The following is a 230,686-nucleotide window of genomic DNA, read 5'->3' as shown; positions in this document are numbered from 1 at the left end:
ATTTGGAGTATTACTTTTGATAAATAAATTCAAGTCAGGTATGAGCAAATTTTCAGAAATAATAAATCAAGATCAACCCGTTTTAGTTGATTTTTTTGCAGATTGGTGTGGCCCATGTAAAATGTTGAGTCCAATTTTAAAACAAGTAAAAGACACCTTAGGTGAAGATGTTACTATTATTAAAATTGATGTAGACAAAAATCAAGCTCTAGCTTCAAAATACCAAGTTAGAGGTGTGCCAACGATGCTATTGTTTAAAAATGGCAAACAAGTGTGGAGACAGTCTGGAGTGCTTAAAAAAGAAGAGATTATAAATGTAATAACAAAAGCTTAATAATAATTGAGATTTATTATTAACAAGATTATTGCATTGATAGTTTTTTATATTTAATGATAAATATCATTTTTAATAAAACTTATTGTTATTAATTTTACACTCTTAAAACTAAATAAACACACATATGATTAATACATTAATAGCATTATATAGTTGGACTGGTGGAGTTGTTATGATTGCAATTTTCGCGTTGGTTTGTATTACGCTGGTTGGCATCCTAATTAACTTTTTGTCAAAAGGTAAAAGTGAAGATGAGTCTAACAATCTTAATGAAGATAATAACTCAGAGTATTAATTAAAACTAATGATATATTTAAAAAGAGGGTAGTCAATAATTAACTACCCTCTTTTTTTTGTGTAGTGATACTAAAATTTATATTGTAAAAATGCTGAAAAATTTCTACCAGGTTCAGTAATTGGCGTGCTTCCAAAATCTGCTTGGTTGGTAAAAGAGAAGTTTAAATGATTATTGTAAGCTTCATCTAAAGCGTTAATTACAGCGACTCCTAACGTAACATTCTTAATTGGTTTAACTCCTAATCTAATATCTAAGGTTTGGTAACCATCTGTTTCTGTTTCACCGAAACTTCTAGAAATATTATCTTGTTTTGATACCAAGTTATATTGAATATTTCCCCAGAATTTATCCTTTTCAATTCCAACAACGAATCGTGTTGTAAATGGAGGTGTCAATGGAAGCGATTCTCCTAAATCCTTGTTTTTAGCATACACATAAGAAAATTCAGATTTAAAATAATAATGATCTAAAAAATCAATTTGCGCCATAGCTTCAAATCCAGTTTTATAAGCTTCATCAAGGTTTCTAAATACTTTAGGATTTCTAGGCTCTGCAATCGGATTAAACTTTCGTGTTAGCGTTTCATCTACAATAACAACAATATAGTTTTCAAAGAATGAATAATAAAAAGAAGTTTCATATTTAAAACTATTAAAGCCGTTTTTTAGTGGTTCATTGCCTTTAAAGCCAATTTCGAACTGATTATTAACTTCAGCCTTTAAATCTGGGTTACCTATATATTCATAAGGATCTTGGCCTACCGTAAAGTGATTAATAAAACGTTCTATCATATTAGCAGAGCGCACTCCACGACCATAAGCGGCTTCTAAAGTGAATTTATCTGAAACTCTTTTTTTAACAGAAACAGTGCCACTGATGTTGTGTTCTGTTCGTTTTTCAAGGTCGTACATGGCTTCAAAATCTGCTTCAGGATCTTGTATGTCTGAAGTCACATTATCATATCGCAATCCAGCAGTAAAAATAGTATTAGCACCTAAACTATATTTGGCTTCTGTAAATACGCCTATATCTGTAATATAAGAATCTTGCCAGACTTTATCATTAAACTCCACAGGTGTTGGTAATGGATTACCATTCATCATTTTTACTAATCGTGTTCGTTTTCCATCTCTAGCAATATACATGGCATCTAATCCAGAAAAAATATTCAATTTTTCAAAAGGTTTCCAGTTGAGTTCTATTTTTCCTCCTGCTGTTATAGCATCAACGCCAGAGGCAGCTTCCATCATTCTAAAAGAAGGTCTGTTGGTATTGGTCATTAAGTGATCTACGTAACTGTAATAGGCTTTAGCTGTTAAGGATTTAACCGTTTTCCCAATATTATCTAATGAATAATCTAAGGAAATTATACTACTGTTATCATATTCCGTATCCATTGGTAGTGCAGCATGTAGGACATCACGACCAAAAGATTGTCTCCAATGGGCTTGTAAGCGTTGGTCTTCAGAAAAATTATAACCTATTTTAACACCATAATCTGTGCTTCTAAATGACGAAGGGATTTCGGTGCCATCTCCATCTTCATAATTTCCAAAATCTCTGTATCCTGCATTAGCAACAATATCGTATTTATCTTTAATGTATTGTAATTGTATAAGATTAACTAAAGAATTTCCATTGCTTTCATAGCCGCCAGACACTTTACCATGTAAGCCATAATCCTCAAAGTCTGGTTTTTGAGTAACAAGATTTACAATACCGCCAAAAGTGGCACCATATCTTACTGTGTATGGTCCTTTTATAATTTCAATTTTTGAAATTTCTTCAGGAATAATATGTGTAGTTATAGGATCCATTCGGTTAGGACAAGCATGCATCGCTTTTGTGCCACCATCGTATTGAATATTGAGTTGCTCATATTGTGCGCCTCTAAATGATGGGTCTATAGCATAATTTCCTCTTTTTATAACCGAAAAGCCATTGATATTGTTGAATAAATCGGCAACGTTTTTAGGTTGCACAATTTTTTCGTCATATTTATTAGATACAATAGTAAGTACAGGATCAGTTTTTAAATTTCCGGTAACAATGACTTCTGTAAGTTTAGTTGTTTTTTGTTTTGTGGTATCTTTTTGGGTCTCTTTTTGTTCTTGGCCATAAGATACAGCTGTGATTAGTGCACATAAAAGCACACTGTAAAATGTTTTCATAGTATAGTTCTATTTTATTTAAATCAAATAATTGTGATAGCAATCGCTATCAATCAGTAAATAAAATTAAACTCTAGGCGGATGAAAACAGTCGTTAGTATTATTAAAAGTATATAAGTTAAGGTAATGCGATGAAAAGTATTGTCTTCTAATTGGTGTGTATTTAGTTAATTGAAAAGAAGTATTTGGACTTGGGTATAAAATAAGTTCTTTAAAGTCAATTATGCTTTCTGGAGTATTTTGATCACTATTTTGAGATTCAGCAACTTTCATTAATTGGCATTTCCCATTACACTGTAATTGGGGTTTGTCTTTGTTCTCGCAGAGGTTTTCTACAAATCCTATGGGATCTAATTTATAATAAGCATACGTCAACGACACTCTTGTGCTATTGAATACAATCAATACCATAAGAAGTGATGTAATTACAAGTGTGCTTATTTTCATCTATAGCAAATTTATCATAGTTCATTTTATATAATGCTGACTTTTATCAGTATCCATAACTATGACGAGATTCTAATTTTAGAATCCTAATTATCAAAGTTCATAATAAAATAATCTTGTAATGGTAACATAGGTTACATAGTTAAAAACTATTGTAAACTACATTTGTCATAAATTAATTAAATACTTATAAAATTATGAATACTACAGAAACAATTAAAGAAGAGCAATCATTTTCAATGCCAAGAATTGGAGATAAAGCACCAGAATTTAAAGCAGTAACAACACAAGGAGACATTAATTACCCTTCAGATTATAAAGGAAAGTGGTCCATACTATTTAGTCATCCAGCAGATTTTACACCAGTTTGTACATCTGAGTTTATGACATTTGCACATTTGGAAGAAAAATTTGAAAAGGCCAATTGTAGCCTTATTGGTTTATCTATTGATGGTCTTTACAGTCATATAGCATGGTTAAGAACTATTAAGGACAAGATTGAGTTTAATGGTATGAAGAACATAGAAGTTAAGTTTCCTTTAATTGAGGATATTTCTATGGAAGTTGCCAAAAAGTATGGTATGATTCAACCAGGAGAAAGCAAAACACAAGCCGTAAGAGCTGTCTTTTTTGTTGATCCGAATGAAGTAGTTAGAGCTATTATTTATTACCCATTAAGTTTAGGTCGTAATTTTGATGAGCTATATAGAGCATTAATTGCAATGCAGACATCAGATAAATTTAATGTAGCTACACCTGCTGATTGGAATCCTGGTGATGATGTTATTGTGTCTCCTGCAGGATCTTGTGGTGTGGCAGAAGAACGCATGAGTTCTACAGAAGATTTAGATTGTAAAGATTGGTTCTTTTGTACTAAAAAGTTAGATAAAGATTTAGTATTAGATTCAATCTTAAAAAAGTAAGATGATTTCAATTAAAAAGAGCCTCTAATTGAGGCTCTTTTTGTAATTTAAGTCATTATGGATTGTTAATTCTGGCCTAAAATTGATAAATATAAGAATGCTTCAAGTTTTTAGTTTTAAATTTATAAGAGTATTCATTCGTTTATCATAAAGTTCAATATTAAAAGAGAAATTATGAAAGTTATACAATTTGAAGACAAACCATTAGCACATTATTCATACGCTATTATTAGTGGTAATGAAATGGCTTTAGTAGATCCAGCAAGAGACCCTAAACCTTATTATCAATTAGCAGAAAAACATAAAGCAAAAATTAAAGCCGTTTTTGAGACGCATCCACATGCCGATTTTGTGAGTAGTCATTTGCAAATACATAAAGAAACAGGCGCAAAAATTTATGTGAGTAAATTGGTAGGAGCCAATTATCCACATGAAGCTTTTGATGACGGAAACTCTGTTACAATAGGAAAGACTATATTTTCTGCCATAAATTCACCTGGTCACTCGCCAGATAGTATAACAGTGATTGCGGTAGATGAAGAAAATAATCATGCCATGTTCTCAGGAGACACCTTATTTATTGGTGATGTAGGACGACCAGATTTGAGAGAAAAAGCGGGTAACATGAAAGCGAAAAGAGAAGAATTAGCACAAAGTATGTATCATACAATGCAGCATAAATTTAATCATTTACCAGACGCAACAATCGTTTATCCAGCGCATGGAGCAGGTTCGTTATGTGGTAAAAATATGAGTACCGATTCTCAGAGTACTTTAGGAAGAGAGCGAAAAGAAAATTGGGCTTTTAAAAATCTTACGGAAGAACAGTTTGTAAGCCATATATTAAAAGACCAACCTTTTATTCCTTCGTATTTTGGGTTTAATGTAGATATCAATAAAAATGGAGCAGAGAATCTTCAAACTAGTATTGCAAAACCAACATTTCAATTTAAGATAGATAATTCTAATTTAGAAAATGCTTTAGTTGTTGACACACGATCTAAAGAAGAGTTTAATAACAACCATATCCTAAGCAGTATTAATATTATTGCGGAAACTGAGGATGATAAATTTGAAACTTGGTTAGGGTCTATAGTGAAGCCAGAAGAATCTTTTTACTTGGTGATACAATCTATAGATAATAGAGATGAAATGTTAAATCGTGTTGCAAAAATAGGTTACGAAAAGCAACTGCAAGGTATAATAACTTTAGATGCAGTGAATTTTGAACAATCAGAAGAGCTTAAACCTAATGAGTTTGAAGGGCATTTAGAGAATTATACCATCATTGATATTAGAAATAAAAGTGAAGTAGAAGAAGGGAAATTTTTTGAAACTGCGATTTCTATTCCTTTAAATGAGTTAAGAGAAAGTAAAACGCAGATACCAACAAACAAACCTATTGTAGTGCATTGTGCTGGTGGTTATAGAAGTGCTGCAGGACGAAGTATAATAAGTACTCTAGTCGAAAACGTACCGGTTTATGATTTAGGTGATGAGGTCACTAAATTTTAAAAATAATTAGAAGTATTAACCCATTGAATAAACTCGGAAAGCCAACTATAAAGGATTATCTATATGTAAGTATTCAGCTTGTGTTGTTTTTAGTTTATGTTTTACCAGTGCAATTATGGGTTTTACATTTTGCAGAATGGTTGAGGTATTCGGGTTTAGTTTTAGGAATTTTTGGTCTCGTTTTAGGAATCATGGCATTATTACAAATAAATACTAAGATTTCACCATTTCCTACACCTGTATCGAAGAGTCAATTAATAACCAATGGCGCTTTTTCAATTGCCAGACATCCTATTTACACGAGCGTTATTACAATGGCTTTAGGATACGCTGTATTCGATGCATCGCTTTTTAAATTTATAATATGCTTAGCGTTATGGTTGCTTTTTTATTTCAAATCTAAATATGAAGAACAATTATTAGCAGAGAAATTTCCGCAATATTCAAACTATCAACAAAAAACAAGACGATTTATTTAAGACTAAACTATGAAGAACAATCCAGCAGATTTTTGGAACGAGCGTTTTGGTAAAGAAGAATTTATTTATGGCACAGAACCTAATGTTTTTTTTAAAGAACAGCTAGATAAATTAGAAACAGGAACGTTGCTTTTACCTGCGGAAGGTGAAGGTCGTAATGCTGTATATGCAGCCACTCAAGGTTGGGAAGTCTCTGCTTTTGATATCAGTGAACAAGGAAGAGAAAAAGCAATGCTTTTAGCTAAGCAGCACAAGGTTAACATCAACTATGAAATTGTAAGTGTGTTAGATTATACAAGTCATAAACAATTTGATGTCATTGCATTTTGCTACACTCATTTTCCAATAGATATCCGTAAAACAGCGCATAAACAAATGTTACAACTATTAAAAAAAGGCGGAACAATTATTTTTGAAGCGTTTGCAAAAGCCCAATTGAATAACGATTCTGGTGGACCTAAAAATGAGGCTATGCTATTTTCGATAGATGAAGTAAAGCAAGAATTTACCAGATTAGATTTTAAAACATTAGAAGAAAAAATAATAGAACTCTCAGAAGGGAATTATCACAAAGGAAAGGCTCAAGTTATACGGTTTATAGGTGTAAAGTTATAAGGAATAGGATTATATGATTTACGCAATCTAAATTTTAGCTTCTTTTTTCATTAAAATGCTAAAATTTGTAACTAATGTAACATAGCAAACTTTGCAAAAACCATAACTTTGTAAAATCCAAAATAAGACATATGGAAGATATGCTATTCTATGATCGTATGCAGTTTGCATTTACGATTACATTTCACTATTTATTTCCGCAACTCACCATGGGATTATCGTTACTGATAGTCTATTTTAAATGGAAATTTCTAAGGTCAAAAATTGAAAAATATAACGATGCAGCAAAATTCTGGATGAAGATTTTTGCACTCAACTTTGCGATGGGTGTCGTTACTGGTATTCCAATGGAATTTCAATTTGGTACCAATTGGGCTAAATTTTCAGAACTTACTGGTGGTATTATCGGTCAAACTTTAGCTATGGAAGGTATGTTTTCCTTCTTTTTAGAATCGTCCTTTTTAGGACTTTTTTTATTTGGAGAAAAATTGTTGGGACATAAACTTCATTTTGTCACCGGTTTTCTAGTTTTTTTGGGCTCTTGGGCAAGTGGTTATTTAATTATTGCCACGCATTCATGGATGCAGTATCCTGTAGGTTACGAGGTTCTTGAAAATGGTAAATTCATACTTAATAATTTTGGAGCATTATTCTCTAATCCATGGTTGCTGCCATCATATTTGCATAATCAAGCCGCATCTTTAGTAACTTCTTCATTTGTGGTTGCTGCTATTGGTGCATTTTATTTATTAAATAATAAGCATAATGAATTCGGAAAGTTATTTGTAAAAACAGGTGTTATTTTCGGATTAATTTCTAGTTTATTAGTAGCATTTCCAACAGGAGATTGGGCTGCTAAAAATGTAGTAGAACACCAACCTGTAACTTTTGCAGCAATGGAAGGTATTTTTGAAACGGAAGAAGGTGGCTCAGAAATTGTATTGATTGGGCAACCAAATATGCTAGAAAAAAAGCTCGATAACAAAATTGCAGTGCCAAATATTTTAAGTTTTCTAACTTATCAAGAATGGGATGCACAAATTAAAGGCTTAAATGAATTTGATGAAAGTGTACACCCAACTAATGTTCCAGGATTGTACTACTCATATCATATTATGGTAGGCTTAGGAACTATTTTTATAGGTTTAATGCTCTTAGCTGTTGTACAATTATTTAGAAATCGACTATATAAAACCAAATGGATTTTATGGTCACTAATGTTTATGTTACCATTTCCATACATCGCTAATACAACAGGTTGGTATACAGCAGAATTAGGTAGGCAGCCTTGGTTGGTTTACAATTTATTAAGAACAGCAGATGGTGCATCACCAACGGTATCTTCAGGTAACACCTTATTTACATTACTTGGTTTTATTGGTTTATATCTTCTTTTAGGAATGTTATTTTTAATGTTAGCAGGTAAAATTATCAACAAAGGACCACAACTAAATCAACAACACTAATTATGGAATTATTTTGGTATATCGTTTTAATGACAATGTTAGCTGTTTATGTAATTTTAGATGGTTACGATTTTGGAGCAGGAATCATTCATCTGTTTTTTGCGAAAGAGGAAAAAGATAAAAAGGCAATAACTAATGCCATTGGTCCTTTTTGGGATGCCAATGAAGTATGGTTAATTGCAGCAGGAGGCGTTTTGTTTTTTGCATTTCCAACTTTATATGCATCATCATTTAGTGGGTTTTATTTGCCACTTATTATGATTTTATGGTTACTTATTTTTAGAGCAATTGGTTTAGAACTAAGAGGGCAAATTCACAATAAAATGTGGGAAACTATTTGGGACAAAGCTTTCGGAATTGCAAGCTTACTATTAGCACTATTTTTTGGAGTGGCTTTAGGAAATGTTGTTAGAGGTGTAAACTTGGGAAATGTTGTTGATGGCGTTTCTACTTACGAAGCACACTATTTCTTTTTACCACTTTGGAATCCAACGTTTAGTCCACAAGCAGAACAATTAGGTATTTTAGATTGGTTCACTGTTTTATTAGGAATTGTTGGAGTCGTGGCATTAACCATTCATGGTGCCAATTGGATTATTTTTAAAACCAATGCAGCTATAAATGAAAAGCTCAAAAAAGTAGTTTTCAGTCTTAATTTTGTACTGTTAGCTTTAGTTATTGTGTCGCTTTTAATTTGGCATATTATTGAGCCAAAACCATTTCATAATTTTATAGATAATCCTTGGTTGTGGATTTTTCCAGTAATTACATTTACAGGTTTGTTTGGTTTGTTTAAAGTAAAAACTTTTAAAAAACATGGAATGGGTTTCTTGTTTTCTTCTTTGTTTTTAGGAGGAGGATTAGCATCAACTGTAGCTTCAATTTTTCCAAAAGTATTACCTTCTACAAATAGTATTAATCCAGATTTAACTCTATACAATGTTGCAGCTCATGAATATGGCTTATCCGTTGGTGTCTATTGGTTTGTAATTGCAGTTATTTTAGTTATTGCATATTTTACCATTCAATATCGTGTATTTAAAGGAAAGATGGATGATGTTGGCTATGGCGAACATTAATTTTAAATGATATTGTTATGACAGGTACATTAATTTCTTTAATTAGTATTTTTATAGGAATTATTGGTGCCAATGTTTTTGGTTATGTAAAGAAAAAGTTTTCCTTTGGCTTTACAGGAAATACTTTAATCGGAGTATTTGGAAGTATTTTTTTGATAAAGTCGTTCGGAAGATTAGGATTTGATCCATGGTCTATAATGAATAATGGTGATTTTGATGCCTTTCGTTTAGTAATCAATATGATAGTCTCTGCCTTAGGTGGAATTATGGGACTAGTTTTAGTTAAATACATCTATCGAAAGATGAATAAATAAGTTAAAAAATAATCGAACAGGACACTGTTCAATTATTTTTTGTAAATTTGTTAACCATTTGGTTAAACCATGTAGTTGAAATGAAAAAAACAAAAGACGAAAACAAAGAGAAACAAATATTAGATGCTGCAAAAAGCATATTTCAATCTAAAGGAATGGATGGTGCACGCATGCAAGAAATAGCTGATAAAGCAGGTATTAATAAAGCCATGCTGCATTATTACTATAGAAGTAAGCAGTTGTTGTTTGAGGCGGTTTTTAAAAATGCGTTTAGCCTATTAGCACCTCAATTAAATGCGGTTTTAAATGATGATGCATCTATTGAAAGCAAGGTGAGAAACTTTACATCAAATTATATTTCGTTTATAGCTGAGCATCCTTATTTACCAAATTTTATCATTCAAGAACTCAATAGAAACCCAGAGTTTATTATAAAACTGAAAGACAATCCAAACTTTTTAAACCTTGATAAATTTAAAGTTCAAGTAGAACAAGAGGTTGAAAAAGGCATTATAAAACCGATTAGTGCAGAACAGTTATTTATCAATATTATGGCATTAAATATTTTTCCGTTTGTTGCAAAACCGTTGCTTATGGCATTTACAAATACAGATAACAGCGCCTACAAACAACTGATAGAAGACCGCAAAACAGAAGTTGCCGACTTTATTATTAATTCTATAAAGCATACTTAAAATGAAACAGTTAGTCCTTATCTTATTACTCTTAATTGGATGGTCAAGTGTTGCGCAAAAAAGCATTACGTTAGAGGAATGTTACCAATTAGTGACAGAAAATTATCCGTTAGCAAAACAGTCAAAACTTTTAGATGCGCAAAACAAACTGGATGCAGAAGTTATTGCTACTTCAAAATTACCACAGTTAAGTTTAGATGCGCAAGCGACGTATCAGTCTGATGTGATTGAATTTCCTCTAGCAATGTCAGGAATCGAACCCTTAAACAAAGACCAATATCGTGCAACTGTTTCTGTAAATCAGCTCATTTATAATGGAGGAGCAACAGAGGCTTCTTTAGATTTAAAATCTGCGCAATTAAAAACAAAACAAAAACAAGTCGAAGTCAGTTTATACCAACTTAAACAGCAAATTAATCAACTCTATTTTTCTGTGTTGTTAGCGCAAGAATCTCAATTATTATTAAAAGCAAAAAAAACGCAATTAGAAGCCAAACTTAAAGAAGTACAATCAGGAATTAAGTATGGTGTTATTTTACCAACTTCAGATAAAATTTTGGAGGCTGAATTATTAAAAATACGCCAACAATTCAACGCATTAGAAAGCAACAAAGCAACCCTTATCGAAACGTTATCTAGTTTAATAAGTCAGCCATTAAATACTTCAACAATATTTCAAAATTCACTTACAGTAACACAGTTACAAACAGAAATAGCAAGACCAGAACTAGAATTGTTTCAACTTAAAAAAGAAGAAATTGAAAATTCAGAAAACCTTTTATCTAAACAAAACGCACCTAAATTACTTGGTTTTGCAACAGGTGGTTATGGTAATCCAGGATTAAATATGTTGGATAATTCGTTTCAAACATTTTATACCGTTGGTATTAAAGTGAATTGGAATATTTTCGATTCGAACGCGAACAAAAAGCAAAGAGAGTCATTAGCTATCAACAAAGATTTTATAGAGAATGAAACCGAAATTTTTAAACTCAATACTAACATTGCGCTAAATCAACAACAAAAAGAAATCGATAAAATTGAATCTTTTATTACTTCAGATTTAGAAATAATTAATCTTAGAAAAGACGTGCTAAAATCGGCAGATTCACAACTTAAAAATGGTGTGATTACATCTTCGGCATATATCACAGAACTTACTAATTTATATGAAGATGAAAACACGTTGGTAAGACATAAAATTCAGTTGCAACTAGCAAAAGCAAATTATAATGTCATTAAAGGAGAATAGAAATAGACACATGAAAAAGGACAAATATATATTAGGATTAGGGATCATACTTTTTACGATGTTTTCTTGCGAAAACGATAACGGAAAAGCAGATGGTTACGGAAATTTTGAAGCAACAGAAATAACCATTTCAGCAGAAAATAATGGAAAACTGATGCAGTTTAATCTTGATGAAGGAGATGTGCTTCAAAAAGAGCAATTTATTGGCTATATCGATACTGTTCCGTTAGCATTAAAACGTGAGCAGTTGGCCATTTTCAAAGCTGTAATAGCTTCAAAATCTAAAGGTGTTTTGTCACAAATTAATGTGTTAAATGCAAAGCTGAAAACTGCAAATACAAATAAAACACGGGTACAAAATCTTATTAAGGACAACGCAGGAACACAAAAACAATTAGATGATGTTTCCGGCGAAATCGATGTGATTAGAAATCAAATTAGAAGTGTTGAAATTCAAAACGCACCAGTTGTAAATGAATTAAAATCCATAGATGTACAGTTAAAACAAATTGACGACCAAATCCAGAAAAGTAAAATTGTAAACCCATTATACGGAACCGTTTTAACCAAATACGCAGAACCAAATGAAATTACGGCTTTTGGAAAACCGTTGTATAAAATTGCCGATTTAACAACGATGCAATTAAGAGTTTACATCAGTGAAACACAATTAGCGAATATTAAAATAGGACAAGAGGTAACTGTGAAAATCGATAATGCAGATTCTATGAAATCTTATAAAGGTAAGATTAGTTGGATTGCTTCTGAAGCTGAATTCACGCCAAAAATAATTCAAACCAAAGAAGAACGTGTGGCATTAGTTTATGCTGTAAAAGTGGACGTTAAAAATGATGGAAGCCTAAAAATTGGAATGCCTGCAGAACTATGGCTAAATACTGCAGAATGAGTATCACAGTTTCTAACATATCAAAATCTTACAAAAGTGTAAAAGCTTTAGAGAACATTTCTTTTAATGTGAAAGAGGGTGAGCTTTTTGGACTTATTGGTCCTGATGGCGCAGGTAAAACAACGTTATTTAGGATTTTAACAACGCTCTTAATTGCTAATGAAGGTTCTGCAACGGTTGCTGATTTTGATGTTGTTATAGACTATAAAAAGATTCGGAATAATGTTGGCTATATGCCAGGGAAGTTTTCGCTTTATCAAGATTTAACCATTGAAGAAAATTTAAATTTCTTCGCGACTATTTTCGGAACAACCATAGAAGAAAACTACGATTTAATAAAAGAGATTTATGTTCAAATTGAACCTTTTAAAAACCGTCGTGCAGGAAAACTATCTGGCGGAATGAAGCAAAAACTAGCTTTATGCTGTGCTTTAATTCATAAACCAAAAGTGTTGTTTTTAGATGAGCCAACAACAGGAGTGGACCCAGTGTCGAGAAAAGAATTTTGGGACATGCTTAAACGTTTGCAACAAAAAGGTATTACCATTTTAGTATCTACACCATATATGGATGAAGCTGCTTTGTGTGACAGAATTGCATTGATTCAAGATGGTAAAATTTTACAGATAGATACACCTCAAGCCATTGTAAAGCATTATCCAAAACCTATTTTTAACGTTCGTGCAAATAATACGTACCAACTCATTAATAGTTTAAAGGCTTACGAACACAATCATAGTGTGTATCCTTTTGGTGAGTTTGTGCATTATACTGATAAGAGAGCAGATTTTGAACGAGAAGATTTAATTCAATATTTAGAATCAGAAAATTTATCCGATATAGAAATCGAAAAAACATTACCAACCATTGAAGATACTTTTATGGAATTAGCTAAATAAATGTCTGTTCGAGCGCAGTCGAGAACTAATAAGACATCTCGACTGCGCTTGATGAGACAAAAAAGAACTAAATGAACAAAAAGAACGTCATAGAAGCTCAAAACCTAACCAAAATGTTTGGTGATTTTACAGCAGTAAACGCTATTTCTTTTGATGTTAAAAAAGGAGAAATATTTGGCTTTTTGGGAGCAAATGGAGCAGGGAAAACTACAGCCATGAAAATGCTGATTGGTATTTCAAAACCTACTTCTGGAGCTGCTAAAGTAGCAGGATTTGATGTGTTTACTAATGCAGAAGATATCAAGAAGAACATTGGTTATATGAGTCAGAAATTTGCTTTATATGACGATTTAACGGTTAAAGAAAACATTACATTCTTTGGTGGAATTTATGGTTTGTCAAGAAAAAGTATCAAAGAGAAATCTGCTGTATTAATAGAAGAGTTAGGACTAGAAAAGGTGGCTAGTAAATTAGTAGGTTCTTTACCATTAGGCTGGAAACAAAAACTATCCTTTTCGGTGTCTTTGCTTCACGATCCTAAGATTGTGTTTTTAGATGAGCCAACAGGTGGAGTCGATCCCATAACGAGACGTCAGTTTTGGGAAATGATTTACAAAGCAGCTAATCAAGGCACAACCGTTTTTGTAACCACACATTATATGGATGAAGCTGAGTATTGCGACCGCGTGTCTATAATGGTAAACGGAAAAATAGAAGCTTTAGATACACCTAAAAAGCTTAAGCAACAATTTAACGTTGCAAATATGAACGATGTGTTTTTAAAACTAGCAAGAGGATGAAAAGATTCATAGGTTTCATAAAAAAAGAATTCTTTCACATTTTTAGAGATAGACGCTCATTGTTTATTCTATTCGGAATGCCAATAGCACAAATTATGCTATTTGGTTTCGCGATTACCAATGAAATAAACAATGTAGATATTGCTGTTTTAGACCATTCAAAAGACGCAACAACAAAAGAAATTATTAATAAAATTTCAGCTTCAAAATACTTTAGTATCAATCAATTTATTGATAGAGAATCAGATATTGAAATTATTTTCAAAAAAGGAAAAGTAAAAGCAGTTTTAAATTTCGAAGAAGGTTTTAGTAAAAAACTAATCAAAGATAATAAAGCTACTATACAGATTATTACAGATGCTACAGATCCTAATACTGCAAATACAATAAGTAATTATGTCAATGCGATTCTTCAACAATATCAAAAAGGATTGAATGAAGACATCACAATCGCCTATCAAATTGTACCACAAACCAGAATGGTTTATAATCCAGAATTAAAAAGTGTGTACATGTTTGTTCCTGGTGTAATGACTATCATTTTAATGTTAGTTTCTGCAATGATGACTTCAATTTCTATTACAAGAGAAAAGGAGTTAGGCACCATGGAAATCCTTCTAGTATCACCAATAAAACCAATTCAGGTTATTGTTGGTAAAGTGTTTCCGTATATTTTTCTGTCTATTATAAATGCAATCGTCATTGTAGTTTTGAGCATATTTATATTTAAAATGCCAGTCCAAGGAAACTTGTTTTTATTAGGTTTTGAAAGCGTATTATTCATAATCACAGCATTAGCTTTAGGTATTTTAATCTCAACAATTTCTGCAACACAGCAAACAGCAATGATGATTTCTTTAATGGGATTAATGTTACCAGTAATTCTTTTATCAGGCTTTATTTTCCCAATCTCAAGCATGCCAATACCATTGCAAGTGATTAGTAACATCATTCCTGCAAAATGGTTTATTATCATAATAAAAGGGATTATGCTAAAAGGAGTAGGGTTACAATATCTATGGAAAGAAACCTTGATTTTAGTAGGAATGACGATCTTTTTTATGGGATTAAGTGTAAAGAAATATAAAATTAGATTGGAGTGAAAGAGTAAAGTTGTCTCGTCGAGCGCAGTCGAGACGTTTATTAAAAATGATATTTAAATAAAGATTCCTGCTGAAGTTTATCTTGAGCGGAGCCGAAAGGTGGGAAATAATATGAAAACAATACTATACATCATACAAAAGGAGTTCAAGCAAATCTTTAGAAATAAAGGCATGCTTCCTATCATTTTTGTTTTACCATTATTACAACTCGTTATATTATCTAATGCAGCTACATTTGAAGTCAAAAATATCAAGTTTGGTTATATCGATAACGATCACTCATCAACATCTAGAGCATTAGTTGAAAAATTTAATGCATCTACTTACTTTAATGTATTAACTGATTTTCCTTCGGAAGCTTTAGCAAGTGCTTCGATGTTGAAAGGTGAGGTAGATGTGCTTTTACAAATTCCACACTATTTTGAACGCGATTTACAAAAAGAAAAACAGAACAGCTTAGGCGTAACTATAAATGCAATTGATGGTGCAGCAGCAGGTGTTGAAAATGTATATGTCACACAAATTGTGCAACGCTTTAATCAGAACATAAAGGTTGATTTGTCACAAGTTTCAGATAAACAAATACAACCAATTACTATAGAGACTATTCCATTGTTTTGGTATAATAAAACTTTAAATTATAAAACCTTTATGGTTCCTGGTATATTGGTTTTACTAGTCACCATGATTACGCTCTTCCTTTCAGGAATGAATATTGTCCGCGAAAAAGAAATTGGTACTCTAGAACAAATTAACGTCACACCAATTAAAAAGAGCCAGTTTATTATTGGGAAACTTTTTCCGTTTTGGGTCATAGGAATGGGCTTATTAACGGTTGGATTAATTTTAGCCAAAGTCATATTTAATGTTCCAATGCTAGGGAGTTTACCGCTAATGTATTTATACACTTCAATTTATATTCTGGTCATTTTAGGAATCGGTTTATTCATTTCTAATTTTACAGATACACAACAACAAGCTATGTTTATTGCGTGGTTTTTTACAGTCATTTTTATTTTAATGAGTGGTTTATTTACACCAATAGAAAGTATGCCAAAATGGGCACAAACCCTTACCGAATTTAACCCAATAAGATATTTTGTAGAAGTCATGCGTATGGTGATGCTAAAAGGTTCTGGTTTTAACGATATTCTTCCACAGTTATTAAAAACAGCCCTTTATGCTTTTGTAATGAATGGATTAGCAGTTTGGAGTTATAAGAAGACGAATTAAGCTAATGTAACATTAGATACAGTATTTGTTTTTTGTTAGTTCTACCTTTAATGCTCAATCATCTAATTATGAAGCATAAGGTTTTAGTACTCGTTTTCTCTTTATTGGCAAGTGTCAACTTGTTTGCGCAAGACCAATTTACGGTTCAAATAGAACCATTAACTATTACAGATGCACCAAACGTGCATTCTTTTTCATGGGGAAAAACTTCCGATGGAAAATGGATAATCTTAGGAGGAAGAATTGATGGTTTGCATCAAAGACAACCATTTGCTGCTTTTCAGGAAAATGATAATAACAAAAGTGTGTATGTTATAGATCCTGTTGCAAACCAAACTTGGAGTACGTCTATTGATGTGCTATCTACAGTGCTTTTTGAACAACTACAATCCACAAATCAAGAGTTTTATCAAAGAGGAAATACATTATATATTATAGGTGGTTACGGTTATAGTGCCACACAAAATGACCATATAACCTATGATAAATTAACGGCTATTGATGTCGATGGATTAGCAAATGCTGTTATCAATAACACAAGCATCGTTTCTTTTTTTAGACAAATTTCAAATTCTAATTTGGCAGTTACAGGTGGACATTTGGGTTTCTTAAATGATGTGTTTTATTTGTGTGGAGGACAATATTTTGAAGGAAGATACAATCCACAAGGACCAAATCATGGTCCAGGATTCATTCAAAATTATACCGATGAAATAAGAACTTTTGAAATCAGTGATGATGGTACAAATCTTTCAATATTAAACTATTCTGCACAAAACGATACTAATAATTTACACCGAAGAGATTATAATTTAGCACCTCAGATTTTTCCTGATGGAACATCTGGTTTTACTATGTTTAGTGGTGTTTTTCAACATACAGCAAATTTACCTTGGTTAAATAGTGTGGATATAACAGCTTCAGGATATACTGTTAATAATACATTCAATCAATATTTAAGTCAATATCATAGCGCTAAAGTGCCTATTTACGATACGTCAAATAATGTAATGCACACTTTATTTTTTGGTGGTATGAGCCAATACAAATTAGATGCAAATGACAACCTTATTCAAGATGATAATGTGCCATTTGTAAAAACCATTAGTAAAGTGTCTAGGTTTAGTGATGGCTCAATGACAGAAAGTAGTTTAGGTATAGAAATGCTTACTTTTTTAGGTTCTGGTTCAGAGTTTATTCCATTGAATAACAACTTAAATTATCTAACAAACGAAATAGTAGATATTAATAATTTACAAGAAGGCATTACACTTGTAGGCTATATTTTTGGTGGTATTGAAAGTACCCAAGAAAATATATTTTTCATTAATAATGGTACGCAGAGTAGTGCGAGTAGTTTGGCGTTTAAAGTCTTTATTAATAAATCGACTTTAAGTATAGATGAAGTAGCTCTTAACCCGAATAATATTTACAATTTAAAAATTTATCCAAACCCTTCTAATGGTATTTTTTCTATTGAAGTATTCATTCCTAATACTCAGCAGAACACTTTAGAAGTTTATAATCTTTTAGGTAAAAAGGTAAAATCAATAGTGATTGAAAAATCTATTGGTTTAAAAGAAATAGCTCTAGATTTAGCTAGTATGGCGTCTGGAGAATACATTTTAGTCTTCAAGAATAAGCAGCATACAATAGAGAAAAAAATTATAAAGCTGTAATTAATTGCGTCATAGTGTAACAATAGTTACGGTTGGTTTTATTTGAAAATATGACCTTTATAATCTAATCGAAGCTATTAATTAGTATAAAGGTCATAATGACCTAAATCATTTCATAAGCTTAATTATTAAACTAATTTCATAGTATTAAATCATAAGAAAATGTCTAAAATTGTCATTCTTGGAGCCGGAATTTCTGGTCACGTTGCAGCAACGCATTTACGCAGAAAACTACCGAAAAAGCACGAAGTTGTTGTGGTATCACCCAACAGTAATTACCAATGGGTTCCGTCTAACATTTGGGTTGGAATTGGAAGAATGAAATCAGAAAAAATATATTTCCCATTAGAGCCCTTATATAAAAAGAAAGGGATTGGTTATAAACAAGCCAAAGCGATTTCTTTTTTTCCTGAAGGAGATAAAACCGAAGAGAAACCTTATGTTTTATCCGAATATGTGGTTGGAGATAAGAAAGGACAACAAGAAAAAATAACTTATGATTATTTGATTAATGCCACAGGGCCAAAATTAAATTTTGAAGCTACTGAAGGCTTAATTCCTGGTGAAAATAAAGCTTATTCTGTTTGTACATATTCACATGCAGACCATGCTTGGGAAGGTTTAAAAGCGCTAATTGAAGAAATGAAAGCAGGTAAAAAAGCTAAAATTTTAATTGGTACAGGTCATGCAAAATCAACCTGTCAAGGTGCTGCTTTTGAATATATATTAAATGTAGAACAAGAATTGCGTAAGCACAACGTTCGTGACATGGCAGAAGTCACTTGGATTTCTAACGAATATCAATTAGGCGATTTTGGTATGGATGGTATGTTGTTAAGCTACGGAAGCATGACCATGAAATCTCATGAAATGGTTGAGATGGTTTTTGAAGACAGAGACATTAAATGGATTCTAGGAGCAGGCGTTAATAAAATTGAAGATGGTGTAGCACATTACGAAAATTTAGAAGGAGAACAGAAATCAGAAGCTTATGATTTTGCCATGTTAATTCCATCATTTTCTGGTCATGGTTTTAAAGCTTATGATAAAAATGAAAACGATGTCACAGAAAAACTCTTTAAAGGGTTCATGATTGTTGATGCAGATTACACACCAAAACCTTATGAAGAATGGTCTGTTAAAGATTGGCCAGAAACGTATCAAAATCCAAGTTATAAAAACATTTTTGCGCCAGGTATTGCGTTTGCGCCACCACACGCTATTTCTAAACCAAGAACGAGTAAAAACGGAACAGTTATTTCACCAGCACCACCAAGAACAGGAATGCCATCTGGTATCACGGCGAAGTTAGTAGCAGATAATATTATTGATTCTATAAAGAGTGGAAAAGAATCCTTAAGCCACAAAGGTTCTATGGGAAATATGGGAGCAGCATGTATTGCTTCTGCAGGTTTTGGTTTAATTAATGGAAGTGGAGTTAGTATTACTACGTATCCCATTGTTCCAGATTATGAAAAATATCCTAAAACACAAGGACGTCAACTCGGTAAAACTTTTGGGGAAATTGGTTTAGCTGGTCACTGGTTAAAATTAGCCTTACACTATGCTTTTATCTATAAAGCTAAAATGCGACCATTTTGGTGGTTGATTCCTGAATAGTTTTTTTAAAAATTAGTGTGAGCTAATGAATTTTGAGTAAACACATAAGAGTAATGTCCCCTCGAGGGGACTTTAGGGGTGTTTTATTAATAGAGTAATCAAATTTGTCAAGTCACAGAAATATAACCGTGAAAATTAAAAATACTATGACACAAAGAATTTCAAGATATCAAAGATTTAAAATGATGAATCCTATCATTCAGTTTTTCAAATTCATTTATTTAAGTATCAAAATAATGATAGTCGTTGCAGGAGGCCATGGTGGCACAAGAAACGTGAACTAAAATAATGATTAGAACTTAGTATGGGATTAATATCTAGAACTCATCTATTTAATGGTATAATAACTATTAAATAGATGTGGATGTTACCATCTGAATACCCATAGCAATCATTTCCTTTTTTAGTTTTTCAAATACGTCCTTATCCAATGCTTTAGAAGCATCTTCAATAAAAAAGCAATCAAAACCTTCTTTAACAGCATCGCGTGCTGAAAAATAAACACAAATATCAGCAGCTAAGCCACATAGAAAAAGCTGTGTGGTTCCTTTTTCTTTTAAATAACCAGCCAATCCGGTTGATTTTAAATGGCCATTGTCATAAAAAGCACTGTAACTATCAATAGTTTTATTGGTTCCTTTTCTAAAAATAGCTTCAAATTTGTCGGTATTTAAATCTGGATGAAATGCTGCACCTGCTGTACCTTGCACACAGTGATTTGGCCATAAGGTTTGTGGTTGCCCATGAATTTCAATTTCATCAAAGACAGATTTTCCGTTATGATTATTAGCAAAACTGATATGGTCTTTAGGATGCCAATCTTGTGTGCCAATGACTAAATCAAATTTATCTTGAATCTTATTAATTACATGAATAATTTGATCGCCGTTGGGAACAGGAAGAGAACCGTTTGGTATAAAATCGTTCTGCACATCAATGATTAATAGCGTTTTCATGAGTAGAATTTAATTTTGAATCTAATTTTTAGTATAGCTTAGTTTAGAATTTATGTTTATTAATTAAAGTGTCACGTTCTTTCTTAAGTGCAGAACTCAGTCCAATTTTATAGATATGTGGATTCTGAAAACGTTTGTATTCATTAGGAAGTTGTTTTAAACGTGATTGCGAATATTTCGAAATTTCAGTAACCGAACGAGAAGGAAGTACTCTTTTTCCATTTTTCATCACTAGTTCAAGTAAAGGCTCATGCTTAAATGAAGTAAGGTCTAAACTTTTTGTGGTATCAAAAGGATGTTCCATTAATGTAATGTTATCTTCAGAAGAAAGCGTTACGGCATCTGCACCGTAAAACATACCATTATCGTCTGTCATTCTGTAAACTTGCTTTTTAAAAGGAAGCGAGATTTTAATAATATTTTCAGAAAGTTTAATTCTTGGTGTATCATTATATTCTGCTAATTTATAAACGCCATCTAAGGCAGCATCTGGTTTTCCTGTGACTAGGTTTGTGCCAACACCAAAAATGTCAATGGACGCACCTTGTTCTTTCAAACTTTTTATAACATACTCGTCCAATTGGTTAGATGCTACAATTTTTACATAACTCAAATTGGCATCGTCAAGTATAGCGCGCGTTTTTTTAGATAAATAGGCTAAATCACCACTGTCTAAACGCACACCTAACAGACGGTCGCCTCGTTTTTCCATTTCTTTGGCTACAGTAATAGCATTTGGTAGTCCACTTTTAAGGGTATTGTAAGTGTCTATTAAGAAGACGCAATTCTCTGGTCGCATTTTAGCAAAATCTCTAAAAGCTTGTAATTCTTCATCATAACTTTGAATAAAAGAATGTGCCATAGTACCAGTAGAAGGAATGTCGTAATCTTCGGCAGCTTTAACATTACTCGTACTGTCAAAACCGCCAATGGCTGCAGCTCTAGAGGCATAATAGCCACCTGTAGCATGTGCACGACGTAAGCCCATATCTAAGAGAATGCCATCTTTAGCACTAAATTTTATTCTACTTGCTTTTGTAGCAATCAAGGTCTGAAAATTAAGAATGTTTAGTAAAAGCGTCTCAATAATCTGAGCTTCTATAATATTCGCTTCCACTTGTAAAATAGGTCTATTAGGAAATACAACATCACCTTCTTTACTCGAATAAATGTTTCCTTTAAAACGGAAATTCTTTAAATAGTCTAAAAAATCACTTTCAAATCCTTTTTGTTCTAAATATGAAATATCTGATGATGAGAACTCGAGTGTTTCAAGTATATCTAAGACATCTTCTAATCCTGCAAAAATAGAATACCCACTCTTAAAAGGATTGTGTCTAAAATAATAATCAAAGACCGCTCGTCCATCTGGTTTTGTACCAAAATAAACTTGAGCCATTGTGATTTGATAGAGGTCGGTATATGCAGCTGTAATATTCATTAGAATTTGGATTATATCTCTTGAAGATATCCAAAAATGAAAAGATGTCTTGTTGAGAATTTTAAAAAAAATAAAGCCAATAAATTTAAGAATATTTTGCCACTCGGAGAACGAAGACGCAAGAAAGATTACGTTTGTTTAATAAAAAAAATCAGATTTAATTGTAATTCACTTTTGTTGAGTAACATTAGTTACTGAGTGTTATTATATGATGATTTATTTTTGTTGTAGCTAGTGTTTTTTTGTTCGACTTTAATGAGAATTTTAGAGTTAATTTCAATAATTACGAGAGCATCAATATGACGGAAAGAATTTCAAAATATCAAAGATTTAAAATGATGAATCCTATCATTCAGTTCTTCAAGTTTATTTATTTAAGTATAAAAATAATGCTTGTTGTTGCAGGAGGGCATGGAGGCACAAGAGAAAATGTAAAATTGTGATATGAGAAAATTATTAATTGTAATCATTGGTTTAAGTTTTTTTAGTTTTCATTCTTGTCAAAATGAATCAGAAAAAGAGAGTTCTATAAAGGAAGAAACCATAGTTATGGAACCTACAATTATTGATGATGGTCGTGTTTCGCTTAACTTAAATGCGATGCAGAAAAATCATCAACTTTCTAATATGAGAAGTCATTTAGAGGCCGTTCAAGAAATCACATTATTACTCTCTCAAGATAATTATGACAAAGCTTCAGAATTGGCATATACAAAACTAGGTTCTACAACAGAAATGAAATTAATGTGCGCATCTTTTGGAGATAAAGGCTTTGAGAATTTAGGATTAGAATTTCATAAAAGTGCTGATATAATGAGTGAAGTTTTCAAAAAACGAAATAAAGATAATTCCCTTACTGCTTTATCAAATACATTAAACTATTGTGTGAAATGTCACGCAACGTATAAGCAGTAATATATAAGTTAACTGATGTGGTTATCAGTTTTTTTGGTTGGTTAGTAAAAGGGCACTTATAAAGATTTATAAGTGCTTTTTTCATTTGTATTTACTTTTTATATGATTATTAAATGATAGAAATATTGCTTAAAGGTAAATGTGTAGTTATTTTATTGAAAACATGTGATTTATATTTCTTTGTCTGACCGAAGTCATTGTGGCATTTCTTCCTAATCGATACTTTTAATTACAATTCAAAAAAGTATCAGTACAATGAAAAAGTCTGTCAAAGCCATGCGAAAATCCACTTGGAACTTTATACTAAATGCAACTATGACATTATGTATGTCTGCAATTATTGGTATTGGTTTTCTAATTAAGTACACACTTTTATCTGGTCAAGACCGAAAGGAAGTTTATGGACAGAATGTAGAACTGTATTTCCTTGATATGGACAGACATCAATGGGGAACAATTCACCTTTACTTAAGTTTTGTGCTCATTGGCTTATTAATAATACATGTTTTTCTGCATTGGAAAGTCGTCACAGCCGTCTACCAAAAAATTATTAAAGTGCAATTTACTAAGAGAATTGTTGCTATTAGTTTCGCAATACTATGCGCTATACTAGTTATTGTTCCATTTTTTATAAATCCAAAAGTAGAAGTTATAAAAAAGGGAAACGGACGCCAAGTAACATTGGTTACAGACTTCGATACTACATTAAACTATTTTTGCACTGTAAATTAATGATTGATGAAAAAACATATTTATATACCACTATTACTTTTAGCTTTTACTCTGTCCGTGACGGCTCAAGATGCTGTGTCTATTACAAAAACAGAAGTCTTAACTAGAGTTTCAGAAAATAATACAAGTATTAAGATTTCTGAGGAAGAGTTTAAACAAGCTAAAGCCGATTTTAGACAAACCAATGCAGTGTTTTTACCAAATATTACCGCAAGTCATACTGCTATAGCGACTACGAACCCGTTAATGGCTTTTGGTTCTAAATTGAATCAAGAAATATTAACGCAAAATGATTTTAATCCAGCGTTATTAAACGACCCTTCGCAGATTGAAAATTATGCAACCAAGTTCGAAATTCAACAACCATTAATCAATTTTGATGGCATGTTTCAACGAAAAGCAGCCAAATCTAAAATGGAAGCAATGGCATTAAAAACAGAACGTACACAAGACTATTTAGTTTTTGAAGTTGAAAAAGCATACATGCAATTACAATTGGCCTATAAAGCGGTTGATGTTTTAGATAAAGCATTAGAAGCGGCAAATGCCAATAAAAAATTAGCAGATAACAGTTTTAAACAAGGCTATTTGCAACGTTCAGATGTGTTGAATGTTGAAGTACGAGTAACTGAAGTTCAAAATCAATTACAATCCGCAAAAAGTAATGTGCAAAATGCCTCTAATTACTTATCGTTTTTAATGAACGATGAGACGTATGTGGTTTACACACCAACAGACGAATTAACGGTTTCAACTTTTGAAATGGAAGATAAATCTATATCTGAAAATCGTTCGGATATTAAAGCCATGGAACTCGCTTCAGATGCTTATGAAGCCATGAATAAAGCAGATAAAATGGCTTTTTTACCACGATTAAATGCTTTTGGAAGTTACGAGTTATATGATGACCAAATTTTTCAAGCAGATGCTAATGGGTATTTATTTGGTGCGCAATTAAGCTGGGATATTTTTCAAGGGTCTAAGCGATTTGGGAAAGCACAAAAAAGTAAATCTGAATTCGAAAAATCAAAATTAGAATACAAACAATATGTGTCTCAAAGTAATTTGGAATTAAACAAAGCAAAACGTGCGTTTATTGATGCAGAGAATAAATTGAAATTAACAGCTTTAGCTTTAGAACAATCTGAAGAGTCTTTAAGAATTAGAACTAATAGATTTAAAGAAGGATTAGAAAAAACATCTGATTTATTAATGGCAGATACACAATTTGCTCAAAAACAATTAGAATATTATCAAACCATTTTCGAATACAATTACGCACAAGCATACTTACAATTTTTAACTAAAGAATAATTTTTCCTGCAAGGTTTCTAAAACCTTATAGGTATCAACATAAAACAATAAACATGAAAAAATATATTTACATACTAACGCTTACAGCAATAGCATTTTTTGTAACAAGTTGCGGAAGCGAAGGCAAAAAAGCAATTGAGGATAATACACCTGCAATAAGTGTAAAAACCAGTCGGGTAGAAGCTAATACCAATAGTCCATTTTTGGCGGTCAGTGGGAAAATTCAAGCTGTAAATAGTGCTGATTTAAGTACTAGAATGATGGGTTACGTTAATAAAGTTCATGTTAATGTTGGAGCTAAAGTGCGTAAAGGACAATTATTGGTGTCTATTAATAATGCCGATTTACAAGCCAAACGAGCACAAGTAAATGCTGGCATATCAGAAGCAACAGCTGCTTTTAATAATGCACAAAAAGATTATAACCGTTTTAAAAACTTGTTTGCAGATAATAGTGCTTCTCAAAAAGAAATGGATGATATGACGGCCAATTTTGAAATGGCTAAAGCACGTTTAGAATCTGCCAACCAAATGAAAAATGAAGTTAACGCACAATTTACGTATAGTAATATTACAGCACCTTTTAGTGGAACCATTACAAGTAAAAATGTAGAAGCTGGTGATATGGCAAATCCAGGAGCACCATTAATAAGCATTGAAACGCCAGGACATTTTGAAGTGATGGCTATGGTACCTGAATCTGAAATTTCTGCAATAATAAAAGGAACTACTGTTGACGTATTGGTGAAATCAATTAATCAAACCTTAAAAGGAAAAGTAGCCGAAGTAAGTACATCTGCCAAAAACACAGGTGGACAATATTTGGTAAAAATAGATTTAGACAAAACAGAGGCTAATATTTTATCAGGAATGTTTACTACTGTACAATTTCCAGTAGAAAGAAAAGCAGCGACAGCAATGGTGCTAATTCCAACTGATGCTATTATAACAAACGGACAATTATCGGGTGTGTATACCGTAAGCCAAAGTAATACAGCATTATTAAGATGGTTGCGTTTAGGAAGAACCTATGGAGACGAAGTAGAAGTATTGTCGGGTTTAAATACAGATGAAGCGTATATCGTATCAGCAGAAGGAAAGCTATACAATGGTGCAAAAATTTCAATTCAATAATTAGATTATTATGAAAGAAGGAATCGCAGGTAAAATCGCCAAAGTATTTATGCAATCGAAGCTTACAGTGCTTTTGATGATTGTATTTATGGTGGTTGGTGTATATAGTTCGTTTTTAATTCCGCGTGAAGAAGAACCACAAATCGACGTGCCTATGGCAGACATTTTTGTGGGTTATCCTGGCGCAAGTCCTACGGAAGTAGAATCGCGTGTCATTAAACCTTTAGAGCAATTAATATCGAATATTAAAGGTGTAGAATATGTGTATTCAACGTCCATGAAGGAACAAGGAATGGTGATTGTTCAGTTTTATGTAGGTGAAGATATTGAGCGTTCGTTTGTAAAGATGTACAACGAAATCAATAAACACATGGACCAAATGCCAGCTGGTGTAACGTTTCCGTTGGTGAAAACACGTGCTATTGATGATGTGCCAATGTTGGGTTTAACCTTGTGGAGTGAGAATTATGACGATTACCAGTTAAACCAAATGGCTCAAGAATTAGAGGCTGAAATTAAAAAGGTAAATGACGTAGCTATTACACACAAAATTGGAGGAAGAGACCGTCAGTTACGTGTGGTATTAGATAAGGATAAATTGGCAGCGAGCGGATTAGATTTCTTGTCAGTTTCAGAAATGATTAAGGCTAACAATAGTCAATTAAGTGCTGGAAGTTTTGATAAAAGTGACACGGAGTTTTTGGTAAATACAGGTAAGTTCTTAGCATCTGTAACAGATGTCGAAAACTTAGTGGTTGGTGTGCAACAAAATCAGCCAATTTATTTAAAACAAGTGGCTAAAATTATTGATGGTCCAGAAGTGCCACAGAATTATGTGAGTTTAGGATTTGGAAAAGGAGGCGAAAAATCAGCTGATTATAAGTCTGAATATCCTGCAGTTACTATTTCTGTTGCCAAACGAAAAGGTGCAGATGCCATGAAAATCGCGGAAGTGATTATAGACAAGGTAGACCATTTACGTAGTACTTTAATTCCAGATGATGTTCATGTAGAAATTACAAGAAACTACGGAGAAACAGCGTCTCATAAAGTGTCAGAATTACTATTACACCTTATCGGTTCTATCTTTGCAGTAACCATTGTTGTAATGTTAGCCATGGGTTGGCGAGGTGGATTGGTTGTGTTTTTATCAGTACCAATTACGTTTGCGTTAACGTTGTTGAGTTATTATATGATGGATTACACGCTAAACCGAATCACGTTATTCGCATTAGTATTTGTAACAGGAATCGTCGTCGATGACTCAATTATTATTGCCGAAAACATGCACAGGCATTTTAAAATGAAGCGTTTGCCATTTAAACAAGCTGCTTTATACGCCATTAACGAAGTAGGTAACCCAACCATTTTAGCAACATTTACAGTCATTGCATCTGTATTACCAATGGCGTTTGTATCTGGATTAATGGGACCATACATGGCACCAATGCCAATTGGAGCATCTATTGCTATGATTTTATCCTTATTTGTTGCTTTAACAATTACACCATATTTAGGGTATATTTTCTTGAGAGAAAAAGACAAGAAAGGAGCAGAAGAGAAGCCTGAAAAAGCTGTTGAAGACACGCTTATTTATAGAATTTACAACAAGTTTGAAAGACCACTTTTAGAAAGTAAAGGCAAGCGTTGGTTGTTTTTATTAGGAACTTTTGCAGTATTAATGGGAACTATGGTTCTGTTTTTTACCAATTCAGTAGCTGTAAAAATGTTGCCTTTTGATAACAAGAATGAATTCCAAGTGGTTATTGATATGCCTGAAGGCACCACCCTAGAACGTACTGGTGTTGTCGCTCAAGAGATTTCACAATACTTGTCAAACAGACCAGAAGTCGTTAATTATCAAAACTATGTTGGGACGTCTGCGCCAATTACATTTAATGGTTTAGTGCGTCACTATGATTTGCGTGGTGGAAGTAATATGGCAGATATTCAAGTGAATTTATTAGCCAAAGAAGACCGTTCAGCACAGAGTCATGATATCGCCAAATTAATGCGTCCAGATATTCAGAAAATTGCAGCGAAATATAATGCCAATGTGAAGTTGGTTGAAGTGCCACCAGGACCACCAGTTTTATCTACTATTGTTGCTGAAATTTATGGACCTGATTATGAAGAACAAATTAAAGTTGCAAACCACGTTCAAGATATCTTAAAGAACACAGCCGATGTGGTTGATATTGATTGGATGGTTGAAGACGACCAAATTGAATATCAATTTGACATCAACAAAGAGAAAGCTATGTTGTATGGAGTGGCACCACAGCAAATTGCATACACTATGAATATGGCTTTATCTAATAGAGCGATTACTAATTTGTACGATGAAGATGCTGTTAACCAAATTGGTTTGGTGTTAGCTTTAGATGAAAAAGAGAAATCTACTATTTCCGATATTTCACAATTGAAGGTAAAATCGAAACAAGGTAACATGGTACCAATTTCAGATTTAGTTGATATATCTCAAAATACTGCTGCAAAAAGCATTTATCACAAAAATCAAAAACGTGTGGTTTATGTGATGGCAGATATGGCTGGAGACTTAGAAAGTCCTGCTTATGCTATTCTTGGTATGGAAGAAAAATTGAAAGAAATTCCATTGCCACAAGGCTTTGAGATTAATGAAATGTATTTAGGTCAACCAGAGTTTGAAGATAACTATACTGTGAAATGGGATGGTGAATGGCAAATTACTTTAGAAGTTTTTAGAGATTTAGGTATTGCCTTTTTAGGAGCTATTATTTTGATTTATATATTAATAGTAGGATGGTTTCAAAACTTTAAAGCACCAATTGTTATGATGGTTGCAATTCCATTATCCTTAATCGGGATTATTCTGGGACATTGGCTCATGGGAGCATTCTTTACTGCAACTTCTTTTATTGGAATGATTGCTTTAGCAGGAATCATGGTGAGAAACTCAGTATTACTGATTGACTTTATCAACTTAAGAACAGCAGAAGGTATACCATTAAAACAAGCTGCTATTGAAGCTGGAGCTGTGAGAACCACACCAATTTTATTAACAGCAGGAACAGTTGTCATTGGAGCCTTTGTGATTTTATTTGACCCAATTTTCCAAGGATTAGCAATCTCATTAATGGGCGGAACTATTGTGTCAACAGTATTAACATTGTTGGTGGTGCCATTAGTGTATTATATGATAGAGAAGAAGAATTTTAAGTAAGTCGAGTTTTTCCTGCAAGGTTTCTAAAACCTTATAGGTATGAAAGATTGAAAACTAAACCTACAAGGTTGGTAAAACCTTGCAGGTTGTATAAAAATAGAAACAAATGAAATTAGTCATAGTTACAGCAGTAGAACAGTATCAAAAAGAAGTTTTGAAACTGTTTAAAAAGGCAGATATAGAAAACTTTAGTAGTTCTGAAATTGATGGACATAAAAATAGTTCGTCTTTATTAATGGCTTCTAATTGGTTTCCTGCAGAAAAAGGAGGAAACGAATCTAGCATGTTCTTTTCGTTTACAGATGAGGAACATATAGATTCTTTATTCAAGGCCATAAAAGAATTTAATGAAAATTTAGAAACTAACAATCCTATAAAAGCGATTGTAGTTCCTATTGAAAAATTTATATAAACTTAAAAATTAATTAAAATGTTAAATACATATTTTAGAGTCATCGTTGGTGTTATGGTCTTATTAAGCGTAGTGCTTTCGGTTTACGTGAGCCCAAATTGGATGTGGTTTACCGTATTTATTGGTGTCAACTTAATTCAGTCTGCTTTTACGAAATGGTGCTTGTTAGAAACTATTTTAGTGAAATTGGGTGTAAAAAAATAGGGTGGAAGTTGTTCCTCTTGTTAATTTTATGTTATAGAATGTAACAAATTAAATCTGTTTGCGTCCTATTAGTGTAAAATCATCAATTATGGAATCAAATTATCACACGCTTAAACGCACAGACAATCAATTATTAGTAATCACACATTTATCTCAATTACTAACATACGCCACTGTTTTTGGTGGAATAATAGCACCATTAATTCTATGGGCAACACAGAAAGAACAAGTTGAAGGTATGGATGCGCATGGAAAAGCTATTTTAAACTTTCAAATAAGTCTTATTGTTTATTCATTAATAAGTATTCCTTTAATCTTTGCTCTTGGATTGGGTATTTTAATCTTAATATTAGTTGCAATCTTAGCATTTGTAATGCCGATTGTAAATGCTATAAAAGCTAGTAATGGAGAATTACCTAGCTATCCATTGTCTATTAATTTTGTTAGTTAGTTATTAAAAGATATGGAATTGAAAAGGCTCACCAATTGGTGAGCCTTTTTATATTGAATTAAGGTGCAAGAAATTAATTCTTAATTATTAAGCATTACTGGCATTACAAGCATTGTTACGTGCTCACCTTCATCTAAACCGTCAATTGGTGTTAAGATACCTGCTCTATTTGGTAAACTCATTTCTAACTGAACGTTATCTGAATTTAAGTTATTTATCATTTCTGTTAAGAAACGTGAGTTAAAACCAATTTGCATATCGTCACCTTGGTAATCACAAGTTAAACGTTCTTCTGCTTTGTTAGAGTAATCAATATCTTCAGCAGAAATATTTAATTCTGCTCCAGCAATTTTTAAACGGATCTGATGGGTTGTTTTGTTAGAGAAAATACTAACACGACGTACAGAGTTTAAAAATTGTGTTCTGTCAATTACTAATTTATTTGGATTCTCTTTAGGAATTACCGCTTCGTAATTAGGATATTTCCCATCTATTAAACGACAAATTAATATTGAGTTTTCAAAAGTGAATTTTGCATTAGATTCGTTGTATTCTACTAAAACATCATCATCACTTCCTGCTAAAATACCTTTTAAAAGATTTAATGGTTTCTTAGGCATAATGAATTCTGCTGTTTCCGTTGCACTAACATCGTTTCTAGTATATTTTACCAATTTGTGAGCATCAGTTGCTACAAACGTTAAATTATCTTGAGAAAACTGAAAGAAAACACCACTCATTACGGGTCTTAAATCATCGTTACCAGCAGCAAAAATCGTTTTGCTAATTGCGGTAGCTAAGATATCTCCCATTATGGTAGTTGTGCTAGCGTCTTCAATAGAAACTGCATTTGGAAATTCTGCACCATCAGCATAAGCTAACGCATACTTACCATGATTAGAGCTAATTTCTACCGTGTTATTTTCTTCTACAACAAAGGTTAAAGGTTGCTCAGGAAACGTCTTCAACGTATCTAAAAGTAATCTTGCTGGTAAAGCAATGCTACCTTCTGAGTCACTTTCTACATCAATAGTTGCAGACATCGTTGTTTCTAAATCACTAGCCGAAATAGTTAATTTAGATTGGCTAAGTTCAAATAAGAAATTATCTAAAATAGGTAGAGTATTACTGCTATTAATAACACCTCCCAATACTTGAAGTTGTTTTAATAAATAGGTGCTTGAAACAATAAATTTCATGTGTTCTATATTAATTGTTTTCTATTCTTAATCTGAAACATCCTAATAGAATTTTAAGATAAAATCTAACCTATGAGGCTAAATGTTTCATATTGAATAGATGAGTTTTAATTTTTAGTTTGTGTTACAAATATATCTTAATAGAAGGGTTTTATAAAACAAACTTATTAACAAATTACCCTTACTACAGCGTCTTTTTTAATATAGCTAAGTATTAAATTTACGATGCGTATTTACGTTTTCGTAAATAGTTGAATATAAAGCCAAATAATCCTAAAACTATGAGTGGTAAAGCAATATTAATAAATTGCCAAGTGCCTTTACTGTCTTTTACTTTGTCTGCATCTAAAAACGCTACTGTAATTTCTTTAGCTCTTATGTTTATAAGTCCTGTATCGTCTAATAAGTAATTCACCGTATTTAGAAGAAATTCTTTGTTGCCAAATGATTTTCCAGTGAGTTGATCGAACCCTAATTCTAAAGGCCTATTCTTTATCACTTCATTTTTAATAACATTTCCGTCAGAAATGATAACCATCTTGGTTTTTTGGCTTTTAGACTTAAAGTTATTCACTTTAAAAGGTAAAACACGTTGGTCATAAACAGAAGGAAATTCACCTTCTAATAAAACAGCCAAGTTTTGAGGGCCTAAGTTATAGCTAGCTTCATCTGGAGCTTGAGTTACATTATCTAAAGAAATTGTAGTTGGTGCGCCTTCGGTTTTAGATTTTGGTGAACTTCGTAATAATATAGATTTTTTGATTCCATTTTTTAAGGTGTCAATCGGACTCGCAAAATCAAATTTTACCAAATCTATATTTTTAGTAATTGGATGATTTGGATTTGAAGCTGCTAAAGGAGAATATTGCCATTGCAAAGGTTGCATTTGTGCCTGACTGCCTTCTCCAATTGTTAACATTATTGGAGCTGAGATTAAGTCTTTTACCAAGGTCGGATTTACGCGCACTCCATATTTAAAGAAAAAATCATTTAGTTGTAAATCGCGCATAATAGAAACGCCTGTGCCAGCAGCATTGTACAAACTGTCTTTGTCCATAACCACAGATTCAGTAAGCCATAGACTTTTACCTCCATTCATGGTGTATTGATCTAAAACTAATTTTTCATTTTCCGTAAAAGCAATACTTGGTTTTGCTGAAACAATTAAATCGTAATCTAATAATTTGTTTAAGGTGCCTTGTGGGTTGGTTGCTACACTATCTAATGTAAATTGCGCTAAATTATAATAAGGCTTAATTGTTTTTAAAAAATCAGCAATATAAATATCATCTAATTGGCCATTACCTTTTAAAATCGCAATCTTTTTTTCTTTAGCATTAACGAGCTTACTAAACCCATCAGCAAAGGCATATTCTAAAGATTGGATTGAATTATTAATTTGTTCTTGTAAACCTTGTGTAATGCTTCGTTTTAAAAGCGGAATTTTAATGGTTTGGTCTTTGTAGCTTCCAAAAGCCCATGGAAAAATAATATCTTGGGTTACTTTTCCGGTGCTGTTATCTGTATTTATATAGGGTTCTAAGCCAGCATTTGTTAATTCTTCAATATATTGTTGTCTTGTAGCTTCATCTTTTATGGGATCTATATAATTAACGAAAATTTGGTTAGATTCTAATTGAAATTCATCAACCATTTGTTTCACTTCAGTTTGAAGTAATCTGAATTCTGAAGGAAAATCACCTTCTAAAAACACATCAATAATCAAAGGAGAATCTAAGTCACTAATTAATGACTTTGTAGCATCAGAAAGTGTATAACGATGATCTTTTGTAAGGTCGAAGCGTTGATATACTGAACCCGAAATTGCATTGACAATGATTACTCCAACAACAACAGCAACTATATATAGTATAAATTTATTCTTTTTCATTATCGAAGGTTATTTCTTCTTGATAGGTTTTTAAAGCTATTACTTTTTCATCTTGAAAAGTAATTTCTAAACATTCCTTTTTATCATTAAATGCTCCTGGTTCTATGCCAAGTCCATAATTCCATTTGTTAGTATCATGCGCTTTTTTTGCGTCATCCCAAGAAAGCCATTCAGCATTACCTAAAAGCATTGTTATTTTTTCTTTTGAAGCACCAATTAACGTATCAGATTCCATGGTATTATCAATCATTTCGTAGCGCAATTCAGGTTTTTCTATCCAAGCGTTATTATCAAAATATTTTTGATGATGGTAACTGCTAACAATATTTAGAAAAGGATAAAATAAAAAGAAAAACACAAAAGGTGTAAGCACTAAACTGATGAGTGCAGTTAACCATTTACGTTTATCTACTGTGTTTAAAAATAAAAACAACAGCACAAATACTACGCATAAGAATACAATTAATAATGGTGTAAAAATCATTCTACTGTTTTTGGATTCTAAGTTTTGTAAATAGTAAGAAAGCTAAGGCAATACTAATAAAATAGACTAAATCTCTAGTGTCAATAACTCCACGACTCATACTGTTATAATGTGCCGACATACCTAAGTTTTCCATATAAATGAGGTTATTAAAAACGTTATAATTAGATAAACCTTCAAATCCAAAATAAAAAAAGAAACAGATAAAAACAGCAATAATAAATGCCACAATCTGATTGTCTGATAGGGTAGAAGCAAACACTCCAATGGCAGTATAGGCACCAATTAAAAATAGCAATCCAAAATATGAGCCAATGGTACTTCCTAAATCGAGATTACCTTCAGGGTTTCCTAATTGTGAAACCGTGTATACGTATAATAACGTTGGTATTAGAGCCATTAAAATCAGAGCAAATGCACCAAAATATTTTCCTAATACAATTTGAAAATGAGAAATAGGCTTTGTGACTAACAATTCTAAGGTGCCTTGCTTTTTTTCATCGCTAAAACTGCGCATGGTTACAGCCGGAACCAAAAAAATAAGAATCCAAGGAGCCAATAGAAAAAATGACGATAATCTGGCTAGTCCATTATCTAAAATATTAAATTCACCTTTAAATACCCATAAAAATAAGCCATTGAGTAATAAAAACACTCCAATAACCAAGTATCCAATTGGTGAGGCGAAGAAGGTATTTATTTCTTTTTTTAATATTGCTAACATAAATTAGTATTCAGTTTTTTGTCTTGTGGTCTTATTAATTATAGAGATTACAAGGCTTTTATTGTTTTTTATTTTAAACTCGCCAATTTATCTACACTCCAAGCTTCAGGTTTCCCATTAAACATTGGTTTCGTTTTTGCCCAAACGCCTTTAAACAATTCAGAATGTCTGTAGTTGTTTAAATCGTCTTCAGAACTCCAATAACTATAAGTAAAAAAAATGTTTGTATTATTCTGATCACGATAAAGCTCTAAAAATTGACAACCCTCAAAATTGCGAATCTTTTCTTTAACAGTTTCAAAATTAGCCAAGAATTCTTCAATTTTTGACGGTTCGAAACTCATTTTTACAATTCTTACTAACAAAAGCTTATGGATTTAAAAAGTTAATGGTTACCGTATCCATTGTTTTTAATCCCATTAAAGTAGAAGCGCTACCAACGGTACTATTATTACTTTTATAAACGGCAATTTCTATATAACCAGAGGAATTAAATACAACCATACCTTTACCTTCAAGATTACGTTTAGACGTTTCGTCATCATCGTAATTTAAGATGTCGCTATATTTATTAAATATTATTTTAAACTTATGGTTTCTAGCAAAAACTTCATAGGCTCTACCTTTTTGAAAAGATTCAAAAAATTTACGTTTAATATTTGTGACTACATTGCCATAATTATCAATATAAATGATAGTGCCAATAATTTGATTTTGCTCGTCATTAACAAAAGGATTTAAATTTTTGATTGGCTTTATAGTGTTAATAACTTTTCCTATAACGTCTAATGTACCTCCTCGTGCAATATGGCAAGCCACTTTTACAAAAATATCTAAAACAGGGAAATTGGTTTCAACTTTATCATGGATGTTAATTTCAACTATTTTTTCTGGTACAATTTCAGTGCAAATCATACTCATAATGCCGTTGTTAGCACATATAAAGTAATGGTCGTCTAGTTTTACTGCAATATGCTTATTTTCAGCGCTTAACTCTGAATCTATTCCTATTAAGTGAATAGATCCTTTTGGGAAACTGCTGTATGCATTTTGAATAATGTAAGCCGCTTCAGAGATATTAAAAGGAGAGACATAATGTGAGATATCTACAATTTTAATATCCTCAAGTTCGCTATAAATAGCTCCTTTTATGGCTCCAGCAAAGTGGTCTTTTTCTCCAAAATCAGTCGTTAAAGTGATTATCGCCATGGATTGATTGTTGATATTTTTTTATGATTTGTGGTTGTAAAATTACTAGCTTTGTGTGTAAACAAAGAATTACAAAATTAATAAAAGAAAACAGATTAACACACTAAATGTAGCTCGCTTTTGAATGAACTTATCCTAGAACTCGAAGAAATATCTCCAAAAGAATTCTTCGGAGCGCAAAATGCTAATATTGAACTTCTAAAAAAGTATTTTCCTAAACTTAAAATAGTCGCTAGAGGCAATAAATTGAAGGCCTATGGTGACGAAGATTTACTCGAAGAGTTTGATCGCAGAATGACCATGTTGATGAAGCATTTTGGAAAATATAATAAGCTTGATGAAAATGTGATTGAGCGCGTATTAACTAGTCAAAGCAGCGACGATTATTCAACATCTGCAAAAAGCGATGAAGTTTTAGTACATGGTGTAGGAGGTAAACTCATTAAAGCACAAACAGCAAATCAACGTAAGTTGGTAGAAAGTATGCGAAAAAATGACATGGTTTTCGCTATTGGGCCAGCAGGAACTGGTAAAACTTATACAGGAGTTGCACTGGCAGTTAGAGCTTTAAAGAATAGAGAAGTTAAACGTATTATTTTAACTCGTCCTGCGGTTGAAGCTGGAGAAAATCTAGGGTTTTTACCTGGTGACTTAAAGGAAAAATTAGATCCATACATGCAACCGTTATACGATGCTTTGCGTGATATGATTCCTGCAGAAAAACTAGAAAGCTACGTTGAAAAAGGAGTGATACAAATTGCACCTTTAGCTTTTATGCGTGGCCGAACTTTAGATAATGCCTTTGTAATTTTAGATGAAGGACAAAATACAACGCATGCCCAAATGAAAATGTTTTTGACTAGAATGGGTAAGAATGCAAAGTTTTTATTAACAGGTGATCCTGGTCAAGTAGATTTGCCACGTCGAACCATTTCCGGATTAAAAGAAGCGCTATTAGTATTACAAAATGTGGAAGGTATTGGCATGATTTATTTAGATGATAAAGATGTGATTCGTCATAAGTTAGTGAAGAAAGTGATTGCTGCTTATAAAAGTATTGAAAATAGAGAATAGTGCCTAACTTGTTGTTCGTTAGGTTTTTATGTGTTTTTGACTTGTAATTATATAAGATTAAAGTGAAATCATATAAAATGTGAAGCTGCATGTCTGTATAAATTTGCCGATATAATATAAAACTTATAACAACATGAAAAAAGTACTTTTAATTATCGGAATATCATTAGGATTTAGTCCATTATTTGCACAAGAAGAAGACATAGACTTTAATGCAGACAATTCTTGGCTTAAAGCAGGCTTAACAGCAGGCATACCAGTCGGTGATGCAGATGATGCGTCATCATTTGCTTTAGGTGTGGATTTGAGAGGACAATATTTGTTCAATCCTAATTTAGGAATAGGTTTAGCTTCTGGTTACATCAATTATTTTGGGAAAGATGACAATGATGATTTTGGTATTGTTCCACTAGCAGGATTTATTCGTTATTATTTTACACCAAGTGGCCTTTTCTTCGGCACTGATTTAGGTTATGGTTTTTTAACTGGAGTAGATGACAACGAAGGTGGACTTTATGTTAATCCACAAATAGGTTACCATAATCGTGATTGGAACATTTACGCTTATTATCAAAACACGTTTGCAGAGAACGATATAGATATACAATCTGTAGGTGTTGGTGCAACCTATAATATAAGGTTTAAATAATAGAAAACTATAACAATTGAATTAAAGAGGAGAAAGTTTATTTCTCCTTTTTTTATTGAGTTTATTGTTTGGCCCAAGTAAAGAAATTACATTTGTAGTTCACAATTAAACGATAATTAAATGAGCACTATAGTAGATACCAATTTCAATTTTCCAAATCAGAAAAGTGTTTATAAAGGAAAAGTAAGAGAAGTCTATAACATTAATGATGAGCAATTGGTTATGGTTGCTACAGATCGTTTAAGTGCATTTGATGTAGTGATGCCAAAAGGGATTCCATATAAAGGTCAAATCTTAAATCAGATTGCAACTAAAATGATGAAGGAGACTGAAGATTTGGTACCTAATTGGTTAGTAGCTACACCAGATCCTAATGTGGCAGTTGGCCATTTGTGTGAGCCATTTAAGGTTGAAATGGTTATTCGTGGTTACATGTCTGGTCATGCAGCACGCGAATATAAATTAGGTAAACGCATGCTTTGTGGAGTGGCAATGCCAGAAGGCATGAAAGAAAACGATAAGTTTCCTAATCCAATTATAACACCAGCAACTAAGGCTGAAATGGGAGACCATGATGAGGATATTTCTAGAGAAGACATTCTGAAAAGAGGCATTGTTTCACAAGACGATTATATAGTTCTTGAAGATTATACGAGAAAATTATTTCAACGCGGAACAGAGATTGCTGCAGATCGTGGATTAATTTTAGTAGATACTAAATATGAATTTGGTAAAACTAAAGACGGAAAAATAGTATTGATAGATGAAATTCATACACCAGATTCTTCACGTTATTTCTATGCAGATGGTTATCAAGAACGTCAAAATAAAGGTGAAGCACAGAAGCAATTGTCTAAAGAATTTGTAAGACAATGGTTAATCGCTAACGATTTTCAAGGCTTAGAAGGACAAACTGTTCCTGTAATGAGTGACGATTATATTGAAACTGTAAGCGAGCGCTATATAGAATTGTATGAAAATATTACCGGAGATACGTTTATAAAGGCAGATGTTTCAGATATACAAAGTAGGATTGAAACAAATGTTCTAGCTTATTTAAAACTATTTAATAGCGTAGATTAGAATAGTTAGCTTTCAATATTTCAGTATGATGTTCCACATGATACGCAGTCCACATTATAATTTCACGTACAGGCATCTTACCCATTAAAGGATGAGGAAGTATTACAGTATCTAAATTCTTGTCGCTTATGCGTCTTGTTTTATATTGTAATTTTTTTTCTTCCGTTTGCAGTCTGTTTAAAAGATATTGTTTGTCTGCAAGTGTTGGAATTTTCATGTTTTGAGACCCTTTAAATGTTGTTCCTTTAGCATCTAACAAACGTTCATGATAGCGTTTTACAATAGCATCATATGCTCTAACGGGTCTATTAGCCTTTCCATATTTAAACCGAAGTAAATATTTAGGCATGCTTAACGCATTGTTAAGTGGGATAATGCTTTGCAATAAATGCAAGGTTTGTTGTCCTGTAGTCCATTTACCTTCAGGACCTAATGTCCATAATTCATTTGGCTGATTGTCTAACCATTTGATTAATTCAGAATGTTTAGCATCAATTAAATCTGCAATATCATCTTTATCCATGAGAAAGAATTTGATAAAGAAAAGATAGCAATTTTTGTTGAATGGTGAACCAGTAAAGTTGTTGTTTTTTACTTAAAAATTAGTCCTCAACTTGCTTTTCTTGAATCACAATTTTATCTTTCTTAAAAATAGGAACTAAGTAAGATAAATTAAAACCAAAACCACTACCAAATTTACTACTGTCGTAAGTTCTGTTATAACCCGGAATATATAAGTTTTCGTAATTATTAGGTTCTTTTTCAGAAATTAAAAATTTAAGTTGCACGTTAATACCTGCAAAAAAGTTATTGAAAAGTTCTGCTTTTAATCCTACTTGGAGTTCTGCCCAAAGTGCCGTTAAGCCATCAAAATCTTGGCTTTCTTCAACCGAATATGGTTCATCCCAATATTGGTTATTAACATCGTAGATGGTATAGCTATTTCGTGTTTGATTAAATGTACTAGCTCCAACACGAAAACCTGTATAAATCAAGTTTTCCATATCGAGCCAATTTTTATAGAAATTAATATCAACGCCTCCTTTAAAATAACTTCCTTTTGTGGTGTTGTCTATATATTCGTATTCAAGTGTTCGTTCTTCATTACCAATTTCACCAGCAATAAAGATGCGTTTGGTGAGACGATAATCTCCCATAATTTCAAAACCAGTATAATTATCGTCAAAAAACGTGCGTGCAAGCTTACTTATATCTGCACCAACCCTAAGGCCATACTTTTGTTTATAAACTAAAGTATCATTGACTGTTTTTTTCTCTTCTTGCGCAAAAGCTATTGTAGAAAACAACAGCAATAGAATTACGCTTCTAGTTATGGTAGATACGTACATGTGTTGTGTTTTCATTTTCTATACTTGCTTGTGTGGTTTCTTCAATTTCAATATTGGTAATCCAATTATCATCATCTGTTACTCTAGAAACACCAATACTATTAAAATTACTTTTGTAACCGCACGCTCTAGAAACGTACACAAACTCGGTGTTATAAGAAATTTCAATGATGTCTTTATTAGAATTTGTTAAAGGATCATCATCTTCAATTCTTAAATTGGTTTCTTCTTCTAGCACAAAACGTACCGTTATTGGTGGTTGCAGTACACCTTCCTGTCCTATAATAAGTGGTAATTCTACTGAATTCGCATTTTCATTAAAGAGTAATGTTACATCAGAAGATACAATGGGTTCAATAGGATTACCATCGTCATCTTCTTCTAATAATCCTTCACCATAAACAGTAATTCTAGAGACATTTAATAATTCTTCAGTATCAGTAGCATCGTAGAATTCAACAATTAGTCTAGGTGTTGTTTGCGTGCTTTCAGGACAAATATCATCACGTTCGCAATTAATAAGTGCAATAGCAATAAATAGGACTAAGAATTTTATGTTTTTCATTTACTTTTTTTCAAATAAAACAACCGTTTCAATATGTGCAGTATGCGGAAATTGATCAACTAAACTTAGTTTTTTAATGCTATAACCAGATTCCATTAATTGTTCCGTATCTCTAGCCTGTGTTGCTGGATTACAAGATACATAAACCAAACGTTCTGCATTTAGGTTTATTATTTTTTTAAGAGTTTTTGGCGCAATACCAGCTCTTGCAGGATCTAAAATAATGGTTCTTATTTTGTTGGTGTATTCTGGGTGTTCGGTTAAGAATTTACCAACATCTGCTGCATAGAATTTTAGACCTTCTATATTATTACGCTTTGCATTTTCTTTTGCATCTTCAATAGCAGCAGCAACAATATCTACACCAACAATTTTAGTGTTTTCGGCTTTGTTAGCTATGATTTGTCCAATAGTCCCTGTTCCACAGAATAAATCTAAAACCACTGTATTATCAACTGCATCTTTGTTTTCTAAAGCATAATCAACCACTTTAGTGTATAATTTTTCAGCACACTTTGGATTTGTTTGAAAAAAGCTTTTCATGCTAATTTCAAAATTTAAATCTAATAACTCTTCTACTATTTTATCATCGCCATAAACTAGAGAAATACTTCCGGTTGTGGCAATGGTTCTGTCACCAACTTCATCATTAATGGTATGTAATAAACCAGCAACGCGATCACCAAATAATTCAACTAAGTAATTAGCAAATTTGTCTAAATCAAATTTTGGTAAATCATATGATGTAGTGACTAAATTGAATAATAATTGATTGGTTTTATAAGATTTTCTTACCACAAAATATCTAAAAAAACCTTCTCTTTTTGGTGCGTGCCAAGGATCTAAACCTGTTTCAATACAATAGGTTCTAATGTCTTTTAATTGGTTTTCAAATTCGGCATCAAATAAACCAGAATCTTTGTTTAAGTTATCACCACACCACCAAGTACCACGTTTTTTAAATCCTAAAGTGAATTCATCTACATCAGTTTTTAATTCATGGTTATAACCAATGGCAGAAAAGCCATATTCCATTTTATTTCTGTAATGAAAGGTGTTAGGAGAGGTTACAAATTCATCAAACTTATCTTCTATATCAGCAACTTTACCAATACGCTTAAATAATTGGAGTGTACTTTCTTTTTTATATTGGTGTTGCTTCTCAATAGGTAAATTAATATAAGGAGCACCAGGAATACTTTGGTAAGGCATATCAACTTCATCTTCCGATGGCTTTAAAACCTCAAAAAGTTTTCCTTCAGCATACTTTTTACTGCACTTTTTAATTTGAGTTTTTACCAATTGACCAGGTAGCGTATTTGGAACGAAAACAACAAATTCGCCATGTTCATTTCTTATGCGACCAATACCTTTACCACCAAAAGCATAATCTTCGATTAAAATTTCAATGATTTGTCCGCGTTTTACAAATTTATTCCGTTCTCTTTTTGGCATTTCTTAAAATAATTAAGGTGCAAAGATAGGTGCAATTTTGCGAATAGTAAAGTTGAAAATGGCGCTATTATTTCTGAGTTTATAACAAATAAAAAACGGCCTAGATTTCTCTAAGCCGCTTTAAATAATTAAGGGTAAAGACGTTTAGTTCTTATTAAACTTTTCTAAGATTTTACCCATTTGTTTTCCGGCAGCTTCACGACCACCAAGTCCAAATGATAAAACGACTGTTAATGCTACTGTTCCTAGTGTAATACCGAAAGCAAGATTTACAATTTCATCTGCAATTCCCATTGAGCGTAAGCCAATAGCTAAGAATATAGCGATGATGCTAATTTTTACAATAGACACTACAAAAGGATTGTTTTTGCTATTTAAAGCTTTTGTAAATAGGTTAGAAATAATTAAACCAATACCGATTATTACAATACCAAATAAGATTTTACCTGCATAAGCTAAAACAGTATCAATGATTTCTGTTAGTTGTGTGAATTCTAATTTTTCGAAAGCTGTAAGCATTCCAAATACAACTATAAGCGCATAAGCGATATTAGATATTAGTTTAGCAACACTTTTAGTACCGACATATTCACTCATGTTCATTTTAGACACTAAACCATCTATATTAAGACTCTGTAATAATTCTTTTAAAAGTTGCGCTACAAATCTACCAACAAATACAAATATGAGTATGATAAGAGTAGCCACTATGATTCTAGGAATAGCTTCAAAAAACGAGCTCAACATAGATGTTGCAGGTTCTGATATCGCTTTCATGTCTAAAATATGAAAAGCAGAAATCAGTAATGGTATAAATACGAATATGAAAACTACCTTTTTTAGAATTTTTACTACGTCAAGGTTTTCAGGAAGTTTAAGTTTTGGAGTAAATTTCTTAATGGTGTCACCAGATAATTCTACCAATTCAGAAACTATTGTCGCTAGCATATAACCAATATAGGCTACTAAACCAGCACCAATAATATTAGGGATGTAATTTGTAAATCCATTAAGCAAGTTTTTTATCGGATCGAGGACTTCCGTTAAACCTAGTTTTCCTAGAGCAAGCATAAAAACAAAAATCATGACTAAGAAATATAAAAGCTTACCTACAAAGCTAGATAGCTTTAATGAGGAACTTTTTAATTTGTCATCAATACCTGTTTTTTTAATGAGTTTTGTTGTCATTCGTTTAATAAAACCAGCGATAAACCAGCCAATTATAAGAATTAAAATTGCGGCAATAACACCAGAAAGGCTTTCACCAAAGGATGCTGTAAATTTGTCAAATAATTGTGTTAAATAGTTCATGGATAATTTGTTAAAAAGTTAGTTTATATATAATTGAGACACTCACTATTTAAAAAAGACACATAAAAACCTAGAATTCTTTTTAAAAACGATAATCGCAATTAGGTTATCTTTAATTGTTTTTTAAAATAAAATGAACCTTTTCAGAATTCTTTCGTCTTTATAATATGAGAGTAGTAAATATCCATAAAAGAAGCATTAATCAACCTAAAGAAAAAGTGTCTGAACTGTTTAAAACATTGGCAACTTCAGAAGATTTAGTTTGGCCTTATGATAACTGGCCAGCAATAAAATTTAAAGACGGAATACAAGTTGGAAGTAGAGGTGGTCACGGCCAAATTAGGTATACTATTATAGAAATTGTAGAAGGTGAATTTATTAAATTTCAATTTTCTAAACCAGATGGTTTTATTGGATTTCATGAGCTTAAAATCCGAGAAATACACAAATACGAAACCGAAATACGACATGAAATTCATGTCAAAGCCAATTTTAAAGCCTCATTATTATGGGTTTTTGTTATTCGTTGGCTTCATGATGCCTTAATTGAAGATGCTTTTGATAAGGTGGAAAATTATTTCACAACCGATAAAAAAGTGTCAACGTATAATTTGTGGGTAAAACTATTGCGAGAAATTTATAAACGAAAATCAATTCAAACTAAAACGGCTTAATTGAAACCAAAACAAAGTATTGACGAAGCATTAGTTGAAGCATATAAAAGTGGAGACAAAAAAGCATTGGCTGCTTTGGTTAAGCGATGGCACAAATTATTTTGCGATAAAGCCTATTGGTTGGTTAAAGATAAAGACGCAGCAAAGGATATTGCCCAAGATAGCTGGTCGATTATTATTCATAAAATTGAAAGTTTAAAAGACCCAAAACAATTCAAATTTTGGGCATATAGAATAGTGACTAATAAAGCAACGGACTGGTTACGACTACAATCTAAGCATCAGAAACGAAATATTAATTCTGAATTAGAACTAGGCAGTGAAGACCAATTTTATTCAGAAAATACGTTTTTAAAGCAACATTTATTAAGGGCTATAAGCCGATTGCCAGAGGGTCAAAAAATAGTAATACAACTTTTTTATATAGAATCATATAGCTTAAAACAGATTAGCGAATTATTACATATATCCATCGGAACAGCTAAATCACGTCTATTCCATGCGAGAGAAAAATTAAAAACAACATTAAAAAATAACGATTATGAAAACTAAAATAGACGACATAGACCAATTAATTAAAGAAACACTAACAGAAGAAGAAGCTAAATTTTATGATGATTTAGAAGAACAAAGTGTATTTGCCATGATTGCAGGTTTATACAAAGGGAAAAATGTGTGGTTTACCATTGTAATGCATATTGTAAATTTAGTGGCACTCGGATTTCTTATATATTGTGTAGTTGAAGCTTTTAAAGCAGAATCAACTAAAGATTTAATACTTTGGGCTTCAGGATTTTTTGTTTGCTTCACAACCATGTGCATGATTAAGATGTACGCTTGGTTACAATTGCATAGAAATGCATTGCAACGCGAAATGAAACGCTTAGAACTTCAAATTTCTTCATTATCATCAAAAATTTCTGAATGAGACTAAAAACCAAAAGGAATATTTACTAATTTGCAGTTTCTTAGGGATGATTTCTTTCCCACGCTGAATTTTCGGACACTTCGAAAGGATAAAGGTAGATAAGGAATGGATATTTTATTCATTTATTAAATTATTTTTAAAATGGCTGTTTTAGACCAATTAACGTCGCAAGAAGCGATAGATTTAGAAAACAAGTATGGTGCACACAATTACCATCCGCTACCTGTAGTATTGAGTAGAGGAGAAGGTGTCTTTGTTTGGGATGTAGAAGGAAAGAAGTATTACGATTTTCTTTCAGCATATTCTGCAGTAAACCAAGGACATTGTCATCCAAAAATTGTTGGTGCAATGACTGAGCAAGCAAAAACCTTAACCTTAACATCGAGAGCATTTTATAATGACATGTTAGGTAAGTTTGAAAAATATGCTACTGAGACCTTTCATTTCGACAAACTGTTACCAATGAATACAGGAGCTGAAGCTGTAGAAACGGCTTTAAAACTTTGTAGGAAATGGGCTTATGAGGTAAAAGGAATTGATGAGAATGAAGCGGAAATTGTAGTTTGTGAAAATAACTTCCACGGAAGAACAACAACGATTATTTCGTTTAGTAACGATCCTGTTGCTCGTAAAAACTTTGGACCATACACTAATGGTTTTATTAAAATTGAATACGATAATTTAGAAGCTTTAGAGGATACTTTAAAAGCTAATCCTAATGTTGCAGGTTTCTTAGTAGAACCAATTCAAGGTGAAGCAGGCGTTTACGTGCCAAGCGAAGGTTATTTAGCCAAAGCAAAAGCTTTATGCGAAAAATATAATGTTTTATTTATAGCTGACGAAGTACAAACAGGTATTGCAAGAACTGGTCGTTTATTGGCAACTTGTGGTAACTGTAGCTGTGCAGATAAGCATTGTTCTGGCACACCAGAAGTTAAAGCTGATATTTTAATTTTAGGTAAAGCCTTATCTGGAGGAGCGTATCCTGTGTCAGCTGTTTTAGCAAATAATGATATTATGGATGTTATTAAACCAGGAAACCACGGAAGTACATTTGGAGGAAATCCTGTTGCTGCTGCAATTGGTATGGCTGCGCTAGAAGTTATAAAAGACGAAGAATTAGCAAATAACGCACAAGAATTAGGGGAATTATTTAGAGCAGAATTATCTAAATTTATTGAAACCAGTTCTATTGTTAATGGTGTAAGAGGAAAAGGCTTATTAAATGCCATTTTAATCAATGACACAGAAGAAAGTGAAACTGCTTGGAATATCTGTATGAAGCTAAGAGATAATGGTTTATTAGCAAAACCAACGCATGGTAATATTATCCGTTTTGCACCACCTTTAGTAATGACTAAAGAACAGTTATTAGATTGTGTGGCTATTATCACAAAAACTTTAAAAGCGTTTGAGAAGTAATATTTATTTAAATTTATAGTATAAAAAAAGCGATTTTCAATTAAGAAAATCGCTTTTTTATTGGTTTAGAAATACTATTGATTTTGTTGCATTTCTTCAATCATTTCCATGTAGTCTGACATCATTTCTTCATACTGACCAGTAGAAAGTAAGTAAATATAGATACCTAAAATAATTACACTCAATACCAATGAAATTATCGCAATGATTTTGGCTGTTTTAACTTGGCTGAAATTGCTGTACAATTCAGGGTTTTCAGCATACGTTTTTTCGTCTTTGTTGGTTAAGAATAATGCAATACCAGATAGTATAACTCCTCCAATTCCGCTTGTGCAGCAGCAACCGATTAATGATAGAATAGCGAGTACTAAACTAATAGTAGCATTTGGTAATTTTTGATTTTCCATAAAGTGTTATTTAAAATAAAGTTTAAGTAAAAAGCTGCCAATAATAATGGCAACGTTGGCTACTGCCAATATAGTAATAATTTTAGTGCCAGATTTATAGTTTTTAAAACTATTGATAATAATAAATCCAAAAAGTGCAATAATAGAATAAATAGCAGGATACATTATAAAGGCATCTACAAATTGACCTTTTAAAATCAACGCCACAGAACGCTGAAGACCACAACCCATACACTCAAAACCTAAATATTTTTTATTTAAGCAAGGCAGCATATAGTCTTCTATTCCTTTTGCAAGTATTAACATTATGCTAAATTAATAATTTGATAAATATTTAAGCAATTACAACAAATAATTTTTCTATACCTTATTTTTGTGTTTCGTATTAATTACAGAATTATGAATATTTCTAGAGCTATAAATTTTATTTGCATCGTCGTTGGAGGCTTAATAGCATTTTATGCTAATGCTGAACAAGAAAAAAATACCTATTTGTTAATAGGAGGTATTGTATTATTGGTGTTTGGAGTTTATAGAACATCTAGAAATATACCAAGTAAGTTTGATAAAGAAGAAGAATCATTTATTAAAACAGAAAAAGAAGATGAAGTTTAAAATAGGGGATTCTGTTGAAACAATAGACGATGATATTTCAGGAATTATTACAAAAATTTCAGAAAATACGATTACAGTAGAAGATAGTGATGGCTTCGATTTACAGTTTGATGCCAAGGAACTGATGATTGCTGCATCAGGTAATAGTTTTGCAAATGCCATTTACGATACAGATATTGAAGCTGTAAAGAGAGAAAAGGAAATTAAGAAAAGAAAAAACGTTACTGCGGTAAAACCCAAGGAGCGTCACACTCCAAAATTTGAAGTTGATTTACATATTCATCATTTAACAAAATCGTCTAGAGGTATGTCTAATTTTGAGATGCTGAATCTGCAATTAGATACCGCAAGAGGACAATTAGAATTTGCCATGCGTAAACGTATTCCTAAAATTGTATTTATACATGGAGTAGGTGAGGGTGTCCTTAGGCAAGAATTAGAATCTCTTTTTGGTCGCTATAATAATGTACAGTTTTATGATGCGGATTATAAAACGTATGGATTAGGAGCCACAGAGGTTAGGATTCTTCAAAATGTAGAACCTTAGATGTATTAATCAGCAACAACTTGTGGGGCTAAGTCTTCTATCGTTGTAGTTAAGGTACCAAAATTAATTTCTGTAGATCTAAAGATGGTTACATCAGAATCTTTAACTACGAAAGTTGTTTCTACAGTTCTTGTATATACTTTTTCAAAAGCATTATAATCTTCAAAGGTATAGGATGTGTTTTCTGCATTATTTAGATAAAGTTGTACTAGAACTCCATTTACAGCTACGCGATCATCGCCAGGACCATTCTCTCCGTTAGCGTCTTCTAATCTGGTTGGAATTAAGTCACCATCGTCATCAGCATCTAAGTAATCTGGTATATCATCTCCATTAGGTAAGTCCGCATCAGTATTCATCGGATTAGTTGTTGGATCAGCATCACCATCGCTATTATCTATTTCATTTATAGTTAATACATTATCACCATCATCATCTATATCCAAATAATTTGGTATGCCATCACCATCTGTATCTAAAGAATCTCTATAAATACCATCTTCGTCTGGTAGTCCTGCAAGGCCTTCAAATGCTGTAGGTACTCCGTCATTATCATCATCTACATAGGTAGAGGTCACTTCAACAGTTGCACCATTAGCTGCCTCATAATTTTCTCGTATAGTTAAATCAATAGGAGGCACTATTGCACACATATCACTAGATGTTAATTCTCTATTATAAGTTCTATATATAAAACGAATTGTACTTCCATTAATCGTTAATATTTCAGGAGTGCCTTCTGTTGTTGCAGTTGTAAATAAAGCATCATTAGCCGTAGATTTTGGGAATATTAGAATAAGAGCTTCACTAGGATCTTCACGTGTGTCATAAATAAGATGAGAATCTTCAAAATTATCACATCGCTCTAATTCTTCATCAAATACTAAGTCAACAGTTAAAATATCACCATCATCACAAGCGACTAAAAAGACCAAACAAAAAAGGATATAAAAACGACGTATCATAGATTCAATTTTAAGCAAAAATAAAGGATTTGTAAAATTATAACGCTCCATTAACTAAATAATTTTATTTACAATATTTTTGCGGTATGAAATGGGAGTGTTCAACGTTTATCATTTAAAATAATGATGGAATAACGGACAGTTTATGACTAGTGAAAAACAATACATACAACACATGAAACAAGTTTATTTAGACAACGCGGCAACCACAGCAATACGGCCAGAAGTTATAGAGCGTATGACGCAAGTGTTGAGAGATAGCTACGGAAATGCATCTTCTACACACAGTTTTGGGCGTTCGTCTAAAGCGCTTTTAGAGCAATGCAGAAAAAACATAGCATCTTACTTTAATGTGGCTGCTTCCGAAATTGTTTTTACGTCAGGAGGTACTGAGGCTGATAATCTAGCACTACGAAGTGCAGTTAGAGATTTAGGAGTTACAGAGATTATTACATCTAGAATTGAACATCATGCCGTTTTACATACCACAGAGCAGTTGCAAAAAGAGTATAATATTGAAGTAAAGTATGTAGATTTAGATGATTGTGGTCTAATAGATTATTCACATTTAGAACACTTATTACAGTCTAGCAACAAAGCCATAGTGAGTTTAATGCATATTAATAATGAGGTTGGTAATATTTTAGATATTGAGCGCGTTGCAACCCTCTGTAAATCGAATAATGCATTATTTCATACAGATACCGTGCAATCCATTGGTCATTATAAAATTGATTTAAAAACGACTCCAATAGATTTTTTGGCAGCAAGTGCACATAAATTTCACGGACCAAAAGGTGTTGGTTTTTGCTTTATAAGAAAAGAATCTGGATTGAAACCTCTAATTTTTGGAGGAGAACAAGAAAGAGGTTACAGAGCAGGTACAGAATCCATTCATAATATTGTTGGCCTAGACGAAGCTTTAAAAATAGCCTATGCTAATTTGGAAGAAGATAAAAAGTATGTTTCAGGATTGAAAGCTTATTTTATGCAACAAATAGAAACACATTTACCAAAAACAAGTTTTAATGGTGGTTGTGCAGATACTATAAATAGTACATATACGCTGGTTAATGTCTGTTTGCCAATTGCACCAGAAAAAGCTGGAATGTTACAATTTCAACTCGATTTAAAAGGTATTGCTTGTTCTAAAGGTAGTGCTTGCCAAAGCGGAAGTAACCAACAATCGCACGTGTTAACAGAAATATTAAATGATGAGAAATTAAAACAACCATCAGTCCGTTTCTCCTTTAGTATATATAATACTAAAGAAGAATTGGATTATGTGGTTAATGTTTTAAAGGCTTTTGTTAGTGCTTAACAAGTATCTTTTGAGATTTTAAATTGGTGCTAGATTTCGTTGCTACTTTTACAATGTAAGCACCATCACTTATAGATACCGTAGAAAGATTGTAATGATCTGAAACAGCATCAATAGGTAAACTTAAGACACGTCTACCAGAAACATCATATAATTCTATTGTCTTAACATCTAAATTAGTTGGGTTAAGAACAGTGAGCTCTTGGTTGTTATTGTCTTGACGAATGCTTAATGATGTTACATCAAATTCATCGATACCTAAAGTACCTTCAGGTGTGAATACAATTTCAAAACGGTTAGAATAATTTCCTGGTTCAATATTAAGTTCGTAATCTAAATTTCTCAAATTAACATAAGTGTCATTGTCGATATCGTGAATATAGATACCTTGAGATTCATCAAAATTCTGAATATCAAAAATTCTAAAACGTAAAGGTTGTTGTTGCTCAATATCTATAGTTATAGGAATAATGAGTGTTTCTTCAAATGGAAAAGCTTGACCGTTATATATTTTTTCATCCAATAAGAAATAAGCATCCGATGGAGTAGGTTCAGAATGAATTAATTCTAACCCATAATCAAAACCAGCAGTTGCAGTCTCATGAAAATTTAAAACCAATTGTCTTGTGTATTGTGCTTCATTAGCAGTGAAATCGACATTTATTCTAAAACGTTTAAAATCATCAGGTACTATGGAAAGACCGTTGTCTTGGTATTGAATACTAGTAGTTTCATCAGTATTATCTCCATCGTCAGTACTATTTCTAAAGAAATAACTGTTACCATCAGATTCTTTAGCAAATACACGGTGTGCGTTTTTAGCATAAACCGTTGCAGGAGTTCCAGGTGTACCAGCAATGCCTTCAACCATAAAGCCTTGTCCGATTGGGATATATCTACCAGCAGATTTAGAACCATCAGTTGGTATAGCTAAAGGAAAGGTGTTGTCATCTTCATCGTAGGTCATAAATTGAGCAGGAGTATCCGTAATTACAGTTCCTGTGGCATTAATGGTAAACGAATAATAACCTCCTCTATAATCTTGCAAAGTATGAGAGGGTACAGTACCATCTTGTTCCCAGTAAAGAAGTGTACCTGTAATTGAAGCTTGGTTTTGCGGATCGTGAATAAACAATGCAGAATCCATAGCACTTGGGTAAGGATTACCAACTAAAGTGTTTAAGCCGTTAGCGACATCATTAGTAATGGTACCATTATTAGGCTTTCCTCTAAAATCGTAAACTTGACTACCTGTAGCTCCCGTTCCGTTTCCTTTCATTGTAAAGCCAAGTCCTGGGCTAATATTTCCGGTAGCACCTACATAAACCCAATCAATATATTGATCTGCAGTTTGATACGTCCATAACCAACGGTCTGAAATAGTTAAAGGTGATGCACTACCATCAAAGCCTGTGGTAAATGCAGCATCTGTACTAGAGATTAATCCTGTAGCATCATCAATTAAATTTACACGTGCATTTTCATTTCCGGTAGCTGCTGAATTATTACCAACAGGAGAACACCAATAGTTATAAGACCATTGATTTACAGTGCCTGTTTGATAAACACTTAATTGTCCTGTACCAGAATTTGTACTTGTAGCAGCTCCAAAATCTTGAATTAACTGCGCTTCGTTTCTTAAATATATTTTACTATCTGCGCCAGTTAAGTTAACTTCATTTGTAACATAAAGTGGAGCAACATCGGGAGCAGCAGTAAACCCATTTCCATCGACAAAAATATACGAGTCATTAGTGACAGTTAATTGAGCAAAAGCCATACTACAGCCTAGCAGAAGCCATGCTAAGAAAGAAAGTTTCATGTTCTTAAATTTTAATGCTGAAGTTTAGTAGGGTAATCTAAAGCGAATTAGATAGTTACAAATCTAATGAATTATTACGTTATTAGCGTGCCGTACATCGAAAATTTAGGTTGTTACACTAAAAAAACAAGAAGAATAACTAAATTTTTGAATGACTTTTATAGTCTAGCAGTTAATCTTACATTAAAAACACGAGGCGTCAAATAATTAGGAATGGCATATTGTCCCTTAGAGTACACATCTCTTACCCACGTATTGGTAATTGAGTTTTGGTTGCCAAACATGTTATAGATTTCAAAACCTAGAGAGAGTTCTCTAAACGGTTTTTTCCATTTAGAACTGTATTGTTTTTCAGGATTTACTAATTGATAAGAAATTCCTAAATCTGCACGTCTATAATCTCTTAAGCGTAATTGATAAAGATATTTGTCTGCATAACTAGGCGAACCTCCTGGAACTCCTGTATTATAGACTAAATTTAAATACATTTTTAAGTCTGGCATATTTGGTACATAATCTTGAAACAAAGCACCAAACTTTAAACGCTGATCGGTTGGTCTGGCTATGTAACCACGATCATCTATGTTTTCTTCGGTTTTTAAATACCCAAAACTGAACCAAGATTCTGTTCCTGGTACAAATTCACCATTAATTCTAACATCTAAACCATAAGCATATGCCTCAGCGTTATTGCTTGCACTGTAGCGAATTCTAACATTTTCTAGTGTGTATGGATTAACATCAGTCATTCCTTTATAGTAAGCTTCTGTAACTAATTTAAATGGTCTTTCCCAAATTTCGAAACTATACTCGTTACCCAAAACAACATGAAAAGATTTTTGAGCCTTTACATTAGGTTGTACTGTACCAGAAGAATCTCTTAATTCTCTATAAAAAGGAGGTTGGTAGTAGAGACCAGCAGCCACTCTAAAAAGCATATCTTTTTCCCAATTTGGTTTAATAGCAAATTGTGCTCTTGGACTAATAACAGTTTGTGTTTTGCTATCTGAGATACCATCTCCACTAACAGCCCAACTGTGAGTTCTTATACCTGCATTATAAAATACCTCATGGCCATTCCAATCGGTTCGTTTGCTGTATTGTGCAAAAGCTTGGAATCTATTGATTTTTACAAAATTTAAAGCCTTTATGTTTTCAAAAGCTGTTAAAGGACCAGTAAACTGATCGTAAGGCTGTGTGTTGGGTTGGCTAAAACGAGGTGGTCTAATTGAAAAACCTGCAGAATCAATAATTTCGTATTCTTCTAATCGGTCTCTAATATCTTCATGTGTATATTTTACAGACCATTCAATTGTACTTTCGTCATCAATTTTATAATCACCTCTGTGTTCTGCATTTACAATAAAAGCATCTAAATCGTTACGAGCATGTGTTAATTGCGATCCGATACCTTCACTAAATTCTACTTCACCCAAATTTTCATCTCCAATATTTGTATTTACTTCACCTAAACGGTATTGTGCTAATATGTCAAAATATTCTTGCTCTGTGGTGTGGTAAGCAGAAGCAATCAATTTTAGTGTTAAATCATCACTCGCAAAATAATTGGCTTTAAAAGCACCAAAATACGTTTGGTATTGGTCTTTTTCTTGTCCTTCATAAAAGACTAAAAGGGCTACAGGATCTTGTAAAGTACCAAAGTTAGTCTGTCTGTTTTTAGGTTGAAAGTTGTATTTATTTGATGATATATTTCCTAGAAAATTTAAATGAAATTTACTCGAAAAACGATAGGTTAAATACGTTTGTGCATCTGCAAAAACAGGTTCTACATTGCCTTCTGTTTCTAAACTATTTAATAATAAACTATTATCTCTATACCTTACACCTGCAATTCCAGAAAATTTTCCGTCTTTTGAAACAGTTTCGGCAGCAATACCACCTCCTAATAAACTAATATCTGCTCTAATACCAAAGTCTACCGGATTACGATAAGTGATATCTAAAACTGAAGATAATTTATCACCATATTTAGCTTGAAAACCTCCAGCAGAAAAATCTACATTATGCACCATATCGGTATTAACAAAACTTAAGCCTTCTTGGTTTCCAGAACGCACAAGAAAAGGTCTATACACTTCAATTTCGTTGACATACACTAAGTTTTCATCAAAGTTTCCACCTCTTACGGAATACTGTGTACTTAATTCATTAGAAATATTTACACCAGGTAAGGTCTTTAAAATATTCTCAACTCCAGGTTGTGCACCTTTTATGGTTCTAATCATTTGTGGAGAAATGGATGTGACTCCTTCAACAGATTGTCTGGTATTAGTATTAATAACTACGGTTGCAATTTGTTCTACGTCAATAAGCATTACCGGATTATACTCTATTTCTTGTCCATTTTTAAGATTAAATTTCTGCTCTACACGTTTGTGCGAAATGTGAGTAAAGATTACTGTTACTTCTACACCAAATGGAATTTTAAGTTCGTAAAATCCGTTGCTATTGGTTGCGGTACCTTCTCCAGAGCTGGCTTTTATATTAATACCTTCGATTGGAGTATTGACTTCGTCTAAAATAACACCTCTTATTATGGCAGATTGTGAAAAGGATAATACGCTAAAAAGTAAGCTGAGTATGAGTATAAGATGTAAGCGCTTCAAATGATTTGTTTTTCTTAGTTGGTATTAAATAAGATTGTGGTGTTCAATCGTATTTTCCTAAATGCTTATATAATGACGTAAAGTTTCTTTTCAGCTAGAAGCCTTTATTGACTTTATTCTAGAGGTTGAAGAAGTTTTAGGTCTGTAAAATTTTATTTTCTAAAAAATGTTGCTTCAAATGTAGAACTATTTCCAACATTATCCGTTACAATTATTTTTAATTCGTTCTTGGTATCATTAACGATATTATCATTAAAATCGTGTGTTAAAGTATTTGTTTTATAATCGTATTCCATGAGAATCCATTTGCCATTAACAGTGGCTCTATATTTGCTAATACCAGATAAATCATCTGTAATCTTAACTTTTAGATAGCGGTATTTGCTGATCCATTTTTTATTTTGAAAATTGATTGGTGTAATTGTTGGAGGAACTGTATCTGTTGCCAATGCAAAAGTTCCTAACGATTTGCTTCGAGCACTTAAAATATGACCTTTTCTAGTAGATGACACATAGTAAGGCTTTTTATAATTACCGTAAAATCTTGCGATAAAAAGTTTGTCTTGATGGTCTTCTTTATAATGACTTAGATCGTAATTGATGTAAAAATTCTTTTGCATTGCAATTCTATCCTCACCTAAAAAAAGAGTGTCTGAACTTACATTAAAATCTAAATATTCATCATCATATAGGGTGTTTTTGTAGAAATTCACTGTAATAAAGCTAGAGGTTAATGTCGTCTCTTTGTCACTATAAACTAATGATTTTTTAGAAATGTCAAGACTATCGCGCACAATAGTTTCCAATTCTCCTTTTACAGGTATAGTTACCCAAGTTTCATTATTATGGTAGTCTCTAATTCTCATTTTATAAACAGAAGACGTACTGTCTTCAACAAAAACATAACCATTATCGTAAGTATTTTTAAAGAGCGTTAAAGGGTTATTTTTTTCAATGAATAATTTCTGAATTTTAGATTTTTTACTTTTATAATAATCGTAATCCACATAACGATTAATATGTTTGGCTTCCTCAAAACTAAAACGTTTAAAATCTACTTCAAGACTTTTATTGCCATTAAAAAAGGTTTGAATATTACTTACTCCATTATTATTTGGTGCTAAATCTAACTTATCATTAGAGACGACTCCAAAACCAATGGTGCCGTGAGCTTTAATTTTTTCAACTTCATAATCACCAGTTTTATTTGGAATGAGTCGTAAGGCTACACGTTCATTTTTACCATTTATAGTAGACTGATCGTCTTTTGGGTAAGCAAATATTGCAGAAACATAAGGTGGCTTAGAGTCTTTTACTTCCATACCAAAAAGCAACGGATTCATAGGACGCTCTTGGTTGTCTCTAATCTCGAAATGTAAATGTGGTCCACCAGAACTACCTGTATTACCAGAATAAGCAATAACTTCATTGGGTTCAATAATAATTTCGTCAACGCCAGGAAACATCTCTACCTCAAAACTTTCCTTTTCGTATTGGCATAGTTTAATATAATCTTCTAAACGTTTCGAGAATTTTTTAAGATGTCCATAAACAGTGGTGTAACCATTAGGGTGTGTTATATAAACGGCTTTTCCGTAACCAAAATGCGATACTTTAATTCTACTGACATAACCTTCAGAAGCAGCATATACTTTTAACCCTTGTTTTTGCTGCGTTTTAATATCTAGACCAGCATGGAAATGAGTAGATCGTAATTCTCCAAAAGTACCAGCGAGCACTAACGGAATATCTAACGGATGCCTAAAATAATCTTGAGGATATTCAGATTGTGCATAAGTAGAGCATGTAAGTAAAAGAAGGAGCAAAAATGATTTCATAGAATGGACTAATAAGCTAAAATATTAATTTGATTGCTATTTTCAAATGATACAACCGTATTATTTTTCTTAATGGTATGAGTTTATATCGATTTTGTAAAGATAATATTGCTGTGAATAACAACTATATTTATGAAGCGCTTATTAAACGGTTTAATTTTTTATTTAGCGCTTATGGTATAGGCAGATAAGAGAGAAGTGGCTTTTATTTAGGCTAATAAGTAAAAATCTGTAAGGACGTTACAAAAATAATTGTAAAAGAATTGTGTTTTATCATTAGGTATGTTAACTTTGTTTCAATAGTATTGAATCGCTTTAATGAGTAAAATAGAAGACATTGTTGATGCGTTAGAGAATAAAATCAGTAAGATTTTACATAAGCAACAGGTTTTAAAACAAACCAACGCTAAACTCTCAGACCAATTAGAACAGCAGCAGCAAAAGCTTTTAGAACAACAAGAAGCAATTGCTGATTGGGTAGAAAAGTATGAAACTCTTAAAATGGCAAATTCAATGCTTGGTAGTGACGAAAATAAACGAGAAACAAAGCTCAAAATAAATGCACTTATTAGAGATATTGACCATTGTATTGGGCAACTCTCAGAATAAAGTTGTAAATTAGACATATATGTCAGAACAATTAAAAATTAAACTTTCTATTGCTAATAGAGTTTATCCGTTAACGATAAATCCGAGTCAGGAAGAAGGTTTACGAAAGGCCACAAAGAAGATTGAGGCTATGATTGGACAATTTGAGCAGAATTACTCTGTAAGAGATAAGCAAGATGTTTTGGCCATGTGTGCCTTACAATTTGCCGCTCAAGTAGAGCAAAAGTCAATAGAAAAAGAGTATGTAAATGAAGAGGTTCAAGAAAAGCTAGTTGCTTTAAATGAACTTTTAAATCAACATATTTAACTCGTACGTTCTTTAAAATAAAAGGTTACTGCCTACATTAGTTACATTTTTTGATAAACTCAACGATCAATTCTTTAAAAAGGGTGAGTTTAAGTTGTAAAATCGTGCTGCCATTGCTGAACTCGTTTCAGTATTTCGGGCAGATTTTTGATCAGCTTGTTAGCCCTAAACTTGTTTTAAGGAGTTTATACAAAACCGCTAGCTGATGTAGGCTTTTTTTTTATACAATTTTTAGTGTTTACAGCACTTAAATTGCACTTTTCCAGTGTTAGGTTGGAATCTTTAAATATTACCTAACGTAAATAAATTAAATAATAAACATGGACACTAACACAATTATATATATAGTTGGAGGCGTAGTATTAGGAGTAATACTAGGATATATTATAGCTAAATCTTTAGAAAAAGGTAAAGCTTCAAAAATAATAGCAGATGCAGAAAGCGAATCTCAATCAATTTTAAAACAAGCTAAGTTAGATGGAGAATCTATTAAGAAAGATAAAATACTTCAGGCTAAAGAAAAATTTATTGAATTAAAAGCAGAGCACGAAAAAGTGATTCTTTCGCGTGATAAAAAAATGGCTGAATCAGAAAAGCGTATTAGAGATAAAGAATCTCAAATCTCTAATGAGCTTAATAAGACTAAGAAATCTAATCAATCTTTAGAAGATAAGATAAAGGATTACGATTTTAGAATGGAATTCTTAGATAAGAAGCAAGAAGAAATAGAAAAAGCGCATAAGAGCCAAATAAAGCAACTTGAAGTTATCTCTGCATTATCTGCAGAAGAAGCTAAAGAGCAATTAATAGAATCTCTGAAAGAAGAAGCTAAGACGGATGCTATGGGTTATATTCAAGATACCGTAGAGGAAGCTAAATTAACAGCGCAACAAGAAGCTAAGAAAATCATTATTAATACGATACAACGAATAGGTACGGAAGAGGCTGTAGATAATTGTGTATCTGTATTTAATATAGAGTCAGACGATGTTAAAGGTAGAATTATTGGTAGAGAAGGTAGAAACATTAGAGCAATTGAAGCTGCTACTGGTGTTGAGATCATTGTAGATGATACACCTGAGGCTATTATATTATCTTGTTTTGATTCTGTAAGACGTGAAATAGCGCGTTTATCTCTTCATAAATTAGTAACTGATGGAAGAATTCACCCAGCACGTATTGAAGAAATCGTAAAAAAGACAGAAAAACAAATTGAACAAGAAATTATAGAGGTAGGTAAGCGTACGGTTATCGATTTAGGAATTCATGGTCTACATCCTGAATTAATTAAGATGGTAGGTCGTATGAAATACCGTTCATCTTATGGACAGAATTTACTACAACACTCACGTGAAGTCGCTAAACTTTGTGGTGTGATGGCAGCGGAATTAGGCTTAAATCCTAAGTTAGCGAAAAGAGCAGGTTTATTACACGATATTGGTAAAGTACCATCATCTGAAACAGATGTTGAAACTCCACACGCAATTTTAGGTATGCAATGGGCAGAAAAGCATGGTGAGAAACCAGAGGTTTGTAACGCTATTGGAGCACACCACGACGAAATTGAAATGACAACTTTATTAGCGCCAATTATTCAGGTGTGTGATGCTATATCTGGTGCAAGACCAGGTGCAAGACGTCAGGTTTTAGATTCTTATATTCAACGTTTAAAAGACTTAGAAGATGTTGCTTTTGGATTTACAGGTGTAAAGAAAGCTTATGCTATACAAGCAGGTAGAGAATTACGTGTTATAGTAGAAAGTGAAAAAGTAACAGACGACAGAGCGGCAAGTTTATCGTTTGAGATTTCTCAAAAAATCCAGACTGATATGACGTATCCTGGACAAGTTAAAGTAACAGTGATTAGAGAAACTAGAGCAGTTAATATTGCAAAATAAATTAGATTAACTCATTATATTAGAAATGGCTCTCAAGAAATTGAGAGCCATTTTTTATTTCATATATACTAGGAATTATCCTAAGGTATAATTAATAATAATTTAGTTTGAGCTGTATTTGGTTTAATGCAAAATGTCATCATTAGTTAGGGTTTTACATGCCTAAATTGGCTTTTTAAGATGTTTCATAGTCATTTTATGTATGTTGTCTTATCAATATAAAGGGATTGTTTCAAATACTTTATATTGCTCAAATAAATTATTAGGCCTAACCTTATAATTATGATGAGCATCATATTATTGATAATTTATTAATGAATCTATTTATCTATTTGGAATACAAAAAGAGAAGGTATTTCAAATAATAACCATGTAGAATTTAGTACAATTATGAATAATATTGCAATAATAGGCGCAGGAACTACCGGAACTGCTGTCGCTCAACAATTATCACTAAACACAAATAATAATGTCTCTTTATTTGTGCAAACTAAAACACAGAGTAATCAGATAAATGAGGAAAATAAAAATAAAGAGTATTTCCAAAATTTTAGATTAAATAAAGAAATTAATTCTGAACATAATTTTGAGTTATTAAAGAACTATGAAATTATAATCTTAACCATCCCAAGCCGTCAATTTGACGATTATAAAAAAGTGTTTTCAGACATTATTGATAAAGATTCACTAATTATAAATATGTCTCGAGGATTATTAAAGGACGGAATGACAATTCACGATTATTTTACATATGAATTAAAATTTGAGAACTTTGTAAGTTTAAAAGGACCTTCAATTAATGTAGAAGTTATTAGAAACGCACCAACATTATTAACCTTAAGTTATAAGAATAGAGGTGATATAATTAAAGTAAAAGAAGTATTTAAAGAAACGGTTTTTTATTTCGATTTTACTACAGATAATAATGGTGTAGAATATCTCTGTGCTTTAAATAACATCTATGCTGTTTATATGGGGAATATTGATGGTAAATTTAATTCTAGTAACACCACTTATTTTATTCTTACACAGTGCTTTAAAGAGATTAAAATTTTATTAAAGTATCTTAAGTGTGACACAAAAACGGCTAATCTAGGTTGTGGAATTGGTAATCTTTGCTTAAACTCATTATCAGATTTAAGTAGAAATAGAACCCTAGGATTAATAGTAGAAAAAGGATTTTATAATGCTGAGGATACTACCAATAATGTAGTATTAGAAGATATCAAAACATTAAACCTTTTAAATAAAATTATAGAACCTAAGCTTGTAAAAAACTTACCGATTTTAGATACTTTGTTTGAGTTCTTTATTTTCAAAACCTCTAAAAAACTAAATGTAGATTTTTCATTATTACTAAAAAACAAATTCAAAACAGTTTTAACTTATGGCACTTTTGATTTGTTACATTATGGTCATTTAGAAATTTTAAAGAGAGCAAAAGATTATGGTGATAAGCTAATTGTTGGTCTTTCTACTGATGAGTTTAATGAAGTAAAAGGAAAAACATGCAAGTTTAATTACAAAAAAAGAAAACGATATTTAGAGTCTTTAGATTTTGTAGATTTAGTAATACCAGAAAATGATTGGGATCAAAAAGCAGAAGATGTCATTGAGCATAATATAGATTATTTTGTGATGGGTGATGATTGGAAAGATAAATTTAACTCTTTAGAAGAGCATTGCGAAGTGATATACTTACCAAGAACTAAAGGAGTCTCTACCTCACAATTAAAACAATTACTGCATGGCTAATATTAAAGTTTTACATAATAAATTGTTGACGTTGTTAAAAGAGTTAGATACCATTTGCTCAGCGCACGATATAAAATATAGCTTATTTGCCGGAACCGTAATTGGTGCCATCCGTCACAAAGGTTTTATACCTTGGGATGATGATGCTGATATTGTTTTTGAAAGAGGTGAATACGATAAATTTTTAAAGGTAATACCAGCAAACTTTAAAATCTCAAGTAATAATTTATGGGTAACACGGTTTGTGTCTAAGGATGATGAAAACATCTGTATCGATATTTTTGTGTTTGATAACATATCAAACTCTAAGGTTTTACAAAAGTTACAAGTGTTTGGTCTAAAAGCTATCCAAGGAACTTTAAAAGGACAGGTAACAAAAGATAAAGGCATTTTTGGGTTTGTTTTTACTAGTATTCTATATGTTATAGGACGCTTATTTAGTAAAGATTTTAAATTGAAGATGTATTATAAATTAGCAACCTTATATAAAAACAAGGATACGGATTATTTGTTTTCTTCATTAGATAAATTTGTGTACATCGGAAAAATATTGCCTAAAACGATTGTAAACACTTATTCTAAAGTAAATTTTGAAGGCACTCCATTAATGATTTTGGATGGCTATGATTTTTACCTCAAGGATTTTTATGGTGATTATATGAAATTACCACCAGTTGAAGATCAAAAACCTGAACATGGTAATTTGAAATATGTTAATGAGTAATATTCAATAGCATTAGCTTTTAAATTAAAGCCCAGTATCTTAATCGCAAACCATAATAATTAGATATTTAATACTAAAATCTAATCAAGTCTGTTCTGTTTCTTAAACGTTAGTGAGAAAGCAGTACCTTCATTTAGTTTGCTTTCCATTAAAATAACTCCTTGTAAAGCCTCTACTTGAGTTTTTGTAATATAGAGTCCTACACCTCTAGAGTCTTTTCTATCTGTGCCATGAAAGGTTTGATACATTTCAAAAATTTGATCCTTAAATTTATCCATGTCAATACCAATACCATTATCAGATATTAGAATCTTTACAGTATCTTTTGTGTGAATAGATTGAATAATAATTTGAGAATTCTTATTAGGGTCAGAGTATTTTATACTATTAGAAATTAAATTGTAAAAGATACTTTCTAAATAAGAGGTATTAGTTAGTAATACTTCATCTTTTCTTAATGCATTATGGATTACAACGCCTTTTTTAGAACTTTCTAATTTTAAGCTCTCTATCACTTTATTACTACAATCATATAGATTTACACGTTCGTTAAGTTGATGGTTGTTAATCTTAGATTTAATACTCACAATATCATCTAAATCTACTATGGTAGAGCTTAAAGATTTTGAAATAGTTTTTAAGTGATTAATAAGTTCTTCTTTTTCATTTTCAGTTTTCGCTTCGTCATAAAACTCTAGGATATTTTTAAGGTTTCCAATATGAGTTTTTAAATTGTGAGACACAATATGGGTAAAACTGTATAGTCTCTTATTCTGATTTGTAATAATTTGAAGGTTTTTATTAAGTTGTCCTTCATTCTTTTTTAAACTAGTAATGTCTGTATGAGTGCCAATAATACGAGATGGTTTACCATTAGCATCTTTTTCTATTACTTTACCTTTGTCTAAAATCCATTTGTAATTACCATTTTTACATTTAATGCGGTATTCGTTTTCATAAACATCGATCTCACCTTTTAGATGCGATTTAAAATTACTGAAGTAAGCCTCCTTATCTTCAGGATGTACTTTATTATCCCAAAATTCTGAGCTCGTTTTTAATTCATCTTCTGCATAACCAATAATTTGCTTAGACTCTTTAGAGTAGAAAACTTTGTTAGTCGTAATGTCCCAGTCCCAAAGACCAACATTAGAAATTTCTAATGCGATTTTGTGCTTTTCTTCTTCAATAGATGAATTAGAAAATCTATTTTTTTTGTAAGATTTTGATTTGTAATTGATTAGGTTTAGGATGGGGAATTTCATTAAATAGCAATTTGTTATAAGACACAAAAATAACGCCTTTGTCACATCTCTTATTATAATTTTTAATCTATTTTCTTGGGTGAAATTTATTTAAAACATCGCTTAAATGAGATCTGTCTACATGCATATAAATTTCGGTAGTGGTAATACTTTCATGGCCAAGCATCATTTGTATAGCTCTAAGGTCTGCTCCGTTTTCTAAAAGGTGTGTAGCAAACGAATGTCTAAAGGTGTGTGGAGATACTGTTTTTTTTAATCCTGTTTTTTTTACAAGTTGTTTAATTATGGTAAAAACCATGGCTCTTGTGAGTTTTTTTCCTTTAAAATTTAAAAAAAGAACATCTTTTGAGTTGGGTTGTATGGCTATGTGATTTCTAATAGCAATCCAAATATTTATATAATTCTGTGTAGAAGATCCAATAGGAACAAAACGTTGTTTGTCTCCTTTTCCTGTAACCTTAATAAAACCTTCTTCAAAAAATAAATCTGATACTTTTAGTTCTATGAGTTCACTGACACGTAAGCCGCAACTATATAAAGTTTCTATAATAGCTCTATTGCGCTCACCAAGATTTACACCGTTATATTGGTAACTTAAATCTATAGCATTAATTAAGTTATCTATATCTGTGATAGATAAAGTATCTGGTAATTTTCTGCCAATTCTTGGTGACTCAATTAAGTCTAACGGATTTGTAGTTCTATAATTTTCAAAAATTAGATAATCAAAAAAATTGCGAAGTCCAGAAATTAAGCGTGCTTGTGATCTTGGATTTATAGATTTTGATACTGAATATATAAAGTCTTTTACAATAGTGTTATTTATAGAAATAGGGGATTCTATAATGCTGTGTTCTTCAAGATATTGAATTAGTTTTTTTATATCATAACTATAATTTTCAATGGAGTTTTTAGACAAACCACGTTCAATTTGAAGGTAATGTTTATAATCTGCTATTGCTTGTTGCCATTTCATGGTTAAAAATAGCAATTAAATAGTTGATATATCTCGTGAAATAAGATGTAATTGAGTCGTTTTAAAGGTGTTTTTTGTTAATAACTATTTTTGTAATCATCTGATTTTTAGATTATTTAAGTGTTTTTGATATCTGATTGTTAATAACTATAGGTCAATATTTTCACTTTTGAAAAAAAATTCTTAGATTGTGTTAATTAATCTTAAAACATAAACAATTATGAAAAAATTATTATTATTAGTTTCGATTGTAACTTTCGGATTTTCAAATTCTTATGCTCAAGACATAAAGTTTGGAGTGAAAGCAGGAGTTAATGTTGCTACTCTTACGGGAGATGTAGATGATCTAACAACTAGATTTTCGCTTCATATAGGAGGTGTAGCCGAAATTCCTATAACAGACAAGCTTTCTTTTCAACCTGAATTATTATACTCTTCTCAAGGAGCGGAGGTTGATGAAGGACTTGGTTTTGGAGGTGTAAGTTTTAATTCAAAATACAAATTGGACTATATTAATTTACCATTAATGGGAAAATATTATGTTATAGAAAATTTAGGTGTTGAGTTTGGTCCAATGATTGGTTTTTTAGTTTCTGCAAAATATGACATTGATGGAGATTCTGGCTTTGATGGAGAATCAGATTCTGAAGATATTAAAGATCAATTTAAATCTATTGACTTTGGCTTAGCTGCAGGTGCGAGTTACGAGTTAGATTTTGGTTTAAATTTTGGACTACGTTATAACTTAGGACTTGCAGATATTAATGATATTGATGGTTCTGATAGTAAGTTGCATAACGGAGTACTCCAAGTATCTGTGGGATATTTTTTCTAATTTGAAATAGATATTTTATTATTTAAGAGAGGCCATGTGCCTCTCTTTTTTTTTCTAGAATTTTGCTGCATAGACTATAAAAACAACAGAGTTTGTTATATGATTTTTTACCTGTATAATTTGTTCACTGTAAATCGAAAAATATTGAAGAAAATATTAAACTTTAATTCTCTTAGTGTAGCTTCAATAATTTTCAATGAGAGGTAGCTTTTATACATTTAATCAGAATTATTGTGTTTATTGAGAAACAGCTGATTAGAGTGTTTTGCCTGTTTAAAAACATATATTATCGATGAAATACATTTAATTTTAACATATTTTGGGTTTTGGATTTCAATGTAAAGTCTACATTTGCCGACCAATTTAATTATAATATTAAAATCAAAAATTAATCATTAATCAAGTAAAATTTAAAATTATGAAAAAATTATTATTTACAGCTGCAATCGCAGTATTAGGATTTACAAATGTAAATGCACAAGAAGAAGCTACAACTACAGGTTTTGCAAAAGGAGATCTTTTTGTTAGTGGTTCTGTTGGTTTTAACAGTTCTAAAACTGGTGATGCTAAAAGTAACAATTTAAACTTTTCTCCATCTGTAGGTTATTTTATTTCTGAAAACATAGCTTTAGAAGTTAACCTTATGATTGGTTCTGGTGAAGATGCAGTAGATACTAAAACTACTGATTTAGGTGCTGGTTTAGGAGCAACTTATTTCTTTACTCCTTCTAACAAATTTTCATTTACTGTAGGTGCTGGTTTCGGTTATGCTAACAGTAAAGTAGAGCCTGACGGAGGTAGTGAAACAAAAGTAGATTCTTTTAGATTTGCAGTAGCACCAGGTGTACATTATTTTATTTCAGACAAATTTGCTTTAAGAGCTTCAGTAGGTGCTTTATCTTACGAAAGTGCTAAAGCTGATGGTGCTGATGATGCAACTAACGATTTTGGATTAAACATCGATTTATCTGATATCAATTTTGGTCTTGTTTACAAGTTCTAATAAATTCAGAATTTATTATATTAAAAACCGAAGCAAACGCTTCGGTTTTTTTTGCTCCAGTTTTTTAGAATTTTAAAAATTAATTCAAAATGATCCTAGTCATTAATGCAATAGTTTAATAGATATAATTTTGTGTCAACGAATTTGGTATAAAGCCAAAACTTAAATATTAAAAATTATATATCATGAAAAAATTAATGTTAATGGCTGCACTTGCAGTTTTCGGATTCACAAATGTAAATGCTCAAGATGATGCTACGTCAGGCGGACAAACATCTGAGGGAAAATGGTTAATTGAGGCAAACACGGGTAATGCCATGTTAGGAACTACAGGGCTTTATTTCTCATCGAGTGATGGTAGTTCTGAATATAATATCGGTTTAGATGGTGGTTATTTTATTATAGATGATCTTGCTATTAAAGCTGGTTTAGGGTATGGTGGCTTTAGTCCAGATGAAGGTGATTCTACAAGTTCATTTTCTTACCGTATAGGTGCAAAGTACTATTTTAAAAGCATGATTCCGGTAACAATAGATTTAACAGGAGCTTCAGGTGATGGAGTTGAGAATTACGCTGGAGAAACACCTTTATGGTTAGGTTTTGGTGCAGGTTATGCATGGTTTATTAGCGGCAACGTTTCTATTGAACCAGGTTTAAGATATAATTTGTCTTTAAACGAAGATTATACTGATGAAGGTGTATTTCAATTCAATGTTGGTTTTGCATTACATTTCTAGTCGAATAAAATATTATTTATTAAAAACCGAAGCCAACGCTTCGGTTTTTTTAAGCATTAAATTGAAGACTTAACCTGATTTTTATCATAAATTATAAACTAGTTTAAGAATATTTTTAACGCCATATTTAGGTTAAAACTAAAGACTTAAGATATTTATAAACTATAAAACTAAATATTATGAAAAAAATATTATTAATGACTGCTGTAGCAGTATTTGGATTTTTAAACATAAATGCACAAGAAGTGAAATTTGGAGCAAAAGCAGGTGTTAACTTTGCCACGCTTGGCGGTGATGTTGAAGATGCTGATGGTATAACATCATTTCATGTTGGTGCTGTAGCGGAGATTTCTATTTCAGAAAAATTTTCAGTACAACCAGAATTATTATATTCTGCACAAGGTGCTGATAATGAAGATTCTTATTCTGAATTTGGTTACTCTATAAGTGAAAAAACTAAAATCAAGTTAGACTACCTTAATATCCCAATTATGGCAAAGTATTACGTGGCTGAAGGTTTTAGTATTGAAGCAGGACCTCAAATTGGGATTTTGTTATCTGCAAACGGTGAATATGAATATAAGGAATCTTATGAAGGAGAAACATTCTCAGATTCTGACGACGAGGATATCAAAGATAATTTTAAAGGAATAGACTTTGGCTTTAATGTTGGTGTTGGTTATAAGATGGACAGTGGTTTAAACTTTTCTGCTCGTTATAATTTAGGGCTTGCAAATATTAATGATACTGAAGATTCTGATGATTGGACTATAAAAAATAACGTTTTACAATTATCTGTAGGATTTATGTTTTAAAGGTAATAACATTTTTAAATATTAAAACCGAAGCCAACGCTTCGGTTTTTTTATGCCTATATTTTAATATATTTACTTCATGAAAAAACTTATCATTATAAATGGTCCAAATCTAAATCTGTTAGGTAAGCGTGAGCCTGAGGTTTACGGTCATCAAACGTTTACAGAATATTTAGACCTATTAAGAGCAAAGTTTCCAGCGGCAACATTAGAATACTATCAATCTAATATAGAAGGCGAGCTTATTGATAAAATTCAGGAGGTAGGATTTACTTATGACGGTATTATTCTTAATGCAGCAGCATATACACATACTTCTGTGGGTATTGGTGATGCTGTAAAAGCGATACAAACACCAGTCGTAGAGGTTCATATTTCTAATACATTTTCAAGAGAGGAGTTTAGGCATCAATCTTATATTTCACCAAATGCAAAAGGTGTTATTCTTGGTTTTGGTTTGCAGAGTTATGATTTAGCCATTGAGAGTTTCATTTCTTTTTAGCTTTATTAGAGGAGAGCTTACAGTTATAACTAATCATATGATTTGAATGAGGAATTTCCTAAAAATACTCTTAATATCTATAGCTTTTTTTAGCTCATTAAGTTTACAAGCTCAGACGGATTTTGGTGTTAAGGGTGGACTTAATTTTACGTTTTTTAAAGTAGATGAGGGTGATTTTGGAGAAAGACCAGATGCAGAACTAGGATATTATATAGGTTGTTTTGTTGATTTTGAAATAGAGAAAAACTTCCGTTTACAACCTGAGTTACTTTATATCAGTCTTGGGGATTTTGATTTTTTGAATGCGCCTATATATTTAAAGTATAATATTAACGACCGTTTTAATATTCTCGTTGGTCCGAGTTTAAATTATTTTTTCGATTTTTTTAATACGAAACTGAAAGTTGGAGCCGATTTAGGATTTGCTTATAACTTATCTTCAAGTTTAGATCTACATATAAAATATACCTTAGGTTTTGATGTATTGTCTCCTAATGGTATGTTTTTTGGAATGCGTTATAAATTATAAATGCACTCTTTTTCTCTAAAAGAGTTAACCTTTTTAGTTATAGCGTTGACTTAATTTTTAATGTTTTACGATTGTTTTTATCTCTAATTAACAAATTTGTTAAACCGCTGTTAAGTCTTATTGTTAAAGGGTTTTTGACTTATAGCTTTGTTGTTTTAACCCAAATAAAACAATAATAATTATGAAAAAATTAATAGTATTTTCAAGTGTATTTTTATTTGCATTAACATCAGTTTATGCACAATCAGATTCTAAAGCCATTCAATTAGGAGTAAAGGGAGGTGTCAATCTTTCTAAACTAAGTGGAGACGATTTTGATGATGTAGATTCAAGAACGAGCTTTAATGTTGGCTTAGTTGCCGAAATTCCAATATCTGAACGTATTTCTTTTCAACCAGAAGTATTTTACTCAGGTCAAGGTTTCGATATTTTAGAAAGAGACCAAGATAATATCTTTGATACAGATCAGAATTTTGAATATCAATTAGACTATATCCAAGTGCCTTTATTGTTAAAAGCGTACTTAATAAAAGGGTTGAGCGTAGAAGCTGGTCCACAATTCGGGTTTAAAATACATGAAGAATTTGATACTCAACCTAACTCAGATGGTGGAGATTTTGAAATAGATGAAGATGATTCTTATGTTAAAGATTTCGATACAAGTTTAGCTCTAGGTACATCTTACAAGTTTGATAGTGGTTTCTTTCTAAGTGCTCGTTATACAATGGGTTTAACAAGCATTTTTAAGGACGATACTTTTTTTGAAGATGTAGATGGAAAAAATGAAGTTTGGCAATTTGGAGCCGGTTTTATGTTTTAACATAACAGCTCTAAATAAGTGCATAAAAAAAGTTCCAGATAATTCTGGAACTTTTTTGTTTATTTAGTAGTCTATAAATCTTATCATTTATAGGTGAATTACTTCATCGTAAGCAGCAGCAACAGCTTCCATAACCGCCTCACTCATTGTTGGGTGAGGGTGAACTGTTTTTAATACTTCGTGTCCTGTAGTTTCTAATTTACGACCTAATACAGCTTCAGCAATCATATCGGTTACACCAGCACCAATCATATGGCAGCCTAACCATTCGCCATATTTAGCATCGAAAATTACTTTTACAAAACCTTCTTTGTTTCCGCCAGCACTTGCTTTACCAGATGCAGAGAAAGGAAATTTACCAATCTTAATATCTAAACCTTTGGCTTTAGCTTGTTCTTCAGTTAAACCAACAGAAGCAATTTCTGGTGTACAATAGGTACAACCAGGAATATTTCCATAATCTAAGGCTTCAACATGTTGTCCTGCAATTTTTTCAACACAAAGAATTGCTTCAGCAGAAGCTACGTGTGCCAAGGCTTGCCCAGGTGTAACATCTCCAATAGCATAATAACCTGGTATGTTAGTTTGGTAGAAATCGTTAACTAAAATCTTATCTCTATCAACAGCAATACCAACATCTTCTAAACCTATATTTTCAATATTAGATTTAATACCTACAGCAGATAATAAAATATCAGCTTCTAGTGTTTCTTCACCTTTTTTGGTTTTTACAGTAGCCTTAACTCCAGCGCCTGATGTATCTACAGATGTTACTTCTGCAGAAGTCATTATTTTGATACCACTTTTCTTAAAGCTACGTTCTAATTGTTTAGAAACCTCATTGTCTTCAACAGGTACAATTTTATCTAAATATTCTACAATGGTTACTTCAGTCCCCATTGAGTTATAGAAATAAGCAAACTCAACACCAATGGCACCAGAACCAACAACAATCATTTTCTTTGGTTGTTTGTCTAAGTTCATAGCTTGTCTGTAGCCAATTACTTTTTTACCATCTTGAGGTAAATTTGGTAATTCACGAGAGCGTGCACCAGTAGCGATTATAATATGGTCAGCAGAATACTCTGTACCATCAACATCAATTTTCTTTCCGGTTTTTAATGTTCCAAAACCTTCAATAACATCTATTTTATTCTTTTTCATTAAGAATTTAACACCGTTACTCATGCCGTCAGCAACACCACGACTACGTTTTACAACAGCATTAAAATCTTTGTCATAATCTGTTACTTTTAATCCGTAATCTTCAGCATGTTTAAGGTATTCAAAAACCTGAGCAGATTTTAAAAGTGCTTTTGTAGGAATACAACCCCAATTTAGGCAAATGCCACCAAGACTTTCTTTTTCAATAACGGCTGTTTTAAAACCTAATTGTGAAGCGCGAATCGCAGCAACATAACCACCAGGACCACTTCCTAAAACTATAATATCGTATTTACTCATGAGTAAGTTTTTAAATTGAATTTTTGAAGTTACAAAAATAACAAATTCCAAAAAGAAAATACCAAAAACCAAAACGTTTAAATTGTAATGGAGATTTTCTTTACTTATATCTGTAAATTGAAGGGGTTATTTTTTGAATTAAATCTATAATTTGTCCGTAAAATGGGTTCTACTTTTACCGGTCTCAAATTTAACTTTATTGTATACTTTAGATTGTCCTTTTGCAATAGATAAGGTTTCCCAATTTTCAGCTTTAATTAACTTACCAATAAAAACAATCTGACCTATGTGATAGGCATAATGCATCATTTGTCTGTTAATGGCTTCTGTAACTGTATGTCCTTGATTTCTAATGTAAATAATCCTTTCTAAATCATTGCTTTTTAAAGGTTTAATGGCTGTAAATAAACAATCCCAACCCTTGGTCCAAGAAGCAATTAACTCATCTTTAGAATTGAAATTATCTATAAATTCTTCATCACGTTTTCTCCATTCTTTTTCTCCATCTTCAGTTAAAAAATTGGTCCAGCGACTGTGAATATTACCAACAAGATGTTTAACAATAATAGCCACGGAATTAGAATCTTGAGCAAACTCTTTTTTTAATTCGTCAAAAGAAAGTTGGGCTATAGTTTTATCTCCAAGAGATTTGTAGTATTCAAATTGTTTAATGGAGCTTATTAAATATGATGTATCCATAAGACGATATTTAGTCCTATAAAATTAGCGATACAATATCTATTACACTAAGATTTAGAATAATTAGATGTTATATCGCTATTTAGTTTTTAGATTTTTCCGAAAATTTATTCTTCAGAAGCCACAAATATTAAGGCGTCACCATTAATGCAATGACGTTTTCCTGTAGTTTCTTTTGGGCCATCATTAAATACATGTCCTAAGTGACCACCACATGTTGCACAATGCTCTTCGTCTCTAGTGTAGCCAATTTTTGTATCTGTGCCAAATGCAACGTTGCCTTCTATTTCTCTATCAAAACTTGGCCATCCCGATTTAGAGTCATATTTGTGTTCACTTTTAAATAAAGGCGTATTGCATGCTGCGCAATGATATGTGCCTTTTTTATAGTTTTTATTTAAAGGACTAGAAAATGGTCTCTCAGTACCAGCTTCTCTTAACACATAATATTGTTTCTCGTTAAGTTGTGCTTTCCACTCGGCTTCAGTTTTGGTGATGGTAAATGTTTCTTTTTCTTTGGTCTCTGTTTTTTGAGCAGAACTGTTACAGCTTAAAAACAAACCAATAATTGTAAGTAATGTTATCTTTTTCATATTTTAAAATTACAAAATTTCGCTTGTTTTATAGGTCGTATTAACGTTTCATTAATTACGTAATAGTTGTAATATTTTTTTTAAGTTAACAATTGACATTTTATAGTTGGCTTTGTATATTTATTGTTAAATTTAACAGCATCAACAATAAAATAGTGTATGTCAATGAAAATTATGCATGTCAGTGCTGAGTGTTATCCAATTGCTAAAGTAGGTGGTTTGGCTGATGTTGTAGGTGCTTTACCTAAATATCAAAATGAAATAGGTGCTAATAGTTCTGTTATAATGCCATTTTATAACAATAAGTTTACGCAAGCTCATGAGTTTACGTCTATTTATCAGGCAAATTTAAAATTAGGAAATGAAGAGTTAAGATTTAACGTTTTAAAGGTTGATGATTCTTCTTTAGAATTTGACATTTACTTTGTACACGTTGGTGATTTGCTTTATACAGATTACGTGTATTCTAATAATGATACCAATCGTTTTTTAGCGTTTCAAATAGCTGCTTTAGATTGGATATTAACGTTAAAAGAAAAACCAGATTATATTCATTGTCATGACCATCATACAGGTTTGATTCCTTTTATGACTCAAGAAAGTTATAAGTATGAGTCGTTAAATAAAATTCCTGTAATTACTACCATACATAATGCCCAATATCAAGGTTGGATGGGTTACGATAACTTGTATAAAATACCTAGGTTTAATATTGAGAAAGTAGGATTAATAATGTGGGATGGTATGATTAATCCATTAGCTGCAGCTATAAAGTGTGCTTGGAGAGTTACAACGGTATCGCCAAGTTATATGGAAGAATTAAAATTCAGTGCTAACGGACTAGAGTCTTTACTGTCTCATGAAAGTGCTAAAGCAATAGGAATCTTAAACGGTATAGATTCTGATGTTTGGAATCCAGATACGGATAAGTACATTATTAAAAATTATAAAAAAGCATCAGTAGAATCTGGAAAAAAAGCAAATAAAAAATGGTTGTGTGCGCAATTTAATTTGGATGAAACGAAGCCTCTGTTTGCTTTTATAGGTCGTTTGGTTGGTGAAAAAGGGGCAGAACTTTTGCCTTATGCCATTGATTACGCTGTGCGCTCTAAGGATATATCTGTCATAGTTTTAGGTTCTGGTTCTAAAGAAACAGAGCGACAATTATTTGATTTAATCCCAAGACACAGTGGAAATTATAATGCGTTTATTGGTTATGATGAAAAACTTTCTCATATCATTTACGCAGGCGCGGATTTTTTATTAATGCCATCTCGTGTAGAGCCTTGTGGTTTAAACCAAATGTATTCTTTAAGATATGGAACTGTGCCAATTGTGCGACGCATTGGAGGATTAAAAGATACGGTTATTGATATCGGTGATAATGGATTTGGCATTTGCCATAATGATGTTTCAGTACAAGATATGGTTGTTGCAATCAGTAGAGGAAAAGATTTTTATAATCATCAAAAGGAATTTAAAGTCAACAGAAAACATATAATGAGCATAGATCATTCTTGGAAGGTCTCTGCTAAAGCATATATTGATTTATATAAGTCAATCAACTAAATAACTAAATAAATTACGCTAATCTAAACTAAACAAGCTATGATAAACGATAAAGTACTGTCAATTATTCTAGGAGGAGGCCAAGGGTCTCGGCTGTATCCCTTAACAGAAAAACGCTCTAAACCTGCGGTTCCTATTGCTGGTAAATACAGACTAGTAGATATACCAATCTCTAACTGTATTAATTCTGATATTAAGCGTATGTACGTTTTAACTCAGTTTAATTCAGCATCCTTAAATAGGCATATAAAAAACACCTATCACTTTAGTTTTTTCAGTTCGGCCTTTGTAGATGTATTAGCAGCAGAACAAACACCAGAAAGTAAATCTTGGTTTCAAGGAACTGCTGATGCTGTAAGACAAAGTATGCACCATATTAAAGCGCACGATTTTGAGTATGCTTTAATTTTATCTGGTGATCAATTATACCAAATGGATTTTAATGAAATGATTGAAGCCCATAGGGAATCTAATGCAGAGATTTCTATTGCTACAATACCAGTAAATGAAAAAGATGCCACTTCTTTTGGTATTCTTAAAACAGATAATGAGAATGTAGTGACCTCATTTATTGAAAAACCTAGTTCAGATTTATTACCAGATTGGACTTCTGAAACAAGTGAAGAGATGAAAGCTCAAGGTCGTAATCACCTGGCGTCAATGGGTATTTATATCTTTAATAGACAACTATTAATTGACTTAATGAATAATCCAGAGACTAATGATTTTGGTAAAGAGATTATTCCTCAATCTATAGATAAACATAAAACCTTAAGTTACCAATATGAAGGGTATTGGACAGATATCGGAAATATAGATTCATTTTTTGAAGCTAATCTTGGTTTTACAGACGATTTGCCACATTTTAATTTATACGATTCTAAGAAACGCACCTATACCAATGCTAGGATTCTTCCAACTTCAAAAATCACAGGTACTGCTTTAGATAGAGCTGTAATTGCAGAAGGTTGTTTAATAAATGCGGCTAAAATTGAAAAATCTGTAATTGGTATTCGTTCTAGAATAGGAAAGGATTCTACAATAATTAATACCTATATGATGGGTAATGATGATTATGAATCTTTAGACGATATTAATAGAAAGCACACAGAAATACTTTTAGGTATTGGTGAAAGATGCTACATAAAGAATACTATTATAGATAAAAATGTACGTATTGGAGATGATGTAAGAATTAATGGAGGTACTCATTTAGCAGACGCAGAAACAGACGAATATGTAATTAAAGACGGAATAGTTGTTATAAGGAAAGACGCTATAATTCCTAAGGGATTTGTACTATAATATATGGCAGAAGTAATAACACACAGTCGTTTTACGGATTTTGATATTAACCTTTTTAAATCAGGAAAACATTATCGTTTATACGAGAAATTTGGTTCACACATAACAACCATAGATGGAGTAGAAGGAGTATACTTTGCTGTTTGGGCACCTAGTGCTAAAATGGTATCTGTTGTAGGAGACTTTAATTTTTGGAATGAAAATGAGCATAAATTAAATGTACGTTGGGATTCTAGCGGAATTTGGGAAGGTTTTATTCCTGGTGCAGGTAAAGGGAGTAAGTATAAGTACAAAATTCTAAGTAGCAATAACGATGTAATCACAGAAAAGGCAGATCCTTACGCTAGGCGTGCAGAGCACAATCCTAACACAGCATCAATTGTTTGGGATGATAACTATAAATGGAAGGATACAAAATGGATGAAAAAGCGTAAAAAGAATAACGCTTTAGACGCCCCTTTTTCTGTTTATGAAGTTCATTTAGGATCTTGGAGAAAGAAGATTGAAGAAAATCGTTTTATGTCTTATGTTGAGCTGGCAGATGAATTGGTCAGCTACGTAAAAGAGATGAATTTTACGCATGTAGAGTTAATGCCAATTATGGAGTTTCCTTATGATCCTTCTTGGGGTTATCAAGTCACAGGGTATTTTGCTCCAACATCGCGATTTGGTTATCCTGAAGAGTTTAAATTATTAGTCGATAAATTACATCAAAACGATATAGGTATTATTTTAGATTGGGTGCCATCGCATTTTCCAGAAGATGCACATGGACTTGGCTTTTTTGATGGATCTGCACTTTATGAGCATCCAGATAGAAGAAAAGGCTATCACCAAGATTGGAAAAGTTTGATTTTTAATTATGGTCGTAACGAAGTAAAATCTTTTCTAATTAGTAATGCTCTTTTTTGGTTAGATCAATATCACGCAGATGGTTTTAGAGTAGATGCAGTAGCGTCAATGTTATTTTTAGATTACAGTAGAGAAGATGGAGAATGGGAACCAAACATGTTTGGTGGGCGAGAAAATTTAGAGGCGATGTCATTTTTAAGAGAAATGAATGAGGCTGTGTATTCAGCATTCCCAGATGTGCAGACTATAGCAGAAGAGTCCACAGCATTTCCTATGGTTTCTAAACCAGTATTTATGGGTGGTTTAGGATTTGGAATGAAATGGATGATGGGTTGGATGCACGATACACTTCAGTATTTTAGTAAAGAATCAGTATATAGAAAATTCCATCAAAATGATTTAACCTTCTCAATGACCTATGCGTTTACGGAGAATTTTATGTTGCCGTTAAGTCATGATGAAGTTGTTTATGGTAAAGGTTCTATGTTAGGTAAAATGCCAGGTGATGAGTGGCAGCGTTTTGCTAATTTAAGATTACTATACAGTTATATGTTTACACATCCTGGAACTAATTTATTGTTTCAAGGAGCAGAATTTGGGCAAAGTAGTGAATGGAATTTTAAGACAAGTCTAGACTGGTATTTGTTACAATACGATCCGCACAAAGGTGTGCAAGAACTCGTAAAAGATTTAAACAAGTTTTATGTAGATGAGCCAGCGTTGCACCAAAAGCAATTTGAAGCAGATGGCTTTGAATGGATTGATTATGGTGATTCTGAGAATTCTGTATTTACCTATATTAGAAAAGGTAAGCATGAAAAAGATGATGTGATTATTGCCTGTAATATGACACCCGTTCCTAAGGAGAATTACAGATTAGGTATGCCTAGAAAAGGAAAACTTAAAGAGATCTTTAATAGTGATTTAAAGAAATACTATGGAACAGGAGATTATAAGAATAGACTAAAAACTACAAAGCCTGAAGCTTGGCATTATAGAGACCAATCAATAGAGGTTAATATTCCACCTTTAGGAATGGTTGCTTTTAAATATGAAAAGCAAGTTAAATCTAAGACAAAATCAAAAAATGTAACTAAGTCTAAGGTTAAAACAGAACAAAAAAGTAAGACAACTAAAAAGGATAAGCCAAAGACTAAATCTTAAAAGTAGAGTGGTATTATATGAATTGGCCTCAAGTGTTTTTTAAACCCTTGAGGTCTTTTTGAAACTAATAATAGTTTAGTCTTAATGCTTTATAATTATTAATTCTCGGTATTAAAAAATAAAAGTAATATATGCCAATAGCGCCAAAAGAACTTTTCTTAAAATATGGAATTCCTATTCTTGCAATAATCGTCATTGCTATACAGTTCTTTTTTGTTAAAACACAACATCTTAATCACTGGAAAGGAGGAGGATATGGTATGTACACCAAAGTTCATTTTTATTACAATCAAATTTACATTCCTGGTGTATCAGTAGATTCTTTAGTTGATAATAACAATGATATTAAAAACGCATTCCGAATGCTTAAAATAATGCCTAATGATGCTCATTTTTATGAAGCAGCTCAATTAGTTTTAAAGGCAACAGCTAAAGATAGTATTCATGTACAATTATGGGAACCTAGTGTAAATTCTAACAGTGGTGCATATTCAAGAGTTTTGATTAATGAAATTCACTTAAAAAATCAAGATTTGTGAAATATTGGTCAGACATACAAGATACATTAAAGAATAATATAGTACTCGCTATTCAGTTATTGCTTTTTTTTCTAGCTGTTTATATTTTTATAACTGGAGAAAAGTATGGTTTTTGGAAAAGCCCAATTATTGTAATAATACTGTTTAGTTGGTTTTTTCTGCGTAACAAAACTAAGCATCCAATTACTTGGATTGCTCTTTTTGCACTACTTGTTTTTGATCTTTATCTATTTTATTTTAGAGTAGCAAATCATCATTTTGTGCTGACATTTATGGTGCTTTCAGTAGTCCTTTGTTTTTATCATAATCAAAGTGATATCCTTTTAAAAAACATTCAGATGCTTTTGGTTGTTGTTGTAGCTGCATCAGCGATACAAAAACTAATGTCTAGCCAGTTTATGAGTGGTGAATTCTATTATTATATGATGAATAGAGGCTTTGTGTTTAATGTTTTTCACCCTTTGTTTTCAGAAAGTTTAGAGATCGCAAAGAGTAATTCAGATCAGATTCTAGAATTGCAAGCTACTGATCCAAATATTAAAGAAAGCATTGTTTTTGCAAATGTTTTTCCGAATCTTGGTCTTTTTAGCCTCATTTTTGCTTGGATTACTGTTGTTGTAGAATTTATAGTTGCAATGGCTATTTTGTGGAAACCTAGAAGTAAATGGGTACATTTGCTTTTTATAATGATGATTTTGAGCATTCTATGTACAAGGTTAGAGACAGGGTTTATGGCATTATTAGCCATCTGTGGTATGTTTTTGTGTCGTAATCTTAAGTTGAGATTATTGTATGCTTTAATTGTTATAGTTTGTTTATCATTAATTATTACCAAAATTGGGTTTCATTAATCCTATAAAACAGTTCTGTTTTTTATTTGTTTTAATTATGAATACTGCTGAATTTTTGAAGAAAAATAGCAAAATCATAAAAATTCAACTCGAAAACGTTTTAGTTAGTAACAATTCTTAATAAGCAAGGTGAACCCTTTCAAATGTTCAATTTTTTCCGTTTTTTTGCTAGTAATTTTGCCAAAAAATTAACCTATGATTGTAAATACAGAATTAGAAAATAAAGGAAATTTATTTCCTTCAAATATAATAGACTTTAAAAAAGATGTTGATAAGCTATATTTTACAGCTGCAAACGATGTTATTTTAGAGTTAACGGTTGTTAGAGATAGCTTACTACGTTTTAGATATACTACAGTAGGTAACTTTGATAATGACTTTTCCTATGCAATAACTAAATACGCAAGTATTGGTTATAACAAACTAGAGATAGAAGAGAAAAAAGAATATTTTGAAATAACAACGTCAAAACTGCGTTGCGAGATTTCTAAAGATGACATGAGAGTTTCTATTTATGATGCTAAAGACGGCACATTAATTAACCAAGATGAAAGTGGATTTCATTGGGAAGAAAGTTATGAGTATGGTGGGAATATCGTAAAGATGAGCAAAGCTTCTAACGATGGTGAGAGTTATTATGGTCTTGGTGACAAACCAAATCATCTTAACTTAAAAGGTAAACGCTATAGTAATTGGGCAACAGATTCTTATGCCTACGGAAAAGATACAGATCCATTATATAAAGCAATTCCTTTTTACACTGGTTTACATCACGGAAAGGCTTATGGAATTTTCTTTGATAATACATTTAAATCGTCTTTTGATTTTGCACAAGAGCGTAGAAATGTCACAAGTTTCTGGGCACAAGGAGGTGAAATGAATTACTATTTCTTCTATGGTCCAAAAATGAATGATGTTGTAGAAAGTTATACAGACTTAACTGGGAAACCACACCATTTGCCACCACTTTGGGCATTAGGTTTTCACCAATGTAAATGGAGTTACTATCCAGAATCTAAAGTTAAAGAGATAACATCTACGTTCAGAAAACTTAAAATTCCATGTGATGCTATTTATTTAGATATCGATTATATGGAAGGCTTCCGCTGTTTCACTTGGAACAAAGAATACTTTCCAGATCCAAAACGAATGGTAAAAGAATTATTGGATGATGGTTTTAAAACCGTTGCCATTATTGATCCAGGTATTAAAATAGATAAAGAATATTCTGTTTTTAAAGAAGCTTTAGAAAAAGATTACTTCTGTAAACGAGCAGATGGAGATTACATGAAAGGTAAGGTTTGGCCTGGAGAATGTTATTTCCCAGATTTTACAAATCCAGAAGTTAGAGATTGGTGGTCTGGTTTATTCAAAGAATTGATTGAAGATATAGGTGTAAAAGGTGTTTGGAATGATATGAATGAGCCAGCCGTAATGGAAGTGCCAAATAAAACATTCCCAGATGATGTACGTCACGATTATGACGGTAATCCATGTAGTCATAGAAAAGCTCATAATATTTATGGGATGCAAATGGCTAGAGCAACCTATCAAGGTTTAAAGAAATACTCATATCCAAAGCGTCCGTTTGTAATTACACGTTCAGCTTATTCAGGTACACAACGTTACACGTCTACTTGGACAGGTGATAATGTTGCCACATGGGAGCATTTATGGATCGCAAATATCCAAGCACAGCGTATGGCAATGTCTGGTTTTTCTTTTGCAGGTAGTGATATTGGAGGATTTGCAGAACAACCACAAGGTGAATTATTTACCCGTTGGATTCAATTAGGAATTTTTCATCCATTTTTTAGAGTGCATTCTTCTGGAGATCATGGAGATCAAGAACCGTGGGCATTTGATGAAGATGTTACAGATATCGTAAGAAAGTTTATTGAAATTCGTTACCAAATATTACCATATTTATACACGGCATTCTGGAATTATGTAGACCATGGTACTCCATTGCTAAAATCTTTAGTGCTCTACGATCAAGAAGATGTACAAACGCATTATAGAACTGACGAGTTTATTTTTGGTGAGCAAATTTTGGCTTGTCCTGTATTAGAACCTAATGCTAAAGGAAGAAGAATGTATATTCCTAAAGGTAACTGGTATAATTTCTGGACAAATGAAATTGTAAAAGGAGGCAAAGAAATGTGGGTTGATGCAGATATTGATAGTATGCCGATTTTTGTGAAAGAAGGAGCCATTATTCCTAAGTATCCTATACAACAATATGTTGGTGAAAAAGATATTACGGAAATTACTTTAGATGTCTATTATAAAGAAGGAAAAGAGGAAAGTGAATTATATAGTGATGCTAATGATGGATTTGATTATACGAAAGGACGTTATAGCTTAAGAAATTTTTCACTTAGAGGAAAAGCAAACGAATTAATAATTAACCAATATAAAGAAGGTAAGTATATTACAACTTACGAAACTTTTAATATTCAATTTCATGGTTTACCATTTGATATCGTTGAGGTACAATTAGATAATGAAAAAATTGAACATAAAAGTTTAAAAGTAAATGACATAACATCTATAGTAGTACATAAGAACTTCTCTGAGTTGCATATTATTGGAGAAAAATCTTAGTATGATATAGATTAAATGTTTGAAGGTTTTTTAATTTTTGGTGACCAAATGACTAATTTTGTGTCTCATAATTACCGAATGATTTTTTCGTATTTTAGTAATTATAATAAAACAATTAGCTATGAAATTAAATAAAATAATATTAAGTTTTGTTGTTGCTGCAGTGATGTTTTCATGTGCAACAAATCCTTTTACAGGTAAAAAGACTATGGCATTTGTAGGTAACGACCAGTTATTTCCATCTGCGTTTGCACAGTATAACCAAGTATTATCTGAAAATAAAGTAGTAACAGGGACATCAGATGCCGAAATGATTACACGAGTTGGGCAGCGTATTGCAGTTGCAGCAGAACGTTGGTTAACAGCAAATGGTCATCAAAGTTATTTAGAAGATTATAAATGGGAATATAAATTAATAGAATCAGAGCAAGTAAACGCTTGGTGTATGCCAGGTGGAAAAATTGCTTTCTATACCGGTATTTTGCCAATTGCAGCTAACGAAACAGGTGTTGCTGCTATTATGGGACATGAAGTAGCACATGCTTTAGCAAATCACGGACAGCAACGTATGAGTGCAGCTTACTTACAACAGGGTTTGGCTGTTGCAGGTAATGTAGCTTTGTCAAATGATCAACAAGCTTTAGGTATTTTTAATCAGTCTTACGGAGTAGTTTCTAACGTTGCAGGAATGCTGCCATTTAGTAGAGCGCACGAAACTGAAGCAGATAAAATAGGGTTGTATTTAATGTCAATTGCAGGTTACAATCCAGATGAAGCATCTGTGCTGTGGGAACGTATGAAAGCAAATAGTGGAGGAGAAGCACCACCAGAATTTTTAAGCACACACCCTAGTAATGATTCTAGAATTCAAAATTTAAAAGCTTTAGCACCAAAAGCAAAAGCAGAAGCTAAGAAATTTGGTATCACAAGCTTTAGACCTATAAATTAATATTGAATTAATAAATATTTGATTACTTTAGAAGCTGCTCAATTTGAGCAGCTTTTTTTATGGAATTCAAAACCATAACATCAGTTAATCAATGACTATTTATGAATAAATTAAAAAAAGGAAGTGAAAAACTTCTTAATGCCTGGGCATTTTACGATTGGGCAAATTCTGTTTATACTTTAACTATTGCATCGTCTATATTTCCTATATTTTATTCTGCATTATTTGTATCTCAAGTAGAAAAAACGGTTCCTGCTTTTGGAATGGTTTTTAAGAGTACGGCGTTAATAACGTATGTGACTGCATTTACGTTTTTGGTGGTGGCTTTTACGTCACCTATTCTTTCTGGTATTGCGGATTATGTTGGAAACAAAAAGAATTTTATGAAATTCTTTTGCTACGTTGGTAGTGCTGGTTGTATTGGATTGTATTGGTTTAGTTTAGAGAGTATTCATTTAAGTCTTCTGTTTTATTTTATGGGATTAATAGGGTATTGGGGAAGTTTAGTGTTTTACAATTCTTATTTACCAGATATTGCTTATCCAGAACAACAAGATCGTATTAGTGCTAAAGGTTTTAGTATGGGTTATTTTGGTAGTGTTATACTTTTAATAGTAAACCTAGCAATGGTAATGAAACCAGAATTATTTGGTTTTGATATTAGTATTTCAAAAACAATTGCAGAGACGGGAACTGAAACGGAAATTGCTACTGCTTTACAAGATGCTAAAAATAGTGCTTCGTTTGAAGCCATGAGAATTTCGTTTATCACTGTAGGTTTATGGTGGGCACTGTTTAGTCAATATACTTTTTATATACTGCCTGCAGGTGTTTCTAAAGGCCACAAAGTAACTAAAGATGTTGTCTTTAATGGTTTAAGAGAATTGAAGCAAGTGTGGATTCAATTAAAGCAAAACTTACGCTTAAAACGTTACTTAGTCGCCTTTTTTGTATTTAGTATGGCAGTACAAACCATTATGTTGGTCGCCGTTTATTTTGGTGAAGAAGAAATTGCTTGGGGAGATTCTGAAGCTAAAACTTTTGGGCTTATTTTTAGTATATTAATTATACAATTAGTAGCAATTTTAGGTGCTTATTTAACATCTCGAGCGTCTTCTAAATTCGGAAATATAAAAACACTAATTGTTATTAATTTCTTTTGGATGGCACTTTGTTTTTACGCCTATTTTATGAAAACACCAGAGCAATTTTATCTTGCAGCAAGTTTTGTAGGTTTAGTAATGGGTGGTGTTCAATCTTTGGCAAGATCAACATACTCAAAATTTTTACCAGAAACCGAAGACACCACCTCATATTTTAGTTTTTATGATGTCGCTGAGAAAATAGGTATTGTAATTGGTATGGTGATTTTTGCGACTATAGATCAATTAACGGGTAGCATGCGAAATGCTATTTTATTTTTAGTTGTCTTTTTTATAGCAGGAATTGTGCTTCTGTATAGAGTGCCAAGAACCGAATTGAAGAAAATGGATTAATTCTTTTATAATATTTACTCCAACTCTTCGCTCTAATATTTTAACTTTGCCAATAAGTAGATCGCCTTATCGATTCTAAATTTATTTAGGGTAGGAAAGTCCGAACACCATAGTGCAATCATAGTGGTTAACAGCCACCAGTCGTAAGGCTAGGAAAAGTGCAACAGAAAGTATGTACAGGTAATGCTGTAGTGAAACCAGGTAAACTCTATGTGGTGCAATGTCATGTATACTAACGTTTGAGCGTACACGCGCGATTGTTAGAGGGTAGGCAGCTAAAGTTTGCTGGCAACAGTAAACGTAGATAAATGATAAGGGCTCTTTTATTAGAGTACAGAATTCGGCTTATAGATTTACTTAAGCATAAAAAAACCATCTAGAAATAGATGGTTTTTGTGCTTATATAAAAATTATAGTTATTTTTTTGGTGGTGTAATAGTATAACCTTGTGTTGTTAATATGTTGAGCATATCGTAGTAGTAGCGTATATATATAATTTTATTATCTTGTATCAAAGAAGCTGTATGGTAAGGGATTACAACTTCTTTTCCTGTCTTTTTGTTAGTAATTGTGTTTGTTCCCCAAGATAATATCCATTCGCCTTCATTCCAGTTGTTATCAACTTTTACGGGTAAATATAAATCCTTACTTATAGAGTGTTTAAATTGGTTTGTGCTGTTAGTGTAGTATTCTTTATGTTGTTGTACGTTTAAAGAATCTAAACCTCCGCCTAAGCCATATATCATGGCTTTTTCATGAAGTTGTGCATTCATAGTGTTCGCGTCTCCTTTTTGTAATGCTTCAGTGTAAGTTCTAATGAGTTTTACCGCTGTTTCAGCATTTTTAAATTCAATAGTCACTTTACTTTCTTGTGCGTTGGTAATAAAACTGATACCAAGCAATAGAAATGACAGAATAATAACCTTTTTTGAGATTTTCATAATAGCTGTTTTTAAATTATATAATTGATTAATAGTTACAAATCAATTTTGAGGCAAAACAATAAATGGGTGGAGCTATTAAAACCAGTAGGAAGGTAATAATTAAAAGAAAGTTACTTAGGACTACTAAGTTAGTAAATTTATTTGATTGGGAATTAGCCTACAAATCTGATAGTGAGTTACTTTGAGAAAAAACTAAACATATTACCACCATAACTTTTAGAATGTGAGTAATGTTCTAATTGACTTAAATCGGTGTGTTTAGAGTGTTCAACAATGAGTATACCTTCTTCTTCAAGTAATTCATTTTTAAAAACTAATTCCGGAATTTTAGAAAAAGCAGCTAATTCAAAATTGTAAGGTGGATCGGCAAAAATAATACTGTGCTTTTGTTTTGATTTTTCAAGAAACTTAAAAACATCACTTTTAATGGTACTAATATCCATATCAAAGGCATCAGCTGTTTCATTAATAAATTTAATGCAGCCATAATTTTCATCTACAGCTGTAATATGTTCAGTGCCTCTTGAGGCAAACTCGTAACTAATATTACCTGTTCCAGAAAATAAATCTAAAACAGAAATATCATCAAAATAATACTGATTATTTATGATATTAAAAAGCGCTTCCTTTGCCATATCTGTAGTTGGTCTTACAGGAAGTTTTTTTGGAGCTGTAATTCGTCGGCCTTTATACAGTCCAGATATTATACGCATATTAAAAGGAGTTTAATATTAAAAAATGTTGGTGAGAATAGCGCCTGTCTGTTTCTGCAGCTATTTTAAAATCGTAAGCTTTTTCTACAAATCTTACATGCCTAATATAGATATAAAGCATAACAAATAGCTCATCACCAATAACTATATTTCCGCTTAATTGTACAAAAGTAGTTTCTACATCGAGTTTTAATTGTTCAAAAACAAATAAGACATAATAGATAAAATCTTCTTTACTATAAAACTCAAAAACATTAAATAGTTGTAGCTTATTGTCTTTTACTACTAATATTTCTAAGGTGTTTTTATTAACGTTAATATAGACGATAGGTTCTTCTGAAGGTTCAGGGTTGTTTAAAACGGACTCAATAAGGATACTTGACGAGTGTTTGTAAACAAATTCACCAAAGGTTTCAAAAATATAATTGTTAATGTTTACGTAAGGTACGTATACATTAATAGTCTTATTCACAGAGATTTTATCTTCTGTTATAAAATCGTTCTTTAATATTTTCGAATTAAATTTTAAATAATCAACTTTATGATTTGCATCATAAAGTTCCTCTGGGACAAGAGTCGCTAACTCATTTTGATGAATCACTAAAACTTCATTAAAGTCTTCAGAGAACACCGTATTACTACTTAACTCTGCTTTTATATGATTGAGAATTTCCTCAGGATTCAACTTGTGCTCAAAAGCATTAGTCTTTAAAAACTCAACGGTTTTAGTAGTTCTATTTAAAATACAAAAAGAAAGTCCATTCAAATTAATTTGAATGGACAATTCTTTAATATCGGTTTTACTCAAAATTACTGTTTATTTGAAAGATCTTTACCCCAATTTCCACTGGTATTAACTTCTTCCATTGAGCCTATTTTTACAGTTTCTCCTTTAACACCTGCTACAGAGAATGCTTGTTTTTCTTTTTCAATTAAATATTGCTCTTGGCCATCTAAAACTATAGCTTTATCAACACTAGCTTCAAATACGGCGAAGTCATCTAATTTACCTGCTTTAAGTGTGAATTTAGCATCTGGTTTTCCAATGCCAACATTCATCATTGTTTTGTAACGATCGCTACCTTTAAAAAGAGAATCTTTTACAGAATAATAACTTAAAGTATCTATTAAAGTAATAGTTTTCATAGTTTCTACACCACCAAAAGCTTTTGTTTTTACTTCATCTAATACTAAAGTATCACGTCTTTGTGTAATTGGCACTTTTCCTGTTTCAACAAATTTTATTAATTTATCAAAATTATCAGCATAAGTTCCGTTCACATCTTTGTAAGCTAACTGAGAATCTCTAATATCAATAAGACGATCGATAACTACACGATAACGTTTATCTTTAATTTGATTGAATTGTATCTCTTTGTAGACAGACATAAAAGTAATGTAACCTAAGAAAATAATCAATCCCCAAAGTACTATGTTGATTACTGGTTTTATTTTCTTTGGAACAAATTTATCGATAGCCCAAACAATTCCTATGGTTAAAGCTACAATAACTACAATTGCTATAATTACTTTCATGTGTTTATTTATTAATTAAGGTCTATCGCAAATCTACAATTTTTTTTTGTTGGTTAAAACTATCTAAATTAAAAATATTAAAAATATCTAAGTTAATAATTTATACACCCTAAAAATAGAGAATATTGCTATCTTGCTAGATATTTAATTTATATATGATATCTAATGCATCTGCATTCTATTCGCTCTTAAAATCTAAGTTTCCATTTACACCAACTTCTAAGCAGGATATGGTGTTAATGCAATTATCGCAATTTATTTTTGATAATAATAAAAATTCAATTTACTTATTAAAAGGATATGCAGGAACTGGTAAAACGAGTATAATTGGTACAATTGTTTCAAATTTATGGCAAGCAAAAAAAAGTGCAATTTTATTAGCTCCTACAGGAAGGGCAGCAAAGGTAATTTCAAATTATTCTAAGAAAGAAGCATTTACCATTCATAAAAAAATATATTTCCCTAAAAAGGATAAAGGAGGCGGTATTAATTTTGTAATGCAACCTAATAAGCATCGCAACACTATTTTTATTGTAGATGAAGCATCTATGATACCAGATACGCCTTCAGATACAAAGTCTTTTGATAGTAGCTCGCTACTAGATGATTTAATGAGTTATGTCTATTCTGGTCATGAATGTAAGTTATTATTAATAGGAGATAAGGCGCAGCTACCACCTGTTAAATCTGATTTGAGTCCTGCTTTAGACGAAAATAAACTGAGCCTAAACTATAATAAAGATGTTATTGGTATTGAGTTAGATGAAGTGGTTAGGCAAGGACAAGATTCTGGGATTCTTAGTAATGCTACAGAATTAAGAGCTGTTTTAGAATCTAATTTTTATGAAAGTTTTAAATTCGATTTAAATGGTTTTACGGATAGTGTGAGGTTAATTGATGGCTACGAAATTATGGATGCCATAAATGATGCATATAGTGCAGATGGTTATGAAGAAACGGCAATTATAGTTAGAAGTAACAAACGTGCAAATGCATACAATCAGCAAATAAGACAACGTATTTTATTTAATGAAACCGAATTGTCTTCTGGTGACTATTTAATGGTTGTTAAGAATAATTATTTCTGGCTAAAACCTAATACCGAAGCTGGTTTTATTGCTAATGGAGATATTATTGAGGTGTTAGAGATTTTTAGTATTAAAGAACTGTACGGTTTTAGATTTGCAGAAGTTAAGTTAAGAATGGTAGATTATCCTAATATGAAACCATTTGAAACGGTATTACTTTTAGACACTATTGATGTAGAGAGTGCTTCATTAAGCTACGAAGAATCTAATCGATTATATCAAGAAGTTTCTAAGGATTATGAAAATGAAACAAAATACAAACGCTTTTTAGGGGTAAAAAACAATAAGTTTTTTAATGCCTTACAAGTAAAGTTTTCTTATGCTATTACTTGTCATAAATCTCAAGGTGGACAATGGAATACCATATTTGTAGAGCAGCCTTATTTACCAAATGGTATGGATAGAGATTATATCCGTTGGCTATATACAGCAATTACGAGAGCTAAAGAAAAGCTTTATCTAATTGGCTTTAAGGACGACATGTTTGTAGAGAAAGATTCAAACTAATTAAGTTATGACAGAAACAATACTAAGCATATTTTTAGGCATCGGACTTTCAGCTTCTGTAGGTTTTAGAGTCTTTTTACCGTTATTCGCGTTAAGCTTAGCAGCTTATTTTAATATTTGGGAACTCAATGAATCATGGTTATGGATTGGCAGTACAACAGCAGTAATTACTCTTGGTATTGCAACGGTTGTAGAAATTGTGGCTTATTATATTCCGGTAATTGATAATGCGTTAGATGCAATTGCTATTCCACTAGCAACCATTGCAGGTACTGCCGTTATGGTGTCTACTGTTGCAGATTTAAGCCCTGTAATTACTTGGGCTCTCGCTATTATTGCAGGCGGAGGAACTGCTGCAGCTGTAAAAAGCTCTGCTAGTGCAACCAGATTAGGTTCTACGGTTTCAACAGCTGGTTTTGGTAATCCTATCGTTTCTACCATAGAAACAGGGACGTCTATAGTGATGTCTATAATATCTATATTTATACCAATATTGGCTATTATCGTAGTCCTATTTATTTTTTACATCATTTATAAGCTCTATAAAAAGTTACGTCCTAATAAATCAAAATCACCAAATACCAATTTGAATACATAATGTCGTTTATAAATCTTATTTTTGAAACTAGACAAGTACAAGTTACATAGATGAAAATTATTTCAATGATTCCGGCACGTTATAGTGCATCGCGTTTTCCTGGTAAATTAATGCAAAATTTAGCTGGAAAATCTGTAATTCTAAGAACTTACGAAGCCACAGTTGCTACTAAATTATTTAGTGAAGTATATGTTGTAACGGATAGTGACATCATTTTTAATGAGATTGTAAATAATGGTGGAAAAGCTATTATGAGCATTAAAGAACACGAGTCTGGTAGTGACAGAATTGCAGAAGCAGTTGCAAATTTAGATTGCGATATTGTGATAAATGTGCAAGGAGACGAACCGTTTACGGAGCGCGAAAGTTTAGCGAAAGTAATCGATGTTTTTAAAGATGATAAAGACAAAGAAATAGACTTAGCTTCTTTAATGGTACAAATTGAGGATTGGGAAGAAATCAATAATCCCAATACTGTAAAGGTTATTGTAGATCAGCAGAATTTTGCTTTGTATTTTTCTAGAAGTCCAATTCCATTTCCAAGAGATAAAGAAGTAGGAGCACGTTATTTTAAACACAAAGGCATTTATGCTTTTAGAAAACAAGCTTTGCTAGATTTTACCGTTTTACCCATGCAGTTTTTAGAAGCATCGGAAAAGATTGAATGCATTAGGTATTTAGAATACGGTAAACGTATTAAAATGGTAGAAACTACAATACAAGGAGTAGAAATTGATACTCCAGAAGATTTAGAAAGAGCGAAGAAATTGTGGAAATAGATTATACTAAAATAAAAGTCATTGGCTTTGATGCTGATGATACCCTTTGGGTAAATGAAACCTATTTTAGAGAAGCTGAAGAAGAAGCTGGTAGATTATTATCTCTATATGAAACTCCGAATAAGATAGATCAGGAGCTTTTTAGAATGGAGATTAAAAATTTACCAACATATGGTTATGGTGTTAAAGGTTTTATATTATCTATGATAGAGCTTGCTCTAGAATTATCTAACGGAAGTGTAACTAACGATGTAATTGCTCAAATGTTAAACATCGGTAAAGACATGCTTAATAAACCTATTGAACTTTTAGATGGAGTAGAAGAGGTGCTTAAAGAGTTGTCTAAAGATTATAGATTAATTGTGGCCACAAAGGGAGATTTGTTAGACCAAGAGCGTAAATTAGAAAAATCTGGTTTGTTAAAATATTTTCATCATATTGAAGTGTTAAGTGAAAAAGAAGAAGCTAATTATTCTAAATTATTGAAGCATTTGGATATTGAACCTGAAGCTTTTTTAATGGTTGGTAATTCCTTAAAATCTGATATTTTGCCTTTAGTAAAAATTGGAGCTCAAGCTATACATGTTCCGTTTCATACGACTTGGCAACATGAAACCGTGACGAAAAAAGAAGCCAATGGATCTCATTATAAAACCGTGAAAAGTTTAACGGAAATTACAGATTTAATTAGCTAAGATTTGAAAGTACTCAATAAAAACACATGGAATAGAAAGGCTCATTTTGAGTTTTTTGATACCTTTATAGACCCTTATTTTGGTGTCACTTTTAAAGTAGATGTCACTAAGGCTTATGAGTTTTCTAGTGCTAATGAAGTCTCTTTTTTTGTGAGTTATTTGCATGCAACAATGCAAGCTATAAACGAAGTAGAAAATTTAAGATATAGAATAAACGAATCTAATGATGTTGTTGTGTTTGATACTATTCATGCATCGCCAACAATCCTAAGGCCTAATAAAACCTTTGGTTTTTCTTTTGTGAATTATAATGAAGATATTTTTAAGTTTCAGACTAATTTTTTAAAAGAGAAAGAAAGAGTATTAAATACAAACGATTTGTTTCCACCTGTAAATTCAATGGATTGTGTGCATTGCTCATCTTTACCTTGGGTTAATTTTACAGGACATAAAGAACCTTTTAAAGGAGATAAAGATTCAGTGCCTAAAATAGCTTTCAGTAAAATGGAAAATTTAGGGTCAAAAAAAGAAATGCAAGTTGCTATTAGTGTCAATCATGCACTGGTAGATGGCTATCATATTGGTCTATTTAAAGAAAAATTACAATTTCATTTAAATAGTCAATAAATAAAAACTAAGTTGTTATTTTTGTTAAAGATATAAAGTAAATGATATACAAAAATTATCCAATGGTGTCCAGAGTTGTTTTTGGACGTGGAAGTTTTAATCAACTCGATGAAATTCTCGCATCAAAACGCAAAGGGCGTAATGCACCATTTATATTTTATGTTGATGATGTCTTTAAAGGGAATCATTGGTTAACCTCTAGAATAGCTCTATCTTATAAGGATAAAATTATTTATGTACCAACAAAAGAGGAGCCGAGTACAGATCAAATAGATCAGTTAGTAGAAGATATTATTTTAGAATACAGTGAACTTCCTTCTGGTATTATTGGTATTGGAGGTGGTATAGTAATGGATATTGCAAAAGCCGTTTCTTTAATGCTTACCAATAAAGGTGAGTCTAAGGACTACCAAGGTTGGGATTTAATTAAACATCCTGCAATTTATCATGTAGGTATACCAACAATTTCTGGTACTGGTGCAGAAGTCTCTAGAACTACAATTTTAACTGGTCCCATCCGAAAGCTTGGTATCAACAGTGATTTTACTCCATTTGACCAAGTGATATTAGATCCGGAATTGACTAAAGATGTTCCTAAAAAGCAATGGTTTTATACCGGAATGGATTGTTTTGTGCATTGTGTAGAATCATTAAATGGTACCTTTTTAAATGCGTTTAGTCAAAGTTATGGTGAAAAAGCCTTTGAGCTTTGTAAAGAAATCTTTTTAGAAGATAATTTGAGCAAAGAAGAAGCTCAAAATAAATTAATGATGGCATCGTGGCATGGAGGTATGAGTATTGCTTACTCACAAGTAGGTGTAGCACATGCTATGAGTTATGGTTTAGGCTATCTTCTAGGCATTAAACATGGTGTTGGTAATTGTATTGTTTTTGATCATTTAGAAGAATTTTATCCTGAAGGTGTTGCCATTTTTAAACAGATGAAAGCCAAGCATAATATAGAATTACCTCAAGGTATTTGTGCAGATTTAGAACAAGATCAGTTTGATAAAATGATTGATGTTGCTTTAAGTTTAGAACCACTATGGGAAAATGCAATTGGTAAGAACTGGAATACTATTATAACAAGACAAAAGCTTTTAGAACTTTACAAAAAGATGTAAGATGCGATGGCTAGCTAAATTTGTTTATTTTAAGTTATTGGGTTGGAAAGTAGTTGGTAATACTAACTTCTCTAAAGACACCATAAAGAAGGCTGTGATTATTGCTTTTCCACACACAAGTTGGCATGATTTTTATATTGGTGTTTTACTCCGTAAAGTCACTGGTGTAAAAACTAATTTTGTAGGTAAAAAAGAACTCTTTATTTGGCCTTTTGGCTATTATTTTAGAGCAATTGGAGGAAGATCTTTAGATAGAACTTCTGGACAAAATAAAGTAGAGGCGATATCAAAACTATTTAATGAGTCTGATGAATTTAGACTAACATTAGCACCAGAAGGTACTAGGAAAAAAGTAGAAGAATGGAAAACAGGCTTTTACTATATTGCTAAAACAGCTAATGTTCCTATCATAATGTTTACGCTAGATTTTAAAAATAAACAGAATAAAATTTCAGAACCATTTTACCCAACAGATGATATGGAAGCCGATTTTAAATTTATGAAATCGTTTTATGAAGGTGTAGAAGGTAAGGTTAAGGAATACGGTTAATTTGGCACAAGAATTGAAGTATTTATCATGCAATGAAACATAAAGTAAACTCCAAGTCACTAAAAAGAAACATTGTCTAAAAAAGCCGTCTAATTAATTAGACGGCTTTTCTTCGTTTATATACTTATCTAAAAGGTAATTAGTTTGGTTTTGAAGCTTATTTTTAAAGAACTGCATACCTCCAAATAAAAGGCCTTTGATTCCCATAGCTTGCTTTGCCCATTTATGTAAGTCAAATTTATCTGTATGTTTTATAATTAACCCATCTTTAAATTCAAATTTTGCATCAATTTTATTATGGACTTTTCTTCCAGTTTTACTGAAAGTATAATTAGCTTCCCAATGTGCAGATCCAGTAGTTTCATTTGATTCGATATTTGAAAACTCAACATTAAATCCTTTTCCTTTTTGAGAAGCACACAGCATTAACCACATGGCTTTTGCGCGTTCGGCTTTTAAAACTCCAAACGCAGGATCTTCAAAAACTACATCTTTATGATAGCATGAAGCCATGGTTGGACCATCGCAATTCTTCAATGCTGTGTAAAATGTTTCTATTACTTGTTTCATGTTATTTTAATTTTTTAAAACCGTACTCGCTATAAAATCGTAAGTATAGTGTTATTAATCTTTATTTGATTTCATATATCGAATTGGGAATTAATTGCTATGAAAGGGAAAAAGACCATCTTTAATTAGGTGGTTTTTTTATTCTCATGCTGTTTCATTTATATTCCAAATTTAGGGCAGAAAAGCAACTGAAAAATCTGCGAAATCTGTGGGTATTTTTTATTCGAGAGTTATTTTATTTCTGAAACCAATATCTGTGCGTTCATCAAACAAAAAATCAAAATAATTGGCATCACCTTTTTTTCCACTTATTGTGGTTGTGGATCTTCCGATTTCTAAACCAGATTTATTAAAAGCTTTTGCAATTACGTCTTTATTAAAATTTTCGTCAAAGATGATGTATAAGGTTAATTTATTATTGTTGCCACTGGTTAGACTTTGAATATCATAAACACCAGTTTTTAAACCTTTTATTTGTAAGTCATCAGATAATACAATTTTACATTCTAAGGTTTTATCTACACCTACAGAAACACCTTCAAAAAACTCTGTTGCGCTTTCTCCAACAACTTCACCACCTTTATTAATGCCTTCTTTAGTTTTGTTGGCTATTCTGTTACAGGAAAATAATAAAAGAAGAATAATTAGAATTGTTATTTGGTGTGATTTCATAATAAAAAACGTTTTGAGGATAATAAAAGTAAATAAATATAAAATAACCTAACGTGTATATTTCTTAATCTTATCTATTATTTTCTGTATCTTAGAATATACAAAAGCATTAGTCTTCGCATAATGAAACGAAATAAAACAAACGACTGAAAGAAATACGATAGCACCAATAGTGGCTTGCCAAGGATTAAGCGTTTTGCCAATAAGTTGGGTTAGACCAAGACCTGTAAAACTGCCATAAATGATAATAAAATGAACCACATAAATGGAAAGCGTCTTTTGTCCTATTTTAAGTATTAAAGGTCTTTTTAGGTAATTTTCTGCTAGATAGAATAAAGAGAATAGAACTAGGACATCTCCTAATCTTGAAAATAAATAATTATAATAGGCAACTTCTTTAAAAATTGAAATACCTAACCAGCTATGAAGCTGCATTAGTAACCAAGATGATTTAAAAATAAGTGCAACTCCGAATAGAAAAAAACCAGAAACAATAGCCATTTTAAACTTTGGACGTTCCACATAACGATAAAACAGAGTAGATATAAAAGCTCCAAATGCTACATAGCCAAACCAAGGTATAATATTAAAAATGGAGCCATTCGCTTTACTAAAATAATTAGAAATTAGTATAGGTATATTTGGTAATTCTAAATAGCGATATAGAGGTTCAGTTATAAAAACAGCTAGACCTAGAGCTAAAGTTATAATTGAAAAAATTAACGTTTTTTTGAACGTAAGCTTATAAATTAATACAATAATAATCAGTGATAAACCAATACACTGTAAAACATCTACAACTAAGAAATAAGAGTTGAATTTACCTATTAACCATTGAAAAATGGGTGCTCTCAATAAGTAACCAATACCTATAAGCATTAGGCCTCGCCTAAATCCTTTTCGCATTCTTTGTTTTATATCTCCATTGCGTTTAGCTCGTATAAGAAGGTATGAAAATATGAGTCCAGAAATAGTAAAAAAAGTAGGAGCTGTAATACCTCTGAAATATTCCCAAATTTGAAATATGGTATTGTCTGCGTCTCTGTAAGACACCTCTAAAAGTGTGTCTATAAAATGGCCTTGCAACATCATTAAGATAGCAAATGCTCTTACAGCATCAATAAAATATAGACGATTAGGATTCAAGTTAAATAGGTTAATTACTTTAAATATAACTTTAATTTTTTTTAATTAAAACAGCAATGAATTCATAATTAAAAGCCTTTGATTTTAATCTTATAAATCAAAGGCTTTTAGATTAGTCTAGCAGTTAAATCTGAGATTGCTTAATCATTTTTGGCGAAATAGCCATCATTAGAAACGGCAGCATCGCTTACTTTTATGCTTGCAGTTTTAAACCAAACTTCGGCATAGTTACCATCTGCATATTGTTTTTGAATATCTCCACCATGTGTTTCTGCACCAGAACACCAATTTTTATTTACGTCCGGAGACTTTCCATTAGTTTGATTGTAAGCACCAAGCTTAAAGAAAAGACCTTCACCAGTATATGCAGTTTCACGCTCTATGCCATCTTGGCCAATTGGTACAAATAAATTTTGTGTTTGCTCAGGTATGTCTGCAGTGGTTGTATATTCTGATTGGATTAAGTTTTTTGTAAAGGTTTTAGTCTCGTGACCTTCACTAGTGAATTTTAAATTCATAATACCATCTTTGACTTCAATTTCATAACTGAACTCTTCACCTAATGCAATACCATCTTTTGGTTCTTCAGGATAAGTGTTTTCTTCAGTACCAACAACAGAGAAGTCATTACCCCAAACCGCAGAAGAGTAATCCCATCTTCCAGAATTGTCTTCACCTGCAGTATTGATTTCATAATGCCAAAAAACAGAGCCTTTGGTGTGGCCTGGGAATTTTTTGTAAAATATTTTAAGCGGTTCATTTTCATGTCCATCTGCACTATGAATCTGGCCTACGACTACAGCATAAGACGCTGCAACTCGAGCATCTCCAGTAGAAGATACATTCATTACTTTTAATGTGGCAGTCAATTTATCATCAGCCGTTTTAGGATACCATTTTTTTGCTTGAGCTAATTCCGTTCTTGTGTTGTTAGATGTGCCGTGAGTATCTCCAGCGTTAGGCGCTTTATAAACAACCCAATCACTTTTGCCATCATTCGTGGTGTAGAAGAAATCTTTGTTTTCAAAATTATTTGCAAAACCAGCATTAGAGCCATCTCCTAAAATTAATTTCCAATGATCAAAAAATGGAGTCACCTCACTTGCGTATACAGTTTTTGTAGTTTCCTTTTGCTTTGGTTCTTTTACTTCATTTTTACAGCTATTTAATGTTGTAAAAGTAAAAAGTATTAGGAATGTTATTAACGATGAGCTGGTTCTTTTGTTCATTTTTAGAGAGTTTTGTTTCAAAATTGGTTTTACCAATAGTTGTATTTAGTAATTTTTTAAAAGAAGTTTAATGTCTATAAATTGGTTTTTAATTTTCCTAACGATTAAACATAGAGTGCGTATGTTTGCTGATTAACGAAGTTAACTATTTTAAACTCAAAATCAATAATTTAATATTTCAGTTATAAATTAATTGTAAACATTGCGTTATAAACTTAATCCATTTATTACATTTATAAACTATGGAATTTTTAAATCAATTACTCAGTGACTTTTCATCATTAGCTTGGGGTTTGCCTTTGCTTATTCTATTAATTGGTGGAGGTTTATATTTATTAATACGGTCTCACTTTTTACCATTTCGATATTTAGGTCATGCCTTAAATGTGCTTCGTGGAAAATATGACGACCCAAACGATCCTGGAGAAATTTCTCATTTTCAGGCCTTGTCAACTGCGTTATCAGCAACTGTTGGTATGGGTAATATTGCAGGTGTTGCTGTGGCTATATCTATTGGTGGACCTGGAGCCGTGTTTTGGATGTGGATTAGTGCAGTAGTTGGTATGTCTACAAAATTCTTCACATCTAGCTTAGCTATTATGTATAGAGGTAAAGATAGTGCTGGCGAAATTCAAGGTGGTCCAATGTATTTTATTATGGAAGGCTTAGGTAAATCGTGGAAGCCTTTAGCTGTCTTTTTTAGTCTTTGTGGATTAATTGGTGCGTTACCTGTTTTTAATGTAAACCAGCTGACACAAGCTTTAAATGATATTTTATTAATTCCGAATGGAGTGGAAGTTGGGCTAAAATCGAATCTTATTATTGGTTTCGTTTTAATCAGTATTACAGGTTTAGTTATTCTAGGTGGTATAAAACGAATAGGAAATGTGGCATCTCGTTTAGTACCAAGTATGGTGGCTTTATATTTTGTGTTAGTTATTGTTATTCTTGTAGCACATAGTGATGTTTTAGTGTACTATCTAAAACTTATTTTTACAGATGCCTTCGCAGCTAATTATTATCCAAAAGACGATACTTTTTTAGGTGGTGTTTTGGGTGCATTAATTTTACATGGCATTAAGCGTGGAGCATTTTCAAATGAAGCCGGAATTGGTACTGCACCAATGGCTCATGGAGCAGCAAAAACGGATGAGCCTATTCGTGAAGGCTTAGTCGCTATGTTAGGACCTGCTATAGATACACTTATTGTTTGTACACTAACGGCTTTAGCGATTTTAGTTACTGGTGTTTGGGAAACTACGTCAGATAACGGAGTGAGTCTAACGGCTTCTGCCTTTGCAGATGTAATGCCTAACTACGGTAAATACTTGTTGTTAGTTTGTATTGCTGTATTTAGTATGAGTTCGCTGTTCTCTTATTCGTATTATGGCACAAAATGTATGTCCTTTCTATTTGGAGCTGATAAAAAACATTACTATAATTACTTCTATATTTTAAGTATTCTTATTGGTGCAACAACAAGTTTAAGCATGATGATTAATCTTATTGATGGCATCTTTGCGTTAATGGCAATTCCGACAATGCTAGCAACGCTAATCTTAGCTCCAAAAGTTATAGTAGAGCTTAAAGCATATATAAAAAGAATGAAAGAAGAATAATTATTTACTTACAGAAGCTTTAAATTGTTGAGGTGTCATCATTTCCGTTTTCTTAAACTGTCTGTTGAAGTAACTGGTATTATTAAATCCAGATTGAAAAGCGATTTCAGACATTCTTAAATTAGGATTTGATTTGATAAGTTTTTTAGAAAACTTAATTTTTTCCGAATTAATATAATCAATAGGCGAAATACCTAAAGTGTTTTTAAACTGCTTATGAAAGTGAGACGTGCTCATGTAAGCTTTTTTTGCTAATTGATCTACGGAGATATCCTTATTGGTTAAATTATCTTTTATGAACTTAATGACAGTACCAATTCTGGTATCCGTAAATATATGATTGTCATTAGTAATTAGAGATTTGGCTTTAGTTTGTAGTAATCTTACAATTAATTCTTGAATCATTAAATCTAGTAGAACATCTTTAGACGTATTACTATTGGTAAAGGTGTATGTTAATCGTTCTATTAAATGATTAACATCTACATTATTGATTAAATGCGAGCTGGTTGCATCTAAGTCCCAATTATTGTTTTCATTTTCAATAGCAACATGATGATTAAATTTCCCCACGACTTCTTCAATCTTAAACGCATCAATACCTAAAGCTAAACATTGCGTAGGTTTATTTTTTGTAGCTATTGGGAAATCAATTACCATTTCCTTGTTAGTTGGCATTACAACAGATTCTCCTGGAAAAAAATCAAAAGCATCAAAACCTTCTAGGTGCATTACTTTTTTTCCGGTGAGCATACTTGCTATAATAGGAAAGTCGAAAGTTAACGACACTTTCTCTGCAATGGCATGTGTCTCGTAAATATTTAGTTCAGCATATTCAGCATTATATGTTGTTCTATTTTCTACTAATGTAGTTAGTTTTCTATGGCTTTTATGTCTGGTTAATAAGTTACTCATATTCAATATTACAAAAAAAGAGTCTTAAAAGTTGTTAATAAGAGATATGTTCAAATGTATAATAAATATGTTCAATTTATTTGGGATTTCATAAAATATCTTTATCAAAATTGAAGCATGCATAATATTTGTGCTAAATAAATGTATAATTAACAATAAAACTTATTAAGGTATGAGCTATTCTAAACCACAGTTTAAAGACAGGTATTCCAATTTTATAAATGGAAAATTTGTGCCACCAGTTGGTGGTGATTATTTTGAAAACACATCTCCTATAGATGGATCTCTTATTGCAAAATATCCAAGATCACAAAAAGAAGATGTAGAAAACGCAGTTAATGCTGCTAATGGAGCAAAAGAAGCATGGGGAAATACCTCTGCAACAGAGCGCGCAACACTTTTAAATAAAGTAGCAGATATTATAGAGGCTAATTTAGAAGAATTTGCAATAGTAGAAACTTGTGATAATGGAAAACCAATTCGCGAAACGCTGAATGCAGATATTCCGTTAGCTGTAGATCATTGGCGCTATTTCGCAGCATGTATTAGAGCAGAAGAAGGAAGTGCAACAGAATTAGATCAAAATACCTTGTCCATGAATATTAAGGAACCACTAGGTGTGATTGGTCAAATTATTCCATGGAACTTTCCGTTATTAATGTTGTCTTGGAAATTGCCTCCAGCATTAGCAACAGGGAATTGTGTGGTTTTAAAACCTGCGGAACAGACGCCATCTTCAGCAACATTGTTAATGGAAAAAATTGCAGATGTTTTTCCTCCTGGTGTGTTAAATATTGTTCATGGTTTTGGTCCAGAAGCAGGAAAACCTTTAGCGTCTAGTTCTAAAGTGGACAAAGTAGCCTTTACAGGTGAAACAACCACAGGGCAGTTAATTATGCAATATGCCTCTAAAAATCTGAATCCTGTAACTATGGAATTGGGAGGAAAGTCTCCAAACATATTCTTTAATAGTGTAATGGATGAAGACGATGCGTTTTTAGATAAAGCCATTGAAGGAGCTGTTTTATTTGCCTTCAATAAAGGAGAGGTTTGTACATGTCCTTCTAGAATTTTAGTTCAAGAAGATATTTATGATGCATTTATGGAGCGCGTGATAGCAAGGACAAATGCTATTATTCAAGATAATCCTTATGATGTAAATACAATGCTTGGAGCACAAGCTTCTAATGATCAATATGAAAAAATTCAATCATATTTTAAAATAGGAAAAGATGAAGGAGCAAAAGTGTTAACAGGTGGAGAAGCTAATAAATTAGATGGTGATTTGGCAAACGGCTATTATATAAAACCTACGATATTAGAAGGGCATAATAAAATGCGTGTTTTCCAAGAAGAGATTTTTGGACCCGTAGTTTGTGTTACTAAGTTTAAAGATGAAGCTGAAGCCTTAGAGATTGCTAATGATACCATGTATGGTCTTGGAGCAGGAGTTTGGACAAGAGATGCACATCAATTGTATCAAATACCAAGAGCTATAAAAGCAGGTCGTGTTTGGGTAAATTGTTATCACGCTTATCCTGCACATGCACCATTTGGTGGTTATAAGAAATCTGGATTTGGTAGAGAAAATCATTTAATGATGATGAGTCATTACAGACAAACTAAAAACATGTTAATTTCTTACGACAAGAATAAATTGGGCTTCTTTTAGAAGTTATTAATAGCAAGTAAAAGGTTGAATTAGTATATTTAATTCAACCTTTTTTAATATAATTATAATATGAAGCGAGTAGAGATTACAGAAGAGGCAGCAAAAATTGTAAAGCAACTAAAAATGAAACATGGTGATTTAATTTTTCATCAAAGTGGAGGTTGCTGTGATGGATCTGCTCCCATGATTTTTGAAAAAGGTGATATGTATTTAGATGATAGTGATATTCTTTTAGGTGAAGTAGAGGGTGTGAATTTTTATATGAATCAAGATCAATTTGAATATTGGAAGCATACTCACCTAACGGTTGACATCACTAAAGGTCGAGGAGCTAGTTTTTCTTTAGAAATACCATTGGGATTAAGGTTTTTAATTCATTCCCGATTACTAACAGCAGAAGAGGCTGCTTTTTTTAATACTTAACACTCTAAGTGTATAACTACACTTTTTGTGTTTTAATAATATTAGCTCAAAAAACCATTTAAATCAATGGTTTTTGAGCTTTTTTTATGTTAATATCTTATTTTTTTAACATTTGGGTGATAATTTTATTGCTAAATTGATATATTTATGCTAAATTAATATATATGAAAGTAGATTTGTGTCCAAATTGTGGTTCAGACCATTATATTAAAAGCGGAATCGTTAACGATAGGCAGCGTTATAAGTGTAAAAAATGCAATTACTTTTTTTCAGTAAATAAAATTGGAAAGCGGATAGATGATTACTACGTCAATAAATCGCTTCAGTTGTATTTAGAGGGTTTAACCTATCGAGAAATTGAACGTATTCTGGGAGTTTCTCACGTTAGTATTATGAATTGGGTAAAGAAATACAACATAAAACGTCCATATAACTCTAATTACCATCCTACTTATAAAATCTTAAATGCTTTAGAGCTAGGTAATTATTTTAGTAATGCAGATAATATTAAGGGAGCAGGTGTTGTAGTTACAGAGTTGGGTGATAAATTTATGCTTATAAAATGGGAGCGTTTTAAAGATTAGTATATCTATTTAACGAAAAGATATATTAGGTTTCTCTTAACAGATTGTTTTTAAGAATTTAGTAGTGCACACAAAACCAATTTATAACTAACTAATCTTTTAAACAATGAGAAAACAAACCCTTTTATTGTTAGGACTTTTTCTAATGTCCTATCAATTTATGAAAGCTCAAGGTTCTCCTGATTATACAGGAGGTCTTAAGTTTAAATTTAACGAAGATGGCTCTAAATATCTTCGGCTTATTTCTTGGGCACAAGTCCAAGCTAATTACAATACAGATGAAACCTTTGATGGAAACGGGAATGAAAACAGTAAGTTAAATTTTAACTTACGTCGAGCTCGTGTATTAATGTTTGCACAAATCAACAAAGACTTTTTAATTCTTACGCATTTTGGATTAAACAGTTTAACAAGTACTACATTGAGTCCTACAGGTAAAGGAGATGGCTCACAACTCTTTTTTCACGATGTTTGGGCGCAATACAACTTAGGTGAAAATCATACAGTAGGAGGTGGTTTACATTATTTTAATGGAATTTCTAGATTAAATAATCAGAGTACCTTAAATATGATGACTTTAGATAATCATCGTCAATCTTGGGCTACTATTGGTCTATCAGATCAATTTGCGCGTCACCTTGGTGTTTTTGCAAAAGGTAAATTTGGGAAACTACAATATCGTGTAGCTATTAATGATGCGTCTGCATCTTCTTTAGATTCTCGAACTGCTGTTGCTGGAGAAAGTGCTGTTTATAACGGAAGATCTACGTTGGGTTCTAAGGATTCAGGTAAAGCTTTTGCTGGTTATTTCGATTATCACTTTTTTGACCAAGAGTCTAACTTTTTACCATATAAAGTAGGAACATATTTAGGTGAAAAAAAAGTTTTTAATGTTGGAGCAGGTTTCTTTTTACATCCAAAAGGATCTGTAATTGATACAGGTACTGCTTTATCTCCAAATCTTGAAGGAGAAGATGTTTCCATATTTGCTGTAGATGCTTTTTATGATGCTCCAATTGGTGATGATGGAGCAGGAGGTGCAATTACTGCTTACGCAGTTTTTCAATCAAATGATTACGGAAAGAACTACTTGTTTAGCGCGTATGGTACTGGAAGCATGGTTTATGGTCATGTTGGTTATGCATTTGCTAGAGATAAATCTAAAATAAGGTATCAGCCTTATGCAAGTTATGGTACGCATAGTTATGATGCTGTAGACGACAATAGAAATACGCTAGGCATAGGTCTTAATGCTTATATGAGTGGACACAATTCAAAATTAACTTTAGAATATAACAATCAGAAATTTGGTGATGTGGATATAAATACCATTTCGCTTCAAGCAATGATTTACCTATAAAAACTAACAACTATGAGTGAAAAACAAAAAAACGCAACAGCGTATTGGAAAGAAAATCTAAAGTACCTAATTATACTACTGCTAGTGTGGTTTATAGTGTCTTTTGGATGCGGAATTTTATTTAGAGAAGAATTAAATGAATTTCGTCTTGGCGGTTTCAAACTAGGATTCTGGTTTGCGCAGCAAGGGTCAATATATGTATTCGTAATTCTCATTTTCGTTTATGTAAGATTAATGAATAAACTAGATAAAAAATACGGTTACGACGAGTAATCCTTAACTAAACTTAAAACAAAAAATTATGAGTGTACAAACTTGGACATGGTTATTAGTAGGGATTACTTTTGCCTTATATTTTGGAATTGCAATTTGGGCTAGAGCTGGCTCAACTAAAGAATTTTATGTCGCTGGAGGAGGTGTTTCTCCATGGGCAAATGGTATGGCAACAGCTGCCGACTGGATGAGTGCAGCCTCTTTTATTAGTATGGCTGGTATTATATCTTTTGCAGGATATGATGGATCTGTTTACCTAATGGGTTGGACAGGAGGATATGTATTGCTAGCCTTACTTTTAGCACCTTATTTGCGTAAGTTTGGTAAGTTTACGGTTCCAGATTTTATTGGAGACAGATATTATTCAAATACCGCAAGAACAGTTGCTGTAATCTGTGCGCTAATTGTTTCTTTTACTTACGTAGCAGGACAAATGCGTGGAGTAGGAATTGTTTTTTCTCAATTTTTACAAGTAGATATTAATATAGGTGTAATTATAGGGATGACCGTGGTTTTAACCTTCGCATTATTGGGAGGTATGAAAGGAATCACATATACCCAAGTAGCACAATATTGTGTTTTAATCTTTGCTTTTATGGTGCCTGCATTTTTTATTTCAATGCAGATGACAGGAAACATTATTCCGCAAATAGGAATGGGAGGCACAGTTGAAGGTGGTGAATTTTTATTAGATAAATTAGATAAGCTACATACGCAACTTGGGTTTAATGAATACACAAGTGGTACAAAATCTACTTGGGATGTGTTTGCTATCACTTTAGCACTAATGACAGGAACAGCTGGATTACCTCACGTAATTGTGCGTTTCTTTACAGTGCCTAAAGTAAAAGATGCGCGTAAATCTGCAGGTTATGCATTATTGTTAATAGCTATTTTATATACAACAGCACCTGCAATCGCAGTATTTTCTAGAACTAATTTAATTGAGACGGTAAGCGATAAAGAGTATGCTGATATTCCGGTATGGTTTAAAAACTGGGAGGATACTGGCTTAATTGCGTGGTCAGATAAAAATGGTGATGGAAAAATTCAATACGTAGCAGGTAGTTCTTTAGATGGTAAAAAGCCAATTTATACAGATGCTAGAGGATTAAATGGTGAGCGTATGATTTCTAATGCAAGTACTGCACAGAACGAATTGTATGTAGATAGAGATATTATGGTATTAGCAAATCCGGAGATTGCAAATCTTCCTAATTGGGTGATAGCATTAGTAGCAGCTGGTGGATTAGCAGCAGCATTATCTACGGCAGCAGGATTATTATTAGTAATCTCAACTTCTGTTTCTCACGATTTAATTAAAAAGCAATTGAGACCAAATATTTCTGATAAAGCTGAATTAAAAGTGGCTAGAATCGCCATTTTTGTAGCGATCTTAATTGCAGGTTATTTTGGGATTAATCCACCAGGGTTTGTCGCCGCAGTCGTCGCCTTGGCATTCGGACTTGCAGCTGCCTCTTTCTTTCCAGCTATTATATTGGGAATCTTTGATAAACGTATGAATAGTCAAGGTGCAATTTCAGGAATGGTTGTAGGGATTGTGTTAATGTTATTCTACATGATGAAATTTAAGTTAGACATGTTTGGAGGAGGTACAAGTGAAGATTGGTGGTTAGAAACTTCTCCAGAAGGTTTCGGAACTATAGCTATGGTGGTAAATGTTGTTATTTCCTTAGTCGTTTCAAGGATGACACCAGCTCCACCACAAAATGTTCAAGACATGGTAGAGAGTATAAGAATACCTTCAGGAGCAGGTGAAGCTTCTGATCATTAGATGGTTGTTCTTAGTTAAATAATTAAAACATATTTTAATTTTATTAGTAAGTAAATCAGCATTGCAAATTTGTAGTGCTGATTTCTTATATTAGTAGATATTTTGTTGTAATCTCCTTTACAGAAATAAACGTAAATCAAATGAAAAAACGTCATGAACAAAAATTAGCAGTGCTGTCTTTGGCTTTGTTTTTAGTTTTCAACATACCATTTATTCTTATTTTTAATTTTGAAGGTGCCATTTTTGGTATTCCGACATTATATTTTTCAATATTTTCTTTTTGGCTTTTATCTATCCTTATTTCATATATCGTATTAAAACGCCATTATGAATAATTACGCTTTAATCCTCATAATTATTATTTACTTAGCAGTGTTATTTTACATTGCTTTTCTTGCTGAAAAAAAACGACAAAGCAAATGGGTAAATAATCCTTATGTTTATACCTTGTCTTTAGCTGTATACTGTTCTGCTTGGACGTATTATGGTAGTGTTGGTATTGCAGCAAATTCAGGTATAAATTTTCTGCCAATTTATTTAGGGCCAGCAATTGCTGCACCGTTATGGATTGTTGTACTTAGAAAAATCATTAGGATTTCTAAACAACACAAAATCTCAACGATTGCAGATTTTATATCACTACGATACGGTAACAATAGATTTCTTGGAGCTTTAGTGACCATTGTTTGTCTTTTTGGGACCCTTCCTTATATCTCATTGCAATTAAAAGCAGTGTCAGAAACTTTTGAAATAATGTCTGATGACACCAGTTATATTTCAACAACCGTAATAGATGATTCTACATTTTATGTCGCTTTATTATTGGCTATTTTTGCGACTTTTTTTGGTACACAAAGTTCTGATGCTTCAGAAAAACATAAAGGTATCATTGCTTCTGTCGCCTTTGAGTCTGTTTTAAAATTGGTGTTTTTTCTTATTATTGGCGGATATATTACGTTTTATTTATTTGATGGTACCACTGATATTTATAATAAAATAGCCATAACAGAAAACTTTAAGGAACTTACAACGCTTGGTGGTTTAGAAAATGGGTTTAATTGGTTTTTTATGATTGGCTTGTCATTTATGGCCATATTTTTATTACCAAGGCAATTTCAGGTTGCTGTTTTAGAAAATAATAGAGAAAAACATTTAAAAAAGGCAATTTGGCTTTTTCCATTATATCTGTTACTATTTAATGTCTTTGTAATTTTTATTGCTTGGGCAGGAAAGCTCACTTTTGGCAGTACGCAAAATGCTGAGTATTATACACTACTTCTGCCATTAGAGAATGGAAATTCGTTCTTAGCGACACTAGTTTTTTTAGGTGGATTTTCAGCAGTCATTTCAATGGTGATTGTGTCCACTTTGGCTTTGTCTACTATGGTGAGTAATAACTTAATTATTCCATATGGATTTTTAGATAAATTCATTAAAAATCAACCAGAACGCAATTCTAAATACATTAAGAATATTCGTCGTATTTCAATATTTACAATTATTATTACGGCTTATTTCTTTTATGTTTCCTTTTCGAGACAACTATCGTTATATTCAATTGGGCTAATATCTTTTGTAATTATATCACAGCTAGGACCTTCCTTTTTTATTGGTTTATATTGGAATCGTGGCTCATCTAGAGCTGCAATTATTGGAATTGTAATTGGTTTTCTTGTCGCTGTTTACACATTGGTATTGCCTTTTACATTGCAGGCTTTTACAGGTACTGATGATTTTACACAATATGGTCTTTTTGGGATTTCTGCATTAAAACCTTACGCTTTGTTTGGTATCGATTTTTTAAGTCCGCCAGCGCATGCGTTTTTCTGGAGTATGACTTTTAATGTGTTTAGCTATTTAACTTTTTCTTTAACATCTAAAGGGAATTACAGAGAACGAAATTACGCGGAAATGTTTGTAGATAGTCGCAATTTTACGACACTTCAAGATAATGCTCTAGTTTGGAAAGGTGAAGCATACGTTACAGATATTAAAAATGTATTGGTTAGGTTTCTTGGTGAAAAACGAGCTACTCGTGCTTTAAACATATTCTTCACAAAATATAAATTACCACAAGACACACAATTGGCAGATGCACGATTAATTAATTTTTCGGAAAAATTATTAACCGGAACTATTGGTTCAGCTTCAGCAAAGATATTAATAGCAAGTGTGGTGAAAGAGGAGGAAATTAGTTTAGTTGAAGTTTTAAAGATTTTAGAGGAGTCTAAAGAAAATATAGTAAGTAATAAGGTGCTGCTAGAAAAGTCTAATGAATTAACTCAGTTGTCATCAAAATTAAAAGACGCAAACAATGAATTAATATCTAAGGACAAGCAAAAAGATGAATTTTTAGATACTGTAGCGCATGAGTTAAAAACTCCAATAACAGGTATTAGAGCAGCAACAGAGCTGTTAATGGATGAAGATGATGATATGCCAAAGGAGATAAAGTCTCAGTTTTTAAAAAATATTCTTCAAGATTCAGAACGATTAGGACGATTGATTCATAATATTTTAGATTTTGAAAAATTAGAAACGGGACGCTTACATTTAGATTTTCAATATCAAGATATTCAAAAAACAATAACAAAAGCTATTAGTAGTATTTCGCAAATTGCAGCAAAAAAAGAGATTCAGATAATAAATAAAAACGTTCATGCATTTAAAACTAATTATGATGAAGATCGTATCCTTCAAGTATTAACCAATTTGTTGTCTAATGCCATAAAGTTTTGTCCTGTTAAAACAGGTAAAATAGAAATAGATTATAAATTAGGAAATGAGTTGGTTGAAATCTCTGTAGCCGATAATGGTAAAGGCATTCCGGAAGAGGATCATGATTTTATTTTTGATAAATTCTATCAGTCAAAAGATCAAAATACAAGAAAGCCCCAAGGTAGTGGTCTAGGGTTGGCGATAACCAAACAAATTGTGGAAAAGCATAATGGAAAAATTTGGGCAAAAAAAGGTGTAAAAAATGGTGCAATACTTGTTTTTACGATACCTTTTAAGTAAATTGTAGTCGTAAAGTATGAGGAAGAAAATTTTAATTGTTGACGACGAGCCAAATATTGTAATGTCGTTAGAATACACTTTCAAAAAACAAGATTTTGAGGTGTTTATAGCAAGAGATGGAAGTGAGGCTTTAGAGATATTAAAACATCATATTCCTAATGTGATATTGTTAGATGTTATGATGCCAAATGTAGATGGATATCAAACATTAGAATACATAAAAAAAACAGACAGTTTAAAAGATACCAAAGTGGTTTTTTTAACTGCAAAAAATAAAGCTTCAGATATTGAAAAGGGTTTAAAACTTGGAGCAGATAAATATTTAACCAAACCTTTTTCGGTAAAAAAAATAGTTTCAGAAATTCTGGAACTTATAAAATAAGAGTCTTCTTTAAGTCTTTTATTAAATTGGTTTTGTGTGCAAACAAACTAAGTTTAATTAAAGTTTAAAGACATGAAATTACGCATCAATCCTTTAGCGTCAGATATTATAATTAGTATCTATGTTATTGCAACGCTATTCTTGAGGTTTAAGTATGAGAATATTACCAACGTAAGCCCTATGCTATCTATAGTTATGGGTATTTGTTTTGTGGTGATAATTTGGGTGCTTATTAAGCTCAATATTCTTAATCCTAATTGGTTTGGCTTACTTAATTCTAATAAAAAGTAAGTTATGAAATATCAAAAATTTTATCAGAAAAGTATTCAATCTCCAGAACAATTTTGGGACCAACAAGCGCAGCAATTAGATTGGTTTAAAATTCCAAAAACAATTCTGTCTAAAGATAAATATGATTATAATCAATGGTTTGAAGATGGGCAACTTAACTTAAGTTATTTGTGTATAGATAAGCATATTAATGATGGTTTTGGTGAGCAAAATGCAATCATTTATGATTCTCCAGTAACAAATACAAAAGAACATATTAGCTTTAATCAATTACATCATGAGGTTGCTAAACTGGCTGGTGGATTGCAAAGTTTAGGGCTAAAAAAAGGTGACACTTGTATTATTTATATGCCAATGATTCCACAAGCATTATATGCTATGTTGGCTTGTGTAAGAATTGGTGTAATACATTCGGTTGTATTTGGTGGTTTTGCTCCACATGAGTTAGCTATTCGTATAGATGACTGTAAGCCTAAAGCAATAATTACGGCATCTAACGGAATTGAAATAGAGCGCATTATTCCATACAAGCCGTTTGTGGATGAAGCAATTTCTCAGGCGAAAAACAAGCCCGAACATGTTATTGTTTTTGATAGAAAATTAGATGTAGAAATCCCAAAGAAAGATTATGATGTAGATTATACGACGTTAGTAGAAAAGTCCACAGCTATTGATGCGGTTTCGGTTGCGTCTATCCATCCGTCTTATATTTTATACACTTCAGGTACTACTGGTACTCCAAAGGGAATTATTAGAGATACAGGTGGTTATGCTACGGCATTAAAATTCTCAATGAAATATATTTATGGACTAGACGAAGGAGATGTGTTTTGGGCAGCAAGTGATGTTGGTTGGGTTGTTGGGCATAGTTATATCGTTTATGGGCCTTTGTTAAATAGAAATACCACTATTCTTTTTGAAGGCAAGCCTATAAAAACTCCAGATGCTTCAACTTTCTGGCGTGTAATAAGTGAGCATAACGTAAAAGTGATGTTTACGGCACCAACAGCAATTAGGGCAATTAAAAAAGAAGATCCTACGGGTCATATGCTTAAGCGTTTTGATTTGTCTTGTTTAAAATATCAATTCTTAGCTGGTGAACGTTGTGATGTGGCAACTTTAACTTGGACGGAAGAAAAACTTAATGTTCCAGTTATAGACCATTGGTGGCAAACAGAAAGTGGGTGGCCAATGTTAGCAAATATGGTTGGTGTTGGTTTACAAGAAGTACGACCAGGTTCTGCAGGTTTTCCTGTGTGTGGTTATGATATACAAATTTTAAATGAAGAAGGTGAGGAGGTAGAAGCTGGCGTAGAAGGTTTTGTTACCGTAAAATTGCCTTTGCCTCCAGGAACTTTAACTAATTTGTGGGGAAATCCTGATCGTTTTAAATTTGGGTATTTAAATCGATTTCCTGGTTTTTATTTTTCTGGAGATGGTGGCTACAAAGATGAAGATGGTTATGTTTTTATAACGGGTCGTGTAGACGATATTATTAATGTAGCAGGTCATAGATTGTCTACAGCAGAGATGGAAGAGATTGTGGCCTCACATAGAGCAGTTGCAGAGTGTGCAGTTTTTGGAGTACACTGTGAAATTAAAGGTCAAAAACCACTTGGTTTAGTGGTTTTAAAGTCTGGAGAACTTTCGGATAATCAATTAATTCAAAAAGAGATTATTCAAGATGTGCGTAAAGAAATAGGTGCAGTAGCGTCATTTAGGGATGTGCTTGTTGTAAATAGGTTGCCAAAAACGCGAAGTGGAAAAATTCTTCGTAAATTACTTCGAAATATTGCAGACGAGCAACAATACAATATTCCTTCAACTATTGATGATGTAAAAATTATAGATGAAATAAAATCAGTATATCAAGCCAATTTTATTGGAATTCATAAATAAAATAAAGTAGAAATTAGATTAACGGCATGCGAATATCTTACAGCATGTTTAATAAATAATAAACAACAAGATTATGAGTAATTATCACATAAAACATTTAGAAGAATACTATCAAGTTTACCGTAAATCCGTAAGAAACCCAGAGAATTTTTGGGAAGAAATTGCTGAAGAGCATTTTATGTGGCGCAAAAAATGGGATAATGTATTAAGTTGGGATTTTAAAAAACCAGAAGTAAAATGGTTTGAAGGAGCAAAGCTTAATATTACAGAAAACTGTATTGATAGGCATTTGTATACAAGAGGTGATAAAACGGCTATTATTTTTGAACCCAATAGTCCAGATGAACAAGCGCAACATATAACCTATAGAGAATTACATGAGCGCGTGTGTAGGTTTGCTAATGTTTTAAAAGAAAAAGGAGTCGCAAAAGGAGATCGTGTATGTATTTATTTACCAATGATTCCTGAATTGGCAATTTCAGTATTAGCCTGTGCAAGAATTGGTGCCATACATTCTGTCGTTTTTGCAGGATTTTCATCTACAGCATTGGCTACAAGAATTAATGATAGTGATTGTAAAATAGTAATTACTTCTGATGGGTCTTATCGTGGTTCAAAAACCATAGATTTAAAAGGTATTGTGGACGAAGCATTAGAGGACTGTGAAGGTGTAGCTAATGTTTTGGTTGTAAACCGAATCAATTCTGTAATTAACATGAAAGAAGGTCGTGATCACTGGTTACAACCTTTGTTAGATGAAGCATATCACGATTGTGAACCAGAAATTATGGATGCAGAAGATCCATTATTCATTCTTTATACCTCAGGTTCTACTGGGAAACCAAAAGGGATGGTGCATACCACAGCGGGTTATATGGTGTATACAGCTTATACGTTTAAAAATGTATTTCAATATAGAGAACAAGATGTGTATTGGTGTACAGCAGATATAGGTTGGATTACAGGCCATAGTTACATTGTTTATGGACCATTATGTAATGGTGCCACAACAGTGATGTTTGAAGGTGTGCCTAGTTATCCAGATTTTGGGCGCTTCTGGGAAATTGTAGAAAAACATAAAGTTAATCAATTCTATACTGCGCCAACTGCTATTAGAGCCTTAGCAAAAGAAGGTGTAGAGCATTTAGAAAAACATGATTTATCATCTTTAAAGGTGTTAGGGACCGTTGGAGAACCTATAAATGAAGAAGCTTGGCACTGGTACGATGATAATGTAGGTAAAAAGAAATCACCAATTGTAGATACGTGGTGGCAAACGGAAACTGGTGGTATTATGATTACGCCAATCGCATTTGCGACACCTACCAAGCCAACCTATGCAACACTTCCATTTATCGGGATTCAGCCAGCATTGATGGATGAGCATGGGCAAGAAATTAAAGGAAATCAAGTAGATGGTCGTTTGTGTATAAAATTCCCGTGGCCAAGTATGGCAAGAACTATTTGGGGAAATCATCAACGTTATAAGGATACTTATTTTTCAGCTTATGATAATATGTATTTTACAGGCGATGGCGCATTACGTGATGAGGTTGGGTATTATAGAATAACAGGTAGAGTAGATGATGTTATTATTGTTTCTGGGCATAATCTTGGTACAGCACCAATTGAAGATGCTATAAATGAACATCCAGCTGTGGCAGAAAGTGCTATTGTTGGTTTCCCTCATGATATTAAAGGAAATGCTTTATATGGTTATGTTACTTTAAAAGAAACAGGTGAATATAGAAATCATGATAATTTACGTAAGGAAATTAATCAGATTATAACCGAGCAGATTGGGCCAATCGCTAAATTAGATAAAATACAATTTACAGATGGTTTACCTAAAACACGAAGTGGCAAAATTATGCGTCGTATTCTTAGAAAAATTGCATGTAATGAAACGGATCAATTAGGAGATACAAGTACATTGTTAAATCCTGAAGTGGTTCAAGATATTATTGATAATGTGAAGTAAAATTTAGATTTAACTAGTATTAAATCACGAAGAGATTCAGTAAATAGTCTTTAGTTCATATTTTTTTGTACCCATTTATTATATTTTAAATGTGTATGATATGAATTCAAGATTAGTCATTGTTTTTCTCTTCGTGTTTTTTTTTTAATATAAAAGATCTATCACAAGACTAGGTTCTAATTGATTTTAATATTCAAGATTCAAAAATTTTAGCATCAACATAAAATAGTACTACGCTGTTAATGTTGAGAATTTAGGATGTGGAATCTAAGTGATTCAGTAAAGTGATATTGTAATGGAATACTTTAGAAGATAATAAAGTAATTACTTGGTTAAACGACTAAGCGTTTTCTGAAGTGTCTTTTTTAGCTTTTGCTAATTCAACAATGGCTTTAAGGCGTGCTTTACGATCTTCAGATTTAGATTTTTGTTTGTTCTTCTTCTGAGCAATCAATTTACTGTGCTTGGCTTTGTTTGCTGTGTTTTTTTCTTGTCCTTTCTTTGCCATCTTTTTTAAGATAAATTAAAAAGCAAAACTAAGCATAATTTAATACATACTTAATGGCATTGTAAGTTCTTCTGCTCTGCAATGTCATTTACTTTTTTATCTTCGTAATAAATTAAAATATTACTATGCTAAAAGCTGTTTTATTCGATATGGATGGAGTAATCGTGGATACAGAGCCATTACACCGAAAAGCGTATCATCAAATGTTTAACGATGTTTCTATCGATGTAAACGAGGACTTGTATGCTTCATTTACAGGGCAATCAACAATAAATATATGTAAACGTTTAGTGGATCATTTTAATTTAAATGAAACACCAGAGTACTTAGTAAGCTTAAAGCGCGAGCATTATAAGATTTTCTTTGAAAATGGAGATTTGCAATTAATAGATGGTGTTTTAGAGCGAATAAAGGATTACCATGCTAACGATGTTACTTTGGTTGTGGCTTCTTCTGCATCAATGCTTGGAATTAAGCAAATTTTTGAACGTTTTGATCTTAATCAATATTTCAGTGGTAAATTTAGTGGAGCCGATTTAGAGAAGTCTAAACCACATCCCGAAATATTTATTAAAGCCGCAGAATTTACGGGTTTTAAAAAATCGGAATGTATGGTAATTGAAGATTCTACTAATGGTATAAAAGCAGCACATTCAGCCGGAATCTTTTGTACAGGTTTTAAAAGTAAACATTCTTCTGGTCAAGATTATTCCTTAGCAAATAAAGTCGTTTCTAGTTTTGAAGAAATTAGTTATTCTAAAATTGTAAATATTATTTCGTAGTTATTTGCTGTATTTTTCTTGAATTTTATTTACAACATCTGCAATTTTTGCGTCTTTTTGAGCAGACATAATACTAGTTGGTTGTGCTTGTCTAACTTCGCAATCACTAATTACGCAACGTTCGCATGTAACACCAACTTGTGCTTTAGGAATTGAAGCACTCTCGGCAAAGTTAATTTTGCGTTTAAGCTGACTATTAATTTGAATTCCAATATTTACACTTCTATAACTATTAGAAACAAAAGGATCTGAGGTAGCAGAAGATAATACGAGATAGCTTTTTCCTTCATTGGGATAATTAGAAACTTGTATATCAAACTCATGAGGTTTGTTGCTCTTACTAATTTGCTCTAGCACTTTTAGAGAAGCCCAACGTCTGCAATAATGCTGATTAGTTTCATTAGCATGTGGTGACTGCTGTTTAGATAAATGTAATTCTTTATTTAATTTGAAGTGATTTGAGCCTTTTTGATGCGAAAATCTTAAGAAGAATAAACTTTTAAGATTAAAATCTTTTGGTAAAATATTGGTTAATCTTTGATAAATAGATTCTGGAGAAGCATTGTAATTACTAATAATGCGTTCAAAATCTTTAGTTTTAAATGATTTTTTTGAAAATAAAGCTTTCAAATCGGCAACCAAACTCGCTCTCGGTATAATTAAAGCACCTGCAAAATAAGACGCATAAAAGTTATTTAACACTTGGTCAAAATTTTCAAATTTAATCCAGGAGAAAGTATAAAGGCGTTCGCTAATTTCTAAATAATTATAAGCAATTTCTTTAGCGTATATAAATGTTTTTTGTGCATCATCTATATGTCTGGCTAGTAGGAGAGTTTTAGTTTTAGGAACAAATACGGAACGTAAATTATCTAATTCTGTATGCGATGTTAATTCGGTAGTGTTTATTGTATAACCGTATTCTTCAATAAGGATTTCTTCGAGTTCAACAGACTTTAAAGGTTTGGTGAGGTCTACTTGGTAGGTTTTTGCAAATTTTAAAACCGCTTGTTCTAAGTCATCAAAATAATTGTTGTTGGCTTCTTGAAATGACCTCACAGAAGCTAAGTAAAAACTCTCTTTACTAAAGTTGTAGTTCTTTGCGATTTCAATAATAGTACTAATAAATGCTGTCACCTTTGCTGGTGCATTAGAGATAATATCAATCATTGTACTTTCTTGGATTCCAAATAGCTCTAACGGAATCTCTTTTAGAAGTTTAGATTGTAATATCTCACCAATAGGAGCTAGGTTTTTATCTAGCTTTAAAGACACCATTTCATCGTATGGAACATCTAAATGTTCGGATAATGCAGCAATTTTATCTGGCTTAGGATATTTTTTTCCTTTTTCAATTTCGTTTAAATACGATTTTGAAAGTCCAGATAATTTAGACAATCCAAATAGCGAAAGTCCTTTGTCTGTACGGATTTGCTTAAGTTTTAATCCAAATATAAGTTTTATATAATCTTGTTCCATAATGGCAAATATACTATAATTTGCGAACTTTCATAAATAGCGAATTTAAATATTTAGCGAACGTTCGCTTGTTTTTTTGAAAAATAGGTTGTAACATTGCTTCATCAAATAAAACTACAGCATGGAAATTTCAGTAACAACACAACAAAAAATGAAATTCGCACCAGAGGTGACTAATTTCTATCCAGATCTTTTAACTGAAGACGCTCTAGAGTTTCTTACAGTATTGCAAGAAAAATTTAATGCTTCTCGTTTGTCTTTATTAGAAAGAAGAGAGCAGCAACAACTCGACTTCGATAAAGGTGGTTTTCCATCTTTTCCTGTTGAAACAAAATCTATAAGAGAATCTGATTGGACAGCAGCTGCTATTCCTGACGATTTATTAGATCGTCGCGTAGAGATTACAGGTCCTGTGGATCGCAAAATGGTCATCAATGCCTTAAATTCTGGTGCCAAAACATTTATGGCAGATTTTGAAGATAGCAATGCACCGAGTTGGAAGAACACTTTAGAAGGGCAACAAAACTTAATTGATGCTAATTTAAAAACCATTGAGTTAGTTGATAATTCAAGAGGAAAGCATTATAAACTTAATGATGAAACCGCTGTACTTATTGTAAGACCAAGAGGTTTGCATTTAAATGAGCGTCATATATTAGTAAATGGCGAAGAAATGTCTGGTAGCTTGTTCGATTTTGGACTATATGTTTTTCATAACTCTGTAGCCTTAATGGAAAACAATTCAGCACCTTATTTCTATCTACCAAAATTAGAACACTATTTAGAAGCGCGTTGGTGGAACGATGTTTTTGAGTTTGCTCAAAATTATTTGCAAATTCCAAACGGAACTTTTAAGGCAACCTTGTTAGTTGAAACTATTACGGCAAGTTTTCAATTAGACGAATATATCTATGAGCTTAAAGACCATATTGTAGGTTTAAACTGCGGACGTTGGGATTACATTTTTTCATACATCAAAAAGTTTAGAAATCATGAAGGTTTCGTGGTACCGAATAGAGACCAAGTGACTATGGAAACACCATTTATGGCTGCTTATTCTAATTTAGTAATTCAGAGATGTCACAAAAGAGGAATCCACGCAATGGGTGGAATGGCAGCACAAATTCCTATTAAAAATAATCCTGAAGCTAATAAAGCCGCGCTCGAAAAAGTAAGAGTAGATAAAGAACGTGAAGCCAAAAATGGACATGATGGTACTTGGGTGGCGCATCCTGCTTTAGTAGAGGTTGCAATGCAGGAATTTGATAAATATATGCCAACACCAAATCAAATTTTTAACACGCGTGAAGACGTTGTTGTCACTGAAGCAGATTTAGTAGAAATACCTAAAGGAACTATTACAGAAGCTGGTGTAAGAAAAAATATAAATGTTGGTATTCTATATCTCGAAGCTTGGTTAAGAGGTCATGGTGCAGTAGCACTTTATAACTTAATGGAAGATGCTGCAACAGCAGAAATATCGAGAACACAAGTTTGGCAATGGTTAAAAAACGAAGTGTTGTTAGAAGATGGAAGAATCTTCAATAAAGCTTTATTCGATGAATTGTTTGATGATGAAGTCGAAAAAATAATAAGAGAAGTAGGTGAAGGAAAAATAAAAAACACCAAATTTTCTGAAGCGATTGCACTTTTTAAGCGATTGGTAACTCAAGAAGAATTCGAAGAGTTTTTAACACTTTCAGCATATCAATTAATATAAAAAAAATGTCTCGTAACTACTGGAATAGATTACGAGACCTAATTATCAAAATTTGGAATAACCTTAATAATCAAAAACAAAATTATGAAAAATTTAGGACAAAGTAACTATCGTTCTGCATTACAAACCGTAAAAGACCTTAAAGCAAAGTACGGACAAACTTGGAATGCTATTAATCCTGAAAGTGCTGCCAGAATGGTAGCTCAAAATCAATTTAGAACTGGTTTAGATATTGCAAAATATACAGCTGCTATAATGAGAGAAGATATGGCAGCTTATGATGCAGATTCATCAAATTACACACAATCTTTAGGTTGCTGGCATGGTTTTGTGGCGCAGCAAAAAATGATTGCAGTGAAAAAACACCACAAAACAACAAGTAAACGTTATTTATACCTTTCTGGTTGGATGGTTGCAGCATTACGTTCAGAATTTGGACCATTACCAGACCAGTCAATGCATGAGAAAACGGCTGTTCCTGGACTTATTGCAGAAATTTATGATTTCTTACGTCAAGCAGATGCGATAGAACTAAATGATTTATTCCGAAGATTAGAAAATGGAGAAGATGTTCAAAATGAAATAGATAATTTCGAAACGCATATCGTTCCAATCATCGCAGATATTGATGCTGGTTTTGGTAATGAGGAGGCAACGTATTTATTGGCTAAAAAGATGATTCAAGCAGGTGCTTGTGCTATTCAGATTGAAAATCAGGTGTCTGATGCTAAACAATGTGGACATCAAGACGGAAAAGTAACGGTTCCTCACGAAGATTTTGTAGCTAAATTAAATGCAGTGCGTTATGCGTTTATAGAATTAGGTGTTGATGACGGAATTATAGTAGCCAGAACAGATTCTGAAGGAGCAGGCTTAACTCAGAAGTTACCTGTAAGCCAAGAACCAGGTGATTTAGCATCTCAGTACTTAGCTTTTGTAGATGCAGAAGAAGTAGCGATTGAAGATGCAAAACAAGACGATGTTTTATTAAAGCGCGATGGTAAATTAGTACGTCCTATAAGATTAGCTAATGGGTTGTATAAGTTTAAAGATGGTTCTAATATTGACCGTGTAGTTTTAGATTGTGTTACCAGCTTACAAAATGGAGCAGATTTATTATGGATTGAAACACCAACACCAAACGTGAAGCAAATTGCACACATGGTAAACAGAATTAGAGAAGTGGTACCAAATGCTAAATTGGTTTACAATAATTCACCATCATTCAACTGGACCTTGAATTTCCGTAATCAAGTATTTGATGAAATGCTTGCTGAGGGTGAAAACATGACGGCTTATGATAGAAATAATTTAATGGATGCGCAATATGACCATTCAGAATTATGCCATAGAGCAGATGAGAAAATTAAGACCTTTCAGATGGATGGCGCGAGAGAAGCTGGTATTTTTCATCACTTAATTACATTACCAACCTATCATACAACAGCGTTACATATGAATGATTTAACCGAAGGTTATTTTGGAGAAGAAGGTATGTTGGCTTATGTAAAAGGTGTGCAACGACAAGAGATTAGAAAAAATGTGTCTTGTGTAAAACATCAAAGAATGGCAGGTTCTGATTTAGGTGATGACCATAAAACATTCTTTGCAGGTGAAAAAGCTCTAAAAGCAGGAGGAGAAAATAATACGTCTAATCAGTTTGGCTCAGATTCTAACAAATCAAAAGCAAATAAAAAACTAAGCATTGTTGCTTAAACGGTAAAATAAATCTGAATTATTTATTTTAAATTAGTTAGGTCAAGGCACACTCTTTATGGAGTGTGTCTTTTTTTATAACAAGCCAATTCTTTTGTGAGAGCGCAACAAGTCCTTTAAAGTTAAATCATCATTTTTATTTAAAATAGCAAGTAGTTTTAAAAATAAAACAGCTGTGATATAGGCGTCACCAGAAGCTGTGTGTCTGTCGTGTAACGGAATGTTGAATCGTTTTGAAAGTTCATCTAAACCAAAATGTTCTTTAGTGGTATCTAATTTTGTTTTTTGAAATAGATGTCCTGTGTCTAATACTTTGTTTTTAAGTTTAGGCAGTTGCATTCGTTTTAAAGCATTATTAATCATAGTAACATCAAAAGCAGCATGATGAGCCACTAAAACAGCGTTCTTTACAAAATCTAAAAATTGAATAATTGCTTCCTCTTCTTCAAGTTTAGACAACGTTCCTTCTTTTAGTAAACCATGAATTTTTACCGTATCTGCATTAAAATGCTCTTGCATCACGTAACACTCTAATTGGTCAGCAATTTTAATTTTAAAATTTTCAATGCCAACGCAACCAATAGATAAAATACGGTCTTCTTTTGTGTTGAGACCTGTGGTTTCAGTATCAAATACAATAAACCGAATATCTTTTAATTTATGGTGTTTACTCTCTTTAAAATTCGCCACATAATTCTGCCAAAATTCAGGATACGTTTTTCGTTTAAACCAATTCATGTTACATTAATTGAGAAAGTTTAAATCGGGTTTGAATAAGTTCTTGTACAAGTTTTACAGCCTTAAAGCTGCGTTTAAGTTTTAATCTATTTAGTTTACTTAGCGATTGTACATCAATGAATCTTCCAGAATCAGAATTATGCAAACCTTGTTCGGTTCTAAACCACAGCAAGTCTTTGTACGCCTCTATGCAGAATAAATAAATGTCTTTGTTCTGAGGTTCTAATTCTACTAATTTTTTAAAACGTTCTACAGTATTGTTTATTGATTTAATGTTGTGCGATAGAATAAGTAATCGTGCAGCATCTACCAAAGGCATCATGGAGCGCGCTTTAATATCGAATTGATTTTTATGCTCACCACTTTCTTCAACTAAAAACTGTCTAAAGAAACTTAAAGGTGGTGGGTTTTGCAATGCGTTTCGTCCTAAGTAGGTTAAAAATATATCATGGTTTTCAATACTTTTAAAAATACTTTGAGACAGTTTCTCAATAAGCGTTTTACTGCCATAAACATGTTCATAATCGAAGAAAATAGTACAGAGCATTAAGTTGTCTTGGTCTGGCATTGTTATCCATCTGTTAAACTGAAGATTCCATTCTGAAACCGATAAACACCATTTAGGATTGCTTCCCATCATATCTGCCGGACATAATTCAAACCCAACCGTTTCTAGGTCTTTATTAATTTGCTTTGCTAAGTTTAAAAAATATGTTTTAGTCGCTTCTTTTTTATCGTCAGAAACATCTTCGTAAACTAAAGCATTATCTTGGTCTGTCATTAACAATTGCTCTTGTCTGCCTTGACTTCCAATAGCTAACCAAGCAAATTCTGTTGGAGGATTAGTGCCTTGTTGTATTATCGCTGAGTCTATTATTTTTTGAGTAATAACATCGTTAATTGTTGAGATTAATTTAGCCGCAAACTCTATTGGTAAATCTTGTTCTAAATACCGTTTTAATAATTTTTCTGCCTGCGCTCTAATCTCTCTTAATTGCAGAATGTCTTTACTACGCTTAATTTCTTTGACTAAAGAGGAAGCACTATTTTCTCTTAAAACAATAATATCGTGTTCAGATAAAATGCCTGTTAATTTAGAATTAGCTGTGCCATCTTCCGTAATACATAAATGGGTTATTTGATGTTTCAGCATCGCAATTTGTGCTTCGGCTACAGTGGTGCTTTCTGGATAGGTAATTACAGGTGACGACATAATTTTAGAAACTGATTCTGAAATTGAAAAGCGACCTGTCGCAATTTTTATGCGTAAATCTTTATCTGTTATAATGCCGATAGGTTTAGCGTCTTTTTCTATAATTATTGAACCTATACGTTTGTCTGTCATTGTTTGAGCAGCAGATTGTATTGTGGTGTCAATAGTACAGGTCACAGGGTTTTTAGAATAATCTACAGATTGTAAATTTGTAAATTCTGATGAAACTATAGTTGAGGTATCAGATTCTAATTGTTTGGTATTAGAAATAAAACTTGTCATTAAAAACCGACTGGCTTCAGAATTCGTGGTAATATATTCCTCTAATAATTCTGAAGAAATTGAATATACAATACTTTCTTCTATGGCAATAGCATCTAAAATATAATTGTCTTTTCTAAGTAAAGCTCTTAGTCCAAAAATATCACCTTCATCACATTCATCAACAATAATTCCTTGGTCAGTATATAAGCCTATGGCACCATTTTTAACCACATAGAAGTGATTCTCTATTGGTTGGTCAATTTTAAATAAAGCTTGGTCTTTTTCAAAATACCCAACTTCTACAGCTTCGGAAATAGAGAATAGCTGATTTCTGTCTAACATATTAAAAGGAGGAAAGTCTTTTAAAAAATCATATATCCGTTCTGCAATGGTGTTCATTCTAGCAAGTTAGTTAAAAAATGAATTATTGATTATGAATTATTTCATATTTATGCTAAAATGATATAGTTAAAATGTGATTTCTTTAATCTCTGTATTTTAAGACGATACGTTCCTTGTATTAGGAATAAAATCTTAATTTGTAACAGATGATAATAAAGAGCGTCCTACTTAAGTCACTAATTACAAAACACTATGAAATTTAATTCAGCAATATTCGCAATTCTAATTTTTATTCAATTTGGTTATGCTCAAAATGCGGAGATTCCAGAGTCGATAAAAGAACATATAAAAGCGAGAATAGATGAAGGTTTTAATCCGAGTGTTGCATTGGCTTATATTGAAGGAGAACAAGTTTCTTATTTTAATTATGGTATAACCGAAGTTAAATCCGGAAAATCAGTTAATGAAAATACGGTTTATGAAATAGGTTCGATTTCTAAAGTGTTCACAACTATTTTATTGGCAGATGAGGTTTTAAAAGGTAACATGAAGTTGGATGACCCAATTTCAAACTATTTGCCTAAAGCGGTAACTATACCTGAGTATAATGGAAAACAAATAACTTTAAAGGATTTAGCTACACATACGTCTGGTTTACCAAGAATGCCAGATAATTTTAAACCAGCCGATTACAATAATCCTTTTGCTGATTATACGGTAGACTTACTGTATGATTTTTTATCCTCTTATGAGCTTCAAAGAGCAATTGGTACGCAATATGAATACTCTAATTTAGGAATGGGTTTATTAGGTCATATACTAGAATTACATACAGGGAAAGCTTATGAAGATTTAATTAAAAATAGAATAACAGAACCATTAGGAATGACAATGACAGGTATAGCTTTTACGGATGTAATGAAAGCAAATTTAGCATTAGGACATAACGAACAGTTAGAGGTTGTAAGTAATTGGGATATAAATAGCTTAGCAGGAGCAGGTGCAATACGTTCTACAACGAGTGATATGGTAAAGTTTATAACAGCCAATATTGAGACCAGTGACACTTCGTTAAATAGAGCAATGAAGTTAAGTCATGAAATAGCTTTTACAGACGATAGTAAAAATTTTAATATAGGATTGGCTTGGCACTTTGGAAATAAAAATACCATCACTTGGCATAATGGTGGAACTGGAGGTTATAGAGCTTTTACAGGATTCTTAAATGATACAAATAGAGGAGTGGTAGTTTTAACCAATTCTGTATCGAGCGTAGACGGAGTTGGTATGAAATTATTAGATGCTCCAGTAACTTTAGAATTACCAAAGAAAGCTGAATTTCCTGATGTTGTAGAAATTTCTAATGAGGCTTTAGATATCTACATTGGTAAATATCAATTGGCACCAGAGTTTATAATTACAATAACCAGAAAAAATAATCAACTTTTATTACAAGCTACAGGACAACCACAATTTGAAATTTTTCCCTCTGCTGAAAATAAATTCTTTTTAAAAGTTGTTGAAGCTAGTATTACATTTAATAATGATGAAACAGGAAAAGTTCAAGGTTTAACCTTACATCAAGGTGGACAGAACATGCCAGCACCAAAAATCGAGTAAATTTTAAACGTTGATTTTAACATTTATTTTGAGAATTATTTCTCAATAATTCTATATCTTGTTGAAATTCAAACTAATCAGAAAATAAATCATGAAAATCAAAAAACGAAATGTCATTAGACTATGGTCTATCGCAATACTAACTTGTGCTTTTATAGCGCCTCAAAATCTAGAGGCTCAGCGTAAAAAGAAAAAGAAAAAAGACAAAACAGAGGCTGCAGCGCCTAAACCAAAACCAAAATCGAAAGAGAAATCAATTAAAGATCTTACTAAGTCTAGTAAAAAAATAGATGGGCTTTTTACAATGTACCGAGATACAATTACAGGTACATTACAAATGGTGGTTAGTGAGAAGCAGATAGGTAAGGAGTATATTCATTTTAATCAAGTATCAAACGGAGTTGTTGAAGCTGGACGATTTAGAGGGGCTTACGGAGGTTCTAAGGTTTTTAAAGTGAAAAAATACTATGATAAAATTGAATTTGTCTCTCAGAATACATCTTTCTATTTTGATCCTAATAATGCCATTTCTAAATCTAAAGATGCTAATTTAAGTGAAGGTATTATGGCAACTGTAAAAATAGAAGCACATGATAAAAAGGAGGGCTTATATTTAATTAAAGCAGATGGTTTATTTTTAAAGGAGACGTTTTCTCAAGTAAAGCCGCCACGTTTTCCTGGTGCTAGTCCAATGGCTTTTTCTCTTGGTAATTTAGATAAAACAAAAACTAAGATTAATAATATTAAAAACTATGAGGACAATACAAATCTAGAGGTAGAGTATGTGTACTCAAAGCCTTCTGTATTAAATGGCGGTTCTCAAGCTGTAACAGATGCTAGAAATGTTAGTATTAAAGTTTTTCACAGTTTAATTGCGATGCCAGAGAATGATTATGAAATTCGTTTAGATGATCCAAGAGTGGGTTATTTTACAACGCAAGTAAATGACCAAACGGCTACAAATTCGGCACCATATAAAGATTTGGTGCATAGATGGAATTTAGTAAAAAAAGACCCAAATTCAGCAATTTCTGAGCCTGTAAAGCCAATTACATGGTGGATGGAAAATTCTACGCCTATAGAATGGAGAGAAACTATTACTCAAGGTGTTTTAGAATGGAATAAAGCTTTTGAAAAAGCCGGATTTAAAAATGCAATGGTTGTGAAGTTGCAACCAGATGATGCAGATTGGGATGCTGGTGATATAAATTATAATGTTTTACGTTGGACGTCTTCACCTAATCCGCCTTTTGGAGGTTATGGACCTAGTTTTGTAAACCCTAAAACAGGAGAAATAATTGGAGCAGATATTATGTTAGAATATGTGCATTTTACAAATAGAGTATTCTATGATCAATTATTTGATTTAGCAAAAGCAGATGTGGAATTTGATGCATCAGATTATTTGCAAAAAAATAAAGTGTTATGTTCTTTTGGTCATGTAATGCACGAAAATACCATGTTTGGCCAAGCTGTAGTTGAAGCTGCAAGTGGTTCGGAATTAGAAATGGCTCGCATGAAAAAGGAAGCCATGTTAGCTTTAATTATGCACGAGGTAGGACATACACTTGGTCTTAATCATAACATGAAGGCGAGTCAGTTATTCTCACCGGAACAATTAGCAGATAAAGATTTTATTGAAGGTAAATGTTTAACGGGTTCAGTAATGGATTATGCTGGTATTAATTTAACAAATAATAGAGCAGATCAAGGACAGTATTATGATACTTCTGTTGGTCCTTACGATGTTTGGGCCATTCAATTTGGATATACGCCTTTTAAATCTGAAGGGGAAAAAGTAAGCTTACTTAATAGGTCTACAGAACCGCAATTAATTTTTGGTAATGATGCAGATGATATGCGTGCTCCAGGTAAAGCAATTGATCCTAGAGTAATGGTAGGTGATTTGTCTAACGACCAAATTGGTTATTCTATTGATAGAATTAAGTTAGTTGATAGTATGATGAAAGACGTAAAGTCTAAGTTTTCAAAGGATGGACAATCATACCAAGAGTTAAGACGAGCTTATTATTTATTAAGTGGCCAGCGTGCTACAGCGGTTGGTGTTATTTCTAGATTTATTGGTGGTGTCTATGTAGATAGAGCTATGATAGGTCAGGACGGAGGAACACAACCTTATACACCTGTTAGTTTAGAAGATCAAAAACGTGCGATGAATGCGCTAAAAACATATGCTTTTTCACCTGATGCCTTTAGTGCACCGAATGATCTTTATAATGATTTAGCTATGCAGCGTCGTGGTTATAACTTTTTCAGAGGTCCTGAAGATCCAAAAATTCATCAACAAGTTTTAACGTATCAGCAAAATGTTTTAAGACATATCTTGCATCCTAATACCTTACAGAGAATTACAGATAGTGAGTTATATGGAAATAAATATAGCTTGTCTACATTTATGACAGATTTAAATACAGCCATTTTTAAAGCGGATATTTATAGTAATGTAAATTCATTTAGACAAAATTTACAAATTTCATATACTAATATGCTTATAGATATGCTTACTGGTAAGCAAAATGGTCGTTATACCAATAATGCAAAATCAATGGCATTATATAATTTAAAGCAAATTAGAAATATGGCAGCAGTTACAGGTAATGTATCTAGTAAGGCTCATAAGCAACACTTACGTACGTTAATAGATAATGCACTTAAAGAGGTTAAGTAAATAGAAGATTGAAGTGTATAAAAAAAGCACAAATTGCAAATGTAAATGCGATTTGTGCTTTTTTATATTAATCCAAGTTTTTAACCTTCAAAATCCATATCGTCTCCGCCTGTTCTCTCAGCACGTTCTCGTTTATTTAGTTGTTGGTTAAATCTGTAGATGAAAGATACATTCACTTGGCGTTGTCTCCATTGAAATTCACTATAACGACTGTAGAAATCTGTAGTGGTTACAGATTTGTATTTTCTAGAGTTAAGTAAATCTCTAACATTTACAGATATTGTTGCTTTTTTGTTTAGTATTTCTTTACTAAACGCAAGGTCCAAAGAGAAAATACCTTCAGTATCTGACTGCGCGTCTTGTCTTGCTCCTCTGTAGAACGCACTAGTTTGCCAATCTATAGCTAAAGGTAAAGTGACTTTAGAGCTAAAGCGAGCGAACCAACTTGTATTTTTTGCTCCGTAATCTACACCGTTAAATTCTCCATCGGTTTCAAACTGAAAGAAGTTAATACTAGAGTTTAATCGCAACCATTTTTCAGGATTGTACATTAAACCAAGTTCAGCACCTGTACGTTTGTTAGTAGAAAGGTTAATTGGGATAGTTCTAATAATATCAATACCATCTGTAGTTTGTTGCCCAGTATTTTCTTGTACACGTTCAAATGAGTCTGTTTCGTGTTGGTAATAAATAGAAGATGTTAGTGTAAACTTTTCCCAACGTTTTAGATAGCCTAAATCAAATGTGCTAGAAAATGCAGGATCTAAGTTAGGATTTCCTTGAAAAATATTGGTTCTACTAGAACGAGAAGGGAAGGGGTTTATGTACCAACCACGTGGACGATTAATTCTTCTGTTGTAACCTAGTGTTATACTTTCTTCAACATCTGAATCTGCAGATGAAAGATTATAGATAAGGTTCACGGTTGGGAACATACCTAAATAGTTTTTATCAAAATCTAATTCGTCACCTGTTATTTCTGAATCAGTTTTTCCTTTCAATTGTGTGTTTTCTAATCTTAAACCTAATAAGAAAGAGAATTTTCCAAGTTTTGAACCGTATTGCGTGTATAAAGCATTTACGTTTTCTGTATAATCAAAAATGTTTGAAATTTCTTCATTGATTTCAATGATTCCAGTTTCCGTGTCTTCTTGATCAAGTTGATAATCTGTATTGCTATTTTTGAAATTTCCGCGATATCCTGCTTCAAAACGAGAATCTTTTCCTAGTGGTAATACATAATCTGCTTGGAATAGGTATTCTTTTTGGTCTTCATAAGTAAATTCTTGTTCTATTTGGAAAGGGTCTGGTGCGGTTTGATCAGTGAAAATATAATTTTCATCTAGGTATGTAAGACCATCTTCGTTATCTTTTTCAAATTGAAAGTCGGCTGTTAATTTATGGTCGCTATCATCTCCAAAGCGTTTTACATAGTTAAGTGCAATTTGAAATCTGTTATCTTTTTCTGTTTCTTTTTCCCTTCTATATGTTTCTTCAACTATAGTACCATCATTAAAACGTTCACTAGAATTTATAGATGTATCTGCATCATTTCCAAAATTATAAAACAAGCTACCTGTTAGCGATGAGGATTCATTTAAGAAATACTCCATGCCTATGTTTGCATTATAATTTCTGTTTAAGCGTTTAACTTTTTTTGTTTCAATAATTCTTCGGTACGTAGGTGTTAAAAGTTGACCATTGTCATCTGTAGTATCAAAATAATCAACATCTGTATATGTGTTACGAGGTGAGTCATTATATCTCCAACCAAAATTAGAAAACAGATTATATTTTTCCTTTCGGTAATTTAATGCTGCAGAAACACCAAGATTATCAGGATTACCAGCCGTTAAAGTTACTGATCCATTAAAACCAATAGTTTCTTTTTGTCTTAAAATAATATTTAATATTCCAGCTGTACCTTCAGCATCATATCTAGCAGAAGGTGAGGTTATAACTTCAACACGTTCAATGGCTTCAGCTGGTAATTGGCTAAGGATATTACCATCTCCAAAACCAGCCATTGCAGATGGTTTTCCGTTAATTAAAATTCTTACATTTTCATTTCCTCTTAGGCTAATAGCGCCTTCTACATCAACTGTTACAGAAGGTACGTTATTAAGAGCATCGCTTACGGTTCCTCCAGCAGTCGTTAAATCTTTACCAATATTATAAACCTTTTTGTCTAATTTTATTTCTACGGTAGTTCGCTCAGCAACAACCATAACTTCGTTTAATGTAGATACGTCTAAAGCCAAGCTTATGGTTCCTAAATTAATGTTTTCTGAAATGGTCTGTTCTGGAAAGTTTTTGGTTTTGTATGAAATATATTCTACTGATATTAGATAAGTACCAGCGGGAACTTCTAGCTTAAATTTTCCTTTAGTATCTGTAATACCACCAGAAATAATTTTGTTGTCAGCTTTTGTTTTAACAACGACTGTTGCATATTCTAAAGGAATGTTAGTATCTTCTTCTATAACCGTTCCTTCAATTTTAACCTCTTTTTGAGCAAACGAAAAAGAAAAAGTAAATATTAATAAAAGCGTACTAAAGAAATGTAATTTCATATCAAATGGTTAAAAGGTTGATGCTATTTAGACTCGCAAAAATACCTTTAGTTCATTTGAAATTGGTTAATCTTATGTTAAAGACAACTGTTAAAAAATGTATAAATTTTAATTATCAGAGATTAATCTTTGTCTTTTTTTCTTTTTTTGTTTTTCCGCTTTTTCTTCTTCTTTTTTACAACTTCTTTTTCGTCAAATTTACCTTTAATCATTTCTTTGATTTTGGTCATATCTCCTTCTGAAATAAGTTCTTCAAGATCTTTGAAATGGGTGTTTTCTAGATTTTCAACAGCTTTTATACGATCAAGATTATGTTCGAATTTAGTATTAAAAATAACCATTTTAGCTTCGAAAAAACTGCTAATATTTTGCTTAATGATATGTTTTTGAAATTCATCTGCCTCTAGAGTAGTTAGGAAATTGTCAATATATTCTTCCTTACGTTCTTCTATCTCACGTTCGCGCTTTGCAATTTCTTGCTCAGTTGGTTCTCTATTTGTTTCAGGAATACGATTCATGTTACCACGTTGTCTTTGTGCATGAATATTCATTCCCATGAGAATAGCGAAAACTAATAAAACTAACTTTTTCATTGGTATTAAATTTAAATAATTTCTAGTATGGCTTCTGTAGGTCTTCCAATTACGGCTTTTTCTCCATTAACTACAATAGGTCGTACTATAAGTTTGGGGTGTTTTACCATGGCTTCGATAATATCTTTGTCTAAAATCGTTTAACCTTTTTGGCTCTTCTTTTTCTTTTGCGCCTCTTCTTTTCTGCGCTTCTTTTTTACTTCTCTGTTCTTTTTTAAAATTGATTTATCATCAAATTCCCCCTTGGTCATTTCTTTTATTTTAGCCATATCACTCTCAGATACAATCTCTATAAATTCTAAAAAATAAATATTCTCTAAATTCTCTATGGCTTTGTTTTGATCAAGTTTATTTTTGAATTTAGTGTTTGAAATGGTTGTTTTCGCATCAATAAAACTCATTATCTTTTGTTTAATAATATTTTTTTGAGGCTCATCTGCTTCCAAGGTGGTTAAAAAATTGTCAATATATTCTCTTTTTCGCTTTTCTGCTAAACGTGCGCGCTTTTCAATTTGTTTTGCGGTTGGTTCGGTCTGGGTTTGAGTAATACGACTATTACGATTAGGCTCTTTACCACGTCTTTGTGCATAAATATTTAAACCTAAGAGTAATACAAAAACTGTTAATATTATCTTTTTCATGTGAAGGAAATTATATGATTTCTAAGATTTTTTCCGTAGGCCTCCCAATTACGGCTTTATCTCCATTAATTACAATTGGTCGTTCTATAAGTTTGGGGTGTTTTACCATGGCTTCGATTAGCTCTTGATCTGTAAGTGTTTTATTCTTGTAATCAGATTTCCAAATGGCTTCGTTTTTACGAACTAAATCTATTGGTTTAATGCCTAATTTTGAAATAATAGAAGTAAGTGTTTTAGAAGATAATTCATCTTCAAGATATTTTATAATTTCAAATTCTTTTCCGGAAGCTTCTAATGCGGCTAATCCTAGTCTCGATTTAGAACATCTTGGGTTGTGGTATATTTTAATCATATCTTTTAGTGTATTACAATTATAATGCCGAATCTTCTTTTTGTCCCATCATCATTAAATAGGCTTTTAAAAAGGGTTCAATATCGCCATCCATAACAGCATCTACATTCCCTGTTTCATGAGCAGAACGTACGTCTTTTACTAATTTATAAGGATGCATTACATAATTCCGAATTTGGCTTCCCCATTCAATTTTCATTTTTCCTGCTTCAATATCGTCTCTTTGTGCCATTTGTTTTTGTAGCTCAATCTCGTACAATTGAGACTTCAACATTTGCATGGCTCTATTTCGGTTATCATGCTGAGAACGTGTTTCTGAACATTGAATTTGTATACCAGAAGGCTTATGTAATAATTGCACTTTGGTTTCAACTTTGTTTACATTCTGTCCACCAGCTCCACTTGAACGTGCCGTTGTGATTTCAATATCTGCTGGGTTAATGTCAATTTCAATAGTATCATCAACTAACGGATACACATAAACGGAAGCAAAACTAGTATGTCGTTTTGCATTACTATCAAAAGGAGAAATACGTACCAAACGATGCACTCCATTTTCACCCTTAAGCCAACCAAAAGCAAAATCACCTTCAATTTCTAAAGTGACTGTTTTTATACCAGCAACATCTCCATCTTGTAAGTTTAATTCTTTGACTTTAAAACCGCTTTTTTCAGCATACATTAAATACATACGCATCAGCATACTTGCCCAATCACAAGATTCTGTTCCGCCTGCACCAGCTGTAATTTGAAGTACAGCACTAAGACTGTCTCCTTCTTCGGAAAGCATATTTTTAAATTCTAATTTTTCAATTGCGTTAACTGCCGTTTCAAAACGTTCTTCAACATTTTGCATCGGAGCTTCGTCTTCTTTATAGAATTCGTAAATAACTTCTAAATCTTCAAAAAGGGATTTGGCGTTGTTATAATCGTTAACCCAACTTTTTTTCTCACGAATAGATTTCATTACTAATTCGGCAGCTTTGGAGTCATTCCAAAAATTAGGATCAAAAGTTTGCTCTTCTTCGTTGGCGATTTCTATGAGCTTAGCATCTAAGTCAAAGATATTGTCTAAGTACGTCTAGACGGGAATTAAGATCTTTTATTTGATCTGATGTAATCATAAATAGTAGAATTTTGCACAAATATAAGGTGCGTTGTTAAAGTGCCATAATTTTGAATCGGTTTTTTAGAAATTCCGTAGTTTTATCTTCTGAAATATGCCATAAAAATGAATATAGATTTACGAAGCGATACAGTTACTAAGCCGTCAAAAGAAATGTTAGAAGCCATGATGTCTGCTGAGGTTGGAGACGATGTTTTTAGAGAAGACCCAACGGTTAATGCATTAGAAGAACGCTTGGCTAAAATGTTTGGTAAGGAAAAGGCATTGTTTTTTCCTTCTGGAAGTATGGCAAATCAAATCGCTATAAAATTGCATACCCATCCTGGTGAACAAGTAATCTGTGATAAATATGCACATATTTATAACTATGAAGTTGGTGGTGTGGCTTTTCACAGTGGAGCATCTTGTAAATTAATAGATGGAGATAGAGGCATGTTTACTGCTGCACAAGTTGAAGACGCTATTAATCCTTCGGAATATTATTATAGTCAATCTAGCTTAGTCGAAGTTGAAAATACAACCAATAAAGGAGGTGGAGCATGTTGGGATTTTAAAGAAATTGAACATATAAAACAAGTTTGTAAAACCAATAACTTAGGTTTTCATTTAGATGGAGCTCGTCTTTGGAACGCTTTGGTTGCTAAAAATGAATCTACATTACAATACGGAAATACTTTTGATACGATTTCGGTGTGTTTAAGTAAAGGATTAGGATGTCCTGTAGGTTCTGTTTTAATAGGTGATGAAGCTATTATGAAACAATCATTAAGTTTAAGAAAACTCTTTGGTGGTAATATGCGACAAGTTGGTTATTTGGCAGCGGCTGGTTTGTTTGCCTTAGATCATAATATCGGTCGCCTTGCAGATGATCATAAAAAAGCTAAAGAAATAGGAGAGGTGCTTTCAACGTTATCTAAAATTAAAAAAGTAGAACCCATTGAGACCAATATTGTTATTTTTGAATTGAATGATAACGTGGATGAGGATGAATTCCTAAATAAATTGAAAGAAAAGAATATCCATATTATAGGAATGGGAAGCCATAAATTACGCATGGTCACGCATTTGGATTACACAAACCAAATGCATGACAAGCTTTTAACTGAATTGAAGTCTATTTAAACATATCCATGCCAGGAATACTTGGCATGCCTTCTTTAGCAACAGCTGCAACTTCTGCTTCGTGCACGTTAGTTGCTTTTTCAATAGCTTTATTTAATGTTAGGATTAAATAATCTTCTAACATGTCTTTATCTTGAAGCAAATCATCTGCGATATCAATAGATTTAATAGTTCTATTAGCAGTAATGGTTACTTTTAGTTTATTATCGTTACTAGTTTCGTCAATTAAAACGGTGTGTAAACGTTCTTTTGTTGCTTCAACTTTCTTTTGAGCTTCTTTTAATTTGCCCATCATTCCCATCATATCTCCAAACATAATCGTGTCTTTTAAAATTATCAGGTGCAAAATTACTAAATTGCGGCACTTTTTCGACTAAAATTTTCTTAAACAAATGCAAAAGAATTCAGAATTAAATCCACCAATTGCCAAAAAGATACCACATCAATTAGAAAAGCATGGTGACGTGCGTATTGATAATTATTTTTGGATGAAAGATAGAGAGCATCCAGAAGTGATTGCGTATCTCAATGCAGAAAACGACTATTGTGATGCGGAAATGGCACACACAAAAGACTTTCAGAAGGATTTATTTGAAGAAATGAAAGCCAGAATTAAGGAGGATGATTCATCTGTGCCTTATAAATATAATGGCTATTGGTATATCACTAAATTCGAAAAAGGAAAAGATTATCCTATTTATACCCGTAAAAAAGATAGTTTAGACAATCCTGAGGAATTGTTGTTTGACTGTAACAAAATGGCTGAAGGCTATAGTTATTTTAAATTAGCTGGTATTAGTATTAGTCCAGATAATAAATTGGTTTCTTACGGAATTGACACTACAGGTAGACGAAATTACACGATTCATGTAAAAGAAATAGAAACAGATCAAGTTGCTGCAGATAGAATTGAAAGTACTACAGGTTCTTCAAGTTGGGCAAATGATAACAAAACGTTATTCTATACAAAGAAAGACGAGGTTACGCTTAGAGCTTTTCAAATCTTTAAACATCGTTTAGGCGATGAATCTGAAGATGAACTTGTATTTCAAGAAGGTGACGATACGTTTGGTGTTGCTGTTTATAAATCAAAATCTAGAAAATATTTAATTATTGCATGTTATAGCACATTAACCAATGAGTATCATATTTTGGATGCAGATAATCCAGAAGGAAAATTCCAAGTGTTTCAGCCAAGAATTAGAGGTTTAGAATATAGTATTTCTCATTATGAGAATCACTTTTATATTTTAACAAATAAAGATAAGGCAACCAATTTTAAATTAATGAAGACGTTAGAAACAGATACTAAGGTCGAGAATTGGACAGAGGTGATAGCTCATAGAAAGGATGTACTGATTGAAGGTATAGATATTTTTAAAGAGTATTTAGTTATTAGTGAGCGTAAAAATGGTTTAAATGAAATTAGAATTATGCGTTGGGATGGTAGCGAAGATTACTATTTGCCGTTTGATAATGAAACATATACGGCTTACACAGGAACTAATGTAGATTTTGATACTGAGATATTGCGCTATGGTTATAATTCAATGACTACACCTTCGTCTGTGATTGAATTTAATATGTGTACTAAAACGAAGACTGTGTTAAAAGAGCAGGAAGTTTTAGATAAGAATTTTGACAAGGATAATTACATTTCTGAACGTATTTGGGCAACAGCAGAGGATGGAACTAAAATACCGATGTCTGTAATCTATAAAAAAGGAATTAAAAAAGATGGAACAAATCCATTATTACAATATGCCTACGGAAGTTATGGTTCTACAGTAGATCCTTATTTTTCTACCATAAGATTAAGTTTGTTAGATCGAGGATTTATTTATGTCATAACACATATTCGTGGAGGTGAATATTTGGGACGTAATTGGTACGAGCATGGAAAATTATTAAATAAGAAAAATACATTTTCAGATTTTATTACTTGTTCTATTCATCTTATAAAAGAAAGGTATACCTCTTCTAAGCATTTATACGCTATGGGAGGAAGTGCTGGAGGTTTACTAATGGGAGCTATAGTTAATAAGGCACCTGAGCTTTATAATGGTATTATTGCTGCAGTACCTTTTGTAGATGTTATTACAACAATGCTAGACGATTCTATTCCTTTAACGACAGGAGAATATGATGAATGGGGAAATCCTAATGATGTTTTGTATTATAATTACATAAAAACATACTCTCCTTACGATAATGTTGAAGCTAAGGCTTATCCTAATATGTTGATTACAACAGGCCTTCATGATTCGCAAGTGCAATATTGGGAACCTGCAAAATGGATTGCTAAACTTAGAGACCTTAAAACAGACAATAATAAACTATATTTAAAAACAAATATGGATGCAGGTCATGGTGGTGCTTCTGGGCGTTTTGAAAGCTTAAAAGAAGATGCAGAAGAGTTTGCCTTTTTGCTTGATTTAGAAGGAATATCTAGCTAACTAAAAAAAAATGTTACTTTTGTAAGGTTTTAGGTGTCTAATAATTTTAATAGGTTACTGAAAATAACTTTTATGAAAGAAAATAAAAATGTATTTGATAATGTACTTCAACTCATAGGAAATACACCACTTATCAAATTAAATAGAATGACAGCCAATTTTGATGGCGATTTTTATGCTAAAGTAGAAGCGTTTAATCCAGGTCATTCTTCTAAAGACAGAATTGCATTACATATAATTGAAGAAGCTGAGCGTCAAGGTATATTGACGCCAGGAGATACCATAATAGAAACAACTTCTGGTAACACAGGTTTTAGCCTTGCTTTGGTGAGTATCATCAAAGGTTACGATTGTATTTTGGCTGTAAGTTCTAAATCTTCAGCAGATAAAATAGACATGTTAAAGTCAATGGGAGCAAAGGTTTATGTTTGTCCTGCACATGTTAAGGCAGATGACCCACGTTCTTATTATGAAGTTGCAAAACGTTTACACGAAGAAAATAAAGGGTCTATTTATATCAATCAATATTTTAATCAACTTAATATTGATGCACATTACAACTCTACTGGTCCAGAAATTTGGGATCAGACAGAAGGTGAAATCACACACTTAATTGCTTGTAGTGGAACAGGAGGTACTATTTCTGGGATCTCTAAATACTTAAAAGAGCAAAATCCAAGCGTAAAAGTTATTGGTGTTGATGCTTACGGTTCTGTTTTAAAGAAATATCATGAAACTCGCGAGTTTGATCATAAAGAAATTTATCCATACAGAATTGAAGGTTTGGGTAAAAACTTAATTCCTACTGCAACAGACTTTGATTTAATAGATAAGTTTGTAAAGGTTACGGATGAAGAAAGTGCACATACTGCAAGAGAAATTTCAAATACAGAAGGTCTTTTTGTTGGTTATACAAGTGGAGCAGCAATGCAAGCTATAAAGCAATTACAAGAAGAAGGTGAGTTTAAACCTACAGATAAAGTTGTTGTTATATTTCCAGATCATGGATCACGTTATATGAGTAAGGTATATAATGATAAATGGATGGAAGATCAAGGCTTTTTTGATAGTAAAAGTGAAGTGCAAGCCACTATAGAGTACATAAAGTAAACTAAATTATTAATAATTATAAATCTATCATAGGTCACTGTGATAGGTTTTTTTATGCTTAGTTTTTTGTTTTGCTTCTTTTTCTATGATTAATTATAGGTGAGGTGGTATCAAAAACATATAAATGATATTAAGCATAAATGATAAGTGCGAAGCCATAATTGTATAGGAGAAAAATATAATTATGTGTTTTTATTAATTCTATTTTGAAAATTATTTTTTAATTGTATCAATTAATTTTATGTAATCAATTATTGTTTAAAACTTAGTTGATACTTAAATTAAATAAATTATGCATTCATAATATTATTAATTAATTTTGCAAGCACTAACAAGATTAAATTAACTAAATAATTATTGATTGGTTACGCATGTTTTTTTGTGTAAAACAATTGATTAACAGCAAACTTAGCGCATGAAGGATTTATTTGAAAAGATTTATAGAGACAAAGGACCGCTTGGTAAATGGGCAGCGCAAGCAGAAGGGTATTTTGTATTCCCTAAACTTGAAGGTGAGATTTCTAATAGAATGAAGTTTCAAGGAAAAGATGTTATTACTTGGAGTATCAATGATTACTTGGGTTTAGCAAATCATCCAGAAGTAAGAAAAGTAGATGGAGAGGCAGGTGTAAGGTATGGTTCAGCATATCCAATGGGTGCACGTATGATGTCTGGTCATACAGATTTACACGAACAGTTACAAAATGAATTAGCCGCTTTTGTTAATAAAAAGGCAGCTTACCTTTTAAACTTTGGATATCAAGGTATGGTTTCTACCATTGATGCTTTGGTAGCTAAAGATGATATTATTGTATATGATGTAGATTCTCACGCTTGTATTATAGATGGTGTGCGTTTGCATATGGGTAAACGTTTTACTTATAAGCACAATGATATGGATAGCCTTGAAAAAAACCTTGAACGTGCTACTAAAATGGCAGAGCAGACAGGTGGAGGAATTCTTGTGATTTCTGAAGGTGTCTTTGGAATGCGAGGAGAACAAGGTCGTTTAAAAGAAATTGTTGCACTTAAGAAAAAATTCAATTTTAGATTTTTTGTAGATGATGCACATGGATTTGGTACACTAGGAGCAACTGGTGCTGGAACAGGTGAGGAGCAAGGTGTTCAAGATGAAATTGATGTATATTTTGCAACATTTGCTAAATCTATGGCAAGTACTGGTGCATTTATTGCAGCAGATCAAGAGATTATTGATTATCTAAAATATAACTTACGTTCTCAGATGTTCGCTAAGTCCTTACAAATGCAACTTGTAGTTGGTGCATTAAAACGTTTGGATATGTTGCGTACAATGCCAGAGCTTAAGAAAAACCTTTGGACCATAGTTGATGCTTTACAATCTGGTTTAAAGGATCGTGGTTTTGATATTGGTACAACTCAAAGTTGTGTAACTCCAGTGTATTTAAAAGGAAGTATTCCTGAAGCAATGGCTTTAGTAAGAGATTTACGTGAAAATTACGGAATATTTTGTTCTATAGTCGTTTACCCAGTAATACCTAAAGGCTTAATATTGCTTAGAATGATTCCAACGGCAACACATACTTTGGAGGACGTTAAAGAAACATTAGATGCTTTTGATGCTATTAGAAGTCGTTTAGAAAACGGAACTTATAAAAGAATGTCTGCAGCTTTAATTGCAGCTATGGGTGAGTAATTAGAGTCTCATAATAAAATAAAAACGGTCATCTTAATTAAAAAGATGACCGTTTTTTTATACTTAATCTTTGGTATGTAAAAGCTAAAGATCTTTCACAAACGTTTTCCGTCTAGCATAGATAATAGGATCAAAATGTTTCCATATTTTTTTAATGGCAAAATTGTCTTCTAATTCGGGTGTTCTGTAGCAAGTTTCTATGCCTTTTTCTTTAAAGGTTTCGTAATATTCGTTGAAGATTACTGCATGTACTCCTTTGTTTTGATATTCAGGATGTATACCAATTAAATAGAAGATAACTTCTTTACTATTTCGTTTTGCTTTTAAAATATGTGTAAATCCAAACGGGAATAACTTTCCATTTGCTTTTTGTAAAGCTTCAGCAAATCTTGGCATTACTATCGCAAAACCAATAAGTCTATCGTTGTTATCAACAACAAATTTGATGTATTCTGGATTGATAAAACCAATAAATTTCTTTTTAAAATATTCTTTTTGGATATCAGTAATTTCTACAAAAGAAGATAATGAGGCGTAACTTTCATTAAACAAGTCAAACATACGGTCTACGTATGGCATTACTTCTTCTGTTTTAGTAAATTTTAAAGCTTTAAGGTTATAACGCTTCTTAATAAGTTCTTGAGCTTTTTTAAAGAATATAGGTTTTACGTTATCAAAAGGAAAACTACTCTCTGCATATTCTTTTTCAATTTTGTAGCCACGAGCTTTATAGTGGTCAACATAATAAGAGTGATTGTACCAAGTTATCATTGTAGCCAAATGATCGTAACCTTCAGTCATTACTCCAACTTTATCTAAGTTAGAAAATCCAACTGGTCCTTCTGCATAACTGAGGTTATGCGCTCTTCCAATGTTTTCAATGGTATCAAAAAGGGCAGTGCTAACAGCAATGTCATCAATAAAATCAAACCAACCAAAACGCATTTTTTTAATGCCTTTTTTGTCTACTTCTAACCAATTAATAATAGCAGCAATTCTACCAACAATTTCACCTTCTTTATAAGCTAAGAAAAATCGTGCTTCAGCATCATTAAAAATAGGATTCTTATCCTTGTTAAATGTTTCTAATTCTTGTTTAATAATAGGTGGTACCCAATATTTAGAATCTTTGTATAGTTTAAAAGGAAACTGAACAAATGCTTTTAAATCCTTTTTGGATGTGGCTTCTTTAATTGTAATCATATACTTAAACGAGCTGTAAATTAAAAGTCAAAATCATCTGCTTTTTTATCCTTGTTTTTATTTATTTTCCTCTTATCTTTTTTGTTTTGCTTTTTGCTCTTGCCTCCTTCATCATTAGATGTGCCATTTTCTATCTTTTTATCTTTGTGAAAGTCTAATCGATAAGATGCACCAAAAGCAATATTGAAGACTGTTGGAGTATCTTTTGTATTAAAAGCAATATTAGCATCTAATTGAAAATCTTTAGTCCAGAGATAAGCACCTCCAAATCTAAAAATGTTATCAGCATAAAAATCACTATTAATTCCTTGTGCTTCTCCAAATACTACCCATTGTGGAGTAAAGGAATGGGTTAAGGTCAGTATGTATGAGAAATCAGATTGGTCAGTACCGATTCTATCTTTAATTAAATTCATTACAAATACCCAACCACCATTAAAATTATTTTGTGTAGCGATCATTACCTTAGGACTAAAACCAGAAACATCAGTTGCTAAGTAAGGGTTATCCTTAGTATCAAAATTAGCACCAACATAAACGGCAACAGCTGGTATTAATGATTTCCAACTAAACTTTCTATTCGCATGATAACTATAAATATTAGGTTTTTCTTCTTCTGCATTTTTATAAGGATCGTAAACTAAATATTTAGCTCCTAGGGTAAAGTTCTTAAAGTTTGAGCGTGGAGTTTCGTCAGGAGTTAATCCATTGTAATCTGTTTCAGTATCATTCTGATAAATACCATCAAGAGATAATTCTAATTGCTCAAATAGCAAACCATATCTTAAGGCAAAATCAAGACCGAATCCTGAAACTTCATAATTTCTTAGTGCGTGGTCTTCTTTTACAGTAAAAGCGCCCGCTTCAAATTGTGCGACGCCTGTACCAACAGAAAAGGCACTTTTTGAAACACCAGGACGATTAGAATTAATGACTTCTGTATATTGAGCGTAGGCAGAACTGAAGCTTAATGAAATGAGTAAAGCAAGCGTTGATTTGAGTATTCGCATTTTTTATAGGTTTAATAAGGATTTAAAACCATCCAATCTAATGAAGATTTGAGCCAAATATAAATATTTTATACCATTTCTTATTTGAAATTTCAAAAGTGAAGCGATATTATGATTTTTTTAAGGAATTATAACGCATTTTAAATGACTATAATTGTATTTTTGAATATTATAATCTTTATTATTTAAGAAGCTTAGTCCATGGGATTACTCAGAACTATTTTAATTATCTTGCTTGTTTACTTCGGTTTTAAGATTTTATCACGTCTTTTTGCCCCTTTGTTAGTGCGTTTTGTAGCAAAAAAGGCAGAAGAAAAATTTGGTCAACAATTTGGAGGGTTTCAAAACCCTAATCAACAAAGACAAGAGCAAAAGCAAAAGGAAGGCGAAACAGTTATTGATAAAATGCCTAACGAAAATAAATCTTCTAACACCAAAGTTGGAGAATATATCGATTACGAAGAAATAGAATAGCTTTATTCCTTATAATTTAAGCTGAGTATGTTTCAGTATCAAGGAAACTCTAGCGATGTTTCAAAAAAAATAACTACTTTTCAGAATCATTCAACTTAAAGCATTCTCATGTCATTTTCTATAAAACGTTTATTGCCACATGTCCTAATTTTAATTGGATTTGTAGTTGTTTCCTTAGCTTATTTTAGTCCTGTTTTACAAGGCAAAAAAATTAACCAAAGTGATATTATGCACTATATTGGTATGGCTCAGCAACAAAAAGAGTTTGCCAAGACAACAGGTGAAGAAACGTATTGGACCAATAGTGCGTTTGGCGGAATGCCAACCTATCAGTTAGGTGCAAAATATCCTCACAATTATATTAAAAAACTAGATTTAGCTTTACGCTTTCTACCTAGACCTGCAGATTACTTATTCCTTTATTTTATAGGATTTTATATTTTATTACTATCCTTAAAAGTTGATTTTAAGCTAGCCGCTTTAGGTGCATTAGCCTTTGGTTTTTCTACGTATCTCATTATTATCTTGGGTGTAGGTCATAACTCTAAAGCACATGCCATTGCTTATATGCCATTGGTGTTAGCGGGAATTATTCTCACTTTTAGAAAGAAATATATACTTGGGTTTTTATTGACAACTATTGCTTTAGGCTTGCAGATTGTGGCAAATCATCCACAAATGACCTATTATCTTCTTTTATTAATATTGGTGTTAGGATTGTCTTATTTGATTGATGCTTATAGAAAAAAGGTTTTACCACATTTTTTTAAATCGGTTGGTTTATTAACCATGGCAGCTATTTTAGCTGTTGGTCTTAATGCAACTGGGATTATGGCAACGCAAGAGTATGTTAAAGAAAGTGTTCGTGGACAAAGTGATTTAACTATAAATCCAGATGGTTCACTAAAAGAGGTGACAACTGGTTTAGATAGAGATTATATTACAGAATATAGTTATGGTATTTTAGAAACGTTCAATCTCTATATCCCAAAATTTATGGGAGGAGGTAACTATGAAGATGTTGGTAAAGACTCTGAAACTTATAAGGCTTATATTAATTTAGGAGCTTCACCTATTGAAGCTTTAGATGCAGCAAGAAATGCGCCGATGTATTGGGGAAATCAACCCATTGTAGAGGCACCAGCTTATGTTGGAGCTGTAATTATTTTTCTTTTTGTACTAGGTCTGTTTCTAGTGAAAGGACGATTAAAATGGTGGCTTGTTGGTGGAACTATTTTTTCTCTTTTATTGTCTTATGGAAAGAATTTTGGATTTCTAACCGATTTATTTATCGATTATGTGCCTTTTTATAACAAATTTAGAGCGGTAAGTTCTATACAGGTTATTTTAGAATTGTGTATTCCGGTATTAGGCATTTTTGCTTTATCACGTTTGTTTAATGACTTTCAGAAAGATGAAGAAAAACTAAAAGCCTTGCTCTATTCTGTTGGCATTACAGCAGGTTTGGCTATCATCTTTTTACTATTTAAATCAACATTATTTGATTTTGAAGGCTTACGAGACGACCAATATATTAGTGCTTATGGCCAACCATTTATGGATGCTGTTATTAAAGACCGAAAATCGTTAATGACAACAGACACCTTAAGAACTTTAATCTTAGTTTTGCTTTCTGCAGGAACGATATACTTATTCCTAAAAAAGAAATTATCAGAAACATTAGTCGTTGTTGTATTTGCAGTGTTAATCCTTTTCGATTTAGTGACTGTAGACAAACAATACGTTAATAACGATAATTTTATCTCGGCCATTAAAGTAGACAAACCATACCAACCCAACCAAGCTGATAAAGAAATTTTAAAAGATAAAGGGCACTTTAGAGTGATGGATATGTCTACAGAAGGGCAACGAATGCCTGCAAAAGCGGCTTATTATCATAATTCATTAATGGGTTATAGTGCAGCAAAACTAGGACGCGTAGAAGAGTTATTGGAGTTTCATGTGTATAAAAACAATATGAATGTTCTCAATATGCTTAATACCAAATACATTATAGCAGAAGAGCAAGGGCAAATTTTTCCATATACTAATACAGAAGCTAATGGAAATGCTTGGTTTGTTTCAAAACTAAAGGTTGTTGCTGATGCTAATCAAGAAATTGTAGCTTTAGATAGTTTAAATACAAAAACAACAGCTGTTTTAGAACAAACGGTTCAGACCGATAATAATTTAAAAACAACATACCAAGTTGATTCTATAGCTTCAATTCAGTTAAAGGAATTCAAGCCAAATTATTTAAAATACGAATCGAATAACACAAATGTAGGTTTAGCTGTATTCTCAGAAATCTATTATGCTCAAGGCTGGAATGCCTACATTGATGGTACATTAACGCCACATTTTAGAGTAAACTATGTACTAAGAGCATTAGAATTACCTATAGGAAACCATACCATAGAATTTAAATTTGAACCACAAGTTGTAAAAACAGGAAGTAATGTGGCTCTAGCTAGTTCTGTTATATTAGTAATTTTGCTATTGTTAGGTGTTTTTTATGAGTTTAAGCGACGTAAAGCGAATGCTTAGTTATTATGAATAAAAAAACACTAATCATAACCTATTACTGGCCACCAGCTGGAGGTCCAGGTGTGCAACGTTGGTTAAAATTTGTGAAGTACTTACCTGAATTTGGTATTGAACCTGTTGTCTATTGTCCTGAAAACCCAAACTATCCCATTATTGACCAAAGTTTGGTAAATGAAATCCCTGATAATATCACTATTTTAAAACAGCCGATTAATGAACCTTATGGTTTAGCGAGTTGGTTTTCTAAAGGGAGCTCTAAAAAAATTAGTTCTGGAGTTATACCTAAGGCTAAAAAGCAATCGTTAATTGAAAAAGCGATGCTTTACGTTAGAGGCAATTATTTTATTCCTGATGCACGTAAAAATTGGGTACAGCCTTCAGTTTCTTTTTTATCAGATTATATTGAAAAACATAAAATTGAAACCATAATTACTACAGGTCCACCACATAGTTTACATTTAATAGGTTTACAGCTAAAAGCAAGATTAGGTGTAAGATGGTTAGCTGATTTTAGAGATCCATGGACAACGATTGGTTATCATAAAGATTTAAAACTAACGGATTCTTCAAAAGCAAAACACATCGATTTGGAACAAAAGGTTTTAAATACTGCCGATGAAATTATAGTGACTAGTAATCATACGAAGAATGAATTTCAAAATAAAACCAAACAACCGATTACTGTAATTACAAATGGTTACGATGTACATTCAGTTAGAGTAGAAGGGAAGGATGAAAAATTCACCCTATCTCATATTGGTTCGTTGTTGTCTGAACGTAATCCTGTGGTTTTATGGGAAACGTTATCAGAATTAATTCAGGATGATGAAGCTTTTTCAGAAGCATTCAAATTACAACTTATAGGTGTGGTTAGTGATGATGTGATTGAGTCTATTCATCAAAATGGGTTAAATAATCACGTCAATGTAGTGGGTTATGTGAGTCATGATGAGGCTTTAAAATTTCAAATGCAATCGCAATTGTTGCTGTTAATAGAAATCGATTCTGAAGACACTAAAGCTATTATTCCGGGAAAAGTGTTTGAATATATTGTTTCTGAAACACCAATTTTGGCCATTGGACCTAAAGATGCTGATGTGGAGCAAATTATTAAATCCACTAATACAGGAACGTATTTTAATTATCAGCAAAAAGCCCAGTTAAAATTACAAATCTTAAACTATTTTGAAGCTTTTAAAAATAAGACTTTAACCGTAAATGCTATTGGTTTACAACAGTACAGTAGAAAAGTATTGACACAAAAATTAAGTGAAATTATCAAGGGTAGATAATTTTTAAAGTTCTTTATAGAATTTAATAGTCGTATTTTGTAGCACTATGGGAATCGTATTAAAACAGTCATTTAAAAACACATTAACCACGTACTTGGGTTTCGGTATTGGCGCAATTAATACACTTTTTCTTTACACTAATTTTTTAACGGATCAATATTATGGTTTAGTTGCTTTTTTGCTTTCTGCAGCTAATATAATGATGCCTTTTATGGCATTTGGTGTACATAATGCGATTGTAAAATATTACTCAACTTTTAAGTCTAAAAACAGTATTAATAGCTTTTTAACGCTAATGTTGTTTTTACCATTATTGTTTATTATTCCAATATCGATCATTGGTTATTTTGCTTATGATGCTATTGTGGGTTGGCTTTCAAACGAAAATCAAATTGTCGAAAATTACGTTTGGCATATTTTTATTTTGGCAATTTCCATGGCTTATTTCGAGATCTTTTTTGCTTGGACAAAAGTGCAAATGCAAACTGTATTTGGAAATATAATGAAAGAGGTGTTTCAAAGAGTCTGTATTATGTTTTTGCTTTTGGCCGTTTATTTAGATTGGCTAACAGTAGATCAATTTATAGTAGCATTGGTTGGCGTTTATGTTTTACGAATGGTTATTATGAAATTGTATGCCTTTTCGGTAAGATTTCCTAAGTTAAATTTTCAGAAAACAGATAATAGATTTTCAATACTAAAATACTCAGGGTTAATGATTATTGCAGGTTCGGTTTCAATGTTGATTCTCGATATCGATAAATTTATGATTGGTCTAATTTTACCAGATATAGAACAAGTAGCTTATTATAGTGTTGCTATTTTTATAGCTACTGTTATTGCGGTTCCGCAACGCGCAATGCATCAAATTATGTTGCCATTAACGGCTAAATATCTTAACGAGAAGGATAATGTTTCTTTAGAGAACCTATATAGACGGAGTTCGTTGACACTTTTAGTGGTAAGTGGTTTTATATTTTTGCTTATTATATTAAATATCAATCAACTTTATGTTGTTCTTCCAGAGAAATTTACTGGAGGATTATTTGTAGTATTAATTGTGAGTTTAGCGAAGCTGTACGATAATAGTTTAGGGAATAATAATGCTATTTTATTTAATAGTGATTATTATAGAATGGTGTTGTTTTTTGGTGTGTTGCTGGCTATAATGGCAATAGTACTGAATTATATTTTTATTCCTGTTTACGGTATTGAAGGATCTGCATTTGCTACATTTTTGGCTGTATTTATCTACAATACCATCAAAATTGTATTTGTGAAGCAAAAGTTTAACATGTTGCCTTTTACTTCAGGAACTATTAAGATTACTTTAATCTTGCTCGTGTTGTCTCTTGCTTTTTATTTTTGGGAATTCCCTTTTCATCCCATTGCTAATATTGCATTTAAATCTGGATTAATTGGGTTTGTTTATTTTGTTCTTATCTTTAAGTTTAATGTCTCTGAGGATATATCTGAACAAATAAAAAAGTATCTAAAAATTTAAATACTTTATAATAAAGAAATTCCCGTAAGGTGCGTTGAGGCATACTTCATACGGGAACTCCTAACCAACCAAAAAAACTTTTTATCCTCTTGTACGTCTTGAGCTAGATCTTGTAGAACTTTGGTTGCTTGTTCTGCTTGTATTAGATCTTGCCTTTACAGACGATGATTTACTTTTAATAGTACTTCCTTGTCTCGTATTTTGAGACCTTGTTGTATTGCTTGAGCGATTTGTTGTCGTTCTTGGCTTACTTATAGAAGTAGTTTTGTTATTAGACACAGATTTGTTTGTTCTGGTCACATTATTATTTCTTGTAGAAATAGAATTACTCTTTCTTGTCGTTCTGGTAGGAGTTGAAACTCTGGTGTTAGAACGTGTAGTTGTAGCACTTTCATTTCTAGTTGTTCTTGTTGGAACTGAAGCTCTAGTATTAGAACGTGTTGATGTTGCTTCACTAGATCCACTTCTTGAATTAGATCTCGTTGTGTTTGCGCTACGTGTTGCTCTTGTTGAGTTACTTTCACTTAAACGTGTAGCTCTTGTTGTTGCAATTGTTGTATTATTACGTTGTACACGAGTTCTTATACTGCGTTCTGTATTGTTTCTTGGAGTTTGAGCATAACTTCTATTTCTAATAGAAGTAGTTTTTCTTATAGCATAACCATTATCACGTCTTCCAATATTATAGTGTCTTACATTATTAGTGTAAGGTCTGTAATAAATATGTCTTACAGGTGCATAATGTTGTCTGTATGGATTAACATGAACGATACAAAAATCAACATGTGGTGCAGCATAAAACCTATGCCATGGTCTGTAAACATAAGCTCTGTTGTAATTATTGATGAACCCATCATATCTCCAGAAAGCATTGTTTCTGTAATAGACATTTAATCCACCAACTCTATTTATTCTTCCAAAACTATTATAGTTAATGAAGATATTTCCAATTTGGTTTACTCGTCCATAATAATCATAATAGATTGGTGTATTTTCAATTTGAATTATAGCCCCAAAGCTATCATATTGTACATAAGGATTATAATCGTAACCAGAGTTAAAACTTAAACTGAATCCTGGTCTATCAATATTTACACTTACATCCGGACCATAATTTGGTAAGTAAAAGTCAAACTGACCATCTGCAAATACAGAAAACTCAATCCCTTCTTCAGTAAAGATGAAAGAATTACCATAACCTCTCACATAGTTATTAATTGAAGCGTCTGCTTCTGATGTCGTTGTGTTGGTTGCGAATGCAGTTGTGCTTATAGCGACTAAAGCTGCAAATAAATATAGTATTCTTTTCATAATAAGTGGGTTTTAAATTAAACTCATATAGTAGTAAACAAACAGCATGCCAAAAAAGTTAAGTATTTGATTTTGAGTTGTTTTGGTTGATTTGTGGTTGCTTTTGAATTGTAATTAATAAGAAAAAACCCTGAAATGTTTGGGGAAACATTCAGGGTTTTTAAAATCCATTACACGGTAATTAATGGATTAAAAACATTATTAGATATATTAATCTTTAATTTTCTTTTGCTTTAAGGTTTTTCCGTCTTTTCTATAATAATAGTAATCTTCATTATGGTCATCACTTTCCCAATCATTATAATTATTTGTATCATCAAAATGATCTACAGAACATCCAGATATACCACAAATACCACAACTTTGATTATTATAGTTAACAAAACCTCTTGTGCCAATGACATCTCCGTGTCTATTGGTTAAAATTCGTAAACCACCAACTTGTACAAGCTGTCCGTTTCTATAGCTCATATAAACTGAGCCAACACGCTTAAGTCGTCCTTGTCTGTCGTAATTCATAAAAACATTGCCTATTCGTCTTACACGTCCTTGGCTATCATGTGTTATTAAAACACCTCTATCATTAGAATTATAAGTTGTTCTTGGTGCACCATAAGTTCTGTTAGTGTTTCGTCTTGTTCTAGAGTTTGAACGTCTGTAATAATAATTATCAGTATCAGGAACTGTAGAATTTAATTCGGTATTAAAATCGAAACTACCATCTGCAAAGATTAAAAATTCTACACCGCGTTCTACAAACAAAATAGGTTGTGCATAATGATTACGTGATTTGTTTAAATCTTCCCCATTTAAAACAGCATCTCCTGCTGTTGTTGCTTTGGCAGATGTTAATCCTATTAACACCATTGCCATAAAAAGTACTTGTCTTTTCATAATCTATAGGTTTTTAGATTCGCCTTGTCACTAACTCGTTTAGGACTTTTAGGCTTTCTTACTTGGTTTGATATTTTCAATTAACGTGCCAAGTTTGTAAAGGGTTGATATAGATGTTTTTATGATTAATTTGATTACTTGGTAGTAATCACATATGAAGCTCATTGATGCATTTTGTAAGACATATGGTATAATTTTTATTACTTTTAAACCAGACTAACCATCAATTATGAGCACCAACCAAGTGAATTGTAAAAATTGTGAGCAACCTTATGATGAGGATTTTCAATTTTGTCCGCATTGTGGACAAAAAACAAACGATGAGCTTACCATAGGTGTTTTGTTTTACAATACGATTAGTAATTACTTTTCATTTGATGCACGGTTTTTTAAAAGCTTTATTCCACTACTTTTTAGACCAGGTTATTTGGCTAAGGAATTTATTAAAGGAAAACGTTTATTGTATTTGCATCCTGCTCAGATGTATCTGTTTATCTCAGTAGTGTTCTTCTTTATTTTTTCTTTTAGCGTAAGGGAGCAAGTAGATACTCTAAATAATAATTTTCAAGAAATTTTTGATAAAGATGGTACTGTTGTTTTAGACTCTATTCAAACCATAAAAAGAGACTCTATAAGACACATTAAAGATTCTATAGATAGAAAAGAAATTGAAAGTGCACTTAGGAGTAATAAGTTTATTACTGGTATGAGTGATAAAGAAATTGATTCAATAGTAAAACTAGATAATTTACCTAAGAAAAATGATATATCTTTTGGTTTTGATGAGTCAGAAATAGATTCTTTACTTAGTGTTAATGCTATTGATAAAGAAATTTATGCATCCATGGGATTAGAAGAGGATGATGGTTGGTTTATGCGAAAACTATATACTCAAGTACTTAAGTTCTATAAAGCAAAAGATGCTGGTAATGTTATTGGTGCATTTTATGATACTGTGCCTATAGCCTTGTTTTTTGTATTGCCAATTTTTGCTTTAATTCTTAAACTGTTCTACTTTAGAAAAGGGCAATATGCACATCACTTAGTCTTTAGTTTTTACTATTTTTCGTTTGTTTTTACCGTTTTGACCATAATTTTTGGTGTTAACTTAGTATATGAAATATCAAATTGGATAGATTTTTTAATTGCGTTATCTTGTTTTTTATACCTTTTTATAGCCATAAAACGCTTTTATAATCAGGGATGGTTTTGGAGTTTTATCAAAACTTTTCTGTCAACAATGTTGTTCTTTCCTGTGGTTTTCCTTACGGCTTGCGCAATCTTAGTATTTGCTTTTATGAACTATTAAGCTTTTATCGAACCAGCATGCCATATAGGAACATCTAAAAAATCACTCAAAATTTCAGCATCACTAATAATTGATTTTAAGTTGCCGTGATCTACTACATTTTTTCGGGATCCATCTTTAAGCACTAGGTTGAGTTCAAAACTTTTATAAGAACCTTTATCATTTTTTACATGTTCTCCAATGAGTTGAATGGCTATAATAGAGTTTAAGGGAATTTGAGATTTTGATGCGCTCTTATTACTATTGTGTATTTTAAATTTATAAGCTTTATAATAATAGCCTATTTGTTTATCGAAAACGCGTGGCATGTAAAACATATAATACATAAAACCACCTGCAGTTGCAAAAATTAACCCGAATATGAGTAAAAACCATTCAACTTCTGCAAAATTGAAATTATTTCCAAATAATGGATAAATACCAAAAAAGAGCACACCTAATCCAATTGCTAAAAATATAAAACCAAAAATTGCAGCACCAATTGAAGGTTTATACAATATTTTTGAGCTCGACTCTTTAATGAGCACATTTGTTTTGAAGCTTGCGCCTCCACTATTTAAAGGAGAAGTATCAACTTTAGATTTTATATTATCAACGTCAGTATAAAGCTTATTTTCTTTAGCCTCAATAATTTCGTTATGAAATCCTTCAGGTAGGTTCATTTTACAATTTCTCTTGAAGATATTTTCCGGTAACCGAATTCTTATTCTTAGCAATATCTTCAGGTGTTCCAGAAGCAACAAGTTTTCCTCCATGTTTTCCGCCCTCAGGACCTAAATCAATAATATAATCAGCACATTTTATTAAATCGATATTATGTTCAATAACAATAATAGAATGACCCTTAGCGATTAATGCCTGAAAAGATTTTAATAATTTCTTTATATCATGAAAATGAAGGCCTGTTGTAGGTTCATCAAATATAAAAAGGGCGTTATCACTTTTACTGCCTTTTCCTAAAAATGTAGCAAGCTTTATACGCTGTGCTTCTCCACCAGAAAGGGTAGAAGAGGACTGTCCTAAAGTAACATAACCCAATCCTACATCTTGAAGTGGTTGTAGCTTTCCTTTAATCTTAGTTTCTTTATGCGTATTGAAGAAGTCGATAGCATCATCAATAGTTAGATTTAAAATATCATCTATAGATTTACCTTCAAACTTAACTTCTAAAACTTCTTTTTTGAAACGTTTTCCACCACAAGTTTCACATGTTAAATGCACATCTGCCATAAATTGCATTTCAATGGTAACTTCACCTTCTCCTTTACAGGTTTCACAACGTCCACCATCTACATTAAAACTAAAATGTTTGGCTGCATAATTTCTAATTTTACTTAACTTTTGAGACGCAAATAAGGCTCGTATATCATCATAAGCTTTAATATAAGTTACAGGATTAGAACGAGAAGAACGACCAATAGGATTCTGGTCTACAAATTCTACATGCTGAATATTACTGTGGTTACCTTTAATTTCTGAAACTTGACCAATCTTATCACTAAATCCGGTTAATTTCTTTTGTATTGCAGGAAACAAAATCTTTTTAACTAATGTACTCTTTCCACTTCCTGAGACTCCTGTGATTACTGTAAGCATTTCTAACGGAAACGTAACATCTATATTTTTAAGGTTATTTTCTCTAGCACCAATAACTTCAACACTATATTTTGAAGTTCTTCGTTTTTTAGGAACTTCAATTTCTAGTTGACCGTTGAGGTATTTGGCCGTTAAACTATCAGATTTTAAAATGGCATTAAAATCACCAACGGCAACCACTTCACCTCCAAAAGTTCCTGCTTCTGGACCAATATCAATAATAGAATCAGCCGCCTTCATAATGTCCTCATCATGTTCTACTACAATAACCGTGTTTCCTAAATCTCGTAATGATTTTAAAACGTCAATTAATCGTTCGGTATCCTTAGGATGTAAACCAATACTAGGTTCATCTAAAATATACATAGAACCAACAAGGCTACTACCTAAAGAAGTTGCTAAATTAATACGTTGACTTTCACCTCCGGAAAGCGTGTTTGATTTTCGGTTAAGCGTTAAATAATTTAAACCAACATTAGATAAAAAACCTAGTCTTGTGTTGATTTCTGTTAAAAGGCGTTTCGCGATTTTGGCATCACTCTCGCTTAACTTTAATTTTTCAAAAAATACGGTTAATTCATCTATAGGTAAGTCAACCAAATCTGTAATGGTAGCCTCGTTTATTTTTACATAACTGGCTTCTATACGTAGGCGTTTGCCATTACAAACATTACATTTTGTTTTACCACGATAACGCGATAACATTACGCGATTTTGAATTTTATAAGCCTTAGATTCTAGCTCCGCAAAGAAATCATTTAAGCCTTCAAAGTATTTATTACCTTTCCAAATGACTGCTTTTTGTGCTTCACTTAATTGAAAATAAGGTTTGTGTATAGGAAAATCGAAATGATGTGAGTTGTTCACTAATTGATCCTTGTACCAACTCATAGTGTCTCCTTTCCAAGGAAAAATAGCGTTTTCGTAAACCGATAATGCTGTGTTAGGAATCACTAAATCATCATCAATACCAATGACATCACCATAACCTTCACATTTTGGACATGCTCCATAAGGATTATTAAAGCTGAATAAATGTGCATTTGGTTCTAAAAACGACATACCATCTAATTCAAACTTATTATTAAATAAGGTTTGTTTTTGATCTGTAAGTGATTCTATAATACAGGTGCCAACACCTTCGTAAAATGCTGTTCCAACGGCATCTGCTAATCGATTTAAAAAATCTTCATCATTTTTAAATACAATTCTATCTACGACTAAGAAGAGGTTTTTATCAGATTTAATATTTTGTTTTAAGGCATCATCAATTCTAACAACGTCGTCTTTTATTTTTATACGAGCATAACCTTGCTGTTGTAGCGTTTGAAGTTTGTTTTCAATGGTTCGTCCTTCTTCTAATATAATTGGAGCTAATAGTAATAATTTGGTGCCTTCTTCAAATTTTGAAATAAAATTGATCACATCAGAAACGGTGTGTTTTTTAACTTCTTCTCCAGAAATAGGGGAATATGTTTTTCCAATTCTAGCAAATAATAATTTTAGATAATCGTAGATTTCTGTTGTTGTACCAACTGTAGAACGTGGATTTGTTGAATTTACCTTTTGCTCAATAGCAATAGCAGGAGCAATTCCTTTAATATAATCTACTTTAGGTTTGTTTAAACGACCTAAGAACTGACGTGCGTAACTACTTAAGCTTTCTACATAACGTCTTTGACCTTCAGCATATAAGGTATCGAAAGCTAAACTCGACTTCCCTGAACCTGATAAACCAGTGATAACCACTAATTTATTTCTAGGAATAACCACATCTATATTTTTTAAATTGTGCAATTTGGCACCTTTTATAATGATGTTTTCCTTTGGGCTAACGTCTAAAACAGTAGTATTCATAGGTTTTTTTCGATATATAGTTTGCAAAGATAGTGTATCTATCTCATCTATTAAAGGAACATTTTATCCGACAAAATGTTAAATTTTAGTACTATTTTTTGTTTATTCGGAATGATTGTTGTTATATTTGAAACATATTCATCCAAAAAAACAACTGCGTATAGCATAATATTACTTTAAAAATCAGCTTTTAACCCCAAACTTTAGTAGGAAACTACTAAGCTTTAAAGTAATTATTATGAAAAAAGAACTTATCCAAGACGCAGAGTTGGTTCGTAACTATATTAACGGAAACGAACAAGCCCTTTCAATATTAATAGAAAGGCATAAGCAAAAAATTTACAGTTTTATTTATTCTAAAGTTTATGATAGAGATGTTACTGAAGACGTTTTTCAGGATACTTTTATTAAAGTGATTAAAACACTTAAACGAGGAAAATACAACGAAGAGGGTAAATTTTTACCTTGGGTGATGCGTATAGCTCATAATTTGGTTATAGACCATTTTAGAAAAAATAAGCGTATGCCTAAATTTCATAATACAGGTGAGTTTAGTATTTTTTCTGTGCTTAGTGATTCTACTTTAAATGCTGAAAAATCTATTATAAAAGACCAAGTTGAAAATGATGTTAGACGCATTATTGAAGAACTTCCAGAAGATCAGAAACAAGTACTTTTGATGCGTATGTATCAAGATATGAGTTTTAAGGAAATCTCTGAGCGTACAGGTGTGAGTATTAATACTGCTCTAGGGAGAATGCGATATGCACTTATTAATATGCGTAAGGTAATAGAACAAAATAATATTATTTTAACGAATTAATATAATAAAGTAAATAATATTACGTTTTTGCTATATATAAACTTTTAAATAGTCAAAATGGCAAAAATTTACTCTACGGCTTCCCCAAACAGAATGCAAAACCTAAACCCAAAAGATGAAACGATAAGTTTCCTTTTGAATTACTCAAAGGCTTTAAGTGTTATAAATTATAATAAATTGAAGTTTGAAGCGCTTCTAAATTAATTTTAAGAAAAAATCCTGATGTGAAAGCATCAGGATTTTTTTGTAAACAACAACGCTTCATAATTTTGAGTCGTGAGATATTCTTGCTTTAAATTTTTTAAGTATTGAATGGTTTTAGCTTTTAAAGAATGATTATCCTTTAAACAATTTTTAATGTTTTCATCATAAACAGTTAGGATAATATACCAATGACCTGTTCTACTCGAATAATTGTCTTCAAATAATGGTGAATTGCCATTACTTTCTCTTTTAGCATCAATTGCCACCAAAGGAAGATTTATGGATTTGTCTGTTCGTTCAGCTTCGCGATATGATAAATACAAGGTTTGTCCATCAATTTGAAAAGGCACATTAATACCAACGTCTATATTATTTAATTGGTACTTTTTATTTATATATTGATAGAACTCATTTGCATCTTTAAATATAAAAGACATCTCTCTAGGCATTTTACGCTGAAACTTCTTTGCCAGCATTATTTTATAATCTTGATTCTTAAATTTAGGAGCAATACTAACAGGAATGCAAGATGTTGTTGCAATTGCTAATAAGAGAATGATTAGTTTTTTCATTGATTGAGGTTTCCGTTTAAGCATCAAGAATTATACCAACATATCTTATTTACTCTTCTTATAATAATCATCTAAAACCGATTTTCTACCAATAGTTTTAGTAATTATATCTTTCTCTAAATCCCAACCGCGAGCAGGTGAATATTCTCTTCCATACCAAATAATTTGAAGGTGAAGGTCATTCCAAAGCTCTTCCGGAAACAAACGTTTAGCATCTTTTTCTGTCTGCACTACATTTTTTCCATTGGTTAAATTCCAACGATACATTAAGCGATGAATATGTGTATCTACAGGAAATGCAGGAATGCCAAAGGCTTGCGATAATACTACTGCAGCCGTTTTGTGTCCCACAGCAGGCAATTCTTCTAGTTCCTCATAAGTTCTAGGGACTTTGCCATTGTGTTTATCAATTAAAATATGTGATAAACCATGTATTCCTTTACTTTTCATAGGTGATAAGCCAACAGGTTTTATGATGTCTCTAATTTCTTCTACACTCAATTTTATCATATCATAAGGATTGTCTGCACGTTCAAATAACAAGGGAGTGATTTTGTTGACGCGTACATCTGTACTTTGAGCAGACATTAAGACTGCGATCAATAAAGTATAGGGATCTTTATGGTCTAATGGAATTGGAATCTCAGGATATAATTTATATAATGTATTTATAACGAAATTAACTTTTTCTTGTTTTGTCATTTTGTATTTTTACGATTAGACATAATATACAAATTTACATAATATGACACACTTAAAAGTAGGAGATAAGGCACCAGATTTTTCGGCATTAGATGAACAAGGTAATACAATTTCTTTATCGGATTATAAAGGCAAGAAATTAGTAGTTTTCTTTTATCCAAAAGCAAGTACTCCAGGTTGTACTGCAGAAGCTTGTAATCTAAATGATAATTACGAACGTTTTAAGGCGCAAGGGTATGAGATTTTAGGAGTAAGTGCTGATAGTGCGAAGCGACAGTCTAATTTTAAAACTAAATATGGATTTCAGTATCCTTTATTAGCCGACGAAGATCATGCTGTTATTAAAGCTTTTGGAGTTTGGGGACCAAAGAAATTTATGGGAAAAGAATACGATGGTATACATAGAACCACTTTTGTAATTGATGAAAATGGGATTTTAACAGACGTCATCACTAAGGTAAAGACTAAGGCACATGCTGAGCAAATATTGGAAGCTTAGATCTCTATTATATTGAAATTAAAAATGCGTATCAAAAATTTAATTGATACGCATTTTATATTAATAAGTGTTTGTTTTAATTCTTGTGCAAAATCTCTTCAGATTCGCAGCCAAACAAACTTTTTTCTTTAATTAATTTCGCAACACCTTCTGGTAACATTGCTTCCCAACCTTTTTCGTTATTTACTATCATTTTAAGAACAGTTCTTGAGAATACAGATAGATTAGAAGTGTCAAAATCTGTAATGTCTACAACCTTCCCATTGTATTTAAAGAATTTGTAAAGTTCTTTCATACGTGGATGTACCTTAAGATTTTCGCTAGTTGTTAAGCTACCATCATCATTTTGCATTGGGTATAAGTAAACACGTAAATCTTTATAGAATAATTTACCAAAGGCTTCTAAAATACCACCACTTAAATGACGGTAATATTTCTCATCAAAAATATCAACGAGATTATTAACTCCCATGGCTAATCCCATTCTGGCTTTAGAGTATTGAGAGAAATACTCAACCAATTTATAATATTCTTGGAAGTTAGAAATCAATACAGTTTGGCCTAAAGAACATAAGAGTTTTGCACGATCCATAAAATCTTGCTCATCAATTTTTCCTTCAGCTCTTAAATTAGATAATGTGATTTCAAAAACAACCTGTGTTTTTTCTTTGTCAACTTTATTTTCTTTAACAAACATTTCTAGAGATTTCTCTAACATGTCCATATTTACCTTAGTAACAGGTCTAAAACTACCTCTTAAGGTTAAGATGTTCTTTTTGTACAGCACACGAGCAGGTAATACATTATTACCATCTGGCGCAAACATTACGGCATCTGTCATACCATTTTTAACCAGCTGTAAGCTCATTAAACGGTTATCTACATTTTTGAAAACAGGACCAGAAAAATTAATGGTATCAATTTCTAATTGGTCTTTGTCTAAGTGATCGTATAAATAACGTAGTAATTTACGTGGTTGATTATATTTATAAAAAGCACCGTAAATTAAGTTAGTCCCTAATTTACCCAGTGTTTCTTGTTGTAAACGTGCATCAGTTTCTTTAAAACGAATATGAAGTACAATATCATTATAATCCTCTCCAGGTCCAACTTGATATTTAATACCAACCCAACCATGACCTTTATACTTTTTTGCAAAATCGATGGTAGCAACCGTATTGGCATAAGAGAAAAATATCTTATTAGGATGTTTATCTCTAGTAATACGTTCTTCCATTAAATTAACTTCGTGATTTAACATCTTACGAAGCCTAGCTTCAGTCACATAACGCTTATCATCTTCAATACCATAAATAGCGTCGCTAAAGTCTTTATCATAAGCAGACATGGCCTTAGCAATTGTACCAGAAGCACCACCAGCTCTAAAGAATTGACGTACAGTTTCTTGTCCGGCACCTATTTCAGAAAAGGTACCATAAATGTCGGCATTCAGATTTATACGTAAGACTTTGTCTTTTAAAGACGGAATATTTTCAAAATCTGAGTCGCCTGTGTACGTTATGTCCTTCATTGAATTTGGGTTTACATCGTTTTCGCAAAGGTACAGTTTTACTGTTGCAAACAAAAAAATAAGTTTATTTTTGTTTTAAACAACGGTAGGATTGAAAATTACATTTTTAGGTACTGGAACATCACAAGGCATTCCCATTATAGGAAGTGATCACCCTGTCTGCTTAAGCGAAAATTCTAAAGACAAACGTTTAAGAGTTTCGGTTTTGTTAGAGTGGAACGATTATACATTTGTAGTGGATTGTGGGCCAGATTTTAGACAACAAATGCTTAGGGCTAATGTCTCAAAAATAGATGGTATTATTTTTACACACGAGCATGCAGATCATACGATGGGATTAGACGATATTCGTCCATTTTTCTTTAGACAAGGTGATATTCCATTGTTTGCACACCAGCGTGTTTTTAAGTCATTAGAAAAACGTTTCGATTACATTTTTACTACAGGGAAGAAATATCCTGGTGTTCCGAGTGTGGCTAAAATTGAAGTGAAAAATAAACCTTTTTTAGTAGGCGACCTAAATGTTATTCCTATTGATGGCTTACATTATAAACTTCAGGTTTTTGGTTATCGATTTCATAATTTTGCATATTTAACAGATATGAAAACGATAGCAGATAAAGAGGTTGAAAAACTTAAAAACTTAGATGTTTTGGTGGTTAATGCATTGAGAATAAAACCACATATTTCACATTTTAATTTAGAGGAAGCATTAGAATTAATTGAACGTGTTAAACCAAAACGTGCTTATTTAACACATGTTAGTCATTATTTAGGTTTTCATGATGACGTACAACAAATATTGCCAGAAAACGTTTTTTTAGCTTACGATAACTTACAAATTACCATATAGACATGAAGAATAAAATTTTAATGTACTTATTCATTTTTTCAGTTTTACTGCTCATTTTTCAATATGTAAATTCAAAAAACATTATTGATAAATATGAAGAAGACATTGTAAAAGTAAAATCTAAACTTTCTGAAAGTGAAAAGACCGTTAAGACTTTAGAAGAGCAAAATTTTGAATTAAGTTATTTTAATATTGAAGGTAATGAAGATGCATTAACCTATTTTGAAGCTCAAGGCTTTGATACGGAGCAACTAATACCAGCAATCGTTGAAGGACTCTATGATATGAATGATTATGAAGGAGAAGATCACCCAATGGTACCTTATGTTTCTATGACGGATTCTAAATTGTTAATTAATAAAATACGTGTGCTAAATCATAAATGGATCATTGCCAATTTTACAGATGGTGAATTTTGGGGTGAAATTTTTGTAACGTATTCTATTGATGAAAATAATGATCTTAAATATAAATTGGTTGAGTATTTAATGTATCCAAAAGTCAATTAAATATGCTTTTCTAACCAGGCTTTTAAATCATAAAAGTTTTGAGGAGCAACACCATGGCCAACAGGATATTCAGAATACACATTATTAATATGCAAAGCATCCAAAAATATTGGTGCTTTTCTAGCCCAATCTACAGGAATAACTTGATCTACAGATCCATGTGAACAGAAAAAGTTAAGATGAGCTACGTCGCTTTCTTTTATAGTTTCTGGTAAAATATCTTCATTAATATAACCACTTAAAGCGATGATATTTTTTACTTTTTCAGGATAGTTTAATGCTACAGCATAACTTAAAATAGTACCTTGGCTAAAGCCCAATAAGGTTACATTTTTAGAATCTACAGCATATGTATTACAAGCATAATCAATAAATTTAGCAATTTTTTCTACTGATTCTTTGGCTTGTTCATTATCACTCCATTTACCTTTATCAGCATCAAAATTAATAGCGTACCAAGCATTGCCGTATGGTTGCATGGCATAAGGTGCTCTCAATGAAATAATCATTAATTCTTCTGGTAATTCTGAAGCAAAAGAAAATAAATCATTTTCGTCACTGCCGTAACCATGGCACATTATTAAAAGTGGTGCGTTTTCTTTAAGAGAAGAAGGTCTTGTGATATAGTGTAGTTTTGACATGTTTACTGACCAATTGATTTAAAAGTTTTTTGAAAAAAGTCTCCAATTAAAGGAATTTTGTTCAATTTTCCTGTAATCGCTCCAAAAAGCCCATAAAAGAATAAAATTGAAAAGAAAATCCAAAAAGACATACTTGCCATCATGCTATTTAAACTACTTACCACGTAAGCAATAATCATATAAAGTATACCTAAACCCAATCCTTGTCTAATATGAAAAGCTGTAAATGGATTAGGTTTTTCTCTATTCATAAAAAAGGCAATCAACGTACCAATTAAGGTTAAGTAAGCTACTAAACCTAATGTTTTTCCTTCGTCTATAGTATTTTGGTCCATTATTTTAATACAATTTTATTGTTGGCAATAATACCATAAGTTTCACCTTTCAATTTTGTGCCTAAAAACATACTGTTTTTAGAACGGGATGAAATATTTTGAAGGCTAAATTCGTAATTAGTATCAGGATTAAATAATGCTAAATCTGCTAATTCTCCTTCTTTTATTGATGATTCAGAAATTCCGAATCTAGATCTTCCTTGAGTTAAAAGGCTTATTGTTTTCTTTGTGGTAAAGATATTTTGCAAAGCGCCAAAAGCAGATTCTAAACCGATAGTGCCATATTTAGCAAAATCGAATTCTATCTTTTTGTCTTCAATATCAATAGGATTATGGTCTGTAGTCACCATATCAATCGTTCCATCTTTTAAACCTTCAATTAAGGCATCACAATCTGTTTGTGTTCTTAATGGTGGAAGGACTTTATAATTGGTGTCAAAGCTATGTAAAACATCATCAGTAAAAACCAAATTATGAATAGCGACGCTACAAGTTATATTCAGTTTCTTCGCTTTAGCAGCTCTAATTAATTCTACCGATTTAGCAGTTGAAATTGTCGGAATATGAAGTTTACCTTCCGTATATTCTAATAAGAATAAATCTCTAGCCACTTGTAATTCTTCCGCTAAAGCCGGATTTCCTTTCAATCCTAATTTTGTACTATTAATATGTTCATTAACAACACCAAGGCCAGAAATTCTAGATTCCTGAGGAAAAGAACAAACCAAACCATCAAAATTACTTGCGTATTGCAATGCAATCTTCATTAAATTAGGATTGCAAATTGGTTTTTGATAATCGTAAAAAGCAACGGCTCCAGCATTGGTCATATCAAACAATTCGGCTAAATCTTCGCTTTTACTTCCTTGTGTTAATGCACCAATAGGATAGAGGCTCACTGCATTGCCACTGGCTTTAGATTTTACAAAGGTTATATCTGCATAAGAATCTATTACAGGATTAGAATTGGCATTAAGGACTACAGAAGTAAAACCAGAATTTGCTGCTGTTTTTAATCCGTTACTAATAATTTCGCGTTCTTCATAACCAGGTTCACCAAAAGACACACTACTATCAAACCAACCTTGAGAAACATGTAAATTGTCTCGTGTAATTTCTTTGTAATTATTAGAATTGGTAATCTGTTTTGAAATCTTGGAAATACGACCTTTTTCAATTAAAATATCAACCGTTTCATTGTGAAAATCACTTTTAGAATCAACGATGGTTGCAGATTTTATGAGTGCGTTCATTTAAGATATTTTAGAAGTAACATTTCTACTATTAAAAATGCTAATGCAAAAATAACAAACCATTTCCATAGCGCATTAACATTTGTGTTACTTTTTATGTTATTGATTGTTGTTGCTAAACTCGATTCAGTATCTGTGTTTGCTAAAGTCTTTAAATCGTAATAACTAAGATTGCTTTCTGTTCTATTGTAATTAAAACTTAATCTTTCTAATACGTTTTCTTTATTTTTTACATTCAATATTCCTGCTGTATTTGGGAAATCTTCGGTTTCTAAAACCACAGATTTGCTATAGGTTTTTTGCAATGGAATCACGGAAGTGTCATCAGAATCTAAAGTTAAAATATCATCTTGTCCTATAGAGATTTGAATAGCAATAGAGTTGGGTTGACCAATAGTGTAATATAATTTAGACAATTTTAAACTCTGTAATCCTAAATTATATAACACAGGAATTATTAATTGTGAGTTTTTAAAGTTTGAATTATCCGTGTTTAATGCCGAAGAAAAAACGTAAGTATTAGAGTTGCCTACCAAGAAAGGTGAGCCATCTTCATAAGACAAAACATTGTTTAAATTTGAAGAAAAACGATACGATTTATCAACCTTAGGATATTGAAAATTAGTGACTTTAGAATAAAATGCATTCGCTAAAAGTGGATGATTGTAGTTAATGCTTGTAATGCGTTTTTCGTTTGTGTTTTGTTTAGTGAAAACACTAATGTTTAAGTTATTAAGTATTTGATTATAAGAATTTAAGTCGATTTTATCTGAAGGAATGATTAGTAGCTTCCCACCATCATTTATAAAAGCAACTAAAGCTGTTTTTAATGCATTAGAAATTTTATCTAACTCATTAAGAACAATAAGATTTTGTTGAGGAATTAAATTAAAATTAAGTGCATTTAGTTTGAAGCTTTTAAAGTCGAATTCATCTTCTGTATAAATTCTGTTTAAGAAGGAGTCATCAGCAGTTTCATTAATAGCTAAAACCTTAATTTTTGGTTTATTATTAATATTAAAATAGAATGTATTATCATACTGTAAACCTGCATCATCAATCATTAATTTTCCATTAATCACTTTATTGTTAGGAATGGTAAATGTCGCTTCCGCTTCTTTGTCAATATCAACAGCACTCTTAGTGAGCAATACATCATCATTAAATAATGAAATGGTGACGTTGTCTATTGGTTTGGCCTCATTAGATACTATTACATTTAAATCTAAAGTTTCAGAGGTTGAATTAGAAACATAAATACTATCGATACTAATATTTGAAACCAAAGTAGATTTAGGCTGCACCAATTTAAGCTGAACAGTAGAATCCGCTTCAAAATTTAATAGGTTTCCTTTTTGTTGAAAATCGGATACCAAAACCAAATTACGTGTTGCTGCACCTTGATTAGAAAATAACTGTTTCCCTTTGAGATATGCAGCATCATAATTAAGCTGTGTTGGCGAATGCGTTAATTGTATTAAATCATTCTTTAAAGCTTTAACCGTTGTATTTCTAAAAGTTTTATCATTAGTGAAAAGACTGATAGTTTCATCTTCAGGCAACGTATTTATAATATCTTGAATGGCTTCATTTAACAGCGTTCCATTAGCGCCTTTGGCTTGCATGCTAAAGGAATTGTCTAAATAAATAACGGTTTCTTGTGATTCGTTAAAATCTTCTGTGTTGGGAATAAAAGGTTGTGCAAACGCTATAATGGCACATGCTAAAAGTAGCATTCTAGTTAATAAAGTAATCCACTTTTTTAGCTGAGAACTTTTACGAGTTTGCAGTTTAACGGACTTTAAAAACTTAACGTTGGTAAACTGAACTTTCTGAAAACGACGCAGCTGAAATAAATGTATAAGAATAGGAATGACCAGCAAAAATAGAGCGTAAAGTAATTCGGGATTTTTAAACTGCATTCGTTGTAATTATAGTTGCTAATTTAAAGACCTAGCAGGTTTCAAAAACCTAGCAGGTCTGGATTGTTCAAATATAAATAATCATTAGAGATAACCTCGTTCAGCTTCTGAGAAATTTAACAGAAAAAGAAATAATCTATCATGGTCTGCATGTTTTGAGTTTCAAAATAGCGTGTAATTTCTTCTTGGGCTTTTGTATTAGCAACTGTTACGATGCTTTGAGGGTTTTTAAGTTCAGCTAAATAATCAAAATTAAAGAGTTCTTGGTCGTAAATATGTTTTCCTATTTTCTTAGGGTTATCACAAATCCAATAAAAAGGAATGTTTTGTTTCAAAAGTATTTTGGCTAGCGTTTTGCCTTTATGTCCTGCTCCCCAAATAGCCAATGGTCGCGATGCATCATAATTCAATTCTATAAAGTATTTTACTTTAAGGTCTAAAAATGAATTTTCAGCATAATGCTCGTGTGTTCTAGAGGTTCTGGTACTATAATCTCGCCAATGAAGTAATACTTTATCACATGGAATACAAGTGAAATTAGCTTTGTAAAATCGGAAAGCTAATTCGTAATCTTCAGGATAAATTTCAGAATTAAAACCGTTGCAAGCTTCAAAATCACTGCGATGAAGCATCCAACAAGGAGACGGAATCACGCATTCTTTATAGATTTCCGAATAATTTCGGCCTTGAATAGTTAAAGAATTTAACCAACTTTCATAACGTGCAAAGCCATCACTGAGTCCATCCGCTCTAAAATATTTTACTTGCCCTACGGCTAAATGTTTTTTACCATGTTTTTCTAGGCTGTTAACCATGGTTTCAAGACGGATAGGTGTCATTAAATCATCACTATCCATTCGTGTTATATAACTTCCTGAAGAATGTTTATAAGCTGTTTTTAAGGCTTCTATAATGCCTGAGTGATTATTTTTGTAAACTTTAATTCTAGCATCAGTTTTAGCATGTTTTTCAACAATACTGTAAGAGTTATCATCGGAATTGTCATCAATGAAAATAGTTTCCCAATTAGAATAAGTTTGGTCTAAAATAGAATTAATACACTCAGCAATAAATGCTTCGGTATTTTTAAATGGCACTAAAATGCTAACTAGAGGTTGCGACATATTGCGAATTTAACAAAACCTTTAGGTTTTTAATAGTAACACATTGTAGATTTGTGCGTCTTAATTAAAAAATTAAAAATTTAAACATGAAGAATTATTTGGCCATTCTTGGCTTAGGTGTCGTTTTAGTAGGTTGTGGATCTGCAAAACAGAGCGTTAATGATTTAGCAGTTAGCAATCCTATTGTTACAGCCTTAGATTTAACAGCGGTTAATAATGATAGAGTTCCGGTTACTATTAATCCAGGTAGATTTACTACTGAAACTGTTACTTACAGATTGCCAAGAGTAGTGCAAGGAACTTATTCTGTTAGTGATTTTGGTAAGTATGTAGATGATTTTAAAGCCTTAGATTATGACGGTAATGAATTATCTTCGACTAAAGTTGATGACAATACTTGGACTATTACTGATGCCACTAAATTAGATAAAATTCAATATTACGTTAATGATACTTTTGATACCGAAACCAGTGGTGCAATAGGAGGAGAAGAGCCATTTTCACCTGCTGGTACAAATATTGAATCTGATAACTTTGTTTTAAATCTTCATGGATTTATTGGTTATTTTGATTCTTTAAAGAACAGTCAATATGCCGTTGATGTTACAGCTCCAGCTAATTTTGTTAGAACTTCTGCTTTAGAAGATAAAGGTGTTAAGTCTAGCGAAAATGGTACTGTTTTAACAAGTAGTTATTTTGCACAACGTTATTTTGATATTACAGATAACCCAATGATGTATGGGAAATTGGATGTTGAAGAATTTATGGTTGGTGATATTAAAATTGTTTTAAGTCTTTATTCTCCTACAGGAAAACATACTGCAGCAAGTTTAAAAGAGACTGTTTATAAAATGATGGAAGCTCAAAAAAAATATTTAGGTGATGTAAATAGTACACCACGTTATGATATTTATGTGTATTTGTCTAGAGGAGATGAGACTTCGCCAAAAGGTTTTGGTGCCTTAGAGCATCACACGTCTACAGTGGCTGTTTTCGGTGAAAATGAAAGTTTAGAGGATCTTAAAGCTTCAATGATTGATGTTGTTTCGCATGAGTTTTTTCATATTGTAACTCCGTTGTCTGTGCATTCTGAAGATATTCATTATTTTGATTACAACAAACCAACATTCTCTAAGCATTTATGGATGTACGAGGGTGTAACAGAATATTTTGCTCAGCATTTTCAGGTTCATGAAGGTTTAGTAGACGAAGCAACATTCTACAATACTATAAAGTCTAAAATAGATATCTCAACTCGTCGTTTAGATGATGCTATGAGTTTTACTATTATGAGCGAAAACGTTTTGAATGAACCATATGCTTCTCAATATTACAATGTATATATGAAAGGTGCATTGATGGGTATGTGTATTGATATTTTAATGCGAAAAGAAAGTGATGGAAATAGAAGTATGCTTTCTTTAATGAAAGAGTTATCTGCAAAATATGGAAAAGAAAAGCCTTTTGAAGATGATAAGCTGATTTCTGAAATTACAGCAATGACGTACCCAAGTGTTGGTGAATTCTTAAAAACGCATGTAGAAGGTGATGTGCCAATTAACTATAATGAGTTTTTTGCAATGGTTGGTTTAAAAATGGGAGAAACTCAAGTGGAAACTAATTATATCTTTGCTGGCGGACAAAATGTTATTTTTGATGGTGACCAAGAGAAAGGAATTATTTTCTTTTCACCAATGGCAGAAAAGAATTCTTTTTGGAAATCTCAAGGTGTTAAAGCTGGTGATGTAATTAAGAAAGTAAACGGAACAGATTTAACTTTAGCAAATGCACAAGGTGTTATTGGCGGTATGTTTGGATGGGAAGAAGGACAAGAAATCACTATGGATTTAGAACGTGATGGAAAGCCAATGCTAATTAAAGCAACATTGACAAAAGCGTATGCCGCTGATGAAAGAATTGTTGAAGACGAAAATGCTACTGAAGCTCAGAAAGCATTAAGAGCAGCTTGGTTGAAAGGATAATTTGTAGAATATTAATAATAAAAAAGGCTTCCAATTTGGAAGCCTTTTTTATTTGCTAAAAAGTTTAAAATCCTTCAAAAACTCCTAACCCAAATAAGGCAAAATCGTATTTTACGGGATCTTTAGTGTCTAACTGGCGCAATGCTTTGTCTAATTCAGCTAAAGCTTTACCGTCATTTTGTTTTCGTTTTAGTAAGCTGAGTTTTCTGGCTACGTTACCAGAATGTACGTCTAAAGGACAGCTAAGTTGAGAAGGTGAAAGGGAACTCCAGATACCAAAATCAACACCGTTATTATCATTTCTTACCATCCAACGTAAAAACATGTTAATGCGTTTAGCTGCCGAATTTTTTAGCGGATCACTCACGTGCTTTTTTGTGCGTTCTAAATGTGGAATTTCAAAAAACACTTTCCTGAAGTGATGAATGCTATGTTGAAGAGAATCACTTTGAGCATATTTTGAAAATACAGACTCTAAACCGTTATGATTGGTATAAATGTTTTTTAAACTTTTTATGAATTGAATAAAATCGTTACCATTAAATGTACGATGCACAAAATGACTTAGTTTTTCTAAATCAGATTCTTGATGTTGTGTAATAAACTCAAATGGAGAGTGGTCTAATAATTCTACCATTTGGTTAGCATTTTTTATAATGCTTTTTCTATTTCCCCAAGCAATCGTGGCAGCCAAAAAAGCTGCGATTTCAATATCTTCTTTTTTTGAGAATTGATGAGGAATCTGAATAGGGTCGCTATCAATAAATTTAGGATTATTGTAGAGAACTACCTTTTCATCAAGGAATTCTTTTAGTTCTGATTTTTTTAGCTTCAAGGAGGTGAGTAATTTTAAAATTAAAAATAAAGTAATTAATTTTATATACGTAAAACTACGTATTGTTTTTTTATGTTTGCTTAATTACTTTTGATGACATTTTAAGACTTAATGTTTTCTCGTGACTTTTCGTCTTAATGGTAATTATATGATTCTCTTGTTATTATGTTAAATAAAAAATCGAAGTCTCGAATAGAGTGGGTAGATACAGCTAAAGCCATTGGAATGTTTTTGGTTTTTTACGGACATTTTGTTAAAAACCTATATTCTGAAACTAATGATATTGCTTTTCTGCAGCACAAGTATATTTATGCATTTCATATGCCTTTGTTCTTCTTTATCTCGGGATTTTATTTTAAACCAGTTACGAGTTTTAGTTTAAAATTTAAACAGCTTTTTCTTAGACGATTACTACCAGTATTTGCTTTTGCATTATTGTCATTACCACTATGGTTGATTTATAATTTTATTAGTTATGATAGTCTAAAGTTAGGAACTATTGTAAAACAAATATTGAGTTACGGTAGAGGTAATCCACAATTAAATATTATTACTTGGTTTTTAGTGTGCTTATTTGTTGCAGAGGTTATAATCGCTGCAATTACGACGATATTTAAAAAGCCATTTGCATTGTTTATTATTGGGTTTGTGTTTCTTGTAGGTGGAGTTATAATTAGTAATAGAATAGAACAATTTTCGGCTTTAACAGGTGTTGATAAAAATGTGTGGTTTATTCATACTGCAATAATTGCAATTGGTTTTTATCTATTAGGATATGTGATATACCCATATATAAATAAGCTTGTGAATACGGCTAAATGGGTATTTATACCATTAGTATTCGTAGGTTTTGTAGGGTTGTTTTTTACCTATAATATTAATAGTCCTTTTGAAGGGTTTAATGTTAATATGATTTATGCTCAGTATGGAAGTTTATTATGGTTTTTAATTTCATCGTTTTTAGGGATACTTGGTATTATTAGTTTATCTATAATATTGAAATCTAATAAAGTATTTGATTTTATTGGAAAAAACACACTTATTTTAATTGGTCTAAATGGTATTTTTTATGCGTTTCTTAATAAATTCTTAGGTAGTTTATATCCAGATAATGGCATATGGTGGCAAATTACAGGTTATGCATTAGTTATTTCAATACTATCTTTATTGGTGTGTTATCCAATAATAAATGCGTTAAATAAGTATGTTCCGCAATTATTTGGAAGACCAAAGCAAGATGGACCATTACTTCCAAATTTAGAAGCTATAAATTGGAGAGCGTTTTTTAGAAAAAAACTAAGACAATAAGCGCTTCAACAGATACTGTCAATTAAAGGAGGTTAAGTATTATTTAATAGCAATCATGCTAATCTCAACATTTACAAACTTTGGTAAATTAGCTACTTCAACAGTTTCTCTTGCAGGTGCGGTGGCTTCATCAAAATATTTACCGTAAACTTCGTTTATTTGTTTGAAGTTATTCATGTCACTAATAAATATGGATGATTTAATAACATTTTCAAACGTCATATCAGCAGCTTCTAAAACGGCTTTCATGTTTTCCATAACTTGTTTCGTTTCAGTTTTAATATCTTCTAATACCAATTCCATTGTTTCTGGATGCAATGCTATTTGTCCAGATGTGTAAAGTGTATTTCCTACTAAAACAGCTTGATTGTATGGTCCAATTGGAGCTGGTGCTTTTGTTGTGTTTATGATTTTTTTCATTTTGAATGCTGAATTTATTTGTACTTAACTTTTGTGTTAAAATATATTTTTGCTTGTTTTAAATAATTGTAATTAAGCATAATCTATGCGTCAAATTTAAGATATTTTCACAAAGAAAAAACATCAAAACAGACTAAAACAAAGAGTTGCTTTTTTACAAATTTATAGAAAATTGTCAATTTATAAATTAATTTCCAACTTGTTGATCTGGTCTTTTTTGTTTGTCGTATTTTAAATCTTTAAGTAGACTAGATTTAATACCAATAAAGAAATTCCAAGAGCTACGATCACTAAAAGGAATCCAAGAAAAATTCATTTTCCAGCTTAATAAATCACGTTCAAATCGCAATTGTGTATATGTAAAACCTTGGTTTAAAAAGTCGTAACCAGAAGATGCACCAACGCTCCATCGTGGAGATAGATCTACATCTCCAGAAAACATTAATGAATGTGAAGATATGGTGTTGTCTCGCCTTGTATTTGTGTAATTAGCGGAATAAGCCAATCTTAAACTCCAAGGTATTTTGTAATTATAGAATTCGTTATTATCGTTTTTGTCATCCTTGTTTTTATCATTGTCAGAAAGCCGTTGATCTGCGAAATCTTGAGATTTACCAAACAAATCATCCGTTCGGCCACCAGAACGTCCAGATTCTTTTGAAGAAGCTTTATCAGAATCAGATTCACTATCCTTACCAGAAAAGCTATCATTAGATAACGTGTAGCTCATATTTATATTAGCAGATGTTAGTCTAAACAAGCTACCTCCATTATTAATGTTAAATGTATTGATAACACTGTTATTACTGTCTAGAGCATAGGGATTTAATGTCATTCCAAAATTAATACTCATCTTTTTATTTAAAATTTGAGTACCACCACTAACACGAACAGGACTCCATCTCAAAGAATCTGCAGCAATATTATAAGCTGTTGAGAAATTCAGATTATTTAATATAAATATTTTTTCGGGTTCTGTTTTAGTAGAGTCTTTAGCTCTAATTTTCGCTTCAATATTATTACCTAAAGTAAAGCCAACACTACTAGAAAAATTATTGCCAGGACTACCGTAAAGTGAGTTTTGAAAGCGTGAGTATTCTACTTGGTCACTTGTGGTTCCATCTGCATCAATGACATCATAAGTTTCGTAATACTGATCAAAAGAAGGACTAATAGAATAACTAATAGAAGGTCGCATTACATGACGAATCGCTTTTATCTTTTTATCCTCACCTTTTTCTTCAAAATTATACATACCATAAACAGTGGTTCCAATACTTGCTCCTACATTATAAGTTAAATAACGATCAAAACCATTTTGATCTAAAGTTACTACTTCTTCTAATGTTTGGTCATAATATTTTTTGATGGTTTTAAGTGTCCAAGTTTCTTCTAAATTAGCATTGGCACTTACACTAAAATGATCGAAAACCTTAAAATTGGTAGTAATAGGAATGCTATGTTTCATGCCTGTTTGAGCATCATCAAACATTTCGCTTTTACCAAATAAAGAATCAGTAGTACTTATTGAGTATTCTCCTCTGGTATTTAATTGAAAGTTAATATTCTGAATAACACCTTTTTTTGTGCCTGTTTTAGGTGCAAATGGATAAACTCTACCCATAGACATTTGCAATGTAGGTAAGGTTAAATCTATATCTCCAGTATTAGTGTTTTGTCTATGCGTAGCTGTTAAGCTTAAGTTTACTTGTGGTTCACCAGCAAATGTCTTAGAATAGGAGACGGAAGATGCTAAGGTATTATTTAAAAAATTAGATTGATTTAATTGGTTTATAGATTCTTGAAAATATGAACTACTACCTAAGTTTACAGACGCTGAAAAACGCGAATTTGGGTTAGATTTAGTGTCTTGGCTGTGCGACCATCTTATATTGTAAATTGTACTTTGGCTAAAATCTGGGAAACCTCGTTCTTCATTTAGTAAGTTTTCGTATCTAAAACTTACGTTTCCTCTATATTTATAACGTAGAGCATAGTTGCTTTCTAGTCGTAAACCATAACTTCCATTAGTATAATAATCTCCTAATACAGCTAAGTCTAAATAATCACTAATGGCAAAATAATAACCACCATTTTGCAAATTGTAGCCTCTATTATTGTCTTCTCCAAATGAAGGGAAAATAATACCTGAGGTTTGTTTTTTTGTCATAGGAAAAAATGCAAATGGCAACGCAATTGGAGTTGGTACGCCATAAATCTCCATATAAGTTGGTCCAACAATAACTTTTTTGTCTGGAACCAATTTCATTTTTGTAGTTACAAACTGATATTCTGGATCTTCTTCACTTTCAGCGGTTGTAAACTTTCCGTTTTTCATAAAATAAACGGAATCATTCTCCTTTTTTGTAATTGGAGAATACACTTTAAATCCTTGTTGTTCTGTTCTAGAGTTAAATACTAAGGCTTTTTTAGTTTCGGTATTAAACACAATGGAATCTGGTTCAATTACATTTTCACCTTGTTTAAAAATAGGTCGCTGTGAGTATCCAGTAGAATCTTTTATTCGTCCTGCGTAAACTAAGTTTTTGCTATAATCAATAACAATTATACCAGCTTTAATCTCCATGTCTTTATAAAGCACTTCGGCTTCATTATAAAGATAAATCTTTTTTTTCTTTTGACTTAAGGATACATAATCTGAAGCTTTGTATTTTACAACATCAGTTAAAAAACCTTCTTTTTTTGTAGAATCTTTTTTAGTAGAGTCAACTTCCTTAATGTTAACCAACGGTTTAGCAATTGAATCAATAACAATTGTAGTGGAATCCTTAACCTGTTCAGCAGGTATGGAACCGTTCTTTTTTGGTAATTCTTGTGCGAAGCTAAAAGTGTTGATAAACACTGTAAAACTCAAAGCAAAAAGTATGTGTAAGCTATTTGTACGCAATGCTTTTAAATGTATTTTTGTAAAAGTATGGCTCGGTTTTTGAATCGCCAAAAGTACAGCTATTTTTTTGTGATTAATTTATATATAATCATAAAGTTAAAAATATTAACTGTAACCTATAGAAATGAGTAATAAACCGAGTTGATAAACCGTTAATTTGAATATGCAAACGAACCAAAAACACTTAATAGTATTATTTGTCCTTTTATTTATAACATCTTTAACATCTTATGCTGCATTGCATGCGCAAGAAGAAAAGTTTGTTGTGGTTTTAGACGCAGGACATGGAGGACATGATTCTGGTAATGTTGGTAATGGACACAGTGAAAAAAATATTGCGCTTAAAGTAACATTAGAAGTTGGCAAAGCCTTAGAAAAGAATTCTGATATAAAGGTAATTTATACCAGAAAAACTGATGTTTTTGTGGAATTACATGAACGTGCTAATATAGCCAATAAAGCTGATGCTGATTTATTTGTGTCTATTCACTGTAATGCGCATAGTTCTCAAGCAAGCGGAACTGAAACTTTTGTTTTAGGAGAAAAAAATACAGGTCGAAATTTTGATGTTGCTAAACGTGAAAACGAAGTGATTTTTTTAGAGGATAATTATAAGGAGAATTATGCAGGTTTTGATCCTAGTTCACCAGAGTCTACAATTGCTATAGGTATAGAACAAGAAGTCTATGTTGAACAAAGTATTGTTTTAGCCCGTAAAATAGAAGATAACTTTATAAATAGTGCAAAGCGAAAAAGTAGAGGGTTAAAACAAGCGAGTTTACTAGTAATTCGTAATACTTATATGCCAAGTGTTTTAATAGAAGTTGGTTTTTTAACCAATAAAAGTGAAGGTAGTTATCTTAATACTAAAGGAGGACAGACAAAAATGGCAACTGCTATAAAAACGGCTATTTTAGATTATAAAAAAGAACTCGATCAAAATGTTGGAAGTCATATTATGGTTGCTGAAACCAAACAGACAGCAAATGAAGAAGAAAGTGAACCAAGAATTATTGATGGTGTTACTTTTAAAGTTCAAATTGCGGCAAGTTCTAGAGAGTTAGAAGCTAAATCATATAACTTCAAGGGACTTTCTGATATCTCACGAGAACATACAGGTAAAATCTATAAATATTTTAGCGGAAATACTTCAGATTATAATGAAGTGATCCGACTTCAAGACCAGGCGAAGCAAAATGGTTATTCCGGAGCATTTATTGTCGCATTTAAAGGGGGTAAAAGAATTAGTATGACAGAGGCTTTGAAATCTGCTAAAGATTAAAATTATTATTAATATATTTATTCCTAATTTTGTTTCAAACCAAAGAAAAGCCCATTGAAAATCTCAAGAGAAATTAAAACAGCCATATTAGTATTATCTGGTATTGCCCTTTTTATATTTTTATTCACTTATCTAAAAGGAGAAGATTTATTTACAAGTTCTAATAACTACTATACAAAGTTTGATTATAATGGTCTTACTATGTCGTCTCCTGTAACGATAAAAGGTAATAAGATAGGTAAGATAGAAGCTATTGATTATGATTTTGATTCGGGTAAAACAATAGTGGAATTTTCAGTTACTCCAAAATTAAAATTTTCTAAAAACAGTAAGGTAAGGTTATACCAAACAGGTTTAATGGGAGGTAGTGCCTTAGCTATAATTGATGCTGCAGACGGTAATACAGCCCAAGCTGGTGATTATATTTTATCTGAAGTAAAAGAAGGTGTTATCAGTTCTTTAGGTGATGACTTCTCTGGTATTAGCAATGATTTGGGCACAACGCTTAAATCGGCAGATACTTTAGTTAATAGTTTAAATGATTTGGTGATAGACGACTCTGATGAAGGCTTGAAAAAAACCATAGCAGAGTTAAATTCAACTTTAAAATCTTTTAAAAATGTAGCATTTTCGGCTAATGATCTAATTCGAAAGAACGATGAGAAAATAGCATCCATGTTAGAGAATTTTGATAAAACAAGTGCAGAATTAGCTGTTTTAGTAAAAAGTTTGAATGAAGCTAATCTAGCTAATACGGTTAAGAATTTAGATGAAATGATCTTAAAATTCAATCAATTAGCATCTGGTTTAGAAGCTGGTGAAGGTACGATGGGCAAATTATTAAAAGACGATGCGCTTTATGATAATTTAGAAAATGCAACTAAAGAATTAGAGCTATTACTTTTAGATATTAAATTACATCCTGCGAGATACAGACGTATTTTATCCAAAAAAGAGATTCCTTATGAGGAACCTACAGCAGCAGAATTAAATAATAATTAGATCCTTCCAAAATATGGAATATTTACCAAATATCATTTTTGCAGTTATTTTAATCGCAGGTATTGGCTATTTTGCAAACAATGTAAAAAAGTTAATCCGCAACATTAAGTTGGGGCACAAAGTTGATGCTAGTGACCATACTTCTGAGCGTTGGAAAAACGTAGTCAATATAGCATTAGGCCAAAGTAAAATAGTAAAACGACCAGTTTCTGGTTTTCTACATGTTATTGTCTATGTTGGTTTTGTTATTATAAATATTGAAGTTGTAGAGATTATTATCGATGGCCTTTTTGGTACACACAGAATTGGTTTATCAATTTTACCAGAATCAGTTTATGGTTTTCTAATTGGATCATTCGAGATATTAGCAGTTTTAGTTTTGGTGTCTGTAATTATATTTTGGATTAGAAGAAATGTTATTAAGATTAAACGTTTCTTAAGTTCAGAAATGAAAGGTTGGCCAAAGAGTGATGGTAATATTATTCTTTATTTTGAAGTAGTGCTAATGTGTTTATTCTTGGTAATGAATGCAACAGATACTACATTCCAAAGCATGGGTTCAGGTAATATAATTTCTCAATTTATTGCTCCATGGTTCGATGGTTTTTCTGCAGGAACGCTACACACTATTGAAAGAGCTGCTTGGTGGTTTCATATCATAGGTATTCTTATATTTTTAAATTATTTATACTTCTCAAAACATTTACATATTCTTTTAGCATTTCCTAATGTCTATTACGGAAGTGTAGAGCCAAAAGGAAAATTTAATAACCTAGAAGCGGTTACGGCAGAAGTAAGGTTAATGATGGATCCAGATGCGGATCCTTATGCTGCACCAGCCGAGACTTCAGAAGACGAAGTGCCAGCAAAATTTGGAGCAAGTGATGTTATGGACTTAACACAAGTGCAACTTCTTAATGCTTATACATGTACGGAATGTGGTCGTTGTACGTCTGCATGTCCTGCAAATCTTACTGGTAAGAAATTATCGCCTCGTAAGATTATGATGGATACGAGAGATCGTTTAGAAGAAGTAGGGAAAAATATAGACCTTAATAAAGGCAAATTTGTAGATGATGGCAAACAACTTTTAGGAGATTACATAACAAACGAAGAATTGTGGGCTTGTACCACTTGTAATGCTTGTGTTGAGGAATGTCCTGTGAGTATAAATCCATTATCTATTATTATGGACATGCGTCGTTATTTAGTAATGGAGCAAAGTGCAGCACCAATGGAATTAAATAACATGATGACCAATATAGAAAACAATGGTGCTCCTTGGCCTTACAACCAAATGGATCGTTTAAATTGGAAGGATGAATAGATATGAGTTATCTTTTAAAATTAAAACCACAATATAGACTTCAACTAGGTATCTTAATTTTGATTTTGTCAGTGATTTCATTTTTTGTTATTTGGAATTATGAAACAGGATTTTTTGGTGGATTTATAGCTGGCGGATTGCTAGGTATTGGTTTAGGATTAATTGTAACTTATAAGAAACAATAATTAAAGAACATGAGCGAGCAACTAAAAGTGCCTACTATGGCAGAAATGATGGCAGAAGGCAAGCAACCAGAAATTTTATTTTGGGTAGGTTCTGCTGGTAGTTATGATGATAGAGCAAAGAAAATCACTAGAGCTTTTGTAAAGATTTTAAACAAGGCAAATGTAGATTTTGCAGTTTTAGGAACTGAAGAAAGTAACACAGGTGATGTAGCAAAACGTGCAGGAAATGAATTTTTATTTCAAATGCAAGCTGTTATGAATATTGAAGTGCTCAATGCTTATGAAGTAAAGCGCATCGTAACTTGTGATCCTCATTCTTTTAACTGCCTTAAAAATGAATATCCTGGTCTTGGTGGTAACTATGATGTTATTCATCACACACAATTTATAGAAGAATTAATAAGTTCTGGTCGTTTAACTTTAGATGGTAATACGTATAAAGGTAAACGCATTACATTTCATGATCCATGTTATTTAGGTAGAGCAAATAGTGTTTATGAAGCACCTAGAGACGTGCTTAAAAAAACCAATGCAACTTTAATAGAAATGAAACGACATAAAGGAACAGCTTTATGTTGTGGAGCAGGAGGTGCACAAATGTTTAAAGATGCCGAACCAGGAAATAAGGAAATCAATATACTAAGAACTGAAGATGCATTAGAGACACAACCAGAAATTATTGCTACAGGTTGTCCGTATTGTAATACCATGATGACAGATGGTGTAAAATTCAAAGAAAAAGAAGCAGACATTAAGGTGATGGATATTGCTGAGTTAATTGCTGATGCATAATAGTATAAAGTTGTGGGAAACAATATTGAAAAACTACCATTAAAAAAGAGGGTTATTTCAGGTGTTGGCACTGGTTTACTATATGCTTCATTAATGGCAGGTTTAGATTATTTTACAGACCAACCATTTTCTTTTCTAAAGTTTCTATTTAATGCTTTCTTTTTTGGACTAGTAATGAGTTATGCCTTTAGGTATAAAATCACAAAAAAGAAAGATTAACAATATGTATAAACAATGAACTTCACAAATCTTCAGATTCAAACAGAAAACTTACCAAAAGTTGAAGGTCTTGTATTAAAACCCATTTCAAAATCATATTTTAAAATTATTATGCTCAATAAACTTGCCATCTATGCAGGTTTAATTGGATTAGTATTTGGTTTAAAGTATGTTATTGAAAAAAAGGAAGAGGTTCAACTTAATTTATATTACATGCTATCTGCTGTAGTAGTGTTCTGTATTTTTAATTTCATAGTAAGTTTATTAGCATTTAAAAAACGAAAATACGCTATGCGTGAGCACGATGTAGTGTATGCTAAAGGATTAATAGTTCACTCAATAACTACCGTTCCGATATCTAGAATTCAACATGTTGAAGAATCTCGAAGTTGGTTAGCAAGATATTTCGGATTATCTACACTTAAAATTTTCACAGCAGGAGAAGCAGGTAGCGATTTAAGCATTAAAGGGTTGCCACATCTTGAAGCGAAACAGATGAAGGAAATAATTAGCGACAAGGTTAATGGAAACAACTGATTTTTCACAACCTATAAGGCAATCTTCAAAAGGTATTATTATCATTTTTGCATTTAATACCTTTAATTTTTTTAAAAAGTTTTTTGTGCTTTTTATTGCTTTTGGTGTTTCAATAATGCGACGAAAAACGTTTGGTGGTATAACACCAACAATGATGTTGTTGGGCTTAGTCGCAGTTCTTATTATAATATTGATAATAGCGATTCTAAAATATCTCAACTTTAAGTTTTATCTCAATAAAGACGATTTTCATTTAGCTACAGGCATTATAAATAAGGATAATACCATCATTCCGAAGTCTAAAATTCAGAATGTATATATCAAACAAAATTTTTTACAACAGCTAATAAATGTGGTTTCTGTTAAAATTGAAACTGCAGGAGATAAAAAATCTGAAATTGAAATTAGTGCTTTAGATAAACCAACGGCTTTATTATTAAAGAAGAAATTATTCACTAAAGCAACGATTGAAAACGATCAAGAAGAATATATTGATGATACAGAAGTGTTTTTTAAAGTCACGCCAAAACGTTTGCTATTAGAGGGTTTGTCTCAGAATCATTTTAAGAGTTTTTTGCTGATATTCACTTTTGCATTTGGACTTTATAATGAATTTAAAGATTTTTTAGAAGCATTAGAATTAGAAAAGCATATTGATGATTTTGTAAAATTAGATGAACACACTATTTTAAACTTAATAATCACCAATGTTATTATTGTTGTTGTGGTGATTTTAATTTCCTTTTTGTTTTCAGTGGTAAAAACGTTTATCATTAATTTTAATTTGGAGGTAGTAGAACATCAAAAAACCATTGAAATTAATAAAGGCCTTTTTAATAAAGTATCCTTGAGTTTAACTCCAAGCCGCATTCAGAATTTAGTAATTACAACCAACCGTGTAAAACAATATTTTAATCTACATAGCTTATCTGTAAAACAAGCCATGGTTAATGTAAAGCAACAAAAGAATTTTAAAATTGTTGCTTTAGAAAAAGAGCAACTAAATTATCTCGTAAATAAACTTTTAATAACATATAATGGTGAAGGAGAACCTGGAAAACCACGACCTTATTTCATGCGAATTTCTGCCTTAGAAATGCTTGTTTTTGGTATTGTTATTAACGGTTTATCTGTGTTCTTTTTTGGTGTTCAAATGTTATTGATTAATACCATTTTTATTCCTTTTGCAGTACTGTATGTTTATTTTGCTTTTAAAAAGGCGTATTATATAATTTCAGACGATTTTGTGACCATTGGGAGCGGAGTGATTGATACCACAACTAATATTTTGGAGATTCATAAAATTCAAGCAGTAAAGATAAAACAGACCATTTTTCAAAATCGAAGACGTATTGCATCCGTTGTAATTTCCACAGCATCTAAATCGGTTACAATTCCTTATGTTTCGAAATCAGAAGCTTTAGCTATTTATAATTTCTTATTATTTAAGGTGGAATCTCAAGATAAAGATTGGATGTAAAATTGTACTTTTGTTCTTATAAAAAAGAGATAATTATGTTAGTTGATTTTAACACTTTGCCAGAAGAATCTAGAGTATGGATTTACCAATCTAATCGTTCGTTTTCAGACGAAGAATTAGAGCAACTGAAAACACAATTAGATACATTTATAGAGGCTTGGACTGCTCACGGAAAAGATTTAAAAGCGGGTTATAAGTTAGTGTATAAGCGATTTATTGTGATAGCTATGGATCAAAGTTTAAATAATGCAACAGGTTGTTCTATAGATTCTTCAGTTAACTTTATACAACAATTAGAGCAGCAATATAATGTAGATCTAATGGATAAAATGAATGTGTCTTATAAACAAGGTGAGTTTATTGCTTATAAACCACTGATTGATTTCAAAAAAATGGCACAACAAAAATCAGTATCTAAAAACACTATTGTATTTAATAACCTAGTAACCAATATTGCAGAATTTAATGAAAATTGGGAAGTACCTGCTAGCGAAAGCTGGCATAGTAGATTTATTAAATAGAAGGTTAACGTTACGAATTATATAGACTTTACAGGTTATTATTATATAATTCGCAGTCTAAATAATTTTTATATATCAAATAGAATCTTGATTTTTACAATTATAAAAGTATAAATCAGTAACTGTGGCTACAGACATTTTCTTATTAAATATTTCAGGACAAGATAAACCAGGATTAACTTCAAGCTTAACGGGAGTATTAGCAGAATACGATGCTAAAGTTTTAGATATTGGTCAAGCTAATATTCACGATACCTTATCTCTAGGTATTATGTTTGAAATTAAATCTGGAAAAAAATCAGCAGCAGTTCTCAAAGATTTATTGTTTAAAGCTTATGAGCTTGGTATCACAGCTAAATTTTCAACAATTTCACTTCAAGATTATGAAGATTGGGTAAATCTGCAAGGGAAGAATCGTTATATCGTTACTATTTTAGGCGAGAAATTGACTGCAGAACAAATTTCGGAAGTCACTAAAATAATTTCAGCAAGAAACTTAAATATCGATTCTATAAAGCGATTAACTGGTCGTACATCTTTAGTTAAAAAAGTAGAATATCCAAGAGCATCAATTCAATTATCAATAAGAGGAGAAATAAAAGATAAGTCTGATTTTACTCAAAAAATATTGGATATATCTAAGGAGTTAGATGTTGATATTGCTTTTCAAGAAGATAATATTTTTAGAAGAAATAGACGTTTGGTTTGTTTTGATATGGATTCTACACTAATTCAGACAGAAGTTATTGATGAGTTAGCAGAATTAGCTGGTGTTGGAGAGAAAGTGAAAGCAATTACAGAATCTGCTATGCAAGGTGAAATTGATTTTCAGGAGAGTTTTAAACAACGTATGAAACTTTTAGAAGGTCTAAGTGAATCTGTGTTACAAGAAGTTGCAGAACGCTTGCCAATTACTAAAGGAGCAAAACGCTTAATCGATACGTTACATTATTATGGCTTTAAAACAGCTATTTTATCTGGTGGTTTTACATATTTTGGTCATTATCTTCAGGAAAAATTAGATATTGATTACGTCTACGCTAATCAATTAGAAATTAAAGATGGTGTTTTAACAGGTGGCTATCTTGGTGATATTGTAGATGGTAGTAAAAAAGCAGAATATTTACAATTGTTAGCTGATAATATGGGTATTGATATTAGTCAAACCATTGCTGTTGGTGATGGTGCAAATGATTTGCAAATGTTAAATCTAGCTGGTTTAGGTATTGCTTTTCATGCAAAACCTAAAGTAAAAGACAATGCACAAAGCTCTATTTCTAGCATAGGATTAGATGGCGTATTGTATTTGTTGGGTTATCACGATCGTCAGATTGATTTGTTGCAATAATTGTAAATACTTCCATTTCATGTTAATGTGTTTGTAATTTATTGTAATTTTATACGACTTTAAGTATCAGTTATCAAAATGAAATTATGAAAATCAAACTCTTTATTATAGTTTTTGCGTTTATGTCTATACAATCGTATTCGCAAAATTGGCAAACTGATTTTGAAACTTCTAAACAATTAGCTTCAGATGAAGATAAAATAATTGTTCTCGTTTTTCAAGGCTCAGATTGGTGTGCGCCTTGTATTAAATTAGATAGAGAAATTTGGAGTACGCAAGAATTTAAAGACTTAGCAAGCGATAAATTTATAATGCTTCAAGCTGATTTTCCAAGACGAAAAAACAATAAACTATCTGCTGAGCAACAAGAACACAATAACAAATTAGCCGAGACATATAATAAAAACGGTTATTTTCCATTTGTTGTAGTTTTAGATTCTGAAGGAAATCAACTAGGAAGTTTAGGTTACGAAAAAATAACACCTACAAAGTATTTTGAAAAAATAGTGTCTTTTGAAAACTAAACTTTTCATATTAAGTGTTTTTATCAGTGCCTTTGGTTTTAGCCAAGAAGTGTACACAAAAACACTAAAATTAATGGGAAGTCGGTTTGATATTTCTGTCGTAGCCTCAGATTCTATTGATGGACATAAGTATATTACATCTGCAATAGATGAGATTACAAGAATAGAAAATCTCATTTCTTCTTGGGATTCTAAATCGCAAACATCTTTAATTAACAATTCTGCAGGAATTACGCCTGTAAAAGTAGACTTAGAATTATTTCAATTAATTGAGCGTGCTTTAAAAATTTCAAAGTTAACCGATGGTGCATTTGATATTAGTTATGCTTCAATGGATAAAATTTGGAAATTTGATGGTTCAATGACCACTATGCCTTCAGAAGAAGCGATTAAAAAATCTGTAGAGAAAGTGGGTTATGAAAACATTATTTTAGATGCAGCTAACCAAACGGTCTTTTTAAAGTTAAAAGGCATGAAAATAGGCTTTGGAGCTATTGGTAAAGGCTATGCTGCGGATAAGGCCAAAGCATTACTTATTAATCAAGGTGTTTCTGCAGGAATTATTAATGCGTCTGGTGATTTAAATACTTGGGGAACTCAGCCTAACGGTAAGGATTGGATGGTTGCTATTGTAAATCCACTCAATAAAGAAAAAGTGTTTTCTTGGATGCCTGTAAAGAATAGTGCTGTTGTAACGTCTGGTAATTATGAAAAATATATTAGATTTAATAATATCTTATATACACATATTATTGATCCAAGAACAGGTTATCCTGCTACAGGGATTTTAAGTGTTACTATTTTCACACAAAATGCAGAATTAGCTGATGCTTTAGCGACTTCAGTTTTTGTAATGGGTGAAGAAGCTGGTTTAGATTTTATAAATCAATTAAAAGGAGTGGAGTGCATTATTGTTAATAAAGACAATAAAATTGTATCTTCATCACAAATAGAATTGCAAAACAAAGAGTAGATATGAAAAAGGTATTAATTATAGCATTGCTAACAGCATCGCTCACCTCTTGTGTGGCTGTTAAGGAATACGAAAAAGTAAATTTGAGTGATCCAGACATGACTTTGGCTCAGAAAAAATTAGATCGCTTTGAAACAAGTTATCAAGTTTATCGTGAAGCTGCGTCTGGCGCAAATGGAGGAAAGTCAGGTGGTGGTTGTGGTTGTAATTAATAATTGAAAGACTAATGAAAAATATACTCGTTTTACTTTTATTAACTGCATTTGGTTTTTTAAATGCTCAGCAAGATTCAACAACAGTTTATAAAAAAAGAGTTTTAGAAACTACTGAGGTTGATTTTTTAAGTACATATTATGCTCAAGACGGAAACAATGCATCGGTAACAGGAGGTATAGGTACTGAGGAATTGACAGATTTAACAGGTACAATTGTAGTGAGTATTCCTTTGAGTGCAGATAATGTGCTTACTATAGATGCTGGTTTTTCTGCTTATACTTCTGCATCGTCGAGTAATGGGAATCCTTTTGACATTTCGGGAGCTTCTGGTGAAGATGACGATGACGACGACGATGATGATGATAGAGATTCAGCTTCAAATAGAATAGGAAGTCCTTGGGTAACTTCTACTGGTGCTTCTGCTTCAGATACTTGGGTTAATTTGGGCGTGGATTATTCACATAGTTCAGACGATAGAAATACAATTTGGAATGCAGATGCTTCATTTTCTAGAGAATATGATTATAGTTCTATTGGCTTTGGAGGTGGATTAACTAAACTGTTTAATGAAAAAAACACCACTTTAGGTGTCAGCGGAAAAGTTTATTTAGATACTTGGAATCCAATTTATCCAACAGAATTAAAGGCGTATAGCGATGTTAATGGAAATTTAAATGATGGATTTTTTTACGGAGTATCCATAATAGATCAAGAAGGCAATGATTCTACAGAATGGAGTCCTATTAATGGATTTCAATCTATAAATGACAAAGCAAGAAATTCGTATTCAGTATCCTTAAGCTTTTCACAAATATTAAGTAAAAATGCGCAATTCTCTGTCTTTTTAGATGTTGTAAAGCAAGATGGTTGGTTAGGAAATCCATTACAACGTGTTTATTTTTCTGATGTAGATAATTATTATATTGGTAATGCTAATAGTATTTCAAATTATACATCTTCAAGTAATAAAGATGTATTTCATTTAGCAGACGATATTGAACGATTACCTTCTAGTAGATTTAAAGTGCCCTTTGGTTTCAGATTAAATTATTATTTGAATGAGACTTTTGTGCTGAGAACGTATTATAGATTTTACTCAGATGATTGGGGAATTCAGTCGCACACCTTTAATTTAGAAGTGCCTATTAAGATTTCTCCAAAATTCACATTATATCCTTCGTATAGATATTATAATCAAACAGAATCGGATTACTTTGCACCTTATGATTCTCATTTATCAACAGATGAGTTTTATACATCAGACTATGATTTGTCTAAATTTAATGCAAGTCAATATGGTTTTGGCATTAGTTATACCGATATTTTTACTAAAACTCACATTTGGAAATATGGCTTAAAAACTATCGATTTTAAATACAATAATTATCAACGCAATACAGGATTAAGTGCTAATTACGTTGGCATCGGATTTAAATTTGTACAAGATTAACGGTTAAAACTTCTTTATAATTCTATCTTAAAGTCTTTTTACTTCCTTTGAAATATGCTAATTTGGCACAATATTCGTTATCATCTAAATAACGATAAATTGATATATTATAAAGTCGAATTATTTTTTCTTTTTATTTAGATAGATCACACCCATAAACGATAAAAGATTGCTAATGCGTTACCTTGCCCTTATTCTTATTTTTAGCTGTTTGCAGTTCAGTTTTGCTCAAGATCATGCTAAAAACCCACTTCAAACCAAAGATTCTATCCAACAGAAAAAATGGGTAGATGATTTGTTTAATTCTCTTTCAATTGAAGAACGCATAGGCCAACTTTTTATGGTTCAGGTATTTTCTGACAAAGGGAAAGCTCATGAGAGTGAAATAGCCAAATTAATTACAGAACAACACATAGGTGGTTTAATCTATTCTAATGGTGGACCAGTACGTCAAGCAAAATTAAATAACACCTTGCAAGCGGCTTCTAAGATTCCTTTATTAATAGGTATGGACGCAGAATGGGGTTTGAGTATGCGACTAGATTCTACGTATGCTTTTCCTTGGAATATGACGCTTGGTGCAATTACAGATAATGATTTAGTAGAACAAACAGGAAGACAAATAGGTGAGCATTGTAAGCGATTAGGCGTGCATTTTAATTTTGCTCCTGCAGTAGATATAAATACCAATCCTAAAAACCCAATTATTGGTAATCGTTCTTTTGGTGAAGATAGAGATAACGTTACTGAAAAAGGATTAGCGTTTATGAAAGGGATGCAAAGTGCTGGGACTCTAGCAAATGCTAAGCATTTTCCTGGTCATGGCGATACAGAAGAAGATTCGCATTTAAAATTGCCTACTATAAATTTTAGTGCAGAACGAATTGATTCTGTAGAGTTGTATCCTTATAGAAAATTGATTAAACAAGGTTTAGCAAGTGTAATGGTTGCACATTTAAACGTGCCGAGTTTAGAGAAGAGAAGAGGGTTTCCGTCATCATTATCTAAACATATTGTTACGGATATTTTAAAAGAACAATTAGGTTTTAATGGTTTAATATTCACTGATGCCTTAACGATGAAAGGTGCTGCTGATTATGTTGAAAAAGGAGTAGATGGTACAAGAACGAAGAGTATTGTACAAGGAGGTGAAATTGATTTGATGGCTTTTTTAGCAGGAAATGATGTAATGCTAATGTCTGAAGATCCAGAAAAAGGTATAGCTAAATTTGTTGAAGCTTATAATAATGGTGTTATCACTGAAGAACGACTAGCGCATTCTGTTAAGAAAATATTGATGGCTAAGTATAAAGTAGGTTTAAATAATTATTCACCTATAGGAATCTATGATTTAGAAAAAGATTTAAACAGGCTTAAAGATGATTTGCTGTATGAAGAGCTTATTGAAAATGCAATTACTGTGGTTAAAAACAGTAATTCCTTATTGCCATTACGAGATTTGCAGACTAAGAAAATTGCCTATGTTTCTTTAGGAGACGATGAAGGTTCCGCGTTTTTAGAGGAATTAAAAAAATATGCTAAAGTTCATGAGATAAGAGCAGATAAGCTTGACGAGATTATAGAGAAGCTTCATAATTATAATACTGTTGTTATTGGCTTTCATAAATCAAATGCAAATCCTTGGAAAAGCTTCAAATTTTCGCAAAAGGAAATGGCTTGGTTGTACGAAATAGCAAGAACAAATACTGTTGTTTTAGATGTGTTTGCAAGGCCATATGCCTTAGATGATTTACTTTCTATAAATAATATTGAAAGTATTGTAATGAGTTATCAGAATAGTGAAATCTCGCAAGAAAAATCAGCACAACTTCTTTTTGGTGCAATTCCAGCAAAAGGAAAATTACCAGTGAGTACAGGAGAATACTTTCCGGTTGGTACAGGTGAAACTTATAATGCATTACTAAATTTAAGTTATGGTTTACCAGAACGTGTTGGTATGGATTCAAAATTATTGAGCAGAATAGATTCTATAGCAAATCTTGCCGTAGATGGTAAAATGACACCAGGAATACAGTTGTTAGTTGCTAGAAAAGGTAAAGTGATTTACAATAAAAACTTTGGTTACCATACTTACGAAAAGAAAAATAAAGTAGATTTTAATGATGTTTACGATGTGGCATCATTAACAAAAATCTTAGCGACACTGCCTGTTTTAATGGAATTAGAGGAAAAAGGGGCTTTGTCACTCGATGATAAATTGAGCAAATTAATGCCAGAGTATAAAAACACCAATAAGAAGAATGTTACCTTAAAGAAAATGTTGTCTCATTATGCACAGCTAAAACCTTGGATTCCTTTTTATTATGCCACTTTAGATACGGTAACCAAGAAACCAGATCCTAAATATTATAGAGCAACTAGAACTAAAGGTTTTGATGTAGAAGTAACTAATACGCTATTTATGCGTAATGATTATAAAGATTCAATACAGAAAATTATTAGAGACAGCGAATTGCTATCTACCTTGCGTTATCGCTATAGTGATTTGCCTTATTATATTCTTAAAAATTATCTTGAAGGGTTCTATGATAAGCCTTTAAGTGAAATTACTGAAGATCGTTTTTATAAGTCTTTAGGAGCAAATTATACCACATACAATCCACGTAATAAATTCAGTTTAAAAGATATTGTACCTACAGAGATAGATGATTATTACCGTTATAAAAAAGTACATGGTTATGTGCATGATATGGGAGCCGCTATGCAAGGTGGAATAGGTGGTCATGCAGGTGTTTTTAGCAACGCTAATGATGTCGCCAAAATAATGCAGATGTATTTACAAAAAGGATTCTATGGTGGTAAACGCTATCTAAAAAGTGAAACTATAGATAAGTTTAATCATTGTTATTATTGTGAAAGTGATAACAGAAGAGGTATAGGTTTTGATAAACCTCAGTTAGGTGAAGCTGGTCCAACTTGTGGATGTCTTTCAATGACTAGTTTTGGACATTCAGGTTTTACTGGTACTTATGCTTGGGCAGACCCAGAAGAAGAAATTGTTTATGTCTTTTTAGCTAACAGAACCTATCCGCAAGCTGGTAAAAACTTACTACTACGAGAAAATATTAGAACCGAGATTCAGCGTTTAATTTATGAGGCAATCATAGATTAGGTATTTAACATTGAAAGTTAAAAAGTCTTAAAGTTAAAGTCAAACTTATTCTAAAAAACTAACTTTAGAAATTGAAATAAAGTAATATTATTATTTAATAGCTAAGAAAGGAATTTCAATACATTTCGACTACATGGCAGTATTGAATTTTTATCAGGTATTAAATTTTAAAATATTTAAAGCATTTACATGAAAATAGGAATAGTATGTTACCCAACATTTGGAGGTAGTGGTGTTGTTGCCACGGAATTAGGTTTAGAGCTTTCAAAACGTGGACACGAGATTCATTTTATAACCTATAGTCAGCCTGTACGTTTAGAATTATTGAGTAGTAATGTGCATTTCCATGAAGTTCATGTTCCTGAATATCCTTTATTTCATTATCAGCCTTACGAACTAGCTTTATCAAGTAAGCTTGTAGATATGGTTAAATTGTATGGTATAGAACTATTACATGTACATTATGCCATTCCTCACGCTTATGCAGCTTATATGGCACAACAAATGCTTAAAGATGAAGGTATCTCTATACCTATTGTAACGACGTTGCATGGCACAGATATTACTTTAGTAGGTAGTCATCCGTTTTATAAACCTGCAGTAACCTTTAGTATTAATAAATCTGATGCAGTTACTTCTGTTTCAGAAAGTTTAAAAAAGGATACTTTACGTTTGTTTGATATTAAAAAAGAGATTCATGTTGTTCCAAATTTTATCGATTTAGAGAAGCAAGAACATAATTTTACTGATTGTCAACGTGGAATGTTGGCAGATGAGAATGAACGCATCATAACTCATATTAGTAATTTTAGAGAAGTGAAACGAATTCCAGATGTGATTAAAATTTTCTATAACATCCAAAAAGAGTTACCAGCAAAATTAATGCTAGTAGGTGAAGGTCCTGAAAAAGAAGGAGCAGAACTATTAGTTGAGGAGTTGGGGATTTCTGATCGTGTGGTATTTTTAGGTAATAGTAATGAAATTGACAGAATATTATGTTTTAGCGATTTGTTTTTATTACCATCAAAAACCGAAAGTTTTGGTTTAGCTGCACTTGAAGCTATGGCAAGCGGAGTTCCTGTTATTTCTACAAATACAGGAGGCTTATCTGAAGTAAATGAAGATGGCTTTTCGGGTTACTTAAGTGATGTTGGTGATGTAAAAGACATGTCTGAGAACGCTATAAAAATCTTATCTAATACAGATACTTTAAATAGTTTTAAAGCGAACGCAAAAGCACAATCTAAGAAATTCGATTTAAGAAATATAGTACCAATGTATGAGGCTATTTATGAAGAAACTCTAAAGAAATTTTTAGTTCATTAATTCGTTTTAGCTTTTAGATATTTTTATAAGAACGATTTAATCAGTTTTTTATACTTCAGTTTAATTACCACATCTCGCTAACTTCCTCTTTAATGTAGGCAAGCGCTGCATTACTCGGAGCTGGTTTTTCCATTAACTCTGTTAAAACAACCTCTCTTAGTTTACTTGCAGAGTCTGTATTCTCTTGCATTGTAGCTTTTCTAATCAATTGTATAGTGGCATTTTTTGCAGCTTGTGTTATAGACCAACATTGGTCGCTAACATAAATTTGTTGCGATAAATTATGCTCAAACTCTTGCTCAATAGTTGCAATAAGTAAAGCCTCATAATCTTCTTTATTTGAAGATGTTGGGTTTACTCTTGTTAACAATTTTGATGGAGAAATCCTTTCTAAAAAAAGTGCCATACGCTCATAGGCTTGTAAGCGCAGTGGAAACGTTTCTTTTTGCAAATCTTTCTGCAATAAAAAGCGTCTTCTGCTATTTTCATTTTGTATGTGCTGCTGAAAGAAATAATATGCAATTGCTCCAACGATAGCTGCTGGTGCAATGCTGAAAAGAAGTTCTATAATTTTATCAATATCCATTAAAGCTGTTTTTTTGAGTTAAGATTATTTTGTTATTCGTTAAGAGATTTAGACCCGTTAAAGTAAATTCAATCACGAATCTGTAAAGTTAATTTATTTTAAAGATTTTGAAAAATTTAAATATGAAATCAAAATATAAAAAAACAACAATTGTAATTGTTATAATAGTGTTTGTTATACTATTTCTAAGTCTTTTAGTAAACTATTTTTTAGAACGTAAAATCGGCACTTTCATTAATACTAAATTAGATTCTACCAAAATAGAATATACATCTATTGATGTTAACGTATGGACAGGAAATTTAGTCGTTACTTCTCCAACAGTATTTTTAGCAGGACAAACCACCAATAAAACGATTCTAAATGCCAAATTAAAGTCTATTGAAATCAATGATATTGGTTACTGGGATTTGCTTTTTAACGATAAAATTTCTGTTGAATCTGTTGTAGTAAATCAGCTTGTGGCAAAATATTTACACAATCCAATAGTTAAGAAGGATGACTATAAAAGTGGACTTTTAGATAAGATAGAACAAGTGATTGATATCAAAAAAATAAAAATTAATAACGCAGATATTTTAATAAGTGATTACGATACCGATTCTACTGTTTTAAGCATTCCAAAATTTAATTTTGAATTAAAGGACTTTCAAATCAATCCGAAAGCCTCAACACTAAATAAGAAATTTATCTACTCAGATTTTAATTTAACCGCAAAAAATCTAAAATGGGTAATTAACGAATTTGATAATTTATTTTCAGATTCAATAGTTATCACCAGTAATAGCGCAACTTTTAAGGACTTTAAATTAAAAACTAAATATAATAAAAATCAATATTCAAAAATTTTAAAAACTGAACGCGATCATTTTAAGCTAGGCATAAAAGAAGTGAAAATTTCTGATATGGATTTTGGGTTTAACAGTGGTGGTCAATTCTATTTTAAGTCTAATTATGTTCATTTTAATTTACCAGAAGCAGAAATATATAGAGATAAATTAGTAGCAGATGATTTTTCATACAAGCCACTATATGGAACTATGCTCAGAGATTTAAAGTTTAATTTAGGGCTAAATTTAGTTGAAATATCTCAAGGTAAAATTTCCTATTTAGAAAAAGTAAAATTAGATAAGCCGGCTGGAAGACTAGATTTTATAAACCTAGATGCCACAATTACTAATTTAGGAAATACAAATGGGAATGCAGATACGTCTATAAAAGTAAATTCTACTTTCATGGAGAATTCATCGTTAGAGGTAAACTGGAATTTTAAAGTAGCGGACACAACAGATCAATTTGTATTTAAGGGAGATCTAGGTTGGTTTAAGGCAGCCCAAATGGATCAATTTACCCAGCCCAATCTTAATGTGGATTTAAATGGTGAGTTAAAACAGACCTATTTCACTATAAGTGGAAACCCAAGAACATCTCGTATAGATCTAAAAATAAAGTACGATGATTTTGAAATTTCAATTCTGAAAAAAAATGAGAAAGAAAGGAATAAGTTTTTATCAACTATAGCGAATCTATTTGTTTCGGAAGATAGTGAAGAAGAAAAAAGGAATTTTAGATATGGACAAGCAGACACCATTGAACGGGATACAACTAAGTCTGTTTTTAATTTTATTTGGTTAAATCTAAAAGGTGGTTTGCGCTCTTCTTTAATAGGTGATGGAGAGAAAGTAAATTGATTGAAATCAATCGATTGAAACATTGTTTAAAATTTATCGCCTTTCAATTCGGAAAACCATAAGACTATCCGTAATTTTACAGCTTCAAAAAAAACTAGCTTGGAAAAGTATCTTAGTCAACTTAACGACGCTCAATTAGAACCCACTGTTCAGATTAATGGACCAATGATTATCATTGCTGGTGCAGGTTCTGGTAAAACGCGTGTGCTTACGTATCGTATAGCTTATTTAATGAGTAAGGGTATTGATTCGTTTAATATTTTGGCATTGACCTTTACAAATAAAGCTGCCAAAGAGATGAAAGGCAGAATCGCTGATATTGTTGGAGATGAAGCAAAAAATCTTTGGATGGGTACGTTTCACTCAGTTTTTGCTAAAATTCTTCGTTTTGAAGGACATCACCTTGGTTATCCAAGTAATTTTACCATTTACGATACACAAGATTCTCAAAAATTAATGGGTTCCATTATTAGAGAAATGGGACTCGATAAAGATATTTATAAAACCAAGCAGGTTTATAGCCGTATTTCATCTTATAAAAATAGTTTGGTTACTGTAAAAGCATACTTTAAAAATCCAGAACTTATGGAAGCTGATGCTATGGCTAGGCGACCAAAAATGGGAGAGATTTATAAAGAATATGTAGATCGCTGTTTTAAAGCTGGAGCAATGGATTTTGATGATTTATTGCTGAGAACTAATGAGTTATTAACTCGTTTTCCAAATGTTTTAGCACAATATCAAGATAAATTTCGTTATATTTTGGTCGATGAGTATCAGGATACTAACCATTCGCAATATTTAATTGTACGCGCTTTAGCAGATCGTTTTCAAAATATATGTGTAGTAGGAGATGACGCGCAAAGTATATATGCATTCCGTGGTGCTAATATTAATAACATCTTGAATTTTCAAAAGGATTATGATGGTGTTAAAATGTACCGATTAGAGCAGAATTACCGCTCTACTAAAAATATTGTTGGTGCTGCAAACTCAGTTATTGAGCATAATAAAACTAAGATTGATAAAATAGTTTGGACAGCTAATGTTGAGGGAGAAAAAGTAATTGTGCATCGCGCAATGACAGATGCAGATGAAGGACGTTATGTGGCAAGTACCATTTGGGAAACCAAAATGAATAACCAACTGCCGCATAGTGAATTTGCTGTTTTGTATCGTACAAATGCGCAATCGAGAGCAATTGAAGATGCGTTGCGAAAACGAGATATTCCATATCGAATTTATGGTGGATTATCTTTTTACCAACGAAAAGAGATTAAAGATGTTACGGCTTATTTACGTCTTATTCTTAACTCGGCAGATGAAGAAGCATTGAAACGTGTGATTAATTATCCGGCAAGAGGTATTGGTCAAACAACAATTGACCGATTGATGGTGGCAGCCAATGCAACGGGTAAAACAATTTATGATCTCATTAAAGATATTGATTCGGTTTCTATTAATATTAATAGTGGAACCAAAAATAAATTAAGAGATTTTGTAACGCTTATTGAAAGTTACAAAGTGATGAATCAGACAGCAAATGCATTCGATTTATCAGAACATGTAACTAAAACCAGTGGCTTAATTAGAGAATTAAGTAAGGATGGTACACCTGAAGGCATTACCAAGATTGATAATGTTCAGGAACTACTAAACGGTATAAAGGATTTTGTTGAAGGACAAATGGAATTGGCAGATGCAGGAGATTCGTTAGCCGAATTTTTGGAAGATGTAGCTTTGGCAACTGATTTAGATGGAGATAAAGGAGATCCTGATCATGTTGCTTTAATGAGTATTCACATGGCAAAAGGCCTAGAGTTTGGACATGTGTTTATCGTTGGTATGGAAGAAGATTTATTTCCTAGTGCCATGAGCATGAATACGCGAAGCGAACTAGAAGAAGAACGACGTTTGTTTTATGTTGCTATTACTAGAGCAGAAAAACAAGCTTATTTAACTTATACATTATCTCGATATCGTTGGGGAAAATTGATAGATGCTGAACCTAGCCGATTTATTGAAGAAATAGACGATGAGTTTGTAAATATAGTTACACCTTTAAAAGAACAACGTTTTAATCCAATGTTAGATAAGTCTATATTTGGAGATATTGAACCAAATCGCATACGATTTGCAAAACCGAAAACTGCAAAAATGGCAAAGAAGAAAACAAAGACCAAGCCTGAAAACTTTGAAATCAGCGCACCAAAAAAGATGGTACCTTTAAGTGAAGCTGAAAGTGATATTGATTCTTTTGATAAGAAATTAGAAGTTGGAAGTAAGGTGAACCACCAACGTTTTGGTAGGGGAGAAGTCCTTAAAATTGAAGGTGTTGGTGCAGATGCTAAAGCTGAAATTAAATTTCAGAAAGGAGATGTGAAAAAGTTGTTATTACGCTTTGCTAAGCTTCAGATAATGAGAGAGTAGTTACTTTACCATACAAACTGAATTAATATTTCCTTTGCCATCATATTCTTTAACAGAATTTTTCGGATCTATTATCCACTGTCCATCTACAATAAATTTATAATGGTGTTTTCCGCCAGATAGTCTTTTATTGTAAATCCAACAGTCTTCAGATTTTATCATTTTGTAATCATTTTCAGACCAATTATTAAAATCACCACTTAATATTACTGTTTTTGCATCGTCAAAATCACATAAGCGAAATGTTACATTTTTTTGAACGTCTATAACAGAATTATAACCATCATATTCGTTTTCTACTTTTGAAGGGTTTTGAGGATCTTCAATCCAGACACCGTCTATAATAAATTTATATTCATAAATGTCTGGTTTTAGTTGTAGAGTTACTTTCCAACCATCTTCAATAGGTTTCATAATAAATCCTGTTTCATCCCAGCGATTAAAAGTGCCACTTAAAATAACATTTTTAGCATCTTTAAAACCTTTCAGTTTAAAGCTAACATTACCATAATCAGTAGCAAACGCACTATAAAGTTTAAGATTATAAACCATTAAAGAATGGCCGTTATAATCTTTAGCATCTACACTATTTTCAAATTCTCTCGTAGGTTCTGCCCAATGTTTGCTGTTTACTATAAATTTAAACTCCCAACCAAAATTTGAAGTAAATAATGATAAATCTTTTTTTAAATGGTAAATAGAATCATTAACCTTATTCATTGGCCATTGATCTAAAGCCCAATTATTAAATTCGCCAGACACATAAACGGCATCAATGTTTTCTCCATTGTTTTTTATATTAGGATAGTCATTGATATTAAAAATAAAAATAATCTCTTCTCCTTTGATATCATAACCCTTTGCTGTTTTACTTTGAGCATAGGTTTCAACGGAGAATATTAATGTTATAAAAAATAATATTAAATATTGTGGTTTTATTTTCAAGGCTTTATAATGGGAAACTTAATAAAATATAGTTTCTGTTTTTTATAATTAATAATTGTTCGTTGTTGAGCGAAAAATTCAAAGCCTAAAACACCATCGAGATTAGTATTAAAAGCACTATTCATTTTTTTTAAATTAGTAAGCACTGTCTTCATAGGGCCAAAATAGATTGAATCGTTCAACTTAACTCTATACAATTTTCCTGCCATAACTTGTGTTTTCTTACCGCTAGCACCAGTAAGACCTAATTCTTTACTAGGATAAAAGTAGTCTAAAATTTCTGAATCTAATTTTTTATTCAATTGATTGTATTCAGCTCCTGTATCTAGCCCAAATTTTACTTTATGGTTTTCAATTAAAGCATCTAATACTATTGTGTGATTTTTTAATTTAAAATTAATACTATCATGTATAGTTTCTGCGTATACTTTTTTAGATAAAAGCTCTCCATTTTTATCTGTTTTTGATAGGGTTATTTGATTTAAATGCATGTCTATAAAAATTTCGAAATCTTTTAAAACGTTATAACCAATAATTCCTAAGACTTCTATTTTTTTAATCTTTTCTATATGAGAAAGATCTATAACGTCAGCATTCAATTGCTCTAAATTAAGACTTTCTATACTTAACTTATCAAGCAACTTTTCTCGTACATTATCAATATTACCATGCACACCACTTGCTTGTTTGTTTTCTTGCCTAAATCTAGTCGTAGTTTTAAAATGAACACTATTTAAAATTAGAGTTTCCGAACCTGTATCAATAATAAAGTTACCTTCAATATTTAATAGTTCAACTTCTACAACAATAAGTTGATCAACAATTTTAAAAGGAATCCTTGTGGTTGATGCATTTACAATTTCTGCTTTAGTAAAAATAATAGGAGGCTTATAATCGGCAGCAAATAATTTTGCTGAAATAAGCAAGGCGATGAAGATGTTGATTGATTGATTCATACTTTATAGACTACAAGTACAATCAAAATGTTACATGTTTTTAGTTTTTTAACATTTTTTAATCATAAATTCTTTGCTCAATTATAAATGCGTTTCAATAAACAATTGTAGCTTTATGGTTGTATCTAGTAAATTTAAACCACTCCAACCATGTCCCTCAAGAGGATATAACGTAAATTCATGTATAACATTTAATTCTTCAAGTCTATCTCGCATTGCGGTACCTTGTGTTGTTGGAATTAAAGGATCTATAGCTCCATAAAATAATATGGTAGGTGGTGCTTCAGCTGTTACGTTGTGGTATGGGCTAACTTCTTCTAAATAATTGGTTGTTGGATTTATACCAAATGTATTTATAATCTCCTGAAAAAATACATTGTTTAAGTTATCTAAATATGCAGGATCTGTAAAATTAGTAGGTCCTACAACACTACAAACCATTTTTGTTTGGTTATCTGTGTCAAAAGCATAGCTCCATAATAATGATAAGTGAGCACCAGCACTAACACCAACAAAGCCTATATCATCAGAGATTGTATAATTAATTTTATTGTCTTTTAGGAAATTTACAACACTCGTTATATCATTAATTTGCATTGGATACGCTTGATTGTTTTCATCTGCTAAACGATAATTAATATTAACTACTGCATAATTTGGCATTTGGTCTTTTAGAAACGTCTTGTATGGATTCATATCTGTTTTGTCTCCAGATGTCCATCCTCCTCCATGAATTAAAATAATTGTTTTAGTTGCAGTGGTTCGGTTTGCAGGTAAGTATAAGTCGAAAACTTGGTCACTATCATCACCATAAGAAATGTTTAATGCCTCATATGCTTCAAGTGGATTTAAAACTTCAGTTTCATTAGTATCAGAACTATCAGAAGAACAAGAAATCAGTATTGAAACTGAAAATAATAGAATGAAGATTAATTTAAATTGTTTCATTTAATTGAAAATTGTATTTTTAATAAGACGTATTTATTGATAATTAATCATTGATTGAGATGATAAAATATAGAAGAGGCTCGTTTCATATTAAAAATTATGGTTACTTTGTATAACGTACGTGAAAGAGACTTATTATGGCCGAGTTTATTAAAATATATCCCGAAAACCCTAATCCTAAAGCCATTCAGAAAGTGGTTAAGGTACTAAAAAATGGTGGATTAATCATTTATCCAACCGATACAGTGTATGGTTTAGGTTGTGATATTACCAATATTAAAGCATTAGAGCGCATTGCTCAAATTAAAGGTGTAAAGCTAGAGAAATCTAATTTCTCATTTGTTTGTGAGGACTTAAGTAATTTAAGTGATTATGTAAAGCAAATAGATACTACAACTTTTAAAATCTTGAAACGTGCCTTACCTGGACCTTATACTTTTATTTTACCAGGATCTAAAAACTTACCAAATCCTTTCAAAAAACGTAAAACAGTTGGTATAAGAGTGCCAGATAATTCTATTGCTTTAGCATTAGTTGCTGCACTAGGTAATCCTATCGTTTCTACTTCTATTAGAGATGACGATGATGTATTAGAATACACTACAGACCCTGAATTAATTCTTGAAAAATGGGATAATTTAGTCGATTTGGTTATCGATGGAGGCTATGGTGATAATGAAGCATCTACCATTATTGATTTGTCCGAAGATGAGCCAGTAGTTGTGAGAAAGGGTAAAGGAAGCTTGGAGATTTTTTAATCTTTCAATCTAACAGGTTTCTTTACACTATAGAATAAAACCAACCCAATAATTCCTGTAACTAAAAATCCTATAAAAAGGGGTAATACAGATGTTTTTATAAAACTACCAATATAATTCGCAATAGGCACTGCCATTACGGTAGAAATAAATCCGTTAAGTGCAGATCCAATACCTGCAATATGTCCCATAGGTTGCATGGCTAATGCTCTATAATTCCCAAATAAGAAAGCAACACTAGCAAATTGAAGCATTAAAAAGAGAATTAATATTTCTATTGGAGGGTTTACACCAGACCAGAAAAGAATCACATAAATTAAGGAAATAACAACAAAAGCCAACAAGGCAATATTTACCAAATTCCACATGCCAAATCGCATTACAATAGCACTGTTTAAAAAAGTAGCCAAGCCAATTGTAACAGCTAAACTTGCAAAAATATAAGGAAAGTAGTCTCCCAAATCATACTGTACTTGAAAGATTTGTTGAGATGTACTTAAATATACCATAAAAGAACCTGTCACCAATCCTGAAAGTAGTGTATATATTACTGCAGATTTTATTCTAAAGAACGTTATTGTACCAGTTTTAAAGATGGATAAATGAAACGTTTTTTGATAGCTATTGTGTAGAGTTTCTGGTTGTCGTCTCCAAAACCAGATTATTATCATTGAACCAAACACTAGGTTTACCGTAAAAATAGATTGCCAACCAAAATGAATTAATAAAAACTGACCCAACATTGGTGCAATGACAGGTACTAAGATAAAAGTCATAGTGACAATAGATAATATCTTTGCCATATGATCTCCATTATAAGAATCCCTTACTATAGCAATGCTCATAGTTCTTGGTGAAGATAAACCTACTCCTTGTAACACACGGCCAAAAAGCATCACTTCAAAGTTTCTCGTAGTGATGCAAATTATAGAAGCAATTACAAAAACACCAAACCCAAAATAAACCATTGGTTTACGCCCAAAACTATCAGATAAGGGACCAAATATTAATTGTCCAAATCCGAGTCCTAAAAATATAGCAGTAATAAGCTTTTGGTTATCAGTCTCATTAACACTACTTAAGTAATCTCCAATTTTAGGTAATGCAGGTAAAACCGCGTCAATAGAAAGCGCAACTATAGACATTAATGCTGCCATTAATATTACAAATTCTAATTGCGATCTTTTTTCATTTTTCATGCCGCAAAAGTAAATTAAATATTGTCTATTTTTGGTGAGAAGTTACCCTAAAATGAGATATTAATATTTAATAAATACAAAGAATGCTAACCCAAACATTACTAGAGTTATTTACAAGAGATCTTAATCTTTTAACTGAAGAAATTAGACAATATAAGAATGAATCTAATTTATGGAAAACAGAAGGTTTAATAACTAACTCAGCAGGAGGTCTATGTCTTCATCTTATAGGAAATCTTAATCATTTTATTGGTGCAATTCTTGGAGGCACTGGCTATGTAAGGCAACGAGAATTAGAATTTACCTTAACAGATGTTCCTAAAATGGAATTGATTAAGCAAGTTGAAGATACTCTTGATGTAATAGACCGAACATTAAAAAAATTAACCGAAGCAGATTTACAAAAAGAATATGAGCTTCAGGTATTTAAAAAACCAATGAGTACGGAATACTTTTTAGTTCATTTGTCTACACATTTGTCTTATCATTTAGGGCAAATTAACTATCATAGACGACTTCTAGATTAAAATTAAATTTGAATTTATCGTATATCGGATTAAGAGAATTGTAAGCGTATCTTTGCACAAACACTGACTGTAAAATGCAACATTTAAAAGAGGCACCTAAACGATCTAAAACAGATAAGCCAAAAGTAACAATGAAATCGGCTTTTAAGACCATTATTTGGCCAAGACGAAAATTAGTGCTCTTAGGTTTATTTCTCATTATAATTCGTAGTTTGGCAGGTTTTGTTTTGCCATTAGAAAGCAAAGTGCTATTAGATGAGGTGGTTCCAAATAAAGATTACAATCAGCTCTATATCTTAATATCAATTGTTATTACTGCTATTCTAGTGCAAGCCATAACATCCTTCTTATTAACTAAAGTATTAAGTGTTCAAGCTCAATATTTAATTAGTGAACTCAGAGCTCAAGTACAAAGAAAAGTGTTATCTCTACCTATTAGTTTTTTTGATAACACAAAATCAGGAGCATTAGTATCTCGAATAATGACGGATGTTGAAGGTGTTAGGAATCTTATAGGTACAGGTTTAGTACAGTTAGTAGGAGGTTCGTTTACAGCTATTTTAACTTTGATTATTTTATTAAGGATGAATGTTTGGATGACACTTTTCACTTTTATTCCATTGTCTATTTTCGGAATTATTGCCTTAAAAGCCTTCAAGTATATTCGTCCAATTTTTAGAGCTAGAGGGAAAATTAATGCAGAAGTTACAGGTCGTTTAAACGAAACATTAGCTGGTGTTAGAGTGATAAAAGCATTTAATGCTGAAGAACAAGAGAATATAGTTTTCGAAAAAGGAGTAGAGAACATTTTTCAAAATGTTAAAAAAAGTTTGACAGCAACGGCTATAATGACAAGTTCTTCAACCTTTTTAATTGGTTTAGCAACAACAGGAATTATGGGAATTGGTGGACATTACATGATTCAAGGAGAAATTACACCTGGTGACTTTTTACAATTTACGTTTTTATTGGCATTTATGGTCGCTCCAATTGTGCAAATGAGTAACATTGGTAGCCAATTAACAGAGGCTTTAGCAGGCTTAGATCGTACTGAAGAATTAATGAGTCTAGCAGCTGAAGACGAACAGGAAGACCGCACCATAGAGCTAGAAACTATGAAAGGCGATATAAAATTTGATAATGTATCGTTTGCTTATGAAGAAGGAAAACCTGTCTTACATAATATAAATTTTGAAGTACCATCTGGAGCTGTAGTAGCATTGGTTGGCAGTTCTGGTTCTGGTAAATCAACAATTGCTGGTTTGTCAGCAACATTTTTAAATCCAGAATCTGGAAAAATTACTATAGATGGTGAAGATTTGTCTAAAGTGAAACTGAGTAGTTTTAGAAAAAACTTGGGAGTGGTATTACAAGATGAATTTTTATTTGAAGGCACCATAAGAGAAAACATTATGTTTCCTAGGCCTAACGCAACTGAAGCACAATTGTTAAACGCAGTAAAAGCAGCCTACGTAAATGAGTTTACAGATCGTTTTGATGATGGTTTAGAAACCTTAATAGGCGAACGTGGTGTGAAACTTTCAGGAGGACAAAGACAGCGTATAGCTATCGCTAGAGCGATTTTAGCAGATCCTAAGATTATTATCTTAGATGAAGCAACGTCTAATTTAGATACAGAAAGTGAAGGCTTAATTCAGAAAAGTTTATCAGAATTAACTAATGATAGAACGACTATAGTTATCGCTCACCGTTTAAGTACCATTAAAAAAGCAGATCAGATTTTAGTGATAGAAAACGGACGTATTGCAGAAAGAGGTACTCATGATGAGTTACTTGAAGCAAAAGGACGTTACTACGATTTATATACGTTTCAGGCTAAGATTTAAGTAATTATAGAAAATGGTTTGAATTCAAAATGATATACAAAGGGGGAAAATCTCAAAAGTTCCATTGTAAATTCAATCTATTGTATTCACGTATTTGTATTTGATTATTGTCAATAACTTATATAATATCAGTGATTTTGATTGTAAATAGATGCTAGATTTGATGTATATTAAGTAGCGATAAATCAAGTTATGAATAAATATATAGTACTATCATTTTTCCTATTGGGATTCTCAACTTTTGTGTGTTCTCAGAGTGTGTCAAATGACCAAATAAAAGACTTAATCACCACTTATAAAAATGATGTGCGTGGTCCTTATAAGGATATTCGATGGTTTTGTACAGACGGAAGTTTACGTCAACCAAAAGATCCATGTCCAGAAAATATTGGGCCAGGAGTTCAGCATGCACGCTATAAAGATGCTGTTGTTAACCTAGGCAAAACCAATCATATTTATTTAGGTCAGATATTAGCCTATACCGATGCCGCTGAGTTTTGGGATGTAAAGCATAATCATTCGCGTCTTAAACAATACCAATTAGATAAGTATTTAAGAACTATTGATAATGGATGGGTAAATCAAAAAGGACAATTTTATAGAGGCTCAATTCAGTCAGAAGATGAAGAGGCTTGGGGAATTGAATTCTACAAATGGTTATTAGCGGATGACACTCATATTAAACAAAACTATTTTTTAATTAGGCAGTCTTTAAAAGATATTCCGCATAGTGGTGATGATAATGTTGCACAATTAATGCGCAGTCAATCTAAGGTGATTTCTGATGTGATTCCTGAGTTTATGGATTTACGTGTTAAGATTCATAGTTTACCAGAAGCTTCAGATATTCAAAAAGTTAAAAACTTCAAGCAAACAAATACCTCTAAAATATCTACAGTAAATGGAAAGAAAATAGATGAATTAATTGCGACTATGACTCTGTTTTTTAAACCAGTGGATGTTTCAACACTGGTAAAACAGACTACTGCGCTTAAGAACACAGAGATTGGTTCAAAAATAAATGGCTTTATAAGTTCTAATTCTGATACTTCAGAGCCATCAAAGCTTATTGAAGAGTCATCACAATTACTTTATGATATTCGTGAAGCAGTAATTACTGAAACGAGTGGAGCAAAACGGTTACAGTTATTAGATGTGTCGCTTAAATTAGAAGAAATTGTTTTTAAGACTGCTCAAGATTGGGAAACTGGGACCGTTGGTGAGTTATTGAATAAAATATGCTATTTAGGCTTAGCAACTGCAGGTGCTGGTTATGTAGAATTATCAGAATGGCAAGAATTAGATTTAGGTGTTAAACCATCGGAAAATAAAACGATGACCTTAGATGAGTTAACCCAAGTGCTCGAAAATGCGAGGCGTCAAGTAGAGTGGAGCTCGTCTATGGTAAAAGCCAATTATCAGCATGTTGTAGATCAATATACCGCTTTTGAGCCCTTGGCTTATGGTTTTATTGATGATAAGATTAGAGGTTCGGTCGCTTTACACTTAGGAAAAGCTGTGAGCGATTTAGGAGATTTTATTGCAAAAGAATCATCGTTAACAAACAAAGTTTTAGATGTCCCAAATCAAAGTGGCTTTAGAGGTTTAAATCCTGGTTATGCTTTGGGTGAATTAGTTGTGGTTTCAGGATCACCTGAAGACATAGAAGTATCATCTAATAAAATATATATATTTCAGCGTTCACCTTCCGATTTAAAACCTATTGCAGGTATAGCCACAGTTTCTGAAGGGAATATGGTCTCACACGTGCAACTATTAGCTAGAAACTTAGGCATTCCGAATGCTGCATTATCAGATGATAATCTACAGAGTCTTTTAAAATATAATGGAGAGACGGTTTTCTATGCGGTTTCAAATAAAGGAAACATCATTATGAAGCTCGAAAAGGATATGACAGAAAGCGAGCGCGCATTATTTTTGAAAAAAGAACGAAAGGAAGGAAAAATTGCTGTGCCCATTGAAAAAATCAGATTAGATGAAACTCATATTCTAAATCTTAGAAGTGTTGATGCTAGTAATTCCGGACAATTATGCGGACCAAAAGCAGCCAATTTAGGACAGCTTAAAAAAATGTTTCCCGATAAAGTAGTTGAAGGTCTTGTGATTCCTTTCGGGATTTTTAAAAGTCATATGGATCAGCAAATGCCTGATCAGAATAAAACATATTGGGAATTCTTAAACGCAATGTTTGCTAAAGCAGAACAGATGTCACAAGATAATAGTGATGCTGAAATTGAAGCTTATCAATTATCGCAATTAGAAATCTTAAGAGTTGCCATAAAGAAAATGCCAATGAAACCTGAGTTTCTTTCAGAACTTGAAAAAGATTTTAAATCAATTTTAGGGAATGAAATGGGTGATGTACCTGTGTTTTTACGCAGTGATACTAATATGGAAGATTTAAAAGAATTTACAGGAGCCGGTTTAAACCTTACCTTATTTAACGTTGCAGATAAAAATAAAATTATTGAAGGTATCAAAGATGTTTGGGCCTCACCATATACCGAACGCAGTTTTAAATGGAGACAAAAATACCTTTTGAATCCTGAAAATGTATTTCCTTCTATTTTGGTAATTCCTAGTGTAGATGTCGATTATTCAGGTGTTTTAATTACCAAAGGTATCAGTAATAGTAACGATAATGATCTTACAGTAGCGTTTAGCAGAGGTGCAGGTGGAGCGGTTGATGGACAATCAGCAGAAACCTATCTGATTAAAAATGAAGGTGGCTTTCAGTTGTTAGCGCCTGCGAGAGAATCATATTTCAACAGGTTACCAATTACAGGAGGTATGGAAAAGCAAACTTCAACCTTCGATGATTTTGTTTTAAATATCCAAAACATAAATGAAATAAGAGATTTAGCGAAAACCATTAGAATTGCCATTCCTAAAGAAACCAATTCAGATTATGAAGGTGCGTATGATGTGGAGCTTGGTTTTAAGGATAATAAATTATGGTTGTTTCAAATACGTCCATTTGTAGAAAATAAAAATGCATTAAGTTCTGAGTATTTAGAATCTATTACTCCAAAAATTAATAAGTCGAAAGTAATTTTGCTTTCAAAAAATATAAATTAAAAGATGAAAAAATTAAGTCTCATCCTTGTTCTATTCGTTTTGTGTACGGCATTTACGACTTTAAATTATTACCCAATTGATGGTTATACACATACGGGAATAAAGCGCTTAAAACGACTAGAGTTAATTAAAAGTGGAGAACTTGTTGATGCTGCTAAATTACCAGCAGGAGCAATGAAGTCATATATGGATATTAACTTAAATTTCACATCTAAAAAAGCAGATAGTATAGGGTCTTTTCTGGTTGTAGATGAAGCTTTTCAAAAAGAAATAAGTAGTTTATTCAAAGGCTTAGATAAAAGTTATTCTATTGCGGTATTAGACATTTCTGATCCAGATAGTTTACGTTATGCCAAACGAAATGAAACTTCGGGTTATCAACCAGGCAGTGTAGGTAAATTAGCGGTATTAACCGGACTTTTTACACAGTTGGCTAAGATTTATCCAGATGATTTTGAAAAACGTTTAGACTTGCTGAGATCAAAATCTGTTAGAGCAGGAGTTTGGGGATTAACAGATGAGCATACCATTCCTATTTATAATATTGAAACTAAAAAACTAGTAAAGCGTCAGGTAATTGCTAGTGATGTATTTACACTTTTTGAATGGGCAGATCATATGCTATCGGTAAGTAATAATGGTGCCGCAAGTATTGTTTGGAGAGAAGTGTTATTAATGCAGATTTTTGGAGATAAGTACCCAGCATTAACACAAGACGAAGCGGATACTTATTTTAAAACTGCTAACAGAAGAGAGTTAACGGATTTAGGTAATGATGTGGTTAATTTACCATTAAGAGCGTTAGGCATTACTAAAGATGAATGGAGATTAGGAACCTTTTTTACAAGAGGAGCTAATACCTATGTTGGTAGCAAGGATGGAAGTATAGGTTCTCCTTTGGGATTAATGAAATTTTTAATAAAATTAGAACAAGGTAATATCGTTGATGAAGCGTCTAGTTTAGAAATGAAACGTTTAATGTATATGACAGACCGAAGAATTAGATACGCACAATCTCCAGCATTAAAAGATGCTGCTGTGTATTTTAAATCTGGAAGCCTTTATAAATGCGACCGAAGTAAAGGTGAAGCTTGTGGGAAATATATGGGTAACGTTACTAATTTTATGAATTCTGTTGTGATTGTAGAACATCCTGATAATTGTAAATACATGGTGACTTTAATGACCAATGTGTTGCGAAAAAATTCAGGTACAGATCATATGATGTTGGCATCTAGCATAGATAAAGTGATTACGAAGTAGTCGCGGATGCTCCTTTAAGTATCACTTTTATGTTTTTTTTAATTTTCGGATTGTTATCAGTAATTAAAATAAGTTCTAATAACGGATTGAATTTTGGGTCGTTAGATTTGTCAATGAGGTAGAGGACGGCAAGTTTTAGTTTTAAATCCTTTCTTTTTAATAATTCACTGTAGCATTCTATTTCGCTTAATACTTTTAGATTTAATTTTTTAAGATTTTCTTCAGATCGGATGCCTATTAAAATAGATTCAGCCACAGGAATCAATTCTTTTTTTAATTGATTGTCTAGAATGTTCTCCAAAAATTCAATGGCAAGTATACGTTGTTCTTCTTTTCCTTTTAGAATGGTATTTAAAATAGAATCCACATCATTGGGAGGATATTTTATCCCTAAAAATCTAAATATGCGCTGTAATTGTCGGTCTAGTCGCAGTTCTAATAAATTAATCAGACCTTTTCTTGCTTCATCGATGTCTTTTGATCCTTCTGTTTTATTTTTCGATTTATAACGAATCACAATTTGAGAATGAATTACAGCAAGCGTATTTTGGTATAAATGACATTCGTCCAAAATTTTATCTACTATAAATTGATCCTTAATCTGTAGGTTGTTATGTTTCCATTTAAGACGCCTTAAGGCCTCAATAGCTTCAATCTTAATAGTGTGTTCGGTGTCGCCGGTTAATTTTATTAACGTATTGATAGCTTTTTGAGAAGCGAAATTTTCAATGACTAAAATGGCATAATGCGCATCTTCTAATTCGATGGTTTCAGATTTAATTTTTTCGGCAAGAATATCAATAATGGGTTCACCATAAAAGGTTAACGCTTCAATGGCACTTTTTCGAGTTTCTTTCCCAGAAAGAAAAGAAATTATAGTATCTAGAAATTGTATATCTAAGGTTTTTGAAGCACTTAGAATCGCCATATTTAAGATTTCTAAATGATCTGATTTTAACTGAGTTTTTAAGATGTCATAATACCGTTCCACTTTAGCATTACCGATAGCTTCAAGAATTGCCAATATTTTGTGATTCTTATCATCCTGAGAAGTTAATTCAGAATACTGGGTTAAAGCTGTTTTTATTTTGTCTTCTAAACTAAAGCGATGCTGTAATAATTGGTTGTTTCTTAATTCTAATGACAGTCCGACTAATGCAGCATTGGCAATAGTCTTATCGTCGCTATAAAGGTACTTATTAAATAATTCTTCGGTGTTTTTGTTATAATGTTTTAGTAAATATCTGAAGGCAACTGTTGTGACCTGTTGATCCGTATCGTGAATAATGGTTTCTATTTGAGAACTTAGATTTTCAGTTCTTAAAAAGTATAAATTGTCAATAACCAATGCACGTATTTTTGGAGACGGATTGTTAAGTTGACTTTTAATCGCAGTGAAAAAACGTTCATCTTTTACTTCAAGTGTTTTTTGAAGCATGTGCAAAACTTGGTTGCCATTACCTTCCTTTAAAACCCGAATAACAGTATCAATAATAGAGGTGACCTTAATATCTTTTTTAGTTGTTTTTTCTTTTTTCTCAGGTGAAATTTCTAGCAACTTTTTAAATGAAATGATGTACTCTTTTCTAAGATGATATATAAAATACAACCAAATTGTAATTAAAACGATAATGATTAAGCTTATATAAGTTGACGCTATCTCTAGCCCATTAATAAAAAAGATAAGAATAAATCCAGCTAAACCTGTTGCAATACTATCAACCACAACATCTGTAAACGTTTTTGTTTTCTTTTTTATGTCGATAGGAATAGGGATGGACAGTAATTCCGTAGCTGCTTTATTAACCGATTGTTTCAAACTGCCATCCACAACTTTAATAAAAACAATGACCCAAAGTTGGGGAATAATCAATAACAAAATAGAGCCTATTAAAATACCTGAAGGTAACCAAAGTAGAGATTTTCCAACACCAAAAGTTCCAACGATTCTTTGAGTTAAAAACAACTGAATTAATAAGGAAATTACACTTAATGTAGAAAACCAAAATCCAAAAAAGGAAGTTAATTCTTCTTGATTTTCTATGAGGCGAGATGCATAATCACTGTATTGATAATCAACTAATTTTGCTATTAAAACACTGATTCCGATGACGATAGCAATCAATTTTAATAGTTTCGATTGCTTAATGAGTTTAAAAGGAGAATCTGTTTTAGGATCAGACCTCAAAGCCACTTGAAACGTATTCAGCTTAACGACTTCGTTTTTCCAGATATAGCGCGTTATGGGAATACAGATAGCGAGTAATGCACCAGCTACAAATAATAAATCTTCTGTATTCAAAAAATTGGTCAATATTGATGTTAAATAACCACCAAAAATCCCTCCGGCTATAGCACCTGCTCCAATGAAACCAAAAACGCGTTTTGCTTCTCTTGCGTTGTAAACCAGATTAGCAAGGATCCAAAACTGTGATGCCGTTAATAAACCAAAAATAGCAACCCAAACATAGGGTATGTATAATAATGGATCAACAGCAATATTAAAATTTAGTGCGATCGAGAATAGAATTAGGGAAATAACTGAACCAATTAAAGTACGATCAATGATAATATTTAAAGGATATTTTTCTAAGGCTTTATTATAAAAATAGGAGCCAATAACGGCCATTACTGCTGTTAATATATAACCTAATGGAAGTGCATCTGCCGTTAATTCGGATAAGAATAGGGAGTTAATTGTAGGCTTTACAATTAAAAGTGTCGTTATAATAATAAATATATTCAACTGTAGAAGAAGTGTTTTAGGTAACTCTTCTTCTTTTAAATCAAATACTTTGAGTATATATTTTTTTGAAATTTGTATTACAGACATTTAATTGGGCCATTATTAAAGCATATCGCTAATTTAGTCATTAGCGACTACGCATTGTTCTGTTTTAAGGATTTTTCAGTAGGCTTTGTTTAACTCCAATTTATGTGTTCACCTAATTTGCTGTTTTTCTACAGAATGTTAATGCTTAAATTACTTAAATCAACAAGCCCAGCGGACATTTTTTTTGACCCATTAATATCCGTCATTTCGTATTCTTTAAAAATTCACTTTGATAGTCTTTTTAAAAGTAGAACCAACTAAAAATTTTATAACAACAGATTGGAGTAGAGCATCATATTTTCTGTTGCTTATTTAATGAACGTGCTTTTTTCATTGCTTTTTCTAAAGGCTGTACTAAATTTCTAATAATGGTCTCTCCAGAATTATCATCTATCAATGCCACAATAATATAACGTCTCTTAGGTCCCCAAACTAATGCCGAATCTGAATGGTAGCTTTTCCAAGATCCAGATTTTCTATACACATCAGCTTTAGGTGCAATTTTATCTAAAGTGTTTACAAATTTGTGATGTAACGCAGGATTTTTCATAATCTCTAGCATCTCTTTAGAGCGAGCGTCAGTGACTAAATTCCCTGTTATCATTTGGTAATAAAAATTACATACTTGTTTTGTCGTGGCTGCATGGCTTAGTTGCTTTAATGGTTCCCTATTAGTGTCTCCACCACCTCCATAACGTTTGCCAACCCAAAGTCCACCACCTGTTTCTTCGTCGTAAAGTTCATTCTCTGGGGATCTTAAAACCTCTTCGATTTTCGCATAACCAACACGATCAATCATACGAGTTGTGGCTTGATTATTAGATTTACTAATCATCAGTTTCATATCGTCTTGGATTTCCTGAGAATCTTCTAATTCCCCTTTTTCAATGGCATCCATGGCAGCTAATAATACAGCAATCTTTGGCAAGCTTGCTGCATACATCATATTCTCGTCATTGATGCCAGCGTACTTAATGCTATTTAAATCTGTTAAATCTACAATACCAATAGCCATAGATTTATTAGCTACTAAATTTTTCCAAGTTTTGTTTTTATTGATTTCTTTTTCTAATAACGATTGTAACTGAATGTTTCTAAGGTCGTCTATTTTTGTTATAGAATCTTTAACTTCAATAGGTAATTGAATGTTTATGTTTTCTTGTGTAACCTGAGTTGTATTAGAAAACAATTGCTCTCTAGAAGTTTGAGATTCACAACTAAAAGCTAAAACAAGGGAAATAAGTACAACTATGTTTTTCATGAGTTTTATTAGTTTATAAATTCAATAATATACGTGCAAGGTACATACAATGGATGTCACTAGATACTCGTCTAAATCATAAATATTTCACAATATTTTAAGCGTCTTATCGGTTTTAATTCTTTGTTTTTTAGTGTTTTAAGTTGTGAGTTTTTAGAGCTAAGTTACAATGGGATATTTCCGTGTTTTCGGTTAGGTTTAACAATGTCCTTGTTCTCTAACATGCTAAATGCTTTTATTAATTTACGTCTTGTGTTTTGTGGAAGAATTACATCATCTACAAAACCACGTTCGGCAGCACTATAAGGATTAGCGAAAAGTTCAGCATATTCAGCTTCTTTTTCTTTCCACTTCGCTTCTTTGTCGTCAGCTTTAGAAATTTCACGTTTAAAAATAATTTCAGCAGCACCTTTGGCTCCCATAACTGCAATTTCAGCGTTTGGCCAAGCAAAGTTCATATCTGCACCAATGTGTTTAGAATTCATTACATCATAAGCACCACCATAGGCTTTACGTGTAATTACTGTAATTCTTGGCACTGTAGCTTCACTAAAAGCGTAGAGCAGTTTAGCTCCGTTTACAATGATACCATTCCATTCTTGATCAGTTCCTGGTAAAAAACCTGGAACGTCTTCTAATACTAAAAGCGGAATATTGAAACAATCACAAAAACGCACAAAACGCGCTGCTTTCTTAGAACTATTCACATCTAAAACTCCTGCTAAAAACATTGGCTGATTTGCAACAATACCAATACTTTTACCTCCTAATCTAGCAAAACCTACTATAATATTTTCCGCATAGTCTTTGTGGATTTCATAGAAGGAACCTTCATCAATAATACCCTCAATAATCTTATGCATATCATAAGGTTTATTTGGGTTTTCAGGGACAATAGTTTCTAAAGATTCTCTCACTTCTTCTTTAAGCTCAAATGGGAAATCTATTGGTTTTTCCTTATTACTTTGTGGTAAATAACTCAATAGTTTTTTAATATCTTCTAAACACTCTACATCGTTAGTTGATGTTATATGAGCGACACCAGATTTTGAAGAATGCACACTTGCACCACCCAATTCTTCACTCGTTACTTCTTCATTAGTCACAGTTTTTACCACATTAGGACCTGTAACAAACATATAACTTGTGTCTTGAACCATCATGGTAAAATCTGTCATTGCAGGTGAATACACAGCACCACCAGCACAAGGTCCCATGATAGCAGAAATCTGAGGAATGACTCCAGAAGCTTGAACATTTTTATAAAAGATATCTGCATAACCACCTAGAGAACGCACTCCTTCTTGAATACGAGCTCCACCAGAATCGTTAAGACCAATTAATGGTGCACCAACATTAACAGCCATATCCATAATTTTACAGATTTTTTCAGCATGAGTTTCAGATAATGAACCACCAAAAACAGTAAAATCTTGTGCAAAAACATATATTAATCGGCCATTTACGGTGCCATAACCTGTAACTACACCATCTCCATAAAATTGTTGGTCAGCCATTCCAAAATCTTTAGTTCTATGGGTTACTAAAGCTCCAATTTCTTCAAACGAACCTTCATCTAAAAGATATATTACACGTTCGCGCGCTGTTAGTTTTTTCTTTTGGTGTTGTTTATCTATTCGTGCTTGTCCACCTCCAAGTTTTGCTAGAGCTAGTTTATCGTTTAAAATTTTTATTTTGTCGTTCATGCTTATTTTTTTGATCCAAAACTATTAAGGATGAGGTTTTTATATGGTTTTGGTGATGTTTTAATTCAAATAATTTTATTAGGCTTAATTCATTGTTAGCTAATGGTTAACAACGACTAATTAGATACTCTTAAAATTTTCTGTGCCTTTAAAAAGTGCTTTAATGCAATTTTTGAAGCGATTTCTGCTTCTAATAAGTGCTGTTCTTTTAATAAGTTAAATGAGTAGTAGTTTTTTACAAAATGGGTATCAAAAACACCACTTCTAAATGCATCGTGCTCGCAAACAAAGCGACCAAAAGGCAAAGTGCTATGTACACCTTCTATTTGATAATTATTTATTGCTGTAATCATTAGTGCAATTGCTTCTTCTCGAGTGCTTCCGTAAGTAATGAGTTTAGATAGCATTGGATCGTAATAAATAGGAATATCCATACCTTCTTCATAACCATTATCTACTCTTATATTCTCTCCTTCAGGAAGTTTATAAACCTTTAAGTTTCCAACACTTGGTAAAAAGTCATTCATAGGATCTTCAGCATAAACACGAAGTTCTAAAGCATGACCATTAATTTTTAAATCTTCTTGTTTAATATTTAGTTTTTCACCTCTAGCAACTTTAATTTGAAGTTCTACTAAATCGACTCCAGAAATCCACTCGGAAACAGGATGCTCTACTTGAAGTCTAGTATTCATTTCTAAGAAATAGAAATTGAAGTTTTCGTCTAAAAGGAATTCCACAGTTCCGGCTCCAACATAGTCACATGAGCGTGCTACATTTATAGCAGCTTGTCCCATTTTTTCTCTTAACTCTGGCGTTAATGCTGCAGAAGGTGCTTCTTCAACTATTTTTTGATGACGACGTTGTATAGAACATTCGCGCTCAAAAAGATGAATAATATGACCATGTGTGTCTGCCATAACTTGAATTTCGATATGTCGTGGTGAAGCCACATATTTTTCAATAAATACAGAGCCATCACCAAATGAAGACGTTGCTTCACTGATAGCTCTATTCATTTGCGATTCAAATTCCGCTTCGTTTTCAACAATACGCATACCTTTTCCACCACCTCCAGCTGAAGCTTTAATAAGGATAGGAAATCCTATTGTTTTTGCGATTTTTTTGGCTTCAGGAATATCGGTAATAGCCTCATCTGTTCCAGGTACCATAGGAATGTTATAATCCTTTATGGTTTCTTTAGCGGCTAATTTATTACCCATTAGTTTGATCGCTTTAGAACGTGGTCCGATAAAAATGATATCATTGTCTTCGCACAATTCTGCAAAATCAGCATTTTCACTTAAAAAACCATAACCAGGATGAATGGCATCAACATGAAGTGATTTTGAAACTTCTATTATTTTATCGCCTCTTAAATACGACTCGTTTGATGGAGCAGGACCAATACAAACGGCTTGGTCTGCATATTTTACGTGTGGAGCGTTACGGTCTGCTTCAGAGAACACAGCAACTGTTTTGATGCCCATTTTCTTAGCCGTTTTCATAACTCTTATGGCAATTTCTCCTCTATTTGCTACTAGTAATTTTTTCATCTTTATGTTCCGTGAAAACGGAAGATCTATTTAATTATACTTACTTTTTAAATACACATTGAAGCACTCAGTGTGATATTAAGAAAGACGCTTATTTAGCTTTCAAATTCAATTAAAAGTGAATTTTTATCTACAGTTTCACCATATTTTACATGAATGGATTTTATAATTCCTTCTCGAGGTGAATGCATTACATTTTCCATTTTCATGGCTTCAAGAATTAATAATGTATCATTTTCTTTAACTTCATCGCCAACTTTTACGCTAACTTCTAATATTAAACCTGGCATAGGAGCTTTAATATCATTGACTTGTTTTAGAGCACCAATTTCAAAACCTAAAGCTTCAATTTGTTGATCTATAGTGTCATTAATAGTAACATCGTAGGTATTGTTATTCACTTTAATAGAATAGGTTTTCTTATTAAAGTCGGTTTGTAATATTTCAGCTTTTACTGAAGTATTATCTTGAAGAATATGATAGTGATTCGCTGATGTTTCAACAACATCTAGTGTCTCCATGCTTTCTTTAGTAACTTCGAAAGTATGAGTAGCATTGACTTTTATTTTATACATAAAATTGAGTTTATTACGTGATTAGCAGATAAAAGCTAATTCAACTGCAAAATATGAAATTATTAAGTTTTATTTTATGAATTTTATAAAGATTTGAAGTTTGAATCTTCTTGATGGCGTTTAATGGCTTTTCGAGATAATAAAATTCCAATGATTAAAGAAATAAATGCACCAATTGAAATACCAGGAATAAAGTTAATGAATAAGAAGAAGTCATACGCTCCATGAAATATGGTTGCTAATAATAAACCTGTTAGATTAAGCACTAATCTATTATTAGAGAATTTTGCCTTTCCCATGTAATATCCCATTAAAACTCCAAAGGTAGCGTGCGCAGGAACAGCGGTAAAAGCTCTTAAAAGCGCAGTTTCATAACCTCCATCTATAACATACATGATGTTTTCTGTACAAGCAAATCCCATAGACACCATAACGGCATAAATAATACCATCATAAGGTTCGTTAAATGCTTTTTTGGGTTGGGCATAATATTTTACAATAACGTATTTACTGAATTCTTCTGATAATGCGACAACGATAAACGCTTGGATGAATTGTTCCCAAACACTGAATTTATCTGTAATTGGAATTAATCTTCCTGTAAAAAAAAATAATACAAAGACTATAATTATACTAACAATGGCTCCAAAGAGAAAACTTGAAATTAATAAGCGATGTGGTTCTTTTTCGTGCTTGTCTTGCACATAAATATATAATAGAATGGCAAATACAGGTGCGATTGCTAATAAGAGTAGATTCATAAATCAAAAATAATTAAAAAAGAGACAAGAGTTGTTTTCTGATTTTAGAGTCTAAAAAAATATAGACTATGTTAGTGATAAAGTGACTTGTTAAAACGGCAATAGCAGCTCCGGTAACGTGCCAAATAGGGATGAGTAGATAACATAGAATAACGTTTGCAATACAGCCTAAAATAAATCGGTATACGTTTTTTTGTAGATCGTTTGTATTGATAAGGTGTTTTTCGTAAATCATTCCTATAAACACAAAAAGAGGTGCCCAACAGAAAATTAATAAAGGGATTTTGGCTTCAGCAAAGCTTTCTGTAAAATAGGTACTTAAAATGACATTTCCGAAGAGTGTATATAGTATACCAATAAGTATAGCCAAAGCACACATAATTTTTAGAAGCCTTTTTATTTTTTTGATATAAAGCTGCTTGTTGTTTTGATATGATTCGGCTAAAGAAGGGTAGAGTGCGTTGATAATAGAAAATCCGATATTCCAACTCAAAGCTATGACTAAAAACTGGACTGTAGCAAAGATACCATTGGCATGATCTCCTAAAAAATATTTTAAAAATAGCTCATCTATTGTAATATAAAACATAATTAAGCTGTTGGAAATTATTAAAGGAAACGACATTTTTAATAACGATTTTCCTAAAGGCCATGAAAAGGTCCATTGTTGAAATGAAAGTTGCTTTTTATACTTTAAAATGAGCGTGTAAATTAAGCCTTGAATTAAAAAATCGAGGACAATAAGTTTGGCAAAATAATAGACATCAAATTGATGTTTAACGCCATAATATTGTAAAGTCGTTATAATGATTAAACTTGTTATTTTACTCAGGAATATAATTTTTGTCTGTTTTTTGGCCAATAAATAATATTCAAAAACATCGGTAAGCTTAAAAAGATAACTGATAGTTATGATGTAATACAATCCCTTTAAAGGGCTACTTTCTGAGATATTAAAATAGATAAGTATTCCTATTAAAATAACAATCCAGCTTATGAGGCGAAGGTAAAAAGCAGCAGCTAATATTTGTTGGCTTCGTTTGGGATGAAATACAATTTCTCTGATACAGATGCTAGATAAGCCTAAAAAAAACAAAGGAGTCAGCATGCCTAAAACCGATTCCACAAATTTGAGTTTTCCTATATCTACAGTACCTAAGAGGCTAAAAATTTGAGGAACAATTAAGACACCTGTAATAAGTTGTATCAGTTTTTCTAAAGTAAACCATTTGGTCGCAATAAAATCTTTTTTACTAAAAACCGATGTCATGTAGTATATTTAGGTGTTCAAAGATATAAAAACCAATTCCTTTTAGTCATTTCAAAGTTTATTATTACATTCGTTTTTCAATCCATTAGATGACTCCAGAGTTTCTTCGTCGTTATTATATTTTACGCATTATTTCAAACCCTAAAGTTTATGGTATTGAAAAGAATGGGTTTGTTCCTTTGGAAGATTTACAAAAATCTTTAGATCAGTTACGTGCCGATAATATGGATGATCCGCTTTACGATAAACTGAATTTACACAGTCAGAAAACAATTAAGCGTGATTTGGATAAAATAAAATCCTATTATCAAGCTATTATTTTGCACAAGCGTAATTACGGTTATTATGTAGATGGCTATGAAATAAGTGAAGCCTTAAAAGAAATTTACGAAAAAACAGAACTTTATCTCTTGCATCATCATGCCCATGCATGGAAAACTTATGTAACAACAGCACGTAGTTCGTTGAGCTCGCAAGTGGATTTGGTACCTCTAATTCAGGCTATAGAGCAACATTTATTAATTGAAATCACCTATCAAGGCTGGTACGATGATAGCTTTAAGATTATAAGTGGCTTTTTTCAGGCGCTGCACATTAAGGAAATCAATAAAGCTTGGTACTTAATGGCATATAATGAGCAATATGGATTTTACGCCTTTTGTTTAGACAATAGAATAAAGAGTCTCTCCATTAGTAAACAGCACATTAAAGAACCCGTGGCTTTTAGTCCAAAGGATTATTTTAAAAATGTTATCGGCATTTTAAAAACAGATATAAACGCGGAATGGATCCATATAGAAGTGGCCAATCACCATTTTAAATATTTAGAAAATAATCCATTACATCACTCTCAACAAATTGTAACACGGCCAAAAGAATTGAATACCCAAAACTTAGACTATAAAAACCCGAATATTTGGGGAGAAATAAAAGTGTTTGTTGAACCTAATTATGAGTTTTTAATGGAAATCTTAAAGTACAACCTTTGGGTTAAAGTGATTGGTCCATTGCATGTAAAGGCTTATGTAAAGCATCATTTGGAGTATATGCTGAGTTATTACGAATAGATTCATAATCATTTATTGTCTGTTTAAATTCAACTGCTTTTTATCAATTTTTATAATTTATCATGGCATCCTATTATAATAATGAAGTAGACACATTTTGACCATTTCAGACTTACTTTTGATAAAGCTAATAGTTAGGGAGGTTTTCTTAGGAAAATTTTAAAACTAGGTTTATTTAATATTTACGCTTTGAAGCCACAAAATAGGATATAGGGATCGCTATTTATTAATCAAACACTGATTGATGGTTTCAGCCGTAACTTGCTGAAAAAAGCCTCAACCGAATAGGTTGGGGCTTTTATTTAGTAAGAAGCATAAATTACTAAAGCTTCAGTAATTTGTTTTGTATGGCTTTATGTACTTTAAGATAATAGTCATAATTACTAGCCACAAAATGCATGTTGGTTTTGCTATGTTTTAATAAATCCTCAAAATTTTCAAGCGTGACTAATTTTAGCGCTTCAACTTCTGATTCTTGTTTCACTAAAGTGTTTAACGGCACTGTCAATTCTGCGATATACACCTGATGAAATTCATTGTCTTGAATCTTGCCTTCAGCATAACTTGTTTCATGAAGAAAAGTTCCAATTTTTTGAAGATTTTCTGGTACTAATTTTAAACCGATTTCTTCTTCAGTTTCACGTTTAACGGCTTCAATAAAAGTTTCACCAGCATCAATGTGACCTGCAACAGAAACATCCCATAATAAAGGGAAAATGATTTTTTTGTGAGAACGTTGTTGTAAAAGGATTTCACCTTTAGACGTGTATAACCATAAATGAATGGTGTTGTGGTATAAACCTTTAGCATGTGCTTCAGATTTTAAAGCTGTTTCACCAGTAGGTCGACATTTCTCATCTACTATATCAAGGTATTCGTCCATATATTAATAGACCTGTCAGGTTTTAATAATCTGACAGGTCTTAGAATAAGTTTATTTAAAGTAGCTAAACGTTTCTCCGTCTTCTATTTTAAGTAATGTTTCATAAATTAACTTAATCACATTTTCTACATCATCTCTATGTACCATTTCTACTGTAGTGTGCATATAACGTAGTGGTAATGAAATTAGGGCAGAAGCGACACCACCATTACTGTAAGCAAAAGCATCAGTGTCTGTTCCTGTGGCTCTAGATAATGCAGCACGTTGAAAAGGTATTTTCTTTGCTTCAGCAGTTTCTGTAATTAAATCTCTTAATTTTTGTTGTACAGCAGGAGCGTAAGCGATCACTGGACCTTTTCCGATTTCAGCATAACCTTGTGTTTTCTGCTCAATCATTGGCGTAGTGGTATCGTGTGTAACGTCAGTAACAATAGCCACATTTGGTTTAATGGTTTGTGTAATCATTTCGGCACCACGTAAGCCAATTTCTTCTTGAACGGAATTGGTAATATAAAGTCCGAATGGTAATGTTTTCTTGTTTTCTTTCAATAAACGAGCTACTTCGGCAATCATAAAACCACCCATTCTATTATCTAATGCACGACAAACAAATTTGTCTTTATTCAGAATATGAAATTCATCTGGATACGTGATTACACATCCAACATGAACACCCATTTTTCCTACTTCTTCTTTATCTTTTGCTCCTATATCAATACAAATATTGTCTGGTTTAGGTGCTTGTTCTTTGGCTTTACTTCTAGTATGAATTGCTGGCCAACCAAATACACCTTTAACGATGCCGTTTTTAGTATGGATATTTACAATTTTACTTGGAGCAATTTGGTGATCACTTCCACCATTTCTAATGACATAAATTAAACCGTTATCAGAAATGTAGTTAACATACCATGAAATTTCATCAGCATGTCCTTCAATAACCACTTTGTATTTAGCCTTAGGATTAATTACTGCAACCGCAGAACCGTAAGTATCTGTAATAAATTCATCTACATATGGTTTTAGGTAATCCATCCAGATTTTTTGGCCTTCCCATTCATAACCAGTAGGAGAAGCGTTATTTAAATATTTTTCGAGGAAATCGAGTGATTTTTTATTGAGTATGCTTTTAGAAGCCATAATAATTGTTTTGAGTTTCTGTAAAAATAAAAGGATTTCCTAAGCTTTTAATATCTTTTGAAAATTATTTGTAACAAATTCATCTATTTTTACACTTATACATCAATAATCTTAAACTTAAATTCAATTCAATGAAACATCCATCCAAATAAAATGATAATCAATCAAATGATTAATTAGGATGTTCCATGTGACCATAAAAAATAAATAAATATAAACTCATGAAACTAGTTATAACCAACCTTACAAAAACATATAAAAATGGTGTTAAAGCCATTGATAATCTTAACCTTGAAATCGGAACAGGAATGTTTGGACTCTTAGGACCAAATGGTGCAGGGAAATCGTCGTTAATGCGAACTATTGCGACGTTGCAAAGTCCAGATTCTGGGGCTATAATGTTTGGTGATATCAATGTTTTAGAAGATAAAATGGCTTTGAGAAAAGTGTTAGGTTATTTACCACAATCATTTGGTGTCTATCCAAAAATGTCTGCAGAAGCATTATTAGATTATTTTGCAACCTTAAAGGGCATCAGTTCTAAGACAGACCGACAAGTTATTGTAAAAGAAGTTTTAGATATTACCAATTTATATGATGTGCGTAAAAAGCATGTGGCTGGTTATTCTGGAGGTATGAAACAACGTTTTGGTATCGCTCAGTTGTTATTAAACAACCCTAAATTAATTATCGTAGATGAGCCAACAGCAGGATTAGATCCGGCAGAACGCCATCGTTTCCTTAATGTATTGCGTGAAGTAGGTAACAATTGTACTGTTATATTTTCGACACATATTGTTGAAGATGTAAAGGAACTTTGTAACGATATGGCGATTTTAAATGGTGGCCGTATTTTAAAGCAAGCAACACCATCGCAAGCTAGAATAGAATTACAAGGTCGTATTTGGACTAAAATTATTGACCGAGACGATTTAGAAGCACACGAAGCACAATACAATTTATTGTCTTCTAATTATAACGAAGATAACTCATTAAATATTAGAGTATTTAATGATGTTCAACCAAGTGAAGACTTTAAGTCCGTAGAACCACAACTCGACGATGTGTACTTTATAGCACTAAAACAAGACGAACCTGTAAGTGCAGTTTAATTTTTTTAATATTAAAAAAGTACATCTATGTTTTCTACAATATTTACTTACGAATTAAAGTACTGGTTAAAACGACCAGCGACTTATATTTATATGGCTATTTTCTTTATGTTGGCACTGCTTATGGCTGCAACAACAGCAGGAATATTTGATAGCATTACAGCCACAACAAGTTCTGCCCGAATTGTAAATTCTCCAATTGGAGTAAACAATTTATTTAACGGATTAGCCATATTAATTTTCTTTCTATTTCCATCTATTATTGGAGCTTCCATAAATAGGGATTTTAAAAGTGAAATGCATTCCATTTTATATTCTTACCCGTTTACAAAAGCCAATTATTTATTCGCTAAATTTTTTAGTGCTATTGTTATTGTAACACTAATTGTAATGACCATTGGAGTTGGTATGTTTATTGGTTTTAGATTGCCTGGCACCAATTCTGATTTAATTATTGCATTTGATATTAAATCGTATTTCAATGCGTATTGGCTTTTTATATTACCTAATATTCTATTATTTGGAGCTATTGTATTTGCAGTAGTCACCTTTACAAGGAATATTGCTGCAGGCTTTATAACGGTTATTTTATTATTATTTGTTCAAGGTGTTACTGAAAGTTTATTGTCTGATCCAGATAGTCGCTATTTAGCAGCATTATTAGATCCTTTTGGGGCTTCTGCCTCAGATTATTACACACGTTATTGGACGGCTTACGAACAAAACGAATTACATATACCTATTAAAGAAGTGATTCTTTATAACCGGTTAATATGGTTGGGTGTAGCAAGTTTGGTGTTTGGTTTGGTTTATAAGTTTTTTACGTTTAGTCAGAATGCCATGACTATTTCATTCTTTAAAAAACCAAAAGGAGAACGTTCTACTAAACGAAATTTTGGTGGTATCACTAAAATCAATTTGCCAAAGGTTACTAATGATTATTCTTTTGTTCAGAATTTGAAAGCGACATGGAAAATTTCGAATGTAGAATTTAAATATATCGTTAAAAGTTGGCCGTTTATTAGTATTGTTTTAGTTGGATTAATCGTGGTTTTAATTGCCTTATCTGATTTTGGAAATCCAACCGGAACAGCATCATATCCTCGTACTTGGCTGATGCTACGTGGAGGAAGCGCCTTTGTATTTGCAATTAATATCTGTACATTTTTATATGCAGGTATGTTAGTTAACCGAAGTAAGATAGCAAATATGAATGGACTAGAAGATGTAACTCCAATACCAAATTGGTCGTTGTTTCTATCTAAGTTTATTGCCATTGTTAAAATGCAATTACTATTGCTTACGGTAATAATGATTGCAGGTATTTTATTTCAACTTTATAAAGGGTATTTCGATATTGAAATAGGACTTTATATCAAAGAGTTATTTGGATTAAAGTTAATTAATTATGTCATTTGGGCATTCTTGGCTTTAATGGTTCAAACGCTTATTAGAAATCCATATTTAGGGTTGTTTGTCCTCTTAGTGATTTCTATAGCTATTCCGTTTTTAAGCTTGGCAGGAGTTGAGCAACCTATCTTTAAATATAATGAAGGACCAGGATTTGGATATAATGACATGAATGGTTACGGAGATTCGTTAACTAGATATTTAACCTATAAATTCTATTGGGTACTTGGAGGTTTAGTTCTAATGCTAATCGCTGCTTTATTCTGGGTTCGTGGTTTACCACATTCATTTAAAGAGCGTTTAAAAATTGCAAAAGAGCGTTTTAAAACACCAATTGCGATTGCCTTTGTTGCGCTTTTAGCTGGTTTTTTAACAATGGGTTACAGCATTTATCATGCGACAAACATTAATAATGATCGTTATTCTTCAAAAGAGCGTGAAGAAATGAGCGTGAATTGGGAGAAGAAGTACAAAAAATATGAAGACTACGCACAGCCGCGTATTGTTGCTGTAAACGTAAATATGGATCTGTTTATTGATGATCGTAATTTTGAATCTTCTGGAGAATATACAATGATTAACAAAACAGAAACTGCTATAGATAGTGTGTTTTTAAATCATAATGATTATCCAAGTACGTTCAAATTCAGTCGCGAAAACACACTGGTTTCAGAAGACACACTGTACAATTTTGATATTTATAGGTTGAAACAGCCAATGATGCCAGGTGATACCATGACTCTGAAGTTCACAGTTAAAAATAAACCTAACACCTTGTTAGTGTCTAATTCACCTGTGATTAAAAACGGAACGTTTATCAATAACATGCAACTGTTTCCTAATTTAGGATATAATGGAGGTGAGCTTACTGATGATAAAACAAGAGAGAAATATGATTTACCACCTAATAAGTTAAAGCCTCATCCATCAGACTCTACAGCTTTAGGAAATACTTATATTTCTAAAGATAGTGATTGGATAGATTTTGAAGCTACGGTAAGTACTAGCGAAGATCAAATTGCTATTGCCCCAGGATATCTACAAAAGGATTGGGTAGAAGATGGAAGACGCTATTTTCATTATAAAATGGATAGTAAAATCTTGAATTTCTATGCTTTTAATTCTGCAGATTATAAAGTAAAAAAGGATAAGTGGAGAGACGTTAATCTCGAAATTTATTATCACGAAGGTCATGAGTACAATTTAGAAAGTATGATGGATGGTATGAAAGCTTCGCTTGAATATAACAGTGAGAATTTTAGTCCATACCAACACAAACAACTACGCATAGTTGAATTCCCTGAAGGTGGATTTGCACAATCATTTCCTAATACCATTCCGTTTTCTGGTGATGCAGGTTTTATTGCAGATGTAGAAGATAGTGAAGATGGTGATTTAAATTACACTTATGCTATTACTGTGCATGAGGTTGCACACCAATGGTGGGCACACCAAGTGATTGGAGCAGATGTTTTAGGAGCCACAATGTTGTCTGAAAGTTTATCAGAATACGTGGCTTTAAAAGTTCTTGAAAAGGAATTAGGAAAACCACAAATGCGTAAGTTTTTGAAAAAATCTTTAGATGATTATTTATTGAGAAGAACCTTTGAACGTAAACGCGAAAAACCATTAATGTATAATGACGGACAAGGCTATATTCGTTACCAAAAAGGATCTTTAGTGTTTTATGCGCTTAGTGATTATATTGGAGAAGATGTGCTTAATGGAGCATTAAAAACATATGTAGAAAAAGTGAAGTTCCAAGAGCCACCTTACACCACGTCAATAGATATGGTGAACCATATTAAAGCGGTTACACCAGATAGTTTGCAGTATGTGATTAAAGATATGTTTGAAACCATTACGGTGTATGACAATAGAATTAAGACAGCAACATCTACCGAATTAGACAATGGTAAATACAAAGTAGATATTGAGTTTGATGTTAGTAAATACCGAAACGACGAAAAAGGAAAACAATTATTTTCTGAAACAGGAAGAGATTCAATTTCATATCTACCTGAAGGAAAAACAAAACCTATTTTATCGTTACCACTTCAAGATTATATTGATGTAGGTGTCTTTACGGAAAACGAGGTTGATGGTAAAATGAAGGATAAGCCCTTGTATTTAAAGAAACATAAAATCACAACTATTGATAATAAAGTTTCAATTATTGTAGATGAGAAACCTACAGAAGTTGGTGTGGATCCGTATAATAAGCTAATTGATAGAAATTCTGGTGATAACCGTCAGAAACTATAAAAAAAAGCTTTAGTATTTAATTTAAAAGACCTTTCAGATACACTAAATTTGAAAGGTCTTTTTATTTGCTAATTTTTTGAATAAGTTTCATAATATTAATAAGAATTTAGGGTTATAGACTTTAAATATTATTAATTTTGAAATTGTTAAGATTGTAACATTTGGAACGATTTTGGCATTAGAATTATACATGAAGTACATTACCTACATAGCGTTGTTTTTTTCTGTGGTGCTAAGTGCCCAAGAAGATCCTGTAAAACAAGATTCTACAGAAGTACACTACATGTATATAGAAGGAGATTCTATACCTGTAACTTCAGTGGAATTAAATGAAGTTTTAGTCTTACCGAATTTAAAATTTGAAGACAGAGCAGCACGCATTAGATATATTATTTTAAGACGAAAAACCTTAAAAGTATATCCTTATGCCAAGTTGGCTGCAGAACGTTTAGAAGCCTTACAAAAACGATTAGATGAGTTAGAACGTAAGCGCGATAAAAAGCGCTATGCTAAGATTATTCAGAATTATATTGAAGATGAATTTTCAGCAGAACTTAAAAAACTGACTAAAACCGAAGGTCAGATTTTAGTGAAACTAATTCACAGACAAACCGGTAAAACCACTTTTGATCTAATTAAAGAGTTACGCAGTGGTTGGCGCGCCTTTTGGTTTAATAGTACAGCGAGTTTATTCGATATTTCTTTAAAAAAGGAATTTAGTCCTATTGATGAGGAAGAAGATTATTTAATTGAAGATATTCTGCAACGTGCTTTTCAGAACGAGCAATTAAAACGACAAGAACCCGCTTTTGAAATCGATTTTTACGCTTGTGTAAGTAAATGGTCTAAACCAAAAACACCTCCAAATACCAAAAATTAACCATGCGTATTCAAACCAAACTCGAAGAACAACTTAATGCTTGGACACATGGCTTTGGTGCACTTATGGGAATCGCAGCTTTAGTTTTACTTATTGTAAAAGCAGATAGCTTAACTCCTTGGAGTTTATTTAGTGTTATTGTTTATGGACTTTCTATTGTTATTCTTTTTTTAGCTTCAACATTTTACCATGCAGTAGAAGGGGAGAAGCGCAAACACTATTTTAGAATTGTAGATCACGTTAGTATTTATCTACTAATTGCTGGCACGTATACACCTGTGTTGTTAATTCTACTTCCAGAAAGTTTGGGTTGGCCCTTATTTTGGACCGTTTGGGGAATTGCCGCTTTTGGCGTTGTATTAAAATTGTTTTTTACTGGACGCTTCGAGGTGTTTTCAACCCTTTTGTATTTGGTAATGGGTTGGTTAATTGTGTTTGATTTTTCTAATGTTTCTGATGCTCTTGGGCCAAACGGTATACTTTGGTTATTTGCAGGAGGCTTGTTTTATACTATTGGTATTATTTTTTATGCCATTCAGAAAATACCATATAATCATGTGATTTGGCATTTGTTTGTTCTAGGTGGAGCTATATGTCACTTTTTTATGGTTTATCTTCATGTGATTTAAAACCATTTTTGTTAATATAACGATTCAATAACAGCATCTATTTCGTTGTGAATTCTATCTAACTCGTCGTTGTAATTTTCAGAATCATAAGTGATTAATTTTTTTAATAGCTCAAAGGCTTCTAGTCTTAATTCTGAATATTTAAGTAGTTTTTTATTCTGCTCTATGAGTTCTAGAGGTAAATCCTCAATGTCATTAGTTCTATTAATGATTGCTATATTTTCTTTCCATTTAGGAATGGCTATATCATTAATTTCATTTAAAAGGGTGAGGTCGTCTTCGGTACTAAAATGCTCGTAAAACACTAATGATTCTTCTTCATTTATTGTGAATTGCTCCATTTCAGCATCATAGGCATCATATGCTCCATCAGGAACTAAAAAGATAGATGCAACAATAATTGCCATTAAAACAATTAGTGAAATTAGACCAATGCCTGCTGCTTTCCAACCAGAGTAAAATGTATTATTATGTGCTTCATGTGTATCGAGTATTGTGCCATGAATTTTATTTACGATAAGGTAGATAATTCCTGTGTAAACTGCTGGAATTACCATGTTAGGAACTTTATCCATTATAGCTTCTGGAATAAGAAAAAGGGTTCCAAAGATTGCTACTGTGGCTAGAATCGAAATGATTAAGGCGGTTTTTCCTTTATCATTTTCATTTAAAGCTTTGTAATTTTCTTTAATTAAATATCCGGCTGCCAAAGGACCACCAATAAAAGTAGCTAGTCCTATTGATTTTTGTGAATAGAATTTTAAGTCTTTAGTCGTGTTATTTTGTTCAATCATTTTTGAGGTTTAAAGCTTTAAAAGTAACTTTTTAAAATAATATTTTTTTCAAGATTATACTACAGTCTTGAATTGTACATTGTATATAATACTAATCATTCCCATAAACAAGGTTTATAAAATCTGATTTGTCTATAGTTCCAAAATAATCTTCAACCGAAATGTCTTTCAGTTTGTTACTAATTTCATGTTTATCATAAGGCACACCAATAAGAAGATTTTCTATATCTGAAACGGGTTGCCTTCCAAAGAAATCACCAAAGACTTTAAAGTCTGAAATATGGCCTTTCTCAACAAAAATACGAAGATCAATTTCGCCTATAGGAAAACGTTTATTACGTTGAATATTAAATTTTGGTGAACGTCCAAAATTCCAATCCCATAAATCATATTTTTCGGCTTTCAATTCGTGTACTGCTTTCCATTCTGCTTCCGATAATTTATGAGTTTCAAATGGTTCGCTAGCTTCATATAAACCAGTGAGTAATTCCTTTTTAAAGTCTGCCATTGAGATAGGCGTCTTTAAAAAATCGCTGATATTTGCCACACGACTTCTAACAGATTTATGACCTTTAGATTGTATTTTACTCATTTTAACCTGAAGTGCTTTTGCGACTTCACTCATGTCTGTATCAAACAATAAAGTGCCATGACTTATCATGCGTTTTCCTGTAGAAAATTGAGCAGTACCAGAGATTTTTTTTTCATCTACCAAGATGTCATTGCGTCCTTTAAGTTCTGCAAAAACACCCATATCATTCAATACTTTAATCACTGGTGCTGTAAATTTTTTAAAGTTGCTGATGCTCTTGCCATCGTGATTGGTGATGAAACTAAAGTTTAAGTTCCCTAAGTCATGGTAAACAGCTCCACCTCCAGAAACGCGTCTTACCACGTGGATGTTATTTTCGTCTATATATTCTTGGTTAATTTCTTCTAATGTGTTTTGATTACGCCCAATGATAATTGAAGGTTCATTGATGTAGAACAATAAATAATCTGTAGAAGCATCAAAATGTCTTAAAGCATACTCTTCTAATGCTAAGTTTAATTTAGGATTGGTGTTACCTTCATTATCTATAAAAATCATAAGCTTTGTTTAGTTTAAGAGCTAACAAAGATAAAGAAATTGTGAAGGAAGATTAAGCAAAATATAGCACAAACAAAGATGAAAATAGCAGAGCAAGTATTATTGATTCTGTTTTAAAAAATCTAGTGTTTTTTTATTCACGCTTTCTGCTTGGTCAATGGTTAAAAAATGACCTGCATTTTGTATCACTTCACCCTTACCGTTTGGTAGCGTATTGGCAATTTCAACGGTTCGTTTTTCATTAATCATATCGTCATCACCAATTAAAACCAAAACAGGCATTTGTAAAGACTTTAATTCCTTTGTTGTAAAAGGTTGCATACTAGCCATGAATTTATTTATAGAGTCTATTTCTGTTGCAATTTTGTATTGTCTTAAATAGACATCGTTAATCTTAGTAGGATTACTAGACAAGGTTTCTAAACTTTGCTCTATTTGTTTTTCTTTTGAAGAAAATAACGCTATTATATTTTTAAGTAAATCTGTGCTAGGTTTAATCCATGTGAAAGTTTGAGCAGGACTTAATAACACCAAGCTTTTTATCTTTTTAGGATTTTTTAAGGCTAAGTGAACCGCCAACCATCCTCCTCGAGAAGCGCCAACAATATGATAGCTATCTAATTTTAAAACAAATAAAACTTCGTTATACCAAGCTGTAATATTTTCTACATTTTCAATATCATTGTACAGATAAGATTTTCCTGGTTCTAAAATAAAATCAATAGCAAACACGCGATGTGTTTTGGTTAGTGCATCAATATTTGGATACCACATAGTAGAACTCGCATTCATTCCATGAAGTAAAATTAAAGATTCTCCATTTTTAGGACCACTTACAATGACATGAGCAATACCATTAGTTGTTGGAATATATAATTCTTCAAAATCAACATTCCATAACTTTAAAGTTTCATCGTAGGCTTTATAATACGATTCATTTTTACCTGTTGCATTCAGAATATAATCAGGTGTTTCTTTATACTTTTCATAGTCACTAGAGCAACCAAAAAGTAAAACTGAAAATGTAAGCCATAAAAATAGTCTCATATACTGCGATATAAATTTATGTAAATGTAACTATAAAGGTCGTATTCCTGCCGCTATAATTTGAAACCTCATATAGTTTAATATTTTGTCCCCAAAAGAGTTCTTTTTTATACCTATAATTTTATTCTGAGGTAATATCATCTTTGGTTCCAAATTTTCCGTCTGAGCCAGCAGAAGTGATTAAAAAACCTTTTCCATTTTTGGTAATCATAAATTTATATTCTCGATTCCAAGCGTCTTTTTTCCAATCTTGTCTTAAAGGATTATTACCGATTAATTCATTCAGTTCTGTTGGGTATTGCCCTAAGTTTTTATTCCAATTTTCCATTCTGTCTTTCATTTCTGATATTTCTTTTTTCGTCTTTTCTGGAAAAACGGATGTTTTTTGGTAAGTAAAAAACAGAATGGCACTTAAACTTCCAATGACTACAACAGCAATTAATATTAAGACACTTGGTTGGAGAAAATATTTTTGAATAGGTCTTTTAATTCCGTCTTCTTTTTCCTTTTTACTTATTTGCTTTTGATGTTTATAATCTTCGCGAATGAGTCCAAATTCTGCTAAAGTCGATAGTATTAATTCAATCATTTGGTTTGTTTCTTAAATGAACTACGTGTATGTAAGTTGGGAGTGGTTGAGCAGTTAATTATTCATGGTGTTGTAACACGTTTTTATTTTATTCGAAATCTTGATAAAACCTCAAATACTTCACTCGCTTTTTTTTGTGCGTGATAGTTAAAGTGGATATGTTCAAACTCAACGAAACGGCTCATTCCGTGATAAGGATAATCAGGAAGGCAAATTAATAATGGTTCTTCTGGGGTTTCTTGTGTAAAAACAGCTATTGGTTCATTAATGGCTACACTCCAAGTTGCTCTTCCTCCACTTATTCTCGGCAGATAATCAATATTGGAAATATATTTTAAAATTTCAATAATTGTCCAATTTGGTTCTATTACAATTTCCAAAACATGAGGTGCATCGATATCATCACCCATTGCAACGCTTTCACGTGTCAATTTAATTTTTTTCATATTCAAATTGTGATTTTGGTGAAATTTAAGGTTGTTTTTCGGTTTAGGTTAAATGTGTTACATCGTGTTTGTATATGGAAAGTTGTGGGTTTGCGTGCGAGGGTTTTCCGAAGGGAAATCGGATGCAAGCAAACAAAGCAACTCACATTGGTTATTCTAAAACAGCAATTTTTATATACTGTGTTAGTTATAGTTTTTTTAATTTTATTCTTGGATTAAATTCAATGTCTTTGCAGCCATTTAGGTTTTCATTGAATTTACTATTTTTCTCTGCATTATATTCCGTTTTATAGGTTTCATATCCTTCTTTTGAAACCTTAAAATTTGCGTAACACCAAACAAATGGCAAATCAATAGGTGTATGCAACCAATAAATTTTAGATTTTTCGGTAAGTATAAAATTACCATTTATATCAGTTTTTATGATTTGTGATTTCAATTCCTCGTCTTCATAATATCTAATTTCCCTATTCTTTATTTCATTTTTCTCAATTCGCTCGACTGTTGCGTTTTGAATTGGGTTTCCATTTTGGTCAACTACTTGTCCAATTATTTTTGGTTCATATATAACTTTTTCAGGACGAACGAACAAACCCACCAAAAATATCAGAACACAAATCAAAATAATATTTCCAACTTTTTTCATAAATTATAACTAAAGTGTTTGTGTATGTTTACGCACCTAATTTAGCAAATACAAACCGAATAGAAAATCCGAAAGGATTTTTGTAAGCAGGTTCGTACCAAGCAATTAATTTTATACGTTGTTGTGCTTTCGTTATTTTTTAATTTCGGTTTCCAAGAGATTAATTATTTCCTTATTCAGTTCAATACATTTTTCGTGTCTATCAAGTAATAATGATTTATATACAATCAGGTTTTCAACGATATTTTCGAATTCAATGTTTTTGAGTAGATCATTATTGTTTATTTCAAATCCTGATTTAGGAAATCTTATTTTAGTAATTTCTTCGTCATTGGTTTTTTCATCAGAATTTAACCAACTGCCATTTTTAATAATGTATCTAATAAAGTCATCAGAAAAATCAATTACTGATTTCTCTCTGTCTTTTAATGTTTCAAGTGTTGGTAACCAAGAAGAAAGTTTATTCCGTAAAATATCGTTTTTTATTATACCGAGATTACCCGAGTTAATCAAATCCAATAAAAACCCATTTTGAGGATAGTATTTTGGAACGTTTCCAACCGATTGCAGTAAACTATCGATATCGAATGAAGCTTGATATTTACTACCTGTATTATCAAGAATTATGAAACTATTTTTTTTAATTTCTTTTAGTTCTGCAATAGATTTATTTAATTCTGATTGATTGTACTCAAAATCCAGTTTAAGATTAAGAAGTGCCTTTTGTTCAAAATCATTTTTATTTAAGGCATCATTATAATTATTCAATTGCAATGCAATCAAAATTCCGATAACCACAAGAATTATTTCTCCAATAGCATAAATCAAATACTTACTGAATTTGTTTTCAGTCAGCATTTTTTGGCGGATTTTTCTAAAGAATTTTATCATTGGTTAGCGGTTGATTTTAATGAAGCACAACGGTTACGTATAAGAATAGTGCGGTTTTGTGTGCGAGGATTTTCCGTAGGAAAATCAGAAGTAGCAAAAGAGCACTGTTCTTTGTTTAAGCACTAATCTACGCATTATTTTTATGCGATGTTGTAAGTAGTAGTTTGTTTATAGTATTTTATTCCAATACTAGAGTTTATATCTCACGTTCAATTCATAATTCCTTACAGATATAAAGAACAAAGCATACAATGAAAAGATTGTATGCTTTGATTGTGATTTTTATTTATTTTTAAAAAATAAACAACGTTATATCTTAGTCATTATTATAGGTATAAGTATACATTGTAATATCTCCATCTTCATTTTCTTCAACAGTTCTTGGGTAATCAAAACTTGTGTAAGTCATTGTATAACTATAGTTTTCACTTTGATTAGTTGAATTTTCTACTATTGTTTCGCTTAAAAGATTATTTAAAGTAAAGTTTAAAGCATTGCTGTTTTCATAGTCTATTGTTACAAGTTGTTCTCTTAATTCTACATTTTTAAATATGCCATTCTTATTGTCGTATGTATTGGTAGAAGTGTAATAACTTACCTCAGTAGAATTTGTAATATTACCGTCGCTTATCGTAATTGTTGAAGGGTCTGTATTCGGATATGTTATTGACGATTGTGTGATTACCGAATTATCTGCACTATAAGTTTGATTATATTCATAATCTCCAACACCTATAATATTAATTGTAATTGTAGATACTCTTCCTTGTGAGTCGTAAGTGTAAGATTCTAAAATTTCATCATCTGGTCCATCGTAGTAATTAATTTCTGTAAGTAAATTGTTTTCATAAATATAATCTGTATAATAGCCATCAGAGGATTCCTCTTTTATTAGTGTATTATTACTATAAGTATATTCTATAGTTTCAGTTTCTCCATCAGAATAGACTATATCAACTTTAGTTGGTAATATACTTGATGTGTCAGGTATATTTGGTTCATCATCAGAGCTACTTTCACAAGACATTAATGATATTGCTAATAAAGCAAACGTGTAAAATACTTTTTTCATAAATAATAATTTTTATCGTTTAATTTGAGATTATTTTAAAAACAAACGTAATTAAAAATAACTTTAATTACTGTGTAATAACTTTTTGATTTAAAACTTTAGTGTTTAATAATAGATTGTATTTCGATTTGAGTTCTGCTGCGCTATGTGTTTGTGTATGGTTAGTTGCGTGGTTAAGCACCTAATTTAGCAAATAAAAACCGAATAGAAAATCCGCGAGGATTTTCGTAAGTAGGCTATTACTAGCAATGGATTATATACGTTGTTGTACATAGTTATTTTAAACGATAAATTGTTTTATTTTTTTCTCCTATTTTTTCAAATAAATTTAATTCAGTTCCTTTCTTTAAATCTCTACTCGCAGTTGCAGAAGAAATATTCTTAAAAATATCCATATAATCTTTTCTTGTAAATTCAGTTTTATTTAATGAAACATAATATTCTAATCTATCTTTTTCATTTAACGTCCGATTATTAAAATCTAATAATTGACTTATTGAAATGTCAATTACGTTAAGCATATATTCAATAAACTTAGTTGACTTTCCAGATTTATCACTTTCAGCCAAAGCTTTGTAATATTTTTCTTGGTCATTACTGATTAAAGTTTCAAAAGGTAAAAACTCAAATATTGGATATTTTTCCATTAAAATTAAAGTTTGCCATAATCTTCCCATTCTACCATTTCCATCCAAAAATGGATGTATAAATTCCATTTCGTAATGAAAAACACAACTTTTAATTAATTCAATTTCATCAGATTTTTTCAAATATTCAAAAAGGTCTTTCATTAAGTATGGCACATTTTCAAATGGTGGTGCTAAATGCTCAACTTTAGAGCCTTTTACAATTCCGACACTTTGATTTCTATATTTTCCAGAATTTTCGATTAAACCTTCCATTAAGTTTTGATGTGCTTTTAAAAAAGATTTTTCATTAGAAGGATTGTAATCTTCCAAATTTTCATAGATTTTGATTGCATTTAAAACTTCAAGAACATCTTTTTTAGGTCCAATAACTCTTTTGTTTTCAAGAAGTGCAGTAATTTGTTCCTCTGTAAGTGTGTTTCCTTCTATTTTTAACGAAGAATGAATAGTTTTGATTCTATTCTGTTTTCTCAATTTAGGTGAAGGTCTGTTTAATAAATTAGCATTTACTTCTCCTATTTTCTCTGAAATAGAAGTTATTAATTTTAAAATAGAAGATGTTATTTCGTAAGGTGGTTTCATTTTTGATACTATCATTTGATATTATCAAAGTTACAATCATTTAATCTGAATTATGTTATGAAACTTAATTTTTTTAATGTCTAGTCCTGAAATATGGCTACAGGTTAAAATTGAATTTACGCTGATAATTTATATACCATATTAGGTGTTTTATAGTCTAAAGATAAATGTAATCTTATTTCGTTGTATAAATTAATTGCACTTTTTGCAGCTCTTTTAGCGTGTG

At 32.0% G+C, this 230,686-nt stretch carries 211 protein-coding genes, 2 other RNA genes and 1 pseudogene (1 of these 214 cut by a window edge); 128 read left to right on the top strand and 86 right to left on the bottom strand.

Going from position 1 to position 230,686, the window contains the following annotated elements:
• The 3 genes from DFQ10_RS12195 to DFQ10_RS18600 form a co-directional block, all read left to right on the top strand.
• A protein-coding gene (locus DFQ10_RS12195; RefSeq protein ID WP_115817706.1) for a c-type heme family protein crosses the window boundary here: on the top strand, nt 1-27 show its 3' end. Its footprint begins 1,008 nt before the window's first position; only the last 27 of its 1,035 coding nucleotides appear in the window; the start codon falls outside the window, past its left edge; the stop codon is at nt 25-27.
• Between the two features lie 13 nt (nt 28-40).
• The gene (gene trxA, locus DFQ10_RS12190) at nt 41-334 is read left to right on the top strand and encodes a thioredoxin (protein WP_115817787.1); all 294 of its coding nucleotides are present in this window, start codon (nt 41-43) and stop codon (nt 332-334) included.
• A gap of 127 nt (nt 335-461) precedes the next feature.
• Nucleotides 462-632, top strand: coding sequence for a hypothetical protein (locus DFQ10_RS18600; protein ID WP_181897631.1), 171 nt, complete (start codon nt 462-464; stop codon nt 630-632).
• A gap of 71 nt (nt 633-703) precedes the next feature.
• On the opposite strand, the gene DFQ10_RS12185 is transcribed toward DFQ10_RS18600, so the two are convergent.
• Complete coding sequence (locus DFQ10_RS12185) at nt 704-2,806, bottom strand: TonB-dependent receptor domain-containing protein (protein ID WP_115817705.1); 2,103 nt, start codon at nt 2,804-2,806, stop codon at nt 704-706.
• A 66-nt stretch (nt 2,807-2,872) separates the two neighbouring features.
• The gene (locus DFQ10_RS12180; protein ID WP_115817704.1) at nt 2,873-3,253 is read right to left on the bottom strand and encodes a hypothetical protein; all 381 of its coding nucleotides are present in this window, start codon (nt 3,251-3,253) and stop codon (nt 2,873-2,875) included.
• A gap of 197 nt (nt 3,254-3,450) precedes the next feature.
• Here DFQ10_RS12180 and DFQ10_RS12175 point away from each other — a divergent pair, with 197 nt between their 5' ends.
• The 16 genes from DFQ10_RS12175 to DFQ10_RS12100 all read left to right on the top strand — a co-directional run bounded on the left by DFQ10_RS12175 (nt 3,451) and on the right by DFQ10_RS12100 (nt 19,832).
• Entirely contained in the window at nt 3,451-4,176 is a 726-nt protein-coding gene (locus tag DFQ10_RS12175) for a peroxiredoxin (protein ID WP_115817703.1), read from the top strand.
• A 174-nt stretch (nt 4,177-4,350) separates the two neighbouring features.
• A complete protein-coding gene (locus DFQ10_RS12170) occupies nt 4,351-5,691 on the top strand; it encodes an MBL fold metallo-hydrolase (RefSeq protein WP_115817702.1) in 1,341 nt (446 codons plus the stop codon).
• Nucleotides 5,692-5,714: 23 nt separating this feature from the next.
• Entirely contained in the window at nt 5,715-6,170 is a 456-nt protein-coding gene (locus DFQ10_RS12165; protein WP_115817701.1) for a methyltransferase family protein, read from the top strand.
• A gap of 9 nt (nt 6,171-6,179) precedes the next feature.
• Nucleotides 6,180-6,785 carry a class I SAM-dependent methyltransferase gene (locus tag DFQ10_RS12160; protein WP_115817700.1) on the top strand — a complete coding sequence of 202 codons (606 nt, stop codon included), beginning with the start codon at nt 6,180-6,182 and terminating at the stop codon, nt 6,783-6,785.
• Nucleotides 6,786-6,916: 131 nt separating this feature from the next.
• The gene (locus DFQ10_RS12155; RefSeq protein WP_115817699.1) at nt 6,917-8,251 is read left to right on the top strand and encodes a cytochrome ubiquinol oxidase subunit I; all 1,335 of its coding nucleotides are present in this window, start codon (nt 6,917-6,919) and stop codon (nt 8,249-8,251) included.
• Between the two features lie 2 nt (nt 8,252-8,253).
• The gene (cydB, locus tag DFQ10_RS12150) at nt 8,254-9,330 is read left to right on the top strand and encodes a cytochrome d ubiquinol oxidase subunit II (protein WP_115817698.1); all 1,077 of its coding nucleotides are present in this window, start codon (nt 8,254-8,256) and stop codon (nt 9,328-9,330) included.
• Between the two features lie 17 nt (nt 9,331-9,347).
• The gene (locus DFQ10_RS12145) at nt 9,348-9,644 is read left to right on the top strand and encodes a hypothetical protein (RefSeq protein WP_115817697.1); all 297 of its coding nucleotides are present in this window, start codon (nt 9,348-9,350) and stop codon (nt 9,642-9,644) included.
• A gap of 80 nt (nt 9,645-9,724) precedes the next feature.
• On the top strand, nt 9,725-10,339 hold the full coding sequence (locus DFQ10_RS12140) for a TetR/AcrR family transcriptional regulator (RefSeq protein ID WP_115817786.1): 615 nt from the start codon (nt 9,725-9,727) through the stop codon (nt 10,337-10,339).
• A 1-nt stretch (nt 10,340) separates the two neighbouring features.
• Nucleotides 10,341-11,591, top strand: coding sequence for a TolC family protein (locus tag DFQ10_RS12135; protein ID WP_115817696.1), 1,251 nt, complete (start codon nt 10,341-10,343; stop codon nt 11,589-11,591).
• A gap of 10 nt (nt 11,592-11,601) precedes the next feature.
• Nucleotides 11,602-12,498 carry an HlyD family secretion protein gene (locus tag DFQ10_RS12130; RefSeq protein ID WP_115817785.1) on the top strand — a complete coding sequence of 299 codons (897 nt, stop codon included), beginning with the start codon at nt 11,602-11,604 and terminating at the stop codon, nt 12,496-12,498.
• Entirely contained in the window at nt 12,495-13,397 is a 903-nt protein-coding gene (locus DFQ10_RS12125) for an ABC transporter ATP-binding protein (protein ID WP_115817695.1), read from the top strand. Before DFQ10_RS12130 ends, DFQ10_RS12125 begins: the two co-directional genes overlap by 4 nt.
• Before the next feature lie 71 nt (nt 13,398-13,468).
• Nucleotides 13,469-14,197: an ABC transporter ATP-binding protein gene (locus tag DFQ10_RS12120; protein WP_115817694.1), complete on the top strand. Its 729-nt coding sequence runs from the start codon at nt 13,469-13,471 to the stop codon at nt 14,195-14,197.
• A complete protein-coding gene (locus DFQ10_RS12115) occupies nt 14,194-15,300 on the top strand; it encodes an ABC transporter permease (RefSeq protein ID WP_115817693.1) in 1,107 nt (368 codons plus the stop codon). Before DFQ10_RS12120 ends, DFQ10_RS12115 begins: the two co-directional genes overlap by 4 nt.
• Before the next feature lie 111 nt (nt 15,301-15,411).
• Nucleotides 15,412-16,533 (top strand): ABC transporter permease, encoded by a 1,122-nt coding sequence (locus tag DFQ10_RS12110; RefSeq protein ID WP_115817692.1) that lies wholly within the window; start codon nt 15,412-15,414, stop codon nt 16,531-16,533.
• 68 nt (nt 16,534-16,601) lie between these two features.
• Nucleotides 16,602-18,212 carry a T9SS type A sorting domain-containing protein gene (locus DFQ10_RS12105; RefSeq protein WP_181897630.1) on the top strand — a complete coding sequence of 537 codons (1,611 nt, stop codon included), beginning with the start codon at nt 16,602-16,604 and terminating at the stop codon, nt 18,210-18,212.
• A 162-nt stretch (nt 18,213-18,374) separates the two neighbouring features.
• Nucleotides 18,375-19,832, top strand: a complete 1,458-nt coding sequence (locus DFQ10_RS12100; protein ID WP_115817690.1) for an NAD(P)/FAD-dependent oxidoreductase — start codon at nt 18,375-18,377, stop codon at nt 19,830-19,832.
• Between the two features lie 350 nt (nt 19,833-20,182).
• Here the strand turns inward: DFQ10_RS12100 and pncA are convergent, their stop codons facing one another.
• Nucleotides 20,183-20,788, bottom strand: a complete 606-nt coding sequence (pncA, locus tag DFQ10_RS12095) for a bifunctional nicotinamidase/pyrazinamidase (protein ID WP_115817689.1) — start codon at nt 20,786-20,788, stop codon at nt 20,183-20,185.
• A gap of 43 nt (nt 20,789-20,831) precedes the next feature.
• On the bottom strand, nt 20,832-22,229 hold the full coding sequence (locus tag DFQ10_RS12090) for a nicotinate phosphoribosyltransferase (RefSeq protein WP_115817688.1): 1,398 nt from the start codon (nt 22,227-22,229) through the stop codon (nt 20,832-20,834).
• Nucleotides 22,230-22,673: 444 nt separating this feature from the next.
• Here DFQ10_RS12090 and DFQ10_RS12085 point away from each other — a divergent pair, with 444 nt between their 5' ends.
• From DFQ10_RS12085 to DFQ10_RS12050, 8 genes are all read left to right on the top strand, one after another.
• The gene (locus tag DFQ10_RS12085) at nt 22,674-23,144 is read left to right on the top strand and encodes a cytochrome C (protein WP_115817687.1); all 471 of its coding nucleotides are present in this window, start codon (nt 22,674-22,676) and stop codon (nt 23,142-23,144) included.
• A 255-nt stretch (nt 23,145-23,399) separates the two neighbouring features.
• Nucleotides 23,400-23,876, top strand: a complete 477-nt coding sequence (locus DFQ10_RS12080) for a DUF4405 domain-containing protein (RefSeq protein WP_115817686.1) — start codon at nt 23,400-23,402, stop codon at nt 23,874-23,876.
• A gap of 6 nt (nt 23,877-23,882) precedes the next feature.
• Nucleotides 23,883-25,190 (top strand): TolC family protein, encoded by a 1,308-nt coding sequence (locus DFQ10_RS12075; protein WP_115817685.1) that lies wholly within the window; start codon nt 23,883-23,885, stop codon nt 25,188-25,190.
• Between the two features lie 53 nt (nt 25,191-25,243).
• Complete coding sequence (locus DFQ10_RS12070) at nt 25,244-26,323, top strand: efflux RND transporter periplasmic adaptor subunit (protein ID WP_115817684.1); 1,080 nt, start codon at nt 25,244-25,246, stop codon at nt 26,321-26,323.
• Between the two features lie 10 nt (nt 26,324-26,333).
• Nucleotides 26,334-29,528, top strand: a complete 3,195-nt coding sequence (locus tag DFQ10_RS12065) for an efflux RND transporter permease subunit (RefSeq protein WP_115817683.1) — start codon at nt 26,334-26,336, stop codon at nt 29,526-29,528.
• Nucleotides 29,529-29,634: 106 nt separating this feature from the next.
• A complete protein-coding gene (locus tag DFQ10_RS12060; protein ID WP_115817682.1) occupies nt 29,635-29,940 on the top strand; it encodes a hypothetical protein in 306 nt (101 codons plus the stop codon).
• A gap of 18 nt (nt 29,941-29,958) precedes the next feature.
• Nucleotides 29,959-30,144 (top strand): YgaP family membrane protein, encoded by a 186-nt coding sequence (locus DFQ10_RS12055; protein ID WP_115817681.1) that lies wholly within the window; start codon nt 29,959-29,961, stop codon nt 30,142-30,144.
• An 88-nt stretch (nt 30,145-30,232) separates the two neighbouring features.
• Entirely contained in the window at nt 30,233-30,595 is a 363-nt protein-coding gene (locus DFQ10_RS12050) for a DUF4870 domain-containing protein (RefSeq protein WP_115817680.1), read from the top strand.
• 80 nt (nt 30,596-30,675) lie between these two features.
• Here the strand turns inward: DFQ10_RS12050 and dnaN are convergent, their stop codons facing one another.
• The 6 genes from dnaN to DFQ10_RS12020 form a co-directional block, all read right to left on the bottom strand.
• Nucleotides 30,676-31,794 (bottom strand): DNA polymerase III subunit beta, encoded by a 1,119-nt coding sequence (gene dnaN, locus DFQ10_RS12045; protein WP_115817679.1) that lies wholly within the window; start codon nt 31,792-31,794, stop codon nt 30,676-30,678.
• A 220-nt stretch (nt 31,795-32,014) separates the two neighbouring features.
• Nucleotides 32,015-33,685, bottom strand: coding sequence for a gliding motility-associated ABC transporter substrate-binding protein GldG (gene gldG / locus DFQ10_RS12040; RefSeq protein ID WP_115817678.1), 1,671 nt, complete (start codon nt 33,683-33,685; stop codon nt 32,015-32,017).
• Nucleotides 33,672-34,169, bottom strand: coding sequence for a hypothetical protein (locus tag DFQ10_RS12035; protein ID WP_115817677.1), 498 nt, complete (start codon nt 34,167-34,169; stop codon nt 33,672-33,674). The genes gldG and DFQ10_RS12035 overlap by 14 nt, the downstream gene beginning before the upstream one ends.
• Before the next feature lies 1 nt (nt 34,170).
• The gene (gene gldF, locus DFQ10_RS12030) at nt 34,171-34,893 is read right to left on the bottom strand and encodes a gliding motility-associated ABC transporter permease subunit GldF (protein ID WP_115817676.1); all 723 of its coding nucleotides are present in this window, start codon (nt 34,891-34,893) and stop codon (nt 34,171-34,173) included.
• Nucleotides 34,894-34,961: 68 nt separating this feature from the next.
• Nucleotides 34,962-35,258 (bottom strand): putative quinol monooxygenase, encoded by a 297-nt coding sequence (locus tag DFQ10_RS12025; RefSeq protein ID WP_115817675.1) that lies wholly within the window; start codon nt 35,256-35,258, stop codon nt 34,962-34,964.
• Between the two features lie 4 nt (nt 35,259-35,262).
• Nucleotides 35,263-36,102 (bottom strand): SAM hydrolase/SAM-dependent halogenase family protein, encoded by an 840-nt coding sequence (locus tag DFQ10_RS12020; protein WP_115817674.1) that lies wholly within the window; start codon nt 36,100-36,102, stop codon nt 35,263-35,265.
• Between the two features lie 120 nt (nt 36,103-36,222).
• On the opposite strand from DFQ10_RS12020, the gene DFQ10_RS12015 reads away from it, so the two are divergent.
• From DFQ10_RS12015 to DFQ10_RS12005, 3 genes are all read left to right on the top strand, one after another.
• Complete coding sequence (locus tag DFQ10_RS12015; protein WP_115817673.1) at nt 36,223-37,176, top strand: PhoH family protein; 954 nt, start codon at nt 36,223-36,225, stop codon at nt 37,174-37,176.
• Between the two features lie 133 nt (nt 37,177-37,309).
• Nucleotides 37,310-37,825: a hypothetical protein gene (locus DFQ10_RS12010; RefSeq protein WP_115817672.1), complete on the top strand. Its 516-nt coding sequence runs from the start codon at nt 37,310-37,312 to the stop codon at nt 37,823-37,825.
• 120 nt (nt 37,826-37,945) lie between these two features.
• Entirely contained in the window at nt 37,946-38,908 is a 963-nt protein-coding gene (locus DFQ10_RS12005) for a phosphoribosylaminoimidazolesuccinocarboxamide synthase (RefSeq protein WP_115817671.1), read from the top strand.
• Here DFQ10_RS12005 and DFQ10_RS12000 read toward each other — a convergent pair.
• From DFQ10_RS12000 to DFQ10_RS11980, 5 genes are all read right to left on the bottom strand, one after another.
• Nucleotides 38,892-39,431, bottom strand: a complete 540-nt coding sequence (locus tag DFQ10_RS12000; protein WP_115817670.1) for a DinB family protein — start codon at nt 39,429-39,431, stop codon at nt 38,892-38,894. The two genes, DFQ10_RS12005 and DFQ10_RS12000, sit on opposite strands and share 17 nt — an antisense overlap.
• A 79-nt stretch (nt 39,432-39,510) precedes the next feature.
• Complete coding sequence (locus DFQ10_RS11995; protein WP_220352468.1) at nt 39,511-40,272, bottom strand: DUF6048 family protein; 762 nt, start codon at nt 40,270-40,272, stop codon at nt 39,511-39,513.
• Entirely contained in the window at nt 40,235-40,822 is a 588-nt protein-coding gene (locus tag DFQ10_RS11990) for a DUF6452 family protein (protein WP_115817669.1), read from the bottom strand. The genes DFQ10_RS11995 and DFQ10_RS11990 overlap by 38 nt, the downstream gene beginning before the upstream one ends.
• Nucleotides 40,823-42,277 carry a 23S rRNA (uracil(1939)-C(5))-methyltransferase RlmD gene (gene rlmD, locus DFQ10_RS11985; RefSeq protein ID WP_115817668.1) on the bottom strand — a complete coding sequence of 485 codons (1,455 nt, stop codon included), beginning with the start codon at nt 42,275-42,277 and terminating at the stop codon, nt 40,823-40,825.
• 144 nt (nt 42,278-42,421) lie between these two features.
• Nucleotides 42,422-43,588: a mechanosensitive ion channel gene (locus DFQ10_RS11980; protein WP_115817667.1), complete on the bottom strand. Its 1,167-nt coding sequence runs from the start codon at nt 43,586-43,588 to the stop codon at nt 42,422-42,424.
• Nucleotides 43,589-43,755: 167 nt separating this feature from the next.
• Between DFQ10_RS11980 and DFQ10_RS11975 the strand changes: the two genes are divergently transcribed.
• The 4 genes from DFQ10_RS11975 to rocD all read left to right on the top strand — a co-directional run bounded on the left by DFQ10_RS11975 (nt 43,756) and on the right by rocD (nt 46,612).
• Entirely contained in the window at nt 43,756-44,262 is a 507-nt protein-coding gene (locus tag DFQ10_RS11975; RefSeq protein WP_115817666.1) for a hypothetical protein, read from the top strand.
• On the top strand, nt 44,263-44,814 hold the full coding sequence (locus DFQ10_RS11970; RefSeq protein ID WP_115817665.1) for an RNA polymerase sigma factor: 552 nt from the start codon (nt 44,263-44,265) through the stop codon (nt 44,812-44,814).
• Entirely contained in the window at nt 44,804-45,190 is a 387-nt protein-coding gene (locus DFQ10_RS11965; protein WP_115817664.1) for a DUF6768 family protein, read from the top strand. The genes DFQ10_RS11970 and DFQ10_RS11965 overlap by 11 nt, the downstream gene beginning before the upstream one ends.
• Nucleotides 45,191-45,331: 141 nt before the next feature.
• Entirely contained in the window at nt 45,332-46,612 is a 1,281-nt protein-coding gene (rocD, locus tag DFQ10_RS11960; protein WP_115817663.1) for an ornithine--oxo-acid transaminase, read from the top strand.
• Between the two features lie 74 nt (nt 46,613-46,686).
• Here rocD and DFQ10_RS11955 read toward each other — a convergent pair whose 3' ends face one another.
• A complete protein-coding gene (locus tag DFQ10_RS11955) occupies nt 46,687-47,019 on the bottom strand; it encodes a CCC motif membrane protein (RefSeq protein WP_115817662.1) in 333 nt (110 codons plus the stop codon).
• Nucleotides 47,020-47,025: 6 nt separating this feature from the next.
• Nucleotides 47,026-47,325 carry a DUF2752 domain-containing protein gene (locus tag DFQ10_RS11950; protein ID WP_181897629.1) on the bottom strand — a complete coding sequence of 100 codons (300 nt, stop codon included), beginning with the start codon at nt 47,323-47,325 and terminating at the stop codon, nt 47,026-47,028.
• Between the two features lie 93 nt (nt 47,326-47,418).
• Between DFQ10_RS11950 and DFQ10_RS11945 the strand changes: the two genes are divergently transcribed.
• The gene (locus DFQ10_RS11945) at nt 47,419-47,634 is read left to right on the top strand and encodes a hypothetical protein (protein WP_115817661.1); all 216 of its coding nucleotides are present in this window, start codon (nt 47,419-47,421) and stop codon (nt 47,632-47,634) included.
• Complete coding sequence (locus tag DFQ10_RS11940) at nt 47,624-48,181, top strand: Smr/MutS family protein (protein WP_115817660.1); 558 nt, start codon at nt 47,624-47,626, stop codon at nt 48,179-48,181. The genes DFQ10_RS11945 and DFQ10_RS11940 overlap by 11 nt, the downstream gene beginning before the upstream one ends.
• A gap of 5 nt (nt 48,182-48,186) precedes the next feature.
• On the opposite strand, the gene DFQ10_RS11935 is transcribed toward DFQ10_RS11940, so the two are convergent.
• Nucleotides 48,187-49,146, bottom strand: coding sequence for a hypothetical protein (locus DFQ10_RS11935; RefSeq protein ID WP_181897628.1), 960 nt, complete (start codon nt 49,144-49,146; stop codon nt 48,187-48,189).
• A gap of 175 nt (nt 49,147-49,321) precedes the next feature.
• Here DFQ10_RS11935 and DFQ10_RS11930 point away from each other — a divergent pair, with 175 nt between their 5' ends.
• Nucleotides 49,322-50,467, top strand: coding sequence for a cysteine desulfurase family protein (locus DFQ10_RS11930; protein WP_115817782.1), 1,146 nt, complete (start codon nt 49,322-49,324; stop codon nt 50,465-50,467).
• Here the strand turns inward: DFQ10_RS11930 and DFQ10_RS11925 are convergent.
• The 3 genes from DFQ10_RS11925 to DFQ10_RS11915 form a co-directional block, all read right to left on the bottom strand.
• On the bottom strand, nt 50,457-52,289 hold the full coding sequence (locus DFQ10_RS11925; RefSeq protein WP_115817658.1) for a T9SS type A sorting domain-containing protein: 1,833 nt from the start codon (nt 52,287-52,289) through the stop codon (nt 50,457-50,459). The genes DFQ10_RS11930 and DFQ10_RS11925 overlap by 11 nt on opposite strands.
• 158 nt (nt 52,290-52,447) lie before the next feature.
• Nucleotides 52,448-54,916 carry a TonB-dependent receptor gene (locus tag DFQ10_RS11920; protein ID WP_115817657.1) on the bottom strand — a complete coding sequence of 823 codons (2,469 nt, stop codon included), beginning with the start codon at nt 54,914-54,916 and terminating at the stop codon, nt 52,448-52,450.
• Between the two features lie 152 nt (nt 54,917-55,068).
• A complete protein-coding gene (locus tag DFQ10_RS11915) occupies nt 55,069-56,754 on the bottom strand; it encodes a M23 family metallopeptidase (RefSeq protein WP_115817656.1) in 1,686 nt (561 codons plus the stop codon).
• A gap of 318 nt (nt 56,755-57,072) precedes the next feature.
• Between DFQ10_RS11915 and DFQ10_RS11910 the strand changes: the two genes are divergently transcribed.
• The 6 genes from DFQ10_RS11910 to DFQ10_RS11885 all read left to right on the top strand — a co-directional run bounded on the left by DFQ10_RS11910 (nt 57,073) and on the right by DFQ10_RS11885 (nt 62,047).
• Complete coding sequence (locus DFQ10_RS11910; protein WP_115817655.1) at nt 57,073-57,363, top strand: hypothetical protein; 291 nt, start codon at nt 57,073-57,075, stop codon at nt 57,361-57,363.
• A gap of 19 nt (nt 57,364-57,382) precedes the next feature.
• Nucleotides 57,383-57,670 (top strand): cell division protein ZapA, encoded by a 288-nt coding sequence (locus DFQ10_RS11905; RefSeq protein ID WP_115817654.1) that lies wholly within the window; start codon nt 57,383-57,385, stop codon nt 57,668-57,670.
• 57 nt (nt 57,671-57,727) lie between these two features.
• Nucleotides 57,728-57,857: non-coding RNA, 6S RNA (gene ssrS / locus DFQ10_RS11900), on the top strand.
• Between the two features lie 133 nt (nt 57,858-57,990).
• Nucleotides 57,991-59,568 (top strand): ribonuclease Y, encoded by a 1,578-nt coding sequence (gene rny, locus DFQ10_RS11895; RefSeq protein ID WP_115817653.1) that lies wholly within the window; start codon nt 57,991-57,993, stop codon nt 59,566-59,568.
• A gap of 390 nt (nt 59,569-59,958) precedes the next feature.
• Entirely contained in the window at nt 59,959-61,323 is a 1,365-nt protein-coding gene (gene tagD / locus DFQ10_RS18725) for a glycerol-3-phosphate cytidylyltransferase (RefSeq protein WP_115817652.1), read from the top strand.
• Nucleotides 61,316-62,047 (top strand): LicD family protein, encoded by a 732-nt coding sequence (locus DFQ10_RS11885; protein WP_115817651.1) that lies wholly within the window; start codon nt 61,316-61,318, stop codon nt 62,045-62,047. The genes tagD and DFQ10_RS11885 overlap by 8 nt, the downstream gene beginning before the upstream one ends.
• Before the next feature lie 80 nt (nt 62,048-62,127).
• Here the strand turns inward: DFQ10_RS11885 and DFQ10_RS11880 are convergent, their stop codons facing one another.
• Both DFQ10_RS11880 and xerA read right to left on the bottom strand, forming a co-directional pair.
• Entirely contained in the window at nt 62,128-63,312 is a 1,185-nt protein-coding gene (locus tag DFQ10_RS11880) for a PAS domain-containing sensor histidine kinase (RefSeq protein ID WP_115817650.1), read from the bottom strand.
• Nucleotides 63,313-63,379: 67 nt separating this feature from the next.
• Nucleotides 63,380-64,288: a site-specific tyrosine recombinase/integron integrase gene (gene xerA, locus DFQ10_RS11875; protein ID WP_115817649.1), complete on the bottom strand. Its 909-nt coding sequence runs from the start codon at nt 64,286-64,288 to the stop codon at nt 63,380-63,382.
• A 220-nt stretch (nt 64,289-64,508) separates the two neighbouring features.
• Here xerA and DFQ10_RS11870 point away from each other — a divergent pair, with 220 nt between their 5' ends.
• The 7 genes from DFQ10_RS11870 to DFQ10_RS11840 all read left to right on the top strand — a co-directional run bounded on the left by DFQ10_RS11870 (nt 64,509) and on the right by DFQ10_RS11840 (nt 69,529).
• Nucleotides 64,509-65,123, top strand: coding sequence for a porin family protein (locus DFQ10_RS11870; RefSeq protein WP_115817648.1), 615 nt, complete (start codon nt 64,509-64,511; stop codon nt 65,121-65,123).
• Nucleotides 65,124-65,541: 418 nt separating this feature from the next.
• Nucleotides 65,542-66,126: an outer membrane beta-barrel protein gene (locus DFQ10_RS11865; RefSeq protein WP_115817647.1), complete on the top strand. Its 585-nt coding sequence runs from the start codon at nt 65,542-65,544 to the stop codon at nt 66,124-66,126.
• A 185-nt stretch (nt 66,127-66,311) separates the two neighbouring features.
• A complete protein-coding gene (locus DFQ10_RS11860; RefSeq protein ID WP_115817646.1) occupies nt 66,312-66,863 on the top strand; it encodes an outer membrane beta-barrel protein in 552 nt (183 codons plus the stop codon).
• Nucleotides 66,864-67,042: 179 nt separating this feature from the next.
• Nucleotides 67,043-67,678, top strand: coding sequence for a porin family protein (locus DFQ10_RS11855; protein WP_115817645.1), 636 nt, complete (start codon nt 67,043-67,045; stop codon nt 67,676-67,678).
• A 79-nt stretch (nt 67,679-67,757) separates the two neighbouring features.
• Nucleotides 67,758-68,180: a type II 3-dehydroquinate dehydratase gene (gene aroQ, locus DFQ10_RS11850; RefSeq protein ID WP_115817644.1), complete on the top strand. Its 423-nt coding sequence runs from the start codon at nt 67,758-67,760 to the stop codon at nt 68,178-68,180.
• 46 nt (nt 68,181-68,226) lie between these two features.
• Entirely contained in the window at nt 68,227-68,709 is a 483-nt protein-coding gene (locus tag DFQ10_RS11845) for an outer membrane beta-barrel protein (protein WP_115817643.1), read from the top strand.
• A 181-nt stretch (nt 68,710-68,890) separates the two neighbouring features.
• Nucleotides 68,891-69,529, top strand: a complete 639-nt coding sequence (locus tag DFQ10_RS11840; RefSeq protein WP_115817642.1) for a porin family protein — start codon at nt 68,891-68,893, stop codon at nt 69,527-69,529.
• 87 nt (nt 69,530-69,616) lie between these two features.
• Here the strand turns inward: DFQ10_RS11840 and lpdA are convergent, their stop codons facing one another.
• The 3 genes from lpdA to msrB all read right to left on the bottom strand — a co-directional run bounded on the left by lpdA (nt 69,617) and on the right by msrB (nt 72,285).
• Nucleotides 69,617-70,993, bottom strand: a complete 1,377-nt coding sequence (gene lpdA / locus DFQ10_RS11835; RefSeq protein ID WP_115817781.1) for a dihydrolipoyl dehydrogenase — start codon at nt 70,991-70,993, stop codon at nt 69,617-69,619.
• Nucleotides 70,994-71,137: 144 nt separating this feature from the next.
• Nucleotides 71,138-71,692, bottom strand: coding sequence for a DUF1572 family protein (locus DFQ10_RS11830; protein ID WP_115817641.1), 555 nt, complete (start codon nt 71,690-71,692; stop codon nt 71,138-71,140).
• 107 nt (nt 71,693-71,799) lie between these two features.
• Complete coding sequence (gene msrB / locus DFQ10_RS11825) at nt 71,800-72,285, bottom strand: peptide-methionine (R)-S-oxide reductase MsrB (protein WP_115817640.1); 486 nt, start codon at nt 72,283-72,285, stop codon at nt 71,800-71,802.
• Nucleotides 72,286-72,450: 165 nt separating this feature from the next.
• On the opposite strand from msrB, the gene DFQ10_RS11820 reads away from it, so the two are divergent.
• The 9 genes from DFQ10_RS11820 (at nt 72,451) to rnpB (ending at nt 83,981) form a co-directional block, all read left to right on the top strand.
• Nucleotides 72,451-73,854, top strand: coding sequence for a glycogen synthase (locus DFQ10_RS11820; protein ID WP_115817639.1), 1,404 nt, complete (start codon nt 72,451-72,453; stop codon nt 73,852-73,854).
• A gap of 39 nt (nt 73,855-73,893) precedes the next feature.
• Complete coding sequence (locus DFQ10_RS11815) at nt 73,894-75,159, top strand: glucose-1-phosphate adenylyltransferase (protein ID WP_115817638.1); 1,266 nt, start codon at nt 73,894-73,896, stop codon at nt 75,157-75,159.
• 3 nt (nt 75,160-75,162) lie between these two features.
• Nucleotides 75,163-77,175, top strand: coding sequence for a 1,4-alpha-glucan branching protein GlgB (gene glgB, locus DFQ10_RS11810; RefSeq protein ID WP_115817637.1), 2,013 nt, complete (start codon nt 75,163-75,165; stop codon nt 77,173-77,175).
• A gap of 131 nt (nt 77,176-77,306) precedes the next feature.
• Nucleotides 77,307-77,714 (top strand): hypothetical protein, encoded by a 408-nt coding sequence (locus tag DFQ10_RS11805; protein WP_115817636.1) that lies wholly within the window; start codon nt 77,307-77,309, stop codon nt 77,712-77,714.
• Nucleotides 77,711-78,565: a hypothetical protein gene (locus DFQ10_RS11800; RefSeq protein ID WP_115817635.1), complete on the top strand. Its 855-nt coding sequence runs from the start codon at nt 77,711-77,713 to the stop codon at nt 78,563-78,565. The genes DFQ10_RS11805 and DFQ10_RS11800 overlap by 4 nt, the downstream gene beginning before the upstream one ends.
• A 195-nt stretch (nt 78,566-78,760) precedes the next feature.
• Complete coding sequence (locus DFQ10_RS11795) at nt 78,761-81,172, top strand: glycoside hydrolase family 31 protein (RefSeq protein WP_115817634.1); 2,412 nt, start codon at nt 78,761-78,763, stop codon at nt 81,170-81,172.
• 121 nt (nt 81,173-81,293) lie between these two features.
• On the top strand, nt 81,294-82,121 hold the full coding sequence (locus DFQ10_RS11790; protein ID WP_115817633.1) for a M48 family metallopeptidase: 828 nt from the start codon (nt 81,294-81,296) through the stop codon (nt 82,119-82,121).
• Nucleotides 82,122-82,222: 101 nt separating this feature from the next.
• Nucleotides 82,223-83,617 carry an MFS transporter gene (locus DFQ10_RS11785; RefSeq protein WP_115817632.1) on the top strand — a complete coding sequence of 465 codons (1,395 nt, stop codon included), beginning with the start codon at nt 82,223-82,225 and terminating at the stop codon, nt 83,615-83,617.
• A gap of 53 nt (nt 83,618-83,670) precedes the next feature.
• Nucleotides 83,671-83,981: RNase P RNA component class A (gene rnpB, locus DFQ10_RS11780), an RNA gene on the top strand.
• A 52-nt stretch (nt 83,982-84,033) separates the two neighbouring features.
• Here rnpB and DFQ10_RS11775 read toward each other — a convergent pair.
• From DFQ10_RS11775 to DFQ10_RS11760, 4 genes are all read right to left on the bottom strand, one after another.
• A complete protein-coding gene (locus DFQ10_RS11775; protein ID WP_115817631.1) occupies nt 84,034-84,558 on the bottom strand; it encodes a nuclear transport factor 2 family protein in 525 nt (174 codons plus the stop codon).
• A gap of 179 nt (nt 84,559-84,737) precedes the next feature.
• Entirely contained in the window at nt 84,738-85,274 is a 537-nt protein-coding gene (gene rsmD / locus DFQ10_RS11770; protein WP_115817630.1) for a 16S rRNA (guanine(966)-N(2))-methyltransferase RsmD, read from the bottom strand.
• A gap of 1 nt (nt 85,275) precedes the next feature.
• Nucleotides 85,276-86,082 carry a DUF3822 family protein gene (locus tag DFQ10_RS11765; protein WP_115817629.1) on the bottom strand — a complete coding sequence of 269 codons (807 nt, stop codon included), beginning with the start codon at nt 86,080-86,082 and terminating at the stop codon, nt 85,276-85,278.
• A 2-nt stretch (nt 86,083-86,084) separates the two neighbouring features.
• Nucleotides 86,085-86,810 (bottom strand): hypothetical protein, encoded by a 726-nt coding sequence (locus DFQ10_RS11760; RefSeq protein WP_115817628.1) that lies wholly within the window; start codon nt 86,808-86,810, stop codon nt 86,085-86,087.
• Nucleotides 86,811-86,965: 155 nt separating this feature from the next.
• On the opposite strand from DFQ10_RS11760, the gene DFQ10_RS11755 reads away from it, so the two are divergent.
• From DFQ10_RS11755 to DFQ10_RS11725, 7 genes are all read left to right on the top strand, one after another.
• Entirely contained in the window at nt 86,966-88,405 is a 1,440-nt protein-coding gene (locus tag DFQ10_RS11755; RefSeq protein ID WP_115817627.1) for an ATP-dependent DNA helicase, read from the top strand.
• A gap of 7 nt (nt 88,406-88,412) precedes the next feature.
• Nucleotides 88,413-89,003 carry a DUF4126 domain-containing protein gene (locus DFQ10_RS11750; protein WP_115817626.1) on the top strand — a complete coding sequence of 197 codons (591 nt, stop codon included), beginning with the start codon at nt 88,413-88,415 and terminating at the stop codon, nt 89,001-89,003.
• Between the two features lie 65 nt (nt 89,004-89,068).
• Nucleotides 89,069-89,782, top strand: coding sequence for a 3-deoxy-manno-octulosonate cytidylyltransferase (gene kdsB, locus DFQ10_RS11745; RefSeq protein WP_181897635.1), 714 nt, complete (start codon nt 89,069-89,071; stop codon nt 89,780-89,782).
• Nucleotides 89,773-90,477, top strand: a complete 705-nt coding sequence (locus DFQ10_RS11740) for an HAD family hydrolase (protein ID WP_115817624.1) — start codon at nt 89,773-89,775, stop codon at nt 90,475-90,477. Before kdsB ends, DFQ10_RS11740 begins: the two co-directional genes overlap by 10 nt.
• 3 nt (nt 90,478-90,480) lie before the next feature.
• A complete protein-coding gene (locus DFQ10_RS11735) occupies nt 90,481-91,104 on the top strand; it encodes a CatA-like O-acetyltransferase (protein WP_115817623.1) in 624 nt (207 codons plus the stop codon).
• Between the two features lie 41 nt (nt 91,105-91,145).
• Nucleotides 91,146-92,228, top strand: a complete 1,083-nt coding sequence (locus DFQ10_RS11730) for an iron-containing alcohol dehydrogenase family protein (RefSeq protein WP_245940699.1) — start codon at nt 91,146-91,148, stop codon at nt 92,226-92,228.
• 1 nt (nt 92,229) lies between these two features.
• Nucleotides 92,230-92,778, top strand: a complete 549-nt coding sequence (locus tag DFQ10_RS11725) for a 1-acyl-sn-glycerol-3-phosphate acyltransferase (protein WP_115817622.1) — start codon at nt 92,230-92,232, stop codon at nt 92,776-92,778.
• Between the two features lie 93 nt (nt 92,779-92,871).
• Here DFQ10_RS11725 and DFQ10_RS11720 read toward each other — a convergent pair whose 3' ends face one another.
• The 4 genes from DFQ10_RS11720 to DFQ10_RS11705 form a co-directional block, all read right to left on the bottom strand.
• Complete coding sequence (locus tag DFQ10_RS11720) at nt 92,872-93,348, bottom strand: nuclear transport factor 2 family protein (RefSeq protein WP_115817621.1); 477 nt, start codon at nt 93,346-93,348, stop codon at nt 92,872-92,874.
• Between the two features lie 219 nt (nt 93,349-93,567).
• Nucleotides 93,568-94,020: a hypothetical protein gene (locus DFQ10_RS11715; RefSeq protein ID WP_115817620.1), complete on the bottom strand. Its 453-nt coding sequence runs from the start codon at nt 94,018-94,020 to the stop codon at nt 93,568-93,570.
• 48 nt (nt 94,021-94,068) lie between these two features.
• Nucleotides 94,069-95,166 carry a heparan-alpha-glucosaminide N-acetyltransferase domain-containing protein gene (locus tag DFQ10_RS11710; RefSeq protein ID WP_115817619.1) on the bottom strand — a complete coding sequence of 366 codons (1,098 nt, stop codon included), beginning with the start codon at nt 95,164-95,166 and terminating at the stop codon, nt 94,069-94,071.
• A 140-nt stretch (nt 95,167-95,306) separates the two neighbouring features.
• Entirely contained in the window at nt 95,307-96,395 is a 1,089-nt protein-coding gene (locus DFQ10_RS11705) for a polysaccharide lyase family 7 protein (protein WP_115817618.1), read from the bottom strand.
• Between the two features lie 242 nt (nt 96,396-96,637).
• Between DFQ10_RS11705 and DFQ10_RS11700 the strand changes: the two genes are divergently transcribed.
• A complete protein-coding gene (locus DFQ10_RS11700; protein ID WP_115817617.1) occupies nt 96,638-98,014 on the top strand; it encodes an alanine/glycine:cation symporter family protein in 1,377 nt (458 codons plus the stop codon).
• On the opposite strand, the gene DFQ10_RS11695 is transcribed toward DFQ10_RS11700, so the two are convergent.
• A complete protein-coding gene (locus tag DFQ10_RS11695; RefSeq protein ID WP_115817616.1) occupies nt 98,015-98,929 on the bottom strand; it encodes an AraC family transcriptional regulator in 915 nt (304 codons plus the stop codon). It abuts the gene before it with no gap.
• Between the two features lie 172 nt (nt 98,930-99,101).
• Between DFQ10_RS11695 and DFQ10_RS11690 the strand changes: the two genes are divergently transcribed.
• The 12 genes from DFQ10_RS11690 to acs all read left to right on the top strand — a co-directional run bounded on the left by DFQ10_RS11690 (nt 99,102) and on the right by acs (nt 112,607).
• The gene (locus DFQ10_RS11690; protein ID WP_115817615.1) at nt 99,102-100,601 is read left to right on the top strand and encodes an aldehyde dehydrogenase family protein; all 1,500 of its coding nucleotides are present in this window, start codon (nt 99,102-99,104) and stop codon (nt 100,599-100,601) included.
• A 69-nt stretch (nt 100,602-100,670) separates the two neighbouring features.
• Nucleotides 100,671-101,024, top strand: a complete 354-nt coding sequence (locus DFQ10_RS11685) for a DUF779 domain-containing protein (protein ID WP_115817614.1) — start codon at nt 100,671-100,673, stop codon at nt 101,022-101,024.
• Nucleotides 101,025-101,188: 164 nt separating this feature from the next.
• Nucleotides 101,189-101,608, top strand: coding sequence for a transposase-like zinc-binding domain-containing protein (locus tag DFQ10_RS11680; RefSeq protein WP_115817613.1), 420 nt, complete (start codon nt 101,189-101,191; stop codon nt 101,606-101,608).
• Between the two features lie 106 nt (nt 101,609-101,714).
• A complete protein-coding gene (locus DFQ10_RS11675) occupies nt 101,715-102,968 on the top strand; it encodes a hypothetical protein (protein WP_115817612.1) in 1,254 nt (417 codons plus the stop codon).
• A gap of 12 nt (nt 102,969-102,980) precedes the next feature.
• Nucleotides 102,981-103,241: a DUF4212 domain-containing protein gene (locus tag DFQ10_RS11670; RefSeq protein ID WP_115817611.1), complete on the top strand. Its 261-nt coding sequence runs from the start codon at nt 102,981-102,983 to the stop codon at nt 103,239-103,241.
• 28 nt (nt 103,242-103,269) lie between these two features.
• Nucleotides 103,270-105,036 (top strand): sodium:solute symporter family protein, encoded by a 1,767-nt coding sequence (locus DFQ10_RS11665; protein WP_115817610.1) that lies wholly within the window; start codon nt 103,270-103,272, stop codon nt 105,034-105,036.
• A gap of 140 nt (nt 105,037-105,176) precedes the next feature.
• A complete protein-coding gene (locus DFQ10_RS11660; protein WP_115817609.1) occupies nt 105,177-105,371 on the top strand; it encodes a hypothetical protein in 195 nt (64 codons plus the stop codon).
• Entirely contained in the window at nt 105,364-108,054 is a 2,691-nt protein-coding gene (locus DFQ10_RS11655) for a sensor histidine kinase (protein WP_115817608.1), read from the top strand. Before DFQ10_RS11660 ends, DFQ10_RS11655 begins: the two co-directional genes overlap by 8 nt.
• A 16-nt stretch (nt 108,055-108,070) precedes the next feature.
• Nucleotides 108,071-108,436, top strand: coding sequence for a response regulator transcription factor (locus DFQ10_RS11650; protein WP_115817607.1), 366 nt, complete (start codon nt 108,071-108,073; stop codon nt 108,434-108,436).
• A 72-nt stretch (nt 108,437-108,508) separates the two neighbouring features.
• Nucleotides 108,509-108,727, top strand: coding sequence for a hypothetical protein (locus DFQ10_RS11645; protein WP_115817606.1), 219 nt, complete (start codon nt 108,509-108,511; stop codon nt 108,725-108,727).
• Between the two features lie 3 nt (nt 108,728-108,730).
• Nucleotides 108,731-110,626, top strand: coding sequence for an acetate--CoA ligase (locus DFQ10_RS11640; RefSeq protein ID WP_115817605.1), 1,896 nt, complete (start codon nt 108,731-108,733; stop codon nt 110,624-110,626).
• Nucleotides 110,627-110,699: 73 nt separating this feature from the next.
• Nucleotides 110,700-112,607, top strand: coding sequence for an acetate--CoA ligase (gene acs / locus DFQ10_RS11635; protein ID WP_115817604.1), 1,908 nt, complete (start codon nt 110,700-110,702; stop codon nt 112,605-112,607).
• A 340-nt stretch (nt 112,608-112,947) separates the two neighbouring features.
• On the opposite strand, the gene DFQ10_RS18595 is transcribed toward acs, so the two are convergent.
• A complete protein-coding gene (locus DFQ10_RS18595) occupies nt 112,948-113,115 on the bottom strand; it encodes a hypothetical protein (protein ID WP_181897627.1) in 168 nt (55 codons plus the stop codon).
• A 125-nt stretch (nt 113,116-113,240) separates the two neighbouring features.
• Between DFQ10_RS18595 and DFQ10_RS11630 the strand changes: the two genes are divergently transcribed.
• Nucleotides 113,241-113,897, top strand: a complete 657-nt coding sequence (locus DFQ10_RS11630; protein WP_115817603.1) for an HAD family hydrolase — start codon at nt 113,241-113,243, stop codon at nt 113,895-113,897.
• On the opposite strand, the gene DFQ10_RS11625 is transcribed toward DFQ10_RS11630, so the two are convergent.
• Nucleotides 113,898-115,376 carry a helix-turn-helix domain-containing protein gene (locus tag DFQ10_RS11625; protein ID WP_115817602.1) on the bottom strand — a complete coding sequence of 493 codons (1,479 nt, stop codon included), beginning with the start codon at nt 115,374-115,376 and terminating at the stop codon, nt 113,898-113,900.
• Nucleotides 115,377-115,497: 121 nt separating this feature from the next.
• Between DFQ10_RS11625 and aceB the strand changes: the two genes are divergently transcribed.
• Both aceB and DFQ10_RS11615 read left to right on the top strand, forming a co-directional pair.
• Nucleotides 115,498-117,096: a malate synthase A gene (gene aceB, locus DFQ10_RS11620; protein WP_115817601.1), complete on the top strand. Its 1,599-nt coding sequence runs from the start codon at nt 115,498-115,500 to the stop codon at nt 117,094-117,096.
• A gap of 84 nt (nt 117,097-117,180) precedes the next feature.
• On the top strand, nt 117,181-118,812 hold the full coding sequence (locus DFQ10_RS11615; RefSeq protein ID WP_115817600.1) for an isocitrate lyase: 1,632 nt from the start codon (nt 117,181-117,183) through the stop codon (nt 118,810-118,812).
• Nucleotides 118,813-118,887: 75 nt separating this feature from the next.
• Here DFQ10_RS11615 and DFQ10_RS11610 read toward each other — a convergent pair whose 3' ends face one another.
• Both DFQ10_RS11610 and DFQ10_RS11605 read right to left on the bottom strand, forming a co-directional pair.
• Nucleotides 118,888-119,550 carry a 3'-5' exonuclease gene (locus tag DFQ10_RS11610; RefSeq protein ID WP_115817599.1) on the bottom strand — a complete coding sequence of 221 codons (663 nt, stop codon included), beginning with the start codon at nt 119,548-119,550 and terminating at the stop codon, nt 118,888-118,890.
• 1 nt (nt 119,551) lies between these two features.
• Nucleotides 119,552-121,426 carry a DUF294 nucleotidyltransferase-like domain-containing protein gene (locus DFQ10_RS11605; RefSeq protein ID WP_115817598.1) on the bottom strand — a complete coding sequence of 625 codons (1,875 nt, stop codon included), beginning with the start codon at nt 121,424-121,426 and terminating at the stop codon, nt 119,552-119,554.
• 195 nt (nt 121,427-121,621) lie between these two features.
• Here DFQ10_RS11605 and DFQ10_RS11600 point away from each other — a divergent pair, with 195 nt between their 5' ends.
• Both DFQ10_RS11600 and DFQ10_RS11595 read left to right on the top strand, forming a co-directional pair.
• Nucleotides 121,622-122,989 (top strand): serine hydrolase, encoded by a 1,368-nt coding sequence (locus tag DFQ10_RS11600; RefSeq protein WP_115817597.1) that lies wholly within the window; start codon nt 121,622-121,624, stop codon nt 122,987-122,989.
• Between the two features lie 91 nt (nt 122,990-123,080).
• Nucleotides 123,081-125,678 carry a zinc-dependent metalloprotease gene (locus DFQ10_RS11595; RefSeq protein ID WP_115817596.1) on the top strand — a complete coding sequence of 866 codons (2,598 nt, stop codon included), beginning with the start codon at nt 123,081-123,083 and terminating at the stop codon, nt 125,676-125,678.
• Between the two features lie 80 nt (nt 125,679-125,758).
• Here DFQ10_RS11595 and DFQ10_RS11590 read toward each other — a convergent pair whose 3' ends face one another.
• From DFQ10_RS11590 to prfB, 6 genes and pseudogenes are all read right to left on the bottom strand, one after another.
• Nucleotides 125,759-128,251, bottom strand: coding sequence for a TonB-dependent receptor domain-containing protein (locus DFQ10_RS11590; RefSeq protein WP_115817595.1), 2,493 nt, complete (start codon nt 128,249-128,251; stop codon nt 125,759-125,761).
• A gap of 122 nt (nt 128,252-128,373) precedes the next feature.
• Entirely contained in the window at nt 128,374-128,844 is a 471-nt protein-coding gene (locus tag DFQ10_RS11585) for a hypothetical protein (protein ID WP_115817594.1), read from the bottom strand.
• An 11-nt stretch (nt 128,845-128,855) separates the two neighbouring features.
• A pseudogene (locus DFQ10_RS11580) lies at nt 128,856-128,969 on the bottom strand (ArsC/Spx/MgsR family protein); the annotation flags it as partial.
• Between the two features lie 15 nt (nt 128,970-128,984).
• Nucleotides 128,985-129,485 carry a hypothetical protein gene (locus tag DFQ10_RS11575; protein ID WP_115817592.1) on the bottom strand — a complete coding sequence of 167 codons (501 nt, stop codon included), beginning with the start codon at nt 129,483-129,485 and terminating at the stop codon, nt 128,985-128,987.
• Between the two features lie 10 nt (nt 129,486-129,495).
• The gene (gene arsC, locus DFQ10_RS11570; protein ID WP_115817591.1) at nt 129,496-129,837 is read right to left on the bottom strand and encodes an arsenate reductase (glutaredoxin); all 342 of its coding nucleotides are present in this window, start codon (nt 129,835-129,837) and stop codon (nt 129,496-129,498) included.
• 19 nt (nt 129,838-129,856) lie between these two features.
• Nucleotides 129,857-130,961 (bottom strand): peptide chain release factor 2 gene (gene prfB / locus DFQ10_RS11565; protein WP_115817590.1). Its coding sequence is split into 2 segments (ribosomal slippage): nt 129,857-130,897 and nt 130,899-130,961, totalling 1,104 coding nucleotides; the frame shifts between segments, so codons are not numbered across the junction.
• A gap of 107 nt (nt 130,962-131,068) precedes the next feature.
• On the opposite strand from prfB, the gene DFQ10_RS11560 reads away from it, so the two are divergent.
• Complete coding sequence (locus tag DFQ10_RS11560) at nt 131,069-132,085, top strand: threonine aldolase family protein (RefSeq protein ID WP_115817589.1); 1,017 nt, start codon at nt 131,069-131,071, stop codon at nt 132,083-132,085.
• On the opposite strand, the gene DFQ10_RS11555 is transcribed toward DFQ10_RS11560, so the two are convergent.
• Nucleotides 132,078-132,401: a YbaB/EbfC family nucleoid-associated protein gene (locus DFQ10_RS11555; protein WP_115817588.1), complete on the bottom strand. Its 324-nt coding sequence runs from the start codon at nt 132,399-132,401 to the stop codon at nt 132,078-132,080. The two genes, DFQ10_RS11560 and DFQ10_RS11555, sit on opposite strands and share 8 nt — an antisense overlap.
• A 76-nt stretch (nt 132,402-132,477) precedes the next feature.
• Here DFQ10_RS11555 and DFQ10_RS11550 point away from each other — a divergent pair, with 76 nt between their 5' ends.
• The 3 genes from DFQ10_RS11550 to DFQ10_RS11540 all read left to right on the top strand — a co-directional run bounded on the left by DFQ10_RS11550 (nt 132,478) and on the right by DFQ10_RS11540 (nt 137,326).
• Nucleotides 132,478-134,541 carry a S9 family peptidase gene (locus tag DFQ10_RS11550; RefSeq protein ID WP_115817587.1) on the top strand — a complete coding sequence of 688 codons (2,064 nt, stop codon included), beginning with the start codon at nt 132,478-132,480 and terminating at the stop codon, nt 134,539-134,541.
• Nucleotides 134,542-134,613: 72 nt separating this feature from the next.
• Entirely contained in the window at nt 134,614-135,651 is a 1,038-nt protein-coding gene (locus DFQ10_RS11545; RefSeq protein WP_115817586.1) for a PLP-dependent cysteine synthase family protein, read from the top strand.
• 415 nt (nt 135,652-136,066) lie between these two features.
• Nucleotides 136,067-137,326 (top strand): aminotransferase class I/II-fold pyridoxal phosphate-dependent enzyme, encoded by a 1,260-nt coding sequence (locus DFQ10_RS11540; RefSeq protein WP_115817585.1) that lies wholly within the window; start codon nt 136,067-136,069, stop codon nt 137,324-137,326.
• An 84-nt stretch (nt 137,327-137,410) separates the two neighbouring features.
• Here DFQ10_RS11540 and DFQ10_RS11535 read toward each other — a convergent pair whose 3' ends face one another.
• Nucleotides 137,411-138,529, bottom strand: a complete 1,119-nt coding sequence (locus tag DFQ10_RS11535) for a GNAT family N-acetyltransferase (RefSeq protein WP_115817584.1) — start codon at nt 138,527-138,529, stop codon at nt 137,411-137,413.
• A gap of 20 nt (nt 138,530-138,549) precedes the next feature.
• Entirely contained in the window at nt 138,550-139,539 is a 990-nt protein-coding gene (locus DFQ10_RS11530; protein ID WP_115817583.1) for a transporter, read from the bottom strand.
• Nucleotides 139,540-139,740: 201 nt separating this feature from the next.
• On the opposite strand from DFQ10_RS11530, the gene DFQ10_RS11525 reads away from it, so the two are divergent.
• The 4 genes from DFQ10_RS11525 (at nt 139,741) to DFQ10_RS11510 (ending at nt 145,356) form a co-directional block, all read left to right on the top strand.
• The gene (locus tag DFQ10_RS11525) at nt 139,741-140,013 is read left to right on the top strand and encodes a DUF4834 family protein (protein ID WP_115817582.1); all 273 of its coding nucleotides are present in this window, start codon (nt 139,741-139,743) and stop codon (nt 140,011-140,013) included.
• A 108-nt stretch (nt 140,014-140,121) separates the two neighbouring features.
• Complete coding sequence (locus DFQ10_RS11520) at nt 140,122-142,560, top strand: YfhO family protein (protein ID WP_115817581.1); 2,439 nt, start codon at nt 140,122-140,124, stop codon at nt 142,558-142,560.
• Nucleotides 142,561-142,565: 5 nt separating this feature from the next.
• On the top strand, nt 142,566-143,852 hold the full coding sequence (locus DFQ10_RS11515; protein WP_115817580.1) for a glycosyltransferase family 4 protein: 1,287 nt from the start codon (nt 142,566-142,568) through the stop codon (nt 143,850-143,852).
• A gap of 46 nt (nt 143,853-143,898) precedes the next feature.
• The gene (locus DFQ10_RS11510; RefSeq protein WP_115817579.1) at nt 143,899-145,356 is read left to right on the top strand and encodes an oligosaccharide flippase family protein; all 1,458 of its coding nucleotides are present in this window, start codon (nt 143,899-143,901) and stop codon (nt 145,354-145,356) included.
• 81 nt (nt 145,357-145,437) lie between these two features.
• Here the strand turns inward: DFQ10_RS11510 and DFQ10_RS11505 are convergent, their stop codons facing one another.
• Both DFQ10_RS11505 and DFQ10_RS11500 read right to left on the bottom strand, forming a co-directional pair.
• Complete coding sequence (locus DFQ10_RS11505; protein ID WP_115817578.1) at nt 145,438-146,667, bottom strand: hypothetical protein; 1,230 nt, start codon at nt 146,665-146,667, stop codon at nt 145,438-145,440.
• A gap of 210 nt (nt 146,668-146,877) precedes the next feature.
• Nucleotides 146,878-147,561, bottom strand: a complete 684-nt coding sequence (locus DFQ10_RS11500; RefSeq protein WP_115817577.1) for a hypothetical protein — start codon at nt 147,559-147,561, stop codon at nt 146,878-146,880.
• Between the two features lie 229 nt (nt 147,562-147,790).
• On the opposite strand from DFQ10_RS11500, the gene DFQ10_RS11495 reads away from it, so the two are divergent.
• The gene (locus tag DFQ10_RS11495) at nt 147,791-148,870 is read left to right on the top strand and encodes a DUF3667 domain-containing protein (RefSeq protein WP_115817576.1); all 1,080 of its coding nucleotides are present in this window, start codon (nt 147,791-147,793) and stop codon (nt 148,868-148,870) included.
• On the opposite strand, the gene DFQ10_RS11490 is transcribed toward DFQ10_RS11495, so the two are convergent.
• Nucleotides 148,867-149,532, bottom strand: a complete 666-nt coding sequence (locus tag DFQ10_RS11490) for a hypothetical protein (protein WP_115817575.1) — start codon at nt 149,530-149,532, stop codon at nt 148,867-148,869. The two genes, DFQ10_RS11495 and DFQ10_RS11490, sit on opposite strands and share 4 nt — an antisense overlap.
• 1 nt (nt 149,533) lies before the next feature.
• Nucleotides 149,534-152,323: an excinuclease ABC subunit UvrA gene (uvrA, locus tag DFQ10_RS11485; protein ID WP_115817574.1), complete on the bottom strand. Its 2,790-nt coding sequence runs from the start codon at nt 152,321-152,323 to the stop codon at nt 149,534-149,536.
• 238 nt (nt 152,324-152,561) lie between these two features.
• Here uvrA and DFQ10_RS11480 point away from each other — a divergent pair, with 238 nt between their 5' ends.
• The gene (locus tag DFQ10_RS11480; RefSeq protein ID WP_115817573.1) at nt 152,562-153,146 is read left to right on the top strand and encodes an RNA polymerase sigma factor; all 585 of its coding nucleotides are present in this window, start codon (nt 152,562-152,564) and stop codon (nt 153,144-153,146) included.
• Nucleotides 153,147-153,203: 57 nt separating this feature from the next.
• A complete protein-coding gene (locus DFQ10_RS18590) occupies nt 153,204-153,350 on the top strand; it encodes a hypothetical protein (RefSeq protein WP_181897626.1) in 147 nt (48 codons plus the stop codon).
• 29 nt (nt 153,351-153,379) lie between these two features.
• On the opposite strand, the gene DFQ10_RS11475 is transcribed toward DFQ10_RS18590, so the two are convergent.
• Both DFQ10_RS11475 and DFQ10_RS11470 read right to left on the bottom strand, forming a co-directional pair.
• Nucleotides 153,380-153,922, bottom strand: a complete 543-nt coding sequence (locus DFQ10_RS11475; protein ID WP_115817572.1) for a hypothetical protein — start codon at nt 153,920-153,922, stop codon at nt 153,380-153,382.
• A 45-nt stretch (nt 153,923-153,967) separates the two neighbouring features.
• Nucleotides 153,968-154,624: an endonuclease III domain-containing protein gene (locus DFQ10_RS11470; protein WP_115817571.1), complete on the bottom strand. Its 657-nt coding sequence runs from the start codon at nt 154,622-154,624 to the stop codon at nt 153,968-153,970.
• Nucleotides 154,625-154,667: 43 nt separating this feature from the next.
• Between DFQ10_RS11470 and bcp the strand changes: the two genes are divergently transcribed.
• Nucleotides 154,668-155,123: a thioredoxin-dependent thiol peroxidase gene (gene bcp, locus DFQ10_RS11465; protein ID WP_115817570.1), complete on the top strand. Its 456-nt coding sequence runs from the start codon at nt 154,668-154,670 to the stop codon at nt 155,121-155,123.
• A 76-nt stretch (nt 155,124-155,199) separates the two neighbouring features.
• Here the strand turns inward: bcp and DFQ10_RS11460 are convergent, their stop codons facing one another.
• On the bottom strand, nt 155,200-156,654 hold the full coding sequence (locus DFQ10_RS11460) for a TonB-dependent receptor (RefSeq protein WP_115817569.1): 1,455 nt from the start codon (nt 156,652-156,654) through the stop codon (nt 155,200-155,202).
• 91 nt (nt 156,655-156,745) lie between these two features.
• Here DFQ10_RS11460 and DFQ10_RS11455 point away from each other — a divergent pair, with 91 nt between their 5' ends.
• Nucleotides 156,746-157,507: an MBL fold metallo-hydrolase gene (locus tag DFQ10_RS11455; RefSeq protein ID WP_115817568.1), complete on the top strand. Its 762-nt coding sequence runs from the start codon at nt 156,746-156,748 to the stop codon at nt 157,505-157,507.
• A gap of 2 nt (nt 157,508-157,509) precedes the next feature.
• Nucleotides 157,510-158,016, top strand: coding sequence for a hydrolase (locus tag DFQ10_RS11450; protein WP_245940697.1), 507 nt, complete (start codon nt 157,510-157,512; stop codon nt 158,014-158,016).
• On the opposite strand, the gene DFQ10_RS11445 is transcribed toward DFQ10_RS11450, so the two are convergent.
• The 5 genes from DFQ10_RS11445 to DFQ10_RS11425 form a co-directional block, all read right to left on the bottom strand.
• On the bottom strand, nt 158,013-158,657 hold the full coding sequence (locus DFQ10_RS11445; RefSeq protein ID WP_115817567.1) for an alpha/beta hydrolase: 645 nt from the start codon (nt 158,655-158,657) through the stop codon (nt 158,013-158,015). The two genes, DFQ10_RS11450 and DFQ10_RS11445, sit on opposite strands and share 4 nt — an antisense overlap.
• Before the next feature lie 2 nt (nt 158,658-158,659).
• Nucleotides 158,660-158,992 carry a hypothetical protein gene (locus DFQ10_RS11440; RefSeq protein WP_115817566.1) on the bottom strand — a complete coding sequence of 111 codons (333 nt, stop codon included), beginning with the start codon at nt 158,990-158,992 and terminating at the stop codon, nt 158,660-158,662.
• Nucleotides 158,992-160,245: a dihydroorotase gene (locus DFQ10_RS11435; protein WP_115817565.1), complete on the bottom strand. Its 1,254-nt coding sequence runs from the start codon at nt 160,243-160,245 to the stop codon at nt 158,992-158,994. Before DFQ10_RS11435 ends, DFQ10_RS11440 begins: the two co-directional genes overlap by 1 nt.
• On the bottom strand, nt 160,242-162,167 hold the full coding sequence (locus tag DFQ10_RS11430; RefSeq protein WP_115817564.1) for a BatA domain-containing protein: 1,926 nt from the start codon (nt 162,165-162,167) through the stop codon (nt 160,242-160,244). The genes DFQ10_RS11435 and DFQ10_RS11430 overlap by 4 nt, the downstream gene beginning before the upstream one ends.
• A 116-nt stretch (nt 162,168-162,283) precedes the next feature.
• Entirely contained in the window at nt 162,284-163,291 is a 1,008-nt protein-coding gene (locus DFQ10_RS11425; protein WP_115817563.1) for a glycosyltransferase family 2 protein, read from the bottom strand.
• 86 nt (nt 163,292-163,377) lie between these two features.
• Between DFQ10_RS11425 and DFQ10_RS11420 the strand changes: the two genes are divergently transcribed.
• Entirely contained in the window at nt 163,378-165,273 is a 1,896-nt protein-coding gene (locus DFQ10_RS11420) for a M61 family metallopeptidase (protein WP_115817562.1), read from the top strand.
• A gap of 64 nt (nt 165,274-165,337) precedes the next feature.
• On the opposite strand, the gene DFQ10_RS11415 is transcribed toward DFQ10_RS11420, so the two are convergent.
• Nucleotides 165,338-166,108 (bottom strand): TIGR02757 family protein, encoded by a 771-nt coding sequence (locus tag DFQ10_RS11415; RefSeq protein WP_115817561.1) that lies wholly within the window; start codon nt 166,106-166,108, stop codon nt 165,338-165,340.
• 165 nt (nt 166,109-166,273) lie between these two features.
• On the opposite strand from DFQ10_RS11415, the gene DFQ10_RS11410 reads away from it, so the two are divergent.
• Entirely contained in the window at nt 166,274-167,416 is a 1,143-nt protein-coding gene (locus DFQ10_RS11410; RefSeq protein ID WP_115817560.1) for an acyltransferase family protein, read from the top strand.
• 39 nt (nt 167,417-167,455) lie between these two features.
• Here DFQ10_RS11410 and DFQ10_RS11405 read toward each other — a convergent pair whose 3' ends face one another.
• Together DFQ10_RS11405 and DFQ10_RS11400 are read right to left on the bottom strand one after the other, a co-directional pair.
• Nucleotides 167,456-167,836, bottom strand: coding sequence for a RidA family protein (locus DFQ10_RS11405; RefSeq protein WP_115817559.1), 381 nt, complete (start codon nt 167,834-167,836; stop codon nt 167,456-167,458).
• Nucleotides 167,837-168,023: 187 nt separating this feature from the next.
• Entirely contained in the window at nt 168,024-170,795 is a 2,772-nt protein-coding gene (locus tag DFQ10_RS11400) for a putative LPS assembly protein LptD (protein WP_115817558.1), read from the bottom strand.
• 112 nt (nt 170,796-170,907) lie between these two features.
• Between DFQ10_RS11400 and DFQ10_RS11395 the strand changes: the two genes are divergently transcribed.
• The 16 genes from DFQ10_RS11395 (at nt 170,908) to bshA (ending at nt 187,059) form a co-directional block, all read left to right on the top strand.
• Entirely contained in the window at nt 170,908-172,026 is a 1,119-nt protein-coding gene (locus tag DFQ10_RS11395) for an N-acetylmuramoyl-L-alanine amidase (RefSeq protein WP_115817557.1), read from the top strand.
• Between the two features lie 54 nt (nt 172,027-172,080).
• A complete protein-coding gene (locus DFQ10_RS11390) occupies nt 172,081-173,028 on the top strand; it encodes an MlaD family protein (protein WP_115817556.1) in 948 nt (315 codons plus the stop codon).
• Between the two features lie 13 nt (nt 173,029-173,041).
• A complete protein-coding gene (locus tag DFQ10_RS11385; protein WP_115817555.1) occupies nt 173,042-174,355 on the top strand; it encodes a (Fe-S)-binding protein in 1,314 nt (437 codons plus the stop codon).
• A 2-nt stretch (nt 174,356-174,357) separates the two neighbouring features.
• A complete protein-coding gene (locus tag DFQ10_RS11380) occupies nt 174,358-174,540 on the top strand; it encodes a hypothetical protein (protein WP_115817554.1) in 183 nt (60 codons plus the stop codon).
• 9 nt (nt 174,541-174,549) lie between these two features.
• A complete protein-coding gene (locus DFQ10_RS11375) occupies nt 174,550-175,332 on the top strand; it encodes a (Fe-S)-binding protein (RefSeq protein WP_115817553.1) in 783 nt (260 codons plus the stop codon).
• Between the two features lie 12 nt (nt 175,333-175,344).
• On the top strand, nt 175,345-175,551 hold the full coding sequence (locus tag DFQ10_RS11370) for a hypothetical protein (RefSeq protein ID WP_115817552.1): 207 nt from the start codon (nt 175,345-175,347) through the stop codon (nt 175,549-175,551).
• A gap of 15 nt (nt 175,552-175,566) precedes the next feature.
• Nucleotides 175,567-176,088, top strand: coding sequence for a PH domain-containing protein (locus tag DFQ10_RS11365; RefSeq protein WP_115817551.1), 522 nt, complete (start codon nt 175,567-175,569; stop codon nt 176,086-176,088).
• The gene (locus DFQ10_RS11360) at nt 176,075-177,568 is read left to right on the top strand and encodes a PH domain-containing protein (RefSeq protein ID WP_115817550.1); all 1,494 of its coding nucleotides are present in this window, start codon (nt 176,075-176,077) and stop codon (nt 177,566-177,568) included. Before DFQ10_RS11365 ends, DFQ10_RS11360 begins: the two co-directional genes overlap by 14 nt.
• 35 nt (nt 177,569-177,603) lie before the next feature.
• Nucleotides 177,604-178,089, top strand: a complete 486-nt coding sequence (locus DFQ10_RS11355) for an ABC transporter ATPase (protein WP_115817549.1) — start codon at nt 177,604-177,606, stop codon at nt 178,087-178,089.
• A gap of 124 nt (nt 178,090-178,213) precedes the next feature.
• Entirely contained in the window at nt 178,214-179,437 is a 1,224-nt protein-coding gene (gene serB / locus DFQ10_RS11350; protein WP_115817548.1) for a phosphoserine phosphatase SerB, read from the top strand.
• An 86-nt stretch (nt 179,438-179,523) separates the two neighbouring features.
• A complete protein-coding gene (locus tag DFQ10_RS11345) occupies nt 179,524-179,961 on the top strand; it encodes a thioredoxin family protein (protein WP_115817547.1) in 438 nt (145 codons plus the stop codon).
• Nucleotides 179,951-180,934, top strand: a complete 984-nt coding sequence (locus tag DFQ10_RS11340) for an FAD:protein FMN transferase (RefSeq protein WP_245940695.1) — start codon at nt 179,951-179,953, stop codon at nt 180,932-180,934. Before DFQ10_RS11345 ends, DFQ10_RS11340 begins: the two co-directional genes overlap by 11 nt.
• A 2-nt stretch (nt 180,935-180,936) precedes the next feature.
• The gene (locus DFQ10_RS11335) at nt 180,937-181,146 is read left to right on the top strand and encodes a DUF4266 domain-containing protein (RefSeq protein ID WP_115817546.1); all 210 of its coding nucleotides are present in this window, start codon (nt 180,937-180,939) and stop codon (nt 181,144-181,146) included.
• Between the two features lie 14 nt (nt 181,147-181,160).
• On the top strand, nt 181,161-182,600 hold the full coding sequence (locus tag DFQ10_RS11330) for a DUF3570 domain-containing protein (RefSeq protein ID WP_115817545.1): 1,440 nt from the start codon (nt 181,161-181,163) through the stop codon (nt 182,598-182,600).
• A 175-nt stretch (nt 182,601-182,775) separates the two neighbouring features.
• A complete protein-coding gene (locus DFQ10_RS11325; RefSeq protein WP_115817544.1) occupies nt 182,776-185,733 on the top strand; it encodes a glycoside hydrolase family 3 N-terminal domain-containing protein in 2,958 nt (985 codons plus the stop codon).
• A gap of 189 nt (nt 185,734-185,922) precedes the next feature.
• Nucleotides 185,923-187,059 (top strand): N-acetyl-alpha-D-glucosaminyl L-malate synthase BshA, encoded by a 1,137-nt coding sequence (gene bshA, locus DFQ10_RS11320; protein ID WP_115817543.1) that lies wholly within the window; start codon nt 185,923-185,925, stop codon nt 187,057-187,059.
• Between the two features lie 64 nt (nt 187,060-187,123).
• Here bshA and DFQ10_RS11315 read toward each other — a convergent pair whose 3' ends face one another.
• Nucleotides 187,124-187,645: a DUF7935 family protein gene (locus DFQ10_RS11315; RefSeq protein WP_115817542.1), complete on the bottom strand. Its 522-nt coding sequence runs from the start codon at nt 187,643-187,645 to the stop codon at nt 187,124-187,126.
• A 122-nt stretch (nt 187,646-187,767) separates the two neighbouring features.
• Here DFQ10_RS11315 and DFQ10_RS11310 point away from each other — a divergent pair, with 122 nt between their 5' ends.
• Nucleotides 187,768-189,336: a hypothetical protein gene (locus tag DFQ10_RS11310; protein WP_115817541.1), complete on the top strand. Its 1,569-nt coding sequence runs from the start codon at nt 187,768-187,770 to the stop codon at nt 189,334-189,336.
• Between the two features lie 99 nt (nt 189,337-189,435).
• Complete coding sequence (locus DFQ10_RS11305; protein WP_115817540.1) at nt 189,436-191,766, top strand: ATP-dependent helicase; 2,331 nt, start codon at nt 189,436-189,438, stop codon at nt 191,764-191,766.
• Here the strand turns inward: DFQ10_RS11305 and DFQ10_RS11300 are convergent, their stop codons facing one another.
• From DFQ10_RS11300 to DFQ10_RS11290, 3 genes are all read right to left on the bottom strand, one after another.
• Complete coding sequence (locus DFQ10_RS11300) at nt 191,767-192,711, bottom strand: hypothetical protein (RefSeq protein ID WP_115817539.1); 945 nt, start codon at nt 192,709-192,711, stop codon at nt 191,767-191,769. It lies immediately after the preceding gene.
• Entirely contained in the window at nt 192,708-193,667 is a 960-nt protein-coding gene (locus DFQ10_RS11295; RefSeq protein ID WP_115817538.1) for an aspartyl protease family protein, read from the bottom strand. The genes DFQ10_RS11300 and DFQ10_RS11295 overlap by 4 nt, the downstream gene beginning before the upstream one ends.
• An 81-nt stretch (nt 193,668-193,748) precedes the next feature.
• The gene (locus DFQ10_RS11290; RefSeq protein ID WP_115817537.1) at nt 193,749-194,615 is read right to left on the bottom strand and encodes an alpha/beta hydrolase; all 867 of its coding nucleotides are present in this window, start codon (nt 194,613-194,615) and stop codon (nt 193,749-193,751) included.
• A 137-nt stretch (nt 194,616-194,752) separates the two neighbouring features.
• Between DFQ10_RS11290 and DFQ10_RS11285 the strand changes: the two genes are divergently transcribed.
• The gene (locus tag DFQ10_RS11285) at nt 194,753-195,373 is read left to right on the top strand and encodes an L-threonylcarbamoyladenylate synthase (protein ID WP_115817536.1); all 621 of its coding nucleotides are present in this window, start codon (nt 194,753-194,755) and stop codon (nt 195,371-195,373) included.
• On the opposite strand, the gene DFQ10_RS11280 is transcribed toward DFQ10_RS11285, so the two are convergent.
• Nucleotides 195,370-196,572, bottom strand: a complete 1,203-nt coding sequence (locus tag DFQ10_RS11280) for a multidrug effflux MFS transporter (RefSeq protein WP_115817535.1) — start codon at nt 196,570-196,572, stop codon at nt 195,370-195,372. The genes DFQ10_RS11285 and DFQ10_RS11280 overlap by 4 nt on opposite strands.
• A gap of 83 nt (nt 196,573-196,655) precedes the next feature.
• On the opposite strand from DFQ10_RS11280, the gene DFQ10_RS11275 reads away from it, so the two are divergent.
• The 4 genes from DFQ10_RS11275 (at nt 196,656) to DFQ10_RS11260 (ending at nt 203,308) form a co-directional block, all read left to right on the top strand.
• Nucleotides 196,656-197,099, top strand: coding sequence for a DinB family protein (locus tag DFQ10_RS11275; RefSeq protein ID WP_115817534.1), 444 nt, complete (start codon nt 196,656-196,658; stop codon nt 197,097-197,099).
• Between the two features lie 74 nt (nt 197,100-197,173).
• Nucleotides 197,174-198,946: an ABC transporter ATP-binding protein gene (locus DFQ10_RS11270; RefSeq protein WP_115817533.1), complete on the top strand. Its 1,773-nt coding sequence runs from the start codon at nt 197,174-197,176 to the stop codon at nt 198,944-198,946.
• Nucleotides 198,947-199,138: 192 nt separating this feature from the next.
• On the top strand, nt 199,139-202,045 hold the full coding sequence (locus tag DFQ10_RS11265) for a PEP/pyruvate-binding domain-containing protein (RefSeq protein ID WP_115817532.1): 2,907 nt from the start codon (nt 199,139-199,141) through the stop codon (nt 202,043-202,045).
• A gap of 3 nt (nt 202,046-202,048) precedes the next feature.
• Nucleotides 202,049-203,308, top strand: a complete 1,260-nt coding sequence (locus DFQ10_RS11260; protein WP_115817531.1) for a serine hydrolase — start codon at nt 202,049-202,051, stop codon at nt 203,306-203,308.
• Here DFQ10_RS11260 and DFQ10_RS11255 read toward each other — a convergent pair.
• From DFQ10_RS11255 to DFQ10_RS11225, 7 genes are all read right to left on the bottom strand, one after another.
• Nucleotides 203,298-206,141: an Npt1/Npt2 family nucleotide transporter gene (locus DFQ10_RS11255; protein ID WP_115817530.1), complete on the bottom strand. Its 2,844-nt coding sequence runs from the start codon at nt 206,139-206,141 to the stop codon at nt 203,298-203,300. The two genes, DFQ10_RS11260 and DFQ10_RS11255, sit on opposite strands and share 11 nt — an antisense overlap.
• Nucleotides 206,142-206,433: 292 nt before the next feature.
• On the bottom strand, nt 206,434-207,402 hold the full coding sequence (locus DFQ10_RS11250; protein ID WP_115817529.1) for a serine hydrolase: 969 nt from the start codon (nt 207,400-207,402) through the stop codon (nt 206,434-206,436).
• A gap of 164 nt (nt 207,403-207,566) precedes the next feature.
• Nucleotides 207,567-209,108, bottom strand: coding sequence for an acyl-CoA carboxylase subunit beta (locus DFQ10_RS11245; protein WP_115817528.1), 1,542 nt, complete (start codon nt 209,106-209,108; stop codon nt 207,567-207,569).
• Between the two features lie 116 nt (nt 209,109-209,224).
• Nucleotides 209,225-210,664 carry an acetyl-CoA carboxylase biotin carboxylase subunit gene (accC, locus tag DFQ10_RS11240; RefSeq protein WP_115817527.1) on the bottom strand — a complete coding sequence of 480 codons (1,440 nt, stop codon included), beginning with the start codon at nt 210,662-210,664 and terminating at the stop codon, nt 209,225-209,227.
• A gap of 95 nt (nt 210,665-210,759) precedes the next feature.
• A complete protein-coding gene (locus DFQ10_RS11235) occupies nt 210,760-211,239 on the bottom strand; it encodes an acetyl-CoA carboxylase biotin carboxyl carrier protein subunit (protein ID WP_115817526.1) in 480 nt (159 codons plus the stop codon).
• 83 nt (nt 211,240-211,322) lie between these two features.
• Nucleotides 211,323-212,000 carry a PrsW family intramembrane metalloprotease gene (locus tag DFQ10_RS11230; protein ID WP_115817525.1) on the bottom strand — a complete coding sequence of 226 codons (678 nt, stop codon included), beginning with the start codon at nt 211,998-212,000 and terminating at the stop codon, nt 211,323-211,325.
• 13 nt (nt 212,001-212,013) lie between these two features.
• The gene (locus DFQ10_RS11225) at nt 212,014-213,270 is read right to left on the bottom strand and encodes a flippase (protein ID WP_115817524.1); all 1,257 of its coding nucleotides are present in this window, start codon (nt 213,268-213,270) and stop codon (nt 212,014-212,016) included.
• A gap of 89 nt (nt 213,271-213,359) precedes the next feature.
• Here DFQ10_RS11225 and DFQ10_RS11220 point away from each other — a divergent pair, with 89 nt between their 5' ends.
• Nucleotides 213,360-214,337, top strand: a complete 978-nt coding sequence (locus DFQ10_RS11220) for a helix-turn-helix transcriptional regulator (protein ID WP_115817523.1) — start codon at nt 213,360-213,362, stop codon at nt 214,335-214,337.
• A 322-nt stretch (nt 214,338-214,659) separates the two neighbouring features.
• On the opposite strand, the gene DFQ10_RS11215 is transcribed toward DFQ10_RS11220, so the two are convergent.
• Together DFQ10_RS11215 and DFQ10_RS11210 are read right to left on the bottom strand one after the other, a co-directional pair.
• Entirely contained in the window at nt 214,660-215,220 is a 561-nt protein-coding gene (locus DFQ10_RS11215) for an NUDIX hydrolase (protein WP_115817522.1), read from the bottom strand.
• Nucleotides 215,221-215,271: 51 nt separating this feature from the next.
• Nucleotides 215,272-216,360, bottom strand: a complete 1,089-nt coding sequence (locus DFQ10_RS11210) for a M42 family metallopeptidase (RefSeq protein WP_115817521.1) — start codon at nt 216,358-216,360, stop codon at nt 215,272-215,274.
• Nucleotides 216,361-216,581: 221 nt separating this feature from the next.
• On the opposite strand from DFQ10_RS11210, the gene DFQ10_RS11205 reads away from it, so the two are divergent.
• The 4 genes from DFQ10_RS11205 (at nt 216,582) to trhA (ending at nt 222,656) form a co-directional block, all read left to right on the top strand.
• Complete coding sequence (locus tag DFQ10_RS11205; protein WP_115817520.1) at nt 216,582-217,472, top strand: ABC transporter ATP-binding protein; 891 nt, start codon at nt 216,582-216,584, stop codon at nt 217,470-217,472.
• 27 nt (nt 217,473-217,499) lie between these two features.
• The gene (locus DFQ10_RS11200) at nt 217,500-221,147 is read left to right on the top strand and encodes an ABC transporter permease/M1 family aminopeptidase (RefSeq protein WP_115817519.1); all 3,648 of its coding nucleotides are present in this window, start codon (nt 217,500-217,502) and stop codon (nt 221,145-221,147) included.
• A 190-nt stretch (nt 221,148-221,337) separates the two neighbouring features.
• Entirely contained in the window at nt 221,338-222,027 is a 690-nt protein-coding gene (locus DFQ10_RS11195; RefSeq protein ID WP_115817518.1) for a DUF4294 domain-containing protein, read from the top strand.
• A gap of 2 nt (nt 222,028-222,029) precedes the next feature.
• Complete coding sequence (trhA, locus tag DFQ10_RS11190) at nt 222,030-222,656, top strand: PAQR family membrane homeostasis protein TrhA (RefSeq protein WP_115817517.1); 627 nt, start codon at nt 222,030-222,032, stop codon at nt 222,654-222,656.
• Between the two features lie 11 nt (nt 222,657-222,667).
• On the opposite strand, the gene DFQ10_RS18585 is transcribed toward trhA, so the two are convergent.
• The 9 genes from DFQ10_RS18585 to DFQ10_RS11145 all read right to left on the bottom strand — a co-directional run bounded on the left by DFQ10_RS18585 (nt 222,668) and on the right by DFQ10_RS11145 (nt 230,460).
• Nucleotides 222,668-223,450 carry a hypothetical protein gene (locus DFQ10_RS18585; protein ID WP_181897625.1) on the bottom strand — a complete coding sequence of 261 codons (783 nt, stop codon included), beginning with the start codon at nt 223,448-223,450 and terminating at the stop codon, nt 222,668-222,670.
• Nucleotides 223,451-223,541: 91 nt separating this feature from the next.
• Nucleotides 223,542-224,540 (bottom strand): lipoate--protein ligase, encoded by a 999-nt coding sequence (locus DFQ10_RS11180; protein WP_115817516.1) that lies wholly within the window; start codon nt 224,538-224,540, stop codon nt 223,542-223,544.
• A 99-nt stretch (nt 224,541-224,639) separates the two neighbouring features.
• On the bottom strand, nt 224,640-225,587 hold the full coding sequence (locus tag DFQ10_RS11175; protein WP_115817515.1) for an alpha/beta fold hydrolase: 948 nt from the start codon (nt 225,585-225,587) through the stop codon (nt 224,640-224,642).
• Nucleotides 225,588-225,708: 121 nt separating this feature from the next.
• The gene (locus tag DFQ10_RS11170) at nt 225,709-226,176 is read right to left on the bottom strand and encodes a type II secretion system protein GspG (RefSeq protein WP_115817514.1); all 468 of its coding nucleotides are present in this window, start codon (nt 226,174-226,176) and stop codon (nt 225,709-225,711) included.
• Between the two features lie 83 nt (nt 226,177-226,259).
• On the bottom strand, nt 226,260-226,622 hold the full coding sequence (locus DFQ10_RS11165; RefSeq protein WP_115817513.1) for a hypothetical protein: 363 nt from the start codon (nt 226,620-226,622) through the stop codon (nt 226,260-226,262).
• A gap of 187 nt (nt 226,623-226,809) precedes the next feature.
• On the bottom strand, nt 226,810-227,268 hold the full coding sequence (locus DFQ10_RS11160; protein WP_115817512.1) for a transthyretin-like family protein: 459 nt from the start codon (nt 227,266-227,268) through the stop codon (nt 226,810-226,812).
• Nucleotides 227,269-227,400: 132 nt separating this feature from the next.
• The gene (locus DFQ10_RS11155) at nt 227,401-228,159 is read right to left on the bottom strand and encodes a hypothetical protein (RefSeq protein ID WP_147299215.1); all 759 of its coding nucleotides are present in this window, start codon (nt 228,157-228,159) and stop codon (nt 227,401-227,403) included.
• 316 nt (nt 228,160-228,475) lie between these two features.
• Nucleotides 228,476-229,231, bottom strand: a complete 756-nt coding sequence (locus DFQ10_RS11150) for a hypothetical protein (protein ID WP_147299214.1) — start codon at nt 229,229-229,231, stop codon at nt 228,476-228,478.
• 275 nt (nt 229,232-229,506) lie between these two features.
• Complete coding sequence (locus tag DFQ10_RS11145) at nt 229,507-230,460, bottom strand: Fic family protein (protein ID WP_115817509.1); 954 nt, start codon at nt 230,458-230,460, stop codon at nt 229,507-229,509.
• Between the last annotated feature and the right edge of the window lie 226 nt (nt 230,461-230,686).

Origin of the sequence: Winogradskyella eximia (assembly GCF_003386165.1) — a bacterium.
GTDB lineage: Bacteria > Bacteroidota > Bacteroidia > Flavobacteriales > Flavobacteriaceae > Winogradskyella > Winogradskyella eximia.
Note: the sequence above shows the minus strand (reverse complement) of the source record. Positions and strands in the feature narration are given on the sequence as shown.

Bases quoted from the DNA above. Each gene is read 5' to 3' on its own strand.
- DFQ10_RS11845 (WP_115817643.1), top strand. From the start codon at position 68,227: ATGAGGAATTTCCTAAAAATACTCTTAATATCTATAGCTTTTTTTAGC.
- DFQ10_RS18585 (WP_181897625.1), bottom strand. From the start codon at position 223,450: ATGATTGAACAAAATAACACGACTAAAGACTTAAAATTCTATTCACAA.
- DFQ10_RS11260 (WP_115817531.1), top strand. From the start codon at position 202,049: ATGAAAAAATTAAGTCTCATCCTTGTTCTATTCGTTTTGTGTACGGCA.
- DFQ10_RS11445 (WP_115817567.1), bottom strand. From the start codon at position 158,657: ATGTCAAAACTACACTATATCACAAGACCTTCTTCTCTTAAAGAAAAC.
- DFQ10_RS12000 (WP_115817670.1), bottom strand. From the start codon at position 39,431: ATGGATAAAGATGATATTGCAGATTTAATTGATGCTAAACATTCTGAA.
- DFQ10_RS11425 (WP_115817563.1), bottom strand. From the start codon at position 163,291: ATGTCGCAACCTCTAGTTAGCATTTTAGTGCCATTTAAAAATACCGAA.
- DFQ10_RS11335 (WP_115817546.1), top strand. From the start codon at position 180,937: ATGAAAAAGGTATTAATTATAGCATTGCTAACAGCATCGCTCACCTCT.
- DFQ10_RS11515 (WP_115817580.1), top strand. From the start codon at position 142,566: ATGAATAAAAAAACACTAATCATAACCTATTACTGGCCACCAGCTGGA.
- DFQ10_RS11650 (WP_115817607.1), top strand. From the start codon at position 108,071: ATGAGGAAGAAAATTTTAATTGTTGACGACGAGCCAAATATTGTAATG.
- DFQ10_RS11605 (WP_115817598.1), bottom strand. From the start codon at position 121,426: ATGAACACCATTGCAGAACGGATATATGATTTTTTAAAAGACTTTCCT.
- DFQ10_RS11255 (WP_115817530.1), bottom strand. From the start codon at position 206,141: ATGTCTGTAATACAAATTTCAAAAAAATATATACTCAAAGTATTTGAT.
- DFQ10_RS11675 (WP_115817612.1), top strand. From the start codon at position 101,715: ATGAGAAAACAAACCCTTTTATTGTTAGGACTTTTTCTAATGTCCTAT.
- DFQ10_RS11395 (WP_115817557.1), top strand. From the start codon at position 170,908: ATGCAAACGAACCAAAAACACTTAATAGTATTATTTGTCCTTTTATTT.
- DFQ10_RS11590 (WP_115817595.1), bottom strand. From the start codon at position 128,251: ATGAAATTACATTTCTTTAGTACGCTTTTATTAATATTTACTTTTTCT.
- DFQ10_RS11555 (WP_115817588.1), bottom strand. From the start codon at position 132,401: ATGTTTGGAGATATGATGGGAATGATGGGCAAATTAAAAGAAGCTCAA.
- DFQ10_RS11545 (WP_115817586.1), top strand. From the start codon at position 134,614: ATGAAAGAAAATAAAAATGTATTTGATAATGTACTTCAACTCATAGGA.
- DFQ10_RS11150 (WP_147299214.1), bottom strand. From the start codon at position 229,231: ATGAAAAAAGTATTTTACACGTTTGCTTTATTAGCAATATCATTAATG.
- DFQ10_RS11860 (WP_115817646.1), top strand. From the start codon at position 66,312: ATGAAAAAATTAATGTTAATGGCTGCACTTGCAGTTTTCGGATTCACA.
- arsC (WP_115817591.1), bottom strand. From the start codon at position 129,837: ATGATTAAAATATACCACAACCCAAGATGTTCTAAATCGAGACTAGGA.
- DFQ10_RS11775 (WP_115817631.1), bottom strand. From the start codon at position 84,558: ATGAAAATCTCAAAAAAGGTTATTATTCTGTCATTTCTATTGCTTGGT.
- DFQ10_RS12090 (WP_115817688.1), bottom strand. From the start codon at position 22,229: ATGAATATTACAGCTGCATATACCGACCTCTATCAAATCACAATGGCT.
- DFQ10_RS18590 (WP_181897626.1), top strand. From the start codon at position 153,204: ATGGCAAAAATTTACTCTACGGCTTCCCCAAACAGAATGCAAAACCTA.
- DFQ10_RS11245 (WP_115817528.1), bottom strand. From the start codon at position 209,108: ATGAACGACAAAATAAAAATTTTAAACGATAAACTAGCTCTAGCAAAA.
- DFQ10_RS11410 (WP_115817560.1), top strand. From the start codon at position 166,274: ATGTTAAATAAAAAATCGAAGTCTCGAATAGAGTGGGTAGATACAGCT.
- DFQ10_RS11750 (WP_115817626.1), top strand. From the start codon at position 88,413: ATGACAGAAACAATACTAAGCATATTTTTAGGCATCGGACTTTCAGCT.
- DFQ10_RS11325 (WP_115817544.1), top strand. From the start codon at position 182,776: ATGCGTTACCTTGCCCTTATTCTTATTTTTAGCTGTTTGCAGTTCAGT.
- DFQ10_RS11285 (WP_115817536.1), top strand. From the start codon at position 194,753: ATGGCCGAGTTTATTAAAATATATCCCGAAAACCCTAATCCTAAAGCC.
- DFQ10_RS12065 (WP_115817683.1), top strand. From the start codon at position 26,334: ATGAAAGAAGGAATCGCAGGTAAAATCGCCAAAGTATTTATGCAATCG.
- DFQ10_RS11295 (WP_115817538.1), bottom strand. From the start codon at position 193,667: ATGAATCAATCAATCAACATCTTCATCGCCTTGCTTATTTCAGCAAAA.
- DFQ10_RS11610 (WP_115817599.1), bottom strand. From the start codon at position 119,550: ATGAATTGGTTTAAACGAAAAACGTATCCTGAATTTTGGCAGAATTAT.
- DFQ10_RS12160 (WP_115817700.1), top strand. From the start codon at position 6,180: ATGAAGAACAATCCAGCAGATTTTTGGAACGAGCGTTTTGGTAAAGAA.
- DFQ10_RS12175 (WP_115817703.1), top strand. From the start codon at position 3,451: ATGAATACTACAGAAACAATTAAAGAAGAGCAATCATTTTCAATGCCA.
- DFQ10_RS11365 (WP_115817551.1), top strand. From the start codon at position 175,567: ATGAACTTCACAAATCTTCAGATTCAAACAGAAAACTTACCAAAAGTT.
- trxA (WP_115817787.1), top strand. From the start codon at position 41: ATGAGCAAATTTTCAGAAATAATAAATCAAGATCAACCCGTTTTAGTT.
- DFQ10_RS11480 (WP_115817573.1), top strand. From the start codon at position 152,562: ATGAAAAAAGAACTTATCCAAGACGCAGAGTTGGTTCGTAACTATATT.
- DFQ10_RS12130 (WP_115817785.1), top strand. From the start codon at position 11,602: ATGAAAAAGGACAAATATATATTAGGATTAGGGATCATACTTTTTACG.
- DFQ10_RS11200 (WP_115817519.1), top strand. From the start codon at position 217,500: ATGTTTTCTACAATATTTACTTACGAATTAAAGTACTGGTTAAAACGA.
- DFQ10_RS12080 (WP_115817686.1), top strand. From the start codon at position 23,400: ATGAAAAAGTCTGTCAAAGCCATGCGAAAATCCACTTGGAACTTTATA.
- gldG (WP_115817678.1), bottom strand. From the start codon at position 33,685: ATGAAAAAGAATAAATTTATACTATATATAGTTGCTGTTGTTGTTGGA.
- DFQ10_RS12110 (WP_115817692.1), top strand. From the start codon at position 15,412: ATGAAAACAATACTATACATCATACAAAAGGAGTTCAAGCAAATCTTT.
- cydB (WP_115817698.1), top strand. From the start codon at position 8,254: ATGGAATTATTTTGGTATATCGTTTTAATGACAATGTTAGCTGTTTAT.
- DFQ10_RS12170 (WP_115817702.1), top strand. From the start codon at position 4,351: ATGAAAGTTATACAATTTGAAGACAAACCATTAGCACATTATTCATAC.
- acs (WP_115817604.1), top strand. From the start codon at position 110,700: ATGAGTAATTATCACATAAAACATTTAGAAGAATACTATCAAGTTTAC.
- DFQ10_RS11560 (WP_115817589.1), top strand. From the start codon at position 131,069: ATGAATATAGATTTACGAAGCGATACAGTTACTAAGCCGTCAAAAGAA.
- DFQ10_RS11250 (WP_115817529.1), bottom strand. From the start codon at position 207,402: ATGAAAAACATAGTTGTACTTATTTCCCTTGTTTTAGCTTTTAGTTGT.
- DFQ10_RS12185 (WP_115817705.1), bottom strand. From the start codon at position 2,806: ATGAAAACATTTTACAGTGTGCTTTTATGTGCACTAATCACAGCTGTA.
- DFQ10_RS11965 (WP_115817664.1), top strand. From the start codon at position 44,804: ATGAAAACTAAAATAGACGACATAGACCAATTAATTAAAGAAACACTA.
- DFQ10_RS11660 (WP_115817609.1), top strand. From the start codon at position 105,177: ATGAAAAAACGTCATGAACAAAAATTAGCAGTGCTGTCTTTGGCTTTG.
- DFQ10_RS11795 (WP_115817634.1), top strand. From the start codon at position 78,761: ATGATTGTAAATACAGAATTAGAAAATAAAGGAAATTTATTTCCTTCA.
- DFQ10_RS11575 (WP_115817592.1), bottom strand. From the start codon at position 129,485: ATGAAAAAGATAATATTAACAGTTTTTGTATTACTCTTAGGTTTAAAT.
- DFQ10_RS11500 (WP_115817577.1), bottom strand. From the start codon at position 147,561: ATGAAAAGACAAGTACTTTTTATGGCAATGGTGTTAATAGGATTAACA.
- glgB (WP_115817637.1), top strand. From the start codon at position 75,163: ATGGCAGAAGTAATAACACACAGTCGTTTTACGGATTTTGATATTAAC.
- DFQ10_RS12155 (WP_115817699.1), top strand. From the start codon at position 6,917: ATGGAAGATATGCTATTCTATGATCGTATGCAGTTTGCATTTACGATT.
- DFQ10_RS11595 (WP_115817596.1), top strand. From the start codon at position 123,081: ATGAAAATCAAAAAACGAAATGTCATTAGACTATGGTCTATCGCAATA.
- DFQ10_RS18595 (WP_181897627.1), bottom strand. From the start codon at position 113,115: ATGGCAAAGAAAGGACAAGAAAAAAACACAGCAAACAAAGCCAAGCAC.
- DFQ10_RS11880 (WP_115817650.1), bottom strand. From the start codon at position 63,312: ATGAAATTCCCCATCCTAAACCTAATCAATTACAAATCAAAATCTTAC.
- DFQ10_RS11955 (WP_115817662.1), bottom strand. From the start codon at position 47,019: ATGGAAAATCAAAAATTACCAAATGCTACTATTAGTTTAGTACTCGCT.
- DFQ10_RS11930 (WP_115817782.1), top strand. From the start codon at position 49,322: ATGAAACAAGTTTATTTAGACAACGCGGCAACCACAGCAATACGGCCA.
- DFQ10_RS11695 (WP_115817616.1), bottom strand. From the start codon at position 98,929: ATGAGTAACTTATTAACCAGACATAAAAGCCATAGAAAACTAACTACA.
- DFQ10_RS11510 (WP_115817579.1), top strand. From the start codon at position 143,899: ATGGGAATCGTATTAAAACAGTCATTTAAAAACACATTAACCACGTAC.
- DFQ10_RS11355 (WP_115817549.1), top strand. From the start codon at position 177,604: ATGTTAGTTGATTTTAACACTTTGCCAGAAGAATCTAGAGTATGGATT.
- DFQ10_RS11275 (WP_115817534.1), top strand. From the start codon at position 196,656: ATGCTAACCCAAACATTACTAGAGTTATTTACAAGAGATCTTAATCTT.
- DFQ10_RS11280 (WP_115817535.1), bottom strand. From the start codon at position 196,572: ATGAAAAATGAAAAAAGATCGCAATTAGAATTTGTAATATTAATGGCA.
- aceB (WP_115817601.1), top strand. From the start codon at position 115,498: ATGGAAATTTCAGTAACAACACAACAAAAAATGAAATTCGCACCAGAG.
- DFQ10_RS12145 (WP_115817697.1), top strand. From the start codon at position 9,348: ATGACAGGTACATTAATTTCTTTAATTAGTATTTTTATAGGAATTATT.
- DFQ10_RS11615 (WP_115817600.1), top strand. From the start codon at position 117,181: ATGAAAAATTTAGGACAAAGTAACTATCGTTCTGCATTACAAACCGTA.
- DFQ10_RS11475 (WP_115817572.1), bottom strand. From the start codon at position 153,922: ATGAAAAAACTAATCATTCTCTTATTAGCAATTGCAACAACATCTTGC.
- DFQ10_RS11195 (WP_115817518.1), top strand. From the start codon at position 221,338: ATGAAGTACATTACCTACATAGCGTTGTTTTTTTCTGTGGTGCTAAGT.
- DFQ10_RS12010 (WP_115817672.1), top strand. From the start codon at position 37,310: ATGAAAAAAGTACTTTTAATTATCGGAATATCATTAGGATTTAGTCCA.
- DFQ10_RS11925 (WP_115817658.1), bottom strand. From the start codon at position 52,289: ATGAAACTTTCTTTCTTAGCATGGCTTCTGCTAGGCTGTAGTATGGCT.
- DFQ10_RS12100 (WP_115817690.1), top strand. From the start codon at position 18,375: ATGTCTAAAATTGTCATTCTTGGAGCCGGAATTTCTGGTCACGTTGCA.
- DFQ10_RS12035 (WP_115817677.1), bottom strand. From the start codon at position 34,169: ATGATTTTTACACCATTATTAATTGTATTCTTATGCGTAGTATTTGTG.
- DFQ10_RS18600 (WP_181897631.1), top strand. From the start codon at position 462: ATGATTAATACATTAATAGCATTATATAGTTGGACTGGTGGAGTTGTT.
- DFQ10_RS11375 (WP_115817553.1), top strand. From the start codon at position 174,550: ATGAGCGAGCAACTAAAAGTGCCTACTATGGCAGAAATGATGGCAGAA.
- DFQ10_RS11950 (WP_181897629.1), bottom strand. From the start codon at position 47,325: ATGTTAATACTTGCAAAAGGAATAGAAGACTATATGCTGCCTTGCTTA.
- DFQ10_RS11420 (WP_115817562.1), top strand. From the start codon at position 163,378: ATGAAGAATTATTTGGCCATTCTTGGCTTAGGTGTCGTTTTAGTAGGT.
- DFQ10_RS11220 (WP_115817523.1), top strand. From the start codon at position 213,360: ATGACTCCAGAGTTTCTTCGTCGTTATTATATTTTACGCATTATTTCA.
- DFQ10_RS11785 (WP_115817632.1), top strand. From the start codon at position 82,223: ATGAATAAATTAAAAAAAGGAAGTGAAAAACTTCTTAATGCCTGGGCA.
- DFQ10_RS11495 (WP_115817576.1), top strand. From the start codon at position 147,791: ATGAGCACCAACCAAGTGAATTGTAAAAATTGTGAGCAACCTTATGAT.
- DFQ10_RS12105 (WP_181897630.1), top strand. From the start codon at position 16,602: ATGAAGCATAAGGTTTTAGTACTCGTTTTCTCTTTATTGGCAAGTGTC.
- DFQ10_RS11655 (WP_115817608.1), top strand. From the start codon at position 105,364: ATGAATAATTACGCTTTAATCCTCATAATTATTATTTACTTAGCAGTG.
- dnaN (WP_115817679.1), bottom strand. From the start codon at position 31,794: ATGAAATTTATTGTTTCAAGCACCTATTTATTAAAACAACTTCAAGTA.
- rny (WP_115817653.1), top strand. From the start codon at position 57,991: ATGGACACTAACACAATTATATATATAGTTGGAGGCGTAGTATTAGGA.
- DFQ10_RS11630 (WP_115817603.1), top strand. From the start codon at position 113,241: ATGCTAAAAGCTGTTTTATTCGATATGGATGGAGTAATCGTGGATACA.
- DFQ10_RS11755 (WP_115817627.1), top strand. From the start codon at position 86,966: ATGATATCTAATGCATCTGCATTCTATTCGCTCTTAAAATCTAAGTTT.
- DFQ10_RS11360 (WP_115817550.1), top strand. From the start codon at position 176,075: ATGGAAACAACTGATTTTTCACAACCTATAAGGCAATCTTCAAAAGGT.
- DFQ10_RS11885 (WP_115817651.1), top strand. From the start codon at position 61,316: ATGGCTAATATTAAAGTTTTACATAATAAATTGTTGACGTTGTTAAAA.
- DFQ10_RS11460 (WP_115817569.1), bottom strand. From the start codon at position 156,654: ATGAAGGACATAACGTACACAGGCGACTCAGATTTTGAAAATATTCCG.
- DFQ10_RS11645 (WP_115817606.1), top strand. From the start codon at position 108,509: ATGAAATTACGCATCAATCCTTTAGCGTCAGATATTATAATTAGTATC.
- tagD (WP_115817652.1), top strand. From the start codon at position 59,959: ATGAATAATATTGCAATAATAGGCGCAGGAACTACCGGAACTGCTGTC.
- DFQ10_RS11385 (WP_115817555.1), top strand. From the start codon at position 173,042: ATGGAATATTTACCAAATATCATTTTTGCAGTTATTTTAATCGCAGGT.
- DFQ10_RS12070 (WP_115817684.1), top strand. From the start codon at position 25,244: ATGAAAAAATATATTTACATACTAACGCTTACAGCAATAGCATTTTTT.
- DFQ10_RS11235 (WP_115817526.1), bottom strand. From the start codon at position 211,239: ATGTATAAAATAAAAGTCAATGCTACTCATACTTTCGAAGTTACTAAA.
- DFQ10_RS11670 (WP_115817611.1), top strand. From the start codon at position 102,981: ATGAGTGAAAAACAAAAAAACGCAACAGCGTATTGGAAAGAAAATCTA.
- DFQ10_RS12085 (WP_115817687.1), top strand. From the start codon at position 22,674: ATGAGAAAATTATTAATTGTAATCATTGGTTTAAGTTTTTTTAGTTTT.
- DFQ10_RS12005 (WP_115817671.1), top strand. From the start codon at position 37,946: ATGAGCACTATAGTAGATACCAATTTCAATTTTCCAAATCAGAAAAGT.
- DFQ10_RS12020 (WP_115817674.1), bottom strand. From the start codon at position 36,102: ATGGCGATAATCACTTTAACGACTGATTTTGGAGAAAAAGACCACTTT.
- DFQ10_RS11585 (WP_115817594.1), bottom strand. From the start codon at position 128,844: ATGAAAAAGTTAGTTTTATTAGTTTTCGCTATTCTCATGGGAATGAAT.
- DFQ10_RS11270 (WP_115817533.1), top strand. From the start codon at position 197,174: ATGCAACATTTAAAAGAGGCACCTAAACGATCTAAAACAGATAAGCCA.
- DFQ10_RS12180 (WP_115817704.1), bottom strand. From the start codon at position 3,253: ATGAAAATAAGCACACTTGTAATTACATCACTTCTTATGGTATTGATT.
- DFQ10_RS11665 (WP_115817610.1), top strand. From the start codon at position 103,270: ATGAGTGTACAAACTTGGACATGGTTATTAGTAGGGATTACTTTTGCC.
- DFQ10_RS12050 (WP_115817680.1), top strand. From the start codon at position 30,233: ATGGAATCAAATTATCACACGCTTAAACGCACAGACAATCAATTATTA.
- DFQ10_RS11725 (WP_115817622.1), top strand. From the start codon at position 92,230: ATGCGATGGCTAGCTAAATTTGTTTATTTTAAGTTATTGGGTTGGAAA.
- rocD (WP_115817663.1), top strand. From the start codon at position 45,332: ATGGCTGTTTTAGACCAATTAACGTCGCAAGAAGCGATAGATTTAGAA.
- DFQ10_RS11640 (WP_115817605.1), top strand. From the start codon at position 108,731: ATGAAATATCAAAAATTTTATCAGAAAAGTATTCAATCTCCAGAACAA.
- DFQ10_RS11840 (WP_115817642.1), top strand. From the start codon at position 68,891: ATGAAAAAATTAATAGTATTTTCAAGTGTATTTTTATTTGCATTAACA.
- DFQ10_RS11690 (WP_115817615.1), top strand. From the start codon at position 99,102: ATGAGCTATTCTAAACCACAGTTTAAAGACAGGTATTCCAATTTTATA.
- DFQ10_RS11870 (WP_115817648.1), top strand. From the start codon at position 64,509: ATGAAAAAATTATTATTATTAGTTTCGATTGTAACTTTCGGATTTTCA.
- DFQ10_RS11435 (WP_115817565.1), bottom strand. From the start codon at position 160,245: ATGAACGCACTCATAAAATCTGCAACCATCGTTGATTCTAAAAGTGAT.
- bshA (WP_115817543.1), top strand. From the start codon at position 185,923: ATGAAAATAGGAATAGTATGTTACCCAACATTTGGAGGTAGTGGTGTT.
- DFQ10_RS11940 (WP_115817660.1), top strand. From the start codon at position 47,624: ATGAAGTTTAAAATAGGGGATTCTGTTGAAACAATAGACGATGATATT.
- DFQ10_RS11685 (WP_115817614.1), top strand. From the start codon at position 100,671: ATGAAGCGAGTAGAGATTACAGAAGAGGCAGCAAAAATTGTAAAGCAA.
- DFQ10_RS11530 (WP_115817583.1), bottom strand. From the start codon at position 139,539: ATGCGAATACTCAAATCAACGCTTGCTTTACTCATTTCATTAAGCTTC.
- DFQ10_RS11205 (WP_115817520.1), top strand. From the start codon at position 216,582: ATGAAACTAGTTATAACCAACCTTACAAAAACATATAAAAATGGTGTT.
- DFQ10_RS11915 (WP_115817656.1), bottom strand. From the start codon at position 56,754: ATGAAATCATTTTTGCTCCTTCTTTTACTTACATGCTCTACTTATGCA.
- DFQ10_RS11265 (WP_115817532.1), top strand. From the start codon at position 199,139: ATGAATAAATATATAGTACTATCATTTTTCCTATTGGGATTCTCAACT.
- DFQ10_RS11180 (WP_115817516.1), bottom strand. From the start codon at position 224,540: ATGATTTTTATAGATAATGAAGGTAACACCAATCCTAAATTAAACTTA.
- DFQ10_RS11310 (WP_115817541.1), top strand. From the start codon at position 187,768: ATGAAATCAAAATATAAAAAAACAACAATTGTAATTGTTATAATAGTG.
- DFQ10_RS11345 (WP_115817547.1), top strand. From the start codon at position 179,524: ATGAAAATCAAACTCTTTATTATAGTTTTTGCGTTTATGTCTATACAA.
- uvrA (WP_115817574.1), bottom strand. From the start codon at position 152,323: ATGAATACTACTGTTTTAGACGTTAGCCCAAAGGAAAACATCATTATA.
- rlmD (WP_115817668.1), bottom strand. From the start codon at position 42,277: ATGCCAAAAAGAGAACGGAATAAATTTGTAAAACGCGGACAAATCATT.
- DFQ10_RS11730 (WP_245940699.1), top strand. From the start codon at position 91,146: ATGATATACAAAAATTATCCAATGGTGTCCAGAGTTGTTTTTGGACGT.
- DFQ10_RS11720 (WP_115817621.1), bottom strand. From the start codon at position 93,348: ATGAAACAAGTAATAGAAACATTTTACACAGCATTGAAGAATTGCGAT.
- DFQ10_RS12135 (WP_115817696.1), top strand. From the start codon at position 10,341: ATGAAACAGTTAGTCCTTATCTTATTACTCTTAATTGGATGGTCAAGT.
- DFQ10_RS11550 (WP_115817587.1), top strand. From the start codon at position 132,478: ATGCAAAAGAATTCAGAATTAAATCCACCAATTGCCAAAAAGATACCA.
- DFQ10_RS12060 (WP_115817682.1), top strand. From the start codon at position 29,635: ATGAAATTAGTCATAGTTACAGCAGTAGAACAGTATCAAAAAGAAGTT.
- DFQ10_RS12125 (WP_115817695.1), top strand. From the start codon at position 12,495: ATGAGTATCACAGTTTCTAACATATCAAAATCTTACAAAAGTGTAAAA.
- DFQ10_RS11705 (WP_115817618.1), bottom strand. From the start codon at position 96,395: ATGAACAAAAGAACCAGCTCATCGTTAATAACATTCCTAATACTTTTT.
- DFQ10_RS11525 (WP_115817582.1), top strand. From the start codon at position 139,741: ATGGGATTACTCAGAACTATTTTAATTATCTTGCTTGTTTACTTCGGT.
- DFQ10_RS11680 (WP_115817613.1), top strand. From the start codon at position 101,189: ATGAAAGTAGATTTGTGTCCAAATTGTGGTTCAGACCATTATATTAAA.
- pncA (WP_115817689.1), bottom strand. From the start codon at position 20,788: ATGAAAACGCTATTAATCATTGATGTGCAGAACGATTTTATACCAAAC.
- DFQ10_RS11910 (WP_115817655.1), top strand. From the start codon at position 57,073: ATGAGTAAAATAGAAGACATTGTTGATGCGTTAGAGAATAAAATCAGT.
- DFQ10_RS11865 (WP_115817647.1), top strand. From the start codon at position 65,542: ATGAAAAAATTATTATTTACAGCTGCAATCGCAGTATTAGGATTTACA.
- DFQ10_RS11790 (WP_115817633.1), top strand. From the start codon at position 81,294: ATGAAATTAAATAAAATAATATTAAGTTTTGTTGTTGCTGCAGTGATG.
- DFQ10_RS11440 (WP_115817566.1), bottom strand. From the start codon at position 158,992: ATGGACCAAAATACTATAGACGAAGGAAAAACATTAGGTTTAGTAGCT.
- DFQ10_RS12140 (WP_115817786.1), top strand. From the start codon at position 9,725: ATGAAAAAAACAAAAGACGAAAACAAAGAGAAACAAATATTAGATGCT.
- DFQ10_RS11430 (WP_115817564.1), bottom strand. From the start codon at position 162,167: ATGCAGTTTAAAAATCCCGAATTACTTTACGCTCTATTTTTGCTGGTC.
- rsmD (WP_115817630.1), bottom strand. From the start codon at position 85,274: ATGCGTATAATATCTGGACTGTATAAAGGCCGACGAATTACAGCTCCA.
- DFQ10_RS11170 (WP_115817514.1), bottom strand. From the start codon at position 226,176: ATGATTGAATTAATACTATCGACTTTAGCAGAATTTGGACTCATTCGC.
- DFQ10_RS11540 (WP_115817585.1), top strand. From the start codon at position 136,067: ATGAAGGATTTATTTGAAAAGATTTATAGAGACAAAGGACCGCTTGGT.
- DFQ10_RS11700 (WP_115817617.1), top strand. From the start codon at position 96,638: ATGGAATTTTTAAATCAATTACTCAGTGACTTTTCATCATTAGCTTGG.
- DFQ10_RS11945 (WP_115817661.1), top strand. From the start codon at position 47,419: ATGAATATTTCTAGAGCTATAAATTTTATTTGCATCGTCGTTGGAGGC.
- DFQ10_RS11290 (WP_115817537.1), bottom strand. From the start codon at position 194,615: ATGAAACAATTTAAATTAATCTTCATTCTATTATTTTCAGTTTCAATA.
- DFQ10_RS11995 (WP_220352468.1), bottom strand. From the start codon at position 40,272: ATGAAAACACAACACATGTACGTATCTACCATAACTAGAAGCGTAATT.
- bcp (WP_115817570.1), top strand. From the start codon at position 154,668: ATGACACACTTAAAAGTAGGAGATAAGGCACCAGATTTTTCGGCATTA.
- DFQ10_RS11315 (WP_115817542.1), bottom strand. From the start codon at position 187,645: ATGGATATTGATAAAATTATAGAACTTCTTTTCAGCATTGCACCAGCA.
- DFQ10_RS12055 (WP_115817681.1), top strand. From the start codon at position 29,959: ATGTTAAATACATATTTTAGAGTCATCGTTGGTGTTATGGTCTTATTA.
- DFQ10_RS11815 (WP_115817638.1), top strand. From the start codon at position 73,894: ATGATAAACGATAAAGTACTGTCAATTATTCTAGGAGGAGGCCAAGGG.
- msrB (WP_115817640.1), bottom strand. From the start codon at position 72,285: ATGAAAAAGATAACATTACTTACAATTATTGGTTTGTTTTTAAGCTGT.
- DFQ10_RS11160 (WP_115817512.1), bottom strand. From the start codon at position 227,268: ATGAAAAAAGTTGGAAATATTATTTTGATTTGTGTTCTGATATTTTTG.
- DFQ10_RS11820 (WP_115817639.1), top strand. From the start codon at position 72,451: ATGAAAATTATGCATGTCAGTGCTGAGTGTTATCCAATTGCTAAAGTA.
- DFQ10_RS11905 (WP_115817654.1), top strand. From the start codon at position 57,383: ATGTCAGAACAATTAAAAATTAAACTTTCTATTGCTAATAGAGTTTAT.
- DFQ10_RS11230 (WP_115817525.1), bottom strand. From the start codon at position 212,000: ATGAATCTACTCTTATTAGCAATCGCACCTGTATTTGCCATTCTATTA.
- DFQ10_RS11470 (WP_115817571.1), bottom strand. From the start codon at position 154,624: ATGACAAAACAAGAAAAAGTTAATTTCGTTATAAATACATTATATAAA.
- kdsB (WP_181897635.1), top strand. From the start codon at position 89,069: ATGATTCCGGCACGTTATAGTGCATCGCGTTTTCCTGGTAAATTAATG.
- DFQ10_RS11980 (WP_115817667.1), bottom strand. From the start codon at position 43,588: ATGAACTATTTAACACAATTATTTGACAAATTTACAGCATCCTTTGGT.
- DFQ10_RS11145 (WP_115817509.1), bottom strand. From the start codon at position 230,460: ATGAAACCACCTTACGAAATAACATCTTCTATTTTAAAATTAATAACT.
- DFQ10_RS11990 (WP_115817669.1), bottom strand. From the start codon at position 40,822: ATGAAAAACATAAAATTCTTAGTCCTATTTATTGCTATTGCACTTATT.
- DFQ10_RS11935 (WP_181897628.1), bottom strand. From the start codon at position 49,146: ATGATACGTCGTTTTTATATCCTTTTTTGTTTGGTCTTTTTAGTCGCT.
- DFQ10_RS11225 (WP_115817524.1), bottom strand. From the start codon at position 213,270: ATGACATCGGTTTTTAGTAAAAAAGATTTTATTGCGACCAAATGGTTT.
- DFQ10_RS11805 (WP_115817636.1), top strand. From the start codon at position 77,307: ATGCCAATAGCGCCAAAAGAACTTTTCTTAAAATATGGAATTCCTATT.
- DFQ10_RS12115 (WP_115817693.1), top strand. From the start codon at position 14,194: ATGAAAAGATTCATAGGTTTCATAAAAAAAGAATTCTTTCACATTTTT.
- DFQ10_RS11535 (WP_115817584.1), bottom strand. From the start codon at position 138,529: ATGATTACAATTAAAGAAGCCACATCCAAAAAGGATTTAAAAGCATTT.
- DFQ10_RS11380 (WP_115817554.1), top strand. From the start codon at position 174,358: ATGAGTTATCTTTTAAAATTAAAACCACAATATAGACTTCAACTAGGT.
- DFQ10_RS11490 (WP_115817575.1), bottom strand. From the start codon at position 149,532: ATGAACCTACCTGAAGGATTTCATAACGAAATTATTGAGGCTAAAGAA.
- accC (WP_115817527.1), bottom strand. From the start codon at position 210,664: ATGAAAAAATTACTAGTAGCAAATAGAGGAGAAATTGCCATAAGAGTT.
- DFQ10_RS11760 (WP_115817628.1), bottom strand. From the start codon at position 86,810: ATGAAAGTAATTATAGCAATTGTAGTTATTGTAGCTTTAACCATAGGA.
- DFQ10_RS11520 (WP_115817581.1), top strand. From the start codon at position 140,122: ATGTCATTTTCTATAAAACGTTTATTGCCACATGTCCTAATTTTAATT.
- gldF (WP_115817676.1), bottom strand. From the start codon at position 34,893: ATGTTAGCAATATTAAAAAAAGAAATAAATACCTTCTTCGCCTCACCA.
- DFQ10_RS11855 (WP_115817645.1), top strand. From the start codon at position 67,043: ATGAAAAAAATATTATTAATGACTGCTGTAGCAGTATTTGGATTTTTA.
- DFQ10_RS11155 (WP_147299215.1), bottom strand. From the start codon at position 228,159: ATGATAAAATTCTTTAGAAAAATCCGCCAAAAAATGCTGACTGAAAAC.
- DFQ10_RS11210 (WP_115817521.1), bottom strand. From the start codon at position 216,360: ATGGCTTCTAAAAGCATACTCAATAAAAAATCACTCGATTTCCTCGAA.
- aroQ (WP_115817644.1), top strand. From the start codon at position 67,758: ATGAAAAAACTTATCATTATAAATGGTCCAAATCTAAATCTGTTAGGT.
- DFQ10_RS11215 (WP_115817522.1), bottom strand. From the start codon at position 215,220: ATGGACGAATACCTTGATATAGTAGATGAGAAATGTCGACCTACTGGT.
- DFQ10_RS11600 (WP_115817597.1), top strand. From the start codon at position 121,622: ATGAAATTTAATTCAGCAATATTCGCAATTCTAATTTTTATTCAATTT.
- DFQ10_RS11505 (WP_115817578.1), bottom strand. From the start codon at position 146,667: ATGAAAAGAATACTATATTTATTTGCAGCTTTAGTCGCTATAAGCACA.
- DFQ10_RS11715 (WP_115817620.1), bottom strand. From the start codon at position 94,020: ATGAAATCACACCAAATAACAATTCTAATTATTCTTCTTTTATTATTT.
- DFQ10_RS12075 (WP_115817685.1), top strand. From the start codon at position 23,883: ATGAAAAAACATATTTATATACCACTATTACTTTTAGCTTTTACTCTG.
- DFQ10_RS12120 (WP_115817694.1), top strand. From the start codon at position 13,469: ATGAACAAAAAGAACGTCATAGAAGCTCAAAACCTAACCAAAATGTTT.
- DFQ10_RS11625 (WP_115817602.1), bottom strand. From the start codon at position 115,376: ATGGAACAAGATTATATAAAACTTATATTTGGATTAAAACTTAAGCAA.
- lpdA (WP_115817781.1), bottom strand. From the start codon at position 70,993: ATGAGTAAATACGATATTATAGTTTTAGGAAGTGGTCCTGGTGGTTAT.
- DFQ10_RS11830 (WP_115817641.1), bottom strand. From the start codon at position 71,692: ATGGATACATCATATTTAATAAGCTCCATTAAACAATTTGAATACTAC.
- DFQ10_RS11405 (WP_115817559.1), bottom strand. From the start codon at position 167,836: ATGAAAAAAATCATAAACACAACAAAAGCACCAGCTCCAATTGGACCA.
- xerA (WP_115817649.1), bottom strand. From the start codon at position 64,288: ATGAAATGGCAACAAGCAATAGCAGATTATAAACATTACCTTCAAATT.
- DFQ10_RS11175 (WP_115817515.1), bottom strand. From the start codon at position 225,587: ATGAGACTATTTTTATGGCTTACATTTTCAGTTTTACTTTTTGGTTGC.
- trhA (WP_115817517.1), top strand. From the start codon at position 222,030: ATGCGTATTCAAACCAAACTCGAAGAACAACTTAATGCTTGGACACAT.
- DFQ10_RS11330 (WP_115817545.1), top strand. From the start codon at position 181,161: ATGAAAAATATACTCGTTTTACTTTTATTAACTGCATTTGGTTTTTTA.
- DFQ10_RS11450 (WP_245940697.1), top strand. From the start codon at position 157,510: ATGAAGAATAAAATTTTAATGTACTTATTCATTTTTTCAGTTTTACTG.
- DFQ10_RS11165 (WP_115817513.1), bottom strand. From the start codon at position 226,622: ATGAAAAAAATTAAATTGACACGTGAAAGCGTTGCAATGGGTGATGAT.
- DFQ10_RS11975 (WP_115817666.1), top strand. From the start codon at position 43,756: ATGAGAGTAGTAAATATCCATAAAAGAAGCATTAATCAACCTAAAGAA.